General features: G+C 52.5%; 222 protein-coding genes and 3 pseudogenes (2 of these 225 running past the window's edge). 177 read left to right on the forward strand and 48 right to left on the reverse strand.

The window, feature by feature from the left end; all coding sequences use genetic code 11:
* From trpC to ABH899_RS08410, 18 genes are all read left to right on the forward strand, one after another.
* A protein-coding gene (gene trpC / locus ABH899_RS08325) for an indole-3-glycerol phosphate synthase TrpC (RefSeq protein ID WP_369995481.1) crosses the window boundary here: on the forward strand, nucleotides 1-227 show its end. 577 nt of this gene lie to the left of the window's left edge; 227 of the gene's 804 nt are visible here — the last part of the coding sequence; its start codon lies beyond the left edge, outside the window; its stop codon occupies nucleotides 225-227.
* Between the two features lie 94 nt (nucleotides 228-321).
* Nucleotides 322-1,047, forward strand: a complete 726-nt coding sequence (locus ABH899_RS08330) for a phosphoribosylanthranilate isomerase (protein WP_009671989.1) — start codon at nucleotides 322-324, stop codon at nucleotides 1,045-1,047.
* Nucleotides 1,047-2,255, forward strand: a complete 1,209-nt coding sequence (trpB, locus tag ABH899_RS08335; RefSeq protein WP_009671999.1) for a tryptophan synthase subunit beta — start codon at nucleotides 1,047-1,049, stop codon at nucleotides 2,253-2,255. Before ABH899_RS08330 ends, trpB begins: the two co-directional genes overlap by 1 nt.
* Nucleotides 2,242-3,069, forward strand: a complete 828-nt coding sequence (trpA, locus tag ABH899_RS08340) for a tryptophan synthase subunit alpha (RefSeq protein WP_369995485.1) — start codon at nucleotides 2,242-2,244, stop codon at nucleotides 3,067-3,069. The genes trpB and trpA overlap by 14 nt, the downstream gene beginning before the upstream one ends.
* 50 nt (nucleotides 3,070-3,119) lie before the next feature.
* The gene (gene hisC / locus ABH899_RS08345) at nucleotides 3,120-4,220 is read left to right on the forward strand and encodes a histidinol-phosphate transaminase (protein WP_369995488.1); all 1,101 of its coding nucleotides are present in this window, start codon (nucleotides 3,120-3,122) and stop codon (nucleotides 4,218-4,220) included.
* 25 nt (nucleotides 4,221-4,245) lie between these two features.
* Nucleotides 4,246-5,334 carry a prephenate dehydrogenase gene (locus tag ABH899_RS08350; RefSeq protein ID WP_009675623.1) on the forward strand — a complete coding sequence of 363 codons (1,089 nt, stop codon included), beginning with the start codon at nucleotides 4,246-4,248 and terminating at the stop codon, nucleotides 5,332-5,334.
* Nucleotides 5,335-5,781: 447 nt separating this feature from the next.
* The gene (locus ABH899_RS08355; protein WP_009675572.1) at nucleotides 5,782-6,378 is read left to right on the forward strand and encodes an RNA polymerase sigma factor; all 597 of its coding nucleotides are present in this window, start codon (nucleotides 5,782-5,784) and stop codon (nucleotides 6,376-6,378) included.
* On the forward strand, nucleotides 6,375-7,001 hold the full coding sequence (locus tag ABH899_RS08360; protein ID WP_369995492.1) for an anti-sigma factor family protein: 627 nt from the start codon (nucleotides 6,375-6,377) through the stop codon (nucleotides 6,999-7,001). Before ABH899_RS08355 ends, ABH899_RS08360 begins: the two co-directional genes overlap by 4 nt.
* 49 nt (nucleotides 7,002-7,050) lie before the next feature.
* Nucleotides 7,051-7,641, forward strand: coding sequence for a histidine phosphatase family protein (locus ABH899_RS08365; RefSeq protein WP_369995495.1), 591 nt, complete (start codon nucleotides 7,051-7,053; stop codon nucleotides 7,639-7,641).
* 172 nt (nucleotides 7,642-7,813) lie between these two features.
* Nucleotides 7,814-8,929, forward strand: coding sequence for a hypothetical protein (locus tag ABH899_RS08370; RefSeq protein ID WP_369995498.1), 1,116 nt, complete (start codon nucleotides 7,814-7,816; stop codon nucleotides 8,927-8,929).
* A gap of 101 nt (nucleotides 8,930-9,030) precedes the next feature.
* Nucleotides 9,031-9,546, forward strand: a complete 516-nt coding sequence (locus ABH899_RS08375; protein WP_369995499.1) for a gamma carbonic anhydrase family protein — start codon at nucleotides 9,031-9,033, stop codon at nucleotides 9,544-9,546.
* Nucleotides 9,547-9,600: 54 nt separating this feature from the next.
* Complete coding sequence (locus ABH899_RS08380; RefSeq protein WP_009675494.1) at nucleotides 9,601-9,789, forward strand: IDEAL domain-containing protein; 189 nt, start codon at nucleotides 9,601-9,603, stop codon at nucleotides 9,787-9,789.
* Between the two features lie 208 nt (nucleotides 9,790-9,997).
* Nucleotides 9,998-10,447 (forward strand): DUF2487 family protein, encoded by a 450-nt coding sequence (locus ABH899_RS08385; RefSeq protein WP_369995503.1) that lies wholly within the window; start codon nucleotides 9,998-10,000, stop codon nucleotides 10,445-10,447.
* Between the two features lie 254 nt (nucleotides 10,448-10,701).
* The gene (locus ABH899_RS08390; protein ID WP_016423998.1) at nucleotides 10,702-11,247 is read left to right on the forward strand and encodes a QcrA and Rieske domain-containing protein; all 546 of its coding nucleotides are present in this window, start codon (nucleotides 10,702-10,704) and stop codon (nucleotides 11,245-11,247) included.
* A gap of 18 nt (nucleotides 11,248-11,265) precedes the next feature.
* Entirely contained in the window at nucleotides 11,266-11,937 is a 672-nt protein-coding gene (gene qcrB, locus ABH899_RS08395; RefSeq protein ID WP_009675629.1) for a menaquinol-cytochrome c reductase cytochrome b subunit, read from the forward strand.
* Between the two features lie 20 nt (nucleotides 11,938-11,957).
* Nucleotides 11,958-12,848, forward strand: coding sequence for a c-type cytochrome (locus ABH899_RS08400; RefSeq protein ID WP_369995507.1), 891 nt, complete (start codon nucleotides 11,958-11,960; stop codon nucleotides 12,846-12,848).
* 101 nt (nucleotides 12,849-12,949) lie between these two features.
* Entirely contained in the window at nucleotides 12,950-13,609 is a 660-nt protein-coding gene (locus ABH899_RS08405) for a DUF1405 domain-containing protein (RefSeq protein WP_369995509.1), read from the forward strand.
* A 43-nt stretch (nucleotides 13,610-13,652) separates the two neighbouring features.
* Nucleotides 13,653-14,522 (forward strand): sporulation protein YpjB, encoded by an 870-nt coding sequence (locus ABH899_RS08410; protein ID WP_369995511.1) that lies wholly within the window; start codon nucleotides 13,653-13,655, stop codon nucleotides 14,520-14,522.
* On the opposite strand, the gene ABH899_RS08415 is transcribed toward ABH899_RS08410, so the two are convergent.
* Both ABH899_RS08415 and ABH899_RS08420 read right to left on the reverse strand, forming a co-directional pair.
* Complete coding sequence (locus ABH899_RS08415; protein WP_369995513.1) at nucleotides 14,519-15,397, reverse strand: YitT family protein; 879 nt, start codon at nucleotides 15,395-15,397, stop codon at nucleotides 14,519-14,521. The genes ABH899_RS08410 and ABH899_RS08415 overlap by 4 nt on opposite strands.
* 170 nt (nucleotides 15,398-15,567) lie before the next feature.
* The gene (locus tag ABH899_RS08420; RefSeq protein WP_369995514.1) at nucleotides 15,568-15,999 is read right to left on the reverse strand and encodes a WGxxGxxG-CTERM domain-containing protein; all 432 of its coding nucleotides are present in this window, start codon (nucleotides 15,997-15,999) and stop codon (nucleotides 15,568-15,570) included.
* Between the two features lie 174 nt (nucleotides 16,000-16,173).
* Between ABH899_RS08420 and ABH899_RS08425 the strand changes: the two genes are divergently transcribed.
* From ABH899_RS08425 to ABH899_RS08490, 14 genes are all read left to right on the forward strand, one after another.
* Nucleotides 16,174-16,512, forward strand: a complete 339-nt coding sequence (locus tag ABH899_RS08425) for a nucleotide pyrophosphohydrolase (protein WP_218229830.1) — start codon at nucleotides 16,174-16,176, stop codon at nucleotides 16,510-16,512.
* 55 nt (nucleotides 16,513-16,567) lie between these two features.
* Nucleotides 16,568-17,089 (forward strand): tetratricopeptide repeat protein, encoded by a 522-nt coding sequence (locus ABH899_RS08430; RefSeq protein WP_369995516.1) that lies wholly within the window; start codon nucleotides 16,568-16,570, stop codon nucleotides 17,087-17,089.
* 33 nt (nucleotides 17,090-17,122) lie between these two features.
* Nucleotides 17,123-17,929 (forward strand): 4-hydroxy-tetrahydrodipicolinate reductase, encoded by an 807-nt coding sequence (gene dapB, locus ABH899_RS08435; RefSeq protein WP_369995517.1) that lies wholly within the window; start codon nucleotides 17,123-17,125, stop codon nucleotides 17,927-17,929.
* Nucleotides 17,930-18,045: 116 nt separating this feature from the next.
* On the forward strand, nucleotides 18,046-18,468 hold the full coding sequence (locus ABH899_RS08440) for a methylglyoxal synthase (protein ID WP_009675587.1): 423 nt from the start codon (nucleotides 18,046-18,048) through the stop codon (nucleotides 18,466-18,468).
* Entirely contained in the window at nucleotides 18,468-19,184 is a 717-nt protein-coding gene (gene bshB1, locus ABH899_RS08445) for a bacillithiol biosynthesis deacetylase BshB1 (RefSeq protein ID WP_369995519.1), read from the forward strand. Before ABH899_RS08440 ends, bshB1 begins: the two co-directional genes overlap by 1 nt.
* Nucleotides 19,185-19,186: 2 nt before the next feature.
* Complete coding sequence (gene bshA, locus ABH899_RS08450; RefSeq protein WP_009675583.1) at nucleotides 19,187-20,365, forward strand: N-acetyl-alpha-D-glucosaminyl L-malate synthase BshA; 1,179 nt, start codon at nucleotides 19,187-19,189, stop codon at nucleotides 20,363-20,365.
* Between the two features lie 34 nt (nucleotides 20,366-20,399).
* The gene (locus tag ABH899_RS08455) at nucleotides 20,400-21,908 is read left to right on the forward strand and encodes a CCA tRNA nucleotidyltransferase (protein WP_369995522.1); all 1,509 of its coding nucleotides are present in this window, start codon (nucleotides 20,400-20,402) and stop codon (nucleotides 21,906-21,908) included.
* A 3-nt stretch (nucleotides 21,909-21,911) separates the two neighbouring features.
* Entirely contained in the window at nucleotides 21,912-22,886 is a 975-nt protein-coding gene (locus ABH899_RS08460) for a biotin--[acetyl-CoA-carboxylase] ligase (protein WP_009675601.1), read from the forward strand.
* A gap of 292 nt (nucleotides 22,887-23,178) precedes the next feature.
* Nucleotides 23,179-24,039 (forward strand): 3-methyl-2-oxobutanoate hydroxymethyltransferase, encoded by an 861-nt coding sequence (gene panB / locus ABH899_RS08465; protein WP_369995525.1) that lies wholly within the window; start codon nucleotides 23,179-23,181, stop codon nucleotides 24,037-24,039.
* A 39-nt stretch (nucleotides 24,040-24,078) separates the two neighbouring features.
* Nucleotides 24,079-24,960, forward strand: coding sequence for a pantoate--beta-alanine ligase (gene panC / locus ABH899_RS08470; RefSeq protein ID WP_369995527.1), 882 nt, complete (start codon nucleotides 24,079-24,081; stop codon nucleotides 24,958-24,960).
* Nucleotides 24,961-24,964: 4 nt separating this feature from the next.
* Entirely contained in the window at nucleotides 24,965-25,348 is a 384-nt protein-coding gene (gene panD, locus ABH899_RS08475; protein WP_009675514.1) for an aspartate 1-decarboxylase, read from the forward strand.
* Nucleotides 25,349-25,438: 90 nt separating this feature from the next.
* Complete coding sequence (locus ABH899_RS08480) at nucleotides 25,439-26,077, forward strand: tetratricopeptide repeat protein (protein WP_369995531.1); 639 nt, start codon at nucleotides 25,439-25,441, stop codon at nucleotides 26,075-26,077.
* A gap of 92 nt (nucleotides 26,078-26,169) precedes the next feature.
* On the forward strand, nucleotides 26,170-29,070 hold the full coding sequence (dinG, locus tag ABH899_RS08485) for an ATP-dependent DNA helicase DinG (RefSeq protein WP_369995973.1): 2,901 nt from the start codon (nucleotides 26,170-26,172) through the stop codon (nucleotides 29,068-29,070).
* The gene (locus ABH899_RS08490) at nucleotides 29,057-29,680 is read left to right on the forward strand and encodes a redox-sensing transcriptional repressor Rex (RefSeq protein WP_009675483.1); all 624 of its coding nucleotides are present in this window, start codon (nucleotides 29,057-29,059) and stop codon (nucleotides 29,678-29,680) included. Before dinG ends, ABH899_RS08490 begins: the two co-directional genes overlap by 14 nt.
* Nucleotides 29,681-29,780: 100 nt before the next feature.
* Here the strand turns inward: ABH899_RS08490 and ABH899_RS08495 are convergent, their stop codons facing one another.
* On the reverse strand, nucleotides 29,781-30,794 hold the full coding sequence (locus ABH899_RS08495) for an inorganic phosphate transporter (RefSeq protein WP_009675606.1): 1,014 nt from the start codon (nucleotides 30,792-30,794) through the stop codon (nucleotides 29,781-29,783).
* Nucleotides 30,795-30,817: 23 nt separating this feature from the next.
* Entirely contained in the window at nucleotides 30,818-31,447 is a 630-nt protein-coding gene (locus ABH899_RS08500; RefSeq protein WP_369995535.1) for a DUF47 domain-containing protein, read from the reverse strand.
* Nucleotides 31,448-31,687: 240 nt separating this feature from the next.
* Here ABH899_RS08500 and ABH899_RS08505 point away from each other — a divergent pair, with 240 nt between their 5' ends.
* The 11 genes from ABH899_RS08505 (at nucleotide 31,688) to ABH899_RS08555 (ending at nucleotide 43,404) form a co-directional block, all read left to right on the forward strand.
* The gene (locus ABH899_RS08505; RefSeq protein ID WP_369995538.1) at nucleotides 31,688-32,986 is read left to right on the forward strand and encodes an amidohydrolase; all 1,299 of its coding nucleotides are present in this window, start codon (nucleotides 31,688-31,690) and stop codon (nucleotides 32,984-32,986) included.
* Between the two features lie 27 nt (nucleotides 32,987-33,013).
* Nucleotides 33,014-33,517, forward strand: a complete 504-nt coding sequence (locus ABH899_RS08510) for a cell wall elongation regulator TseB-like domain-containing protein (RefSeq protein ID WP_369995541.1) — start codon at nucleotides 33,014-33,016, stop codon at nucleotides 33,515-33,517.
* Between the two features lie 131 nt (nucleotides 33,518-33,648).
* Nucleotides 33,649-34,182, forward strand: a complete 534-nt coding sequence (locus ABH899_RS08515) for a hypothetical protein (protein WP_369995543.1) — start codon at nucleotides 33,649-33,651, stop codon at nucleotides 34,180-34,182.
* Nucleotides 34,179-35,699 (forward strand): AAA family ATPase, encoded by a 1,521-nt coding sequence (locus ABH899_RS08520; RefSeq protein WP_009675570.1) that lies wholly within the window; start codon nucleotides 34,179-34,181, stop codon nucleotides 35,697-35,699. Before ABH899_RS08515 ends, ABH899_RS08520 begins: the two co-directional genes overlap by 4 nt.
* A gap of 217 nt (nucleotides 35,700-35,916) precedes the next feature.
* Complete coding sequence (locus tag ABH899_RS08525; RefSeq protein ID WP_369995545.1) at nucleotides 35,917-36,906, forward strand: FtsX-like permease family protein; 990 nt, start codon at nucleotides 35,917-35,919, stop codon at nucleotides 36,904-36,906.
* The gene (locus ABH899_RS08530; RefSeq protein WP_369995548.1) at nucleotides 36,906-38,186 is read left to right on the forward strand and encodes a hypothetical protein; all 1,281 of its coding nucleotides are present in this window, start codon (nucleotides 36,906-36,908) and stop codon (nucleotides 38,184-38,186) included. Before ABH899_RS08525 ends, ABH899_RS08530 begins: the two co-directional genes overlap by 1 nt.
* Entirely contained in the window at nucleotides 38,186-38,842 is a 657-nt protein-coding gene (locus ABH899_RS08535) for an ABC transporter ATP-binding protein (RefSeq protein ID WP_369995550.1), read from the forward strand. The genes ABH899_RS08530 and ABH899_RS08535 overlap by 1 nt, the downstream gene beginning before the upstream one ends.
* A 318-nt stretch (nucleotides 38,843-39,160) precedes the next feature.
* Complete coding sequence (locus ABH899_RS08540) at nucleotides 39,161-40,033, forward strand: 3-hydroxyacyl-CoA dehydrogenase family protein (protein ID WP_009675546.1); 873 nt, start codon at nucleotides 39,161-39,163, stop codon at nucleotides 40,031-40,033.
* Entirely contained in the window at nucleotides 40,030-41,247 is a 1,218-nt protein-coding gene (locus tag ABH899_RS08545; protein WP_009675621.1) for an acetate/propionate family kinase, read from the forward strand. The genes ABH899_RS08540 and ABH899_RS08545 overlap by 4 nt, the downstream gene beginning before the upstream one ends.
* Nucleotides 41,248-41,346: 99 nt before the next feature.
* Complete coding sequence (gene asnS, locus ABH899_RS08550; RefSeq protein WP_009675554.1) at nucleotides 41,347-42,642, forward strand: asparagine--tRNA ligase; 1,296 nt, start codon at nucleotides 41,347-41,349, stop codon at nucleotides 42,640-42,642.
* A gap of 72 nt (nucleotides 42,643-42,714) precedes the next feature.
* The gene (locus ABH899_RS08555) at nucleotides 42,715-43,404 is read left to right on the forward strand and encodes a DnaD domain-containing protein (RefSeq protein ID WP_009675487.1); all 690 of its coding nucleotides are present in this window, start codon (nucleotides 42,715-42,717) and stop codon (nucleotides 43,402-43,404) included.
* Nucleotides 43,405-43,582: 178 nt separating this feature from the next.
* Here ABH899_RS08555 and mtnB read toward each other — a convergent pair whose 3' ends face one another.
* From mtnB to ABH899_RS08595, 8 genes are all read right to left on the reverse strand, one after another.
* Nucleotides 43,583-44,221: a methylthioribulose 1-phosphate dehydratase gene (gene mtnB / locus ABH899_RS08560; protein ID WP_009675527.1), complete on the reverse strand. Its 639-nt coding sequence runs from the start codon at nucleotides 44,219-44,221 to the stop codon at nucleotides 43,583-43,585.
* A complete protein-coding gene (locus ABH899_RS08565; protein WP_369995552.1) occupies nucleotides 44,218-44,886 on the reverse strand; it encodes a 2-hydroxy-3-keto-5-methylthiopentenyl-1-phosphate phosphatase in 669 nt (222 codons plus the stop codon). Before ABH899_RS08565 ends, mtnB begins: the two co-directional genes overlap by 4 nt.
* Nucleotides 44,883-46,187, reverse strand: coding sequence for a 2,3-diketo-5-methylthiopentyl-1-phosphate enolase (locus tag ABH899_RS08570; RefSeq protein ID WP_369995554.1), 1,305 nt, complete (start codon nucleotides 46,185-46,187; stop codon nucleotides 44,883-44,885). The genes ABH899_RS08565 and ABH899_RS08570 overlap by 4 nt, the downstream gene beginning before the upstream one ends.
* 42 nt (nucleotides 46,188-46,229) lie before the next feature.
* Complete coding sequence (gene proC / locus ABH899_RS08575) at nucleotides 46,230-47,084, reverse strand: pyrroline-5-carboxylate reductase (protein ID WP_369995556.1); 855 nt, start codon at nucleotides 47,082-47,084, stop codon at nucleotides 46,230-46,232.
* 65 nt (nucleotides 47,085-47,149) lie between these two features.
* On the reverse strand, nucleotides 47,150-48,397 hold the full coding sequence (locus ABH899_RS08580; protein ID WP_369995559.1) for a glutamate-5-semialdehyde dehydrogenase: 1,248 nt from the start codon (nucleotides 48,395-48,397) through the stop codon (nucleotides 47,150-47,152).
* A gap of 139 nt (nucleotides 48,398-48,536) precedes the next feature.
* Nucleotides 48,537-49,661, reverse strand: a complete 1,125-nt coding sequence (gene proB, locus ABH899_RS08585) for a glutamate 5-kinase (protein ID WP_369995562.1) — start codon at nucleotides 49,659-49,661, stop codon at nucleotides 48,537-48,539.
* 499 nt (nucleotides 49,662-50,160) lie between these two features.
* Nucleotides 50,161-51,417 (reverse strand): pyridoxal phosphate-dependent aminotransferase, encoded by a 1,257-nt coding sequence (locus ABH899_RS08590; RefSeq protein WP_369995564.1) that lies wholly within the window; start codon nucleotides 51,415-51,417, stop codon nucleotides 50,161-50,163.
* 113 nt (nucleotides 51,418-51,530) lie between these two features.
* Nucleotides 51,531-52,814: a glycosyl hydrolase family 28-related protein gene (locus tag ABH899_RS08595; protein ID WP_369995566.1), complete on the reverse strand. Its 1,284-nt coding sequence runs from the start codon at nucleotides 52,812-52,814 to the stop codon at nucleotides 51,531-51,533.
* 212 nt (nucleotides 52,815-53,026) lie between these two features.
* Here ABH899_RS08595 and ABH899_RS08600 point away from each other — a divergent pair, with 212 nt between their 5' ends.
* Nucleotides 53,027-53,842, forward strand: coding sequence for a carbon-nitrogen family hydrolase (locus ABH899_RS08600; RefSeq protein ID WP_369995570.1), 816 nt, complete (start codon nucleotides 53,027-53,029; stop codon nucleotides 53,840-53,842).
* Between the two features lie 100 nt (nucleotides 53,843-53,942).
* Here the strand turns inward: ABH899_RS08600 and ABH899_RS08605 are convergent, their stop codons facing one another.
* Nucleotides 53,943-54,107 carry a DUF1328 domain-containing protein gene (locus tag ABH899_RS08605; protein ID WP_042228371.1) on the reverse strand — a complete coding sequence of 55 codons (165 nt, stop codon included), beginning with the start codon at nucleotides 54,105-54,107 and terminating at the stop codon, nucleotides 53,943-53,945.
* Between the two features lie 103 nt (nucleotides 54,108-54,210).
* A complete protein-coding gene (locus ABH899_RS08610) occupies nucleotides 54,211-54,648 on the reverse strand; it encodes a YflT domain-containing protein (protein ID WP_369995573.1) in 438 nt (145 codons plus the stop codon).
* Nucleotides 54,649-55,065: 417 nt separating this feature from the next.
* Between ABH899_RS08610 and ABH899_RS08615 the strand changes: the two genes are divergently transcribed.
* The 7 genes from ABH899_RS08615 to ABH899_RS08645 all read left to right on the forward strand — a co-directional run bounded on the left by ABH899_RS08615 (nucleotide 55,066) and on the right by ABH899_RS08645 (nucleotide 64,733).
* A complete protein-coding gene (locus ABH899_RS08615) occupies nucleotides 55,066-56,205 on the forward strand; it encodes a SpoIIE family protein phosphatase (RefSeq protein WP_369995575.1) in 1,140 nt (379 codons plus the stop codon).
* A gap of 50 nt (nucleotides 56,206-56,255) precedes the next feature.
* Nucleotides 56,256-59,933: a response regulator gene (locus tag ABH899_RS08620; protein WP_369995578.1), complete on the forward strand. Its 3,678-nt coding sequence runs from the start codon at nucleotides 56,256-56,258 to the stop codon at nucleotides 59,931-59,933.
* A gap of 84 nt (nucleotides 59,934-60,017) precedes the next feature.
* Nucleotides 60,018-60,887, forward strand: a complete 870-nt coding sequence (locus ABH899_RS08625; RefSeq protein ID WP_009675636.1) for a CheR family methyltransferase — start codon at nucleotides 60,018-60,020, stop codon at nucleotides 60,885-60,887.
* A 46-nt stretch (nucleotides 60,888-60,933) separates the two neighbouring features.
* Complete coding sequence (locus ABH899_RS08630; RefSeq protein ID WP_369995581.1) at nucleotides 60,934-62,118, forward strand: ATP-binding protein; 1,185 nt, start codon at nucleotides 60,934-60,936, stop codon at nucleotides 62,116-62,118.
* A 334-nt stretch (nucleotides 62,119-62,452) separates the two neighbouring features.
* Nucleotides 62,453-63,634, forward strand: coding sequence for a glucose-1-phosphate adenylyltransferase (locus ABH899_RS08635; protein ID WP_369995584.1), 1,182 nt, complete (start codon nucleotides 62,453-62,455; stop codon nucleotides 63,632-63,634).
* A 13-nt stretch (nucleotides 63,635-63,647) separates the two neighbouring features.
* Complete coding sequence (locus ABH899_RS08640) at nucleotides 63,648-64,040, forward strand: general stress protein (protein ID WP_326053208.1); 393 nt, start codon at nucleotides 63,648-63,650, stop codon at nucleotides 64,038-64,040.
* A gap of 57 nt (nucleotides 64,041-64,097) precedes the next feature.
* Entirely contained in the window at nucleotides 64,098-64,733 is a 636-nt protein-coding gene (locus ABH899_RS08645; RefSeq protein ID WP_369995588.1) for a hypothetical protein, read from the forward strand.
* A gap of 398 nt (nucleotides 64,734-65,131) precedes the next feature.
* Here ABH899_RS08645 and ABH899_RS08650 read toward each other — a convergent pair whose 3' ends face one another.
* Both ABH899_RS08650 and ABH899_RS08655 read right to left on the reverse strand, forming a co-directional pair.
* Nucleotides 65,132-65,290 (reverse strand): hypothetical protein, encoded by a 159-nt coding sequence (locus tag ABH899_RS08650; protein ID WP_009675476.1) that lies wholly within the window; start codon nucleotides 65,288-65,290, stop codon nucleotides 65,132-65,134.
* Nucleotides 65,291-65,330: 40 nt separating this feature from the next.
* A complete protein-coding gene (locus ABH899_RS08655) occupies nucleotides 65,331-65,792 on the reverse strand; it encodes a Dps family protein (RefSeq protein WP_369995590.1) in 462 nt (153 codons plus the stop codon).
* Nucleotides 65,793-65,986: 194 nt separating this feature from the next.
* Here ABH899_RS08655 and ABH899_RS08660 point away from each other — a divergent pair, with 194 nt between their 5' ends.
* The 6 genes from ABH899_RS08660 to ABH899_RS08685 all read left to right on the forward strand — a co-directional run bounded on the left by ABH899_RS08660 (nucleotide 65,987) and on the right by ABH899_RS08685 (nucleotide 69,671).
* Entirely contained in the window at nucleotides 65,987-66,445 is a 459-nt protein-coding gene (locus tag ABH899_RS08660; RefSeq protein ID WP_009675468.1) for a DUF948 domain-containing protein, read from the forward strand.
* A 147-nt stretch (nucleotides 66,446-66,592) separates the two neighbouring features.
* Nucleotides 66,593-66,928 (forward strand): STAS domain-containing protein, encoded by a 336-nt coding sequence (locus ABH899_RS08665; protein ID WP_009675595.1) that lies wholly within the window; start codon nucleotides 66,593-66,595, stop codon nucleotides 66,926-66,928.
* Between the two features lie 20 nt (nucleotides 66,929-66,948).
* Nucleotides 66,949-67,398 (forward strand): anti-sigma B factor RsbW, encoded by a 450-nt coding sequence (rsbW, locus tag ABH899_RS08670; RefSeq protein ID WP_218229859.1) that lies wholly within the window; start codon nucleotides 66,949-66,951, stop codon nucleotides 67,396-67,398.
* Entirely contained in the window at nucleotides 67,395-68,174 is a 780-nt protein-coding gene (locus ABH899_RS08675; protein WP_103995048.1) for a sigma-70 family RNA polymerase sigma factor, read from the forward strand. Before rsbW ends, ABH899_RS08675 begins: the two co-directional genes overlap by 4 nt.
* Nucleotides 68,175-68,267: 93 nt before the next feature.
* Entirely contained in the window at nucleotides 68,268-69,209 is a 942-nt protein-coding gene (locus tag ABH899_RS08680) for a magnesium transporter CorA family protein (RefSeq protein WP_369995596.1), read from the forward strand.
* 147 nt (nucleotides 69,210-69,356) lie between these two features.
* Nucleotides 69,357-69,671, forward strand: coding sequence for a hypothetical protein (locus tag ABH899_RS08685; RefSeq protein ID WP_369995598.1), 315 nt, complete (start codon nucleotides 69,357-69,359; stop codon nucleotides 69,669-69,671).
* 162 nt (nucleotides 69,672-69,833) lie between these two features.
* Here ABH899_RS08685 and ABH899_RS08690 read toward each other — a convergent pair whose 3' ends face one another.
* The 4 genes from ABH899_RS08690 to ABH899_RS08705 form a co-directional block, all read right to left on the reverse strand.
* Complete coding sequence (locus ABH899_RS08690) at nucleotides 69,834-70,163, reverse strand: DUF5665 domain-containing protein (protein ID WP_326053215.1); 330 nt, start codon at nucleotides 70,161-70,163, stop codon at nucleotides 69,834-69,836.
* A gap of 127 nt (nucleotides 70,164-70,290) precedes the next feature.
* Complete coding sequence (locus ABH899_RS08695; RefSeq protein WP_369995602.1) at nucleotides 70,291-70,656, reverse strand: YtxH domain-containing protein; 366 nt, start codon at nucleotides 70,654-70,656, stop codon at nucleotides 70,291-70,293.
* A gap of 79 nt (nucleotides 70,657-70,735) precedes the next feature.
* Entirely contained in the window at nucleotides 70,736-70,996 is a 261-nt protein-coding gene (locus ABH899_RS08700; protein WP_009675502.1) for a GlsB/YeaQ/YmgE family stress response membrane protein, read from the reverse strand.
* 101 nt (nucleotides 70,997-71,097) lie between these two features.
* Complete coding sequence (locus ABH899_RS08705; protein WP_218229860.1) at nucleotides 71,098-72,012, reverse strand: LysR family transcriptional regulator; 915 nt, start codon at nucleotides 72,010-72,012, stop codon at nucleotides 71,098-71,100.
* Nucleotides 72,013-72,142: 130 nt separating this feature from the next.
* On the opposite strand from ABH899_RS08705, the gene leuC reads away from it, so the two are divergent.
* From leuC to ABH899_RS08765, 12 genes are all read left to right on the forward strand, one after another.
* Nucleotides 72,143-73,564: a 3-isopropylmalate dehydratase large subunit gene (leuC, locus tag ABH899_RS08710; RefSeq protein ID WP_369995607.1), complete on the forward strand. Its 1,422-nt coding sequence runs from the start codon at nucleotides 72,143-72,145 to the stop codon at nucleotides 73,562-73,564.
* Nucleotides 73,565-73,599: 35 nt separating this feature from the next.
* Nucleotides 73,600-74,208, forward strand: coding sequence for a 3-isopropylmalate dehydratase small subunit (leuD, locus tag ABH899_RS08715; RefSeq protein WP_369995610.1), 609 nt, complete (start codon nucleotides 73,600-73,602; stop codon nucleotides 74,206-74,208).
* A 298-nt stretch (nucleotides 74,209-74,506) separates the two neighbouring features.
* Complete coding sequence (locus ABH899_RS08720) at nucleotides 74,507-75,919, forward strand: N-acetylmuramoyl-L-alanine amidase family protein (RefSeq protein WP_369995613.1); 1,413 nt, start codon at nucleotides 74,507-74,509, stop codon at nucleotides 75,917-75,919.
* Between the two features lie 21 nt (nucleotides 75,920-75,940).
* Nucleotides 75,941-76,525 carry a GerMN domain-containing protein gene (locus ABH899_RS08725; protein WP_009675537.1) on the forward strand — a complete coding sequence of 195 codons (585 nt, stop codon included), beginning with the start codon at nucleotides 75,941-75,943 and terminating at the stop codon, nucleotides 76,523-76,525.
* 38 nt (nucleotides 76,526-76,563) lie between these two features.
* On the forward strand, nucleotides 76,564-79,251 hold the full coding sequence (locus ABH899_RS08730; protein WP_369995617.1) for an S-layer homology domain-containing protein: 2,688 nt from the start codon (nucleotides 76,564-76,566) through the stop codon (nucleotides 79,249-79,251).
* Between the two features lie 154 nt (nucleotides 79,252-79,405).
* Complete coding sequence (nth, locus tag ABH899_RS08735; RefSeq protein ID WP_016424000.1) at nucleotides 79,406-80,065, forward strand: endonuclease III; 660 nt, start codon at nucleotides 79,406-79,408, stop codon at nucleotides 80,063-80,065.
* Between the two features lie 29 nt (nucleotides 80,066-80,094).
* Nucleotides 80,095-80,373 (forward strand): hypothetical protein, encoded by a 279-nt coding sequence (locus ABH899_RS08740; RefSeq protein ID WP_009675599.1) that lies wholly within the window; start codon nucleotides 80,095-80,097, stop codon nucleotides 80,371-80,373.
* A 199-nt stretch (nucleotides 80,374-80,572) separates the two neighbouring features.
* Nucleotides 80,573-84,352 (forward strand): dynamin family protein, encoded by a 3,780-nt coding sequence (locus tag ABH899_RS08745; protein WP_369995621.1) that lies wholly within the window; start codon nucleotides 80,573-80,575, stop codon nucleotides 84,350-84,352.
* Nucleotides 84,310-84,726, forward strand: coding sequence for a hypothetical protein (locus ABH899_RS08750; RefSeq protein WP_369995624.1), 417 nt, complete (start codon nucleotides 84,310-84,312; stop codon nucleotides 84,724-84,726). Before ABH899_RS08745 ends, ABH899_RS08750 begins: the two co-directional genes overlap by 43 nt.
* Nucleotides 84,727-84,977: 251 nt before the next feature.
* Nucleotides 84,978-86,762 carry an ABC transporter ATP-binding protein gene (locus tag ABH899_RS08755; RefSeq protein WP_369995626.1) on the forward strand — a complete coding sequence of 595 codons (1,785 nt, stop codon included), beginning with the start codon at nucleotides 84,978-84,980 and terminating at the stop codon, nucleotides 86,760-86,762.
* Nucleotides 86,755-88,605 carry an ABC transporter ATP-binding protein gene (locus ABH899_RS08760; RefSeq protein WP_369995628.1) on the forward strand — a complete coding sequence of 617 codons (1,851 nt, stop codon included), beginning with the start codon at nucleotides 86,755-86,757 and terminating at the stop codon, nucleotides 88,603-88,605. The genes ABH899_RS08755 and ABH899_RS08760 overlap by 8 nt, the downstream gene beginning before the upstream one ends.
* 191 nt (nucleotides 88,606-88,796) lie before the next feature.
* Nucleotides 88,797-89,933, forward strand: a complete 1,137-nt coding sequence (locus ABH899_RS08765) for an acyltransferase (RefSeq protein ID WP_369995630.1) — start codon at nucleotides 88,797-88,799, stop codon at nucleotides 89,931-89,933.
* A gap of 66 nt (nucleotides 89,934-89,999) precedes the next feature.
* Here the strand turns inward: ABH899_RS08765 and ABH899_RS08770 are convergent, their stop codons facing one another.
* Entirely contained in the window at nucleotides 90,000-90,683 is a 684-nt protein-coding gene (locus ABH899_RS08770) for a hypothetical protein (protein WP_369995631.1), read from the reverse strand.
* A gap of 259 nt (nucleotides 90,684-90,942) precedes the next feature.
* Here ABH899_RS08770 and ABH899_RS08775 point away from each other — a divergent pair, with 259 nt between their 5' ends.
* The 5 genes from ABH899_RS08775 to gyrA are packed head-to-tail and all read left to right on the forward strand — an operon-like array spanning nucleotide 90,943 to nucleotide 98,250.
* Complete coding sequence (locus ABH899_RS08775; protein ID WP_009675526.1) at nucleotides 90,943-91,752, forward strand: GDSL-type esterase/lipase family protein; 810 nt, start codon at nucleotides 90,943-90,945, stop codon at nucleotides 91,750-91,752.
* The gene (locus tag ABH899_RS08780; protein ID WP_369995633.1) at nucleotides 91,749-92,756 is read left to right on the forward strand and encodes an ABC transporter ATP-binding protein; all 1,008 of its coding nucleotides are present in this window, start codon (nucleotides 91,749-91,751) and stop codon (nucleotides 92,754-92,756) included. The genes ABH899_RS08775 and ABH899_RS08780 overlap by 4 nt, the downstream gene beginning before the upstream one ends.
* On the forward strand, nucleotides 92,749-93,741 hold the full coding sequence (locus ABH899_RS08785) for an ABC transporter permease (RefSeq protein ID WP_009675515.1): 993 nt from the start codon (nucleotides 92,749-92,751) through the stop codon (nucleotides 93,739-93,741). Before ABH899_RS08780 ends, ABH899_RS08785 begins: the two co-directional genes overlap by 8 nt.
* A 48-nt stretch (nucleotides 93,742-93,789) precedes the next feature.
* Complete coding sequence (parE, locus tag ABH899_RS08790; RefSeq protein WP_369995634.1) at nucleotides 93,790-95,763, forward strand: DNA topoisomerase IV subunit B; 1,974 nt, start codon at nucleotides 93,790-93,792, stop codon at nucleotides 95,761-95,763.
* Between the two features lie 24 nt (nucleotides 95,764-95,787).
* A complete protein-coding gene (gene gyrA, locus ABH899_RS08795; protein WP_369995635.1) occupies nucleotides 95,788-98,250 on the forward strand; it encodes a DNA gyrase subunit A in 2,463 nt (820 codons plus the stop codon).
* A gap of 18 nt (nucleotides 98,251-98,268) precedes the next feature.
* On the opposite strand, the gene ABH899_RS08800 is transcribed toward gyrA, so the two are convergent.
* Nucleotides 98,269-98,436 carry a hypothetical protein gene (locus tag ABH899_RS08800; protein WP_009675479.1) on the reverse strand — a complete coding sequence of 56 codons (168 nt, stop codon included), beginning with the start codon at nucleotides 98,434-98,436 and terminating at the stop codon, nucleotides 98,269-98,271.
* A 560-nt stretch (nucleotides 98,437-98,996) separates the two neighbouring features.
* Between ABH899_RS08800 and ABH899_RS08805 the strand changes: the two genes are divergently transcribed.
* Nucleotides 98,997-99,401: a MarR family winged helix-turn-helix transcriptional regulator gene (locus tag ABH899_RS08805; protein ID WP_009675620.1), complete on the forward strand. Its 405-nt coding sequence runs from the start codon at nucleotides 98,997-98,999 to the stop codon at nucleotides 99,399-99,401.
* Here the strand turns inward: ABH899_RS08805 and ABH899_RS08810 are convergent.
* Both ABH899_RS08810 and ABH899_RS08815 read right to left on the reverse strand, forming a co-directional pair.
* The gene (locus ABH899_RS08810) at nucleotides 99,366-100,103 is read right to left on the reverse strand and encodes an RluA family pseudouridine synthase (protein ID WP_009675565.1); all 738 of its coding nucleotides are present in this window, start codon (nucleotides 100,101-100,103) and stop codon (nucleotides 99,366-99,368) included. The two genes, ABH899_RS08805 and ABH899_RS08810, sit on opposite strands and share 36 nt — an antisense overlap.
* 3 nt (nucleotides 100,104-100,106) lie before the next feature.
* Nucleotides 100,107-100,973 (reverse strand): class I SAM-dependent methyltransferase, encoded by an 867-nt coding sequence (locus tag ABH899_RS08815; RefSeq protein WP_369995637.1) that lies wholly within the window; start codon nucleotides 100,971-100,973, stop codon nucleotides 100,107-100,109.
* A gap of 251 nt (nucleotides 100,974-101,224) precedes the next feature.
* Between ABH899_RS08815 and glgB the strand changes: the two genes are divergently transcribed.
* From glgB to ABH899_RS08855, 8 genes and pseudogenes are all read left to right on the forward strand, one after another.
* Nucleotides 101,225-103,174, forward strand: coding sequence for a 1,4-alpha-glucan branching protein GlgB (gene glgB / locus ABH899_RS08820; protein ID WP_369995975.1), 1,950 nt, complete (start codon nucleotides 101,225-101,227; stop codon nucleotides 103,172-103,174).
* Nucleotides 103,164-104,312, forward strand: a complete 1,149-nt coding sequence (locus tag ABH899_RS08825) for a glucose-1-phosphate adenylyltransferase (protein WP_218229871.1) — start codon at nucleotides 103,164-103,166, stop codon at nucleotides 104,310-104,312. Before glgB ends, ABH899_RS08825 begins: the two co-directional genes overlap by 11 nt.
* Nucleotides 104,313-104,319: 7 nt before the next feature.
* A complete protein-coding gene (gene glgD, locus ABH899_RS08830) occupies nucleotides 104,320-105,429 on the forward strand; it encodes a glucose-1-phosphate adenylyltransferase subunit GlgD (RefSeq protein WP_369995638.1) in 1,110 nt (369 codons plus the stop codon).
* Nucleotides 105,430-105,538: 109 nt separating this feature from the next.
* Nucleotides 105,539-106,960: pseudogene (glgA, locus tag ABH899_RS08835) on the forward strand (glycogen synthase GlgA); the annotation flags it as partial.
* A gap of 231 nt (nucleotides 106,961-107,191) precedes the next feature.
* A pseudogene (locus tag ABH899_RS08840) lies at nucleotides 107,192-108,880 on the forward strand (glycoside hydrolase family 13 protein); the annotation flags it as partial.
* 269 nt (nucleotides 108,881-109,149) lie between these two features.
* Nucleotides 109,150-110,403, forward strand: coding sequence for a hypothetical protein (locus ABH899_RS08845; protein WP_369995640.1), 1,254 nt, complete (start codon nucleotides 109,150-109,152; stop codon nucleotides 110,401-110,403).
* Between the two features lie 129 nt (nucleotides 110,404-110,532).
* Entirely contained in the window at nucleotides 110,533-111,150 is a 618-nt protein-coding gene (locus ABH899_RS08850; protein ID WP_369995641.1) for an NUDIX hydrolase, read from the forward strand.
* A 97-nt stretch (nucleotides 111,151-111,247) separates the two neighbouring features.
* The gene (locus ABH899_RS08855; protein WP_369995642.1) at nucleotides 111,248-111,700 is read left to right on the forward strand and encodes a hypothetical protein; all 453 of its coding nucleotides are present in this window, start codon (nucleotides 111,248-111,250) and stop codon (nucleotides 111,698-111,700) included.
* Between the two features lie 62 nt (nucleotides 111,701-111,762).
* Here ABH899_RS08855 and ABH899_RS08860 read toward each other — a convergent pair whose 3' ends face one another.
* The 3 genes from ABH899_RS08860 to ABH899_RS08870 form a co-directional block, all read right to left on the reverse strand.
* Nucleotides 111,763-111,900, reverse strand: coding sequence for a hypothetical protein (locus tag ABH899_RS08860; protein WP_369995643.1), 138 nt, complete (start codon nucleotides 111,898-111,900; stop codon nucleotides 111,763-111,765).
* A gap of 314 nt (nucleotides 111,901-112,214) precedes the next feature.
* Entirely contained in the window at nucleotides 112,215-112,961 is a 747-nt protein-coding gene (gene map / locus ABH899_RS08865; RefSeq protein ID WP_369995645.1) for a type I methionyl aminopeptidase, read from the reverse strand.
* Between the two features lie 26 nt (nucleotides 112,962-112,987).
* Nucleotides 112,988-113,800 carry a TetR/AcrR family transcriptional regulator gene (locus ABH899_RS08870; RefSeq protein WP_369995646.1) on the reverse strand — a complete coding sequence of 271 codons (813 nt, stop codon included), beginning with the start codon at nucleotides 113,798-113,800 and terminating at the stop codon, nucleotides 112,988-112,990.
* A gap of 402 nt (nucleotides 113,801-114,202) precedes the next feature.
* On the opposite strand from ABH899_RS08870, the gene ABH899_RS08875 reads away from it, so the two are divergent.
* The 13 genes from ABH899_RS08875 to ABH899_RS08935 all read left to right on the forward strand — a co-directional run bounded on the left by ABH899_RS08875 (nucleotide 114,203) and on the right by ABH899_RS08935 (nucleotide 132,193).
* Nucleotides 114,203-116,506, forward strand: coding sequence for a DUF4962 domain-containing protein (locus ABH899_RS08875; protein ID WP_369995647.1), 2,304 nt, complete (start codon nucleotides 114,203-114,205; stop codon nucleotides 116,504-116,506).
* Between the two features lie 98 nt (nucleotides 116,507-116,604).
* Nucleotides 116,605-116,922, forward strand: a complete 318-nt coding sequence (locus ABH899_RS08880; RefSeq protein WP_369995648.1) for a cupin domain-containing protein — start codon at nucleotides 116,605-116,607, stop codon at nucleotides 116,920-116,922.
* 40 nt (nucleotides 116,923-116,962) lie between these two features.
* On the forward strand, nucleotides 116,963-118,801 hold the full coding sequence (locus ABH899_RS08885; RefSeq protein WP_369995650.1) for an alpha-L-fucosidase: 1,839 nt from the start codon (nucleotides 116,963-116,965) through the stop codon (nucleotides 118,799-118,801).
* Nucleotides 118,788-119,810 (forward strand): glycoside hydrolase family protein, encoded by a 1,023-nt coding sequence (locus tag ABH899_RS08890; protein WP_369995651.1) that lies wholly within the window; start codon nucleotides 118,788-118,790, stop codon nucleotides 119,808-119,810. The genes ABH899_RS08885 and ABH899_RS08890 overlap by 14 nt, the downstream gene beginning before the upstream one ends.
* Complete coding sequence (locus ABH899_RS08895; protein ID WP_218229882.1) at nucleotides 119,804-120,439, forward strand: SGNH/GDSL hydrolase family protein; 636 nt, start codon at nucleotides 119,804-119,806, stop codon at nucleotides 120,437-120,439. The genes ABH899_RS08890 and ABH899_RS08895 overlap by 7 nt, the downstream gene beginning before the upstream one ends.
* 61 nt (nucleotides 120,440-120,500) lie before the next feature.
* Nucleotides 120,501-121,451: an ABC transporter permease gene (locus tag ABH899_RS08900; RefSeq protein WP_369995652.1), complete on the forward strand. Its 951-nt coding sequence runs from the start codon at nucleotides 120,501-120,503 to the stop codon at nucleotides 121,449-121,451.
* A 16-nt stretch (nucleotides 121,452-121,467) separates the two neighbouring features.
* Nucleotides 121,468-122,340 carry a carbohydrate ABC transporter permease gene (locus ABH899_RS08905; protein WP_369995653.1) on the forward strand — a complete coding sequence of 291 codons (873 nt, stop codon included), beginning with the start codon at nucleotides 121,468-121,470 and terminating at the stop codon, nucleotides 122,338-122,340.
* A 113-nt stretch (nucleotides 122,341-122,453) separates the two neighbouring features.
* Nucleotides 122,454-124,004 carry an extracellular solute-binding protein gene (locus ABH899_RS08910; RefSeq protein WP_369995655.1) on the forward strand — a complete coding sequence of 517 codons (1,551 nt, stop codon included), beginning with the start codon at nucleotides 122,454-122,456 and terminating at the stop codon, nucleotides 124,002-124,004.
* Between the two features lie 135 nt (nucleotides 124,005-124,139).
* A complete protein-coding gene (locus tag ABH899_RS08915; RefSeq protein ID WP_369995656.1) occupies nucleotides 124,140-125,159 on the forward strand; it encodes a response regulator transcription factor in 1,020 nt (339 codons plus the stop codon).
* Nucleotides 125,156-127,084, forward strand: coding sequence for a cache domain-containing sensor histidine kinase (locus ABH899_RS08920; protein WP_369995657.1), 1,929 nt, complete (start codon nucleotides 125,156-125,158; stop codon nucleotides 127,082-127,084). Before ABH899_RS08915 ends, ABH899_RS08920 begins: the two co-directional genes overlap by 4 nt.
* A gap of 299 nt (nucleotides 127,085-127,383) precedes the next feature.
* Nucleotides 127,384-129,942, forward strand: a complete 2,559-nt coding sequence (locus ABH899_RS08925) for a glycoside hydrolase family 95 protein (RefSeq protein WP_369995658.1) — start codon at nucleotides 127,384-127,386, stop codon at nucleotides 129,940-129,942.
* Nucleotides 129,943-130,254: 312 nt separating this feature from the next.
* A complete protein-coding gene (locus ABH899_RS08930) occupies nucleotides 130,255-131,436 on the forward strand; it encodes a hypothetical protein (protein ID WP_369995660.1) in 1,182 nt (393 codons plus the stop codon).
* A 4-nt stretch (nucleotides 131,437-131,440) separates the two neighbouring features.
* On the forward strand, nucleotides 131,441-132,193 hold the full coding sequence (locus ABH899_RS08935) for a L,D-transpeptidase family protein (protein WP_369995661.1): 753 nt from the start codon (nucleotides 131,441-131,443) through the stop codon (nucleotides 132,191-132,193).
* Nucleotides 132,194-132,261: 68 nt separating this feature from the next.
* Here the strand turns inward: ABH899_RS08935 and ABH899_RS08940 are convergent, their stop codons facing one another.
* On the reverse strand, nucleotides 132,262-134,157 hold the full coding sequence (locus tag ABH899_RS08940; RefSeq protein WP_369995663.1) for a sensor histidine kinase: 1,896 nt from the start codon (nucleotides 134,155-134,157) through the stop codon (nucleotides 132,262-132,264).
* 281 nt (nucleotides 134,158-134,438) lie between these two features.
* Between ABH899_RS08940 and ABH899_RS08945 the strand changes: the two genes are divergently transcribed.
* The 5 genes from ABH899_RS08945 (at nucleotide 134,439) to cysK (ending at nucleotide 139,917) form a co-directional block, all read left to right on the forward strand.
* A complete protein-coding gene (locus ABH899_RS08945) occupies nucleotides 134,439-135,950 on the forward strand; it encodes a sensor histidine kinase (RefSeq protein WP_369995664.1) in 1,512 nt (503 codons plus the stop codon).
* On the forward strand, nucleotides 135,928-136,617 hold the full coding sequence (locus ABH899_RS08950; protein ID WP_009675548.1) for a response regulator transcription factor: 690 nt from the start codon (nucleotides 135,928-135,930) through the stop codon (nucleotides 136,615-136,617). Before ABH899_RS08945 ends, ABH899_RS08950 begins: the two co-directional genes overlap by 23 nt.
* A 107-nt stretch (nucleotides 136,618-136,724) precedes the next feature.
* Nucleotides 136,725-138,038, forward strand: coding sequence for a hypothetical protein (locus ABH899_RS08955; RefSeq protein ID WP_369995665.1), 1,314 nt, complete (start codon nucleotides 136,725-136,727; stop codon nucleotides 138,036-138,038).
* 65 nt (nucleotides 138,039-138,103) lie between these two features.
* On the forward strand, nucleotides 138,104-138,877 hold the full coding sequence (locus ABH899_RS08960) for an ankyrin repeat domain-containing protein (protein ID WP_369995667.1): 774 nt from the start codon (nucleotides 138,104-138,106) through the stop codon (nucleotides 138,875-138,877).
* A 104-nt stretch (nucleotides 138,878-138,981) separates the two neighbouring features.
* Nucleotides 138,982-139,917, forward strand: a complete 936-nt coding sequence (cysK, locus tag ABH899_RS08965; protein ID WP_009675545.1) for a cysteine synthase A — start codon at nucleotides 138,982-138,984, stop codon at nucleotides 139,915-139,917.
* Nucleotides 139,918-139,996: 79 nt separating this feature from the next.
* On the opposite strand, the gene ABH899_RS08970 is transcribed toward cysK, so the two are convergent.
* On the reverse strand, nucleotides 139,997-140,893 hold the full coding sequence (locus ABH899_RS08970; protein WP_369995668.1) for an SDR family oxidoreductase: 897 nt from the start codon (nucleotides 140,891-140,893) through the stop codon (nucleotides 139,997-139,999).
* Between the two features lie 240 nt (nucleotides 140,894-141,133).
* Between ABH899_RS08970 and ABH899_RS08975 the strand changes: the two genes are divergently transcribed.
* The 6 genes from ABH899_RS08975 to ABH899_RS09000 all read left to right on the forward strand — a co-directional run bounded on the left by ABH899_RS08975 (nucleotide 141,134) and on the right by ABH899_RS09000 (nucleotide 146,105).
* Nucleotides 141,134-142,102 carry a helix-turn-helix transcriptional regulator gene (locus ABH899_RS08975; protein ID WP_369995669.1) on the forward strand — a complete coding sequence of 323 codons (969 nt, stop codon included), beginning with the start codon at nucleotides 141,134-141,136 and terminating at the stop codon, nucleotides 142,100-142,102.
* Nucleotides 142,103-142,169: 67 nt separating this feature from the next.
* Nucleotides 142,170-142,628 (forward strand): hypothetical protein, encoded by a 459-nt coding sequence (locus ABH899_RS08980; protein WP_369995671.1) that lies wholly within the window; start codon nucleotides 142,170-142,172, stop codon nucleotides 142,626-142,628.
* A gap of 27 nt (nucleotides 142,629-142,655) precedes the next feature.
* Nucleotides 142,656-142,871: a hypothetical protein gene (locus ABH899_RS08985; RefSeq protein ID WP_009675574.1), complete on the forward strand. Its 216-nt coding sequence runs from the start codon at nucleotides 142,656-142,658 to the stop codon at nucleotides 142,869-142,871.
* Nucleotides 142,872-143,285 (forward strand): hypothetical protein, encoded by a 414-nt coding sequence (locus tag ABH899_RS08990; protein ID WP_369995672.1) that lies wholly within the window; start codon nucleotides 142,872-142,874, stop codon nucleotides 143,283-143,285.
* A 350-nt stretch (nucleotides 143,286-143,635) separates the two neighbouring features.
* Nucleotides 143,636-144,280, forward strand: coding sequence for a formylglycine-generating enzyme family protein (locus ABH899_RS08995; protein ID WP_369995976.1), 645 nt, complete (start codon nucleotides 143,636-143,638; stop codon nucleotides 144,278-144,280).
* Between the two features lie 346 nt (nucleotides 144,281-144,626).
* Nucleotides 144,627-146,105, forward strand: a complete 1,479-nt coding sequence (locus ABH899_RS09000) for an Lsa family ABC-F type ribosomal protection protein (RefSeq protein WP_369995674.1) — start codon at nucleotides 144,627-144,629, stop codon at nucleotides 146,103-146,105.
* Between the two features lie 103 nt (nucleotides 146,106-146,208).
* Here the strand turns inward: ABH899_RS09000 and ABH899_RS09005 are convergent, their stop codons facing one another.
* Entirely contained in the window at nucleotides 146,209-146,868 is a 660-nt protein-coding gene (locus ABH899_RS09005) for a helix-turn-helix transcriptional regulator (RefSeq protein WP_369995675.1), read from the reverse strand.
* Nucleotides 146,869-147,034: 166 nt separating this feature from the next.
* On the opposite strand from ABH899_RS09005, the gene ABH899_RS09010 reads away from it, so the two are divergent.
* From ABH899_RS09010 to ABH899_RS09025, 4 genes and pseudogenes are all read left to right on the forward strand, one after another.
* On the forward strand, nucleotides 147,035-148,399 hold the full coding sequence (locus ABH899_RS09010; RefSeq protein ID WP_369995676.1) for an MFS transporter: 1,365 nt from the start codon (nucleotides 147,035-147,037) through the stop codon (nucleotides 148,397-148,399).
* A gap of 22 nt (nucleotides 148,400-148,421) precedes the next feature.
* Entirely contained in the window at nucleotides 148,422-148,823 is a 402-nt protein-coding gene (locus ABH899_RS09015) for a HesB/IscA family protein (protein WP_369995678.1), read from the forward strand.
* A gap of 148 nt (nucleotides 148,824-148,971) precedes the next feature.
* Nucleotides 148,972-149,680, forward strand: a pseudogene (locus tag ABH899_RS09020) (DNA alkylation repair protein).
* 431 nt (nucleotides 149,681-150,111) lie between these two features.
* Nucleotides 150,112-150,639 carry a GNAT family N-acetyltransferase gene (locus tag ABH899_RS09025; RefSeq protein ID WP_369995679.1) on the forward strand — a complete coding sequence of 176 codons (528 nt, stop codon included), beginning with the start codon at nucleotides 150,112-150,114 and terminating at the stop codon, nucleotides 150,637-150,639.
* A 123-nt stretch (nucleotides 150,640-150,762) separates the two neighbouring features.
* On the opposite strand, the gene ABH899_RS09030 is transcribed toward ABH899_RS09025, so the two are convergent.
* Nucleotides 150,763-152,397: a glycoside hydrolase family 10-like protein gene (locus tag ABH899_RS09030; RefSeq protein ID WP_369995680.1), complete on the reverse strand. Its 1,635-nt coding sequence runs from the start codon at nucleotides 152,395-152,397 to the stop codon at nucleotides 150,763-150,765.
* Between the two features lie 193 nt (nucleotides 152,398-152,590).
* Here ABH899_RS09030 and hmpA point away from each other — a divergent pair, with 193 nt between their 5' ends.
* Entirely contained in the window at nucleotides 152,591-153,823 is a 1,233-nt protein-coding gene (hmpA, locus tag ABH899_RS09035) for an NO-inducible flavohemoprotein (protein ID WP_369995682.1), read from the forward strand.
* 37 nt (nucleotides 153,824-153,860) lie between these two features.
* Here hmpA and ABH899_RS09040 read toward each other — a convergent pair whose 3' ends face one another.
* Complete coding sequence (locus ABH899_RS09040) at nucleotides 153,861-154,358, reverse strand: Crp/Fnr family transcriptional regulator (RefSeq protein ID WP_369995683.1); 498 nt, start codon at nucleotides 154,356-154,358, stop codon at nucleotides 153,861-153,863.
* 133 nt (nucleotides 154,359-154,491) lie between these two features.
* Between ABH899_RS09040 and ABH899_RS09045 the strand changes: the two genes are divergently transcribed.
* The gene (locus ABH899_RS09045) at nucleotides 154,492-154,692 is read left to right on the forward strand and encodes a hypothetical protein (RefSeq protein ID WP_009675561.1); all 201 of its coding nucleotides are present in this window, start codon (nucleotides 154,492-154,494) and stop codon (nucleotides 154,690-154,692) included.
* A 136-nt stretch (nucleotides 154,693-154,828) separates the two neighbouring features.
* Here the strand turns inward: ABH899_RS09045 and ABH899_RS09050 are convergent, their stop codons facing one another.
* The gene (locus ABH899_RS09050; RefSeq protein ID WP_369995977.1) at nucleotides 154,829-156,127 is read right to left on the reverse strand and encodes an NCS2 family permease; all 1,299 of its coding nucleotides are present in this window, start codon (nucleotides 156,125-156,127) and stop codon (nucleotides 154,829-154,831) included.
* Between the two features lie 267 nt (nucleotides 156,128-156,394).
* Nucleotides 156,395-157,291, reverse strand: a complete 897-nt coding sequence (locus ABH899_RS09055) for a LysR family transcriptional regulator (RefSeq protein WP_369995684.1) — start codon at nucleotides 157,289-157,291, stop codon at nucleotides 156,395-156,397.
* A gap of 174 nt (nucleotides 157,292-157,465) precedes the next feature.
* Between ABH899_RS09055 and ABH899_RS09060 the strand changes: the two genes are divergently transcribed.
* Nucleotides 157,466-158,380: an NADP-dependent oxidoreductase gene (locus tag ABH899_RS09060; RefSeq protein WP_369995686.1), complete on the forward strand. Its 915-nt coding sequence runs from the start codon at nucleotides 157,466-157,468 to the stop codon at nucleotides 158,378-158,380.
* A gap of 355 nt (nucleotides 158,381-158,735) precedes the next feature.
* Here ABH899_RS09060 and ABH899_RS09065 read toward each other — a convergent pair whose 3' ends face one another.
* Nucleotides 158,736-159,206 (reverse strand): DinB family protein, encoded by a 471-nt coding sequence (locus ABH899_RS09065; RefSeq protein WP_369995687.1) that lies wholly within the window; start codon nucleotides 159,204-159,206, stop codon nucleotides 158,736-158,738.
* Between the two features lie 187 nt (nucleotides 159,207-159,393).
* A complete protein-coding gene (locus ABH899_RS09070) occupies nucleotides 159,394-160,878 on the reverse strand; it encodes an aldehyde dehydrogenase family protein (RefSeq protein WP_009675474.1) in 1,485 nt (494 codons plus the stop codon).
* A 244-nt stretch (nucleotides 160,879-161,122) separates the two neighbouring features.
* On the opposite strand from ABH899_RS09070, the gene ABH899_RS09075 reads away from it, so the two are divergent.
* Nucleotides 161,123-161,278: a hypothetical protein gene (locus tag ABH899_RS09075; protein WP_218229909.1), complete on the forward strand. Its 156-nt coding sequence runs from the start codon at nucleotides 161,123-161,125 to the stop codon at nucleotides 161,276-161,278.
* A 106-nt stretch (nucleotides 161,279-161,384) separates the two neighbouring features.
* Here ABH899_RS09075 and ABH899_RS09080 read toward each other — a convergent pair whose 3' ends face one another.
* Nucleotides 161,385-161,612, reverse strand: coding sequence for a hypothetical protein (locus tag ABH899_RS09080; RefSeq protein ID WP_009675610.1), 228 nt, complete (start codon nucleotides 161,610-161,612; stop codon nucleotides 161,385-161,387).
* Between the two features lie 301 nt (nucleotides 161,613-161,913).
* Between ABH899_RS09080 and ABH899_RS09085 the strand changes: the two genes are divergently transcribed.
* The 20 genes from ABH899_RS09085 (at nucleotide 161,914) to ABH899_RS09180 (ending at nucleotide 177,381) form a co-directional block, all read left to right on the forward strand.
* On the forward strand, nucleotides 161,914-162,366 hold the full coding sequence (locus ABH899_RS09085; RefSeq protein WP_369995689.1) for an NUDIX hydrolase: 453 nt from the start codon (nucleotides 161,914-161,916) through the stop codon (nucleotides 162,364-162,366).
* Between the two features lie 456 nt (nucleotides 162,367-162,822).
* On the forward strand, nucleotides 162,823-163,296 hold the full coding sequence (locus tag ABH899_RS09090) for a hypothetical protein (protein WP_218229910.1): 474 nt from the start codon (nucleotides 162,823-162,825) through the stop codon (nucleotides 163,294-163,296).
* 105 nt (nucleotides 163,297-163,401) lie between these two features.
* A complete protein-coding gene (locus ABH899_RS09095; RefSeq protein WP_369995690.1) occupies nucleotides 163,402-164,850 on the forward strand; it encodes a phage tail sheath family protein in 1,449 nt (482 codons plus the stop codon).
* A 14-nt stretch (nucleotides 164,851-164,864) separates the two neighbouring features.
* Nucleotides 164,865-165,386, forward strand: coding sequence for a phage major tail tube protein (locus ABH899_RS09100; protein WP_042228246.1), 522 nt, complete (start codon nucleotides 164,865-164,867; stop codon nucleotides 165,384-165,386).
* A gap of 38 nt (nucleotides 165,387-165,424) precedes the next feature.
* Complete coding sequence (locus tag ABH899_RS09105) at nucleotides 165,425-165,772, forward strand: phage tail assembly protein (RefSeq protein ID WP_369995692.1); 348 nt, start codon at nucleotides 165,425-165,427, stop codon at nucleotides 165,770-165,772.
* 26 nt (nucleotides 165,773-165,798) lie between these two features.
* Nucleotides 165,799-165,927, forward strand: a complete 129-nt coding sequence (locus ABH899_RS09110; RefSeq protein ID WP_369995693.1) for a hypothetical protein — start codon at nucleotides 165,799-165,801, stop codon at nucleotides 165,925-165,927.
* A 6-nt stretch (nucleotides 165,928-165,933) separates the two neighbouring features.
* Nucleotides 165,934-168,351, forward strand: a complete 2,418-nt coding sequence (locus tag ABH899_RS09115) for a phage tail tape measure protein (protein WP_369995694.1) — start codon at nucleotides 165,934-165,936, stop codon at nucleotides 168,349-168,351.
* Complete coding sequence (locus ABH899_RS09120) at nucleotides 168,348-168,557, forward strand: tail protein X (protein WP_218229914.1); 210 nt, start codon at nucleotides 168,348-168,350, stop codon at nucleotides 168,555-168,557. Before ABH899_RS09115 ends, ABH899_RS09120 begins: the two co-directional genes overlap by 4 nt.
* Nucleotides 168,554-169,585: a phage late control D family protein gene (locus tag ABH899_RS09125; protein WP_369995696.1), complete on the forward strand. Its 1,032-nt coding sequence runs from the start codon at nucleotides 168,554-168,556 to the stop codon at nucleotides 169,583-169,585. Before ABH899_RS09120 ends, ABH899_RS09125 begins: the two co-directional genes overlap by 4 nt.
* A 1-nt stretch (nucleotide 169,586) precedes the next feature.
* On the forward strand, nucleotides 169,587-170,003 hold the full coding sequence (locus ABH899_RS09130; protein ID WP_369995697.1) for a phage baseplate assembly protein V: 417 nt from the start codon (nucleotides 169,587-169,589) through the stop codon (nucleotides 170,001-170,003).
* Nucleotides 170,000-170,389 (forward strand): phage tail protein, encoded by a 390-nt coding sequence (locus ABH899_RS09135; RefSeq protein ID WP_042228236.1) that lies wholly within the window; start codon nucleotides 170,000-170,002, stop codon nucleotides 170,387-170,389. The genes ABH899_RS09130 and ABH899_RS09135 overlap by 4 nt, the downstream gene beginning before the upstream one ends.
* The gene (locus ABH899_RS09140; protein ID WP_369995698.1) at nucleotides 170,386-170,718 is read left to right on the forward strand and encodes a GPW/gp25 family protein; all 333 of its coding nucleotides are present in this window, start codon (nucleotides 170,386-170,388) and stop codon (nucleotides 170,716-170,718) included. The genes ABH899_RS09135 and ABH899_RS09140 overlap by 4 nt, the downstream gene beginning before the upstream one ends.
* Nucleotides 170,718-171,842, forward strand: coding sequence for a baseplate assembly protein (locus ABH899_RS09145; protein ID WP_369995700.1), 1,125 nt, complete (start codon nucleotides 170,718-170,720; stop codon nucleotides 171,840-171,842). The genes ABH899_RS09140 and ABH899_RS09145 overlap by 1 nt, the downstream gene beginning before the upstream one ends.
* Nucleotides 171,835-172,398 (forward strand): phage tail protein I, encoded by a 564-nt coding sequence (locus ABH899_RS09150; RefSeq protein WP_369995701.1) that lies wholly within the window; start codon nucleotides 171,835-171,837, stop codon nucleotides 172,396-172,398. The genes ABH899_RS09145 and ABH899_RS09150 overlap by 8 nt, the downstream gene beginning before the upstream one ends.
* The gene (locus ABH899_RS09155) at nucleotides 172,398-174,857 is read left to right on the forward strand and encodes a phage tail-collar fiber domain-containing protein (protein ID WP_369995702.1); all 2,460 of its coding nucleotides are present in this window, start codon (nucleotides 172,398-172,400) and stop codon (nucleotides 174,855-174,857) included. The genes ABH899_RS09150 and ABH899_RS09155 overlap by 1 nt, the downstream gene beginning before the upstream one ends.
* A 20-nt stretch (nucleotides 174,858-174,877) precedes the next feature.
* Entirely contained in the window at nucleotides 174,878-175,204 is a 327-nt protein-coding gene (locus ABH899_RS09160; protein ID WP_369995703.1) for a hypothetical protein, read from the forward strand.
* A gap of 48 nt (nucleotides 175,205-175,252) precedes the next feature.
* Nucleotides 175,253-175,465 (forward strand): hypothetical protein, encoded by a 213-nt coding sequence (locus ABH899_RS09165; protein ID WP_369995705.1) that lies wholly within the window; start codon nucleotides 175,253-175,255, stop codon nucleotides 175,463-175,465.
* A 33-nt stretch (nucleotides 175,466-175,498) separates the two neighbouring features.
* Nucleotides 175,499-175,900, forward strand: a complete 402-nt coding sequence (locus ABH899_RS09170; protein WP_218229922.1) for a hypothetical protein — start codon at nucleotides 175,499-175,501, stop codon at nucleotides 175,898-175,900.
* 68 nt (nucleotides 175,901-175,968) lie between these two features.
* The gene (locus ABH899_RS09175; RefSeq protein WP_369995706.1) at nucleotides 175,969-176,739 is read left to right on the forward strand and encodes an N-acetylmuramoyl-L-alanine amidase family protein; all 771 of its coding nucleotides are present in this window, start codon (nucleotides 175,969-175,971) and stop codon (nucleotides 176,737-176,739) included.
* Nucleotides 176,740-176,982: 243 nt separating this feature from the next.
* Nucleotides 176,983-177,381 (forward strand): phage holin, LLH family, encoded by a 399-nt coding sequence (locus tag ABH899_RS09180; RefSeq protein WP_369995707.1) that lies wholly within the window; start codon nucleotides 176,983-176,985, stop codon nucleotides 177,379-177,381.
* A 382-nt stretch (nucleotides 177,382-177,763) separates the two neighbouring features.
* On the opposite strand, the gene ABH899_RS09185 is transcribed toward ABH899_RS09180, so the two are convergent.
* Nucleotides 177,764-178,192 (reverse strand): helix-turn-helix domain-containing protein, encoded by a 429-nt coding sequence (locus ABH899_RS09185; protein WP_369995709.1) that lies wholly within the window; start codon nucleotides 178,190-178,192, stop codon nucleotides 177,764-177,766.
* Between the two features lie 240 nt (nucleotides 178,193-178,432).
* Between ABH899_RS09185 and ABH899_RS09190 the strand changes: the two genes are divergently transcribed.
* Nucleotides 178,433-178,906 carry an ArpU family phage packaging/lysis transcriptional regulator gene (locus ABH899_RS09190; protein ID WP_218229926.1) on the forward strand — a complete coding sequence of 158 codons (474 nt, stop codon included), beginning with the start codon at nucleotides 178,433-178,435 and terminating at the stop codon, nucleotides 178,904-178,906.
* Between the two features lie 168 nt (nucleotides 178,907-179,074).
* On the opposite strand, the gene ABH899_RS09195 is transcribed toward ABH899_RS09190, so the two are convergent.
* A complete protein-coding gene (locus ABH899_RS09195; protein ID WP_369995710.1) occupies nucleotides 179,075-180,376 on the reverse strand; it encodes an MFS transporter in 1,302 nt (433 codons plus the stop codon).
* A gap of 13 nt (nucleotides 180,377-180,389) precedes the next feature.
* Entirely contained in the window at nucleotides 180,390-180,854 is a 465-nt protein-coding gene (locus tag ABH899_RS09200) for a MarR family winged helix-turn-helix transcriptional regulator (protein WP_369995712.1), read from the reverse strand.
* A gap of 173 nt (nucleotides 180,855-181,027) precedes the next feature.
* Here ABH899_RS09200 and ABH899_RS09205 point away from each other — a divergent pair, with 173 nt between their 5' ends.
* The 3 genes from ABH899_RS09205 (at nucleotide 181,028) to ABH899_RS09215 (ending at nucleotide 184,957) form a co-directional block, all read left to right on the forward strand.
* Nucleotides 181,028-181,561, forward strand: coding sequence for a hypothetical protein (locus ABH899_RS09205; RefSeq protein ID WP_369995713.1), 534 nt, complete (start codon nucleotides 181,028-181,030; stop codon nucleotides 181,559-181,561).
* A gap of 554 nt (nucleotides 181,562-182,115) precedes the next feature.
* The gene (locus tag ABH899_RS09210; protein ID WP_369995714.1) at nucleotides 182,116-183,555 is read left to right on the forward strand and encodes an amino acid permease; all 1,440 of its coding nucleotides are present in this window, start codon (nucleotides 182,116-182,118) and stop codon (nucleotides 183,553-183,555) included.
* Nucleotides 183,556-183,772: 217 nt separating this feature from the next.
* Nucleotides 183,773-184,957: an anhydro-N-acetylmuramic acid kinase gene (locus ABH899_RS09215; protein ID WP_369995716.1), complete on the forward strand. Its 1,185-nt coding sequence runs from the start codon at nucleotides 183,773-183,775 to the stop codon at nucleotides 184,955-184,957.
* 324 nt (nucleotides 184,958-185,281) lie between these two features.
* Here ABH899_RS09215 and ABH899_RS09220 read toward each other — a convergent pair whose 3' ends face one another.
* Nucleotides 185,282-185,440, reverse strand: a complete 159-nt coding sequence (locus ABH899_RS09220) for a hypothetical protein (protein WP_369995717.1) — start codon at nucleotides 185,438-185,440, stop codon at nucleotides 185,282-185,284.
* A gap of 429 nt (nucleotides 185,441-185,869) precedes the next feature.
* On the opposite strand from ABH899_RS09220, the gene ABH899_RS09225 reads away from it, so the two are divergent.
* Together ABH899_RS09225 and ABH899_RS09230 are read left to right on the forward strand one after the other, a co-directional pair.
* Entirely contained in the window at nucleotides 185,870-186,433 is a 564-nt protein-coding gene (locus ABH899_RS09225; RefSeq protein WP_369995718.1) for an RNA polymerase sigma factor, read from the forward strand.
* The gene (locus ABH899_RS09230) at nucleotides 186,399-187,682 is read left to right on the forward strand and encodes a DUF4179 domain-containing protein (protein WP_369995720.1); all 1,284 of its coding nucleotides are present in this window, start codon (nucleotides 186,399-186,401) and stop codon (nucleotides 187,680-187,682) included. The genes ABH899_RS09225 and ABH899_RS09230 overlap by 35 nt, the downstream gene beginning before the upstream one ends.
* A 321-nt stretch (nucleotides 187,683-188,003) precedes the next feature.
* Here ABH899_RS09230 and ABH899_RS09235 read toward each other — a convergent pair whose 3' ends face one another.
* The 3 genes from ABH899_RS09235 to ABH899_RS09245 are packed head-to-tail and all read right to left on the reverse strand — an operon-like array spanning nucleotide 188,004 to nucleotide 190,367.
* On the reverse strand, nucleotides 188,004-189,410 hold the full coding sequence (locus tag ABH899_RS09235) for a nucleoside recognition domain-containing protein (protein ID WP_369995721.1): 1,407 nt from the start codon (nucleotides 189,408-189,410) through the stop codon (nucleotides 188,004-188,006).
* Nucleotides 189,388-190,116, reverse strand: coding sequence for a FeoB small GTPase domain-containing protein (locus ABH899_RS09240; RefSeq protein WP_369995722.1), 729 nt, complete (start codon nucleotides 190,114-190,116; stop codon nucleotides 189,388-189,390). The genes ABH899_RS09235 and ABH899_RS09240 overlap by 23 nt, the downstream gene beginning before the upstream one ends.
* Nucleotides 190,113-190,367 carry a FeoA family protein gene (locus tag ABH899_RS09245; RefSeq protein ID WP_369995723.1) on the reverse strand — a complete coding sequence of 85 codons (255 nt, stop codon included), beginning with the start codon at nucleotides 190,365-190,367 and terminating at the stop codon, nucleotides 190,113-190,115. The genes ABH899_RS09240 and ABH899_RS09245 overlap by 4 nt, the downstream gene beginning before the upstream one ends.
* Before the next feature lie 469 nt (nucleotides 190,368-190,836).
* On the opposite strand from ABH899_RS09245, the gene ABH899_RS09250 reads away from it, so the two are divergent.
* The 19 genes from ABH899_RS09250 (at nucleotide 190,837) to ABH899_RS09340 (ending at nucleotide 209,886) form a co-directional block, all read left to right on the forward strand.
* Nucleotides 190,837-191,349, forward strand: a complete 513-nt coding sequence (locus ABH899_RS09250) for a metallophosphoesterase (protein ID WP_369995724.1) — start codon at nucleotides 190,837-190,839, stop codon at nucleotides 191,347-191,349.
* Nucleotides 191,346-191,831 carry a pantetheine-phosphate adenylyltransferase gene (gene coaD / locus ABH899_RS09255; protein ID WP_369995725.1) on the forward strand — a complete coding sequence of 162 codons (486 nt, stop codon included), beginning with the start codon at nucleotides 191,346-191,348 and terminating at the stop codon, nucleotides 191,829-191,831. Before ABH899_RS09250 ends, coaD begins: the two co-directional genes overlap by 4 nt.
* Nucleotides 191,832-192,291: 460 nt before the next feature.
* Nucleotides 192,292-193,155 (forward strand): MurR/RpiR family transcriptional regulator, encoded by an 864-nt coding sequence (locus ABH899_RS09260; RefSeq protein ID WP_369995726.1) that lies wholly within the window; start codon nucleotides 192,292-192,294, stop codon nucleotides 193,153-193,155.
* A gap of 389 nt (nucleotides 193,156-193,544) precedes the next feature.
* Nucleotides 193,545-194,459, forward strand: coding sequence for an N-acetylmuramic acid 6-phosphate etherase (gene murQ, locus ABH899_RS09265; RefSeq protein ID WP_009675524.1), 915 nt, complete (start codon nucleotides 193,545-193,547; stop codon nucleotides 194,457-194,459).
* Nucleotides 194,460-194,491: 32 nt separating this feature from the next.
* Complete coding sequence (locus ABH899_RS09270; RefSeq protein ID WP_218229935.1) at nucleotides 194,492-195,913, forward strand: ABC transporter substrate-binding protein; 1,422 nt, start codon at nucleotides 194,492-194,494, stop codon at nucleotides 195,911-195,913.
* A gap of 87 nt (nucleotides 195,914-196,000) precedes the next feature.
* Nucleotides 196,001-196,903, forward strand: coding sequence for a carbohydrate ABC transporter permease (locus ABH899_RS09275; RefSeq protein WP_369995728.1), 903 nt, complete (start codon nucleotides 196,001-196,003; stop codon nucleotides 196,901-196,903).
* Nucleotides 196,904-196,921: 18 nt separating this feature from the next.
* Entirely contained in the window at nucleotides 196,922-197,782 is an 861-nt protein-coding gene (locus ABH899_RS09280) for a carbohydrate ABC transporter permease (RefSeq protein WP_009675553.1), read from the forward strand.
* A 284-nt stretch (nucleotides 197,783-198,066) separates the two neighbouring features.
* Complete coding sequence (locus ABH899_RS09285; protein WP_369995729.1) at nucleotides 198,067-199,035, forward strand: GNAT family N-acetyltransferase; 969 nt, start codon at nucleotides 198,067-198,069, stop codon at nucleotides 199,033-199,035.
* Between the two features lie 366 nt (nucleotides 199,036-199,401).
* Entirely contained in the window at nucleotides 199,402-199,986 is a 585-nt protein-coding gene (locus tag ABH899_RS09290; RefSeq protein WP_369995730.1) for a hypothetical protein, read from the forward strand.
* Between the two features lie 253 nt (nucleotides 199,987-200,239).
* Nucleotides 200,240-201,544 carry a DNA sulfur modification protein DndB gene (locus tag ABH899_RS09295; RefSeq protein ID WP_369995731.1) on the forward strand — a complete coding sequence of 435 codons (1,305 nt, stop codon included), beginning with the start codon at nucleotides 200,240-200,242 and terminating at the stop codon, nucleotides 201,542-201,544.
* A gap of 5 nt (nucleotides 201,545-201,549) precedes the next feature.
* A complete protein-coding gene (locus ABH899_RS09300) occupies nucleotides 201,550-202,548 on the forward strand; it encodes a phage lytic cycle repressor MrpR family protein (RefSeq protein ID WP_369995733.1) in 999 nt (332 codons plus the stop codon).
* A 215-nt stretch (nucleotides 202,549-202,763) separates the two neighbouring features.
* Nucleotides 202,764-202,964 (forward strand): hypothetical protein, encoded by a 201-nt coding sequence (locus tag ABH899_RS09305; protein WP_218229940.1) that lies wholly within the window; start codon nucleotides 202,764-202,766, stop codon nucleotides 202,962-202,964.
* Between the two features lie 247 nt (nucleotides 202,965-203,211).
* Nucleotides 203,212-203,706, forward strand: coding sequence for a hypothetical protein (locus tag ABH899_RS09310; protein WP_369995734.1), 495 nt, complete (start codon nucleotides 203,212-203,214; stop codon nucleotides 203,704-203,706).
* The gene (locus ABH899_RS09315; protein ID WP_369995735.1) at nucleotides 203,703-205,472 is read left to right on the forward strand and encodes an ATP-binding cassette domain-containing protein; all 1,770 of its coding nucleotides are present in this window, start codon (nucleotides 203,703-203,705) and stop codon (nucleotides 205,470-205,472) included. Before ABH899_RS09310 ends, ABH899_RS09315 begins: the two co-directional genes overlap by 4 nt.
* A gap of 25 nt (nucleotides 205,473-205,497) precedes the next feature.
* Nucleotides 205,498-205,953 carry a TlpA family protein disulfide reductase gene (locus tag ABH899_RS09320; protein WP_369995737.1) on the forward strand — a complete coding sequence of 152 codons (456 nt, stop codon included), beginning with the start codon at nucleotides 205,498-205,500 and terminating at the stop codon, nucleotides 205,951-205,953.
* Nucleotides 205,954-206,255: 302 nt separating this feature from the next.
* On the forward strand, nucleotides 206,256-206,651 hold the full coding sequence (locus tag ABH899_RS09325) for a hypothetical protein (RefSeq protein WP_256123983.1): 396 nt from the start codon (nucleotides 206,256-206,258) through the stop codon (nucleotides 206,649-206,651).
* Nucleotides 206,652-206,697: 46 nt separating this feature from the next.
* Nucleotides 206,698-207,231: a MauE/DoxX family redox-associated membrane protein gene (locus tag ABH899_RS09330; protein ID WP_369995738.1), complete on the forward strand. Its 534-nt coding sequence runs from the start codon at nucleotides 206,698-206,700 to the stop codon at nucleotides 207,229-207,231.
* The gene (locus tag ABH899_RS09335; RefSeq protein WP_369995740.1) at nucleotides 207,206-207,628 is read left to right on the forward strand and encodes a hypothetical protein; all 423 of its coding nucleotides are present in this window, start codon (nucleotides 207,206-207,208) and stop codon (nucleotides 207,626-207,628) included. The genes ABH899_RS09330 and ABH899_RS09335 overlap by 26 nt, the downstream gene beginning before the upstream one ends.
* Nucleotides 207,629-208,065: 437 nt before the next feature.
* A complete protein-coding gene (locus tag ABH899_RS09340) occupies nucleotides 208,066-209,886 on the forward strand; it encodes a helix-turn-helix domain-containing protein (RefSeq protein ID WP_369995741.1) in 1,821 nt (606 codons plus the stop codon).
* A 213-nt stretch (nucleotides 209,887-210,099) separates the two neighbouring features.
* On the opposite strand, the gene ABH899_RS09345 is transcribed toward ABH899_RS09340, so the two are convergent.
* Both ABH899_RS09345 and ABH899_RS09350 read right to left on the reverse strand, forming a co-directional pair.
* Entirely contained in the window at nucleotides 210,100-210,975 is an 876-nt protein-coding gene (locus ABH899_RS09345) for a deoxyribonuclease IV (RefSeq protein ID WP_369995742.1), read from the reverse strand.
* Nucleotides 210,976-211,247: 272 nt separating this feature from the next.
* Nucleotides 211,248-211,703, reverse strand: coding sequence for an SMI1/KNR4 family protein (locus ABH899_RS09350; protein ID WP_369995744.1), 456 nt, complete (start codon nucleotides 211,701-211,703; stop codon nucleotides 211,248-211,250).
* An 81-nt stretch (nucleotides 211,704-211,784) separates the two neighbouring features.
* On the opposite strand from ABH899_RS09350, the gene ABH899_RS09355 reads away from it, so the two are divergent.
* The 17 genes from ABH899_RS09355 (at nucleotide 211,785) to ABH899_RS09435 (ending at nucleotide 228,661) form a co-directional block, all read left to right on the forward strand.
* Nucleotides 211,785-212,195: a GNAT family N-acetyltransferase gene (locus tag ABH899_RS09355; RefSeq protein WP_369995745.1), complete on the forward strand. Its 411-nt coding sequence runs from the start codon at nucleotides 211,785-211,787 to the stop codon at nucleotides 212,193-212,195.
* A 29-nt stretch (nucleotides 212,196-212,224) separates the two neighbouring features.
* Complete coding sequence (locus ABH899_RS09360; RefSeq protein ID WP_369995746.1) at nucleotides 212,225-213,019, forward strand: hypothetical protein; 795 nt, start codon at nucleotides 212,225-212,227, stop codon at nucleotides 213,017-213,019.
* Nucleotides 212,967-213,458 carry a hypothetical protein gene (locus ABH899_RS09365; protein WP_369995748.1) on the forward strand — a complete coding sequence of 164 codons (492 nt, stop codon included), beginning with the start codon at nucleotides 212,967-212,969 and terminating at the stop codon, nucleotides 213,456-213,458. The genes ABH899_RS09360 and ABH899_RS09365 overlap by 53 nt, the downstream gene beginning before the upstream one ends.
* A 177-nt stretch (nucleotides 213,459-213,635) precedes the next feature.
* Nucleotides 213,636-214,115, forward strand: coding sequence for a DUF6530 family protein (locus ABH899_RS09370; RefSeq protein WP_369995749.1), 480 nt, complete (start codon nucleotides 213,636-213,638; stop codon nucleotides 214,113-214,115).
* 24 nt (nucleotides 214,116-214,139) lie between these two features.
* Nucleotides 214,140-215,243 carry an AAA family ATPase gene (locus ABH899_RS28585; protein ID WP_483312617.1) on the forward strand — a complete coding sequence of 368 codons (1,104 nt, stop codon included), beginning with the start codon at nucleotides 214,140-214,142 and terminating at the stop codon, nucleotides 215,241-215,243.
* 278 nt (nucleotides 215,244-215,521) lie between these two features.
* Nucleotides 215,522-216,349: a vWA domain-containing protein gene (locus ABH899_RS09380; protein WP_369995750.1), complete on the forward strand. Its 828-nt coding sequence runs from the start codon at nucleotides 215,522-215,524 to the stop codon at nucleotides 216,347-216,349.
* Nucleotides 216,350-216,388: 39 nt separating this feature from the next.
* Entirely contained in the window at nucleotides 216,389-216,748 is a 360-nt protein-coding gene (locus ABH899_RS09385; protein ID WP_369995751.1) for a GIY-YIG nuclease family protein, read from the forward strand.
* Nucleotides 216,749-217,334: 586 nt separating this feature from the next.
* On the forward strand, nucleotides 217,335-218,333 hold the full coding sequence (locus tag ABH899_RS09390; protein ID WP_369995753.1) for a helix-turn-helix domain-containing protein: 999 nt from the start codon (nucleotides 217,335-217,337) through the stop codon (nucleotides 218,331-218,333).
* A gap of 170 nt (nucleotides 218,334-218,503) precedes the next feature.
* Complete coding sequence (locus ABH899_RS09395) at nucleotides 218,504-219,451, forward strand: ABC transporter substrate-binding protein (RefSeq protein WP_369995754.1); 948 nt, start codon at nucleotides 218,504-218,506, stop codon at nucleotides 219,449-219,451.
* Between the two features lie 99 nt (nucleotides 219,452-219,550).
* Nucleotides 219,551-221,389 carry an ABC transporter ATP-binding protein gene (locus tag ABH899_RS09400; protein ID WP_369995756.1) on the forward strand — a complete coding sequence of 613 codons (1,839 nt, stop codon included), beginning with the start codon at nucleotides 219,551-219,553 and terminating at the stop codon, nucleotides 221,387-221,389.
* Nucleotides 221,389-223,128, forward strand: a complete 1,740-nt coding sequence (locus ABH899_RS09405) for an ABC transporter ATP-binding protein (protein WP_369995757.1) — start codon at nucleotides 221,389-221,391, stop codon at nucleotides 223,126-223,128. The genes ABH899_RS09400 and ABH899_RS09405 overlap by 1 nt, the downstream gene beginning before the upstream one ends.
* An 83-nt stretch (nucleotides 223,129-223,211) precedes the next feature.
* The gene (locus ABH899_RS09410) at nucleotides 223,212-223,460 is read left to right on the forward strand and encodes a hypothetical protein (RefSeq protein ID WP_369995758.1); all 249 of its coding nucleotides are present in this window, start codon (nucleotides 223,212-223,214) and stop codon (nucleotides 223,458-223,460) included.
* The gene (locus ABH899_RS09415; protein ID WP_369995760.1) at nucleotides 223,424-223,945 is read left to right on the forward strand and encodes an MATE family efflux transporter; all 522 of its coding nucleotides are present in this window, start codon (nucleotides 223,424-223,426) and stop codon (nucleotides 223,943-223,945) included. The genes ABH899_RS09410 and ABH899_RS09415 overlap by 37 nt, the downstream gene beginning before the upstream one ends.
* A 295-nt stretch (nucleotides 223,946-224,240) precedes the next feature.
* A complete protein-coding gene (locus ABH899_RS09420; protein WP_369995761.1) occupies nucleotides 224,241-225,389 on the forward strand; it encodes a VanZ family protein in 1,149 nt (382 codons plus the stop codon).
* A gap of 239 nt (nucleotides 225,390-225,628) precedes the next feature.
* Nucleotides 225,629-226,396: an ABC transporter ATP-binding protein gene (locus ABH899_RS09425; protein WP_369995763.1), complete on the forward strand. Its 768-nt coding sequence runs from the start codon at nucleotides 225,629-225,631 to the stop codon at nucleotides 226,394-226,396.
* The gene (locus ABH899_RS09430; protein WP_369995764.1) at nucleotides 226,383-228,302 is read left to right on the forward strand and encodes an FtsX-like permease family protein; all 1,920 of its coding nucleotides are present in this window, start codon (nucleotides 226,383-226,385) and stop codon (nucleotides 228,300-228,302) included. Before ABH899_RS09425 ends, ABH899_RS09430 begins: the two co-directional genes overlap by 14 nt.
* A gap of 5 nt (nucleotides 228,303-228,307) precedes the next feature.
* Nucleotides 228,308-228,661 (forward strand): YxeA family protein, encoded by a 354-nt coding sequence (locus ABH899_RS09435; protein ID WP_042228179.1) that lies wholly within the window; start codon nucleotides 228,308-228,310, stop codon nucleotides 228,659-228,661.
* A gap of 82 nt (nucleotides 228,662-228,743) precedes the next feature.
* On the opposite strand, the gene ABH899_RS09440 is transcribed toward ABH899_RS09435, so the two are convergent.
* Together ABH899_RS09440 and ABH899_RS09445 are read right to left on the reverse strand one after the other, a co-directional pair.
* Entirely contained in the window at nucleotides 228,744-230,186 is a 1,443-nt protein-coding gene (locus ABH899_RS09440; RefSeq protein WP_369995765.1) for a sensor histidine kinase, read from the reverse strand.
* Between the two features lie 6 nt (nucleotides 230,187-230,192).
* On the reverse strand, nucleotides 230,193-230,686 hold the 3' portion of the coding sequence (locus ABH899_RS09445; RefSeq protein WP_369995766.1) for a response regulator transcription factor. The gene runs 208 nt beyond the window's last position; only the last 494 of its 702 coding nucleotides appear in the window; its start codon lies off the right edge, out of view; the stop codon is at nucleotides 230,193-230,195.

Below are 230,686 nucleotides of genomic sequence, written 5' to 3' on the forward strand. Positions count from 1 at the left end.
AAACGTTCGTAACCGATATCAAGACGACGGAAGAACTGGCGGCGATCGTGCCGGACGACCGGATTCTAGTCAGCGAAAGCGGAATTTCTTCCCGGGACGATCTGGATTTCGTCCGTAAAGCCGGCGCACGGGCCGTGCTGATCGGGGAGCATTTTATGAGACAGCCGGATGTCGGCCAAGCCGTCCATGACTTGATGGGCGAACGCAGTATTACCCGGAATTTTTAAATGCTAAGGAACGGGCTGCAGAAGAAGTTTCCTTCGTAAGCGAGTGGAGTAATGGCGGCTAAATAGGCTTTTTGGCTGCCGGGGAGTGAAGAAAATGGGATCGGTTTCAAAAAGACCGGACGTAAAAATTTGTGGACTTCAAAGCGTTGAAGTGTTAAAATCAATCGTACATTTCCCGATTAGCCAGATCGGGTTTGTTTTTGCACCCAGCAGAAGACGAATCACGCCGGAGCGAGCTTCCGAGATGATTTCGTTTCTGCATGAACGTTCTCGGCAGGGCCACCGTGTTCCCAAGACGGTCGGGGTGTTTGTCAATCCCACCCGGGAGGAGCTCGCGGATGTTTTGTCCGTCGCCAAACTGGATATTATCCAGTTTCACGGGGAAGAGGCGCCCGAAACGTGCAGAAGCATCAAAGAACAATTTGGTGTGGAGCTTTGGAAAGTATCCTCGATCAAAAACGAAGAGCCTCCTGTCAACGAGAGCTCTTTTTCGGATATAAAAGACGGGGTGAACGGCTGGATACAGCGGTTGGATCCTTATCGCGACGCAGTGGATGCCGTATTGATCGATACGTTCGATCCGGTTTACGGCGGAGGGTCGGGGCGCACATTCTCTTGGAATTGTATACCCGCAGCCCGTAAATGGGCATTGTCCGCGGGCATGCCCCTGATTGTAGCGGGAGGGTTAAATCCCGACAATGTCGGCGACCTCATTGAACAATATGAAATCGACGGAGTCGACGTTTCGAGCGGAGTCGAGACGGACGGTGTTAAAGATATCGCCAAGATTGCAGCTTTTGTGGAAAGGGTGACAGGATAATGGCAGCAGCAGTACCAGATGAACATGGAAGATTCGGACGTTTCGGGGGAAAATATGTACCTGAAACTTTAATGAACGCACTGATCGAACTGGAAGAAGCTTACCGTAAATATTCACAGGATCCCGAATTTATAAAAGAGGTTGAAACGCTGCTGCATGATTATTCCGGCAGACCGACACGGCTTTATCACGCCCAAAGGCTGACCGAGAAGCTTGGCGGAGCCAAAATCTATTTGAAGCGTGAAGATCTTAACCACACGGGCGCGCACAAAATCAACAATACGATCGGCCAGGCGCTTCTGGCCAAACGGATGGGCAAGAAAAAAGTCATCGCCGAAACCGGCGCGGGACAGCATGGCGTCGCTACGGCTACCGTTGCGGCACTGCTTGGTCTGGAGTGCAAGGTATTCATGGGCGAAGAAGATATGAAACGCCAGCAGTTGAACGTATTCCGGATGCGTCTGCTCGGAACGGAAGTCGTTCCTGTGCTGTCCGGCACCCGTACGCTCAAGGACGCGTGCAACGAGACGCTCCGCTACTGGGTCAGCAACGTGCACGATACGTATTATATCCTCGGATCCGTAACCGGTCCGCATCCATATCCGATGATTGTCCGTGATTTCCAGCGTGTAATCGGAGACGAGACGCGCTCGCAGATTCTTGAACTCGAAGGAAGACTGCCCGACACGGTTATCGCCTGTGTAGGCGGAGGCAGCAACGCGATGGGGATGTTTTATCCGTTTGTCGGCGATGAAAGCGTGCGCCTGATCGCGACGGAAGCAGCCGGACGCGGCGTGGACACCGAAGAGCATGCGGCGACGATGGCGAAGGGAAGCCCCGGCGTGTTCCAGGGGTCACTCAGTTACGTGCTCCAGGACGAATTCGGCCAAGTGATTCCGGCCCATTCCATTTCGGCCGGTCTTGATTATCCCGGCGTAGGACCCGAGCACGCTTACCTGAAAGACTTGAAGCGGGCAGAATACGTGCCGATCACCGACGCCGAGGCGCTCGACGCTCTGCAGCTGCTCTGTAAGACGGAAGGTATTATTCCGGCACTGGAAAGCGCGCACGCGGTCGCGCAGGCGATAAAAACGGCTCCGACTATGTCTCCGGACGAGCTTCTTGTCATTTGTTTGTCGGGCCGCGGAGATAAAGACGTGGAAGCTATCATGGGCTATCTCGGAGGTGCAGATCATGAATCGCATTGATCGTAAATTTGCGGAGCTGAAATCCGCCGGTAAGAACGCACTCATACCTTTTATTACGGTAGGGGATCCTACGGCGGACGTTACCCTGGATATTATCCGTGAGCTGGAGAAATCCGGCGCGGACCTCTTGGAGCTCGGCGTCCCGTACTCCGATCCGCTCGCGGACGGCCCCGTTATTCAGGAGTCTTCCGGGCGTGCCCTGAAAAGCGGGATCACCGTACTGAAGGTAATCGAAATCGCCAAGCAGGCGCGCAGCGGGGGCTCCGAGCTGCCCATGATCTTGTTTACTTACTACAACCCGCTCCTTCGCATCGGGCTGGAGCGTGTTTTTGAACTCATGAAGGAAAGTGATATCAGCGGCGTTATTATTCCGGACCTGCCGATGGAGGAAGACGCGGAAGCCAAGCAGCTCGCGGAGCGGCACGGCATTCATCTGATTCCGCTGATTGCGCCGACTTCCAACGAGCGTGTGCAGAAAATCGTCGGCAGGGCTTCGGGCTTTGTCTACTGTGTGTCCTCCATGGGAGTGACCGGTGTACGCTCCGAGTTTCATGCGGGTGTAGACGATTTCCTGGCTTCGGTAAAAGCGGCCACGGATTTGCCGATCGCAATCGGCTTCGGCATTTCGAACCGCGAGCAGGTCGAGCGCTTCGAGAAAACGTGCGACGCGGTCGTTGTGGGCAGCGCCATCGTCCGCCGGATCGGCGAACAGGAACACCGCCTCCAGGACGAAAGTACGAAACAAGACGCGCTGAAGCAAATCGGTGAATTTGTCAGAGACTTGAAAGGCGCGTCTTATCAAACGCAAAGTTAACGAGTAAAGCACGACGAATGCAGATAGAGAGACAGGCTGAGGTGACAGACATGCGACCCAAACAACAGGTAACGAAACTGCCGGTTTACCAGCCGGGCAAACCGATTGACGAAGTGAAAAGGGAGCTTGGCTTGACTCACGTGATCAAGCTGGCTTCCAACGAAAATCCGTTCGGATTTTCGCCTAAAGCCAAAGAAGCGATTCTGGCTGACCTGGACAACTTGACCTTGTATCCGGACGGGGCGGGAGCAGAGGTGACGCAGGCCGTTGCCGGTCACTACGGCGTTAACGCGGACCAGCTTATTTTCGGGGCGGGATCGGATGATGTGATCCTTATGATCGCCAGGGCTTATCTCGTACCCGGAGATGAAACGATCATGGCGACCCATACGTTTCCCCAGTACAAACATAACGCGGAGATCGAAGGCGCGGTTTCGGTTGAGGTTCCTTTAAAAGAAGGAAAACACGATCTGGACGAAATGCTCCGCCGCGTCAACGAACGGACGAAAATCGTCTGGATCTGCAACCCGAACAACCCGACCGGAACGATAGTGACCGGACAGGAGCTGGAAGCTTTTATGAACAAGGTTCCTTCTGATGTCATGGTGGCTCTCGACGAGGCTTACTACGAATATACGACCGATGAGGCGTACCCGGACAGTCTGGATCTGCTGAACAGATATCCCAATATCGTGATCCTCCGCACGTTCTCGAAAATTTACGGGCTTGCTTCTCTGCGGATCGGTTACGGAATCGGACATCCGGATGTGATTCGCACGATCAATCAGGTGCGGGAGCCGTTTAATACGACCCGTTTGGCTCAAGCGGCTGCGGCTGCGTCTATCCGGGACCAGGATTTTGTGGAACAGTGCCGCAGGCTCAACCGGGAAGGGATCGCGTATCTCCTCGGCGAGTTCCAAAGACTCGGCCTTTTCTCGTATCCGGCCCACGGCAATTTTATCCTGGTGGATATCGGCCGTCCTTCCGGTCCGGTATTTGACGAGCTTCTTCGTCACGGCATCATTGTCCGCAGCGGGGAAAAGCTCGATTTTCCGACCATGCTGAGAGTAACGGTGGGCAGCAGAGAGCAGAACGAAGCATTCGTTCATGCTCTTGAGATTGTGCTTCACGGGGCTGTCCAAGAATCATAATACGTATAGGAAAAGGTTATCAAACATGACGACAATCTCAATTTTCGGCGTCGGGCTCATTGGCGGCTCGCTCGCTCTATGCTTCAAAGGCAAACCGGACATTACGGTCATTGGCCACTCCAATAACCCGACGTCGGTGGAAAATATGGTGAAAAGACGCATCGTGGACGAAGGAACGACCTCGATGCAGGCGGCGGCCGAAGCCGCCGATATCATTTTTCTGTGTGTGCCCGTTGGGGCGCTGGAATCGTATCTCGAACGGTTAAAGCAGTTCTCTTTAAAAAAGGGCTGCCTTATAACGGATGTGGGCAGCACCAAGTTGTCCGTCGTACAGTGTGCGGAGAAACTGCGCTTTAAAGACGCTTATTTCATCGGCGGTCATCCTATGGCCGGTTCGGAACGTTCCGGCATGGAAGCCGCCTCTTCGCATTTGTTCGAGAATGCATTCTACGTTCTGACACCGGGTACAGACACGCCGGTTGCTGAAGTCGAGCGTTTGGCCAAACTCCTTGCGTATACGCAAGCCCAGATTATCCGAGTGGACGCACGCGAACACGACGATATCGTGGGAGCCATCTCACACCTGCCGCACATGATTGCAGTCGCGCTCGTTAACCAGATCCGGACGTACAACGAATCCAATGAGCTATACAAAAACCTGGCGGCCGGAGGTTTCCGCGATATTACGCGTATCGCATCCAGCGATCCTTTTATATGGCGGGATATCCTCATCAACAACCGCACCGTTCTGCTGAAGCTTCTGGACGACTGGGATCAGCAGATCTCGGTGTTCCGCGAGCTTCTCGAAAAGGAAGACGGCGAGGGCATCCAGAAGCAGTTTGAGGTAGCCGGGACATTCCGCAAGCAGGTACCGGACCGCCGGAAAGGAATGCTTACGCCGCTGTACGATATTTACGCGGATATTCCGGACCATCCCGGAATGATCGGGCAGATCGCAACGCTGCTGGGCAAGCATCGGCTTAACCTGAGCAACCTGCAGATTATCGAGAGCCGTCTCGACGTGCCCGGTGTACTCCGTCTGTCTTTCCGGGATCAGGAAACCGCGGACAGAGCATCGGCCCTGCTAAGCGAGCAATTTTCCATCCACGTTTAGGTCGCTTTCTTGTGCGGAACTAATGAAGTCTCTTTCCCGATAGGCATAGCTGCCTTTTTTAGGCGGACGTGTGCGGGGGAGAGGCTTTTTTTATGGTAGCTGACAGCTTTCGAAAACTTTTTCGTAAACGTTTTCAAAAAAGCATTGACTTTTTGTAAACGGATTCATATAATAAAAGTACAGTATGGTTTCTCTCCACTCCTATCCGATAATCGCACATTGTGCAGCCGCCTCGTAGAGGTGGTTTTTTTTTGCCTTTTTTCGGTATCGCGGCGGACCCGGAGAAAATTTTACAGCTCTATGCAATATTTGTTATAGTGATATCATGTTGTGCTTCGATTGATGGAAGTTAGCCCGCAGACCGCGCAACTTTTTGGTTCCCGCCCGGTATAAGCATGTAAACGGAAGCGGGGAACCCGAACGTACTGTGCAGGAGGGGTGCACGTAATGACGGATACCCAGTTGATTCGTGAGGTTAAGGATGGAAATGTAGGGAAATACAACGAGCTGATGCACCGCTATGAGCGCAAAATTTTCGTTTTTATTTATCATATGCTCAAAAGCGCCCAACTGGAGCTGATGGCTGAGGATTTGTGCAACGAAACTTTTTACAAAGCTTACAGGAGCCTGAGTTCGTTCCGTGAAGCGGAAGCTTCCTTCTCTACCTGGTTGTATACGATCGCACGAAACACCGTGCTGAGTGAAATGCGCAAACACAAAATCGTTAAAATATCGTTGGACAATTGCGGACATACCCCTCAAACTTCGTTTGAATCGCTTCCCGAACAGACCGTGATACGGAAGGAGAAAGTCTCCATGGTCCGGATTGCGATCAATAGTCTGCCGGAGAAGCAGAGATCGGCTCTGATCCTGCGGGAATACGATCAGCTGGATTACCAGGAGATCGCATCCATTTTGGGACAAACCGTCAGTTCGGTCAAATCTCTGTTGTTTCGGGCCAGAGCCAGTGTAAAGCTGCAGATGGAGCCCTACTACAACACCGATAATTGGCTGGAAGAATGCGAGGGGATGACGCGGAGATGAAATGTGAGGATGTTCAGGAATGGCTGCTCGAATACATAGAGGGCACGGCCAGCGAGCTGAGGCGCCAGGCTGTCCGGGTACATTCGGACAGCTGCAAGCGCTGCTCGGAGCAGTTCAACGCGTGGCAAGAGTGCCGGGACCTGATCCGCTTATCGCTGCGTACCGATACGCCTGTCCCGCGAGTATCTATCGCGGATTCGGTCATGCAGCGGATCGGCGCTTACGAGCCGTGGCGTTATCCCGCAGAGGCGGGGGCCGCGGCAAGCTCCGGACGCGCGCGCAAATTTCGCAGCGCGGGCCGTTTGGCGGCTTCCTTCTGCCTGCTGCTTTTCGTAGGCGTACTGCTGTGCCTCTCACTGAACTCGTCTCCCGCTTTCCTGGGGAAGGGGGTAAGCTCGGCGTATGAGCATGCCTATGCCGGATCGCCAGGAATGGACGCGGCCTCGGCGATGAACGGCCGCACGATGAAGCAGGCCGTAGCGGGCCTGAATGTTTCAGGGGTAATGCCCAGTAGGAGCACGTTTGTTTTACCGCCTTACGTTCATCATCTCATCGCGTTATCGCTGATCGGCTTGTTTGTGAGCTTCCTGTTCCATGCCTGGATCGGACGCGGCAAACGATAAAAGAAAACTTAGGAAAGTACCCGCCAGCTCTTACGGAGCTGGTTTGTTTATGGAGGAGATTATATTGACCACAATCGGGTTAATCCGGCATGGCAGCACCGAATGGAACCTTTTGGGCAAAATACAGGGAGCACTCGACACGGAGCTTACCGAAGAGGGAAGAGAACAGGCAAGGCGGCTGGGTACACGGCTGCACGGAGAGGCGTGGGACGGTATCATCAGCAGTGATTTGAAACGGGCGAAGGAAAGCGCGCAGCTGATCAGCGAACGATCGGGCATCCCGATTGCCGGAACGGACAGCAGGCTCAGGGAGAAAGGCTTCGGCCTGGTAGAGGGCACGACGCTCCAGGAACGGCTCGACCGCTGGGGACCCGACTGGCTGCGGCTGGAGCTTGGCGGGGAGACGGACGAGCAGGTCCGCAGCCGCTGGCTTTCGTTCTATGCGAATTTGTGCGTGAACTACCCCCGCGGCCGGATGCTTATCGTCAGCCATGGAGCATTTATCGGACGAGCGTTAGAGACCATGAAACTGGAGCGTCCGGGCGACCCTCTCACGAACGCGTCCTTAACGATTGTCCGCCAGGACACCGCGGTGTGGGAATGCACGCTGTATAATTGTACGGAGCATTTAATCGTGTGAGCGACGGAAACGGGAAAAGCATGTCTGCCGGAAGGCGGATGTGCTTTTTTTTGCGTGAAAGGTTTAATTCAGGGAATTATTCCCATACTGAGTAGTACCAACAAGTATACGGCTAACTAGAAGGATTGCGGTCATGAAAGACGGACAGGAATCGTGAAAGGAGGTGGCGGACTTGAATCTGGCCGATATGCTCAGTTACGCGGATATCCACGATTTAAACCGGATAGCGGATACCTATTCCTGCGAATGCAACATGCATTCCAAGAACGAGCTGATCCAGTCTATATTGACTACGGTCGGCCGCAGGGACATTTTCGAAGAGCGGGTAGACGCGCTGACGATGGAAGATATCCGGTTTTTAAACACTCTGTTGTTTGAAGAGCGGGGGCTGTTCAGTCTGGAAGAGCTCGTTGCCCGCGTGCAGCAGGCCAAATTTTTGAAGGAAGAGAAGGAAAATTCCAACCCGCGCGACACGATCTCGAAATTCAAAAAGCACGGCTGGCTGTTTCACGGGTATTCCCAGCAGACCAAGTATCTTTTTCAAGTGCCCCATGATTTAAAGCGGCGTTTCGGCGATGTGCTGACCCGCAATTACAAAAGCCGCCTTACCTATACGAACGATCCTGCCGTCTATCGTGAAGAACATACCCTGATGGCTGACGATGTGCTTCAGCTAATGCGGCATATCAGGGACCATGAAGTGCTGCTGACCCATGAAGACGTCATGTACAAGCGGCAGTTGTCCCAGATACTGGGCGGCATGGCGGTCAAGGAAGAGCTTGTAGGCAAGACGGCATGGAGATTCGGTTACGGGCGCAAATTCAAGGAATATCCGAACCGGTTCTCGCTGATCTACGACTACTGCTTCTTCCAGGGGCTTCTCCAGGAACGGGGCGGGCTGCTGCTCCTGACGGAGAAAGGCGCGGAAATGACCGACGCCGGGATAAAGCCGGGCCAGGACGAACTGTACCGCTTCTGGCTCCGGCTCTACAAAGGCCCTGTCTACAACCTCCAGTCGATCGTACAATGGACGGCCCGGCTGGCCGACAACTGGGTGACGACCGCGTCGCTGGCGGAAGTGCTGTGTCCGTTGATCCGGCCGTTTTACTACGATTCGCCGGAATCGATTTTCGAACAGCGGATTATCGCCATGATGATGCATCTGGGACTGCTTGCCGTCGGGGAAGAAGAGCATGCCGGAGCCGTGGTCCGCATCACCTCTCTGGGCGGCAAAACGATTGCCGGCAACCAGATTGCCGAGGAAGACAAAATCGATTTAAAAGAATAGCGCCTGTTGATAGGCGGCTGCCCTTAATCGGCCGCCACGTTGACGGCATCTCCTCCCGGCATCTATGATGAGAAAAAAATCCAGAGGAGTGAGTTGGCGCTATGCTGCATCCTTTTAAAGGCTTATTTCCCGCTATCGCGTCTTCGGTCTACATCGCCCCGGGCGTACAGATTATCGGAGATGTTTCTGTCGGTGAAGATTCTACCATCTGGTTCAATGCCGTCCTGAGAGGAGATTTGGCTCCGATCCGGATCGGGAACCGGTGCAATATTCAAGACGGATGCATCGGTCATGTCAACACGGACCAGCCGCTGATCTTAGAAGACGACGTTTCCGTCGGTCATGGTGCCCTCATACACGGCTGCCGTATAGGCAGGGGCACATTAATCGGAATGGGGGCGATCGTACTAAACGGCGCCGAGATCGGTGAATATGCTTTAGTAGGGGCAGGTTCTCTCGTTACTGAAGGTACGATTCTTCCGGCTTATACGCTGTCGCTGGGAACTCCGGCAAAAGTTGTGCGGGAATTAACACCTCAGGATCTCGAACGGATGAAACGCACGACGGATAACTATGTAAGCAAGGGAAGAGAGTACCGGATGGAACCAGGGAAGTAATACAATCCTATCGCTGCTCTGCATTGTGCGGACGATACCTGGAGGTAGATCCCTATGGGAAGAATGAATGTTTCAAATGAAGCGCTGCTGGGTCTGATCGCTGAATTGGTAATGGACGACGCCATGCGGAAATATAAAGAAAATCATCTCTATCAACAGATTGACAGCGCTCTAGCCGAGGGTGATGAAGCTACATTTCTAGCGCTTACCGCCGAACTCAAATCCATCCAATCCCCCGGCTAGGCTGCCGGTGTCGTCACAAAACTCATTAAAAAACAGGACTGCCGCAACCGAGCATGTCCCGTCATTATCCTCTCTTTCTTGCCGACCATCCAAGCGGATGCGCTCTTGCGGAAAGAGGGGGTTTTTTGATTTTCACCGGATAAAAAGGGTACCCACCGTTTGGCCCGATATGGTAAAGTAGCTCTATTGACCGGAAGGGGAGAGAAGGATGAAGTTTAGCGAAATTACGGAAAAAGACTGGACGGATCTGCAGCCGTATCTGGACACCTGTCTGCTTCCCGTTACGGGGCTGGGCGGCGCGGAGCAGCCCTGGGAAGCGGGAGACACCCTGGAAAGCCTCAGGGACGTACTGGACGTGCTGGAGATACCCTACAAAGGAAGAGTCGTCACGTATCCGGCCCTCCATTACTGCACCCCGGAGGATACGGATCGCGAATACGTGGAAAGGACCTGCGGGCAGTTAAGGAAGGTCGGTTTCGCTTATGTCGTCGTGGTGACCGCTCATCCGGAGATCGGGGCCTGGCAGCTGCAGAATGCGGATCTGATCGTATACACTACCCCCGAGGCGCTGCAGTATCCCGGACAGGAAGCGAAGAAAGCGATAGGGGAACGGATCGAACAGCTCTGGTTTTCAAAAAAATCAGAAGAGATTCGTTAGAATTCGAAAATTTGGTAAAGATAAAAAGGATGGCGTGTTTCCCGGAGGAAATTGTGACAATTTTGTTAAAATCACAACACAACCCGAGAAGGCACTCCCTTGACCTTGCGGCTACATCCTTGACGCCCCAAAGGTCGTAGGATATTATTAGTAATGTCCTAGTCTATGAAGTGTAAGATAATGTCGAACGACACGTGATATAGGTTCGATTTGTCATGCGACAAATTGAATGGCTTAGGGGGGTAGCACGCGAAATGAGTGAACGCAACAATTCGAATGAGCACCATGGCAAGAAGCCAGTAGTACGGCGTCAAATGTCCCGCCGCCAGTTTCTTTCGTACACGCTCGGCGGTACCACTGCTTTCATGGCGGCCGGTATGGTAGCTCCAATGCTGAGATTCGCGGTGGATCCGGTGCTTCAGCCGAAGAAGGCTTCGGATTGGATCAAAGTAGTTGAGGAAGCCAAAATTACGAATGAGCCCACATCCTTCACGTTCCAGGTCCATCAGGTGGACGGCTGGTACGAGAGCGATGTGGAACTGACCGCATGGATCACCAAGGGTCAAGACGGCAAAATCTTCGCCTTGAACCCGACATGCAAGCACTTGGGTTGTACGGTTAACTGGAACAACAATCCGGAGTACAAAAACCAGTATTTTTGCCCATGCCACGGCGCGCATTACACCGCTGACGGCAAAAACCTTGCGGTAGCTCCAGCTCCGCTGGACGAATACGACGTAAAAATCGATAAAGGATTCGTCTACCTGGGACAGCTGCACGCTAACACAAGGGCGAAATAAGGAGGGCGTAACGATCAGATGTTTAAAAATATGTACAACTGGATCGACGAACGTCTAGATATCACGCCGATCTGGAGGGACGTAGCCGATCACGAGGTTCCCGAACACGTCAACCCGGCTCACCATTTTTCCGCTTTCGTTTATTGTTTCGGCGGTCTGACGTTCTTTGTCACTGTAATTCAAATCTTGTCCGGTATGTTCCTGACGATGTATTATACACCGGACATTATCAACGCTTATGCAAGCGTTGACTATTTGCAGCACCAGGTAGCATTCGGCGTTATCGTGCGCGGTATGCACCACTGGGGAGCATCCCTTGTTATTGTCATGATGCTGTTACATACGCTCCGCGTTTTCTTCACGGGTTCGTACAAAGCGCCTCGTGAAATGAACTGGGTCGTCGGCATGCTGATCTTCTTTGTTATGCTTGGTCTTGGTTTCACCGGCTACCTGCTTCCTTGGGATAACAAAGCCTACTATGCTACGCAAGTAGGGATCAAGATCGCGGCATCGATCCCATTCTTGGGTCAATATGTTCAAACGTTCCTGCAGGGTGGAGATATTGTAGGTGCGCAGACGCTGACGAGATTCTTCGCACTTCACGTGTTCTTCCTACCTGCAGCTCTCCTCGCATTACTGGCCGGACACTTCTTGATGATTCGCAGGCAGGGGATTTCCGGACCGCTATAAAATGAAAGGAGGGTACTTAAGTGGCTCACGGACAAAAAGATGGCGAGAAAGTCGTCTATGTAGGCGACTCTCGTGTTAAGAAAACAGTAAAAAACACCGTACCTCCGGATTATTCGTCTTATCCGGGGAAATCCGAAGCGTTCATTCCGAACTTTCTATTGAAAGAATGGATGGTTGCCGTTGTATTTCTGGTCGGTGTATTGTGTCTGGTTATTTCAGAACCGGCGCCGCTGGGCTACCCGGCTGATCCTAAGAACACATCCTTTATTCCGATTCCGGACTGGTACTTCCTGTTTATGTACCAACTGCTGAAATATCCGTATACATCGGATCAGTACGTCGTTATCGGTACGCTGATCGTACCCGGACTGATGTTCGGCGGACTTCTTCTGGCACCGTTCCTGGATACAGGGAAAGAGCGCCGGTTCTACAGACGCCCGATCGCTTCTTCTCTGGCGCTTCTGACGTTAATCGCTTCCGCATACTTGACGTATACCTCCTGGCATCATTACCAGCTGGAATTGAAAGCGACTAACACGATTCCGGAGCACATCAAGCGTGAAGAAGAAATGAAAGAGAAGAAAGCAGCTGGCGGCGCCGCTTCCGGCGGTGGCGGACAGCAGCAGAAAGCGGCAGGCGTCGTAGCCGCGGACGATCCGTCTGCTGAGATCTACAAGAAAGCGACCTGTGTATCTTGTCATGGCGGCGACCTGAAAGGGATGCCGAACAACGGAATCCCGGCACTTCGCGGTGTGGGCGACAAGCATGATAAGGAACAGATCATGAACATCATCAAGAACGGCCAGGGGGCTATGCAGCCTCAATATAAAGACAACATCGCCAAAGGGTTAACCGATGCCGATTTGGACAAACTGGCTGACTGGCTTGCTAAACAAAAGAAAGCCCAATAAGCATGTCTAAGAACCTGACCGTACGCAGACGGTCAGGTTTTTTTGTAAAACCAAATGGGTGTAAGAGATCCGTTAGCCGGATTTCCGAGGGGAGCAGAACGATGAGAAATAACGCCACCCTGCATCAGGCGCTTACTCTCTTGAGAAGCCGGCCTATGCTATGGCTGCTGTTTTGGATTAATGCTTTAGGAACCGTATACGGATACTACTGGTATAAATATCAGTTAATGGATACGTATGCTTTCGAGCCTGTCTGGTACCTGCCCTTTGTTCCGGACAGCCCGACGGCAAGCCTGTTTTTTACGCTAACTCTTCTGTATCTGTTAAGAGATGAGCGGACGAACGGAGTCGGTTTGGGTAAACGTTCGCTGCTTCGCGGATTTATTGAAGCGTTCGGGCTTGTGACCTCTTTTAAATACGGCATCTGGGCCGTAGCCATGATCTGGTCCGGGTATGCGCTGGGAGACCCGGTCGCCTGGCAGGATTGGATGCTTACTCTTTCTCATTTGGGTATGGCGATTGAGGTGCTTTTATTCGCATCGGTGATGACTTACTCGGTTCCCGCCGTGTTCCTGGTGGCTGTCTGGGTGTTTGCGAACGATTGGATGGACTATACGAAGGGAATCTTCCCCAGACTCTCCGAGGTGCTGATGCCTCATCTGGATACGATCCAGTGGTTTACCATCGGACTAAGCGCAGCGGGCATTCTTGCGGCACTTGCCTATCTGCCTTATCAAAAACACCGGCGCCGCAAGGTCTAAATGTGGACATCCCTCCATATGATGTGGTAGGAGGGATGTCCACATGTGGTTTAGTTCTTGCAGGCGGATCATCGGATTGCTCGGAGCATGGGCAATCTTCACTTCGGCGGCGGTTGGTTGTGCACCGGCCCCGAAAGAAGCAGTTCCCGCGGCATCGATGACTCCGGTTCAAATGAAGACGGCTGAATCCTTGAATGAAGCCGCGGAGCAGCTGTACAAGCTGTCGGAACAGGAGAAAACGACGGAAGCCAGAATCGAACTCGAACAGCTCGGAGAACTTGCGACTAAGCTGACGTATGACGGTTCGATTACGATAGAAGGTTTGCATGCACTGACGGAAACGATTACGGAGGCGAAGAAAACCTATGCCTCTGTTTCCTTTTCCCAGGATGAAGGGCGCTTTGCCGCCGCCAAAATCAGACTGGCCGCCGACGCGCTGACCCACCGGGGACAGCCCATGTGGCTTCAGTACTACAAGCTGATCAAAGATGACTTGAAACGGATCGAGACGAATGTAGCGGCACGGAAAAAGCTTGAAGCTCTGCTGGACTACAATAAGCTGTACCGGCATATGTCGACCATTCGTCCGGCGCTGCTTATAAGCCGTGCTCCTGCGGAAGTGGCGAAGCTGGATTCCTTGCTCGTGTTCATGAGAAAGGGATTGGGCGCTCCGACTCTCGACAAACCGAATTTGCTTCAAGCTTCGGAAGAGTTCGGCAAGACAATCGACGGGATATTCGGACGCTCCGATCGTGAAGCATTCCTGCCGCTGCCCGACACGCAGGAGCCCATATTCTGGTCGCTTGGTGTCGGCGCGTTCATTATCGGCGTCCTGCTGTTTGCCGGCTGGCGGATGTTCCGCTTAAAGCCCGGTTACGATACCGTCCGGAATAAAAAGAGAGAAGGCTTCTAGTCAACCTTGAAGCCTTCTCCCAATACTTCGTGCACTTCATTGATAATAATGAATGCGGTGGGGTCGATGGATTTGACCAGTTCCTTGAGCCGCCGCATTTCCTGACGGTAGACCACGCAGTAGACCACTTCTTTCTCTTGACGGGAGAAAGCCCCCTTGGCCGGAAAAAGAGTGACGCCCCGGTCCAATTCTTTTTGAATCGCCTGAGACACTTTTTCCGCTTCATTGGTAATGATCGTAAAAGCTTTGGCTGAATGCGAGCCTTCCGTGATGTAATCGATCATTTTGGAGCCGATAAATACGCTGACCAGTGAGTAGAGTACTTTTTCCTTCGGTATGTAGAGTAAAGACGTGCCGATAACGATGAGGTCGATCAGCAGGATGACCTGCCCGACACTCCATCCTTTCCACTTGTTGCCCAGTTGGGCAAGAATATCCGATCCCCCGGTCGTTCCTCCAAAACGGAATACGATTCCGAGTCCCAAGCCTATCGTAAAGCCCGCATATAACGCGGCAAGCAAATAATCCTGCTTGGTGGCAAAGGGGATTATCCATCCTTTTCCGATCATGATTTCCATCACCCATAAGAAAAACGAAGACGAAAGAGAGCCGAAAATCGTGTAGACCATAGCTTTAGAGCCGAAATGTCTCCATCCCAAGTAAAAGAGAGGCACATTCAGAACGAGCGTCGTCGCGGAAGGCGGAAGCAGGAAAATATAGTGCAGAAGCAGCGAAATGCCCGTGAGTCCGCCTTCCATCAGCTCATTGGGAATGACAAAATAATGAACCCCGAACGAAAAGATGGCGGTCCCGAATGCGATCGGCAAGAACTGCTTCAAATACGGCATTGTCTTGTCTTTTAAAGCCATTGCCATTGGTTTCTCCTCCTTCCCTGACTTACCACTAATCACCAATCCTATTGTAATGAAATTCGAGTCCGTTGTCATCCGGGCGCCACAGGCGACTTGATTGTTCCTGCCGGATCATATGGAAAAACAGGCCGAATTCCTTTCTTGGCCTGTTTTTTTGCATGGGAAGAAAAACGTTAATAAAAATCTTTTTTGCGGTATTTGCCGACAAATCCGGCTAAACCGAGTATACCGATGAAGCCCAGCCAGTCCCAGTCCGGATCGTCTCTCCTTGCGGATTCGGATACTTTGGAATCGAACGGCATCAGGTTGACGTTATACTTTTTGGACGGAGGGTAATCGCCCGGCTTGGGAATCGGGTCTCGGGGAGGCTGGGGCAGGCTAGTGCCCACGCCGCCGTTTGAATACTCTGCCGGATCGGCCGTTCCGGCGGATCCGCTGATGCCGGACTTGATCCGCTGAGTTCCGTAGGATGAGGGCTTATTATCGGGATAACCGAGCGTCCCGGGTTCTCCATGTATGCCCCGGTCAGCGGATTGCGCGATGCAGGTACCGCAAACGGCCAAAAACATCATAACGCAGAGTGAAAAACTGTACAGTCGTTTCATCTGATTCCCGCCTTCCTGGTTGACTTCGTTTGCTGCTTATCTTTGGTTTTCCCTCTACCCTAAATGTCATACAAGGAAAGTGTTGTCCGCAAATCGTAAATTGCAATAAAAACGAGTCTATAATAAGATGTTGGTAAGATTTAAGTTAGGCTGGAAAGAAAGAGAGGCCCTTTTATGGCGGAACGTTCAATGAAGGATCTGCAGCAGGAAGTGGATACATACATATCGCAGTTTAAAGAAGGCTATTTCAGCCCTCTTGCCATGCTGGCGAGAATGTCCGAGGAAGTCGGGGAATTGGCCAGGGAAGTCAATCACCAGTTCGGGGAAAAGCCTAAAAAGGCATCCGAAGAAGAAAACTCGATTGAGCTGGAGCTCGGTGACATTTTATTTATTACCATCTGCTTCGCCAATTCTCTGGGCATTGACTTAACGGAAGCGCACGATAAAGTGATGAAGAAATTCAACACCCGGGATGCGGACAGGTGGACGAAAATAAACACCGATTCCGACTAATCCTCATATGCTGTACCATCCCCGGCTCTTCTGCGGGCGGAAGGAGGATGGACGGATGGATGGGGAACAGGAAATTCAGAAGGCCTACGAGGCTATTCTGAACAATGATTTCGAAGAAGCGATCGCATGGTTCGAAAAGGCGGTTTTATCGGAACCAGGTAACGCTTCTTACCATTATAAGCTTTCGATTACGTATGCCAGGAGCGGAAAGCTCGCGAAAGCGATCGATCATGCGGTCGACGCTTATGATCTGGAACCGGCAAGCGAAGCTTATCAGTATCATCTGACTACGCTGAAAGCCAAAGCACTGATTGCGGAAGCGGACAAGTGTCTGGACCAAAGCCGGGATAGGGAGCAGCTTAAAAACGCGATCGTTCTGCTGAAGCAGGCGGCTGCCCTGGATCCGCTGAGTGCCGAGGCCTGCTTGAAGCTTGCCGCTGCGTACGCGGGCGTAAGCGACTTTGACCTGGCCGTACACGCGGCCGAAGAGGCCATTCGCCTTGAACCGCTGAATAAGGCAGCGGCGGCACTGCTGGTTGAGTACCGCAGGAAACTGCGCCAGTATTTGAAACCTTAAACACTGCACAAGATAAGAAAGGCGGTATATGTGATGACTCAGGAAGTAATTAAAGTGGCGGTTGCCGGAGCAAGCGGACGGATGGGCCGTGAAGTGGTAAAAATGGTACTCGGAGATTCCTCTTTGAAGCTGGTGGCTGCCGTTGACCGGTCCTCCGGTCCGGTAGACGCCGCATCTTTGGTGGGTCTTCCGGATTGCGGAGTTAAAATGTCCAACGATCTGGAACTGGCTTTGGTTGAAGGTAAAGCGGACGTTCTGGTAGACTTCACCGGACCTCAGAGCGCTGTCGCCAATACGGCGCTTGCTATTCGTCACGGCGTTAGACCGGTAATCGGAACGACGGGTTTTACGACCCAGGAGATCGAAGAGTTGGACAAACAATGCAAGGATAAAAAAATCGGCGGACTGATCGCCCCCAATTTCTCCATCGGCGCTATTCTGATGATGAAATTCGCTTCACAGGCGGCCAAATATTTCCCTCACCTGGAAATCATCGAATATCACGGGGACCAGAAGCTTGATGCTCCATCGGGTACTTCCGTGAAAACAGCGGAACTTATCTCTCAGAACCGCGAAGAGTTTCGGCAAGGAAACCCCAAAGAAGAGGAACAGCTTGAAGGAGCGCGCGGAGCATATTATAACGGCTTTCGTATCCACAGCGTCCGGCTTCCGGGTGTTTTTGCCCAGCAGGAAGTTATTATGGGGGCGTACGGAGAGTCGCTCAAAATCCGGCATGATTCCTATGAGCGCGCGGCTTATATGCCAGGCGTGAATACGGCCGTGCATAAAGTCATGACCTATGAAGGCATGATCTACGGGTTCGAACATTTTATCGACTGATTGTTCTTCATTCCTTCAATCGGACTTCCTAATTACCTCTTATTCACTTTTCATGCTTTTCTACGAACCATACATATCAGCAGGCCCCCTGAAGGCAGGGAAGGGAGAGTTTACAAGTGAGCTTAAATATTGCCTTAATCGCCCACGACCGCAAAAAAGACGAGATGGTCAATTTCGTGACCGCCTATGAAAAGGTGTTCGACGGGAACCAGCTTTTCGCAACCGGAACCACGGGACAAAGAATTATGGAAAATACAAGTCTGACGATCCACCGGTTTATGTCAGGCCCCCTTGGCGGGGATCAGCAGATCGGTGCAATGGTAGCTAAAAACGAGATGGACCTGATTATTTTCCTGCGGGATCCTCTGATGGCTCAGCCTCATGAACCCGATATCATTGCTCTGCTCCGTTTGTCCGACGTAATGGGAATCCCCGTCGCAACGAATATCGCTACCGCGGAGCTTCTTGTCCGCGCTCTGGACAGAGGGGATTTCGCTTGGCGCGAGCTTGTCCACAAGTACAAGCCGGGTGAAGCGTAATGCAGACGGTAGATATCCTCGTATTCGGAGCGCATGCGGATGATGCGGAGATCGGAATGGCCGGTACGATCCTGAAGCACACAAGAGCGGGTTATACGGTGGGCTTGTGCGATCTGACCCGGTCCGAAATGTCATCGAACGGAACGCCCGATAACCGGCTGGAGGAAGCGAACAAAGCGGCGGAAGCGATGGGAATTGTGCTCCGCTCCAATCTCGGACTTCCAGACCGAGGCTTATCGGCCGGCTCCAAGGATCAGATTGACGCGATTACGAAGGAAATCCGGCTGAGAAAGCCGAGAATTGTCTTTGCCCCGTATTGGGAAGACCGCCATCCCGATCATATCGCATGCTCGCATCTGGTGCAGGAAGCGGTTTTCAATGCCAAACTTAGACGGTATTTGCCTGAAACGGAAGCTTTTCAAGTCGAGAGCCTATTTTTTTATTTTATTAACGATACCATTGATCCGGACATCGTAGTGGATGTCTCGGACGCCTATCCCGGCAAGAAAGAAGTGCTGCAAGCTTACCGTTCCCAATTCTCGCCTCCTCAGGTCGGAGAGGACATTGTGCTGACCCCCCTGAACCAGAATTACGTGGAACGCGTGGAAGCAAGAGACGCGCTGCTCGGACAGAAGCGGATGATGGCTTATGCGGAAGGGTTTATGTCCAAGCTGCCCGTTGCACTTCAATATTTTCTGTCCAAGAAAGGAACCTGAGCATGAAGGATAAGCTCAAAATCGGAATCACGTGCTACCCTACCCTGGGAGGTTCCGGAGTGGTTGCGACGGAGCTTGGCAAGCTGCTCGCGGAAAAAGGCCACGAGGTCCATTTTATTACGCACAGCATGCCGTTCAGGCTGGGCAAATTTCACCGGAACATTTACTATCACGAGGTAGAGGTCAGCGATTATTACGTATTCCGTTACCCTCCTTACGATTTGTCCCTCGCAAGCAAGCTTGCGCAGGTGGCGCAGATGCAGAAGCTGGATCTCCTGCATGTGCATTATGCGATCCCCCACGCCGTTTGCGCGCTGCTGGCCAAACAGATGGTGGGACCGGATTTGAAGGTCGTTACGACCCTTCACGGGACGGATATTACGGTACTCGCCCAAGATCAGTCCATCAGCGACCTGATCCGGTACGCCATTAACGAAAGCGATGCGGTTACGGCCGTTTCCAACGATCTGATCGCGGAAACGAGAGAAACGCTCGATATTTCCCGGGATATTGATCTGACCTACAACTTCGTGGACAAACGGGTGTATTACCCGCGGGACGTGAAGTCGCTTCGCAAAGAGTTCGCCCGGGACGACGAGAAAATTTTGCTGCATATTTCGAATTTCCGGCCGGTCAAAAGGGTTACGGACGTGGTCGATATTTTCAAGCGCGTCAGTGAAAAAATCCCGAGCCGTCTTCTTTTTGTAGGAGAAGGTCCGGAGCTGTCCAAAGTGATTTCGTACGTGAAAGAGCTGGGCCTTAGCGACCGGGTTAACTTTTGCGGCAAACAGGATGATGTCGCGCAGCTTATTTCTCTGGGGGACGTTATGCTACTGCCTTCGGAAAAAGAAAGCTTCGGACTTGTCGCCCTGGAAGCGATGGCTTGCGGAGTGCCGACTGTCGGTTCGATAGCGGGCGGAATCCCCGAGCTGGTGACGCACGGCGAGACCGGCTTTCTTGCGGAGATCGGCGACACGGAGAAGATGGCGGACTACGCGGTGGAGCTGCTTAGCGATCCGCAGGAATACGAAAAAATGTCGGCCGCCTGTCTGAACCGTGCCCGCACGACATTCTGCAACGACTGGATTACGATGCAGTACGAGGAAATCTATTACCGGGTTCTGGGAAGAGAACTGCCTCCGTCGCACCGGGTGGATAAACAAGTTTGCGCGGAAAGATAAGCGCGATCCGGTAACGGAAGGAAGAGTACATACGATGGAAGAGAAGAACCGGACCATGATTGAAGAAGGGCGCAGAGTGCTCGAAAGGCTGCGCTCCCGTCAGCATGAAGCTTATTTTGTCGGTGGGTTTGTCAGGGATTTTCTCCTGGAGAGGCCCGTAAAGGACGTGGATATCGCGACTTCGGCCAAACCCGAAGAGGTGATGGAAGCCTTCTCCAAGACGGTGCCTACGGGACTCCAGCACGGTACGGTAACGGTCCTGACGGGGGATTACAGTTTCGAAGTCACTACCTTCCGGAAGGAAACGGAATACGAGGGGTTCCGCAGGCCGGCGGAAGTCGAATATATTACGGATTTGGAAGAAGACTTGAAACGGCGCGACTTTACCATGAACGCGATGGCCATGGATGCCGAAGGAAACCTGATTGATCCGTTCGGCGGCCAAAGCGATATGGATAGAGGCGTTCTGAGATGCGTGGGAGAGGCGGCCGAACGTTTCGGGGAGGATGCCTTACGGATGCTGCGCTGCATCCGTTTCGCAGCCGAATACGGCCTTGACATCGAAGAGGCCACGTGGCTGGCTCTGCTGCGGCAGGCCCCTCTGCTGCGGCACATCGCGATGGAGCGCGTACGCGCGGAGCTCCAGCGCATGGTGGGCGGCGCGGACCCGGCCCGCGCCGCGGGGCTGCTCCTCGCGAGCGGTCTGTGGCGGCACGCCAAGACTCCGCTCGCGCTGCCCTTCGCCGCATGGGGGCATCCCCATGCGCAGACGGTTATCGCCCATCTGTCCTCTATCCCTGCGGAGGAGGACAGATGGGCGGTTCTGCTGCTGCTGATCGGTTCGCAGCAGCCGGAAGCCGTCAGAGCGGAGCTGCGCGCGCTGACGTTCCCTGGCGAGGACATCGCGCGTCTGACGCACATCCTCGCCGTGCATGCGCAGCTTCAGCGCGGTGACGCTGAAGCTGCGGCGGTGCAGCCGCGGCCGGACGCACCGGCGTCCGCGGAGGAGCGCGCAGCCGCGCGGTTCAAGCTTGCCGTGCTTGCTCACGGCAAGGAGGCTGCGCGCGGCTGGCTGCGCGCGGCGGAGCTGCTGCACGAAGCGTGGCGGCAGCAAGCCGGCGCGGGAGCTGGGCTCCCGCAGCAAGACGCTCCGCCGTCGGCGAATCCCGCACAGCCTGGTCAGGCGGTGCCACACCGTGCATCCGGCTCGTACGAAGCTTCGGGGGACCTCACCATGGACGAGGAAATACATACGGCTGCCGGTGAAGCATGTCTGGAAGAACTTTTCCTCTTTATGACGGAGGAAGCTGCCGTTTACCTGGAAAACGGTGAACCATGGATACACGTGATGCCGGTCTATGGCGTCAAAGATCTCGCCGTCGGCGGGAGCGACCTGATGGCGCAAAGCGGGCAAAAAGCGGGACCCTGGATAGGCGAGACGCTGAACATACTTCTGGAGCGGGTTGCCTTGGGGCAGCTGGAAAACACTAAAGAAATTTTAATGACGGAAGCTTTCCGTCCTACAGAAATGCGAGATGAGTGACTCATGGCGGTACGCGAGCGAATTGTAGACTTGTTCCGGAGCAATCCGGGCGTATATTTGTCCGGCGAGCAAATCAGCCGGGAGCTGGGCTGCAGCCGGACAGCCGTCTGGAAGCACATCGAAAGCCTCCGGCAGGACGGGTTTCAGTTCGAAGCCGTCACCCGTAAAGGCTACCGTCTGATGGAAGAGCCTGACAAGCTCCGGAAGGCTCATATAGAAGAAGCCTTGCGGACGCGCTTTATGGGCAGGCAAATCGAAGTCCGCGAAGCGGTAGACTCCACTATGAACGAAGCGCATAGGCTCGTCGCGGAAGGGGCCGAGGAAGGGACGCTGGTCTTTGCCGAAGAGCAGATCTCCGGCCGCGGCCGGATGGGCAGGCACTGGCATTCGCCGAAAGGGAAGGGCATCTGGATGAGCCTGATCTTGAAGCCGCGTGTGCCGGTTTATTTCGTTCCCCAGCTTACGCTGCTTACCGCGGTAGCTCTTTGCCGGGCCATCCGTAAGGAATGCGGCGTCGAAGTCGGCATCAAATGGCCCAACGATCTTCTTGTGAAGGGCCGCAAAGTAAGCGGGATTCTGCTTGAGATGAGCGGGGAAGACGAGCGGCTGAAATACGTCATAATCGGTGTCGGCATCACGGCGAACCTGACCGGAGCCGACTTCCCGGAAGAGCTGAAACCGGTGGCCACTTCCCTTGCACTTGAATCGGGTTCACCCGTTAAGCGGGAAGCGATGATTGCGGCTTTTCTGAATGAGCTGGAGCAGCTGTACGACCTGTATCTGGAAAACGGATTCGCTCCGATCCGGATCATGTGGGAAGCGATGAGCGTCTCGCTGAATTGTCCCATCCGGGTCAAAACGAGCCAGGGAACGGTGGAGGGCCGGGCGGATTCGCTCGATGACAGCGGGGCGCTGACCGTGATCGCGGACGACGGCCGCAAAGTTAAAATTTACAGCGGCGATGTCGAATTACGCTAAATCGTCTGTTCAAATGGCCGGTTTTTTGATATACTGTCACCGTAAGGCGGTATCTTCGGAACCGCACTTATACGGTTAACGCTTTAGACAATTGCATAAAGTACGTTTGTGTGTTTTCTGATTCTGCTCTGAGCCTGAAGGACCGAGACAGAAGGATCATACGATTCTTTGACTATGCGCCCTTTCAGTCTGTTTGCTGAAGGGTTTTTTTGATGCTTAGAACCCGGTCAAGGGCTTAGACGGAAGCACGGTTTTATTTTTTCCACATTAAAAAAGAAAGCGTGGGATTGACATGGCGCAAGAGCGCAAACCGATGACGACTGTCAAGCTGCAAAAAATGAAAGCGAGCAAGGAACCGATTTCGATGGTGACGGCTTACGATTACTTGACGGCCAAATTGGCTGACGAGGCGGGAGTGGACATAATTTTGGTGGGAGATTCCCTGGGAAATGTTATTCAGGGTCATGAATCCACTCTGCCCGTCACGCTGGACGAAATGATTTATCACGCCAAAACGGTAACGCGTGCCGTAAAATCGGCCTTTGTCGTAACGGATATGCCGTTTATGACGTATCACGGAAGCCTGGATACGACGCTTCAGAACGCGGGACGGATTATGCGCGAGGGGCTGTCCAAAGGGGTTAAGATGGAAGGCGGCGCGGAAATCGCCCATGCGGTTAAAGCGTTGACCCAGGCGGGTGTTCCCGTCGTGGGCCACCTCGGATTGACGCCCCAGTCGGTTCACGTGCTGGGCGGTTACCGCGTACAGGGCAAAAATTCCGAGCAGGCCCGTAAACTGATGGATGACGCCAAAGCGCTGGAAGAAGCGGGCGCAATCGCGATCGTACTGGAATTGGTAACGGAAGAACTGGCGGAATGGATCACAAGCAAACTGTCCATCCCGACGATCGGTATCGGCGCAGGAGCTTCCTGTGACGGCCAGGTTCTCGTTTTTCACGATATGTTAGGCTACGAGCCGGACGCTCCGGCCAAAAAGTTCGTTAAAGCTTACGCGCAGGTCGGCCTTGCCATCCGCGAAGGGATCGGGCAGTATGTGGCGGAAGTGAAGGGCCGCAAATTCCCGGCCGAGCAGCACAGCTTTAAAGGAGACAACGAAGTTCTCCAGTATTTGTACGGAACGGCCGTGAAATAAACGGTTATCCTACCTTTAGTCCTGAAGGAGAGAGAGACGTTGGAAGTTATTCAAAGCATAGCCTTGCTGCGCAGTGCACTGGAACAGAAAAAATCCGGGATCGGGGCGGCCCTTAAAGCCCCGGTCGGTTTTGTGCCTACGATGGGTTATCTTCACGAAGGGCATTTGAGTCTGATCAAGGCGGCCCGCGAAGCGAGCGAAATCGTCGTGCTCAGTATTTTCGTAAACCCGCTTCAGTTCGGTCCTACCGAAGATCTGGACCGTTACCCGCGGGATACGGAGCGGGACCTGAAGCTGGCGGAAGAAGCCGGCGTGGACATTGTTTTTCTGCCCCAGGTCGAAGAAATGTATCCGGGACCGGTCAAAACGACCGTTTCCGTATCGGGCATCACTTCGGTACTCTGCGGCGCTTCACGTCCCGTGCATTTCGACGGGGTGACTACGGTCGTTGCCAAGCTGCTCAATATCGTTCAGCCCGATAAAGCTTTCTTCGGACTTAAGGATGCGCAGCAGGTTGCCGTCGTTTCTCAGATGGTGCAGGACCTGAACATGAACGTGGACATTGTGGCCTGCCCGATTTTACGCGAGGAAGACGGACTTGCCATGAGTTCCCGGAACGTATTCCTGAGTGAGGAAGAACGTCGACAGGCGCTTGTTCTGAGCCGTTCCCTGAAAGCTGCGGAAGCCTGGGCGCGGGAGCATGCTGCTTTCCGGGCGGAAGACCTGCGCGGCGCCGTAAAGGCCGTCATCGAAGAAGCTCCTCTCGCCGATATCGATTACGTAGAGGTCTTGACGTACCCGCAGCTGGAGCAGCCGGAAGCGGTGGAAGCCGGTGTACCCGTACAGCTCATCGTCGCGCTGGCGGTCAAATTCGGCGCCACCCGGCTTATCGACAACACTATTTTAACCCTGGGGAAGTGATCGCATGTTCAGAACAATGATGAAGGCCAAAATTCACCGTGCGACGGTGACCGAGGCGAATCTTAATTATATCGGAAGCATTACGATCGACGAAGATCTGCTGGATCAGGTCGATATGCTGCCGAACGAGAAGGTTCAGATCGTGAACAACAACAATGGAGCCCGCCTGGAAACGTACATTATACCGGGTCCGCGCGGAACGGGGGTCATCTGCCTTAACGGGGCCGCGGCGCGGCTCGTGCAGACAGGCGACACCGTTATCATCATTTCTTACGCGATGATGACGGAAGAAGAGGCGCGGCGCCATAAGCCGACTGTTGCCATCATGGGAGAAAACAATAAAGTGGCCCAACTGCTAAAAGAGGAAATGCATGCAACTGTACTGTAACGTCTGGCACCCTTAAAGAACTTGTATGAAAAGTCCTTCGGCAACGCAGAATGAGTGTACGACAGCAAAGCCGAAGGTGGGGGATGCACAGTGTTCAAACATTTGTTCGCCACGATGAATGAAGTGTTGGATGAAATTTTGCTTCAGTTGCCGAATGCAAAAGGTGCGTTAAAAGCGGAGCTTGAAGATGAGCTTGGGGCCCTAAAGGCCATTAGTGACGATTGTATCGAGCACTGGCTCCTCTTTGAGGAGAAGCTTGGAAAAACCCTGTCCGTCGGAAACGCGTCCGTCCCGCCCTCTTCAGCCTCAGCCTCCGATTCGAATCAGCTGCCGGACTTGCCGCAGTCTGCCGAAGAGGCTCAGCCTCATCCGGCCGAGGGGAAGGAAGCGGTGGAGTTTATCCGCGGACAGGGGTTTTATATGCTGCTTATGTACGAGCAGGCGACCCGGGAATTCGAGGCTCTGCTCACGCGCGAACCGGACTTTTTACTTGCGAGGGCTTATCTCGCCATGGGTTATCTGCGCCAGGGAGACAACGAGGAAGCCGCCCGGCACTTCACCCTTCTTCTGGCACTTACCGAAAATAAACAGATGAAAGCCATCTCTTACAACGCGATGGGCTGTATTCAATTTCAGAACCGGAATCTGGAGCAGGCGCTCGAATATTTCAAAAAAGCCTACCATGCCGATCCGGACTGCCTGGAGCTTTTTTCAGCATCGAACGAATGAAAAGAAATAAGAACGGATGATCTCCTTATTTACGGAATTGACAAACTAACTTCCCCTCTGGGCCTCTAAATGTGGTATGCTTAGGATAGAAGCTGGAGAAAGGAAGAAGGCTTGAACTTATGAAATTTGCGGTGTTGGATTTTGAAACGACTGGAACGGGCCCGGCGGACGATATTATCCAAGTCGGTCTCGTTATTATAGATGATATGGAAGTAACCGACAGGTATACTTCCCTGGTAAATCCGGGGATCAGTATACCTTCTTCGATTACGGAGCTTACGGGCATCACAGACGAGATGGTGGAGCATGCCCCTAAGGTCGACGATATTATGGCGGAGATGTATCCGCTGCTTTTTGACTGTGTTCTCGTGGCCCATCATGCTTCGTTCGATCTCGGTTTTTTACAGCGGGCCCTGCGCAAAACGGGCTACCCCGATTTTACCGGGCGCGTCCTGGACACGATAGACATGCTGAGAATTGTGTTTCCTTCTCTTCCGACTTACCAGCTCGGCATGGTGGCTTCAGCCTTCGGCATCGAACATGAGCGGCCCCATCAGGCCGACAGCGACGCGGACGTTACGGCGGAGATCTGGACGATGAGCCTGGACAGGCTTCTGTCCCTGCCTTTATTGACGGTTCAGCGGCTGGCTCAGATCCTGCCGGCCGAGACGAGCGACCTCGGCTGGTTTATGTCGGAAATCGCCCGGTTCAAGGAACAGCAAACCCCCTTGGACCAATCGATTCACCAGTATTACCGCCAGTTCGCGCTGAACGTGCAGGACTGGGGGGAAGAAGGCCCCGTACGCGACGAGAACGATGTGCTGGAACTGAGCGATTCTTTTGAAGACGTTTACGATCAGGTCAAAGAAGCGCTGAAAGCGAAGTTCGAGCATTTCGAAAGCCGCGAAGCCCAGGAAATCATGATTCATGAAATTGAGGAAGCCTTCCAGAACGACCGGCACCTCATGATCGAAGCCGGCACGGGCACGGGCAAATCGCTCGGCTATTTGATCCCGTCCCTCTATTACGCGATTAAGCATGACGAGAAGGTGGTCGTGAGCACGCATACGATCAATCTGCAGGAGCAACTGCGTGAACGGGATATTCCGCTTCTTCACGACATTTTTCCGGTGAATTTCAAAGCGTCGGTTCTCAAAGGCCGCAGCCACTACTTGTGCCTCCGCAAGTTCGAGAATCGCATTTCTATGCAGGAGTTCGATACGGGCAAGGAAGACGCCATTACGGCCGCCCAGATGGTCGTCTGGCTGAGCCAGACGCAGACCGGCGACGAGGAGGAGCTGCATTTCGGGAACAAGGGGGCCGCTTTCTGGCATACCGTTTCCAGCGATGCGGAGTCGTGTCAGAACCGGCACTGCCCGTGGTTCAAAAAATGCTTTTATCACCGTGCGCGCCATGACGCCAACAATTCGGACGTTGTCATTACGAACCACTCGCTGCTGTTTACCGATATGAAGGCCGAGAACCGGGTGCTGCCGGCTTATAAGCATCTCGTTCTGGACGAGGCCCACCATTTCGAAGAAGTGGCAAGCAAGCATTTGGGCAAGGAGCTTCACTACCTGGGGCTGACGAATCAGCTTCTCTGGCTGTTCAAGGACAGCCGGAACGGGCAGCTGCCGGCGCTCCGCACGAAGCTTCAACGGTATGACGACGATTACCGGGCCGCTACATGGATGAACGGAATCGACAACCTGTTCCCGAAAACCTTGCTCATCAAGGAAGCTTGGGATTTACTCTGTGAAAAGTTTTACGAGCTGCTCCAGACGAATTCCGAACCCGGCCAAATCGACCCCGGTTCCCTGGTGATGCGTCTGAAGAAAGATTCGCTGCCCCCGAACTGGAGCGATTTCACGGATCTCGAGGAAATTTTGGAACAGCATATTCAGGAAGTGTATAAATCCGTGGATTCGCTCGTGCAGGATTTGAAAGAAGTCCAGGAAGAATACGATGTCCAGAGCTTCGTTACCGACCTCGGCGGGGTGGCGAAGGAACTGCAGGCAGCGAAGGAGACGCTCCGCTTCTTTATGAAGATGGCGGACGATAACTTCGTTTACTGGGTTGAAGCGGGGACGTACAACAAAAGCCGTTCGATCAACCTGATCTCCGTGCCGATGGACGTAAGTCCGCTTATCCGCGAACATTTCTTTGACAACAAAGAGAGCGTCATTCTCACTTCGGCCACCCTGTCGGTCAATAAATCGTTCCAGTATTCGGCGGATCAGCTGGGGTTGAAACTGCCGGCCGAAGAAGAGGAGAATCCGAAGCTGAAAACCGTCCAGCTTCCGTCGCCGTTCCAGTATCGGCAGCAGGCTCTTGTCTGCATACCGCGGGACTTTCCGATGATCCGGGGCCGCAGCGGCGAAGAGGAATTCCTCAAAGCGCTCACGGAATCACTCTCCGAAGTGGCCGTGGCTACGCGAGGGAGGATGCTCGTGCTGTTCACTTCGAACCGGATGCTGAAGCTTGCCCACGCGGTTCTGAAGGAAAATCTCCGCCCGCACGGCATCCATGTGCTCGGTCAGGGGGTGGACACCGGCAACCGCAGCAAGCTGACCCGGCTCTTCCAAGAGCATAAAGCGTGCGTGCTGCTCGGCACGAGTTCATTCTGGGAAGGGGTGGACATTCCCGGAGAAGCCTTGACCTGTCTGGCCATCGTACGGCTGCCTTTCCAGCCGCCGAATCATCCGCTGGTCGAAGCGAAGAGCGAAAACCTGAAGAAACGGAATCAGAACCCGTTCATGAAGCTGTCGGTGCCTCAGGCCGTCATCCGATTCAAGCAGGGCTTCGGCCGGCTTGTACGCAGGGCTTCGGACAAAGGGATTGTGCTGATTTACGATACGCGTGTCATCGAGACGCAGTACGGGAAGCACTTCCTCTACTCCCTGCCGGGACCGAAGATTGAGCATATGCCTGTAGAGCGCATCGTACCGAGAATTCAGGAATGGATGGGAGAGAACTCGCTTGAAGTCACTTAAAATATCCGAGGCGGTCGTCAAACGGCTGCCGATCTATCTGCGTTTTCTTAATGAACTGTCGAAGAAAAACGTATTAACGGTTTCGTCTCAGGATCTGGGGCAGAAGCTGAATCTTAACCCCGCCCAAATCCGCAAAGACTTGGCTTACTTCGGTGAATTCGGAAAGAAGGGGATCGGCTACGATGTGACCTATCTTATCGAGAAGATCCGGCAGATTCTGAAGCTTGACCGCCAAATACCGGTTGCCCTCGTGGGAGCCGGTAACCTGGGACGGGCGCTGTGCAACTATAACATCTACTTGCGGGATCAGATGAAAATAACGGCGATTTTCGATTCGTCGCCGGACAAGATCGGCCAGGTCATCAATAACATGAGCGTTCTGCCCATGGAGCATCTGGCCGATGTTATCCGGGATTCCAGCATTCGAATCGGCATCATAACCGTGCCGGCGCCGGAAGCGCAGAATGTCGCCAACCAATTCGTGAAGGCGGGCATCGAAGCGATTCTGAACTTCGCCCCGTCCATTCTGAAAGTACCCGAGGAAATCCGCGTGCATCATGCGGACTTTACGGCAGAGCTCCAGAGCCTGGCCTATTACCTTCCTGAATAGAGAAGTGAGGGTTTTGGTCTTGAAAACCAGAAAAACCGCTATATGGGCCGTTTAGGCCGTATGGCGGTTTTTTAATGGAACTTGCTATTTAATTTACCTGTTAGACGAAGAACTTAAACAACACGGTGTACAGCACATAGGACAGAATGATGCTGATCGGAATCGTAATGATCCAAGTGATGATCATGCGTGTTACGGTACCCCATTTCACCTCATGAAAACGGAGTACGGAACCCGACCCGATGATCGCGGAGGAAATCACGTGAGTGGTCGAAAGCGGCATCCCCATATGCGTAGAAGTCTGAATGACGATGGAAGATGTCAAATCCGAGGCGAACCCGTTGATCGGCTCGATTTTGATCAAGTTTTTGGAGATCGTTTTAATGATTTTCCATCCCCCGATCGAAGTGCCGAGGCCCATTGCGGTCGCAGCCGCGATTTTCACCCACAACGGCACGTCCATGGTTGTCTGGGCTCCCGCAGCGACCAGTCCGAATACGATAATACCCATCGCTTTCTGAGCGTCATTTCCCCCGTGGGAGAAGGACAGCAGCCAGGCGGACAGGATCTGGAAGAACTTGAACACGCGGTTCAGCTTCGAACGGGATTTGTTGCCCGTCAGGATGACCAGGTATTTGATGATCGTCATGATGATATAACCGGCCACGAATGCGACAATCGGCGAAAGCACCAGAATCAGCACGATCTTGCCGAGACCGCCCCATTTGACGAAGTCGGCTCCCGCCCCGGCCAGCACGGCTCCGACAATGGATCCGATGAGCGTATGGGAGGAAGAGGAAGGAATGGCATAATACCAGGTTGCCAGGTTCCAGATAATGGCGGACAGAAGAGCCGCGATGACGATAAATTCACCGTGGTTGATCTTGGACGGGTCCGCGATCCCGCTGCCGATCGTCTTGGCTACCTCCGAAGAATACAGGGCACCGACGAAATTCAGACAGGCGGCGGATATAATGGCTACTTTCGGACTCATCGCACGCGTAGAGATCGAAGTCGCTACCGCGTTCGCCGTATCATGGAAACCGTTAATAAAGTCAAAGGCTAAAGCGAGAAATACGATCGCAATCAAGGTAATAAGAACTGTTGTCGTCATGAAATCCTCCTAAACTGCTGGGCCTACGAGTAGCGCAGCACGACGCTTTCCAAGATGTTGGCAACGTCTTCACATGCATCGGTGGTCTGTTCGAGACGTTCATAAAGTTCTTTGAGCTTGAAATCTTCGTAAGGATCGCGTTTGGTGATAAAAATTTCACGGATGCCTTCGCGCATCAGGCGGTCGGCTTCGTTTTCAAGCGCATTGATTTCAACCGTATGTTGAGGAATCTGCATGTACTTCTTTTTGGAAAGAAGCTTGAAGGCATCGAGAATATGTTGGCAGCTGGACACGATCACGGCGGAGAATTCCTGCATAACCTTGTCCGTCTGGCTGATGTTGAGATAGTCAAAACGTGCTGCTGTCGCTTCAATGCCGTCCAGTACGTCGTCGAGCTTGGAAGCCAGCTCCATAATATCTTCACGGTCGAGCGGAGTGATAAAGACTTTGTTCAGCTCTTTAAAGATTTCGTGGGTGATCTGATCGCCTTTGCTCTCGATGTCTTTGATCATCTGGAAAAAGTTTTCCGGAATTTTATCTCCCATCATCGCGTTTCTGAACATCTGGGATGCATGGAGTGTGTTTTCTGCCGCCCGTATGAGCAGGTTTAAAAAATCGACGTCTCCTCTTTTACTGCTAAAAAGCGATGCCATTACGGTTCCTCCTAGTGATTCGATTGTAAAGATTCCGTGAAGTTAAGTTTAATGTATGTAGAATTTTGTAGCTTAAACTCACAAACTTAAAAATATCATAACATTTCCCCAGAAAGCAATCACTGGTTGAGCGTTTTTTCAATTGTTTGCTCGGCTTGATTTTAAACAAGTGACGTTGTACATTGAAAAGATAAGAATAACTGCCGATTTCGGCACTTTATACGGAATGAGGGCTATCGGATGAAAAAAACGATTATCATAAACGGTTTGTTCGTAACAGGGGACGCGGCCGCGCCCGTAATCGAAGGCTGTATGGTTATGGAAGGAAATCAGCTTACATATATAGGAAAGGATGCGCCGCATCCGCTGGAAACTTATGACGAAGTCATTCGCGGGGACCGCAAGCTCTACATGCCCGGACTCGTCAATACGCACGGCCATGCGGCGATGACTTTGCTGCGAGGCTACGGAGACGATCTTGCCCTCCAGGTATGGCTGGAGGAGAAAATGTGGCCGATGGAAGGCAAATTCACGGCGCAGGACGTGCGCTACGGAACGCTTCTGGCCATCCTGGAAATGATCAAGGGCGGCACGACGACATTTGTCGACATGTACGACCATATGAATGAAGTGGCCCAGGCCGTATCCGACTCGGGTATGCGTGCACGCCTGACCCGCGGTGTCATCGGACTGTGTCCGGCCGATATTCAGGAAGCCAAGCTCCGGGAAGCGATCGCTTTCGCCAAGGACTGGAACGGTGCCGCGAACGGCCGCATTACGACGATGATGGCCCCGCACGCTCCTTACACGTGCCCGCCGGATTACATTGAACGTTTTGTCCAGGCCGCTCACGATTTGGACCTGCCTATTCATACTCATATGTCCGAGACATTAAAAGAAGTGGAAGCCAACGCGGAGCAGTATGGCGCACGGCCAGTCGAGCATCTGGAAAAACTGGGCGTTTTCACGCGGCCGACACTGGTTGCGCACGGCGTTCATCTGACGGACGAAGAGATCGCCGTCCTTGCCAAATACAACGTCGGGGTTTCGCACAATCCGGGGAGCAACCTAAAGCTAGCGAGCGGTGTTGCCCGCGTGCCTGAGCTGCTCAAAGCCGGCATAAACGTGTCTCTAGGCACGGACGGAGCGGCCAGCAACAACAACCTCGACATGTTCGAGGAAATGCGGCTTGCCGCCCTGATCCACAAAGGCGTATCCGGCGATCCGACCGCCGTGCCGGCCGCCGCCGCTTTAAGCATGGGCACATCGATGGGCGCGCGCTCCATCTGGCTTGACGATATCGGTACGCTTCAGCCGGGCATGAAGGCCGATTTTATCGCGCTCGATATCGACCAGCCTCATTTTCTGCCTCGTACGGATTATGTTTCCCACATCGTCTATTCGGCATCCGCCCATGATGTGGTAGATGTGTGCGTGGACGGCAGCTGGATCGTACGCGGCCGCGAATGCCTGACGCTTGACGAAGAGAAAATTAAACGGGAATTTGAATCATGCTTCGCCCGTTTGACGAAAAGTTAGTCTTCAGCGGAAGGGAGGAGGGAACGTATGCTTAAAAAAGCCATTTGGATCGGGCTGTTTGTCGTGCTGACTTCTGGGTTCGGCATTAACCGTTTTTACGTGAACGTGCAGGCGACTCACTGGGAAACGAATTCCGAGGCCGTTCAGGCGGCTTACGAGAAAACGACGATGACCAAGGCTAACCGGGTCGAAGCTTTTCATGGAGCCCGTTCCTATGAAGTCGTATACGGGGAAGACAAGCTAGGCAACGGGCTGATCGTCTGGGTGCCGCTCAAGCAGGACGGGACGGGTCTGGCCATCGACGAGATTCATACGGAAATGACGGCCGAGAACATCACGGAAGAAGCCGTACGCGGAATTATGGCGAAGAAAAACCCCAAGCTGGATATTCTGCGTGTAAACGCCGGCGAATTCAAGGGGAAGTATGTCTGGGAAGTCTTTTATAAAGACGAACAAGACCGGGCGTTCTACGATTATTATAATTTAAAGACGGGTGCACTGGAAGATACGTTTAAGCTCAGCCTTCAATAGGGTGAGCTTTTCGCTTATTTCGTTAATTTGTCAAAGACTCCATCGTTTTTTTTGCCCACCGGTTACGGACTGTGATATACTATTCGTATAGCATTTGCTAAATACGAATGATATAGAAAGGGGGACGTAAGTTGCGTAAAATACGTCTCTTGCCCGTCCTGTTAAGTGTCGTCATCACCGCTTTTTTTCTTTTTGGCGGCTGGTTCGCTTATCAGACCTACGCCATCGGAAAACCGCTAGGCAATATCGTGAAAGAAACACCGGGGGTTGATCAATCCCAGGTCACATATAATGATAAAGAAGTTTCGATCCGTCTGTCCCTCAAACCTAACACCAGCTTAAGAGAAGTGTACGGCCGCATTACAAAAGAAGGAGCCTCGACAATCGGCTCCCGTGACGTGAAACTGTCGGTCAATACAAAAGAATCTCCGGATCTCGATAAATGGTGGGCGCAAGCTTTGTTCGATGTCGCCCAGGCGATGGAAACCCGTCACTATGCCGATATACCTACGGCACTGGAAAAGCACAAAACGGACAAAGACAGCAATTTGGTCGTGAAAACCGAAATGGACGAGCAGAACGTGTACGTTCATCTGCAAAAAGGGGATCAGCACAAGTACGTGGTGCTGCCGCGAAATGCCGAAAAAGTTGGGGTGTTTAAATGAGCAAATACGGAAAAGAGATAGCGATTGGCGCTGCTCCGGTACTTTTCATTTTTCTTGCCTTTATTAAAGTCAACATTATCCCTTTGCTGTTTACGGCCGCCCTCATTACAGCCGTTCTTTATATGATGAAAAGCCGCGGAGGTTCCGGCATCGGAATCGGCGCGGGAGCCGGTACGCGCGGCAAATCCCGGCAGCCTTCCTACCTCAGCTTTGATCAGATCGGCGGACAGGAACGGGCTAAGAAAGAACTCGTCGAAGCGCTTGATTTTCTCGTGAAACAGGAAGAAACGAAGAAGCTCGGTATCCGCCCTCTGAAAGGCATCCTGCTGACCGGTCCTCCCGGAACAGGGAAAACGCTGATGGCCAAAGCGGCCGCACACCATACGAATTCCGTCTACATTGCCGCTTCCGGCAGTGAATTCGTGGAGATGTATGTCGGTGTAGGGGCTTCGCGGATCCGTACCCTTTTTCAGGAAGCCAGAACGAAAGCCCAGAAGGAAAATAAACAAAACGCCGTTATTTTTATCGATGAAATCGACGTGATCGGGGGCAAACGGGACGGCGGGCAGCAGCGCGAGTACGACCAGACGCTGAACCAGCTCCTGACCGAAATGGATGGCATTCATACAAATACGACGCCGCGCATTCTTATCATCGCGGCGACCAACCGCAAAGAAATGCTGGACCCGGCTCTGCTCCGTCCGGGACGGTTTGACCGTCATATCGACGTCGAGCTGCCGGACAAGAAGGGACGCCTGTCCATTCTTAAAATTCATGCCCAGAACAAACCGCTGGAGGAAGCGGCGGATCTGGAGAAAATCGCGGAGCAGACCTTCGGATTTTCCGGAGCGCAGCTTGAAAGCGTGCTGAACGAAGCGGCCATTTATGCCTTGCGCGGCCAGCAGGATAACGTTATGCAGAAAGATCTGCTTGCGGCCATCGATAAAGTCATGATGGGCGAACAGACGGACCGTGAAGCGACCCAGGAAGAGAAGATCCGGGTTGCCTATCACGAACTCGGCCATGCCATTATCGCAGAGCTGGTGCGTCCGGATTCCGTAGCTCAAGTTTCTCTGCGGCCCCGCGGCAAAGCTCTCGGTTATGTGCGCCATAATCCGCCGCAGGACCAGTACCTGTATTCCAAGGAAGCGATCGAAGATCAGATTATGATCGCGCTGGCCGGTGCGGCTGCGGAAGAGATTATTTACGGCGGCCGGAGCACGGGATCGAGCAACGACTTCGAGAAGTCCATCGATATGGTCCGCACGATGATTTCTTCGGGCCTGACGTCTCTCGGCATCGTCGATCTGAAAATGGTTCCGCAGCAGAAGCTGCTGGAGGTGAACAATGCTATCCTTGATGAGTTGATGGCCCGTACAAAAGAGCTTCTGACGAAGCACCGGATCGTATTCGAGCAATCGCTCGATATTCTGCTTAAGGAAGAGGTCATTTCCGGGCAGCAGTTCCGTGATCTGCTTGAAGGAAGCAAGAGACACTTGGAGCCGGTGTTGGCTTAAGCCTGTGAATAACCGCATACAAACGAGAACCAGTCTAGGCTTTTACAGCTAGGCTGGTTTTTCGTCTTTTTAGAGGGGGTTATCAACAAATTTGAGAATAATTACTAATAATGATAAAGTACATATTATGATCTTAAAAATGGAAAATGCTAGGGGACATATAGTTTTTTGTGAAGCGTTTAAATAAGCATATTTTTCAGTGAAGGATGAGAACCGAATGCCTAGAACGAATTCATCGTCCATTTTGTTATTTCTTGTTTTTATTTGCATTGGTTTTTTTACGAGTATAGCTGTTTCGTATCTGGACAGGTACAAACTTGTTGAAAAAATTAGTCAAAACTATGTCGGTAACGATGCCATATTTTTTAGATTTGAAAGATTAAGCTCCGTAAATAAAATTTCCTTGCAAAATACGTTAAAGCAGGGAGATATTCTTTACAAAAAAATCGATCCTGCAATCAAGGAGATTATGTTTAAGGGAACGATAAGTCCTTTTCCTATGATCGAAGGCCACTCCTTTGATAGAGAAAACGAGCTCGGTAAAAATATCGTGGTCGTGGGCGGGGATATTCATAAGACAATGGGCGAAAAAGAACCCTATATGTATAACGGACTCTCTTACGAGATCATAGGGGTAACCGGGATGGATAAGCCCAGTAAATTGGACCGCATGGTTTTTTTACAAACGGATAATGCCCGGGCAGACACTAAAGGGATATGGATTCTGGATGGCAATAAGAATCTTGAAGATACCTTTCAAAACATTCAGCGCTTTTCGGAACAAAGTGGAGGCAGTGTCAAAAAGGTAGATGTGCCCGGAGAAGGACTTGGGCGTTTTTTTCAGAATGAGCCTATTTTTAAAATGATTGATTCTCTTGTAGTTTTAAGTTTCATAACATGTGCTTCGGCTCTAACTGTCTATTGGGTAGAACAAAGGAAACAGATGATAGCTATACAAAAATTATGCGGGTTTTCGACACGATTAATATTTTGGGATTCCTTCAAGCGTTATTTGGCTATTTCCGTATTATCTTATGCAGGGGGCAGCATTATGGGCCTTTTTGTACTCCCACAATCTTCTTACTCTCCAGCAGATTTGCTTGCTCGATATGGTAGTACGATTTTGATTGGGATTGCAGTCTGCTTAATACCCTTGACTTTCATGATGAAACGATCGACGGACCGAGCTGTAAGGAGGGTCCAATAATGATAGTCTCAGAAGCAATTAAAAGTTTGAAAAATTGGAAGTTTTTCAGTGTTCTTATCGTAATCCAATTTACAATTTCTTTTATAGTTTTAAATGCCATATTCACGAACATGACTATTATGAAAAAAAGCGAACAACATTATGCCGGACAATTACAAGAGAAAACAAGATATGAATTGTCGGATAAGCTGAAAGGCGAAGAGGAAAGATCCTTTCTGGGAAGAGAAGGAGTACTTGAAGATTTTAAAGGCTTTCATCGTGAACTTACTAATCAGAAAGAATTCACTTTTTTGGAACGCATCATGCAGCCTGTTTATGTTGCCAATTTTAGAGGTTCGGAGAAGTTTACTAGCGGCTATGAAGATGGAAGAGAGCCTACCTACTACCAATCCAATGATCTGAACTTAACATTTGTCAAAGCGGCTGCTGTCAATGAACAGACATGGAAAGAATTCACTTTCCGCATAAGTCAGGGCAGATCTTTCGATAAAAAAGATTTTACTTTGTCAAACCAGGGAATCATGCCGGCTGTCTTAGGTTTTGAGTATCGAGATGTTTATAAAATAGGGGATCGTCTTCAAATTCAGTATTATTTTAAAAATTTTACGATGGAAATAGTCGGTTTTTTGCAAAAGAACTCCGCTATGCCTGCAAGAGGACAAGGAGACTTGCTTTATTTAGATCGATATATGGTGTTGCCATCCGTTGTGGTCAGCGAACCGCCGGTAACGGAAGAAGATTATACTTTTCAAAAAATCAGTAATTTAACTAAATTAAGCGGAACTATTCAACTAGAAAACGGATATACGTTAGCAAGCTTTGCTGCCTATTTTGAAGAACTACGGCAGCGCTATCAGATGTTTGATTTCGATATTTGGAATTCTTCTCCTTGGGAACTGAAAATTTTAAAATTTACCGCGGGAGAAAATATCGGGCATATGCTGACCATTGGCCTGCTCATGGCGGGCTTCGCCGTGCTGACGCTTTCGGTGATCATGTCCAGCAAGATCAGGCGTAACCGGAGCCAATATGGTGTTCACTTGCTGTGCGGAGGGAGCATGCGGCATATTACGGGGTTTGTTTTATTGGAAAACTTCCTTATTTTTGCGGCTGCCCATCTTTTAGCTTTTCTGGTTACTCTTCTTTTGTTTGGTGACAAGATCACTTACAGTCCAATTTGGATAGGTTTAAGCCTGGCGCTGCTGCTGACTAGTAGCATTCAGCCCCTGCTTCATTTAAGACGACTAAACGTGGATACGATGCTAAGGAGGAAGGATTGATGCCGGACATTCAACTTAAAGATGCCTGCAAAACTTACGGAAGCGGAGAAGCAGCCGTCCGAGCGCTTCACTATTTATCTCTGGAGATCAAACATGGTGAGATGGTTGCGATTATGGGGAGAAGCGGGTCGGGGAAATCAACACTGTTGAATGTGATGGGTGGACTAACTTCCCTGGACAGCGGGGAGTATTGTTTTAATGGGGAGAATATAAACGAAAAAAAAGAAGCGGAGCTGAGCCACTTTAGGCGAAATCATATCGGATTTATCGTACAGCACTTCGCGCTTCTGCAGGACCGGACCGTTTTTGAGAATGTTATGCTGCCTTTAAAATACAATAAATTGACCAAAGCTTTTATGACGGAGAAAGTTAACCAGGTGTTAAAGTCAGTAGGCATCTTTGAACTTAGAAACCGTTATCCTTCCGAATGCTCGGGAGGACAATGTCAAAGAACGGCAATTGCCCGGGCAATAGTTAACGATGCTGATGTCATTTTAGCCGATGAGCCCACGGGTTCGTTAGACGAAAAAACGGAAGCATCTATTATGGCATTGTTTCATACTTTGCATCAGCAGGGAAAAACGATTGTGATGGTCACCCATGACCGGTCGATCGCCGAACAGTGTCAAAGAATTTTTCATATCAGTGATGAATAAATGCGTTCTCATCTAACATCCGTATAATCAGTATTTTCAATAACACGTCCGCTGCTCGTTTGCGGAGGTGTTTTTTCGTTTGCTTAACCTTTGAAAATTTCCAGATTTCCACTATTTCTACACGGTTAAGAAACCGTATAATGGAGCGTGATTGTCTGTGTCCTTTTTCACAACTTGCGAAAGTTGTCGAAATCGCTCAGTTGCTTTTGAAAGTTTTGTGTATACTAATGAAAAAGGCATGAAAACGGTGTATGATGGACTTGAAAAGAGATATAAAAATCGACACCCCTAGATTAACGGACGAAGAGGAGAATAGGGATGCAATATAAAAAGATAGGTGTTATCGGTGGAGGAACGATGGGGCAGGGGATAGCCGAGATGTTGGCGGCTAAAGGCCTGGAGGTTGTCCTGGTTGAGAAAGATATTGAAAGAATGGAACATTCCTGGGCCATGATCGAGCTGAGTTTGGATAAACAGCTGGAGAAATGGGCTATTACCGGCGCAGAAAAGAAGCTGATTCTTTCTCGCATTCATAAAACGACGGATCTGAAAGAGCTTCCTTCCTGCCATATGGTCATTGAGACGATTTCCGAGGATCTGGATCTTAAGAAGAGCTTGTTCCGGAAGCTGGACGAAATTTGCGGCCCGGATCTCATTCTGGCTTCCAATACCTCCACACTCAGTCTTACGGAATTGGGCGCATCGACTAAGCATCCGGAGCGGGTGATCGGTCTTCATTTTATACATCCGGTTGCTAAAATTGACCTTGTCGAAATCATCCGCGGTCTGAAAACCTCGGAAGACACGTACATGTTGACACGCCGCTTCGTGGAAGATGTGATTCAGAAAACGGCGATCAAGGTATATGAGTCGCCCGGCTTTGTCACGTCCCGGCTTATCTGCCTGCTCATTAACGAAGCGGTTCATACGCTCGCGGAGCGTGTGGCTTCTGCGGAAGATATCGATCTGGCGATGCGCAAAGGCTACGAGTTCCGGCACGGGCCGCTCGAAATGGCGGACCGCTTCGGACTGGATTCGGTGCTGGCCGCACTGGACCGGATGTTCCGCGAATTCGGCGAATTGAAATACCGGCCTTCCTTCCTGCTGAAGCAGATGGTGCATGCCGGACATTTGGGCGTTAAAACCGGGGAAGGATTTTTCCGGTACGATAAGGAAGGTGACAGAATGTGAATATTCTCGTCATTAATGCAGGAAGCTCATCGGTCAAATATCAGCTATACAACATGAAGGATGAGACCGTACTGGCAAAAGGCCGCGTAGAGCGGATCGGGCTGGATTCGGCCATTCTTACCCACGAGCCGGAAGGAAAGACCGAGGTACGTGAGGTCAGCGAAATTCTCGAGCATACGACGGCGATCAAAAAAGTACTGGATAAGCTCGTTCATAAAGAGCACGGGGTTTTACAATCGGTGCATGAAATCGATGCGGTGGGTCACCGCATCGTACATGGAGGGGAAGCGTTTTCCTCCTCGGTTGTCGTCACGGAAGAAGTGAAGAAGGAGATCAAGCGCTTGTTCGACTTGGCGCCCCTCCATAACCCTGCTCACATGTTGGGAATTAACGCGGTGGAGGCGAATATGGGCGATGTGCCTCAGGTCGTCGTTTTCGACACGGCTTTCCACCAGACGATGCCGTCTCACGCCTACATGTACGCGATCCCGAAAATCTGGTACAGCAAGCATAAAGTCCGGCGCTACGGCTTCCACGGCACCTCTCACCAGTATGTGAGCGAGCGTGCCGCCCGGTTCCTGGACCGTCCGCTGGAAGAACTTAAAATCGTGTCGGCCCATATCGGGAACGGCGCAAGCTGCACGGCTATTCAAGGCGGCAAATCCGTGGATACGAGCATGGGACTTACCCCGCTTGAAGGCCTGATGATGGGAACGCGGAGCGGGGATCTCGACCCGGCAGTCGTCACATTTGCGATGGGCAAAGAAGACTTGTCCCTCAATGAAGTGAACTCCATGCTGAACAAACACAGCGGGCTGCAGGCCATATCCGGGCTGAGCAGCGATATGCGTGAAATTACGGAAGCGATGGACAGCGGAGATAAAAACGCGAAGCTGGCCTTCGATATGTATACGTACAGGCTGCGTAAATTTATCGGCTCTTATGCGGCGGCGATGAACGGCATCGATGTATTGATTTTTACCGCCGGTGTAGGCGAAAACTCCGTTATTTTGCGCAAAGCGGTATGCGAGGGATTGTCGTATCTCGGTCTTGAACTCGACTCCCAGCGCAACATTAACGGATGGGGAATCGAGAAGCGTATCTCGACGGACGATTCGAAGGTAGAGGTGCTGGTCATTCCGACGAACGAAGAGTGGATGATCGCGCGGGATACGTTTGAACTGGTGAACCAGCTGCATGAAGCGAAGCGGTAAAATGATTTTTTTTACCACTGGTTTATAGTACAATAGGTGGATGGGAGAAGACGGCCATAGAGCCGTCTTTCCATGTCAACCCAAGGAGGAAGACGTTAGATGAGCAGTGTGAGTACGATTCATGAAGTCAAGGACCATGTCGGCGAATCCGTAAGAATCGGATGCTGGCTGCACAACAAGCGCAAGAGCGGCAAAATTCAATTTTTGCAGCTGCGTGACGGAACCGGCTTTATTCAAGCGGTTGTCGTAAAAAGCGAAGTGAGCGAAGACGTCTGGGAAGCCGCTTCGAAATTAACCCAGGAAAGCTCGCTTTATGTGACGGGCTCGGTTCGCGAAGAACCGCGCAGCAAGAGCGGGTATGAACTGACGGTTGAAGGCGTGGAAATTATTCAGATTACCCAGGATTACCCGATTACGCCGAAGGAACACGGCGTCGATTTCCTGATGGATCACCGCCACCTGTGGCTGCGTGCTCCGCGTCAGCGCGCCATTCTCGTTATCCGCGCGGAGATTATCCGTGCGATTCAGCAGTTTTTCGATGACAAGGGCTTTCAGCTTGTCGACCCGCCGATTTTGACGCCATCCTCCTGCGAGGGGACGACGAATTTATTTCATACGAAATATTTCGATGAAGACGCTTATTTGACCCAAAGCGGTCAGCTTTATATGGAAGCCGCCGCCATGGCGCTGGGGAAAGTGTATTCCTTCGGACCGACCTTCCGTGCGGAGAAGTCCAAAACGCGCCGTCACCTGATCGAATTCTGGATGATCGAGCCTGAAATGGCGTTTGTCGATCACGAAGAGAGCCTTCGCGTGCAGGAGCAGTTCGTTTCCCATGTGGTCCAAACCGTTCTGAAAAACTGCCGCAGCGAGCTTGAAACGCTGGGCCGCGATATCTCCAAGCTGGAGAAAATCCAGGCTCCGTTCCCTCGCATCACGTACGATGAAGCGGTTCAGTTCCTGCAGGACACGGGCCATGAATTCCCTTGGGGAGAAGACTTCGGCGCTCCTCATGAAACGGCTATCGCCGAGAAGTACGAGAAGCCCGTCTTCATTACGCACTATCCAACGGGCATTAAAGCCTTCTACATGAAACCGGATCCGAACCGTCCGGAAGTCGTGCTCTGCGCCGATATGATCGCGCCTGAAGGGTACGGCGAGATTATCGGGGGAAGCCAGCGGATCGACGATCCCGAGCTGATGGAAGAGCGCTTCAAGGAACACGAGCTGTCTTCCGAAGCGTACCAGTGGTATATGGATCTGCGCAAATACGGCACGGTGCCGCATTCCGGATTCGGACTCGGACTGGAGCGCACGGTCGCCTGGATCTGCGGTCTGGAGCATGTGCGTGAGACGATTCCGTTCCCGCGTCTGCTTTACCGTCTGTACCCGTAATACGGAAGGCATGCAGCCTTTACGCACGGGGCGGCCGGTCACACCGGCCGAGCTAGAAAGAGGAGGATGGATTTGAAACCGAACGATAACGATCGCAAGCGGGTAGAGCGGGCTCTCCTTGCAGGAATGACAGCAGGAACCGTGGCCGTTCCGCATCTGCTTTTGAGGTATTATCACCGGATGAAGCTGTCCGAACTTGAAGTCATGCTGCTTATTCATATCCTGGCTTTCCAGGAGAATGAAAAGAAAGATTTCCCGACGCACGATGAGATTCAAGACCGGATGACAACCCCGCAGGATCAAGTGATTGAAGCGATTCAAAAGCTTGTGAACAGCGGTGTGCTCCGGATTGAGCAGGAAATCGACAGCGTGTCGGATATCCAGTACGAGCGGTACAATTTGAGGCCGATGTACGAAAAAATCGCGAGCTGCTATGCGGAGGATCTCCTTCAAAAAGCGGCCAGACAGGCGGAGGCCCAGAGGTCCGAAGCCCAGCCTGGACGGGAAAAGGACGTCTATTCGATCTTCGAAGCGGAATTTGCCCGGCCGCTGACTCCGATGGAGCTTGAAACGATAACGAGCTGGCTGGACCGTGACGGCTACAAGGAAGAGCTTGTGCTGGCCGCTCTCAAAGAAGCCGTTTTCGCGGGCAAAGTCCATTTCCGCTATGTGGACCGCATTTTGCTGGAATGGAGCCGGAACCGGATTACGACAGTGGAGCAGGCGAAAGAATTTACACAAAAATTCAGAGGCAACCGCTAGTCCGAGCCGCTTCACTTGAAGCAGTCCGCTAACAAGAAACCCCCGATGGGATTCTCTCAAGAGATTCCTTCGGGGGTTTTTGCGTGTTGTTAGGGAAGTATATCATCCCGCTTGTAGAAGAAACAGCAGACGCGTTCGGCCAATCAGGAGAAAGCGCCTGTCCGCCGGAAATCACGTCTTATTTCTTTAGAAGGTGCCAGCGGTATACATATTCGAACATAAATTCGAATGCTTCCAGATGCCGCTTGGCTTCGGCCACGTTTGCGCCCCAGGCGTAAATCCCGTGCTTGCGCAGCACGATTCCCGGAATGCGCGGAACAATGGCGCCCTGCACCAGCTCGGCGATTTTCGGAATGTCGGCGTAATTCGGCAGGACGGGAATGCGGATTGCGGCATCCTCTTCCCAAATGTTCAGCGCTTTGATGATTTCAATGCCCTCTACCGGGATAAAACCTTCCTCGCCGTACAGCTCGGAGGCCAGGTTGTTAAACATGGTATGCACATGTAAAATGGCGCCTGCTCCCGTATACTTGTAAATTTCACAGTGGATCAGGGTTTCGGCGGAAGGTTTCAAACGGGTCGCTTCGACCGGTGTTCCCTTTTCATTGACGAGAAGGAAGTCTTCCGGCGATTGCAGAGACTTGTCCTTCCCGCTGGATGTCACGGCAAACGTGAAGTTCTCCGGGGTGAATTCGCCGACGCGCACGGATAGATTTCCGCTGGTAGCCGGAAACCAGCCCCGGGCCGCAAGGTTTGCTTTGATCTCGCGAAGCTCGTCGTACGCGTGCTGTTTTTGCTCCAAGGTCAATTCGGTCATGCTTGTATCTTCGCCTCCAGGTCACGGATAATATCGTGGAATGTTTCGAAAGGGACATAAGGGAGCTTCAGTTCCTCGCAAAGCTCGATCAGGTGAGAGCGGGCATAAACGTTCTCTACCAGCTTCGCTCCCTGAAAGTCCGTTACGCTGTCTCCGATCAGGATGCGTTCATAGTCGTCTGCGGGGTAGGAACGGATAATCGACGTTTTGCACATTCCGCAGTCCGCTCCGCAGTGCTCGTCACAGGCGTGCGGCCACAGGATTTCGATGGTCTCGCCTTCGAATGAACTTCCGTTGCAGTAAATATGCTCACGGGGAATATCGAAAGATTCCAGGAGCGGATAGACGAAAAAGTCGATTCCGCCGCTTGTCACGAGCAGTTTGATCCCGTTTTGTCTGCAATAGGCAACGAAATCGGCGAATCCTTCGCGGATAACCGCATTCGAGATGGCAAATTCGATCACTTCATGCTGACGGGAAGAAGGGAGCAGCCGGAACATTTCACCGACCGCGTGTCTGACGGAGATCGCCCTTTCTTCCACGAGACGCTTTACGATCACTTCCCAGCCGGGCGGATCGAAATGTTTCATAATCGCTACGATGTTGTCGCTAACGGTAATCGTGCCGTCGAAATCACAGAACACGATCTTTTGTCGGGTACTCAAGATTTAACCCCCCAGGCTTCGATTGCGGCTTTCAATTCCGGATGCTGCTGAGCGGCTTCTTGAAGCGGTTTCTGTTCCAGCGTTGCCTGGATCGCCTGCCGGAAAGCTTGTCCGCCGGCAATGGCGCCCATGGGATGGCCATGAATCCCGCCGCCGGCGTTAACCACGACATCCGTGCCGAAATCACGCAGGATGAGCGGGACAAGTCCGGGATGGATTCCGGCCGAAGGAACAGGGAAGCTTGTTTTAAGCGCTGGGCTTACGTTTGCGGAAGCGGACGGCTGATGTTCAGTGCCTTCCGCCGCGGAATGCCGATAAAGATAGTCCTGCTCCAAGTTTTCCGTTAGCAGAACCTGTTTGATCGCCAGGTTCTCTTCACGCGGCATCACGACGGAGCCGTACGGGGAAGGGAACAGGACGAGATCGGCCCCGGCTACCCGCATCAGCTTGCCGAGCAGCAGGGAGGCGGAAATGCCATACTCCGCAGAAGGATAGAACGCACCGGCCATAGCGGGATGCGCCATAATCGGCACGGAGATGTCCGGGTCGGCGCTGAGCTCGCACAGCGTATCGAATCCGTAAGCGAGCACATTGAACAGAAGCGCGTTCGCTCCGGCATCGATCGCTTTCTTCGCCTGATCGGCCAGCTTGGACGTCGGGCCGGTCAGATTCGTCGCGTAGAGCAGCTTCTGTCCCGTCACGTCGTATGCGCGGCGTGACGCTTCCATGCAGACGGCTACCCTTTTCTCGATAGGGGTGAGCGGGTTCTCGAACAAGATCTCGTCGTCTTTAATGAGATCGACACCGCCTGACGCCTGCGCGTAGAACTGTTCCCCAAGCCCCTCCAGATCCTGGCCGATGACGGATTTAAAAATGCTCATCAGAAGCGGCCGGTCATGTACGCCAAGTAGATCCCTTACGCCTTGAAGACCGAACTTGGGGCCGGCAAAAGCCGAAAGAAAAGACTCCGAAAAGGACAGATCGGTCAATTTGATTTTCCCGTCCATGGACAGCTTGCCGAAAACGGTGACAAGCAGAGCCGGAAGATCCCGGCTGAAATTTACATCCGGATATGCGATCCGGATATCCGCGTAACGCCTGGATTCGGGGGAAGCTTCCCCCGCTTCGCGGACGTCGACGGAGACCACATGACCCAGATGCTGCTGCATCTGGGCTTTGCGCGCTTCCGGCAGATCGGTCCAGCTTCCGACGGTCAAACCGACCGCGATCCCCTGCGCTTTTTTGTTAAAATCGGCTGTATCGTCATAACAGCGGTAAGTCGCCAAACAGTAGGAACTCACAACATATCACCTGCTTAAGAAAAGAATAGGAGGCAGAACGCCTTAACGGATATGGGGAGCAATCTCGGCGCCCATTTCCTTTGCGCGTTTTGCGGAGCTGAAAACAGCGGCGGCTACGGCTTCCGGAAACTTGTAGCGGTCCAGCGTCTGCAGAGCGGCCAAGGTCGAACCGTTCGGGGAAGTCACTTTGCGTCTGAGCTCCGCTGGCTCTTCTCCCGTACGTTCCACCATGTGAACGGCTCCGAGCAGTGTCTGCATGGTGAGCCGGCGCGCTTCGTTCTCTTCGAGTCCGCCCGCGATGCCCGCCTGAATTAAGGCCTCCATAAAATAGTATACATAAGCGGGACCGCTTCCGGAAAGTCCGGTTACGATTTCTAGGTAATCTTCGGGAACGGCCGTCACCATTCCGACGGCTTCGAACATTTTTGTCGCGAGCTCCTGCTGCTCCTCGGACACGCTTTCGGAGAAGCTCATGCCGGTTGCGCCAAGGCCGATGGTCGACGAAGTGTTAGGCATGGTCCGTACGATCGGCATTTGGGTATCCAGCAAAATTTCGATTTTGCGTATCGTCAGCCCGGCGATGACGGACACGAGCAGCTGGCTGCCGTTAAGCATCGGTTTAAGCTCGTCGAACGAAGCTTCCACGTCTTTGGGTTTCATGCAGAGCACGACGATGTCCGCGGACGAGATACGTTCTCTTTTGATCGCCGGGTCACAGCTGGCTTCGACGCCGTACCGCTCTCTAAGCTCTTGCAGCCGTTCTTCATTTTGCCGGTTGGATGCAAAAACTTGCCCGGGCGCCGTGATTCCCCGTTCGATGAGGCCGCGTAGAACAGCCTCAGCCATGGAACCTGCGCCGACAAATGCGATGCGTTTAGTATGAATTATGCTGTTCACAAGTCTCACTCTCCTGTTTATGGAAGACCCGTTCCTTCACGGAACGGATCTCTTTATTCAAGGAATTATTCCCGGATTTGGCCGTCGCCATAAATTCTGTATTTGGTGGAAGTCAACGCGGGAAGTCCCATCGGGCCTCTCGCATGAAGTTTTTGTGTACTGATGCCGATTTCCGCGCCGAAGCCGAATTCGAAACCGTCCGTGAAGCGGGTGGAGGCGTTGTGATAAACGGCCGCCGCATCGACTTCCTGCAAGAAGCGGGAAGCGTGAGCTTCATTCTCCGTCACGATACACTCGGAGTGCATGGTTCCGTGTCGCCGGATATGAGCGAGAGCCTCGTCCAGGGAATCCACGACTTTGACATTCAGGACATAGTCGTTGTATTCGGTATCCCAGGCTTCGTCGACCGCCGTTTTGATTTGCGGAGCAAGCTCGCGGGACCGCGGGCAGCCGTACAGCTCGACACCCAGAGCGGACAGCTTTCCGGCCAAGGCGGAAAGCTGTTTCTCGGCGTGGCTGCGGTGTACGAGCAGCGTTTCCATCGAGTTGCAGACGGAGGGGCGCTGCACTTTCGCGTTGATGGCAATTTTCACGGCCATCTCGGGTTTTGCCGATTCGTCGACGAACGTGTGGCAGATCCCGGCTCCGGTTTCGATAACGGGCACCGTCGCGTTTTTGACCACGTTTTGAATGAGGGAAGCTCCGCCGCGGGGAATCAGCACGTCAAGCAGTCCGTTCAGCTTCAGCATTTCATCAACCGAGGCCCGGTCGGGATCGGAAATAAGCTGCAGGGCGCCCGGAGGAACGTCCGTGCCTGCCAGTGCGGCTTGCAGCACTTCAACGATCCGTTCATTGGAGCGCAGCGCTGAAGAGCCACCGCGCAAAACGACCGCATTTCCCGTTTTTAGGCAAAGTCCGGCGGCGTCGACGGTCACATTCGGACGGGCTTCGTAAATAATGCCGATAACACCGAGCGGCACGCGGATTTTCTCGACGCGCAGGCCATTGGGCCGGGCAAACGATTCGAGCTGATCGCCGATAGGATCGGGAAGCTCGATGATCTGACGGAGCCCTTCGGCCATGCTTTCGATCCGCTCGGGCGTGAGGGCCAGCCGGTCCAGCAGGGAAGTGCCGAGGCCGGTATCGGCGCCCCGCTTCAGATCCTCGGCGTTGGCTGCGATAATGGAGTCTTGTTCGGCGACCAGGGCCTCAGCCATTCTTAAGAGGGCGGTATTCTTCTGACCGGTGGTTAAGTTGCCGAGACGGGAAGAAGCTTCTTTCGCGATGGTTGCTTTTTGTCTGACTTCACTCATGGGGCTCACTCCTTGGCTAATCGGATTGGATTTCATTTTTCAATAAAAATAACGGAGCCGAATTCTGAAATCCGGCGTTCCGGGATTTTTTCCGCCTTACGGCAGCCGCTTCGATAAAGATGCGGGGCGGCCGCAGGTGTCACGTATTTTGCGAAGCGCGGTAAGCGTGAAGAGTGACCCACTCGTCCCGGTGGATGACCTCGATGCGGGGAACCTCGACTCTGCGCTGGATTTCCCCGGTGCCGAGCCCCATTACGGCCTGGAGCTGCCAGGCCACGTAATTGGCGACGCCGCGTCCGATCACGGAGCCGTCTTCGCCGCACACCTCGATCACGTCGCCGGGGTGAAAGTCGCCTTCGACGGCGGTCACGCCGGCAGGCAGCAGGCTTTTGCCGCCGGACAGGAGAGCGTTCTCCGCGCCTTGATCGACGGTTACTTTTCCCTGGGGAACGGAGTGAAACCCGACCCACTGCTTTTTGATGGACAGCGTATGGTCGGCGGCGGAGAAATACGTTCCCCGTCCGTTCCCCTCCGCGGCCAGCCTCAGATCATGCGGTTCCGTGGCGCGTCCGACGAAGACGGGAATACCCCCGCGCATGGCGATGCGGGCCGCTTCGATTTTGGAGCGCATGCCGCCGGTGCCTACGGAGCTGCCGGACCCGCCTGCGATTCGGCAAAGCTCATCGCTGATTTCATCGACACGCTCGATCCGGCGCGCGTCTTTGTTTTTGCGGGGATCGTCCGTGTACAAGCCGTCTGTATCCGTAATGATGATCAGTTGCCCCGCTTTGAGCAGATTGGCTACGAGAGCCGACAACGTATCGTTGTCTCCGAATTTGATCTCATCGACCGACACAGTGTCGTTCTCGTTGATAATCGGAATAAAGCCGCGGCGGAGCAGCTCTTCCATCGTTGCGGTCGCGTTGGAAACCCGTTTGCGGCTGGTGAAATCGTCCCGTGTGAGCAGGATCTGGGCAGCGCCGATACCGTATTGGTGAAAAGCTTCCTGATAAGCGCGCATGAGCAGCGCCTGACCGACGGAAGCGGCCGCCTGCTTCTCGTGAAGCAGCTTCGGCCTGGATTTGTAGCCGAGGAAAGAGAAGCCTGCCGCTACGGCCCCCGATGTGACGAGGACGACTTCGAAGCCGTTTTGTTGAAGCCGGGCGAGTTCGGCGGCAAAATAGGCGATAGGAGCCGGGTTTAATCCTCCGGCATCCGAGGTAAGCGAGCTGCTTCCTATTTTCACAACGATTCGCTGCTGCATATGTTCACTTCCTTAAGAAAACGGTCTGTACGACCGTGTAGTATACGATCGGTTCTGGCCTTGCCTAAATTTCTTCAAGGAACGCGGGCCGGATGGCAGGGAGCAGCTGGACGGAAGAATGCAAAAAAGGCTCTCGTCCTCGTAAGGACGAAAGCCTGGGCTTCCGCGGTACCACCTTCGGTTGATGCGCCGTCTGAGCGGACCTGCCGGCACCGTTTGAGAACAGGGGCCACACCTAAACAAGGTCCAATCGAGATGCACATCCATCTCTGTCCCTGATAACAGCAGGGGACTGTTCAGCTCGTCGCTGACCGTTCCGGGGCGGGTTCGGGAAAACTGCTGCAAAGCTCTTTCAGCCGGGGAGCTTTTCTCTGAAGCAAAGCGGGTTATCCTTACTATTCCCATCACAACGTTCGATGTTTTCTTACTAGGATAGCACGCGTGCCGCCGGTTGTAAAGAAGGGCCCTCCGGAAGGAGAGCCCGAGCCGCTTCGGCGGATTACTTGTCGAACAGATGCAGGTTGCCGATGCGCCGGACGGCTTCTCGCAGACGTTCCTCGCCTGTGAGCAGTCCGAGACGTACGTACCCTTCACCGTGGGTGCCGAACCCGATGCCGGGCGCCACGACGACTTTGGCTTCGTTCAGCAGCAGATCGGCAAATTCAGCCGAACTGTATTTGCGGGGCACGGGAAGCCAGGCGAAGAAGGACCCCTGTGAAGGCTTGGCTTCCCAGCCGATTTCGTCCAGAGCGCCGAATAGCGCATTGCGGCGGCTTTCGTAGACGGCTCTCAGCTCGTGCACGCAGTCCTGGGGAGCGGTTAAAGCGGTGGCGGCAGCGGCTTGTATCCCGCCGAACAGGGAGACATACATATGATCCTGCATCAGATTGATGATGCGGATAATGTCCGGGTTGCCCAACGCGAACCCGACTCTCCACCCGGCCATGTTGTAGGTTTTGGAAAGCGTATAAAACTCTACGCCGACTTCCTTGGCGCCCGGCCGTTCGAGGAAACTGACGGGCCTGCTGCCGTCGAATCCGATCGCGCCGTAAGCGAAATCGCTGGCCACGACAATCCCGTTCTTCGCGGCGAATGCGATCGTTTCGTCGTAGAAGGCTTCGGAAGCCGTAGAAGCGGTCGGATTGTTCGGATAGTTGATGAACATAAGCTTGGCCCGGCGTACGTCGTTCTCGGACAATGAGCCGTAATCCGGCAGGAAGGCGTTGTCTTCACGCAAAGGCATAAAGGCCATTTCGGCGCCGGCAAGCGCCACGCCCGACCAGTAATCGGGATAGCCAGGGTCCGGCACGAGGCAGACGTCTCCCGGATTCAACAGACATTGGCTGATTTCGACGAGTCCGGTTTTGCCGCCGAAGAGAATGGCGACTTCGGTCTCCGGGTCCAGAGTGACGCCGTAATCCTCCCGGTAGCGTGCGGCAATCGCTTCTTTCAGGAAGCCGTATCCGCTGAAGGGCGGGTACTTGTGGTACAGCGGGTTCTCCGCGGATTCCTGAAGAGATTTTACGATATGGGAAGGGGTGGGACGATCGGGATTCCCTTGACCGAGATTGATAACATCGTGCCCCAGAGCGATTTGGGCATTCGCTTTTTTGACAAGTCCCGCAAAAAATTGCGAAGGCAGGCTTGCCATGCGGCTCGCCGCTTCGATCTGCAAAGGCCTTACAGGCGCGTTCGTTAAAGGGGACTGGCTATGATCCGGCTGCGGGGAACGGCCGGTTTGTAGGTTTTCGTTCATGATTTTACTGCCTCCATCATGCTGATCCGTTAGGGATAGACCCGGTATGATCCTAAATTTACCCCTACTTTATCATGATTTCAAAAGGATGTATACCACTCGGAATTGTCCGTTTAAAAGCTGTCTTTAACGGTTCCCGTTCCTTCGTCGAGAACGTTCTGCCCGTTGCCGGTTCCTCCGTTGCCGAAGAGCAGGCTGCCCGTGCTTTTCTTGCCGGAAATCCGGATGCCGGCTGTTTTGCAGCCGCTGAACAGATTGCCGCCGGCCGCGGTTTCGCGAGAACCGGTTTCTCCCCTCGATTCGATGTGGATGCCGCTTGCGCCCAGATTGCGGAACGTTCCGCCGTGAACCGATGTACGGACCGCGTTGCTGATCACGACTCCGTTTCCTTTGATTCCTTTCAGCACATTGCCCTGGAGGGTATGGTCCGCGGGCTGGAGCTTGCCGGACTCCTGATCGCCTTCTAACCTGATGCCGTCCCCGTCGAGACCGGTGATCTCATTGTGGGAAACGGCACAGCCGGAGACATTGCGTTTCAGCAGAATGGCGGTTATCCCCGATTTGGCGGCATCCAGATTGGTGATCCGGTTGTATATAATATCATTCCGGGCGGCAGGTTCGGCTGCCTGATCGGATTGGACGAGGAAGGCGTACTGATCGATGTAGGTGACGTCATTGGACTGGATCACCGACCGGGAACAACCTCCGTCCAGATACACGGCTGTGTTCGTTACGCTCTTGAAGGTGTTGCGGAAAAAGGTGTGGCCTTCGCCTCCGCTGCAGTAAATGCCGGTGCCGTAATGCGGTTTACCCGGTATATTGCCCAGAATAAGCTCGAAGTCGCAGTGATCGACCCGGCACGCGTGGCAGTTTCGGAGCAAGATCGGACTGGACAAGGTGAAAAAGCGGCAGTCCGTGATGTTGACATGGCTCGCTTGCAGCAGAGAAATGATGCTGTCTTCGACAGGTGAAGCGACAGCTCCGGGCGCACTGCCGCCGTGGAAGGAGAGGCTGGCGATTTCAATATCCGATGCGGGCGGCAGGGAGGTGAAGGCGCAGCCGGCGGCAGCTGTCAGAGTCGTCTGACTGATCCCCGCGCCCATAATCCGGATGCCGCTTTTCAGCTGAACCGGCTTGGTGAGGATATACCGGCCTGCGGGTATGTAGACGATGCCGCCGGTCTGGGCGGCCGCGTGAACGGCATTCTGAATCCCGGCCGAGTCCGTGTCCCCGTAGGAGCCCTGCCCCAGGGCGCCGTATTCTTTTACGTTATGTATGAGGGTTTCCGCTCCACGCGCTTTGACCGCGGAAGGAAGCGAACCGGCAGCCATAACGGCTCCAGCCGCGCCGAGTGCGGCAAGCAGCTTTCTTCTGCTGAGAGGTCGGGACGAATTCATAGGTATCTCTCCTTATCGCTAACTTAATTGGATGGTTGAACATGAATTTCGCCGCGGGTCCAGTATTTTCCTTCCGATGGTTTGACGAAAGAGAGTGCGGTTCCCTTTTTGCCCTAGGCAGGAAAGGAAGAAAAGAATTGATCTATGGGGGGCGATCCTCTATCATAAAAGCAGACTGACGTACCCGGCAGACTAAACTAGGAGGTGCCCGAATGGATAACCAGCAATCGTTTCCGAACAAAGTCCGTCTTGCGCTTATTCAGATGAATATTACTATCGGGGAGCCGGAAGTAAACCGGCGAAAAGTAGAGAAGCTTCTCCTGGAAGCGGTCGGCGGAGCGCAAAAACCGGACATTATTGTGCTTCCCGAAATGTGGAACACGGGTTACGCCCTGGACCAAATTCATGAACTTGCCGATCCGGAGGGCCGTATAACCCGGGAGATGCTCGGCTCTTTTGCCAAAGAGCATGGAGTACATATTATCGGAGGCTCCGTAGCGGAGAAGAAGGGCGAGGAAGTTAAAAACACCGTCTACGGTTTTAACCGGAACGGGGAGGAAGTCCTCGAATATTCCAAGATTCATCTGTTCCAGCTGATGGACGAGCATTTGAGCCTTGCCGCCGGCAGTCAAAGGGGCAGTTTCGATCTGGATGGGATTCCGGCCGCAGCCGTTATCTGTTACGACATCCGGTTCCCCGAACTTACCCGCAAGCTTGCTCTGGACGGGGCGCAGATGCTTTTCGTGCCCGCCGAGTGGCCGCATCCGCGGCTTCATCACTGGCGTACGCTGCTGATGGCGCGCGCCATCGAGAATCAGATGATCGTCGTTTCCTGCAACCGGGTAGGAGAAAGCAAGGGAACCTCATTCTTCGGTCATTCCATGGTGATTGATCCTTGGGGGCAGGTGCTGGCCGAAGGCGGGGAAGAAGAAGAAATCATTTTCGCCGAAGTCGATTTGGCCGAAGTGGCCTCCGTACGCGGTAAAATTCCCGTATTCGCCGACCGCCGTCCTGCCGTATACGAATAAACCGAACGCCAAAAAACGCAGCCCTTCAAGATGAAGGACTGCGTTTTTATCGTTCCCTTTTAAAGGGAGACGGTTGTTGGATAAAAGCTGGAATCCGGTGTCAGACGGAAGATCTTCGGCCTGTTATCAGCGTGATGACGAACAGGATGAGGAACAGGAAGAAAAGGACTTTGGCGATACCGGCAGCGGCGCTGACGATTCCGAAGAATCCGAAAATACCCGCTACGATTGCGATGATCAGAAAAATCATAGCCCATTTTAACATGAGAAACCCTCCTTTAAGCGATTGTCTTTTTTATTGGTACGGTCGTGTGCAAATCGTTAATGGCTGTACGGTGTGGCTTGCGGCCGTATTCCGCATGCCTTGATTAGAACAGATTGCTGTTATGGTTATCGCGGCCGCTCATGTAAATGCCCGTAGGCGGGAGCGTCGTTTCATCTTCGCGAAGACGTCCGTCGTGAGGATAGCCGTCACCGTCGCGGTCCGCATAAGCGATCACAAGGATTTTTCCGCGGTCAAGCTCTTTCTCATAGGTATCCGCTTCGGAAGAGCTCAGGCCGAGCGATTCCATTTTGGCGCGGAGTTTATCGCCTTTCGAACGGAACAAGTTGGCGGCGGCCGTCATCAAGCCTTCTTCCGCTACACCGACTTCATTCGTGTTCGTCATTTCCGCCACGCCTTCGGTACGGTCGTTATCGTGCGTCATTACGTAAATTTCATCGAGATTAAAGCCTTCCGCCTGCAAATTTTTTACCTCGCGCAGGGCTTGTTCTTCGTTAGCTGCAAGTCTCACTTTGGTTTCCATGTTTATTCTCCTCCTTATCGTTTAAGCCGCAGCTTTCTTGTCTTCTGGCTTTTGCCGCGGTTACTTCGTTGTTCAGGTTGTTTGCCTGTCGTTCATGACTCTTATTAACCGCCCCCCTTTTCGTTGAAACAAAGCTATTGACAAATTCGCCTGTATATGAACTATCAAATCTTTCCTGATTCAAGAGTCGTTTTCGGGGTTACTTTTAAATAGGATATTTTATATAATAGGATAGATGTGCAGCTACCTTTGTTTTCAGGCGCACGGCAAATCTCCGGCGATACCGACGGGAAACAAAGTGTGCGGAAGTAGATCTATTCCCCCAGACCGACGCGTTTCGGCTTTGGTTACAAAATACTCCCAAGTAGATCAAGGAATCACAGACAGAAGAATTCCACTATTAAAGGAGAACATGGAATGAGCATCATGATTGTAGACGATAATCCGGTCAATCTTATTGTGATCGAAAAAATATTGAAAAGCGCGGGCTACTCCAATATGCACCGCGCTTCTTCTGCTATGGAACTGTTTGAAATGCTGAAGATCGACAATCCGAGTTCCTCGGATTTACAAATCGATTTAATTTTGATGGACCTGATGATGCCGGAAATCGACGGGATCGAAGCCTGCAAAAAATTGCAGCAGATCGAGGAACTGAAAGACATTCCGATTATTATCATCACGGCCATGGGAGATTCCATTAAACTGGCGGAGGCCTTGGAAGCGGGAGCGATCGATTACGTAACCAAGCCTATCAACAAAATCGAGCTGGTAGCCCGGATTAAATCCGCCCTGCGGCTCAAATACGAGAAAGACTGGCACAAAGAGAACGACAACCGGATCCGTTCCGAGCTGCAATTGGCCAAAAACGTTCAAAGCAGCGTACTCAGCCTGCCGATCGAAACCGAGAAAATCCGGATCGAAGCTTACTATAACCCTTCTTATGAGCTCGCGGGGGATTTGTACAACTGGTATCCCATCGATGAAGACCGTTACGGGGTTATGCTGCTCGACATTATGGGACACGGCATTTCTTCGTCGCTTGTCTGCATGTTTATCTCCTCGGTCCTCCGGGATACGATTACTAAATTTGTGACGCCGGAGCTTGTAATTGCCGAACTGAACCGGTATATGAACCGGCTGCATAACGACCAGAATCATTTGAACTATTATTTCACGGCGATTTATATGCTGATAGATACGAAGAATAAAACCATCGACTACGTAAATGCCGGTCACCCGCCGGGCTTTCTTATGAACGATAGCGGTGAGGCGGTCCCCCTTACGAACGGAACCTGTGCGGTCGGATTTTTCGAGGAAATGGATATTAAGCCCGGTCGGATCACTTACACGGGAAAATCGCGGATTCTGCTTTATACCGACGGACTTCTCGAGGAAATAGAAGAGGGCGACACGGAGCTGCCGACGCGGCTTATCACGGCTGTTCAGCAAAAAGGGGATATGGGGCTTCACGCGGTAGTGGATGAACTGCTGGACGAAGAAGTTCAAAACAATCATATGGATGATATTTGTCTGATCTGGATCGATATTCCCTGAGAAAGGGCCGGTTGCTAGAGACAGTTATAAAGGGGAGAGGGAAGTCATTTATGAAAATATCGACAAAGCTCATGGCGGGTTTCGGGCTTTTGTTTATCTTGATGTTCGTGCTGGCGGGAATCGGGACGACTCGGATAAGCAGTATCGACGAGAGCCTCGACAGCGCGTTTGTCAACCGCTATAACAAGACACGGATGGCCTACACGGCCCGTTCGGACGTCAATACGATCGCCAAATATATGGCGAATCTGCTGCTTAATTCAGAGCCTAATCAACTGGGCGCCAAAGAAAATCTGGCTAAAGCGAACACTTACAAAGAGAAGCTGAAAAAAGGGGTGGCTGCGCTTCAGAAATCCGCCGATTCGGACGTGGAGAAGCAGCTAACCTATGAGACGGTCAAAAGTACCGAGAATTTTATGACTTACCTGAATCAGGCGATCGAGCTTTACGAAAACGGCAAGGTAGTGGAAGCGAATAAACTGAGAACCGATATCGGCGTGAGTTATCAGGATCAGGTAACGGAAAGCGTGGATCATTTAACGCAGTATCTGGACGATAACGTACAAAAAGGGATTAACGATTTTAAAGCTTCCAACAGTAAAACGCTGCTCATGACGATTTTGCTGACAGTGGCCGCTCTCGTGATCGGTCTTGGGATCATGTACTGGATCATGCGCAGCTTGTCCCGCGGGCTCGCCCTGCTGACCGGCATGATCAAAGGGTTCGGCAACGGCCGGTTTGACCCGGGCTATCGCGTTGAGGTGACGACGACCGACGAGTTCGGCAAAGTTGCCGATGTCTTCAATACGATGGCCGACGACCTGGAAGAACTGATGCACAACGAACGGACCTTCAATAAGCTGAACGAAGACCAGGCATGGCTGAAATCGAATGTAGCGAACATGAGCATGCTGCTGCAGGATCAGACGAACATGCACGACCTGACGAACAGCTTTATCTCGGAAGCGTCCCGTATGATCGGCGCCACGTTCGGAGCGGTGTATCTGTTGGAGCGGGAGGGCATGAGAACGAGGCTCGTCCTGTCCTCGGCTTACGCGTTCGATAAAGACCCCGAGGGCAATCTTCTTCCCGAATTCGCGCTCGGTCAGGGTCTTGTCGGCCAGGCGGCCGCCGACGGCCGGCGGATTATGGTCCAAGACGATGTGGATAAGTATTTGACCATCCATTCCTCCTTCGGGCAGCTGGACGCGAAATATCTCGTTGTCGAGCCGGTCGTATCCGAGGAAGAAATCGGAGCCGTCGTTGAATTCGCCGGCCTGAAAATGCTCGGCGAGAAAGAACTGGATCTGCTGGAGCAGTTGACGGAGAATCTCGCGGTTTCCATTGGACGGATCCGTTCTCGCGAACGGGTCGAGGAGCTCCTCCGCATGTCGCAGGCATTGACGGAGGAACTGCAAAGCCAGTCCGAAGAGCTCATTTCCCAGCAGGAAGAGCTGCGCACCTCCAATGAGAAGCTGGAGGAGCAGACGAAGGCGCTGAAAGCGTCCGAAGAGTTGCTGCAGTCCCAGCAGGAAGAGCTGGAGCAGAATAACGAAGAGCTGCTCCGCAAAACGAAGCAGCTCCAGATCCAGGTTCAAGAGACGGAGCTGGCTAACCGCCAGATCGAGGAAGCCAAGGAAGCACTGGAAAAACAGGCGTTCGAGCTGGCGATGGCTTCGAAATACAAATCCGAATTTTTGGCCAATATGTCGCATGAACTGCGTACACCTCTTAACAGTATGCTTATTCTTTCGCAGATGCTTGCGGAGAATAAAGACAGCAACCTGTACGACAAGCAGGTGGAATATGCGGAAACGATTCACTCTTCCGGCTCCGATCTGCTCAAATTGATCAATGATGTCCTCGACCTCTCGAAGGTAGAAGCCGGGAAAGTGGAGGTTCAGGCCGAGTATGTTCTCGTGCCGGATATTATGGAAACGATCCAGCGTTCGTTCGAACAAGTCGCGCGCAAGAAGGCGCTGGGCTTTGAAATTACGATCGACAACGGCGTTCCGCGCATGCTCTATACGGACAGCATGCGACTGGAGCAGATTCTGCGCAACCTGCTGTCCAACGCCTTTAAATTCACGTCCCAGGGCTCCGTACATTTGCATGTCTATCCCGTCAAGGAGGGAGAGCCGCAAATTGCTTTCTCCGTCAAGGATACGGGAATCGGGATTGCCGAAGAAAAGCAGCAGATTATCTTCGAAGCGTTCCAGCAGGCCGACGGGACGACGAGCCGGCAATTCGGCGGAACGGGACTCGGGCTGTCCATTTCCAAGCAGCTCGCGAGCCTCCTCGGCGGTACGATCGAAATCTGCAGCCGGGAAGGGGAAGGCAGCACGTTCACGCTGTTCATCCCGCACCGGCAGTATTCCGAGCGCGTAGGAGGATCGGCCGAGGCGGCTGCCGCGGGACAGGAGCAGCAGGCCCTGCCGCTTCCGGGCGCATCCGCAGTACCGCAGCTTCCCGCACCTGCGCCCATACCGGTTAAACCGGCTCAGAAGTCCGTCCAGCGCGAGGTGGAAGACGACCGGGGCAGCATCACCGAGAACGATAAAGTGCTGCTGATCGTGGAAGACGATGTGCACTTTATGAACGTGCTCGTCGACATGGCCCGCAGCCGCGGATTTAAGGCTCTGGTCGCGATGCAGGGGGATATCGGGCTGCAGATGGCGAAAGAGTATAAACCGGACGGCATCATCCTGGATATCCAGCTGCCGATCGTCGACGGCTGGTCGATTCTCGTCCAGCTCAAGAACAATGCCGAGACCCGGCATATCCCGGTACACGTGATGTCGGTCGTCGACGAAGTGCACCAGGGGCTCTCTATGGGCGCGATAGCCTATATGCGTAAGCCTTCCAGCAAGGATGTGCTGGAGCAAGCCTTTATCGAGCTGGAAGGGTTCATCGATCAAAATCTGCGGAAGCTCCTGCTTGTAGAGGATGATCCCATCCAGATGAACAATCTGATCGAGCTTATCCGCCACGACGATGTTCTTATCGAAGTGGCGACAACGGCGGATGAAGCGATCGTGAAGCTCAGAGAGCGGCATTTCGACTGCATGGTTCTCGATATCGGCTTGGCGGATCAGTCCGCATTCGATCTGCTGGAGCGGATCAAAGCCGAGGAAGAGCTTCGCCGTCTGCCGATTGTCATTTACACCGAAAAAGAATACGATAAGAAAGACGAGATGAGACTTAAGAAATACGCGGAGTCCATCATCATCAAGAACGTGAAATCGCCGGAACGGCTGCTTGACGAAACGGCGCTGTTCCTGCACCGGGTGGAAGAAACCCTGCCGGAGGAGAAGAAGCGGATTCTACAGCGTCTTCACAGCAGCGAAGCGGTGTTTGCAGGCAAGAAGGTACTTCTTGTCGATGACGATATCCGCAACGTGTTTGCGCTATCCAACCTGCTGGAAGGGTACAATATGAAGGTGCTGTTTGCGGAGACTGGACGCCAAGCTTTGTCCATTCTTGAAAAGGAACCGGATCTTGATCTCGTTCTGATGGATATCATGATGCCGGAAATGGACGGTTATCAAGCCATGAAAGAGATCCGCAGCATGCCGCAATTCGATAATCTGCCGATTATCGCCCTGACCGCGAAGGCCATGCGGGATGACCGGGAGAAGTGTATACAGGCCGGCGCGTCGGATTATATAACAAAACCGATAAATAATGATCAGTTAATGTCTCTAATTCGCGTTTGGTTGTTTAAGTAAGAGAAGGAGCAAATGCGAACCCTCTGATGAGAAACATCTATGACGTGCCACAGGATCGACTCGGAGGAGAAGGAGAGAGACAATTTGGATTCGAATTTTCACCCTATAGATCAACTGCCGACTTTTTCCGGCCTGCAGGCCGAGCATGAACGCATCGAGATCAGTCTGCTGCTCGAGGGCATTTACCGCATTTACGGATATGACTTCCGCAATTATTCGTACCCGTCTATCCGGCGCAGGATCTGGCACCGTATTCTGGCGGAGAAGCTGACGACCGTCTCCGGTCTGCAGGAGAGAGTTCTGCACGACCGGGAGTGCCTGGAGCGCCTGCTGTCGGACCTGGTGATTCACGTCACCGAGATGTTCCGCGATCCCGAGGTGTTCCTCACCTTCCGCCAGAAGGTGGTCCCCCTGCTCCGCCAGTATCCGGCGATCCGCATCTGGCATGCGGGCTGCGCCACCGGAGAGGAAGTTTACTCGATGGCGATCCTGCTGCACGAAGAGGGGCTCTACGACCGCACCCGGATTTATGCGACGGATATAAACGAGGATGTGCTTAAAAAGGCGGAGAAAGGAATCTATCCGCTGCGCAACATGAAAGACTATACGAGAAACTACCTGCAGTCCGGAGGCAAGGAAGCTTTCTCGAAGTACTATACGGCTTCGAAGGATTCCGTTACGCTTCATTCCTTTTTGCGTGACAATATTGTTTTTGCCCAGCATAACCTGGTTACGGATCGTTCGTTTAACGAGTTCCATGTGATTTTGTGCCGGAATGTATTGATTTATTTCAATACGCAGCTCCAGAACCAGGTGCATACACTCATATACGAAAGCCTGGGACCGTCCGGTTTTCTGATTTTGGGCGATAAAGAAACGATCACTTTCACCAAGCACGCGTCCGCTTACGAAGCCGTCAGTACAGCCGACAAAATTTACCGCAAGGTGCAGTGACGCTGCATAAGATGAGGAGACGAGTTGGAGGAAGGGGTTTCTCGAAGTGAACTTGGATGAACCGATTAAAATACTGATGGTAGACGATCAGCCCGAGAATTTGCTGGCGCTTGAAGCCGTTCTTGCGGAAGAGAACTACCATCTGGTAAAAGCGGGCTCGGGTGAAGAGGCCCTTCGATGTTTATTGCACGACGATTTCGCCGTGATTGTTCTGGACGTTCAGATGCCGGGCATGGACGGTTTCGAGACGGCCCGTTGGATCAAATCACGGGAGAAATCGAAGGATATCCCGATTATTTTCATTACAGCGGCTTCCCATGAGAAGGAGCATGTTTTCGCGGCTTATTCCGTCGGTGCCATTGATTATATCGTTAAACCGTTCGTGCCTCACACGCTGAAAGCCAAGATCGAAGGCTTCGTGAACTTGTATCTCGTTCAAAAAAAGCTCCAGCACCAGTCGGAGCTGCTGAATATGCGGACACAGGAACTGCTGACGGCCAAAGAAGCGGCGGAATCGGCCAACCGGGCTAAATCCGAGTTTCTTGCGCTGATGAGCCATGAAATCCGCACGCCCATGAACGGGGTCATGGCGATGACCGATCTGCTCCTGGAAACGGAGCTTTCGGATGAACAGCGGGAATACGCCGACACCATTTCAAGAAGCGGTGCCGCGCTGCTGCATATTATCAATCAGATTCTCGATTTCACCAAACTCGAATCTTCCAAAATGGAGATGAACACCGAGCCGTTCGATCTGGACGTCTGTATGGAAGAAACGATGGATCTGTTCTACGGCGAATGCCGCAAGAAGGACCTCAAACTGGAACGGGAACTTGCTGAGAATGTTCCGACCCATCTCATCGGGGATGAGCTGAAGCTCCGTCAGGTGCTCATTAATCTGATCGGCAACGCGGTTAAATTCACGGAAACGGGCGGCATTAAGGTTAAAGTGACGAATCTGGGAAAAACCGGGAACGGCAGCCGGATGATTCTTCAATTCCGGGTCCGCGATACGGGGATCGGAATTCCGGTCGAGAAAAGAAACCGCCTGTTCCAGCCTTTTACGCAGGTGGACTCCTCCATGACGCGGAAATACGGAGGAACCGGTTTAGGGCTTGTCATTTGCCAAAATCTTGTGGAGCTCATGTCGGGCAAAATGGAAGTCTATTCACAAGAGGGCCAAGGCACCGAATTTGTTTTTACCATACAGGCGGAAGAACTCCGATCTTGATAAAAGCTTCGTAAACACGCGCAGAATGCGGTTTGCGGGGCTTTTTTTGTTGTCTTTTTTATAGTTTCAAAGGGATGGGGGCGGTGTAAGAACTGGTATTACCGAGATATAGAGGCGGGTGGGAGATAAGAGAGAAGCGTCCTAAAACGGGCTGACCCCCATGACAGCAATAGTTTTACAGATTGTGCAAATAAAAGCGAACAAATCAAATTAAGTTGATTATGAATTGTCCGCACGGGGTATTTAAAGATAGACAAGTTTTACTTGGACGATATAAACAAGAACTCTTTCTTATAGAGAAAATAGACAACTACGAAAGGATCAGGTGACAGAGATGAGAAAACAGAGTGTAGCTATATTACTAGCAGGAGGTGAAGGTCGCCGACTGGGCGCCTTGACCCAAAATACGGCGAAACCGGCGGTTCATTTCGCGGGCCGCTATCGTATGATCGATTACGCGCTCAGCAACTGCCGCAATTCCGGCGTTGACACGATCGGTGTAGTCACCCAATACAAACCGGAATCTCTTCATCAGCACATCGGAACAGGCGAAGCTTGGCTGAGCGAAACGGACAAAGGATGCGTCGAAGTGCTTTGCTCAAACCAGGAGCATGTAATCGGCAACGAATTTACGGGAACGGCTAACGCGGTTTATCAGAACCGCCATTTTATCGAAAAGCACGATCCGGAATATGTACTGGTGCTTTCGGGCGACCACATTTACCAAATGGATTACAGCAAAATGATCGAACAGCATCAAAAGCTCGGTTCGGTCGCGACAATCGCGGTTAAGCCGGTAGGCTGGGACGAAGCGAGCCGCTTCGGAATTATGAACACGGACGAGGAGGGCCGCATTGTCGAGTTTGAAGAGAAGCCGGCACAGCCGAAGAGCAATCTGGCTTCGATGGGAATTTATGTATTCAACTGGGATTTCCTGAAGAAAGTGCTGGAGCGCGACGAGATGTCTGCGGATTCTTCCCACGATTTCGGTAAGGATGTCATCCCGATGATGGTCGAGGAAGGTGTTCGCGTTCATTCCTTCTCCTATGAGGGGTATTGGAAAGATGTCGGCACCATCGACAGCCTGTGGCAGGCACAGATGGACCTGCTGAACGGTTCTCCGCTGATGAGCGAGCTGGAATGGCCGATGTATACGGCCCAGATTGCCAACGTAAAGCCGCACGTCGACCGTGCGGCCAAAGTGGACCGTTCCCTGATCAGCGAGAACTGCGCCGTGTACGGTCAAGTTCAGAACTCGGTAATCTCTCATGGAGTTTACATAGGAAAAGGCAGCGTTCTGACGGACTGCGTGATCATGCCGAATGTCCGGATAGGGAACAACGTAAAGCTCCATAAAGCCATTATCGGCGAGGGAAGCGTATTGTGCGACGGTGTAACGGTAGGCAAGACGGATGCCCAAACGATTAGTGTGGTCGGAGATCATGAGGTGCTTTACAAGATCAACGACAAAGCTCCGAAAATTTACCTGCCTCGTCTCGAGCAGAGAATCGGTTAAGGGGGATATTCAGGTGAATCATTCCATTATTGTCGTCGACAGCGAGAAGGAAATCCGCGATGTCATTCGTCAGCTTCAAACCGCCGGATGCGAACCGCACTGCATTCACGTGCTGTCCGATGAGGCGGTAGACACGGAGGAAATGCTGAGACCGCGTTATACAAGCCGTATCGGCTTCTCCGCAGAGCAAATGGCCTATACGATGGCGACTATTTTCCGCGGCAGCGGCAGGGCAATGCGTTCCAAACTCATCTCGCTGGGGCTGGCGGGAAGTGCGATTCCTTATTACGAAGAAGAAATTTCACGGGGGCGCATTGTGGTCGTGGCGGTTCCCAGCCAGTTTGTTTATGCCTATGATGCCAGTTATGCGGATCAAGCGATTGAAGCTTCTGCTGCGGGCCAATAACTCTGTAATCATCCCTTAGCCGCTCATGACCCCAATACGTCTTAGGAGGGACTCCAGATGAACAAGAAATCACTGACGATGGCGCTGCTTGGCGGTGCGCTGCTTTTCAGCGGCGCTCATGGACTTGAGGTGCCTGCGTCCGCAGGTGCGGATGACGGACTCATTTCTAAGGCAGCACCTCCTTTGGTTCTTGGCGCTGGAGGCGCCATTACGGAGACAGCGGGATATAAGACGGCTAACGCTAACGGTACGGTGACGGCAAAGCCGGCAGTGGTTCCGGCCGAAAAAACGCCTGCAGAGGCGTCCGGCTCCATCAAACTGGAACGCGTAAACGGCATCTCTTTATCCGACGATGTGAATACGATTGTGAAGCGGAAGGGAGAGCCGAAATCCATCCGGAAGGATGAATTTTTCGGTGAAACGAAAATTCTTGAGTATCCGGATTGCAGCGTTGCCATAGGTGAATATGGAGTTGAATATGTAGAAGTTACTCCGGATCACAAACAGATTAATATCGACGGCAAGCCGGTGGCGAATAATTTGCAAGCGCTCGAAAAGACGCTTGGGGAGCCCTACTGGGTGGCCGAGGACGGCCTGGTCTATACGCAGGATAGTCAAGCGCTGAAATTGTTTGTAGACCCTGACAACGGTCAGTTAAAATCGGTTCATTTCTTCTCGAGCGTTACGGAATAAGGGTTCATCTAATCTAAATCCAAGTAGTAGAAACAGGCCCGCGCCAAGCGGGTTTTTTTGTTGTTTCCATTTGGAGCCGATTTTCCTGACTGGATTAAGCTCAGTCCTGCTGCCGGACCGGATTACGCAGCGGCTGGCGGTGACAGGAACGGGAGAAGTATAAGGCAATTGAAGCCCGCCCGGAGTAGGCGTAAGACTCATTATGTCATCAAGATGTCCATACAGCTACTCCTGATTAAGAGAGGAGAGAGTTATCACGCCCGCATCGCGCTTCGTACAGCTCCGGCGTGATGCAGCGTCGCATGACGGTAAGTCAGACACCTGAACGGCGAAGAGAGAGCCCGTGTAACGAGACACAAAAAATCAGCCTTGCAAGAAGGCTGATTGAAGGAGATCTATTAAAATTTAGGGAATACATATTTAACGAGGAAGTAAAGGAAACCAAAGAAAATGATGAGGTAGGCCGCATATTTGATAAAAGTAGAAGCGACGGCGCTCGAATCCGATCTTTTCTCAATGTGCCTTTGCTCGATGTCGACATTCTTGTCTTGATCCATGGATAACCCTCCTTCCTTCACCAGATCAATTGCGGTAGTCTTAATCGTTTATGTAAGACTCCAGCATCCAGATGTGTTTTTCAAGGTTGGTGCAGATTTCAGTCAGCATATCCGCCGTACCGTGGTCGCCTTCTTTCTCGGCGGTTTCGATCGCTTCCTTGGATTCTTCCGTAATGGTGCGGAAGTCCTGGATCAGCGCTTCTACCATTTGGCCGGCATTGCGCTCCGGAGAAACTTCTTTGATAGAAGAATTCGTTTGGAATTCTTTCGTTGTGGAAAGCGGGCTTCCCTGAAGTCCGAGGATACGTTCGGCAATCGTGTCGAGGTAAAGATCGGCTTCTTTATAGAGTTCTTCGAATTTTACATGGAGAACGAAGAACGAAGGGCCCTTGAGGTACCAATGGAACTGATGCAGCTTGACGTACATGACACCCCAGTTTGCCACTTGCTTATTAAGTAAAGTTACGGTTTGTTTTTCTTTAGCTGTAGATGTTTTAGCCATTGTTTATTTCCTCCCTTTAACTCTGAATAGTCGTGTCTACAAGCTCATTACCCGCAGCTACCCCCGGCGAAACAAGGCAAATTATAGCGGGAAATCCGGTGTTTCAAAGTGCCCGGCAGGTGGTAAAACTGAGATAAGCCGGTCGATTCGGCAGGTTCATGAGCAGGGTTCACGTATAAGGGAGGGGATAGCTTATGATATGGCAAATTAGCTTAGCGGTTATTGCGATTGCCTTTGTGGTGCTCGTCGTTTTTTTGGTGAAGACACTCCGGTCGGTGACCGATCTCGTTGCCCAGACCAACCAGACCATTCAGCAAGTTCAGCAGCAGGTGACGGTGGTAAGCCAGGAAGCAAACGAACTGCTTCGTCATACCAATGAGGTTAGCCTGGACGTACGCAACAAGCTGCATGCGCTCGACAAAACCTTTTATACCATTAAAAATGTCGGGGATGTGGTAAGCGAGATTACGACTTCCGTGCGCCAAACCTCGGCTACCGTAACGAATACAATGAGAAACAAAGTGGAGAAAGAGCTGAACTCTCCGAAAAGCATCGTGAACCGAATCGCGCCTTTGGTTCCGGTAGCGGTCGATATGTGGAAGAGATTGAAGCAGAGCCGCACGACGAACAGCAAAAGCGTAGCCGTCAAGTAAGACGGCTTCTTACAAAGAATAGCCCGAAGCGGGCTGGTAAAAACAAGAAAGATAAAAAAGCTGTTTCACTTGGATTTATGCCGGGTAAAGTAAGTAGTATGTGCAGCAATTATAAATGGTGGGTCATTGACTAAGGAGGACAAATAAATGGTGCAAGAGAACAAATTCAGAATGGAAAAACAAATTACAGATGATGATAACATCATTTCTTTGATCGGGGAGCTGGATCTTTCCAAGGCATCCGAGTTTAATACAAACGTGGACCCGTTTGTGCAAGATGTGGGACGCAAACTAATTCTCAATCTTAAAGAACTGACATACATCGACAGCACGGGAATCGGAGTTATCCTTACGATCATCAAAACCCGTCACGCTTTAAAAGCGCCTTTTGCGGTTGAGAATATCCCTCCCAAGGTCCAGAAGCTGTTTGACCTTACGGGGTTGACACCGTTTTTGTCGGCTGTAGCGAATACTGTGAACTAAGAAAGGAAAGAAAAGGGTCTATGGAATCCAAAAATCGTACTGTGAGTTTAACGCTGCCTGCTGAAGCTGAATACATCGATCTCGTCCGTTTGACGCTCTATGGAATCAGCTCCAAGATGGGTTTCTCTTATGAAGATATCGAAGATATGAAAGTCGCCGTTTCGGAGGCTTGCAACAACGTTGTGGTTCACGCTTACGAGCCGGGCCAGGGCGGCAAAATGGAAGTTCATTTCGAAGAGGTGGACGGCGGCATTAAAATTATCGTGCAGGATCAGGGCCTCAGCTTTGACCATGTCACGAAAGTGGGTTCCGCCGACTCTTTGCACAACAAATCACTCGATGAAGTGAGCAGCGGCGGCCTCGGATTATATCTCATGCAAGCCTTGATGGACGATGTAGAGGTGAAAGGGGATCATGGGACTGTTGTAATCTTAACGAAGCTGGTCAGCAAAAGTGAGGAAATGGTATGAAATTACAATCCGAGAGGAAAGAGATGGAGCATATCCATGATCTGATTCGACAGTATCAGGAAACCGAATGCAATGATATCGCTACCTCTTTGCTTATTCAATACGAGTCTACTGTGAAAATGGCCGCAGCGAAGATGTCCCGCAACCGTCCGGATCTGTATGAAGATCTGATCCAAATCGGGCAAATCTCCCTGTTGAAGCTGTTTAAACAGTTTGACCCTTCTCACGGTGTGCAGTTTGATGCTTATATGATGAAGAGTATTATCGGCCACATGAAGAATTATCTTCGTGACAAGTCCTGGTATATTCAGGTTCCGAGACGGATTAAAGAAAAAGGATTTCAGATCCAGCAGGCGATCGATCATCTGACGATGCGGCTGGAGCGATCTCCCAATGTGAATGAGATTGCGGAAGAGCTGAGTCTGACTGTCGAGGAAACGATTGAAATTTTGGCCGGACGTGAATGCTATCATTATGTGTCCTTGGACATGCCGCTTTCAACGGAAGAGAACGGGTCGACGATTGGCGATGTACTGGGTACTCAAGTGGATGAGTATCTCAATGTCGACAATAAACTCGATTTGCAGGAGGCGCTGAGCCACCTCAAGCCTGAGGAGCAGAAAGTCCTGATGCTGGCTTACGTGGATGGATATTCGCAAAGAACCATCGCCCAGGATCTTGGCGTTTCTCAAATGAGCGTATCCCGTATTCAGCGCAGGGCGCTGGATAAGCTGCGCAAATATTTCGAGAAGAACAAGCCGGGTGAAGGAGCTTGACTCGTTCATGCAGCAATAGAACCTGCAGAAAAGAACACGTTGTTACAGCGTGTTCTTTTTTAATGACATCATACCGGTAAAGGAAGGGTGCACATGGAAGATAAAGAGCTGGAATCTTCATCGAATTGGGTTTGGCACGACCTGCATGATAAGGACGGAGATCTCAATGTAGCGATCGATAAGCTGCCCGAAGAGTTGAAGCCGCTCGTGAAACAGGCCGCAGCGGAACCGTTCGAGGCCCGTTTATATCGTAATAAAGGAAGTGAGCTGCTGGAGGGAGCTTTCTATTACGATTTTGACTCCGAATGCCGGGAAGGCACTCCGATCTTTCATTTCCTAGTCAACGAGGATCATCTGGTTACGATTAATTTCAAAGAAGAGCTGTTGGCTCCCTTCGATCCGGACTTGATCCGGGAACAGGCATTGAATGCCAAGAATGCGCTTGAAGGTCTTTTCGTTATCCTCGGCTATATTGCGGAGCGGCTGCTCCATGTTCTGACGGATTATGAGAAAAGAATGCGCCAGGTCGGGGAGCATATGAGAAAAAGAAACAATTCCAAGCTGCTGGACCGCATCCTTGACCGCCGGCACGAGCTGCTCGATATGACTAAATGGGTGCGTCCGCTCAAAGACACGATGATGACGACCAAAGAGCTGTTTGTTGAGAATATGGAAGAAGGATTGGAACACCGCAGAACGTGCATCAAAATCGAGAGGATTATGACGCGGCTGAAGCTGTATACGGAAGAGGTAGAGGCTCTGCTGGCTCTGGATACGAGTATTGCGAACTACCGGGGGAATGAGATTACGAAGACCTTGACGGTCTTTACGGCCGTATTTGCGCCGCCTACGATGCTGGCGGGGATATGGGGCATGAACTTCGAGAATATGCCGGAGCTGAAGTGGACGGCTGGCTATTATCTGGCCCTGGGTCTTATCGTCGCTCTTCCTGTGGTTGTCCTCGGCTGGCTTCATTGGAAGGGCTGGACAGGCGATATTATCAAGGGTAAAAGCAAAACTTCCAATCTGAAATAAACGGCCTGGTCCCGTAAGGGGCCGGTCCGGCATTTTGGATGGCGGGCGGTTGACAGAAAAAACGGTTTCAAGTAGTGGGAAACATGGGTAATTATTAACCATACCCAATTAAAATGAATTCCCACTATAATGAAGGCGGTGAGTCTTATGACAGTCAAATATACGATCGACTGTGAAGGCAGCGAGATTCTGGTTCGTGAAGTTGACGGAGCCACTTATCAGCTTTGTATACGTGCTAGTACGAACCCGCTTGGCAATGGGAATATTTTGGAAACGTATTCAGAATTTTATCGAGCGGTCCGTGCAGCCGATCATTTCTGTCAAACCTATGCTAAAGCGAAAGAAAACGGCTTTTACCTGCAGGAGACTTTCCTGGTAAAGCCGGATAAACATCCGATTCCGGTCAGCAAAATCCTGAATGAAGAGATGCAGAGCGAACAAGTGAATGCACTCTTTGCGTAATAAAAATAACGACAGTCCGGGGCAGAGCCATCTGCTTCCGGGCTGTTTTTTGTAGGATGTAAAAGAAAGGCAGGATGGGTGCCTATACGATATAGCCGTAAATAATATGGCCGCAAACAAAAAGACCGCCTTGAGCCGGTAGCCGGCTTGGCAGTCTTCATTTTATTTATACATATCCACGTAGGATACGAGCTTCGCGATAAATTCTCCTATGATCGGCATGGATAGAAACTGGGAAACGATCCAGCCGAGAAGAGCGACTACAACCGTCGTACCGATCGTCAGCCCCAAGCCTCTGGCCAGGCCGGCAGTGAAATTCGTGATAATCCGTTTGCGCGGATTGAGATAATTTTCGATCACATCTTTATACTCGGAGCGTTCCAGGATGGTAGCAAGGCGTTCCAGCGCCAATTCCTTCCGGCTCGGTTCCTGGGAAGGAATCGGTACCTCTCCAGGGACTCGGCGCTCACGGGTGGGAGAAGAATGTCTCATACGGAATGCACCTCTTTCAGTCAGTTTGAACGGCTCCTGGGCGGCTTTCGCCAAAACAGCCAGCTCTCCGCAGAGAAGCTGGCTGCCGATGCTCGGAACAATTCCAATGGGGTGTTCCCGAAGCGGTTTAGTTCATCGGTTTATTGGACTGATCCATGCTGTTCAGCATTTGGTCCGTACGCTCTTCTTTCATTTCTTTGACATTGTCGAGAGCGCGGTTCGTGGAATTCGCTGCGCTGCTGACCAGATCTTTCGAACGGTCAACCAGATTGCTGGTCTGTTCGTTCACACGGCTGGCAACATCCGCAACTTTCGTTTTGGCGTCGGATGCAAGTTCTTGACCTTTCGCCATCCATTCGGAATATTTGACCGAGAGGTCTTCCCTCATTTCACGGCCTGTTTTAGGGGCAAGAAGAAGGGCGGTGATCGCTCCTACACCTGCACCTACCAGAGTACCAAGCAATACGCCATTACCTTTGGATTCGTTAGACATATGATCCATCTCCTTTACCTGAATATCATTTTTTTAAAACACAAGATACATTTATAGAAATGTGAAGTGTTTCCGCGGTTTAAGCATTGGTGCGGTGAAAAGCGCGGCTGGCAAGGCCGATCAGGAAAACGAATAACGCCGCTCCGATAATAGCCGGAATGACAGAGAAGCCGCCGATTTCGGGACCCCAGCTGCCGAGAAGCAAAGAACCGAGCCACGCTCCGACAAAACCGGCCAGCATGGATCCCAGTATGCCTCCGGGCATATTGCTTCTGACGATCGCGTCGCCGATAATCCCGATGACTACGGCCATTATAATGGTAATAATGAAGCCTATCATGGTTCCACTCCCCTTTATCTTGTTGATTCTGCCGTACTTTTTTCTACCCGGTAGCGAACGAGATGAAACAAATGGAGGTTGAACGACTTCCGTTTGTCCGCTTATTCGAAGCTGCCCTGATCCTTCATGACCGCCTGAATCGTCTCAATAAAGGCGTCCGCCGCCTTCGACAGGTAACGCCCCCGCCTGTGGGCGATAACCAGCGTCCGGGAGGGATGATTCCGGAGCGGAAGGTGAACGGGAGACAGCTCGCTGCGGGTTCTTTTGGCGATCAGATAAGGTACGAAGGCGATGCCCATTCCGGCCGCGACAAGAGATTGGACCGTCTCCATGTTGGAACTCTCGAAGACGATATTCGGGGTGAAGCCGGCTTCCTGGCACAGGGCGACGTTGATTTTACGGAACCCCTGGCCTTTCTTGAGCGAGATGAACGCTTCGTTTTCCAGCTCGGAGATCGTGACAGGCTCACCGTTTTCCATGTGCCGCTTGGCAAGAGGATGGCTTGGGGGGAAAGCGATGACGATTTCTTCCTCCAGAAGGTGGGAGTAGACGAGCGAATCTTCCTGCATGGGGAGAGCGAGCAGGGAAATGTCCGTCTGGCCGCTGGTCGTCAGTTTCTCCAGATTGGCGGAAGTCTCTTCGACGAGAACGACCTCGATATCCGGGTAGGCGGCCTGGAAGACGGGCAACACATAAGGCATGATCGTAGAACCGGTGATCGGCATGCTTCCGACAACGAGCTTGCCCTTCTTCATCTGGGAGATATCTTCCATCTCCTGCTTCAACTGCTCGAGCGAATCGAGAATGGCCTGGGCTTTATCTACAAAAATAGAACCGGCGTGGGTCAACTCTACCGAGTTGGTGCTGCGCTGGAAAAGCAGAACGCCGATTTCGCGTTCAAGCTTGGATAACTGCTGGCTGAGCGAAGGCTGGGCAATATGAAGCTTTTCGGCCGCCCGCGAGAAGTTGCGCTCCAGGGCGATTTGTACGGCATATTGCAGTTGGCGAAGTTCCATATGAAGGCTCCTCTGATTATTGGTTTTACCTATGAAGGTTATAGTTATTATATCTTGGAACAATGAAGAAAGAAATGATAGCATAAGATTATCAATTAGATTAACGGAATCTTTATCTGGGGTGAGCGACATGAGCAAAAAAACATTATTCGAAAAAATTTGGAATAACCACGTGATTTACCAAGAAGAAGGAAAACCGAGCATTCTGTACATCGATCTTCATCTCGTACATGAGGTAACTTCTCCGCAGGCTTTCGAAGGACTCCGTCTCAGCGGGCGCCCGGTGCGCCGTCCGGAGCTGACTTTCGCCACAATGGACCACAACGTGCCTACGAAGGACCGTTTTAACATCAAGGACCCGATTTCCAAACAGCAGATCGACACGCTTTCGCAGAACTGCCGCGATTTCGGCGTTACCCTGTTCGACCTGAACCATGTGGATCAAGGTGTTGTCCACGTTATGGGGCCTGAACTCGGCTTGACTCATCCGGGCAAGACGATCGTTTGCGGCGACAGCCATACATCCACGCACGGTGCTTTCGGCGCCCTGGCGTTCGGGATCGGCACAAGCGAAGTGGAGCACGTGCTTGCTACCCAGACGTTGCAGCAGGCGAAGCCGAAGACGCTGGAAGTCCGCGTGAACGGCGCCCTGCCCGTAGGCGTGACCGCAAAGGATCTTATTCTGGGCATCATTGCCCAGTACGGAACGGACTTTGCGACAGGATACGTCATCGAATACACGGGCGAGGCGATCCGCGGATTGTCCATGGAAGAGCGCATGACCGTCTGCAACATGTCGATCGAGGCCGGTGCGAGAGCGGGACTGATCGCTCCAGACGAGACGACGTTCGAATATCTGCGCGGCCGCCAGTACGTACCGCAGGATGCGGCATTCGACCAGGCGGTCGAAGCCTGGAAGCTGCTGACCACGGACGAAGGCGCGTCCTACGACCTCGTCGTTGATTTCGACGCCGCTTCCCTCGTGCCGCAGGTTACCTGGGGCACGAGCCCGGGCATGGGCACGGGCGTCACGAACAGCGTGCCTAACCCGCAGGAAATGGCGACGGAGAACGAGCGTAAAGCGGCCGAGAAGGCGCTTGAATATATGGGCCTTGAGCCCGGAACACCGATGACGGAGCTTACCGTCGACCGCGTATTCATCGGCTCCTGCACGAACGGCCGCATCGAGGATCTGCGTCGTGCAGCGGCCGTGGCGAGCGGCTACAAAGTCAATGCGAACGTCAACGCCATCGTCGTTCCCGGTTCGGGCCGCGTTAAGCTGCAGGCCGAGAAAGAAGGCCTCGATAAAATCTTTATCGATGCGGGTTTCGAATGGCGCGATGCGGGCTGCAGCATGTGCCTCGCCATGAATCCGGACGTTCTCAGCCCGGGAGAGCGCTGCGCGTCCACATCGAACCGCAACTTCGAAGGCCGTCAGGGCCGCGGAGGCAGAACGCACCTTGTTTCTCCGGAGATGGCCGCCGCAGCGGCGATCGAAGGCCGCTTCACGGACGTGCGCGGCTGGACGTACAAAGTGCCGCAGGAAGCGTAACCAGAACGAGATAACAGGAAGCGAGGAAATCAATCATGGAAGCATTCAAACAACACACCGGACTCGTCGGACCGGTTGACCGTGTCAACGTAGATACAGACGCTATCATCCCTAAACAATTTTTGAAACGTATCGAGCGCACCGGCTTCGGACAATTTCTGTTCTTCGAGTGGAGATTCACCGAGGACGGCCAGGTGATCCCGACCTTTGACCTGAATAAGCCGCGTTACCAGGGAGCATCCGTGCTCATTTCGCGCGCGAACTTCGGCTGCGGATCTTCCCGTGAACATGCGCCATGGGCGATTCTCGATTACGGCTTCAAAGTCGTCATCGCGCCTTCTTACGCGGATATTTTCTACAACAACTGTTTCAAAAACGGCATTCTGCCGATTAAGCTGAGCGAAGAACAGGTGGAAGAATTGTTCCAGCGCACGGCGAAACACGAGGGTTACAAGCTCGATGTCGATTTGGAGAACAAGACGCTGACCGACGAGTATGGTCTGAAAATTGATTTCGATCTTGACGAGCACCGCCGCCAATTCCTTCTTCAAGGGCTTGACGATATCGGGCTGACGCTGCAGCACGCGGATAAAATTTCCGCTTACGAAGCGCAGCATCAAGAACGCCTTGCACTGAATCTGTAAACGGCGTGTCCGCCTCTTTTCCAATAGCCGTTCCCTTCCATAGGGAACGGTTTTTCGCCGTTTTCCTCTTTTCCAATATATCTCTTTAAATCTATCAAACTACCTCAAAAAAGCCGATATACAAGGTTATTAGGCGAAATAGTGCAACTTTTGGCATTAAACCTGCGTCTAACTCTATGTTCGGCGCCGTCGAATCTATGCTCTCGTTGTCCGACCGTAGCATAATTTGGTAGAATAGAGATGAGGCGGACAACTCGGCGAGAAGAGACGAACGCTGAAAAATAAGTGTAAGAGGTGTATGATGAAACTTTGGTCCACTGTCGCCACGCTGCTCATGATCGCTCTGCTCCTGCCCTCATTGGCTTTCGGTGCAACGTCCCCCCCAACCGCTAAAATCGTGCTGGACGGCAAGACGCTGACAACCGAAGTGGACCCGCTCAACGTGGATGGTAATGTGTTGGTTCCGATTCGGCAAATTTTCGAGAAACTCGGCGCCAAGGTGACCTGGGATCAGTCGAAGCAGACCGCGACTATTGTTCGTGACAGCATGAAGATCCAGCTTACAGTCGGTGACCGCATTCCGGTCGTCAACGGAAGCAGGGCTGAACAACTTGAGGTCGCCCCGATGAACGTGAAGGGCAATGTGCTCGTTCCCGTTAGGTTCGTCGGACAGAAAATCGGCTACGATTTCAAATGGGTTCAAGAAACCAGCACAGTACAAATTTTCCCGAAGAGCGGACAAGGCTCCGGTGCGGGAACACCGCCCACAACGCCGACTCCAACGCCGACGCCAACGCCGAATCCCGGCCAGGTATCGGATAAGGTGCTTGTGAAAACGATCCAACTGACCAAGGATCAGCTTTTGGTCGGAACGGACAAGAAATCTCCCCAGGCGAACGTATTCAAGCTTACCTCGCCGGACCGGATCGTCATCGATCTGCCGGGTACGGAGCTTGACGCTTCACTCGCCGCCAAACTCGTCAACAATGTCGGAGAAGTCCCTTCCCTGCATCCGATGGTGGAGAAGGTAAGATTTTCGAATTTCAACAACGATCCGGCTACCGTAAGAATTACGCTTGACATGAAAGCGAAAGCGGATCTTGCGATCAGTGCCGCAGCGGGACAGGCCAACCTGCTCGTTGGAGTTTTGAAAGCTCCGGAACCGGGTAAAACCAAATACAAAGTCGTTATCGACGCCGGTCACGGCGGAACCGATTCAGGCGCGGTTTCCCTGACCAATAAGAAAGAAAAGGATTTTGTACTGGCCGTAGCGAATAAAGTAGCGAAGCTGCTGGAGCAAGAACCGAACATCCAGACCTATATGACACGTTCCACGGACACTTTTGTCACACTGAAAGGCCGTTCCGAATTTGCCAATAACCTGGATGCCGACCTGTTCCTTTCGATCCACGCGAACAAGGCGACTCCGACAGCCGGCGGTACCGAAACCTTCTATTACGAGCGTGCGGACAGCAAAGCCTTCGCGAACGTCGTTCAGAAGCACTTGCTGGAAGCGACCGGGTTTAAGAACCGGGGAGTAAAAGAAGGCGATCTCCACGTCGTAAGAGAAACGAAGATGCCGGCAGCGCTTGCCGAAGTCGGATTTTTGTCCAACGCGCAGGAGGAAGCCCTTATGTACACGTCCGCTTTCCAGGACAAAGTCGCGGCCTCTTTCGTAGCTGCCATCAAAGAGTATTTGAAGATTTCGTAATAAGCAAGGAGTGGGTGTAGCATGAAGAAAAAACTATGGGTACAGGGAATCGTGGTAGGCTCTCTGGTGTTGGCGGTCGCTTCAGGCTGCGGCCAGAAGCAGCAGCCTCTGGCAAGCAATAACGGAGGTTCCACACCGGCGCCGGTGCAAACCGTCAGCCCTTCACCTGAGCCGACTACTTCCGTAAAGCCGTCACCATCTCCTTCACCGGAGGCTAAACAAACTGAGATTAAAGCTTATTACAGCGATCCGGATCTTACGAAGCTGGTAGAGAAGAACGTCAAAATTTCTTATAAAACCGAAGGGGACAAGTATAAATCGGCCCTGGAAGCTTTGAAGAAAAGCGACGATGCCCAAGCCGTACCGCTTTTTAAAGACGTGACGTTCCAGTCGGTTAAGTTCGAGAAGGACGAGCTCAAGCTCGACCTGAAATTGGGCGAAGGCGCACAGCTCGGCTCCGGCGGGGAACAGTTTTTCCTGGATGCCCTGAAGAAAACGGTGTTCCAGTTCCCGGAAGTGAAAGCCATCTACATTACGAAAGACGGCGGACAGGTGGAATCCCTGATGGGCCATATGGATCTGCCTTACCCGATTAAACGCAAATAAAGAGAGAACGTGCAATCGAGAGGAGAACACGGGCAAGTATGAAAACGAATAAAACCGCAATGTTGCTGGCAGGCGCTTTGATCGCCTCCAGCATTTCTTTAAGTCCGGCTTATGCGGACAACAAGACGACCGACACTTCGACATCGACACAAGCTGCCCTTGCAGCGGAGCTTAAAAAGAATTTTCCGGACGTGGTGAACACTCACTGGGCTCTGAGACATATTACTAAACTCGCGCTTGAAGGTATTGTTGAGGGCGATGAGAAAGGCAATTACCGTCCGGAGGCTTCCGTCTCCCAGCAGGATGTCATTATTATGGCCGTCCGCACACTGGGACTTGAATCCAGCATCAGTGAGAATACGTCTTACAATCTCCCGCTGAAAGTGGACACTTACGCTCAGAAATATGTAGCGGCCGCGATTGAGAAGAAGCTGATTTCCGTGGATGAAGAAAAGGACGGCTCGAAAAACTGGGGCAGCAAGCCCGCTTCCCGCGAATGGGTGGCGAAGCTGACGATCCGGGCGATCGGACAGCAGGAAACGGCTAACGGTCTCACGGACGACACACCGGCGTTTACCGATCTGAAGAACATTTCCGGTTGGGCTAAGCCTTACATTAGCGCGGCAACCGTTCTGGGAATCGTAGACGGCTTCGAGGACGGAACCTTCCGTCCGAAAGGGGAAGTCACCCGCGCGCAGATGGCTACGTTCCTCAGCAGGGCCGAGCGTCACAGCAAGAACTTGTCGACCCGTGTCGTTCGCGGTTACGTGAATCATGTCAGCGCGGATAAAATCAGCATCTTCGACGAGAAGGGGAAAACCACTTCTTACAAATTGACACCGGAGTCCGTTTTCTACGGAAACAAAAACGACAATCCGATCAATTCTTCGGAGCTCGCGTATACGTACCAGGTTTCCCTCGTTCAACAGGGCGGAACGGCTTATTATGCCGAGGTCCTCAAAGACGAAGACCGCTCCGAGAAGGTTAAGGGAACGCTGCTTAACGTGAAGGACCGCAAGCTTACGCTGGACAATTTCGAAGCGTACGAAATCGGCAGCGGAGCTTTGGTGCTTGATGCCAAAGGCCAGGAAATCAGCCTGTCTTCGCTCGTCGTGGGCAGCAAGCTGGAACTCCGCCGCAACTCCATCACGGGAAGCAAGGAATACGGCCAAGTCGTCGTCCGTGAAGTGCCCGTGAACAAAACGTCCGAAGGTACGGTTCAGAGCGTGAACGGAGACACCGTAGCGGTCGTGGACTTGACGAGCGGACAATCGGAGTCGTACACATTGGCCAAAAATCCGACGATCGTAGATGCGGATAACCGCCTCGTGGACAAAACCGCAATCAAAGCGGGAGACGCCATCTCCTACACGATCGAGAACAGCCAAATCACGCAGGTCAAAGTCAAAACAAGAACCGGCGTCAGCAAAACGGTTAAAGGTACTTTTTCCAGCCTGAGCGGGGATAAAACGGGTATCTTCTACAAGGAAACGGACGGCAGCTTCGGCGCCAGCAAACTATCCGCCAACGTACAAGTGGTGATCGACGGTGTAGGCTCGCCAAGCCTGTATGACCTGGATGAGAATGACGAGATGTCGATGGATATCGCGAACGACCAGATCGTGAAAATCACCGTGACGAACCGCTCGATTTCCAATCTTTTGTTCGCTACGTTTATCCGTTTCGATTCGAAATACAATCAGCTGAACGTTCAGCATGCGGACGGGACGCCGGGTGCGTACACGATCTCGGATAATACGGTCGTTACATACGGCGGTACGTCGATGTCGTTTAAGAACTATCCGGGCTTCGCTTCTCTCTTCACGGAGGGCAAGAAAGTCGACCTGAAAGTATCGAAGAACAAGGTGACGGCGATTCAGCTTTCCCTTGACGTCAGCGGCACGATCACGCAAATCAACACGGTAGCTAACGAAATGTCGATCCGTGCAAACAACGGACAGTCGTTTACATTCAAAATGTACTCGCCGGCCGTAGAAATTCCGAACAAAAGCGGCGCAACCCTCGCGGATCTTAAAATCGGGGATCTGGTAACGGCATCTCTCGATTACAGTCAAGCGGGCGTTACGAAGGTAGTCGTCGACCGTTCCACGCTCGTGAAGGTTCAGTATGTAAACAGCTCCCAGCAGGTTACGGCCGTAGACGAGCTTAACAACGGCGTGACGTTTACGCTGAAAGACACCAAAGTTGTCAGAAGCGACGGTACGTCCGCGACAGCCACGGACATTTTGCCGGATGATTATCTGTACGTGACGTATAAAGGCGGAAGCGTCGTGAAAGCGGAGATCGTAAGCCCGTCCCGCGGAAAAGTGACGAATGTGGATTCCGTCAACGGCACGCTGACCATTCAGGAGCCTACGGGCAAAATCCAGCTTTACACCATCGGCACGGATGCAGTGGTTAAGAACGGGACAACCCTGATCGGCCTGAATGCGATAAAAGCCGGAGATCGCGTCCAAGTGATTAAGCAGTCGAACGGAAAAATCAACGTACAGTTAGCCGCTGCGATGACCAAGACGTTCAACAGCTACGAGTACGCGGTGAACCAAATCCAGTTTGATGCGAGCGGCTCTACCGAGCGCTACAATATCCACCGCAGCGCCTACTATCACAAAGGCTCCGAAACCCTCACCGCGTCCTCTTTCAACAAAGGGGAAACGGTAACGGTTTACATCGTAGATAACAAAATCATCGAAATGGAAAAGTAAGGATTGCCTGACCGTCCTCTCCGTGAGGGCGGTTTTTTCTTTGTCCAAAACTTTTTGAAAAATGTTCGCATTTGTTTGCATCCTTCCATTGCAACCTGACAAACATTCCGCTACACTTGTAAAAGGAAAACGGGGAATTGAAGAAGAGGTACTCATGAATCAGAAGGTAAGGCACATTTTGGACACGATTGGTGAAATGTTTCCAGACGCGCACTGCGAATTGAACCATTCGAATCCGTTCGAGTTAACCATTGCGGTGCTTCTTTCCGCCCAGTGTACAGATGAAACCGTGAATAAAGTCACCCAGACGCTGTTTCAAAAATATAAGACGCCGGAAGATTATTTAGCCGTCCCTCTGGAGGAGCTTGAGCAGGACATCCGACGCATCGGTTTGTACCGCAACAAGGCGAAGAACATTCAGAAGCTGTGTCAACTCGTTCTCGAACGCTACGACGGCCAGATTCCGACCACGCACGAACAACTGGTTGAACTGCCCGGTGTAGGCCGTAAAACGGCTAACGTAGTCGTCTCCAATGCTTTCGGGGTCCCCGCAATCGCCGTTGATACTCACGTGGAGCGGGTGTCGAAGCGGCTTGGGCTGGCGGGCAAAGACGACTCCGTACTCGAAGTCGAGAAGAAATTGATGCGAAAAGTGCCTCGCGAGGAATGGACCTTGACGCATCACCGGCTTATTTTTTTCGGAAGGTACCACTGCAAGGCGCAGTCGCCGAAATGCGATATTTGTCCGCTGCTTGATATCTGCCCGGAAGGAAAAAAACGTATGAAAATCAAGAAAGTAAGCAAAACTAGTTAAAAAGAATGTGTAGTGAGGGATGAGTAGAAATGAAATGCATAGCTGTTTACACGAAAGATTTTGAACTATTTTCCGATTTGTACGAGACAATCATGAACACACCGCTCTCCGAAAATGAAGAAAAAGAAATTCAAGGCGTTATCGTCAGCGAATCCGGCGAAGTGCCTGAAAACTATCTCGAAAAAATGAGAACGAAACCGGAAGTGGTTGTCATGAAAGTGAAAGAAGGCGACATTACCATCCTTCAACACGGCGACGTTTTTGAAATCTTCCTTCCGGAAGAAAAAGAGAGCGCCGTGGTTTCCTAAACCGCTCAGCTCCGCTCCAACCGGGCTTCCAAGCAGGTTACCCGTCTGTCCGCCAGGGACACGCCGATATTTCGGCGTTGTTTTCCGTGCGCGACGGACGGGTTTTTGCGTATAAACAGAAATTGACTTCCGGAACACCCGGGATTACACTTAAACCGATATCAATGGCATGGGAGATTAGAAGGAGATTAGAAACTCAATGAATGTACTTATGGAGCAAAGAAAGGACGAGGTTCTCCGCGCATTCGACCGCCTTCGGGAAGAAATGAAGGGGGCCGGCGACGGTGCGCGGGTACGCAAGCTGATTCAACTGGAAGACAAGCTCGGCGGCGAGAAAACCGTCCTCGCGTTCTGCGGACATTTCTCGGCGGGCAAATCCACATTGATCAATACGTTATGCGGGCACCGGCTTCTGCCTTCCAGCCCGATTCCGACGAGCGCGAATATCGTAAGCATCGAGAGCGGGGAAGAAGGGGCGGAAGTCGTTCAGAGGAGTGAAGGCGAGGAAGAGGCGAGAATACGTCGGATTCCGCTGAGCGAACTGGACGCTTACTGCGTTAACGGGACGGATATCGAGGAAGTTCGTATTTCGTATCCGCTGCCTTTTCTCGGAGAGCACGCCGTGCTTCTGGATACTCCCGGAATCGATTCCACGGACGGGGCTCACCACATGGCTACGGAGTCGGCGCTGCATCTGGCCGATGCGGTTTTCTATGTCATGGACTATAACCATGTTCAATCGGAAGTAAACCTGGCTTTCACGAAACAGATGAAAGAGCGCGGCAAGCCGCTTTATCTGATCGTGAACCAAATCGATAAACACCGGGAAGAAGAACTTTCTTTCGACACGTACAAAGAAAGCGCACTGGAAGCATTCCGCAGCTGGGGCATTTACCCGGACGGGATGTTCTTCGTGACGATGAAGCAGCCGGACCATCCCCGCAACGAGTCCGGCAAGCTCAAATGGCTGCTGTCCCGATTGATCGGCATGCAGTTGGAGCTTCGCGAAGCGAGTGTGGACGCGGCGGCGGATCATCTGATCGGCGAGCATATCCAGTGGCTGAGGGAACAAAGCGAGCCGCAGAAAGCGGTCCTGCGAGAGCGTGTGGACGAAGAGGAGTCGGCCGGGGTACTGGCCGAGTACGAGGAGCTGACACGCCGCCTGAACGAAGCGCAGTCGCTGCCCGGCCAGCTGACGGACTCGCTGAGGAAAGAGATTGCGGCGATCATCGACAACGCGAATGTAACGCCCGCGCTAACCCGCGACAAAGCGCATGAATATTTGCTTAGCCGGAAGCCGGGCTTCAAGGTCGGCTTCTTCGGAGCGGCCGCAAAGACGGCCGCGGAGGTGGAGCGGCGTCTGGACGTATTCCGCGAGGATTACGCCGAGCAGGTTCACGCCCAGATGGACTGGCATCTGAGGGATGCGCTTCGCAGAGCATACAGCGGCATCGGCATGACCGACGAGAAACTGCTGGCCGATATCGACGCGTTCAGCGTGGAAATCACGTCTCCGTGGCTCGCTTCGCAGGTCAACACGGAAGCCGTGTTCGGAAACGAATACACGATGACGTATATGCGCCAGACGGCCGCGGAGCTGAAAACGGCCGCGCGCCGCTCGGCGCTCGCGATGATCGACCGGCTCGCCGGCCTTGCCGGCAGCTGCTCGGTCCGGCTCGATTCCGAGCTGGCGCCCGATCTGCGGCAGCTGGAAGAGCGGCTCGGCGCCCTGCGCGAGCTGAATCGCTTCGAGCGCGAGGAGGCGGCCCGCGAGGAGTCTCTGCGTGCGCTGGCCTCCTGGCCGCACGCGAAGGCGTACGAGCTGCCGGATCTTGCCGCCTACCGCGGCGAAGAAAGCGGGAAGCTGCGCGGGGTGCTGCACACGTCCGAGATGGAGACGATCCTGCGTGCGGCGCATACCGCGCCGGGGGATCGCGACAGCCTCGAGGACGGGGAAAGCGGCACGGCCGCTGCGCCGCAGAACGCTCCGGCTGTCGCGTCCGCAGCCCCGGCGGGCGGCAACGCCGCGTCCGGCGCCACGGAAGCGGCCGAGGGCGGGCTGCAGCTCGGCGCGAAGCGCGCGGAGCGCCGCGCGCAGGATCTCGCGGCAGCGGCGGATCTCCTCGGCGATATGCCGTCGATGAGATCGATTGTGCGCTCGCTGCGCGAGAAGGCCGAACGTCTGCGTCATAAGACGTTCACGGTCGCCTTGTTCGGCGCTTTCAGTGCCGGGAAGTCGTCCTTCACCAACGCGCTGATCGGCAAGCGCGTACTGCCCGTGTCGCCGAATCCGACGACGGCGGCGATTAACAAAATCGTGCCGCCTACGGCCGATTGGCCGCATGGAACGGCCAAGGTGCAGATGAAGTCGGCGGAAGTGATGCTCCAGGACGTGCTGTTCTCCCTGGATGTGCTGGGCGTCCGGGCATCCGCCATGGAAGAGGCGCTGGCCGCAATCCGCGGGCTTACCCCGGAAAGCGTGACGGCCAAGGGCAAGCCGCACTTTACGTTCCTCAAAGCGGTTGCCAAAGGCTGGCCCGATGCCGCCCCGCTTCTCGGAACGCAGCAGAGAGTCGGAGAGGATGCATTCGCCGGCTATGTGGCGGAAGAATCCAAGTCGTGCTTCGTCGAGTACATCGAGCTGCATTATTCCACGCCGCTCACGGAGCAGGGAATCGTGTTCGTGGACACGCCGGGAGCGGATTCGATCAATGCGCGCCACACGGGCGTCGCTTTCGACTATATCAAGAACGCGGACGCGATTTTGTTCGTGACCTACTATAACCATGCCTTTTCCCAGGCGGACCGTGAGTTTTTGCTGCAGCTCGGAAGGGTTAAAGACAGTTTTGAACTCGATAAAATGTTCTTTCTCGTCAATGCCGCGGATTTGGCCGCAAGCGAGGAAGAGCTGCAGGGCGTTGTCCGCCACATTGAAACGAATCTGCTTCAGCATGGAATCCGTCATCCGAGGATTTACCCGGTGTCGAGCCATCTCGCCGCCGAAGGGAAGCTGTCCCGGGACGACAAGAAGCTGGAGGCTTCCGGTATTGTTCCGTTCGAAAGGGACTTTATCCGCTTCACGCTGGAGGAGCTGACGGATATTTCGCTGCGCTCCGCCGACCAGGAGCTTGAACGGGCGCTGCATGTTCTCCAGGAGCGCATCGAAGGAGCGCAGCAGGGTGAAGAGGCTCGCAAAGCGCGTTTACAGGCGCTGGAGCGTGCGGAGGAAGCGGCCGTCCGTCTCCTGAAGGATACGGACCCTGCGCCTGTGCAGCGTGAACTGGCCAAGGAAATCCAGGAGCTGCTCTATTACGTGAAGCAGCGGACGATGTACCGGTTCGGCGAGCTGTACAACGCCTCCTTCAATCCGGCTTCCTTCCGGGAAGGGGGCGGGGACCCCAAAGCCGCCCTGCGCGAAAGCTGGCGCGACCTCCTTCGGATGATCGAATTCGATCTTCAGCAGGAAGTGCTGGCGACCAGTCTGCGGATCGAGCAGTTTCTGAACAAGCTTGCGAAAGGGACTTACGAATCGTGGGGAACCGGACTCCGCAAACTGCTGGAGAGCTACGAATTCGAAGCGTACGAATCCGTTTCTTTCGACACGCCGGATAACAAGCTGCCTCTGGAAGCTCCCGATGTAACGGACAAAGTGCTTGCCGCTCATTTCAAGAACGCCAAGTATTTCTTCGAAGGCGAAGGAAAAAGCAAGCTGAGGACGGAGCTTGAGGGCAGACTGAACGATCCGGTCGCTCGGTTCGTAGAAAGCGCCGTAGCTATGCTGAAGGAATTGTATGCGGGACATCTGTCGGATACGTTCGCGGTGCTGGAAGAAAGACATCTTGAGAGCTACCGCGAGCATCTGGAAGGCATGAGAGACGCGCTCCAAATGCGGACGGACATCGGCGTGCTGGCTTCGAAGCGCGACGAAATCGCCAAATGGATTCCGTCGCGGAGCGGAGAAGCTTCAGCCGGGCATTAAAAGGAAACGGGATCGCCCGGCGTCTTTGGCTGCTATCGATTGAAGCAGGCAACTGTTTAATGGAGCCCTGCCTCAGCGCGGCTCTGCTCTTTCAGGGAACGGAGGAGGCCGGTTTGTCCGTATACGCCGGGTCGGGCGTTACGGGGTGTACGACTGCGACGGCCGTCCTGTCCTTCTCCGGGCAGGATTTTTCTTGCCGCGCTGTATCGCAAGCAGGCAAACCGGCCTTGAGGCAGGCGCATTGGACGGTCAGAGAGCTTCTGCCGTCTTCGGTCCGCCTCGGCCATGTCGTAAGAGAAAAAGACCTTCATCGAATTTCGGGTGGAGGTCTTTCTTTTTTTAAGCAAAAAGGAGAAGGAACGGCACGCATTTAAAGACGAATTAGAGAAAAATCCGGGTTTAGTTAGGTTTGTTATGATACCGCTTTCATTGATGGGAAATTTGATGATTTACAAGGATAGCAACTCTCAGGTGTCTAAATCGTGAACAAATGAAGGGTTAAGGGGAATTCAGCCTCTTTCCACTCGTTGCCGCCCTACGGGGATGGTGTTAAGATTCATTAAGGTTTGCTAGGTAAAGCCTTGCTCAAAATTCGGTGAACTTGGCCCATGTCCAGGAGGATGCTATGGAAGTCTTTAAGGGGCTCAAACGGTTTTATTGGCCCGAACGGAAGCTGCTTTTCGCTTCTATTTTTTGCTTGATCTGCACGACGGCCTTAGGGCTTGTGTACCCGAACCTGCTGCGTTATCTCATTGATGACGTTATCGCGGTGAAGCGCTACGATCAGGTCCCTGTACTGGCTCTATTCGTAGTAGGGGTGATTGCGGTGAAAGCGCTGTTCCAGTTTCTGCACGGGTTCAGCGGGGGGCGGCTCGGCAACCGGGTCGCGTATAACATGCGGGAAGCGATGTATGAGAAGCTCCAGTACTTGTCTTTCCAGTACTACGACAAAGCCCGAACAGGGGATCTGATGTCCCGTCTTACGGCCGATCTTGAAGCGATCCGGAATTTCATCGGCTTCGGTTTCGCGCAAATTCTGAACGTGTTTTTGATGGTTCTTTTCGGAATGGTCATGATGTTCTCGATCAGCTGGAAACTGACGCTTCTGACGATGCTGACGATGCCTTTTCTGGCTTTTGCGGCCATTCGTTTTGAAGGAAAAATCCATCCGGCCTTTCGTTCGCTCAGGGCTTCCATGAGCAATATGACGACGGCTGTGCAGGAAAATATCACAGGGGTGCGGACGGTGAAATCTTTTGCCCGTGAACCTTACGAAGTCGAGAAATTTACGCTCCGCAACGAGGAATACCGGGCGAACAACGTCATTACCTCGGAGATCTGGTCCAAGTATTTCCCGGTGATGGAGCTGATCGCGAACCTGAGTGCCGTTATTCTGCTCGGTGTGGGCGGTTACATGGTGATCCTCGGATCGCTGTCCGTGGGAGAACTCGTCGCTTTTTTCAGCCTCGTCTGGTATATCATCGGGCCTATGTGGGGAATCGGGTTTCACATTAATAACTATACGCAATCCAAAGCGTCGGGTGAGAAAATTCTCGAAATTCTCCATCAGTACGTTCATGTGAAGGACGGGGAGCATGCAGTCGAACTGAACCCCGATACCGTAAAAGGGCATTTTTGCTTCGACCGGGTGACTTTCGCTTATCCGGATGCGGAGGCGGCTATCCATGATCTCAGTCTGAACGCGCCTCCCGGAACCGTCATCGGTTTTCTGGGCGGAACGGGGTCCGGGAAATCGACGATTATTTCCCTGCTCATGCGGGCATACAACGTGAAAACCGGACAGATCACACTGGATGGAATGGATATTAAAGACATCCGGCTGGAAAGTCTCCGAAGCCAGATCGCGACGGTTTTCCAGGAAACGTTCCTGTTCTCCTCGACGATCAAGGGCAACATCGCGTACGGGCGCAAAGACGTTACGATGGACGAGATTATCCGCGCCGCCAAGCTTGTGAAAGCGCATGATTTTATTATGGAGATGCCCCTTGGCTACGACACGGTCGTGGGTGAGCGGGGAATGGGCCTCTCGGGCGGACAAAAACAGAGAATCGCCATCGCTCGCGCTCTGATTAAAGATCCTAAAATTCTTATTCTGGACGATGCGACCAGCGCGGTCGATATGGAGACGGAACAGGAAATCCAGGCGGGATTCAAGGAAGTGATGCGGGGCAGGACAACGTTTATTATCGCCCACCGTATTTCTTCACTCAAACACGCCGACGAAATTATCGTGCTGGATAAAGGGCGCGTCGTGCAAAGAGGGACTCACTCGGAGCTGATCCGTCAGGAAGGCCCTTATCTGGAAACGTACCGCATCCAATATTCGGATCATCCCGATGTCGCGGGAGCGGCGGATGCGCAGCAAAGGAGGGCGGCAGTCCATGAGTAACCGGCAGCGGCAGTCCGAAGAGAAAGTGAACGGCAAAGGAACCGGGAGCGGCGAACGGTTCGTCTACCAAGACGACGAGATGCTAGAGAAATCGTTTGACTGGGGGCAGTTTAAACGACTTGCCGTTTACATGAAGCCTTACAGCAAGCAGATTATTCCGATCGTAATCGTCATGATGATCGTCGGAGCGGTAACGAAGCTGTCGATCCCGCTTATCATCAGTACGACGATCGATTCGTCGCTTCATGTCGGCGGGGACGCTAAATTTTTATTCGGCATGGTCGCTTTAATGCTCGGGGTGTACATCATCCAGTGGCTGGCGAATAAATACCGCATCAAGTATACGAGTGTAATCGGCCAACGCGTGATTTACGACCTCAGGCACGACCTGTTCCGGCACATTCAGCGGCTGTCCTTCGAATTTTTCGATAAGCGGCCGGCGGGTTCGGTGCTCGTGCGTGTAACGAACTACGTGAACTCTCTTCAGGACTTGTTCACGAACGGTGTTGTCAACATGATGATCGACTGTGTCCAGCTTGTCGGGATCGTGATTATTCTGCTGACGATCAACTTCAAGCTGGGAGCCGCGATTATTATTACGGTTCCGCTCATGTTTATCGTTTCGTCCCAGCTTCGCAAACGGGTCAGACGCTCGTGGCAGACGGTTAATATCAAGCAGTCCCGTCTGAACGCCCATCTCAACGAGTGTATTCAGGGAATCCGGGTCACGCAGGCATATACGCAGGAGAAGGAAAATATCCGCTTCTTCGAACAGATGAATGAGGACAACAAACAAGCGTGGAACCGGGCTTCCAAGCTGAACCAGAGCTTCGGGCCGATCATTGAGATTACGGGCGCGATCGGGTATTTTATCCTGTTCTGGTACGGAGCGAGCCTGATTCAGTCCGGGGAAATTACGGTCGGTCTCCTGGTTGCTTTCGCAAGCTACATCGGGAACTTCTGGGAGCCGATCAACCGGATGGTCCAAATGTATTCGCAGCTTCTCGTGGCCATGGCTTCGGCTGAGCGCATCTTCGAATTTATGGATGAGCAGCCGACCGTCGGCGAGAAAGAAAACGCTGCCGAACTTCCGCCGATCCGGGGGCAGGTCAGCTTCGAGAATATCGTATTCGAATATGAGAAAGGCCGTACCGCCCTGAACCATATCAATGTGGACGTTCAGCCGGGGCAGAGCATTGCTCTTGTCGGTCATACGGGTTCGGGCAAGAGCACCATCATTAACCTGCTCTGCCGCTTTTATGATCCGACGGAAGGCCGCGTACGTATTGACGGGAAGGATATACGCGATGTTAAGCTGCAAAGTCTGCGGTCCCAGATTGGGATCGTCCTGCAGGATACGTTCATTTTCTCGGGAACGATCCGCGACAATATCCGTTTCGGGCGGCTCGACGCGACGGATGAAGAGATCGAAGCGGCCGCCAAAGCGGTTCATGCGCATGACTTCATCCTGAAGCTGCCCTTCGGCTACGATACGGAGGTTCAGGAACGGGGGAACGCGCTCTCGATGGGGCAGCGGCAGCTGATCTCGTTCGCCCGGGCGCTGCTCGCGGACCCTTCTATCCTCATTCTGGACGAAGCAACCGCAAGCATCGACACCGAGACGGAGCTGCGTATCCAGGAAGCGTTAAAAACGCTCTTAAAAGGCCGAACTTCCTTCATGGTGGCCCACCGGTTGTCCACGATCCGCGGTGCGGATAAGATTATCGTTCTCGATCACGGGACAATTATGGAAACCGGCGATCACGACGAGCTGATGAGGCATCAGGGCATTTATTACGGGCTGATTCAGGCTCAATATAAATTTTTGCAGGATGCGATTTAACGGGCCTGCACGCATGAAGATGAATCAAGGGAACTCCTCCGGGAGTTCTTTTTGTTTGAGGGTAAGAATGGATGAGCCATACCAGCGAATGCTGTTGGAGGGAAAGAATGTTAACCGTTCTCTCTCGACAGAAAGGGTCAAATCGTGATAGGGTAATTAATTGGATGGAACACGAGTGAAGGAGGATTTGTTTGAACCGCCAGATAACTACAAAAACGAGTAAACTGAAAATTTTTGAAATGGACATCGTGCGTGCTGTAGCCATTATGGCCGTCGTACTCATCCACTCGACAACCGAAGCGGCCGTGTATCCGTGGGAAGGGCAGGTCGTTCCGGACGAGGGAAGTTTGTCCCAGATCATTTTGTTCACCCTTAATCGCGCCTGCCAATTTGCGGTACCTGTCTTCATTCTGATCAGCGGACTTGTCCTGTTCTACCGGTATTCGGGAAGCTGGAGCGTGAAGACGGCCGTGCAATTTTACAAACGCCGGTTATGGAGCGTTGTCGTCCCTTATCTGATCTGGTCTCTTTTTTATTATATATACAACCCCTGGATTTCCGGACAGCCCGTAGAGCTGGACGCGAGGGAGTTTCTGGGGGACATTCAGTGGGCGGATACGGGGTATCATCTTTATTTTATGATCATTATCCTGCAGTTTTATGTGATTTTTCCGGTGCTGATGTTCCTCGCCAAGTATAAATGGTTCCGTCTTTCGATGGTTCCGCTCGGTATTTTGATCCAGTTGGGCTTCTATTCCTATAACCATTTGGTAGCGGTTATCGATCATTTCCCTTCGCTGGCGCCGACCTATTTCAGTTTCTTCCTGACGGGCGGGTTTATAGGACTCTATTACGATTTCTTCCGTCAAAAAATGAAAAGCGTCGTATCGTGGGCCCTGCTCGTTATGCTGGTGTCCGGCGGAACGTACGTGGAGATGTTCCTGCTTAACCGGTACGATAACCGGATGTTCGAGAATACCTGGTATGTGATCGCCATGCTGTTCTACGCGACTTCTATCTCTGTGGTCCTGCTCGGAGCCGGCAAATGGCTGCTGGACAAACTGCCGGCCGCCGCGAAATGGCTGCTGCCGCTCGGCTCCTACTCGTTCGGCATTTATTTGATGCACCCGCTGATTCTAACGGCGTTTAAGCTGAAAATTTCCGCGCCGGGCGGTATGGCGGCTTACAATCTATATGTGCTGCTCAGCTTCCTGAGCGCTTTGCTAGGCTCGCTGCTGGCCGCCGTTCTGTACCGCAAAGCGGCACGCGCATTAAAGCCTGGCAAAAGCAAACCAGCCTCGCCCGGCAGCGTTCCGATGAACGGCTAGGGTCCGGTCAAGAAAATCACGTCCAAACGGGCGTGATTTTCTTTTTCCGGCGTGAGCGTGACGCGCTTACTCCAGGGTAAGGTACATCACAAAAGCGTAGGGCGCTTTTGAGGCTTCCTCCTCCGGCGATTTTCCGGAAGTAAACGTGACGGCATCGGCGTCCGAAGCCGCAAATCCCCAGACGGCAGTCGGGGTGGAGTCGGGAATCGTAATTTTCTCATAGAGTTTTAACAGATGGGAATGGGTAAAGTGCTTGCGGTTCACGGGTACGTTAAAGCTTGAAGTCGAAGAGCCTCCCGAGTCCTTAAGGCTGACCGTGACGGTATAGGATTGAAGGACGTCCGCATCTTTATCGTCTGTATCCTGATGAACCGAAACGATGAACTCTCCGTTGTAGTCCTTTTGCGTATCTCCATTACTGCCTCCCATAGGCAGCGAAATTTGAGAGACCAGAGTCTCGGATGTCTTCCCGTTTTCCCATACCTTGTAGGAAACACTCAACTGCTTTTTGACGCCTTTGTAGCGCACAATTACACTGCCCGCATAGCTGCCGAGGAAAGGGCTGAATTTGGCGGCGTCTCCCGCGAAAAGATCGGCCGGCTCCACAATCAATTGTTCCGGGCCTGCTGCATAAGGGGACGGGGAAGGGCTTTCGGACGGGGGCGAAACAGTTGGAGCGGAGCAGCCGCCTGTCAGCAAAGCCAGCATCAACAAGCCCGTCAATCGGTTCCGTACTTTTACGAGACGCATAAATGGGTTCTTCCTTTACTATCAGACATAAAAAATGAAATAAACTTTTATCAAATTACCATATTTTTCAAAACATTTCCAGGGGTAGTTCATGAGGGATCGAAATATCCTTTGAAATCAGAGAACGTGTGTTCTATAATAGAGAAATCATGTAAGTTCGCAGCTTGATCCTGTCCGCTCCCCCATTTGCAAATAGACGAACGAACGGATACTCTTTTAAGTAGGAACAAACGGACAAGACGAGGGGGCCTCTATACCTATGAAATCGCGAACGTTATGGTTTGTTGTCGGCACGACCGGCCTGATTTCCACGCTTCTGTTTGCCGGAGGCTTCGGATATGCGGTCAAGGATGTCCTGTCTCCGGGTTCCGGCGGGGGGCAGTTGACAGCGGCTCCGAAAGAAACGCCGGCCGTGAACGAACTGGACCGGAAAAATAAAATTCAGCTCGTATCCCTGGGCGATTCGCTTACGGCGGGCACCGGAGACGGTACGGGCAAAGGATATGTGGGACGATTCCGGGAAAAGCTGGAGGAACAGACAGGCAAACCCGTTTACGTGCTGAATAATCTGGCTATTCCCGGCGCCACCACCGATGCGCTGCTTAAGGAATGGGACGGCAAGAAGACGACAGATGCGCTGAAGCAGGCGGATCTTATTTTGCTTACGATAGGCGGCAACGATATCTTCCAGAGCGGCAGCGACATTTTCACGAACAATGACCAGGGCTTCAATCCGGAAGCGGCTGCCAAACGCGTTGAGCCTACTCTTGCGAATCTCGACAAGATTCTGACGAATATCAACAAGGCGAATCCGGATGCGAAAGTGATGTACGTGGGGCTGTATCATCCTTTTTTGGATCTTGATCCGAAGAAAGCCGGTTCCCTGATCGTGCAGAAGTTTAACGACGGGGCTTTCGCGCTGACGAACAAGTTTCCGAATGCCGTTTTCGTGCCCACTTACGATTTGTTCGAACAGAATTTGAACAAATATTTGTTTACGGATCATTTTCATCCGAATCAGGACGGGTACGAGCGGATCGCAAGCCGGATGGCGCAAATTTTGAAATGACAGGGGGAGTAACTGTGGCTGGTGACCGGGAACTGGTGCTGTCTGTGAGGGATGTCCGAAAAAGCATCCGCGGCAAGGAAATTATCAAGGGCATTTCATTCGATGTGTACGGCGGCGAAATTTTCGGATTTCTGGGGCCCAACGGCTCCGGCAAAACGACGACGATCCGGATGCTCGTGGATCTCATTAAGCCGTCTTCGGGAGTAGTGACGATCTGCGGCTTCGATGTCCAGAAGCAGCACAACGAAGCGATGCGGTACGTAGGTTGTATCGTGGAGAATCCTGAACTTTACGGCTATTTGACGGGCTGGGAGAACCTGGAGCACTTCGCACGGATGCTCCCCGATACCGGCGAGGAGAGGATCAAGGAAGTCGTCGAGCTGGTAGGAATGGATGCGCGCATCCACGATAAGGTGAAAACCTACTCGCTCGGCATGCGCCAGCGTCTCGGGATCGCCCAGGCTCTTCTGGCAAGGCCCAAGCTGCTCATTCTGGACGAGCCAACCAACGGCTTGGACCCGCAAGGAATCAAGGAGATGCGGATTTTTATCCGCAAACTTGCCAAAGGCGGGCTGAGCCTGTTCGTATCCAGCCACCTGCTCAGCGAAATTCAGCAGCTCTGCGACCGCGTCGCCATTATCAGCAAAGGGCAGGTGATTGCGGTCGGGGAAGTGGACGAGCTGATCGTGCAGTCCGGCAGTACGGTTCTCTGGTCCGTTGATCCGGTTGACGAAGCGGAAGCATGGCTGGGCAGGCAGCAGGGAGTCTCGGTGCTCGGCCGGCGAGAAGAGCTGTCAGCTGAGGAAGACGAGCCTGCCGTATTATCTTCGCTTCATGCGGGGGAGAGGGCGGGAACGATTGTCACACAGCTGAGCGAAGAGCGGATTCCGGAAATAAATCGCGGTCTGGTGGATGCAGGAATCCGGATCTACGCTATCGAAATGAAACATCCGACACTGGAGGATCTGTTCCTGAGTCTGACGGAGGGTGAGAAAATTGGGTAACTTGGCGGCGCTAGTCCAGAACGAAAGCATCAAAATGGTGAAAAAACGGCGTTTTCTCGTGGTCATCCTGATCCTGCTCGCTCTCATTCCCATGTTTACTTATGCACAGATGCGTGTCTCCCAGAATACAATCAAGCAATTCGGCACGACGGATTGGAGAGCTTCGGAACGTCAGAAAATCGTGGATTACCAGCGGAGTCTCAGCTCCGCCCGCGTTCCGGAGGAATGGAAAGAGTTCAGGCGGGCACAAATAAAAATATCCCAGTATTATCTGGATCATGATATTAATCCGCAATCTCCCAACGGTGTCACTTTCACCAGAGAATTTCTGAATAACTCCATCTCGCTGTTCATTCCGCTCATCATTATGGTCATCGCGGCGGATATCATTTCATCCGAGCATTCGGGCGGCACCATCAAATTGTTGTTGACAAGACCCGTAAAGCGATGGAAAATCCTAATGAGCAAGTTGATCACGCTGATCCTGTTCGTTTCGCTCGTTGTTTTGTCAACCGCTGCGCTCAGTTATCTCATATCCGGGCTTGTTTTCGGGTACGGGGGATGGAACATGCCGGTGTTTGTCGGCTTCAAGACGAGCGGAGGAGACGTGGATCTTAGCGGGGTCCATGCCATCGACCAGTGGAAATACCTGCTGATGGAAACCGGACTTGTCTGGTTTGTCGGCATAGTGGTCGCCATTCTTTCCCTGATGTTATCCGTGCTCATCCGTTCGACGGCGGCCGGAATGGGAATTATGCTGGCCGTGCTTATTTCCGGCACGATTCTGACCAATATGGTATCCTCTTGGGAAGCGGCCAAGTATTTGTTTATGGTGAATCTGAAGCTGACCGATTACATGACGGGCGCGCTGCCTCCGATTAAAGGCATGAGCCTCGGGTTTTCGCTGGCCGTTCTGTCGGTCTGGGCTGTGATCTCACTTTTTGTTTCGTTTGGGGTATTTACCCGTAAAGATATTTTAAATTAACGTATGAACCCGTTCGGGAATGGAAAAAGGAAAGAAGGAGGCGCTTCGATGACCGAGCAGCTAGAGATGATGACGAATCAACCGAACCAGCCGGCGGAATACGATGCCGATGCGATTCAGGTACTGGAGGGGCTGACGGCTGTCCGCAAAAGGCCGGGCATGTACATCGGCAGCACAAGTACTTCGGGCCTGCATCATCTGGTTTGGGAAATCGTCGATAACGCGGTCGATGAACACCTCGCGAAGCATGGTTCCAAAATTGACGTGACGCTTCATAAAGACGGATCCGTCACCGTACAGGATAACGGCCGGGGCATCCCGACCGGCATGCACAAGACCGGCATACCGACGCCGCAGGTTGTATTTACGATTCTTCATGCCGGAGGAAAATTCGGCGGCGGCGGGTACAAGAAGTCCGGCGGCCTTCACGGCGTCGGCGCTTCCGTAACGAACGCTCTGTCCGAGTGGCTGGAAGTCACGATCTTTCGAGACGGCAAGATACATAAACAGCGTTTCGAATATTGGGTCGACGAGAAGGGCGTGGAGCATGTAGGGGAACCGAGAACCGGACTAGAGGTGACGGGGACCACGAACAAAACAGGTACGCGCGTTACCTTCAAGCCGGACCGCCGCGTTTTCCAGAACGGCATTGCAATCAGCTACGATACTCTCGCCGAACGGCTTCAGGAAATCGCTTTTCTGAACTCCGGGCTGGAGGTCATTCTGAAAGACGAGCGCACGGACCAGGCCGAAACGTTCAAATACGACGGCGGAGCGAGCGAGTTCGTCAAGTTCCTCAACGAGGGCAAATCGGTCATGCACGACGTGATCCACTTCGCATCCGAGAAGGACGACATCGAGGTGGAAGTCGCGCTCCAGTATAACGACGGCTACACGGAAACGATCGCTTCGTTCGTGAACTCGATTCCGACACGCGGCGGCGGGACCCATGAAACCGGCTTTAAAATCGCCTATACGCGAGCGATGAACGAATATGCCCGCAAAACCGCCATTTTGAAGGAAAAAGAAAAAAATCTCGACGGAACCGACCTGCGGGAAGGCATGATGGCGGTAATCAACATCAAGATGGGCGAGGTCGAATTCGTCGGCCAGACGAAAGACCAGCTCGGCAGCGCATCGGCGAGAAGCGCCGTAGACGCTATCGTGTCGGAGAAAATGGCCGTATTCCTGGAGGAAAACCCGCAAATCGCCCAGAGCATGCTGAAAAAAGCGATCCAGTCGGCCAAGGCCCGTGAAGCGGCCCGCAAAGCGCGCGAGGAAGTGCGCAGCGGCAAGAAAGGCCGCAGCGAAAGCTCCAATCTCGGAGGCAAGCTGACGCCGGCGCAGTCGAAAGATTACGCCCGCAACGAGTTGTTCATCGTGGAAGGCGATTCCGCGGGAGGCTCCGCGAAGCAGGGCCGCGATTCGAAGCATCAGGCGATTCTGCCCCTGAAAGGGAAGCCGCTCAACCCGGAGAAAGCGAAACTCGCCGATATTCTCAAGAACGACGAATATAGGGCGATCATCGCGACTATCGGCGCGGGAGTCGGCTCCGAATTTGCCCTCGAGGAGAGCAACTACGGCAAAATCATTATCATGACCGATGCCGACACGGACGGCGCCCATATCCAGGTGCTGCTCCTGACGTTTTTCTACCGGTACATGAAACCTTTAATAGATAACGGCAAAGTCTATATTGCGCAGCCGCCGCTTTTTAAAGTGACCAAGAAAGCAGGCAAAAACAGTGCGGTCCACTACGCTTGGACCGATGATCAACTGCAGGCGCTCCATAAGGAGCTGGGCAAAGGCATCGAACTGCAGCGTTATAAAGGACTGGGAGAAATGAACCCGAACCAGTTGTGGGAAACGACGATGGACCCGGGAAGCCGCACTTTGCTGCAAGTGCAGATTGAGGACGCGGCCAAGGCGGAGCGCCGGGTATCGACGCTGATGGGCGACAAAGTCGACCCGCGTAAACGATGGATTATCGAAAATGTAGACTTTACTGAATCCGAAGAGTGACTGAACGTCTAGAGGTGAACCGAGTTGAGCAGTTTGGAACAGTTTTTACCCGCGTTTCTGGAGGAAGTAGTAGGGGACCGGTTCGGCCGCTACTCTAAATATATTATTCAAGACCGGGCGATTCCCGATGTCCGTGACGGACTGAAGCCCGTGCAGCGCCGCATCTTGTATGCCATGTACGATTCCGGGAATACTCCGGACAAACCGTACCGGAAGTCGGCGAAGACGGTCGGGGATGTCATGGGTAACTATCACCCTCACGGGGACAGCCCTATTTACGAGGGTATGGTGCGCATGGCGCAGCCTTGGAAAATGGGTCACGTGCTCGTCGACGGCCACGGCAACTGGGGTTCGATCGACGACGATCCGGCCGCCGCTATGCGGTATACCGAAGCAAGGCTATCGCCCATTGCGATGGAACTGCTTCGCGATATCGAGAAGCGGACCGTGCTTTTCAAAGATAATTTCGACAATACGACCAAAGAACCCGTTGTTCTTCCTTCCCGCTATCCGAACCTGCTGGTTAACGGCGTAAGCGGGATATCGTCCGGATTTGCGACCGAGATTCCCCCCCATAACCTTCGGGAAGTTATCGATGCGTGTACCGCGCTGATCGATGCGCCGGACATCGGCCTGGAAGAGCTGATGCGTCATATGAAAGGCCCCGATTTTCCGACGGGGGGCATCATCATGGGCGAGGAAGGCATCCGGGATGCGTACAATACGGGCAAGGGCCGCATTTACGTCCGTTCCAAGACGGAGATTCAGGACCTCAAAGCGGGCCGGCAGCAGATTGTGGTGACGGAAATTCCGTACCAAGTCGTGAAGTCGAGACTGGTTACCGCCATTGAAAATATCCGTCTGGAGAAAAAAGTCGAAGGCATTGCCGAAGTCCGCGACGAAAGCGGAAGAGACGGCATGCGCATCGTCGTGGAGCTTAAGAAGGAAGCCGACGCCCAGGGGATTCTGGCTTATCTGCTGAAAAAGACCGATCTCCAGGTCACCTATAATTTCAATATGGTGGCCATCGTGAACAAGACGCCGAAGCAGCTCGGTTTGAAAGACATGCTGTCGGCCTACATTGAGCACCAGAAGGAAGTTGTCACGTTCCGCTCCCAGTACGATCTCGAGAGGGCGGAAGACCGTGCGCATGTTCTGGAAGGGCTTGTCAAGGCGCTGAACATTCTGGACGAAGTCATCGCGGCCATCAAAGCGTCCAAAAACCGTCTCGATGCCCAGAAAAATCTCGTCACCCAGTTTGGTTTCACGGAGCGCCAGGCCGATGCGATTCTGGTACTCCAGCTATACAGGCTGACGAACCTGGAAATTACTTCGCTGGAAAAAGAACTGAAAGACGTGCAGAAGACGATTAATCATCTGCGCGGCATTCTGGGAAGCATGAAGAAGCTACTCGGCGTGATCAAGGACGAAATGAACGAAATCCGCACAAAGTACGGCATTGAGCGCCGGTCGGATATCCAGAACGAGGTTGAGGAAATCAAGGTTAACCTGGAAGTGATGGTGACGCCGGAGGATGTTCTCGTTACGCTGTCCAACGAAGGGTATATTAAACGGACAAGCATGCTCTCTTATACAAGATCGGGCGGCGCGGTCGACAACACAGGACTTAAGGAAGGCGATTATCTCCGCCATCTGAAGGAAGTCAACACGATCGAAAGCCTGCTCATTTTCACAAACAAAGGGCAGTATTTCCTTCTTCCCGTCCATCTCATTCCGGAGTACAAATGGAAAGATAACGGCACCGCTATCGTGAACATTATTCCGATTGCGAAAGATGACCGGATCGTGGACATGATCCCCGTGAAAGATTTTAACGAAGAAGGCAAATCGCTCGTCTTCATTACCCGTAAAGGGCAGGTCAAACGGACCGACCTAAAGGAGTATTACACGAACCGCTCCAGCGGCATTGTCGCTTGTAAAGTAGGAGCCGGCGACGAGATCCTGCATGTCCAGCTTAGCGACGGAACGAAGGATATCATGCTGGCGACGAAGCAGGGGATGAGCATCCGTTTCCGCGAGGAGGAAGTCAACCCGATGGGGCGCGCCGCGGCGGGAGTCCGCGGGCTTCAGCTGCGGGAAGGCGATGAAGTGGTTGCGGCGGATTGGGTATACGGAGATGAGGGCGAGGTGCTCGTTATCTCCGATCTCGGCTATGCCAAACGTACACTGCTGGTGGATTACCCGCTGCAGGGACGCGGAGGCAAGGGTATCGGCACGTTTGAATTTAAGGAAGGCAAGCGCGTGAAATCTAACGGCAGCGAGCTGGTCGGCATGTTCTATTTCAAACAGGACTACGAAATCACTGCCTGGAACAGCAGCGGAGAGAAAACTGTCTTCAAAACCAACCAGGCCCCGCTTGATGACCGTAAATCGATTGGAAAGCAGCTTGTGCCGGTTTCCAAAGGCGAAAGGATTGCCGCCCTTGTTAAGAACGCAAGCCTGGATAAACGTCCGCCGAACGCGTGACACATCTCCCATTAAAAATCAATCATAGCTGGTGGTAGGCGGATCCATCGTTTCCATGAGCTGAAAAGCGATTTCCAGTACGACCCACAGAGGCACTTGTTCGTCCAGACGTTCGAGCCAGCCCGGGTCCTTCAATAAACCAAGATCAAGTGCGCGCTGTCCCAGCGCGCTTTTTTTTATGTGCACGGGCAATCCCTCCTTCTACCGTTTACTTACAGTGTATGTGCATCCGCCCAGAAATGTGCAGGACAGCCGCGTTATAGAGAACAGGGGAAGAGAAGCGTGCAGAGGAGTGGAAATAGGAAAGGGATGCGGACTGAAAGGAAAAAGGAGTAAGAAACAGGATAGCGGCATCGGTCATCGACCCGATCCGGTCCGATTCGGACCGTGCTTACCAAATCGCGCAGAAGCAGGTGGACGGAATTTTGTGCAAAACGTTAGGCGAGCATAAGCGGAGGGATAGATTGAAAACCAGGGAATTTAACCGTTTAAAAGATGCCGGGGGAAGGAGCGGAAACGCCGGAGAGGAATTGAGAAGCGCAAAAACGAGGCTAAAGACGCAGACGCTGGTTCTCGCAATTCGGACAACTTTTCCGCCGGCAGAGCCCGTAACTTAGCGAATAGACGCGAAATGCCTGACTTATTGTCTTAAAGTATTAACGGCATTAACCTATATTTCGCCATTGGACACGTGATATACTTGGATGGAAGAGTGGATGAGCCTTGAATCGGAGGAGTGATTGCAATTGTATTCGGTAGAATTTGCGAAACTGTGGACGAAGCTTTCCAAGGAGCTCAAATCCAATATGGAAGACCAGCTTGCACCGACGATAACGGAAGGCCAGCTTCACGTGCTGGAGCTGCTTGCGGCGAACGGCACGATGAAGCCTTCCGATTTTATTGAATATTTGGCTACGACACCGGCGGCCGTGACGACTCTGCTGGACCGCATGGAGCGGGCGGGACTCATTACCCGGAGCCGGGATGAAAAAGACCGCCGCGTCGTATGGGTCGACGCGACGGACAAAGGAAAATCCGAGCGGGAGCGCGGGCTGCAGATCCGTGAGGAAGTGCTGGATGCTTATCTCAGCCGCATTTCCTCCCACAATCAGCAGCTACTCGTTTATCTGCTCGGGAAGGTTGCGAACTAGTTCCTGCCACAAGAACCAGGGGTGACGCTCGGGAGGCACCGACCGGAAGGTCAGCGTCTCCTGCTGCGTCGGGTGCGGGAAGGACAAACGGGCCGACCAGAGAGCAAGCTGCTGGCCCGGTTCGTTCGCTCCGGCGCCGTACCGCTGATCCCCGTACAGAGGGCAGCCGATGGCCGCCAGCTGTACCCGGATCTGATGCGGCCTGCCCGTGTGCAGCTTCACCAGGACGAGGCTGAGCCCTTCGGCGCTGCCGAGCACCCGGTAGTCAAGGAGCGCCTCTTTGGCGCCGTCCTTGCCGGGTTTGACCACGGATACGGTGTTTGTCCGCGTATCCTTGAGCAGCCAGTGCCGCAGGGAGCCCTGCGGCTCCTTGGGTCTGCCCCGCACGACGGCCGCGTACGTCTTGTCGAACGTCCGTGTTCGCACACTGTCGGAGAGGCGGGAAGCAGCCTTGGACGTTTTGGCAAACACCATGACGCCGCCGACAGGCCGGTCCAGCCGGTGCACGAGCCCGAGGAAGACGTTGCCCGGCTTATGATGCCGGCGCTTCAGGTCTTCCTTGAGCACGCTCAGAAGATCGGGATCGCGCGAGCTGTCCTCCTGCGTCGGCATATTGACGGGCTTCTCCACGACAAGCACGTGGTTGTCTTCGTAGAGGACGGGAATCGCCGCCCCGTCCGCCGCATGCTTCGGTCCCGCCATGGCTTACGCCTCCCAGCGGCCGAGAATCCCGCACGGCAGCGTCAGCTCGCTTGCGGTGATCGGAAGCCCGATTTCGCCTGCGGTAATATGTCCGCCGTAACGCTTGTGCATCGCCAGGGTCAAAATATTTTTGAGCACCGTGGAAGAGATGCCGGTGGTATACGAATTGACGAGCAGGAACAGCGGGTTGTCCGATAAGATCGTCATGCACGTCTCGATAAACGGATACAAATCGTCCTCAAGCTTCCAGGTTTCCCCGTTCGGTCCGCGTCCGTAGGACGGAGGGTCCATGATGATGGCGTCGTATTTGTTGCCGCGGCGCTGCTCGCGCTGGACGAATTTGAATACGTCGTCCGTAATGAATCGAACATGGCGGTCTGCGAGGCCGGACAGCTCGAGGTTTTCTTTCGCCCACTGCACAACGCCTTTCGACGCGTCGACATGGACGACCGAAGCGCCCGCGTGGGCGCAGGCGACAGTGGCGCCGCCCGTGTAAGCGAACAGATTCAACACTTTAATGGGACGGCCGGCATTGCTTATCTTGTCCATCATCCAGTCCCAGTTGGCGGCCTGCTCGGGGAAGAGGCCCGTATGCTTGAATCCGGTCGGTTTAATATGAAAACGGAGTTTGTTGTCATACGAGATCGTCCAGCGTTCCGGCAGGGTCTGGCGGAAGTCCCAGTTGCCGCCTCCGGAAGAACTGCGCCGGTAATGCCCCTCGGCCTGCTTCCAGTTTGCCGTTTCGGTCGTCAGCGGCCAAATAATTTGCGGGTCGGGACGCCGCAATACATAAGAACCCCAGCGTTCGAGTTTTTCTCCTCCGCCGGTGTCCAGGAGTTCATAGTCGTTCCAGCGATTAGCTACATACATCGGTTCATTTCCTTCTTTCCTCGCGTCAAAATGTACAGCGGTTCCTCATTCAAAAACAGCAATCCGTCCGCGGGCGGATGCCGGTATAACTTGCGGTTTTTAACACCGTTTTCTTCTAAGCATCTATTGTACAACATCCCTTGATGGAAGCCAATATAAGGAGTGTGCCCGATAAAGCGCCTATTCGTTTCACGGAGTGCCGAATCGGGTACAAAAAGATGACTATACAAGAGGGGGATGGGTTGAAGCATATGGCGGGTAAACAGATCCCCGGCTCCGAAGACATCTACTTGTTCCATGAAGGAACTTCTTATCACAGTTATCGCCTATTCGGGGCACACGCAGAGAAAAGGGGTAAGACAACGGCCGTACGCTTTACCGTTTGGGCGCCTCATGCCCGTGAAGTGCGCGTCGTCGGCGATTTTAACGAATGGAACGGAGAAAACCACCGCATGGAGACCGTGCCGGAATCGGGCGGCATCTGGACGCTTGGGGTTCCCGGTCTGGCGGAAGGCTCCCTATACAAATATGAAATCCACACACCGGCCGGCCGGATCATCCTGAAAGCCGATCCTTATGCCGTTTATTCGGAGCTGCGCCCCGGAACCGCTTCCCGCTTTTATAATTTGGACGGGTACAAGTGGGGGGACCAGAACTGGCGGCGCCAGCGCGCCCGCAAACCGGCATACGATCAGCCTTTAAACATTTACGAAGTCCATCTCGGAACCTGGAAGAAGAAAAGCCGCGAAGAGGACGTGCTCCTCTCCTACCGAGAGCTGGCGGACGAACTTGTCGCCTACGTTCTCGAAATGGGGTATACCCATATCGAGCTGCTTCCGCTTGCGGAGCATCCTTTCGACCGTTCCTGGGGTTATCAGGCGACGGGCTATTTTTCGGTGACGAGCCGGTTCGGCGAACCGAGAGATTTTATGTATTTCGTGGATAGGTGTCACCAGGCGGGCATCGGCGTCATTATGGACTGGGTGCCGGGTCATTTCTGCAAAGACGCCCACGGCCTGCGCCAGTTTGACGGACAACCGCTCTATGAACCGGATGAGCCCAATCTGGCCGAAAAGCCGGAATGGGGGACGCTGGCCTTTGATTTTAACAAGCCGGAGGTTCACAGCTTTCTTGTTTCCAACGCGATGTTCTGGATGGACAAATATCACATTGACGGCATAAGGGTCGATGCGGTAGCGAGCATGCTGTATTTGAACTTCGGCAAGCCGCAATCCATCTGGGTCACGAACGAGCACGGAGGGGACGAGAATCCGGCCGCGATCCGGTTTTTGAAGAAATTAAACACCGTCGTCTTCGGCTCCTATCCGAACGCCTTGATGATGGCCGAGGATTCCACCGATTGGCCTCAAGTCACGACGCCTGTCGATGCGGGCGGACTGGGCTTTAATTACAAGTGGAACATGGGCTGGATGAACGACATGTTGAACTACATGAAAATGGACCCGATCCACCGGAAGCATCATCATAATTTGATCACGTTCTCGTTTATGTACGCGTTCAACGAAAATTTCGTGCTGCCGCTTTCGCATGACGAAGTTGTGCATGGCAAGCGGTCCATTCTGCATAAAATGCCGGGGGATTACTGGCAGAAGTTTGCCAACACCCGCGTGCTTTACGGTTATATGTCCGGTCATCCGGGGAAAAAGCTTCTGTTCATGGGCGGCGAATTCGCCCAGTTCGACGAATGGAAGGACCTGGAGGATCTGGACTGGTTTTTGCTGGACTATGAGCTGCACGGCAAAATGCAGACCTATGTCCGGGCCTTGAACCGCTTCTACCTGGAGCAGCCTGCCTTATGGCAGAACGATCACGGCCACGACGGGTTCCAGTGGATTTCGCCCGACGATTCCAGCCAGAGCGTCGTCGCTTTTATTCGCAAAGGCAAGAAGCCCAAGGACGATCTCATCGTCGTGTGCAACTTTACGCCGGTCGTCCATCCGGATTACCGGATCGGCGTTCCCGGACCGGGGACGTATGCCGAAATCTTCAACAGCGACGACGAAGCTTACGGCGGGTCGGGCCAGGCCAACCGGCAGCCGCTTGCGAGCGAAGCGGTTCCGCTGCACGGTTTTGACTACAGCTTGTCGCTTCGCGTACCGCCGCTTGCCGCAGTTTATCTGAAACGATCACAAGTCGAACGTACCTCGCGACGAAAGGGGAAATCGAAAGATGCGAAGTAAAGAATGTATTGCCATGCTGCTTGCCGGAGGAGAGGGAAGACGACTCGGCGTGCTGACGCAGCAGCTGGCGAAACCGGCCGTTCATTTCGGCGGAAAGTACCGCATTATCGATTTCACGCTCAGCAACTGCACGAACTCGGGCATCGACACGGTAGGGGTGCTCACCCAATACCAGCCTCTCGTGCTGAACTCCTACATCGGCATTGGCGGGGCATGGGACCTGGACCGTAAAAACGGAGGCGTAACGGTGCTGCCTCCTTTTATGGAGCAGGGCGGCGGCGACTGGTATCAGGGGACGGCGAACGCGATTTACCGCAATATCGGGTTTATCGACCGCTATGAGCCGGAGTACGTGCTGATCATCTCGGGGGACCACATCTATAAAATGGATTACGACCGGCTGCTCACTTACCACAAAACGAAGGGTGCGGACGCCACGATCGCGGTGATTGAGGTCAAGTGGGAAGAGGCGTCGCGTTTCGGCCTTCTAAGCGTAAATGAAGAAAGCGAAATTACGGAGTTCGCGGAAAAACCGAAAGAACCCAAAAGCAACCTCGCTTCCATGGGCGTGTATATGTTTACCTGGAAGGCGCTTAAAAAATATCTGATCCAGGATAACGAAAATCCGGACTCCAGCAAAGATTTCGGGAAGGACATCATTCCGGCCATGCTGGAAGAAGGGGCGAACCTCGTAGCGTACCCTTTCCAGAGCTACTGGAAGGATGTCGGCACCATTCAGAGCTTGTGGGAAGCGAATATGGACCTGCTGGACGATCCGACCCAACTGAACCTGAACGATAAATCGTGGCGTATCTATTCCGTGACGCCTTATCAGCCTGCCCAGTTTGTTTCGGACGGGGCCCAAGTACGCCGTTCACTCGTGAACGAAGGCTGCTCCGTGTTCGGGGATGTGGACCACTCCGTCCTGTTCTACGGCGTCCATATCGGCGAGGGCAGCGTTATCCGGGATTCCGTCATTATGCCGGGAGCGAGAATCGGCAGCAATGTCACCATCCGCAAAGCGATCATCGGGGAAAATACGATCGTGGACGACGGAGCGACCGTAGGAGACGGGGAAGAGATCGTGCTGATCGGCGGAGGAGAACACATACGGGCCACTACGGAGTCGAAAGGATGAGGATAGCATGAAGCATGTAATGGGCGTTATCAATCTGGTGAACGAGCCGGACGATCTGGAAGAGCTTACGCTTCACCGCTGTGCGGGCTCGGTTCCGTTCGGAGGCCGTTACCGGCTGATCGATTTTATTCTATCCAACATGGTGAATTCCTCGATCGGCAACGTGGCTGTGTTTACCCAGCACAAGTACCGTTCCCTGATGGACCATCTGGGTTCCGGCAAGGAATGGGACCTCGACCGCAAGAGAGGCGGCCTGTTCGTGCTGCCGTCCGTCCAAGACGATCCGGCGGGCATGTCGCGCGGAGATTTGTTCCAATTCTATTCCCACCGCGATTATTTCTACCGGGGCCGGGAAGAGCTGGTCATCATCGGACGCAGCCATATGGTATGCAACATTAATTTCGAAGACACCGTCCGCTACCATGAAGATATGAGAGCGGATGTTACCGTCATTTATAAAGAGGCGGAAGAGGAATACTCCGGAAGCTACCGCCGCCTTGCGGTACGTCCCGACGGCAGAGTGACGGTCATAGAGGACCAGACCGGACGTCTGCGTACGGATAACGTGTCCATGGAAATGTATATCATGAGCAAATCGCTCCTTCTGGACATGGTGGAGACTTGCCTGGCGCAGGGCTACGATCATCTGGTCCGGGACGGGATCATGAAGAACGTGGATAAGCTGAACGTAGTCGGCTACCGCCATGACGGCTATCTCGGAATCGTGAATTCGATCCAGGGCTACTACCGGCACAGCATGGAACTGCTGGACCCTTCGGTGCTGAGGGAGTTGTTCTTCCGCAAGGATCTCATCTACACCAAGGTAAAGGACGAACCGCCTGCCCGTTACGAGGCCGCTGCGAGCGTGCGTAATTCCCTGATCGCCAACGGCTGCGTCATTGAAGGCAAGGTCGATAACAGCATCTTGTCGCGGGGTGTAAAAATCAGCAAGGGGGCTGTCGTGAAAAACAGCATTATCCTGCAGAACTGCTCCATTGAAGAAAATGTCGTGATCGAGAACGCCATTCTCGACAAGGACGTGTTCATCAGCCGCGGGCGTGTATTGACCGGGGATGTTCGGGCACCGTTCATCGCGGCGAAAATGAAAGTCATTTAAAACGGATTCCGACAATCAAAAGCCGTAACCGGACGCCGCCGAGCGGTTCCGGTTTGGCTTTTTCAAATAGAACTTAGAAGAAATTCAGAAGACGGGAGTGGAGACGTACATGAACATTTTGTTTGCGGCTTCGGAAGCGGCGCCTTTCGCCAAGACCGGCGGACTGGGTGATGTAATCGGGTCCCTGCCCAAGGAACTTAAACGCAACGGAGCGGATGTCCGGGTCATTCTGCCCAAATATGACGAAATTCCTCAAGTATTCAAAGACAAGATGGAGACGGCGAACCTCGTCACGTTCCGCGTAAATCTGGGCTGGCGCTCGCAGTACTGCGGCATACAAACCCTGGAACACGAAGGCGTCACGTTTTATTTCGTGGACAACGAGTTTTATTTCCGCAGAAGCGGGCATTACGGATACGGCGACGATGCCGAAAGATTCGCGTTTTACTGCCGGGCCGTAATCGACTCGCTTCCGCATATCGGCTTCAAGCCCGATGTGATTCACTGCCACGACTGGCAGGCAGGCATGATTCCGGTTTTGCTTAGAGCGCAGTACAGCCCGTACTATCCGTTCTATGAAGATATCAAAACGGTCATAACGATACACAATCTGCGCTACCAGGGGCTTTTCTCCAAAGAGACGATGATGGATCTGTTCGGCCTGGACGCCGGCTATTTCAACGGGGATCAGCTCGAAATGTACGACGGCGGCAGCTTCCTGAAAGGCGGACTGCTGTATTCCGATCGCATTACGGCGGTTAGCCCGACTTACGCGGAAGAGATCCGCACGCCGTTCTTCGGCGAGCATATGGACAGCCTGCTGCGCTACCGCAGCGAGGCGACCGTGGGCATCGTCAACGGGATCGACTACGATCTCTTCAATCCGATGACCGATTCCCATCTGGCTGTCACATACCGGGACTCCTTGTCCAAAAAGCGGCTGAATAAAACGCACCTTCAGCAGCGGCTGGGGCTGCCGGTCCGCGACGACGTGCCGGTTATATCGCTGGTAACCCGGCTGGTGCAGCAGAAGGGGATCGATTTGATCCGTCACGTGCTGCCGGAGCTGCTATCCCTGGATGCCCAATGGGTGATCGTGGGAACCGGGGATCACGAATATGAGCAGCTGTTCCGCGAGGCGGCGGCCCGGCATCCCGACAAGCTGGCTGCGTACATCGCTTTCGACGACGGGCTTGCCCGTCAGGTATACGCCGGCTCGGACCTCTTCCTGATGCCGTCGCTCTTCGAGCCCTGCGGAATCGGTCAGCTCATCGCGATGCGCTACCGCACGGTGCCGATCGTCCGCGAGACGGGCGGTTTGAAGGATACGGTGCAGCCTTACAATGAGTTTACCGGCGAAGGCACGGGCTTCAGCTTCAACTCGTACAACGCTCACGATATGCTGCATACGGTCAGACGTGCGGTGCATTTCTATCTTCATGACCAGGATGCCTGGCGCAACCTGATGGCGAACATCAAGAAGACCGATTTCAGCTGGAAAAAATCGGCCCTGCAGTACAAGTCGCTGTACCAGGAACTCATCCGGGAGGCGGCGGACGCGTCCAAAGAGCGCCAGAGAGCCTGGCAGGAAGCGGAGCGGCGGCGCGGTGAACAGGAAGCTCAGCTCCGGGTGGCTGCGGCTCATGCGGCCCAGCTGAGGGAAGCGGCTCCGGCCGCGGCGAGCGGCCGGACCTCCGCCGGACCGAAGTCCGCTGCCGTCAGCGAGACGGGAGAAGACGACGGCGGCGGGGCCCCCGGAGGCAAAGCCTGGTGGAAAGAGAGCGTCGTCTACCAGATTTATCCACGCAGTTTTAAAGACAGCAACGGAGACGGAATCGGGGATCTTCCGGGCATCATCTCGAAACTGGATTACTTGAAGGAGCTCGGCGTCGACGTGATCTGGCTGTCTCCGGTTTATCAATCGCCCAATGACGACAACGGCTACGATATAAGCGATTACCGCGGGATTATGGACGATTTCGGAACGATGGCGGATTGGGAGAAGCTGCTCGTGGAAGTGCACAGCCGGGGCATGAAGCTTATTATGGATCTCGTCGTAAACCATTCGTCGGACGAACATGCCTGGTTCCTGGAATCCCGCTCCTCCAAAGAGAACCCCTACCGGGATTATTACATTTGGAGGCCCGGCCGTGACGGACGGGAGCCGAACAACTGGACGAGCATCTTCAGCGGTCCCGCCTGGGAGTATGACGAGCAGACCGGGGAGTATTACCTCCATTTGTTCAGCCGCAAGCAGCCGGATTTAAACTGGGAGAACCCCAAGGTGCGCGAGGAAATCTACGATATGATGACGTGGTGGCTGGATAAGGGAATCGACGGATTCCGCATGGACGTCATTAACATGATCTCCAAGACAGAGGGACTTCCAAGCGCGGGCGGAGACCGGTATGCATGGGGCGGAGATTATTTTATGAACGGCCCGAGGGTGCATGAGTTTTTGCGGGAAATGAACGAAAAGGTGCTTTCCCGTTACGATATCATGACGGTCGGCGAAACACCGGGTGTAACCCCGGACGACGCGGCCCGTTATGCGAATGCGGACGGCACCGAGCTGAACATGGTGTTCCAGTTCGAGCATATGGAGCTGGACAGCGGCTGGGGCGGCAAATGGGACCCGTGCGCCTGGAAGCTGAAGGATCTGAAAGCGACGATCGGCCGCTGGCAGACGGGGCTGCACGGACGCGCGTGGAACAGCTTGTACCTGAACAACCATGACCAGCCGAGAATGGTATCCCGGTTCGGTAACGACCGCGAATACCGCGTGGAGTCGGCCAAAATGCTGGCGACCTTCCTTCATACGCTGGAGGGAACGCCTTACATTTATCAGGGCGAGGAGCTCGGCATGACGAACGTACACTTCAAAGGGATTGAGGATTGCCGGGACGTCGAGACGCTGAACATGTACCGGGAGCGCGTCACCGAAGGCGACGGCAATCACGACGAGGTCATGAACGCGATCCGCATCAAAGGGCGGGATAACGCCCGGACTCCGATGCAGTGGAGTCCGGAGGAGAACGCAGGCTTTACGACCGGAACGCCGTGGCTGCACGTTAATCCGAACTATACGGAGATTAATGCGGAAACGGCCTTAGCCGACACGGACTCTATTTTTCATTATTACCGGAAGCTGATCGCGCTCCGCAAAATTCACCCGGTAATCGTGTACGGCAGCTATGAAATCGTGGCCGAGGAAGACGAGCGCATTTACGCGTATACCCGCACGCTCGGTAACGACAGGCTGTTCGTTATGCTCAACTTTACCGGAGAAACGGCTTCCTTCGCGAGCCCGTACCCGCTCCTGGCCGGGGGCGGCGGTGAGCTGCTTATCGCCAACTACCCCGTCGGGGAAGGAAGCGAGACGAGCGGTCTGGACGCGGAGCTTCAGCTTCGTCCCTTTGAAGCCAGGGTCTATCTGCTGAAGGCCTTCTAGGAGGCGCACAGCTTGTCTGCGTAAACCGTTCCCGCATCCTGTTGAAAGCATCTGAGACCCCGGCGGTTTCAGGTGCTTTTTAACAGAAAAAGGCGGAGCGGATTCGTTTACGTTGCGAGTTCCGCCGAGCGCAGTCGCGCCGGTTAAAGCTGCCTCAAGCTGCGCCGTCCGGGAAGAACGAACGGGTTGTGGCGCACGGGGCATCCGGCCATTTTCAAGATTCTTAAGAAATTTCGGGATAAATATCCGTTGAAGGAGGAGGAAAACCGTTGAAAAAGTGGTTGATGTCTGGTGCGGCTTTCTTGCTGCTCGCAAGCTCCGCCTCCATTCTGGCTCCAGTCCGGGCGAAGGCTATGGTGGTAAACGTTCCGTGGGACGTGACGCTGATCCAGGAGACGACTATGTACGAAGACGAAGCGTTCACCAAGCCTGCGGGCAGTCTGGCTCCTCTTCAGACCGTCCATATTACGAAGAGAGACAGCCAGTGGAGCATGGCGGATAACACGGAAGAGAAGGGATATCTCATTGAAACGTGGCAGGGGGAAAAATGGATCAAAGCCGATCCGGAAACGCTCATTCCCGGCAAGTATAAGACCGAAACCGCGACGATCACTCTGGTAGATAAGCAGGAGCTGTACGATGAACCTCTTCAGGAAGCGGCCAGCGGAACGGTCATTTCCCCGCAGCAGGTAACGGTCACGGGAACGATCGAATGGGATGGAGCGGACTTCGGCCCTCCCCGGACGATAAAATTTTACCGCATCCAGACATGGCTGGGAGACAAGTGGATCTACGACAGCTTTTATAAGGAAGCCGTTCAGGAAAAAGCGGTCTCCACGACCGTCGACCTTTTCCAAGCTACGGACAGCTTCGAGCTGCCTTACATGGGGCTAACCAAAACGGGAACGCTGAAAACCGGCAGGTACCCGGTGACGGCCGTATGGGAGCTTCCGCCTACGCTCGGCGACGGCAGTCCGACCTGGTATAAAGTTTCCCTCCCGGAAGGGGATCGTTGGATTTTACCCGAGGGCGAGCTGGCGGGTGTTCGGGAAACGACGGGCAAGGCGGAGCTTCCGACCGGGGGCAAAGGGTTTGCAAAGCCGACTTATTACGACGATGAAAATTACACGGAAGTCGCGCCGGGCAGCTACGACGCATTCGAAACGTGGAAGGACGGAGAGCTGGAGTGGGTGCACATCCGCACGGAGTCCGCAGCGTTATGGGTCAATCCCGGTCTGGCGCTTAAAGTGCGGCCTGCCGGCATTATTCCGACGGACGAAGAAATTCCGCTGACCTCGCGTTCGGCAACGTACAAGTACCCGGATTGGAGCCGTATTCACAATATGAAGGGCTTTTTTGCCCCGCAGACCGTCAAAGCTTTCGAAAAGTGGCTGTCTCCCGAAGGGATCGCCTGGTATCATGTTCACGGTACCTGGGACGATTGGTGGATTCCGGAGAATGACGCCGAAGAACCCGCCAAACAGCCGGCAGAGCCGGAAATGAATTCAGCGGTATCCGGGTAAAGCGGACCATAACGTTCATTTTTATTTATAGAACCGGCATGCTAAAATGGACATACTTGCGAGACGACACCTGATAACCCGGTGCTCGTCTTTTTTTACGAGATCAACGAAACAAGGAGGGACGTCAGCATGAACGCCAAATGGCTGGAATGGGCCAAGCAGATACAAGCCATCTCGCAAATCGGGCTGGCCTACAGCAAGGACGTGTACGATCTGGAGCGGTATGAAATGCTGCGGGATTTGAGCCTGGAGATTATGAGCGAGTATACGGACCTTCATCAGGAGAAAATCCGGGACCTTTTCGCGAACGAAACAGGGTACGCCACTCCGAAAGTGGACATACGCGCGGTCGTTTTCCGGGAGGGTAAGCTCGTACTTGTGCGGGAAAAGCTGGACGGGTTCTGGGCGCTGCCTGGAGGCTGGGCGGATATCGGCCTGTCGCCTTCGGAAGTGGCCGTGAAGGAGGTCAAAGAGGAGGCCGGGCTGGAAGTGAAAGCGGACAGGCTGCTGGCCGTATTCGATAAAAAATTCCACGAACATCCGGAATCCCCGTATCATGTGTACAAATTTTTTGTGCTCTGCACCATTACGGGAGGCGAGATTCAAGGGGGGCTCGAAACGAGCGAGGCGGCTTTTTTCGGAAAAGAGGAACTGCCGGAGTTGTCGGTGGAGAGAAACACGAAGGCTCAACTGCTTACGATGTTCGAGATGGTCGAGAACCCCGGCAGACCGGTTTTGCTGGATTAAGGTCCCTGCGGGAACATTGTAAAGGGCCAAACCGGGGGAGCGGCATCAGGGTGGGAGCGGACTTGACCGGATTCGGGAAGCGGGGTGGTTCAATCCTATGAACAAAAAGCTAGCGATCGTTTTTATGGGGGCTGCATTTCTTGCCGGATTTATGCCTTTTGTCGCGGTTAAGACGAATTGGTTACAACCTGCAGCGGTTCAAGCGAACGCCGACATTCTTGTGAACCTGGATCAGCGGGATTTGAAACGCCTGGACAGGCTCGTAGACCGGTTTAAACGGGCACAAGGTGATCGTCTTATGGTGGTTTCACCTGCAATTGACAGCGGCCCGTGGATACACGATGTGTATACGGACGGAACGGAGATTGTGTGGACGGTAGACAACAACAGGGATGTATACAGCTCGCGGAAACAAAAGCAAACGTATACGTGCGCCTCCGTCGAGAAAATCGAAACTTCCGAGCGGTATGCGCTCCAGTTAAGCAAGTGCGGGGACGGGCAGAACGACAAGCTGCCGATTCTGGAAATCGACAAGAACAGGGAGCGTTAGACGGGGAAGAGTTTTCCGGGTCATGCAAGAGAGCGCGGGTGTCTATTTCGGAACGATGTCGGTTATGACGGGCAGGGGCTGCTGCGGGTAAACGCGCTGTCCGTGTTCCACGTCACGTAGTTCGCGCCCGCCCAGCCGTGGCCGCTTCCGAGCCATGCCCGGTCGCGTCTCGAGATCGGCGCCTGGATATTGTCGTACAAGCCGCCTGCCGATCTTTTATGATACGGTTCACCAAGCTATCTGTAACGGCAAGTTTTTTGTAAAACTCCTAATATGGCATGATTTTGATAGGCCAAAGACCCCTCTCGCGAGGGGGTTTTTAATGCAAAACGGGCAGAAGTCCAAAGATGAGGAAACAAGTGCTTCGTCACCTACGAGTGAAGTCCAAGGAAAAATTGAAACGGGAAGTGTTTTACTTCCGGGCCAGTTTCCCGGGGAGACGTTTTGGGCACCGATCCGGCTTGGCGAATCGTCATAAATAGACGTACGAATTCCCGTCCGTTCGCCTCTATTCTTACTGGGCCGTTAAAATCAGCGGCCCGTCCGGCGTGATTGCGATCGTATGCTCATACTGCGCCGACAACTTTCCGTCGGCCGTTCTCGCCGTCCACTGATCGTCGTCGATCGTGATACGAAACGTACCTTCGTTGAGCATCGGTTCAATCGTAAACACCATGCCTTCCTTTAACCGAATGCCTTTGCCGGCTACGCCGATATGCTCGTAGCTCGGTTCCTCGTGCAGGCTCCGCCCGATCCCGTGCGCCAGCAGATCGCGTACGACCGAAAACCCGTTCGATTCCGCATGCCGTTGAATCGCCGACGTTATGTCTCCGAGCCTGCCCCCGGGGATCGCCCGGGCGATCCCCAGATCCAAGCATTCCTTTGTCACCTTCATTAATTTTTGAGCCGCCGGCCGGATATTGCCCACTGCATAGCAATGGCACGAATCGCCGAACCATCCGCCGTATTCCACGACGATGTCGAGCTTCAGCAAGTCGCCGTCCATAAGCGCCCGGTTCGAAGGAATGCCGTGGGCCACCACATCGTTGACCGAAGTGCAGGTTTCGGCGGGGAAACCGTTGTACCCTTTCGTAAACTGCTTGCCGCCCAGCTTGGTGATATGTCTGGCAACAAAGTCATTGATTTCCCGGGTGGTGATCCCAGGCTCGATCAGTTTGGACACCTCGCGGTAGCAGTCCGCAATGATTTGGCTCGCCGGTTTCATCTCTTCGATTTCCCTAGGTGATTTTAAAATGATCATCTTTATTTATTCGCTCCTTATCCATTCTATAAGTTTAAAAACCGGGCAATATCCCTGGCCTCCTCGTGCAGCTTTCCGCGGCGAAGCGAAAGCGAGGCGCAGCCGACCAAGGCGGCCAGCAGCATTTCCGCGCGCAGCAGCCGATACGGCGGCTCCGCCGCGTTTGCGTCGGAAGCGGCAGCCCCGCCCGCCGCACGCCCGGTTTCCAGCAGCGCGGCAAAAGGCGCGAGCACCTCCCGGCGAAAGGCGGCCGAGAGCGGGGCCGAGCGCGCTTCAGGCAGCGAGGCAAAGCCCTCACCGGCCAGCTTATACAGCAGGTAGAGGGCGTGGTCCTCCGCCCAAAACTGCAGCAGCCGGACGGCGGCGACGGGGCCAAGCTCTGCGGCAGCGGCCGTTTCGCGGCTTCCGCTTCGGGAATCCGCGGCAGCCGGGTTCCCGGTGTCCGCCGCAGCAGCCAAGCCGAAGTGCCCGCCCACCGGCGCCTCCCCCGAAGCCGAAGCGCGCGGGACCTCCAGCGGGGCATTCAGTTGAGTCTCCAGCGGGACCTCCGGCGGAACCTTCAGCAGGGCCTCTAGCGGCGCCTCCAATGGGGCCTTCAGCGGAGCCTCGAGCCAACCCCCGGCCCGTTCCAGCGCGTCCCATAGCAGATCGTGGAGCAAATCGCCCTTATTGCTGTAATAATGGTACACCGTGCCATAGCCGAGTCCCGCCTGCACGGCCACATCGCGGATTTCCAGTAAAGGCCCTTTATTCAAAAACACATCGGCCGCGGCTTTCCGGATTTGCGCCAGACGCCGCAGCCGGATCTCTTCGTTTTGTTCCTTCGTGCGTGGAGTCATCTCGTCCGTTCACCTCTTTTATTTTTGACCTACTGTTATGTCAATATAAAACATCGGCTTGCGAATTACAAGAGATTAGCTGGAGGATTTCCGGCTCAACCTAGAAATCGGTGCTTGACCAACAGGCTAGCCTCGAACGAGCGACCTGGTTGGAACATTGCTAGGCTAACGATTGTCATAGCGCTTTATCGGCCCCCAAAACGGAGGTTTCTTTTCTAACGGTTGTATGCGAGCTTATTTGGACGAAACAGCCCCTCGCAATCGTAAAAAAGCACAACTCGATCTTAATTGACTCTATTCAGGCCGGGGGCAAACACTTTTATACTGGATACAGAGGACGATGGAAGCAGGTAAAGATTTCAGGCTGCATCATAATGGCTGAACACCGGAGGGAACGATGACATGAGCAAATCTTTGTACCAACCCCGCAGCGGCGTGCTGACGGTTCAGTACGAGCCTGACGCGCAGACGAAGGCGATCGAGAATCCGCCCCGGTTCACATGGATTCCCGCCAGGCTCGAGAAAGATTGTTATGTGCTGGAAATATCCGAACGGGACGATTTCCCGTCCGGGCTTTCCCGGACGTACGCTCCGGTTCCCTATAATTTTTTTACGCCGGAAAAAACTTTCGCGCCCGGCACGTATTATTGGCGGTATGCGCTGTATGAGAACGATAAACGTACGTCCGAATGGAGCGTCGCACGTTCATTTTCGGTACCGGAAAATCTGCCCGAAACTCCGCTGCCGGCCAAAGGCGAACGCTTTAAAGAAAGCGGTTGCGCGAGACCTCGGTTGTGGCTTCAGGGCGAGGAGGGGATTGCTCGTTACCGTGAAAAAATCGCTGCCGATCCCGAAGGAACCGGCTGGAAGCTGTTCTACGAGCTGTCTGTTCTGCCCTGGGCGGAGCGGGAGCCGCATGAGGAACCCGAGCCGTATCCGGGAAACAAGCGGACGGTGGAGCTCTGGAGGCAATCTTACATCACTTGTCAGGAAATGTTGTACGCGATCCGCCACCTGAGCATAGCGGGTAAGGTGCTGGACGATTCCCGCCTGCTCGGCCGGGCGAAAGCCTGGCTCCTGGCCGCCGCTTCCTGGGACCCTGAGGGGCCTACGGGCCGCGACTACAATGACGAAGCCGCTTTCCGCATGGCGGGAGCTCTCGCTTGGGGCTACGACTGGCTGCACGGCGAGTTGGATGCCGAAGAGAGAGAGCGGGTGAAGCGGAGCCTGGCCGCCCGGACCCGCCAGGTGGCGGTGCACGCGATCCGGCGCTCCAAGATTCACCAGGTGCCCTACGACAGTCATGCGGTCCGGTCGTTGTCGTCCGTGCTGACGCCGTGCTGCATTTCGCTTCTGCATGAAGAAACGGAAGCGGAAGAGTGGCTCCATTACACGCTGGAATATTTCTGGACCTTGTACACACCGTGGGGCGGCGAGGACGGCGGATGGGCGGAAGGTCCCCATTACTGGACGACCGGAATGGCGGCTTTGCTGGAAGCTATCGAATGGATTCGCGGATATGCGCGGCTCAACTTGTTCGACCGGCCTTTTTTTCACAAAACCGGCGATTTTCCGCTGTACGTCTACAATCCGAACGCTTCCACGCGTACGACCTTCGGAGATAATTCAAGCCTGGGCGGGAAATTCGGCGCCAAGACGGGTTACAATATGCGCCATCTGGCGGGTGTAACGGGCAACGGCCGGTACCAGTGGTACTACGAGCGGATCAAAGAGATGGACCCGGAAGCGGCCAAGCTGTTCCACAATCACGGCTGGTGGGATTTCCGTTTCGACGAGCTCGTGTACCGGCAGGCGTACCCGCAGATTCAGCCGAAAGCGCCTTCCGATACGGAGGAACTGAAATGGTTCCGCGATGTCGGCTGGGTAGCGATGCATTACCGGATGGACGACCCCGTCGAGCAGATCATGCTGCTGACGAAGGCCAGCAAGTACGGTTCCGTGAGTCACAGCCATGCGGACCAGGGCGCTTTTTATATCCATGCGTTCGGGGAAGCGCTCGCGGTGGAGACCGGGTATTATGTCGCGTTTAACAGCACGATGCACCGCAATTGGCGGAGGCAGACGGTTTCCAAAAACAGCCTGCTGATCGACGGAGCCGGACAATACGCGGGCACGGACAAATCGCTGAATATGGCGGCCTCCGGCACGGTCGCGGAAGCGAAGCGGGACAAGAACGAAAGTTATGTAAAGATGGATGTGACCGCCGCTTATCTGGAGCAGGTGCCTTACGCGAAGCGGGTGGAGCGGGAAATTTATTTTGTGGACAACAGCTATTTCGTTGTGGTGGATTCTGTTGATTTGAACCGTCCCGGTAAAATCGAATGGTTGTACCATGCCATGTACGAGATGGATTTGCAGGAGCAGTCCTTCCGGGTGACCGGAAAAAAAGCTTCGCTGGAGGGACGCTTCGTATTCTGCTCGTCGGGCGAGCTGACACTTTCCGGGAGCAATGAATTCTCCGGCGTGGACGAGAAGGAGATCAAGGGCCTCTCCCGGCAGTGGCATCTTAAGGCCGAATCGCCTCCGGCGGCTTCCCACCGTCTCGTTACGCTTCTCGTGCCGAAAAAACCGGGTGAAGAGGACCGCTACGTTTCGTATTTTATGGACGACCAGGGCTTCGTGTTTTCGCTTTATTTTACGGATAACGGAAAGACGCGCAAAATCGACGTGCAGAAAGCTTTCTAGAACGCGGTCACGCCGGATGCCGAGAAGGGCTGCCGGTATTATCCGGTGGACCGTAAGCAGGAGCCGGAATTGAAACGTACACAAGGAGGAATCACACAATGAGCAACATTAACGTATGGGAAGACGCGGAACCCGGGGTCAAACGCAAAATCATGCAGCCGGGAGAGTCGCTGATGCTGATGGAAGTCCATTTCGAGCCGGGCGCGGAAGGGTACGAGCATACTCACCCGCACGAGCAGTTGTCTTACTGCATGAAAGGGCGAGTGGAGTTCACGATCGACGGTATAAAAAAAGTGATCGAAGCGGGAGAATCGATCTGCATTCCCCCTCACGCCAGACACGGCGCCAAAGCGCTGGAGGCGAGTATTCTGCTGGACTGCTTTACGCCGGTCCGGGAAGATCTTGTGAAACGTTGATACCCGTTCCAAAATCCGAAACGGAAGAGAGGGATGCATCGTGCGGGAGAATGATCCGCTGATGGACGGAGCCGAAGCGGAAGCGAGACGCAGCCGCCCGCCGGGAAATCCGGCCGGGGAGATGCGTGCTTCCGGAGACGGAAGCTCCGATGCCAGACTGGCCTGGTGGCGGGAAGCGCGATTCGGGATGTTTGTCCATTGGGGTCCGTACTCGCTGCTCGGAGGAAGGTGGAAGGGCGAAGAGGTTCAGGCCGCTTACGCCGAGCATATCCAGCTCAGAGGACGCATTCCCGTCCGGGAGTACGAGAAGGTGGCCGCCGCCATGGATCTGAGCGGATTTCACGCGGACGAATGGATCGCGGCCGCCAAACAAGCCGGCATGAAATACATGATCGTCACGGCGAAGCATCATGACGGTTATGCCATGTACGACTCGCAGGCGAGCGGGTACAACATCGTGCGGCTCGGTCCGAGCGGCCGGGACCCGATCCGCGAATTAAGCGAGGCATGCGGAAGAGGTGGAATTACGTTCTGCCTCTACTACTCGCATGCGATGGACTGGCATCACCCCGATTCCCAAGGAAATACATTGGATTACCCGGACAATATAGGTGCCTGGGATTCGCTCGAAAGCTGGACCGGAGATGAAGCGAAGAGCCGCAGGTATGACCGGTATTTGCGGGAGAAGGCGTTTCCCCAAATTCGCGAGCTGCTCACGAATTACGGGCCTGTCGGCATTCTCTGGTTCGACTGCGGCCACAAGATCACGGATGAGCAGGGACGCGAATTCGCCGAACTGGTCCGTTCGATTCAGCCCGGCTGCCTGATCAACAAAAGAATCCGGTCCGACGAGTTCGCGGATTACGGCAATCCGGGGGACAACCAGCTCAGTGTCCGCGTCACGCGGCCGGATTGGGAATCGATTGTCACGCTGAACGATTCGTGGGGCTTCCGGCATGCGGACCGGAACTGGAAAACGCCGGAGGAGCTGATCCGGATTCTGGTTGAGACGGCGAGCCGGGGCGGCAACACCGTCTTCAATGTCGGCCCCGAAGGCAGCGGGCGCATCGACGAGCCTTCGCGCAGGCTGCTGGAGGAAGCGGGGCGCTGGATGGCCGTCCACCACGCGAGCATCCGTGGCACGGAGGGCAGCCCCATCGGCCGTCCCGAGTGGGGCTGCTGCACGGCTAACCGGCAGGAACGGAAGCTGTTCCTGCACATCCTGCGGCGGCCGCCCGGCGGCAGGCTGATCGTGCCGGGCATCGCAAGCCCGGTCAGCGCGATCCGCTGGCTGCACGATCCGGAAGCGGCCGCGCTCCGCTTCCGGCGGCTGAGCGGGCTCGACCTGCTCGTGGAGCTTCCCGGCCCGCTGCCGGACAACGCTTCTTCCGTATTGGTGCTCCAATACGAAGGCGAGCTTGCAGCCGATCCGCACAAGCGGCTGATGGAAGAAGGCGCGACGACTTTCCCGGCTTTCGACGGGGAAGCCGCCGGAGAGCGGCTGCGCTACGACACCGGCAAGAAGGGCCGGGACAACGTCACGGACTGGAGCCTGGCGGGCGACAGCCTCTCGTGGACGTTCCGGGCTGCGGAGCCCGGCAGGTACCGGGTCTGCCTGTCGTATGCGGCGGAGCCCGGCGTATCGGGAGGCGCGTACGCCGTCTCGTGCGCCGATCAGGTACTCCGGAGGGAAGTCGTTCCCACGGAAGGACCGTATGATTTTGCGGTCCGTGAGATCGGCGAACTCGCGATTCCGGGGCCGGGCACGTTCACCTTGACCGTACAGGCCGAAAACATACGAGGCGGTTATTTGATGAATTTGCGGCAGGTGGTTATGAAAGCGTTAACGGAGGAGGAGAAGCCCGATGTTCAGCTTTAAGCCGGCTCCGGTCGGCGGCGGATTCCGCATGGAAGGGTACTGGGTCTGGTGCGGTTCGGCCGTGAAGGGCGAGGACGGACGCTACCATCTGTTCGCTTCCCGCTGGCCGGACAGTCTGCCGATGCATCCCGGCTGGCTCGTCATGTCCGAAGTGGTACGCGCCGTGTCCGATACGCCCGAAGGGCCGTACACGTACGCGGAAACGGTGCTTCCCGCCCGGGGAGCGGAATACTGGGACGGCCGGAGCACGCACAATCCGCAACTCGTACGGATCGGCGATACGTACGTGCTGTATTACATGGGATCGACTCATCCCTTCGCGGACCCGGAACCGGGTGATCCGCTCGGTCTGGAAGATCCCGTCACGATTGTGGCCCGTTCCAACAAGCGGATCGGCATCGCCACGGCAACCCGCCCGGAAGGCCCCTGGCTGCGCCGTGACGAGCCGGTGCTGACCGTACGTCCGGGCAGGTTCGACAGCTTCCTGACGTCGAATCCGGCTCCCTGCGTCCTGGAAGACGGCTCCGTGCTTCTTGTCTACAAGGCTAGGAAGTACGAAGGCTTCCGTCACGGGGAGATGACGATCGGGGCCGCGAGGGCTCCTCACTTCGAAGGGCCGTATACGCGGCTGGCCGAGGGGCCGCTTTTTCCGCCGGATTTTAACATCGAAGACCCGTTTGTGTGGAAAACGGAGCGCGGATTTTCGATGATCGCCAAAGACATGACCGGCCGCCTCTGCGGAGAAAAATACGGAGGCATCCACGCCTTTTCGCCGGACGGGGTGACATGGTCGCTGTGCGATCCGCCGAAAGCTTATTCCCGCACCTTCCTGTGGGATGACGGCGCCATCAGGCAGGCGGGCAATCTGGAGCGGCCGTTCTTGCTCATGGAAGGCGGCGTGGCTACCCATCTGTTCGCCGCGGCTTCCGACGGCGCAAGAGGCTTTCACGATTGCACGAAAACGTGGAACCTGGTGATTCCGCTGAAGGAGGGACCTCCGTCATGCTGATCCGAAAGAACGATGTCGTGCTGTTTCAGGGAGACAGCATTACCGACGCCAAACGGGAGCCGGGCCACGAGCTCGGCAGGGGGTATGCCTGGATGGCGGCGGCCCAGTTCGGCCGGATGTACCCGGAACTGGGCGTTACGTTCCTCAACAGGGGAATCAGCGGCAACCGGGTCCGGGACCTGCAGGCCCGCTGGGAGGCGGACTGCCTGGAGCTGAAACCCGGCGTGGTCTCGATCTATATCGGCATCAACGACACGTGGAGAAGATACGACCGCAGCGATCCGACGACCGCGGAAGCGTTCGTTGCCGGCTACCGGGACATTCTGGACCGGACGGCGGAGGGTCTTCCCGGCGTGAAGCTGATGCTGGTCGAGCCGTTTCTCCTGCCGGTTCCCGAAGACAGGCGGCACTGGCGAGAAGACCTCGACCCGAAAATTCACGGAGTCCGGGATTTGGCGCGGGAATACGGGGCGGCTTACGTGCCGCTGGACGGCTTGTTCGCGCAGGCTTCGGCGAAGGCGCCGTGCCCGTACTGGGCCCCGGACGGGGTGCACCCGTCTCCGGCCGGACATGCGCTCATCGCGGATGCGTGGCTGAGAGCGGCCGGCGTGTCACGCGGTCTTTTTTAACCCTGTCTTAAAGAAGATCCAGTCTGTCATCAAGCCAATTCCGACCGCCTAGGAGGTACTTATGGCCAGCAAAATTCAGCCGTCCGACAAAGTCAGGTATGTGCAGAGGCATGAAGTCGGATCGAATCTGCGCAAATACAAAGCACTCTATCTGCTCTCGATTCCCGGCATTCTATATTTTATCGTGTTCAAGTACGCGCCGCTCATGGGGAGCGTCATGGCTTTTCAGAACTACAACCTGTTTAAAGGAATTACGGGCAGTCCCTGGGTCGGCCTGGACAATTTTATCCGGATGTTCGAATACGACGAGTTTTTGAATATTTTCACGAATACGCTCCTGATCGGGCTGTACGATATTGTGATCGCGTTTCCGGTGCCGATTATTCTGGCGCTGCTGCTGAACGAAGTGCGCAAAATGGTCTACAAACGGATTCTTCAAACCGTCGTGTATATGCCGCATTTTTTGTCCTGGGTCATTATCGGGGGGATCGCGGTAGGCATTCTTTCTCCGACGACGGGAATCGTCAATACGATGCTCGGCTGGTTCGGCATGGAGCCGGTATATTTTCTCGGGGAGGATTCCTATATCCGCAGTATTCTGATCGGTTCGGGCGTCTGGAAGGACGCGGGCTGGGGAACGATCATATATTTGGCGGCGCTCGCCGGGGTCAACCCGGAGCTTTACGAAGCGGCCAAAATCGACGGAGCGAGCCGCTGGAAACAGACCACGTCGATTACGATTCCGACCATTATGCCGACGATCGCCATTATGTTCCTGCTTCATATCGGGCATTTTCTCGATTTCGGATTCGAACGGGTTTATGTCTTCCTGAATTCGCTGAACTCGAACAGCGGCGAAATTCTCGACACGTACATTTACCGGGTCGGGCTCCTGGGCAAACAGTACAGCTATACGACCGCCATCGGGCTGTTTAAATCGCTGATCGGCCTTGTGCTTATCATGATCGGAAACCGTCTCAGCAAAAAAGCGACAGGCGAATCTTTATACTAGGGGCAGGTGACGTTTTATGATCAAAGAAAGCAGGGGAGAGCGCTCTTTCCAGGGATTCAACTATGTGCTGCTGACCATGGTGGGGCTCTGCATGATCCTTCCGATCGTCCACGTGCTGGCGAAGTCGTTCAGCAGCGAGCTGGCGCTGAATCAGGGCAGGGTGTCCGTTTTCCCGGTGGAGTTTACCCTCTCCAACTTCGCGTTCGTGCTCAGCGACAGTTCCGTGTGGCAGGGCTTTCTCGTTTCGGTGTTCGTGACGGTCGTCGGCACGCTTATTAACTTAATCGCAACGACCTCGCTGGCTTACCCGCTGTCCCGTCCGGAATACATCGGGCGCCGGTATTTGCTGCTCATGGTGCTCGTGACGTTTATTTTCAGCGCGCCGCTTATTCCGAACTATCTGCTGATTAAAAATCTGGGGCTGCTGGACACGGTCTGGGCGCTCATTATTCCCGGCATGATCAGCGCCTACAATTTGTTTATCATGCGCTCGTTCTTCTCCGGGCTGCCCGGTGAGCTTGTCGATTCCGGGAGGATTGACGGCTGCGGCGAAATGCGGCTGATCTGGAGCATCGTGCTGCCTCTGTCGAAGCCGGTAATGGCGACGATGGGCTTGTTCTACGCGGTGGCTCACTGGAATTCGTACTCCAATGCCTTGTATTATATCAACAACCGGAATCTGTTTCCGCTGCAGGTCAGGCTTAGAGAAATCGTCATTACGGACAATTTCGGCGAGATGACGTCCACCTTCGAAAATACGCTTAACATTTCGCCCGAAGGCATCAAAATGGCCGTGATCGTCGTGGCGACAGTTCCGATCCTGTTGATCTATCCTTTTTTGCAGAAATACTTCATTAAAGGTATGCTTATCGGGTCGATTAAATCATAAAAGAACACAAGGCCAAAATAAGAATCCCAATACCCGTAAAAATCTTCAGCCCTTATCATGAAAGTGTACCAGGGGTCGCATAACGAGGAAGAGAATGAAAGGAAGGATTTTCGATGAAAAAAGGTTGGGGTGTACTTCTCGCGGCAGTTCTCACTACGGGGACGCTTGCAGGCTGCAATTCCAAGGAACCGGCAAAAGAAGGCGCGGCGGGCGCGGGTCCCGTTAAATTCTCCGTTTCCTTCTCTACGGGAGGCAATGCCTATCTGGAATCCGCATCCGATATCAACAAAGACAAATGGGTGCTGGAACTGGAAAAACGCACTAACACAGACCTGGATTTGAAACCGCTTTCTCACAAAGAATTCGATCAGAAAATGAGCCTGATGTTCGCAGGCAACGACATTCCGGACGTCGTCAGCAATTTGCGCGGAGGCCCGACAACCTCCTCTATGTCCGGGTCGGTGGAAGCCGGCGTATTCATGCCGCTGGACGATCTGCTTAAGGAAAACGCGCCGAATCTGATGAAGCTGGTTCCGAAGGAAGCCTGGGAAGAAACGTCGTACGACGGCAAAATTTACGGCATCCCCGGCTGGCTGACCAACCCGTCGAGACGGGCGACCTTTATCCGGACGGATCTGCTGGAGAAAGCGAGCTTGAAACAGCCTGTCACAGTCGAAGACTATCTGGACGTTCTGCGGGCGTTCAAGAAGATGGGCGTCGAAAACCCGTACCAGATCCGCGAGCAGTTCAAGTATGCGGACACGTTCCTGGGCGCTTACGATGTCATGCCGTATCAGTTCGAGCTGATGAACGGCGAAGTCGTGCCGAAGTTTTTCGATGTGGAGAATATGACGAAAGCCCTCCAAACGTACAAAACGATGTATGAGGAAGGACTCATTCCGAAAGATTTTGCAACCGTTTCCCAAACCGACTATAACAAAAATATCGCGGCCGGCAAATCCGGCATCTGGTCGGCGAACGGCGAGGCTCTGCTGAATTTCCGGGGCAAAATTAAGGATGCGGTGAAGGACGGCAAAGTGGATATCGTCCCCTCCCCCAAAGGTCCCGAAGGCAAGGGCGGACACGGGGTGTACGGGTATATTTCTACGGCAAAGTATATCAACAGCAAGGTGGACAAGGAAAAAGCCAAGAAGATTATCCAATTCTTCGACTGGATGAGTACCGAAGAAGCGGAAGAGTTCTTCACCTTCGGGATCGAAGGCGAAACGTATACGAAGGAGAACGGCAAAATCAACTACAAGCAGCCGAAGACGAAGGAAGAAATCGACGAGGCGAACTACCGCCAGACGACGTTATGGATGGTTCACGACCTGACCTACAATAAGAAGCTCTCCGAATTGACGGAGGACGGCAAGGATATGGTAGAAGCGTTCGATAACGTGCTGTCCAAGGAAGGCGTAGGCGGCATTACGTTTACGACGAGTCTGGCTTCCTTTACGAAATATCCGGATCTGGCTTCCGGCGGGGATACGGGTCCCAAATTCATTTTGGACCAGATGATTCAGATGATTTACGGCAAACGTCCGATCTCCGACTGGCCCAAAGTGATTGAAGAGTACAAAGCCAAGGGAGGCAAAGAAATCATTAAGGAAGCTACGGAACGGTACAACAAAAAAGAAGGCGTGGTTGACCGCGCCCGTTAAACAAAGCTAAACTAAAGCTGAAATGAAAGCGTTTTAATTTTGGCTGCCCAAAAGGTTCGCCTCCCTTGCAGACGTTGTCGGGGAGGTCCCCTTTTTTTGCAAAAGCACATACTTCGGGACGGGGGAGCTGTTACCATGCATTTGTTGATCGTCGACGATGAGCCGATTATTCGCAAAGGCCTCGTAAAAATGGCGGAGCTTTATCCGTTCGAATTCGCCGGCATTCACACGGCCGCGAGCGGCGTCGGCGCACTCGAAATCATCCGGGAGCACGAAATCGACCTGGTGTTTACCGATATCCGGATGCCGAAGATGGACGGGCTGGAGCTGTGCCGGATTATTCACGAGCAGTACAGCCACATTCCGTGTATCGTGATTTCAGGTTTCGGCGATTTCTCCTACGCCCAGAAATGCTTGTTCTACGGGGTGAAGCATTATTTGCTGAAGCCGGTGACGGCGCCGGATCTTCATGAGGTCCTGGCCGATTTTATGAAAAACCGGGTCAAAGGGTTCGTGGCGTTGTCGGATTGCGTGGATGTGATCGAACAGATGGAACAACTGGTCTGGAATCTTGAAGAGGACAGGCTGCGAACGCTGATCGGGGAGTGGAAGCAGAACTGTCTGTCCAGCGGAATGAACATGCTCCAGCTCCGGCAACTGATCAAGGAATGCATGGCACTGCTTCTCAAGAGGCTTCAGGCCCGGGGCCTTCCGGTCAAGAACGAATGGGAAGACAAGCGGTGCGTATCCAAGGAACAGATCTTCGAGCAGATGCAAGCCCGGCTGAAGGACATCATGGAGAAGCTGCTTCAACAACGCAGCGGCACCTACAAAAATCTGCTCGACGAAGTGAAGACTTATATAGACACGCATCTGGCGGAGGAGATTACGCTCGACGAGGTGGCCGAGATGGCCGGCTTCACTCCGACCTATTTCAGCTCCATGTTCAAGAAAATGACCAATGAAACGTTTGTGAAATACCGGATCAAGAAGCGCATGGAGAAGGCGCAGCAGCTTCTGGCGATCCCGCATATCCGCATCGTCGATGTGGCCGCCAAAGTCGGGTACGAAGACTATCCGCATTTTACGAAAATGTTCAAGAAAACGACCGGTTATTCCCCTTCGGAGTACCGGCAGCAGTTGGGGATTAAATGATTAAATGGAATCTTTCCCGCAAAATTTTTCTCTACTTGCTCGCGATAATTTTGATCACCTTGACCTCTGTCGGGATCTTTACGTATAAAAAGGCGTCCGATGAGCTGGATAAACAAAACCGGCTTCATATGAATCAGATTTTAACCAATGCGCTCCATCATACGGATGTGTATGTGAAGAGCTACGACCGGCTGACGATTTCGCTGCTGACGAACCGGGACATCAAAAAATTCGTCGATCTTCCTCCGGTCCCGGAGCCCTACGACTATTACAAGTTCTGGAGCACGATCCGCGAAACGGCGCTGCAGCCGATCTTTATCCGTAACCCGGAGATTGTGTCCATGTACGCGATAAGCTTTGCGGGCAACGGCATCTACGGCTACAGCAACGATCAGGCGGAGGGAACCTATCCCCGGGAACAAACGCTCAGCCAGATGGAGCGGCTGAAGAGCGTCACGGAACCGGACGGAACGCTGAGCATTACGACGGACAGCATTCTTCCGGCCATGAACGGCAGCGTAATCCGGCTGTCCCGGCAGATTAAAGGGCTGCAGTCGGCGGACTACAAAGGAATTCTGGCCGTCGAGATCCGTTCGAACGATCTTTCCATGCTTTGGAAAGGGATCGATTTGGGCGAAGGCGGCTATTTCTTCATCGTCAACGACAAAGGCGAGATGATTTATCAGCCGTCGAAGGACGGAATCGGCCCGCAAGCGCTGCCGGAGCTGCTGCCCCGGATTGTCCATTCCGGGGAGACGGGTTCCTTCGAGCATGAAGGGCCGGACGGGGAGGCACGGCTTTACATGAGCCGCAAATCGTCGTACTCCGGTTGGAATCTCGTCGTTTCGATGCCGCTGAGCGAGCTGAAAAAGCCGGTGACGGCCATCCGTACGACGACGATTCTCATCGGCTTGTTTACGCTGGCTATCGCGGTCGCGCTCGCGTACCGGTTCGGCCGCTCGATCACCCGGCCGATTCTTGTGCTCATTCAGGGCATGCGGCAGACGGAGCAGGGCAAATGGTCCACGGTGCCGCTGCCGAACCGGCGGGACGAGATCACGGAGCTGATGCAGCGCTATAACCTGATGGTGGGGCGCTTGTCGGAGCTTGTGGAACAGGTCTACGAAGGCGAACTCAAACAGCAGAAAACCCAGCTTGAACGCCAGCAGGCCGAATTTCAGGCGCTTCAGCTGCAGATCAATCCCCATTTCCTGTACAACACGCTGGAAACGATTGTGTGCTATGCCGTCGTGCAGGATTCCGAGGAAATTTCGGAAATCGTCAAATCGATGGCCTATATGCTGCGCTATTCGGTTCAGACGAATTTGGAGGAAATAACCGTCGCCAACGAGCTGAATCATGTGCTGAACTACATGATTATTTTGAAGCACCGGCACGACCGGGAGTTCGAGCTGGATGTCGCGGTTCCGCCGCAGTTTCTGCTCAAGAAAATGGTCCGGCTCACCCTGCAGCCGCTGATCGAGAATGTGTTCCAGCATGCTTTTCCGGACGGTCTGGAGGATCATCACCGGATCCGGATCGATGCCGGAGAAGAAAGCGGGAGATTCTGGATCTCGGTGGAAGACAACGGGACCGGGATGACCCGGGAGACGCTGGAGAAACTTCAAGCCACGCTGCAAACGCAGCGTTTGACGGACGAACGCGATCCGGCTGCTCTGGAAGAAAGCGGACGGGGCGGGATTGGTGTGCTGAACGTGCACCGGCGGATACAGCTTGTATTCGGTGCGGAATTCGGCCTTCGTATCGAAAGCGAACCGGGCATCGGAACGAAGATGACGATGATCATGCCGGTTTCAAAGCCTGCGAAGGAAAGCCCGGACGAAGGCCGTTGTGAATTGCCGGAACCCCGAAGCGCCGGGCGCTCCGAACCCGGGGAGAAAGTAGGAACCGAATGTACGGAGTAAACGGCAGAATCGGAGCGTGTAGAACGAGAGATGCAGGACGGAACATGAAGACGGGACAGTACGAAACATGAAGCATGAAACAGTACGAAATATAAAGTACAAAAACATGAAGTACAAAAACATGAAGTACAAAACAGAAGCATTGAACAGTACGAAACATGAAGAGCGAAATAAGAGAACATAGCGTGACACCGCGTGAAAGGAACACGTGCACGTCGTCACATGGATGAGCAAATAACAAACAGGCGGGCGTCTCGTAATTTTGTTGCGAACCGGCGAACCTGTAAAGGAGGCAGGCCATGTCCGCTCACAAACTCTGGTACATCAAGCCGGCCCAAGCATGGACCGAAGCGCTGCCGATCGGAAACGGCAGGCTGGGCGCCATGATTTTCGGCCGCGTGGAGGAAGAATTGATCTCGCTTAACGAGGAGAGCTTATGGTACGGCGGTCCCAAAGACCGTACGAATCCGGAGGCCGCCGCCGCTCTGCCCGAGGTCAGAAGGCTGCTCCTGGAGGGCCGCGTGACCGAGGCGCAGGAGCTGGCGCACATGGGGCTGACACCGATTCCGAAATATGCCGGCCCGTATCAGCCGCTGGGAGACCTGCGCATCTGGTTCGCGGAGCATGAACCGGATGCGGGGACTTACCGCCGGGAGCTGGATCTGGCGACGGGCCTGTGCCGCGTCGAGTACGCGTGGCAAGGCGCAAGCTGCACCCGGGAACTGTTCGCAAGCGCCCCGGCGGGGGTATTGGCCTGCCGGCTCACAACCGCTCACCCGGAAGGGCTGACCTTCCGGTTTCACCTGGGGCGGCGTCCCTTCGACGAAGGAGCGGCGCCCGACGGCCCGCACGCGGTGCTGATGCAGGGCCGCTGCGGCCCGGACGGCGTTCGGTATGCCGCGCTTGCGAGCGTGAGCGCCGAAGGCGGCACGGTCCGCACGATCGGCGACTTCGTCCATGTGGCGGGAGCCGCCGAGGCGACGATCTATGTCGCCGCGCAGACGAGCTTCCGCCACGAGGATCCCGCGGCCGCTTGCCGGCGGCAGGTCGAGGAGGCCCGGCGAAAGGGCTACGAAGCGGTCAAAGCGGAGCACGGGGCCGACTATATGCCCCTGTTTGCGCGGATGAGCCTGGAGCTTGGTACGCCGGGCGCAGATGTCCGGCTTCTTCCCACGGACGAGCGGCTTGATCGCGTCCGCGAAGGAGGGGAAGACCCGGAGCTTCTTGCGCTGTTTTTTCAATACGGACGCTATCTGCTCCTGGCCAGCTCACGGCCCGGTACGCTGCCGGCGAACCTTCAGGGAATCTGGAACGCCGATTACCAGCCTCCGTGGGAGTGCAATTACACGCTGAACATTAACCTGCAGATGAACTATTGGCCTGCGGAAGTGTGCAATTTGAAGGAATGTCATGAACCGCTGTTCGATTTTATCGACAGGCTGGTCGCAAGCGGCAGGGAGACCGCCCGGAAGCTTTACGGGTGCAGAGGGTTTGTGGTGCACCACAATTCGAACTTGTGGGCGGAAAGCGGCATCAACGGGATGCTTCCGAGGGCGGCTGTCTGGCCGATGGGCGGGGTGTGGCTTGCGCTTCACTTGTGGGAGCATTATCGGTTCGGCGGGGATAGGCACTTTCTTGCCCACAGGGCGTATCCCGTCATGAAGGAAGCCGCGCAGTTTCTGCTCGATTATATGACGGAGGACGGCAAGGGCGGGCTGCTCACGGGCCCTTCCGTATCGCCGGAGAACAAATATGTGCTTTCCGGCGGAAAAATCGGCTATCTGTGCATGGCTCCGGCCATGGATATTCAGCTCGCGCGCACGCTTTTCTGGGCTGTCCGCGAAGCGGCGGCCGTGCTGGCGCGCGAGCGGGGAGCAGGGGGCGCGGATCAGCCGGAACCGGGCCGCATCGACGGCGGCGCTGACGGGGCGGCAGCCTTCCCGGGGCCACCGACGGGCCTGGCGCCTTACGCGGGCGAACGCGAAGCGCCGGGCGCCGCCCAGCCGGAGCCGCCCCCTTCGGGCAGCGCCGAAGGCCATGCGGGCTCCGCGGAGGCCGGAGTCATCGGCGCCAAAGCCCCCTCCGGCGGACCTGCGGCCGTCCGCGGGTACGCCGCTCTGCACGCCGAAGCCGAGTGGCTGGAGCGGCTGACGGCGGCCGAGTCCCGTCTGCCGCAGCCGGCGGCGGGCAGGCACGGGCAGCTGCTCGAATGGCTCGGCGACGAAGAGGAGGCGGACCCGGGCCACCGGCATATCTCGCCCCTGTTCGGCCTGTTCCCGGGCGAGCTTATTTCGCCGGTCCGCACGCCGGCCCTGGCCGAAGCGGCCAGAGTAACGCTGGAGCGGCGGCTGGCGGGCGGCAGCGGCCATACCGGCTGGAGCCGCGTGTGGATCGCCCATTACTGGGCAAGGCTGAGGGAAGGCGATGAAGCTCATTGGCACCTGACAGCTCTGCTTCGGCACGCGGCCGATCCCAACTTGTTTACGGAGCATCCCCCGTTTCAGATCGACGGGAACCTGGGAGGGACGTCCGCGGCAGCCGAAATGCTGCTCCAGTCTCAGGAAGGGATGCTGGATCTGCTGCCCGCTCTGCCATCGGCCTGGCCGAGCGGCTGCGTCAAAGGGCTGCGCGCCCGAGGAGTGTATGAGGCGGATTTGGAATGGGAACGGGGCCTGTTGACCGCAGGACGGGTTACCGCCTCGGTCGCCGGAACCTTGCGTATCGGGTATAAGCTGCCGTTTACCGCTTGCCTGGATGGCAAGAAAGCGGCCGGAAAAAGCGGTTTTTCCGAGCCTTGCGGACTCTATGTGATGGACATCGAACACGAAGCTCATGCGGTTGTGGAGATCCGGCTTTGAACGCTGCCGGACAAACCGCGCAACATACACGGAAAAGGCGCTTCTCCCAAGGAGAAACGCCTTTTTTCATCGTTTTCCCGGTCTCTTCCAGATCGTTAGATGGTGATGCGGCTCGGCGGCATTTTTACAAGCCAAACCAATTTCCGCTCCCCCGTAAGTTCTCGGTTTTTATCAAGCATGTCCCGGTAACCCGGAACAAAAATTTACAGGTGCCTCACATGTTTTTGGAACTTCGGCGAAAACTAACAAGGAAGGCCAGGAACTGAAGGGATTAAAAAAGATCGAAAAAGTCAAGCGGGGTGAAAAACCGGAATGGGAAAAGGGAAACGGCGTGTCTTTTTGCTCCTTGCCGTCTGGGGAATCTTACTTCGTCCCGAAGCGGCATACATGCAGCAAGCTGTAGAGGTCGGAGACCACGGGAGCGTTGTACTTTCCGTACAGACGACGCCGGATGCGGTTTACCGGAGCGAAACCGGGGTTACGCTGAGCGTGCGCAAACTTCTCGGCAAAAGCGTACGCAGAAAAGCGGAATCCTTCCCGTATACGGATACGTTTATAAAGGTGAGGGAAGCAGGCGGAGAACGCATCTATCCGGTCAGCGCCATGGGAGAGTTCTACGATTCATTGAGGCACGAAGTGATCCGGCCGGGCGAGGAGCCTAGAGGGGAACTTGTGAAGCAAATCAAGGTTCTTCACCGCAAGCATTACGGAGAGCTCATTTCCTGGAACGACGCGCAGAAAGCCGTCCCCCGTCAGGCCAAATTCGAGGTGCTCGATCTGGAAACCGGCCTTGCGTTCCGGGTTCAGCGCAGAGCCGGGCGGCAGCATGCGGACGTTCAGCCGCTTACGAAGAAGGATACGGCGGTCATGAAGTCGATCTACGGGGGCAAATGGAGCTGGAACCGCAGGGCCGTTCTCGTCCGTTACGACGGGCACAGCTATGCCGCTTCCATGAACGGAATGCCGCATGGGGGAGACGGCATCCCGGAGAACGGGTTCAGCGGGCATTCCTGCATCCATTTTGCGGGCAGCACGACCCATAAATCCCGGTCCAAAGACACCGCTCACCAGTTTATGGCTCACAGAGCCGCAGGCAAGGCGAGCGGTTTTGTCGGGAAGGCTTCGCCTCAGGAGCTGGCCGATCTGGTTGTCACGGCTTTTGACCAGCACGATGACGCGATTCTGGAGCTTCTCGGCCATCCGCATAACCGGGAGCGGCTGGAAGAGCTGAAGAAAGACAGCCGGTCTTTCGTATCCGTGCGCAGATTGACGGAATGGAAGCCGGAAGAAGCGCGTAAAGCGGAGCAGGAGTATGGTTTTGAACTTCCGGTTGAACTTGCTTTCGAAGAAGCGGGGAAACGTCCGCGTAAAGCCATTTGCCGCTTCGCTTTCACCCGAGCTTCTTTGTACGATCCATGGGAACTGACACAATTCGAATATCCGGAGCCCGGCCGTCCGGGGAAACGTACCGAAGACGGAAGGAAAAGCCGGTAAAAAAATGAATGCGGGCGCGGGGATCAACATGAACAAAGGACAAACGTTTTTGAAGTTAAAGGGAATCGCGCTGACCGCTGTATGCCTGCTGAATGTTCTGCTGCCGGGAAATGCCGCGGCAGAAGGCGCACCGGTTCCGGGAGGCGGGACGGAACCCTCTATTCCTATCGTTGCGGACCAGGGGCCTTATTCGATCGAGGTGTACCCTCTCCGTCACAAGCTTGTCGTATTCAAAAACAAGAAACATTTCAAAACATACCCGGTTGCTGTCGGAAACTTGTCAACGCCTACGCCGGTCGGCGAATATCAGGTGATTTATAAAGGAAAAGACTGGGGGCCTTCTTTCGGACCGCGCTGGCTGGGCCTGAATGTTCCGTGGGGAGCGTACGGCATCCATGGAACGAACAAGCCGTATTCCATCGGCAGGCATTTAAGCCACGGCTGCATCCGGATGAGAAACCGGGACGTGGAGGAGCTTTACGACCTGATTCCGGTGGGTACGAAGGTGACCATCGCGGGGCACGTTCTGGGCGATCCCGGCCATGAGCCGAGGAAGCTTGCCCAAGGGGCGATAGGAGCGGATGTCCAGCTCATCCAGAACCGGCTGACAAGCGCCGGCTATTACAGCGGAGTCTGCAACGGGAAGTTTCTTGCCTCGACGGCCGAAGCGGTGCGGAGGTTCCAGCGGGACCACGGGCTGAGAGCGGATGGCGTCGTGTCCGTGAGCGTCTATGAGAAGCTCGGCCTGATGGAATAAAAGAGAAACCTCCAACCGATCAGGATTGGAGGTTTCTTTTTTAAGCGGGCGAGTATCCCGGATAGGGATTACCCGGCTTCCTGGCCGTCTCCTTCGTCCATAAAATGGCGGAGCTCCCGCAGCCGGATCGTAAACCGGAATTCCGTCCCCACACTCCGGCCGGGAACGGCCCAAATCCGGCCTTGCATAAGCGTAACGAGCTTGCGGCAGATGGCGAGCCCCAGGCCCGTCCCCTCATATTTACGGTTCGATGCCCCGTCCAGCTGGGTGAAAGGCTGAAACAGCCGGTCCAGCTTGCTGCAGTCGATACCGATACCGGTATCGCTGACGGCGAATTCGAGGAGGCATCCTTCATCGCCGCGTTCCGAGAGCCGGACTTCGAGAGAGATAAGGCCCTGATCCGTAAATTTAACGGCGTTGCCGATCAAGTTTACGAGAATCTGGCGGACACGGCCGTAATCGCCGACGAGAGTTTCCGGCACGCCGGGGTCTATGGACGTGTCCATGGCGAGCTCCTTGTTGCGGATAATAATCGCAAAGAAATCGAGGCATTCTTGGATAAGCTCGCGAAGCTGAAACGGCTCCTGATGAAGCGAAATGCGTCCGGCTTCCATTTTGGACAGCTCCAGAATGTCGTTGATGACCCTCAGGAGCGCTTGCGAGCTTTTGGCCTGAAGCGCCAGCAGCTCCTGATCGTCAGGGGACTCCGCGGACTCCGCCAGCAGCTGGTTAATCCCGATAATGCCGGTCAGCGGCGTCCGGATCTCGTGACTCATCGTGTCGAGGAACTCGCTTTTCATTTTGACAGCGCTTTCAGCCAAATCTTTGGCTTTCCGAAGTTCTTGCTCGACCACGATCCTGTCGGTTATATCTTTGGATACGAAATAGACGAGCAGCTGCCGGTTGTGTTCGAGCGGAAAAACCGAGGTGCGGTGATATTTTCGCGCTCCCTGCTTCGTGCGGATGGACAATTCGATTTTCGAAGGCTTTCCTTGAGCCGCCTCCGCGAGGGCGGTCATGACTTTCAGTTTCTCGTCCCGGGAGTAAAGAAGATCGTGCAGGGAGAGAACCATAAGCTCCGCTTGCGTGTAGCCCGTGTTGGCCAACACGGACGGGTTAGCGCTGACGATCATCTTTTTGACGGGATCCATGCAGACGACAAGATCTGGGCTATGCTCGAACAGAGCGGTATATCTCTGCTCGTTGAACCGCGAGGCGGTAAGCACGTTCTGCCGGTCGCGGTACAGGATGAGCACAACCCAGAAAAGCACGCAGAAGACCGTACAACCGACAAGAACCGTCAGCAGCGTATTGCCTATAATCGAGCTGCTTGTAAGAGAAAGCTCGTGGTCGGACGGCTTAAAAGAAGCCCCTGCCATCGCGGTGTAATGCATGCCGGCAATGAGGCCCCCAACCAGCAGACCGCCCCCGGTTTTCCAGGGCGAAAGCAGGTTGTAAGCAGGCAGCTCGCGTGCATAGATCGCCAGAGCGAGCATAAGATACGAGGCGAGCAGGGCCAGTGCGATCGAAACGATCAGACTGCCCGGCGTCTGGTGATACACGGCCGGTATTTTCATGGCGAGAATGCCGGAGAAGTGCATGGAAACGAAGGCGAGCCCGGCCAGCAGGCCGACGGCTGTGAAAAATCGTTTTCCGAGTTTCCGGTCCGGGGCCAGGATCAGCAGCGACAGGAAAACCGCGAGAATGGGCAGCATTAAAGAGACGGCGAGCAAAGGCAGATGATAATGGACTTCGAAAGGGAGCTTCAAGGCCAGCATGCCCAAGAAGTGCATGGACCAGACGCCCAGGCCCGTTACGACAGCGGTCAGCAGCATTTTACGGAACGAGCGGTCGCCGCGAAGCAGGCGGTCTGCCATATCCAGCGCGGTACAGGAGGTCGTCATGGACATCAGGATCGAGAGAATGACCAGCAGCGCATCATAATTCCCAGCTTCATGTTGCATTCGCATGTCTCCTATAACTAGTATTCCTGTACCTCCCATAGTAAAGGATGCAAGGGTGGGAAGTCTACCTGAAATCGCTTATTTTTCGACTAATCCTTACATAAAATAGCATAAAATTAGAAATTTTTCGAGAAAATAAACCGTTTTCATCAAAAGAAACTTGATTACATCAAGAAGAACTTGATCTCTTGGAACAGAAATTTTATTTTGATCCCCGCAAAATTCCTTGGTAGACTGTAGGAAATCTTCACGATTTAAATCATCTGGAGGCAAAAACAATCATGTCCATCCGTGCCCGCCTGCTTGCTTCTTTCACTTTGCTGCTCGTCGCCACGGTGCTGCTTTTCACGGCGGCCGCTTTTATCGTGACGACAGCCGTAACGGGGGATGTGAGAGGCATATCTTCTTTTTACAACGTCCATCTCCGGTTGAAGCCGCTTACGCCCGAACAGGAGACGCTTTTTCTCGATCTTAAGCATCTTGCCAAGACGAAGCCGGAGGAACTGCTTGTACCGGACATCTACAAAGAATACGATTTTCAGCTGAAGGTCGCCAAGGCTTCCCTTCTGATCCGCAAAGGGTCCGGCAGCGCGTTTATTTCACCGGCGCTGGCGGAAATACAACCCGAAGCCGTTCTGCCTCCGTACGAAGCGGAAAACGTGCACATGAGAAGCACTTTGCAGACGGGGAAAAACTTTTTCGGCTACGCCAAATACGACTTCCGGTTTGCGGATGGCGAACAGGGAAGGCTGTTCGTGTTCCGGGAGGTCAGCCCGTTCGCCGTTCTGATGAGCAAGCTGCTGCCTTTGTTCGTGTCGGTTTTGTTTCTGCTGCTCGTCGGTTCGAACATCTACATCTATCTGTTCCTCACCAGGCGGATGATCCGGCCGCTCAACCTGCTGCGCGCTTCGGCGGCGCGTATCCAGCGGGGAGACTTGCGGTTCCGGATTCAACCGGGCGACGACGAGATCGGGCAGGTTTCCGCGGCTTTCGAGGAAATGAGGGGGAAGCTTCAGGAATCCGAGGAGCTGCAGAAGCAGTACGAAAGCAACCGCAAGGAGCTGATCGCCAACATCTCGCACGATTTGAAAACGCCCTTGTCCGCCATACGCGGCTATGTGGAAGGAATCCGGGACGGGGTGGCGGATACGCCCGACAAACTGGAAAGCTATGTAGATATCATTTACAGCAAAGCGGAGGAGATGGATCATCTCATTGAGGAGCTGTTTCTTTATTCCCGGCTGGATCTCAATAAAGTTCCGTTTGCCCTGCAGGAAGTGGATCTGACGCGTTTTGTCGCGGACGTGGTGTATGAACTGCGTTTCGAGCTGGAAAAAGAGGGCGTCGGACTGGAAACGGGCGGACACTCTCCGGGTCCTTTGCACGTCCGGATAGACCCCATGCACATGAAGAGGGTCGTGAACAACGTAGTCGGAAACAGCCTGAAGTTCATGGAGCGGCCGCAAAAAACGATCGCTTTCGATCTCCGGCGGGACGGGGCAGCGGCCGTGCTTGAAATAACCGACACCGGTCCCGGGATTGATCCCGCGGCGCTGCCTCATGTATTTGACCGGTTTTACCGGGCCGAGACGTCCCGCAACCGGGAGTCGGGCGGCCAGGGACTGGGACTCGCCATCGCCAAACAGATTGTCGACAACCACGGGGGAAGCATCTGCGCGGAGAATGCCTCGGAGGGCGCGTCTACGCGACATCCGCAGACAGGCACACGTATTGTAATCCGGCTCCCGCTGCTGAAAGGAAATCACACCGATGAAAAAAATTCTGATCATTGAAGACGAGGCGACGATCGCCCAATTGCACCGGGATTATTTGAATTTGCACGGATTTCAGGTCGAGATTTCAACCCGGGGGGACGACGGGCTGCACAAGGCGCTTACGGAAGGTTTCGATCTGATCGTCCTGGATCTGATGCTTCCCGGAAAAGACGGCTTCGAAGTATGCCGTCAAATCCGTACGGCCATGGAAGTTCCTATTCTCATCGTATCCGCCCGGAAAGACGAGTTCGATAAAATACGCGGACTAGGCATGGGCGCCGACGATTACATGACGAAGCCGTTCAGTCCGGGCGAGCTGGTTGCGCGCGTGAAGGCGCACTTAACGCGTTATGAACGGCTGGTCGGGCTGAAGGAGACGGCGCCGGGAGAAATCCGCATCCGTGAACTGGCCATTGAGCCGGAATCGCGCCGGGTTTATATCCGGGGGAAAGAAGTGCCGCTTCCCGCCAGGGAGTTCGATCTCCTGCTATTTCTCGCCCGGCACCCCAACCGGGTTTTCCGCAAGGAGGAAATTTTCGAAAAAATATGGGGCATGGATTCGATGGGGGACATCGCGACGGTAACCGTACATGTGAGGCGTATCCGCGAGAAAATCGAGGCCGATCCTTCCGCGCCGGAATATATCGAGACGATTTGGGGAGTCGGCTACCGGTTTTCGGGCTGACGGGAAGAGATGTTTAGAAAAAGTTTCGAATTTGTTTCCGGGCCGTTTAGTTTCGTTCTGTAGGATGAAATCAAGAACTTATCACTCACCCTACAGGAGGACCTTTTATGAAAAAAACTTTGCTTCAACTGCTGACGGTTTCGGCTGTAGCCGCTTCGGTCCTGCTTCCCTTGAATGCCGCTCCCGCTGCCGCTCAATCCGCCAAGTCTCCGGCCGATTCGCGGATCACGAACCTTGCGCCGGCGCCGGGGATGAACGGTAACGATTTCGCTGCGGGGCACGTTTCGGACCGCGGAAGACTGATGCTGACCCAGCAGGAGCTCGTCAGCCGGATCGCCCAGCTCACGGAGAAGAAACCGCTGGTCATTCAGCAGTGGCTGAAAAACTACGAGCCCGATGCGCGTGTCCGCAAAGGGGAGGCGGCGCGTCTCGGATTTAAGGCGATTGCCCATATTCCTTCGGAGCACGCGGCCGTGACGGACATCAAGGTGCGGTCTGCCGCAACGCTTGAAATCACGTTTGACTCCCCTTTGACGGCGGCCGACGTGAATTTGGACAAAGCGAAAGCGAATTTTCAATTCGACAACGGGATGACGATCCGCAACGTTCCGCAGCTTAAGAACGGAGCCCGCTCCACGTATGTCGTTCCCGTCACCGTTCAGCAGCCGGGCAAAACTTACAGTCTGACGTACAAAGGCAAAGCCGCAGGCAAGTTTACGGGCTCCGCCCATACGGTAAAACTGGCGGCAGCTCGGCAGGTGACGGCAGATACGTTCGAGCTGGAATCGCTGCGCAAGGACGGAATCGTCGATTACGGCTATGTGGTCGAGTCGTACTTCGGTACGCGCGGCGGACTGGAAATGTACCTGAACGACCGCAACGCAAGCGGCGGAAAATCGTACGACATCATTTCCTCTCTCCGCGATATGTCCGTTACCCTCACGCCGGAGGGCGGGCAGCCGATCCGCGCCGCATATGTTCCGTATACGCAGGCCACGGATGACAGACAGGCGCCCAAATTCCGCCTTCCGGCCGGACAGACGCTGACTCCCGGCGTAAAATACACCGTTACGGCCGACTGGGCGACCGTGACGGAAGCGTCTTTCACCGCCCGTGCCGCGGCGCCGCTTGTAATCGCGTCCGCCAAAGCCGTCAGCGGGGCCGCCGTCGACATTACGCTTGCGGCCGACCCGCGAGACGAACTGTTCTCCGGCCGCAGCGTAGAGCTGACGGACGGAGACGGCAAGAAACTGACGGCCGTTTACAAGGTGACGAGCCGCAAAGGAGCGGTCGGCACGTTCGAACTGGCAGCGGGCTCGCAGCTGAGTCCCGGCAAGGCTTACACTGTCACGGCGTCCGGCGCGTGGGCAACCCAGCAGGGCAAGATCAGTTTGAATACCGATGCTTTGAAAAGCAGTTAAACGCAAGCTTTGAAAAGACCTCTGCGGAGGTCTTTTGCCTATAGAGTATAAGGAGGCGGCTGCCGATGTTCAAACGGGTCCATAGCTTCATCCCGGTTCTGATCGTCCCGGTCCTGATCTCCGCGGCGCTGACCGGATGCCGGACGGCCCGCAGCCCGGACCCGGGAACGGCGCAAACGCCGGTTTATCAAGAATCGCAAGGACTAGAAACGGAGGGGATTGGAAAAATGGAAATGCCCGGTGAAAAAAACAAGCAGCTGCTGGAGGCGGCTGCGAAAGGTGATGCGGAGAAGGTCCGGACTCTGATCGGGGAAGGGGCCGGAGTAAATGCGCAGGACAGCTACGGGAATACTCCGGTCATGGCGGCCGCGATCAACCGGCACCCGGAAGCCGTTCGCGTTCTGCTCGAAGCAGGGGCGGACGTGAATATCCGCAATGACCGCTCGGATAACCTGTTCCTGTATGCCGGCGCAGAAGGGGATATGGAGCTGCTGCGGCTGGCCATATCCGCCGGTGCCGATCCCGCCCTCACCAACCGGTACGGGGGGACGGCGCTCATTCCCGCTTCGGAACGGGGGCATGCGGATATTGTGCGGGAGCTGCTCACCCGGACCCGGGTGGACGTGAATCATGTGAACCGCCTCGGCTGGACGGCGCTTCTGGAAGCCGTCATCCTCGGTGACGGAGGAGAAGTTCACCAGACGATTATCCGTCTGCTGCTGGAGCATGGGGCGGATGTCCAACTGCCGGACGGGGACGGTGTCACGGCTTACCGGCACGCCGTCTCCCGGAATTTCACGGCAATCGCCGCGATGCTGGAAGCGGCCGGAGGCCGGTAAAAGGCAGGCTGCGCCCATTTGTCATCTTCCCCCGTTGGTGGTATCGTAGAATGATAACCGACTAACATGATAGGGATAAAGCATCTCAAACGGGGGATAGAACCATGGCAAACATTGCAACGAATTTGACGCAGTTGATCGGAAACACACCGCTGCTGGAGTTGGTGAATTACGCCAAAAAACAGCAGGTTGAGGCGCGTCTGCTGGCTAAGCTGGAGTATTTTAATCCGGCGGGCAGCGTAAAGGACCGCATCGGATACGCGATGATCAAAGACGCGGAAGAGAAGGGGCTGCTCCGGCCGGATTCCGTCATTATCGAGCCGACGAGCGGCAATACGGGCGTCGGCCTTGCTTTCGCGGCCGCGGCCCTTGGCTACAAGCTCATCATCACACTGCCGGAGAGCTTCAGCATCGAGCGCAGGAAACTTCTTGCGGCGCTTGGCGCGGAGCTTGTTCTGACACCGGCGGAAGAGGGGATGTCGGGCGCGATCCGCAGGGCGGAGGAGCTTGCGGCTGAACTGCCGGGAGCTTTCGTTCCTCAGCAGTTCGAGAATCCGGCGAATCCGGACGTGCACCGCCGGACGACCGCCGAAGAAATCTGGCGGGATACGGACGGGGCCGTCGATATTTTTGTCGCCGGAGTCGGTACGGGCGGAACGGTTTCCGGGGTCGGGCAGGCGCTGAAAGCGAAAAATCCCGCGGTGAACATCGTCGCCGTGGAGCCGGCGGATTCGCCTGTTCTGTCCGGGGGGAAAAGAGGCATGCACAAAATCCAGGGAATCGGCGCGGGCTTCGTGCCGGGGAACTTCGATTCGTCCGTGGTAGACGAGATTCTGACCGTGAAAAACGAGGAAGCACTTACGGCGGCCCGTCTTCTTGCGAGAAACGAAGGTCTTCTCGTCGGAATTTCTTCCGGAGCGGCCGTTCATGCGGCTTCCGTGCTGGCGGAGCGCCCGGAGAACAAGGGCAAGACGATTGTCGTCCTGCTGCCCGATACCGGGGAACGCTACCTGTCTACCGATTTGTTCCAGGAAGAGTAGCGCGGGGTCCCTCTCTCAAACAAACCGCATAAAACACTTTAAGGCAGCCACCTGAATCGTGGCTGCCTTATTTGGCGTCTTAAGCGTCCTGCCGCTCGTCGTACAAGCCGTGCTCCGCCGCATGTTGGCCCCAATGGGGTCTTCTGCCGTCGACATCGCTGAAGCCGTACTCGTCGGACAATCCCCAGCTCGTCAGCACCTTGCCCGACTTCGCGAATTTGTCCGGATCGGCCGCGAGTGCGGCGATTCCCCGTCCGATATAGAACGGCGTTTCGGACTCGCTGTAATGAGGCTCCTGCGCGATGGCGTCTCTCCAGTTTTCTTCCTTTACGCCGAAATGATCAAGCATCGCTTCCGAGCGGAGAAAACCCGGTGTGACGGCTGCCGCCGTTACTCCGTGCGGCCGCAGATCCGCGGCCATCGCCTCCGCCAGATGAATGGCGGAAATTTTGGCCAGACTGTAATACAGGTTCCCCCGGTAGCGGTAATCGAAACCGTCGGTGATTTCGAGAATCATGCCCTGCTTGCGGGACGCCAGCAAAGGGGCTCCGTAATAGCTGGTGAGCATATGGGAACGAACCGCACGCTCTTGAATGAGAAGTCCGTCCTGCAGAGAGTGCTCCCAGAACGTTTTTCCCCACTCGGTCAAAGGATCCCCGCCCCACACATCGTTCACCAGGAGGTCAAGCCTGCCGTTCTGCTCCAGTTTTACCCGCTCGAAGAGCGCTTTAACATCTTCTTCTACCGTGTGGTCCGTGCGGACGGCAATTCCCCGCCCTCCTTTAGCGGTCACAAGTTCGGCCGTTTCCTCGATCGTTTCGCTGCGCCCCATGTTCGAGAGGTTTCCACGGACACTGCGCCCCGTGCAGTACACGGTCGCTCCCGCCTCCCCGAGCATGGCTGCAATGCCTCGTCCGACGCCGCGCGTCGCTCCTGCCACTACGGCAATCGTTCCTTCCAGTGATTTCGATTTCATCGCGATCTCTCCTTTTGGTCTCAACTAATAGCGGATTGCTGTGTCTGTGCAGGCTGCGGATCGATTAGCCACCCGCAACCTGTACCCAGTATAAGAGGGGATATATGACAACCCTTGTCATAATTGCTATAGTAAATTAAACGAAAAACCCCGCGCCGTTCAGAACTGCCGATAGGGAAAAACCGCTGAGGGAAGAGAATGGGCCGGGGATGCCGAACAAGGAAGAAAAGAGGAATAACGATGAGAGCCGACCGATTGCTGTCTCTTTTATTGTTGCTGCAAAACCATGGGAAAATGTCGTCCCGCGAACTCGCCGAGAAGCTTGAGGTGTCGGAACGGACCATTTTCCGGGACATGGAGGCGTTGAGCGCGGCGGGCATTCCGGTTTATGCCGAGCGGGGTTCGGGCGGCGGATGGTCCCTGACGGAAGGATACCGCACCCGGCTGACCGGCATGAAAGCGGAGGAAATCGCGACGCTTCTGATCGCGAACACTTCCGCGCTGCTGTCGGATCTCGGCATGAGCAGCGAATACGACAGCGCCTTCCAGAAGCTGCTGGCCGCTTCGCCCGCATCCATGCGGCAGGAAACGGAGCGCGTCCGGCAGCGCATCCACATCGACGGCGCAGGCTGGCACCGCTCGGCCGAGCAGCTTCCCCATCTTCCGCTCGCACAGCAAGCGGTGTGGGAAGAGAGGAAGCTGCGCATCCGCTACCGGCGCGACGACCGGATCGCGGAGCGGATCATCCATCCGCTCGGCCTCGTCGCCAAAGGCAGCATCTGGTATGCGGTTGCCGAGACAGAGGGAGAGATGAGAACCTACAGAATCTCCCGGTTGCTTGACGCGGAGCTCTCGGAGGAACATTTTACTAGGCCGACGTCATTCGATCTTGCCGAGTACTGGGAACAGTCCCTGAAAGAGTTTGCGGCAAAGCTTCCGCGCTATCCCGCAAAAATTAAGATCAGGGAGACGGAGCTTCACCGCTTTTCCAGAGAACGGTTTGCAAAAGTACGGCATCTAAGCGAAGCCGATAACGGCTGGGTGGAAGCGGACACCGAATTCAATACGTTGGAATCGGCTATAGGCATCCTGCTCGGTTACGGCAGCAGCGTTTATGTTCTCGCGCCGGAGGAACTTCGTTCGGGGTTAGTCGCGGTAACGAGAGGGATATTGGAGCTTTACGACAATAAAGAGAATAAAGAGCTGTGAAGAAGAATTAAGGGGTGGTAAAATATAACAAGTGAGTAGAGAAACCGTTGAAGGAGTGAAACCGGACATGAAAGTGCCTGTTTCCGTTTTCGTCAAACCGGTGGATGGTCCCGGCCTGTTATTCATGCGGCTTATACTTGTCTGTATTTCGCTCACAAGTTTTATAGCGACGCTTTACGGAGGAAATATACAGCAGGCTTATGTTTTCGGCGGCATTACGCTGGCTTTAGCTGTTTTGTTCGCAATTCAGGCGAGTCGGGCTCTTCGGCCAAGATCTCCGATTCTGTTGGAACCTCAATCGCTCGTCGCCGAAGGCCGGAGAGTGAGCACCCATGAAATCGAAGAAATCCGCAGGTGGGGGAAGTTCGGCAGAGACGTGATCGGCATTAAACTCCAAGGCCGTTTCGACGTCCCCGCTCATTTAACGTTCCGTTTCCGGGATGAAGAAGGCATGGAGGCTCTAAGCAGCTGGGCAGAGGCCCGGAACATCGCTTTTACCCGCAAAAGCTTCGTAAGATGGATCTAAGCTTTAGTTACAGGAAGGAAGATGGAAATGGATAGTGGTGCATCTGCAACTGCTGCGGCGGTAAATCCGTTCGTACTGATTCAAATGCTGATGATGGCGGGGTACGCGGTCCTGCTTGTACTTGGGATCGTTCTTCTGATCGTGTTAATCAGGCTCGCCCTCAAAGCGAACAAAGCTCTCGATACGTACATGGCATCCAAACCGAATACGGCGGTGCTTCCGCCGGAAACGAAGGAGAGCTGAATGGTTCCGCTGAAAATCAGGCTGGCTTATAACGCCATCTTTCTGGGTACGTACGGAGTCCCTTTTTATTTCGTGTACCAGTTCATTTTCTTCGACTCGCCTCACCCCGGTCAAACGATCTATGTTGTCCTGATCTCTCTGTTGTCGATGAATATCCGGCTTCGTGAAAAACTTCTGTATGTTCCCCAAAAAGAATCCCGTAAAAAGAAAATGTTCGTGTACGTGCTCGGTCTAAGTATGTTAATCGGTGTCTTCGCATATTACGAAGGCTGGCAGACGGCCTTGCAGAAAGGGCCGCTTGGGATGCTGCTTATTATGGGAGGGCTGTATGCGGGGCATCTGCTGCTGGAAAAGCTCATCGCCGCCCGGTTCCGGGCGGACAACGCTCCGGAGGAGAGCTCCTTGTCCTCTTAGGAATTCCGGTCTTGCGTCACCCCGGTCAAACGGCAGGGAACCAAAGGTTCTCCTATCGAAAGCACCCTAAAATGCCTGGGAAAACCGCGATTATCGCGGTTTTTTTTAATACGGTCGCCATGGCGTTAACCTGTAATCATAGCGATGCGGATAACGTGCTCCTTTCTTTGGACGGGGATCGATTTATCGTGCCGTTTGGTATGCGGCCGGCAAGCCGCATTTTGCAGATCGTCGTGTGCGGGTAATTTTATATTGATTAACGGTTCCAAGCGCGGTAAGATTTGTAAAATCATAGTCGTTGGGAGGAAGGCCGTTTGTCTGATGAACGAACAGCATACATAGACCATCCGATGGTCAACATTCCGGGCGGAGAAATCGAATTAAGAGACGACCGGGTCCATACCAAATGGAAAGCCGAAATAAGAGCGTTTCTGCTTGCCCGATATCCTGTAACCGAGGGGCTTTACAAGGCAGTTACGACGAATTCACCCTATTCACCGGACGAATATTTGAAGCCGGCTGTGAATATTTCCTGGGAGGAAGCCGTTTCTTTTTGTAATCTATTTTCACGGCAGGCCGGACTGAAAGAGTGTTATTCGATAAGCGGAGACGGTCTAACGATCCTGTGCGATTGGGAGGCGGACGGCTACCGGCTTCCGACGGAAGCGGAGTGGCAGTACGCATGCAAAGCGGGGACTGCCGGTTACAGATACGGAGATCTGAATGAGATAGTCTGGTACAACGAAAATTCGGGAGGCGGGGCTCAAGAAGTAGGGACCAAGGAACCGAACGCCTGGGGACTCTACGATATGCTGGGGAATGTCTGGGAGTGGTGCTGGGATGTATACGATGAAAAAGTGTACGGCTCCTACCGGATTTTCCGCGGAGGCAGTTGGGCCGAAGAGGCCAGGGGCTGCGGGGCAACGTGCCGCCGCCGGAGCCATCCGACCTTTGGCATAGACGATCTCGGATTTCGCCTGGCCCGGTCGGGGTAACGTGACTTCGGCCTTTTTTGGAAGGGGAGCGGCAATCAGGCACGGGGATTCGCGCTAACGGCGGCGGGTTGCAAATATAGAGTGAGTATGCTACGATGTCAATAATTTACTAAAGGAGTTGAAGAGGATAATGTACACTTTCTTGCGCGCGTAATGATAAAACAAAGAGCGAAGTTTTTCGCTTGTTTTATTTATTATCTGCAAGAAAGTTACATCTCCTTTTCACTCAAATCGGATATTCAGGTCTGGACCCGTCGCGGGCTGGATTTGATTTAATATTTGAGCTGCGGGAAAGGTATAACTTTCTTGCAGCTCATTTTTTTATTCAAAGGAGGAGGATTCAATCATGTCATTGATTAGAGTCTCTAACCTGACTTTCGCTTATGACGGCAGTTACGATAACATATTCGAAGAGGTAAGCTTTCAGATCGATACCGATTGGAAATTGGGCTTTACTGGGAGGAACGGCCGGGGGAAAACCACGTTTCTGAACCTGCTGCAAGGCAAGTATGAATACAGCGGAACGATTTCCGCTCAGGTCCAGTTTGACTATTTTCCTTATCCCGTGGACAACAAGGAAAATCTGACGCTGGATGTGATCCGCGACATTTTTCCGGATTATGTGGATTGGGAACTGTTGCGGGAGCTTTCCCTGCTAAAGGTATCGGAGGATGTGCTGGACCGGCCCTTTGACTCGTTGTCGAACGGGGAGCAGACGAAAGTGATGCTGGCCGCTTTGTTTCTTAAGGAGAACAGCTTTCTGCTCATTGACGAACCGACCAACCATCTCGATATGGAAGCGCGCAAACTGGTCAGCAGCTATCTGAGGAACAAAAGCGGATATATTCTGGTCTCTCACGACAGAGCTTTTCTCGATGACTGCGTCGATCACATTTTGTCCATCAACAAAACCAACATCGAAATCCGGAAAGGCAACTTCTCGGACTGGTGGAGAAACAAAGAAATGCAGGACGAATTTGAGCTTGCGGAGAACGAAAAGCTGAAAAAAGACATCAAGCGCTTATCGGAAGCGGCCAAACGGACAAGCGGCTGGTCGCACGAAGTGGAGAAGACGAAGAACGGCACAAGAAATTCCGGCTCCAAGGTAGATAAAGGATACGTCGGCCACAAAGCCGCCAAAATGATGAAACGATCCAAAACCATCGAGCAAAGACAGCAGTCCGCGATTGAAGATCGTTCACATCTCCTGAAAAATATCGAAAGCTCCGAAAGCTTGAAGATTTCCCAGCTTGTTTATCACAAAAACCAGCTGGCCGAGCTCGACCACGTGTCGATTCATTACGGCGATAAGACGGTGTGCGGCGATATCGGCTTTACGGTGGAACAGGGAGAGCGGATTGCGCTTTCGGGCAAAAACGGCTCCGGAAAATCCAGTATTCTGAAGCTGATTCTCGGCGAAGATCTCGACTACACCGGCACCTTCCGGAAAGGGAGCGGGCTGAAAATATCCTACGTATCGCAGGATACCGCCCATCTGCGCGGAAGCTTATCCGACTACGCCCGGGAAAACGGAGTAGACGAAAGCCTGTTTAAATCGATCTTGAGAAAACTGGATTTCGCGCGGGTCCAATTCGAGAAGGACATTTCGTCATATAGCGGCGGGCAGAAGAAGAAGGTGCTGATCGCCAAAAGTCTGTGCGAGCACGTTCATCTGCATATCTGGGATGAGCCGCTTAATTTTATCGACGTGGTATCGCGAATGCAAATTGAAGAATTGCTGCTTGAACATAAGCCAACCCTTCTTTTTGTGGAGCATGACCGAGAATTTTGCAGCAATATTGCGACCAAGGTAGTGGAGCTTTAACTTTCATCGGCATACTCGGGCACCGCAGTCCTCCTGGACTGCGGTGTTTTTTTGTTCGCAGCTTCAATTCATTTGGTTCAATTGCTGTGCTTTGTTCTCTTGGTCACAGATTATTTTCCCTAACCCTGTATACACAGTTTCTTCCCCCGGCCAAAATATACTCTACGCGTTCAACAAGAACATGCTTCCCAAGAATTGTATGAAATAAATGCAGCTCATTCTTACATAACCCGGTACATGCAACAGCAGCTTCACAGATCGGACAATGCTTCTCAATAAACAAGAAACTGCCGTCGCCTTGGTCCTTGACCTCGGCCATATAGCCTTCGCGGGTTCGAATTTCGGCCAGTTTGTCCAGTTTCTCTCTTACGTCAGATGCGTCTCCGATGTACTGGAGATACTGCTCTTGCAACTTTTTATTCCGGACAGCCAGCAGCTTGTCCAGCCCCTCGTTTCCGAAAGCTTCTTTCATCGAATGGATCAGACTGACGGATAACTCAGAATATCCGCTAGGAAAAAAACGATCAGCCTCCTGAGTTAATCTCCATAGCTTTGTTGGCCGGCCCATGGGGCGGGCTTCTTCTTCATAAGTAACGAATCCTTCTTCTTTCAGCGCATTTAAATGTTGACGAATAGCCATTCCGGATAGCGAAAAGTTGGAGGATAGTGCCACAACATCCATTCCTCCCTGCTGTTTTAGCAGATCAATGATCGCTCTCCGGGTACTGGTCGAGGCATCCTTATTCGTTCGATTTGGGCTCATGATGAACCTCCTTATTAAGCAACCGGATCTAGTTCACTGTCTACATTTTAAACAAAAATGTTGACAAAGTCAAAATCGGACTGTAATTTAAACTTTATCAACATAAATGTTTACTAAGTATCCGGATACGATGTATACATAAAAATTTTCTTGGAGGTCACCTTTCATGTCGTCTAGTTCTCAAAGCATTTTCAGCCCGCGTTATTTTGCATTGTCCATAGGAATCATACTGTCGGTGATGGCAGTCGGATTCGAAGGCTTATCGGTCACGACGATTGCCCCTTCCATTGCCAGTGACTTGAACGGCCTTGACCTATTCGGTTGGATATTCAGTACGTATCTGCTTGCGCAGATTATCGGCACCTTGGTCGTCGGTCGAATCATTGATAGACAAGGACCTGCGGCACCGTTCACTTTCGCGCTTATTTTGTTTGTCGTCGGGCTGATCGCTGCCGCAACAGCAGGCGATATGTATACCATGATAGGGGCGCGGGCTATGCAGGGTTTAGGTGCCGGAGCTATGATGACTTGCGTGTACACGGCCATATCCTTAAGTTACCCGGATGAATTACGTGCCAAAATCCTTGGAGCATTCGGTACTGCCTACGTTCTTCCGTCCATGCTCGGTCCATACGTTGCGGGTCTTATCGCTGATCAATGGTCCTGGCGGTTTGTTTTCTGGGGGATCTTACCGATCCTGGTTGTTTCAGCACTGCTTAGCTTACCTGCATTCAGGAAATTAAAAACACAGAGGACGCAAGGGAACAACGGGGCTTCAGCCACATGGCTGGCCTTGCTGTTAACGATAGGTACGGGAATCTTCTTAGTTGGTCTAAGCATGCTGCCGATTCTTACAGGGTTTGTTTTAGTCATGATCGGCTTAGCGCTAATGGGATATCCGCTGTGCAAATTGCTGCCTAAGGGAACGCTTGCTTTCCGAAGAGGGATGCCGGCTATTCTAGCAACACGCGGGTTGTTCTTCGCCGCCTATGCCAGCACACAGAATTTCTTGGTACTGGCTTTAATAGATGTGAAAGGTATCACTCCTTCTCAGGCCGGATTAATTGTAGCGAGCGCTGCGCTAAGCTGGTGCATCATTGCCTATTTGCAAGGACGTTGGGATTCGGCAGACCAAGGCCGCGGGCGTCATACAAGAATTATCCTGGGTGTGGTACTGCTTGCAATTGGAATTGCCTTGGTTTTCTGGGTACCTGTTGTGACAGTTGCCGTTGCGGTTATCGGACAAATCATAGCTGGAATCGGAATTGGATTGGCGCATCCTATTAGCGGCGTTGTGGCATTTTCCCAAACAGGGAATGGAGATGTTGGAGAAACTTCCGCAAATCTGCAATTCGCGGATTCTTTTACACCTGGCGTGGTTATCGGGATAGGCGGTTCTATTCTTGTTGTTTGTCAAGCTGCAGGGATGTCGCTGCAATCCGGATTAATTGTAACGATGGGCTTTCATCTCTTGTTAATCGTCACGAGTTTATTCGCCAGCACCCGGATCAGACCGGCAAACCCAAAATGACGTTCAAAGGAGAAATACAACGATGATACAGGTCAGTGAAGCAGCAACAGAAAAAATCGTCGAAATCTTATCAAGTGCTAATGCCCGAAATTCTTTCCTTAGAATAGGCGTCGATGAGGGGGGATGCAGTGGTTTATCCTATACTCTTATAGCGGATGAGCAGAAAACAGAAGATGATATCTTGTTAAATAAAGGGGAATTTAGTCTATTGGTTCATACGAATAGTATGCCATATATGGAAGGTCTTCAAATTGATTATGAAGAAAGAGGGATGATAGGCGGTTTCACCTTGAATAACCCTAATGCAAAGCTTCCTGTGGATGTGGAGCTAGTTTCAGAATGGAAAATTACCGTGGGGAAATTAAAAAATGTGATTAGCCTTATTAACTTGTTGACGTATGTTCTTGTCGCAGATTTAGGATAGAATATCCGTCAATAAGTTTTTGCAACAGGAAAATGTCTGTATAATAAGCAGTGAAGTTTCTAAATGGGGCTATACAGCAGATAATCTTTATCCCGTATTGGCTATACTAAGCTTGATGAAATCCTTCGAAAATAAGGAAGGATAGACAATGAATTTCGAAATGGTCATGCAGGAACTTGAAAGTCTCGGCAAGGAACGAACCAAGAAAATTTACGTTTCCAATGGCGCGCACGAACCGCTCTTTGGCGTGGCTACAGGCGCAATGAAACCCATAGCTAAGAAAATTAAAAAGAATCAGCCTCTGGCCGAGGAGCTTTACAACTCGGGGAATTATGACGCCATGTATTTTTGCCGGCGTAATAGCGGACCCGAAAGCCATGACTGCCGCGGATTTTGAGCGTTGGATAGATGCCGCGTATTTTTATATGCTGTCCGATTATGTGGTGGCCGTAACCTTGGCAGAAACAGGTATTGCACAAGAAGTTGCGGATAAATGGATCGCAAGCGGTCAAGAGTTGAGAATGTCAGCGGGCTGGAGTTGTTACTGCTGGCTTTTGGGGAGTCGGCATGACGGTGAATTTTCCGAAAGCAAACTTGCCGATATGCTTGAAATTGTGGAAAATACGATTCATGATTCTCCCGAAAGAGCGAAATACGCCATGAATAATTTTATTTACACAGTGGGAGTCTCCTATTTGCCTCTTCATGATAAGGCGGTCGAGACCGCAAAGGCAGTAGGCCCGGTAGAAGTCAAACGGGACAAGACAAAAAGTAAGTTTCTAGATGCTTCCGAAAATATTCAAAAGGCAGCAAATAAAGGCCAACTTGGTTTCAAACGTAAATATGTAAGGTGTTAAGAAATAGGGCCGGTCCTTACCTTTTTTTTCCTGAATACAAGAAAACCAAGGCTAGGATCAAGGCGACAAGCTGCAATTCTTTAGAGACAAATTTTAAGAGCCAGAAGGATGTAAACACGGTTGCCCAGACTAAGTAGCTTAACATTTCTTTGCGTTCCCAATGTTTCCGGTTTACTAGAACATGAATGTACCCTATAGGCGGTGTTATCGCACATAAAGCGAGTACAAAACCGTTTCTTAAGTACCATTTCTTCTTATGATTGCTTGGTCCCAGCTTAAACATCTCCTGTTCTGAGTTTGATTGCTCTGCCTTGCTCCTCCTGGGCTGTGGTGTTTTTTTGGTGCGCAGCTTGATCCTTTTATGAAAAAGGGTCTTTTTTTTCCTCTCGAAATCCCGTATATTTTTCAAAAGGAGTAAAGGAGCTGCCCGTATGAATGAAGAACTGCTCGAACTGAATTTGGAGGAAGGCTCGGACATTTTTGAAATGACGCGTGAGATCGGCCTGGGAGCGAACGGGTTTGTGAACAGCTTTTACAGCGAAACCCGGGACGAGTTTCATAATCTGCTTGTCAAAAATTATAACATGGCGCGGGCCAAACAGCTGCCGGAAGGGCTCGTCCCTCAAACGGTTTATTGGCTTTATGCGGACGGCAGGCCTGTCGGCTACGGGAAAATGCGGCACGCGCTGAACGGCCAGCTCAAGAAACGGGGCGGCCATATCGGCTATGTCATCCGCCCTTCGGAGCGGGGGAAAGGCTATGCGAAGCTGCTGCTGCAGCTCCTTCTTCGGGAAGCGGCCGGCAAGGGCATACATGAAGCGCTGCTGACCTGCAACGAAGATAACGCGCCGTCGCGCCGAGTGATCGAAAGCTGCGGAGGCGTTCTGCAGGACAACATCGACGGCATTTGCCGGTACCACGTTCCCGCCGGGCGGGTGCTGGGATCAACCGGCTCGTAGACGATTTACCGGACGCGCGAACAGGCCGGGCGTTGGAACGAATAAGCCCCGCTTGCCGTTCCCGCCATGTTCCGTCCATAAAAATACCCCCCATCCCGGATAAGCGGATGGAGGGTATTCGTGTTACTTCGCCTTCGCGAACCTGCCCGGCACGTCGGCGGAGGCGGTCCGGCTCGTCGTGCTTTCGTTATGCAGCCGGTCCAGCGCGGTCACGACGTAACGCAGGGGCTTCCCGGCCGGGGCGGCGCGGTCGGTGAACGTCTGGGACCCGCTTCCGCCGCTGCGGACGGTGCCGATCAGGCGTGCGGCCTCGGAGCCGCTGCCTTCGGCGCGGTAGACGGCGTAGTAGGCCGGGTTCCCGCCGCCGTCGCGCCAATCCAGCCGGACGCCGTCCGCCGTGCTCTCGGCGGAGAGAGTCTTCGGCGGCTGAGGCGCCGCGCTCCCCAGCCAAGGCATGGGCGGCACCAGCGCCGGGCTGGCATACAGCTCCGTGTTCAGCCGGTCGCGGAATCCGAGCGGATTGCGGCGGATATCCTTGAGGCTGAACAGGATGCTGCCGCTGATTTTGCCGGCGCTGCGGGCGTTGAACTTGAGCTGATCCGGCAGCTCGTCGGGGTTTTGCCAGCCCGGCGGGTCCTGCTGGCCGATTTTGAAGGGCGCGTGCCCGATGTACAGCTGGACCGGCTTGCCCTCGGTTTCTTTGATCCACCAGTCGGCCAGTTTATCGTAGGCCGCCGGCTTGAAGCCGAAGTTCCAATACAGCTGCGGGGCGATATAGTCGACCCAGCCGGCGTTGATCCACGCTCTCGTATCCGCAAAAAGCGTGTCGTAATTCGTGGTGCCCGCCGTCGTTTCCGATCCGGTCGGGTCCGCATTCTGGTTGCGCCATACGCCGAACGGAGAAATGCCGAATTTAACGTAGGGCTTTTCCTTTTTGATGGCGGCATGAATGGCTTCAACGAGTCGGTTAACGTTATCCCTGCGCCAATTGGGCTTGGAGCTGAACTCCGATTTACCATATTTCTGGTAAGCGGAATCATCGGGAAAATCTTTGCCTTTCTCGGGATACGGATAAAAATAATCGTCGAGATGAACGGCGTCGATATCGTACTTCCGGACGACTTCGGTAATGCCGGCCACGACAAAATCCCTGACCTCCGGTATACCGGGGTTGTAATACTGGGTTCCCGCGTAAGCCGCCACCCAGTCGCGGTGCCTCAGAGCCGGGTGATCGGCGGCCAGCTTGCCGGCGTCTTTGGTTTTGCCGATGCGGTAGGGGTTGAACCAGGCGTGGAATTCCAGGTTGCGCTTATGCGCCTCCTCGACCATAAAGGCGAGCGGATCGTAACCGGGGGACTGGCCCTGCCTGCCCGTCAGGATATCCGACCAGGGGCCGTACTCGGACGGATAAAGAGAGTCGGCGTTGGGCTTGACCTGTACGATGACGGCGTTCATTCCCACATTCTTGGCTTCATCCAGCATGGCGATGAACTCCTGCTGTTGTTTGGCGGCGGACAGCCCTTGGCTCGACGGCCAGTCGATGTTCCAGGCCGTGGCGATCCAGACGGCCCGGAGCTGCCGGGGGGCGGATAAAGCCTGATTTTCCGCCTGTGTAATCGAACCTGCCTTGGAGCCCGCGGCGGCGCTCAGCGTTTCGGCAAGAAGCGATTTCCGGCCCCCCAGGGAGCCGGTCAGAAGCACAAGCAAGGCTGCTGTAGAGGCTAACGCGACCAGTGCGGCGATGTGCTTTTTGTTCATGAGCGAAGACATCCTCCTTGCAGGTGATACCCCATTCTATGAGGGGAAAACCGACTCTATGACGAAAAAAGCCGACGGGAGAGATGCTAGAGTGTTCACAAAGCTGCAATAAGCGGTGTGATTGGAATCACCAGGGGAAGGGGTGTGATTTTTTATACTGAGAACAAGAACGAACACGAAGGGGAGATTAATTATGCTGAAACCCGAAACGATTGAGATCATCAAGTCCACCGTACCGGTTCTGGAAGTGCACGGAAAAGCCATTACGACCCGTTTTTACGAAAAGCTGTTCGAAAGCCACCCGGAGCTGCTGAATTTGTTCAACCACGGCAACCAGAAGCAGGGGCGGCAGCAGACGGCTCTGGCCAACGCGGTGTATGCGGCCGCCGTTCATATCGACCGGCTTCATGAAATCATGCCGGCCGTCAAGGGGATCGCTCATAAGCACCGGAGTCTCGGAGTGACGCCGGAGCAGTATCCGATTGTCGGCGAGAATTTGCTCGGTGCGATCTCCGAGGTGCTGGGAGATGCGGCGACGCCGGAGATTCTCGGCGCCTGGGAAGAGGCTTACTCCGTGATCGCCGCGGCTTTTATCGGCGTGGAGACGGAAATGGCGGATGAGGCGCTCCATCAGCCGGGAGGCTGGGCGGGATTCCGCAAGTTTACGGTGCGTAGGAAAACGGCGGAAAGCGGGAACATCACGTCGTTTTACCTGGTGCCCGAGGACGGGGGAGCGCTGGCGGCTTTCGAGCCGGGTCAGTATGTGACCGTGCAGATGAAAATCCCCGGGCGGGAACATCTCGTGAACCGGCAGTACAGCTTGTCGGACCGCCCGGGACAGCCTTATTACCGGATCTCGGTGAAGAAGGAGCCGGGTGCGGATACCCGCGAGCCGGGAGTCGCATCGACTTATCTGCACGAAGCCGTTCGGGAAGGCGACACCCTTCTGCTCTCCGCTCCGGCCGGGGACTTTACGCTGAACCGTTCCGAGGATACGCCGGTCGTGCTCCTGTCCGCTGGAGTAGGCTTGACTCCGCTGATGAGCATGCTGAGAACGATTCGGGCCGAGCAGCCGGAGCGGTCCGTTGCTTTCATCCACAGCGCGGCCGACGGCGGGGTGCACGCCATGAAGGATGCGATGAAGGACGAGGGGACTGCGGCGGCGGACGAAACTTGTCTGCGTACGCATATCTGCTACACGCAGCCGACGGAAGAAGACAAAGCCGGGGGCGCCTTTCATTCGGAAGGCCGGCTGACGGCGGAGAAGCTGAAGGAGATAACGGCGGAAGCCGGCGAGCATGCCGACTATTATATTTGCGGCCCCGTATCTTTTATGCGTGACATGATCGGTTACTTGCAGAAGTCTGGCGTTCCGGCGGAATCCGTCCACTATGAATTTTTCGGGCCGTCCCTTTCCCTGCAATAAAAAAAGGGTCCGCCATGGCGGACCTTTTTCTTGGCGCTCATCGCCGCTTCCGGAGAAGCCGGTTGACCGTTTCGCGCCGCAGGCCGACGAGCTGCCCGATCTCTTCCTGGGTCAGCACATCGCCAAGCGGAATGTCCCCGACATAGCGGGCGAACCACTGCCCGAGCAGCTCGATTTTGCGGGCGGGAGTGAGCGCGGTAAGCTGATCGATGCGCTGCTGCATCGCCCTCAGCTTGTCCTGCAGCACAAAAGCGGCATCCCGGTAGCGGAGGGGATTCTCTTCAAGCCCCGCGTACCACTGCGCGGCCGGAATGACCTCGACTTCGCTTGTAATCAGGGCAATCGCGGTCCCGTGGTATTCTTTGGGCGTGAGCAGGGAATGGTGCGGAATCAGCTCGCCGGGGTTCAGAATGTTGAACAGAAACTGTTCCCCGTTCTCCTGAAGGCGAACGACTTTAAATAGACCGCTTCGGATGCGGAACAAGGGGCCTTGTTCCCCCTGCCGGAACAGCACCTCGCCTTTATGCAAAATCATCCGGGCACCCGCCTTTCTTTTTGTTCATAGAAATGTAGAAAGAATGTACCGTTTTCGCCTTGTTTCCGGTTATAATCGAGGAAGGATCTTTACAGGATACCGGAAAACCAATTTTATCGAGGTGGAAAACGTCGTGGCAACAACTTCTTTGGACGCGTTAACAACCGGCATGTTCGTAACGAGCCTGCTGCTGATCCTTTTTATCGGATCGATGGTCAGCATGAGCATCATGCGGTTTTTTCAGAAAAAGAAAGTCCAGGGGACCGTCTACCTCGTAGTCGGCCTGGCGGCCCTCGTTACGTTCATCGTCATGGCTTCGGGATGGAGTTCGTAACCGTACGGCTCCGGTTAAAAAATTCGCCTGCCCGTCTTCCCGAGAAGGAAGCGCGGACAGGCGTTTTTTTGTGCCGTACAAAAGAAGTGCGCACAGCCGGTAAACCCGGGTAAACCGGATTTGCCCGCGGCATCCGTTACTTGTTCATAACCTGCAAAATTTCGTACAGGAGAAAGAGCAGGGCAATGACGTACAGGGTCGCGGAAACCTGGCGGCCTTTACCGGCCGCTAGCTTCACGACCGGATAAGCGATAAAGCCAAACGCGATTCCGTCGACGATGCTGTAAGTCAGCGGGATCAGCGCGATCACGAGAAAAGCGGGAAACGCTTCGCTGAAATCCTCGAAAGGGATCGCTTTAATGCTGCCGAGCATAAGCGAGCCGAGGATAATCAGCACGGGCGCGATCGCGCTGTCCGGAATGGCCTGAAGCAGCGGCACCGCAAAGTAGGAGCCGAGAAAAAGCACGCCGGTAAACACGGCGGTCAGACCCGTGCGTCCGCCGGAAGCGATACCGGCCGAGCCTTCGACCGCGGATACGGCCGGACTCGAGCCGAGCAGTCCGGCGGCCGCGTTCGACACCGCCGCGGCCTGAAACGCGCGGCGGTAGGTATCCGGGCGCCCGAAGCTGGCCGTCTGGCTGTGGATCAGGCCCAGATTCTCGAAGACGATAACCATCGCCATCGAGAAGGCCGCGATCCAGAACGGAAGCGACCAGAGGCTCCCGAAGGAAAGCGCGCCGAAGACGGCGGTGGCATCGCGAAGCCCGAACCCGGGGCCCTCCGCTGCCGGGTTGACCAGGCCGAGCAGCCAGGCGACGGCGGTTCCGAACACGATGGCGATGAGGAAGCTGCCGTTCACCCCGCGGACGTAAAGCACGGCCATGAGGGCGAGCGTGAGCAGGGTGACGACCGCTTCGGGACTGCCGAGATCGCCCAGCGCGATAAACGTCGAGGTGCTCGGCACGACGATCCCGCTTTTTTGCAGGCCGATAAACGTAAGGAACAGCCCGATTCCGACCCCGATGGCTTCTTTCAGCGTATGCGGGACCGATTGCGAGATCCGCCCGGCCAGCCCCGTGAAGGCGACCAGGCAGAAGAGAAGCCCCGAGACGAAGACGGCCGCAAGCGCTTCCTGCCACGACAGCCCCATCGTATGCACGACGGTGTAGGTGAACAGGGCGTTGATTCCCATGCCCGGCACGATAACGAGCGGCGTGTTGCTCCACCAGCCGATCAGCCAGCAGCCGACGAACGAAGTGGCGATGGTGGCGATCATTCCCGCCTGAACGGGAATTCCGGCATCCGCGAGAATCGCGGAATTGACAATAATAATATAGACGCTGGTCACGAATGATACCAATCCGGCCATGAGCTCGCGGCGCACGGTCGTTCCGTGGGCTTTGAGCCCGAACCGGTGATCGAGAAAACGTACCAACATTCATCCTTCTTTCTGAAGTATCCCTCGGCCCACCCTCGAAACGCCGGGTATGTAAATCCGTATCCGTTTCGCTTGAATCATTATAACCAGAAACACCCAAGGAAGCTACCGTTATTGTGTTAGTATGGCAGCTTTCTCCCCAAAGTATCGCAGGGGCGGACAAGCTCTCTAATAGCGGCGGCATTCCATCACACCCCGGTCCGGATCGTCCTGAATAGGGAAAATGTGTAAGACGATGACAAAAAGCCCCATCGCAGCCCCGGATCAAATTTCCGTTTCCGTGCCGGCCGAAAAGTAATGACGGATGTAGTCCCGGAATTTTTGCGCGGCTTTGGACAAATAGCGCTTTTCGTGCCAGGCCAGCTGGTAAGAGCTTAAACAGACGGGGTCCGTAATCGGAATCCGCACCATCCGTGTCGTCGGCGGCTCTTCGCTGCGGTTGCAGGCGCCTACGAAGGCGACGCCTAGTCCTGCGTGGACGAGCGCCGCTTTGGCCGACGGTTCGTTGACTTCGCATGCGAAATCGGGCGTCATGCCCGCCTGCCGGAACAGCGCGTCGTCCCTTTTACGGAAGACGTGCTCTTTTTTGTACCCGATAAAAGGCTCCCCGGCCGCTTCGCTCAATGCGATGCTCGTACGGTCCGCCAACCGGTGCCCGGGAGGTACGGCCAGAAAAACTTCCTCGCTGAGGACCGGCTCCTCGACGATACCGGGCCGGCCGACCGGATAAGCGGTGAAGCAGAAATCCGCTTCCCCGCTTTCGAGCATCCCGGCCAACTCCTCCGTCGGTGCCTGCGTGAGACGCAGCCGGACATGAGGATACAGCGCAAGGAATTCGCCCAAAGGGCCTGACAGCCGGTTAAGGATCGGCGAAGCGACGGAGATGCTTCCCTGCTCCATCCCGGCCAGATCCGCGACTTCTTTACGGCCTTCTTCCAGCGCGGTGAGGGCGATCTCCGTTTTTTTCAGGAAGGCTCTCCCGAACGCGTTGAGGGTGATTTTCCGCCCTTGGCGGTCGAATAAAGGCACACCCAGATCGCCCTCGAGACGGGCGATCGTTTTGCTCAGCGCGGGCTGGGCGATGTGAAGCTCTTCGGCGGCTTTGGTCATGTGCTCGAGCCTGGCGACTGTGCGGAAGTACTGGAGCTGCAAAATTTCCATACGCCCCTCCTCTTATATACTGGGTGGAATGAGTGATATGCGGTAAGATGTATTTTTTATTAGGAGATCTCCATTATAAAATGCAGGTAAGAGAGCAGGCAACAACTGAGACACTGAGCGCCAGGCGGCCTATAAGTGCAGCACGTGCAGCCGTAGAAAGAGGAGGAAACAAGGATGAAAGCAATGGGGTTTACCAAGTTCGGCCCTCCGGAGGTTCTGGAGCCGATGGAGATTGCAGCGCCGCAGGCAGGCGAAGGGGAAGTGAGAGTGCGGGTCAAGGCGGCGGGCGTCCAGCCGGTAGATTGTGCGATACGTGCGGGATTCCGGCCCCAGGGCGTTCCCGTCTCTTTGCCTCACGTGACTGGAGGCGAGTTCGCCGGTATCGTGGATCAGACGGGGAGCGGCGTGACCGCGTTCACGCCCGGGGACGAGGTGCTCGGCTTCCGCATGCAGTACACGTATGCCGAATATGTCGTCGTCCCTCAGGATCAGCTCGTCCGGAAGCCGGACACGATGCCGTGGGAGGCGGCGGGCGGCCTGTCGGGAGCGGGGCAGACGGCCCTCACGGCGCTTGAAGAGCTGGCCGTAGGCCCCGGCGAAACGCTGCTGATCAACGGGGCCGCAGGCGGAGTGGGAACGGTTGCGGTCCAGGCCGCCCGCGCGAAGGGAGCAACCGTGATCGGAACGGCCAGCCCCGCCAACCACGACTATTTGCGCTCGATAGGGGCCATTCCGGTCACGTACGGACCGGGACTTGCCGAGCGAGTCCGGGCACTCGCGCCGGGCGGAGTGGACGCCGCTCTGGACGCGGGGGGAGCGGACGGACTGCTTGCGGCGGCGGAACTCGTTCCCGACCGGAACCGGATCGCGACGACGGTCGCCTTCGAGCTTGCCGGCGAACTCGGAGTCCGCTGGATCCGCAGCAGACGGTCGGCGGAGCGGTTGGCCGAGCTGGTTGAGCTGTATACCCGGGGACAGCTCTTCATTCACATCCGGAGAACGTTCCCTTTGAGCCAGGCCGCCGAAGCGCACAGGGAGATGGAAATCGGCCACGGCCGCGGTAAAATCGTGCTGACGATGGAAGACTGAAACCTTGGAGGCAGAGAGAAAAGCCTGTTGAAATAATCAACAGGCTTTTTCGGCGCCGGAGGACGATCTAACGAACCCGCGAAGGAGCTTTACCTATGCGGGGGCGGCTTCGAGCGGACGGATGCGCGGGGATTCACACTCCGCGCCGCGCCGTAGGGCGTGCGGAGCGGCGGCATTTGACCGCGGTTGCGCTCGACCGATCACGTCACGCAGCAAGCGCCTCACGCCGAGAGCCCCGCGCGGTGCGGAAAAACCGCAGTTGGATCGACCGACTGCCGTCACAGGGCGAATCACAGCGCGCCGGGAACTGCGCGGTACAAAAAAACGACTGAGGTATTTCCTGAAGCGGCAGGTCTCAAAGTTCTCCTTCGAGGCGCTCTTTCAACCGGACAATCTGTCCCAAGTGATGTTCCAGATGTTCTTCATAATCTTCGATGAGCCAGCGGAGCGTAACGGGTTCGTTTTCTCCGATTTTGCAGAGCAGATCCTCTTGCTCCGGGGTGACGGACGCGATAGCCCGCGCAGCCTGGCGGTTCAGGCTTCCCCACAAGCCGATGATTTCCTCAGAAGGAGTGTGCCGGTAATCCTGCAGGGCTACCCACTCGTTCTGATTGTAGGGCTGGAACACAGCAGGCTGCTCGGCATACCGGGTGGCGATAAAACGCGGCAGATTGTTCAGAGCCGAGTCGCAAAGATGACCGAGAATTTCGTTAACGGACCATTTGTCCGCTCCGGGCCGCCTCGCGAGAAGCGTTTCATTTACCGGTTCCAAAAGGGACGCAATCTCATACGTCCTGTCGTGAATTCTTGCGGCAATTTCTTTCATGGGAATACCTCCGTCGTTTGGACTGATTTCTTACTCCAGCATACAAGGAAAGATGAAATCGGGAAATTCGAAAGTTTTGATAGAATCAATCGTATATTTCGATCATTAACCGTGCCGCTCTTATTTGAAAAAAAGCTCTATCCCGCAGGGGGACAGAGCTTGACTCGGTTAAGCCGTAAAATCCGGTTCAGTTCATATTGATCCAGACGCTTTTGACTTCACAATAATTGTTCAGCGCATAGGAACCCATCTCGCGTCCGATGCCGGACTGCTTGTAGCCGCCGAACGGAGAAGCCGCGTCGAACACGTTGTAGCAGTTGACCCAGACGGTGCCCGCTCGGAGTTTGCCCGCTATGTAGTGGGCATTTTTGACGTTTTCCGTCCACAGCCCGGCGGCCAGTCCGTAATCCGTATCGTTGGCGCGGGCGATCACATCGTCCAGATCCTCGAAAGGCAGGGCCGTGACGACGGGCCCGAATATTTCTTCTTTGGCGATAGTCATGCTGTCCTGAACGCCGGCAAAAACCGTCGGTGCCACGAAATAGCCTTCCTCGAACGGATTCGTCCCTCCCGTCAGCAGCTCGGCGCCTTCCTCCAGGCCGCGCTCGATATAGCCGAGCACCCGGTTCTGCTGCTCCTCGGACACAAGCGGCCCGATCTGGGTGTCGGGGCTGAGGCCCGCGCCCTGCTTGAGCTTGCGGGAATACAGCACCAGGTCGGCGACGACGTTGTCGAACATCTTCTTCTGGATGAACAGGCGGGAGCCCGCGCAGCAGACCTGCCCCTGGTTGAACATAATCCCCGAAAGCGCCCCCGGAATGGCCCGGGACAAATCGGCGTCGGGGAGGATGATGTTCGGGGATTTCCCGCCCAGCTCCAGCGTTACCCGCTTCAGACGGTCGGCAGCCTGGCGCATGATCGAGCGGCCGACTTCCGTGGAGCCGGTGAAGGCGATCTTGTCGACCTGCGGGTGGTTGACGAGCGCCTGGCCCGCCGTTTCGCCGTAGCCCGGCACGATGTTGACCACGCCCGGCGGGAAGCCCGCTTCCTGGATCAGCCCGGCGAGATAGAGGGCCGAGAGCGGCGTCTGCTCGGCCGGCTTGAGCACGACGGTGCAGCCGGAAGCCAGCGCGGCGCCGAGCTTCCACATCGCCATGAGCAGGGGGAAGTTCCACGGGATAATCTGTCCGACCACTCCGACCGGCTCATGCCGCGTGTAGTTGAAGTACCCGCCGCTGACGGGGATCGTCTGGCCGACGATTTTCGTGGACCAGCCGGCGAAGTAGCGGAGATGCTCGACGGCCAGCGGCAGATCGGCGGCGCGCGTCTCCGCGATCGGCTTGCCGTTGTCGAGCGTTTCGAGCTGGGCAAGCTCCTCCAAGTTGTCTTCGACGAGATCGGCCAGCCGGTAAATAAGCCGGCTCCGTTCCGCGGCGCTTAACCCGGGCCAGGGGCCTTCGTCGAAAGCGCGTCTGGCGGCTTTAACGGCCAGATCGATATCTTCCTCGGTCGCTTCGCTCACGACCGCCAAAATATCGCCCGTTGCCGGGTTCGGGGTCGTGAAGGTGCTCCCGTAAACGGAATCGACGAATTCTCCGTCGATGAAAAGCCGCTTCGTTCCGTTCAGGAACCGCTGAATTTTGGGTCGGACTGTTAGGGTCAGTTCGTTCATTTCACACTGCCTCCTTAGGAAAGGTATCATGCTCGGCTCAGCTCGCATAGCTTGTCATCCGTGATATTGTATCTATATCAAACTAGCGCGGAAAATATGACAGAAGTCTTGCAAAGTTCCCGGGTCTATCCCGCCGAGCAGCGAACATGATAAAATAATGAGACCCTCGTTAGAAGGGAAGGGAAGACAGCCGGCCTGACGGCGGGCGTGCAAAAGATTTGCCGGGGAAAGGGAGGTTGGGATCATGCTGCTCAGCCGGGATCAGAAAGAGCTTATTTTGGCGGTGTTGAAGAAGGAAAATAAACGGATGCTTTCGGGCCATAAAGGGCCGCTGCTTAAAAAGACCATCGCCGATTTCGAACAGGCGCTCCGCAATGAAGCGATTAACGAAAAGCGTTAAGCGGGTGAAAATTTCCGAGTAGGGAAACAACAAAAAAGATCCCGGACGGGATCTTTTTCGCGGGGCCGTATGTAAGAGGCCGGCTCAACTATTCGTGATTGAGTTTTTAATAAAGAGACAAGGCAAGCGTATCGCTTTCGCGGCGGGAGTGCAGAATCGCTTCCGTTCCCTCGATTTCGATGGAGATAAGGTTCTCCAGACACGTCTTTACAGCGCGTTTTCCGTTGTTCCACTTCGCTTCCAGGGCAATTTTCAATAGGCTTAATGCTTTTTTGCTCGCTTCTGTATAAAAGACGGGTATTTTTTGATTGTTAAATACGATAATGGTTTTCATGTGATTTCTACCTCCTGTAAGATAGATCAATCTTTGAAAATAGTATAAATTACGAATATTAAAGGAAACTTAAAAAAACGATAGATTTTTCAATTTTTTTTTGGAAACGATCAACCTCCGACACAGAATGTTTGAAATTTAAGGGGAAAAGCGTTTGTTTTCATAAATTTAAAGTCAAAAATTAGGAGTTTGCAGGTCAATCCGCAAAGATCCACTTACTACTAAACCGTTTTTCATAATATGAAACGAAATATGTTTCAGAAAAGTTTTGCTTAATGTTCAATTCCGTGGAGGTTTTAAAATGAGAACACCTATATTTTACGGTTCCGTTCATGTTTTTCTGTCCCGCAATGGGGAAACGCTTCTATTAAAGAGAAAAAATACGGGGTTCGCGGACGGGAAGTGGAGTGTCGTAGCCGGAAGAATCGACGGCGGAGAAGAAGTGAAAGCCGCCGCCATACGGGAAGCGAAGGAAGAGGCGGGAATTGACATCCGGCCCGAGGATCTGGAAATCACCGGCATTATGCACCGCAAAAACACGAATTCGGAGTGGATCGACTTTTTCTTGAGGGCGCGCGGCTGGCAGGGCGAGATCGGCAACATGGAGCCTCATAAGTGCGAAGAGCTCCGCTGGTTCCCGGAAAACGCGCTTCCCGCCGAAATGGTGCCCTATGTGCGCGAGGCCCTTTTGAACCGGCAGGAGAGCCTGTGGTTCGAGAGCTTCGGCTGGGCGGGCGATCCTGTGCAGGTATAATTTAATGGGGGAGCTCACTAAGGGGATGCCGCTTGGTTCAGGTTTCATTGTGGGGGCTTGATGACCGGCAGGCTGGAGGACATCCTTACCCGATAAAATTACTTTAAAAAAGCTATGCTTTTGTTGTTTGTTTTTTATGGGAAAATCATGTGTTAGTTGCTTCAGAGTCAGGTATATTTATAACATAGGAAATCGAGAGAGACACACGAACACCGGAAAACACTCCAATCAGCAGCCATCGGCTTTTATAGCCCGGCTGCTTTTTTATTTCACCGGATCATCCGAAGCTCTCTCGGTTGCCTGACCCGAAAATCCCCCCGTAACCGCCCAGCCGGTGACGACGGATTTTTTTAATGATTGAAAGGAGGCGGTGAATACGAAAACAAACCGCGATAAAAGGAGGCGGCCGCATCGGCCGGAGAACGCCAACAGCTGCATCCGTGGAGGTGAAGCCCGGTGAGTACGAACATTCTGCTCCAGACGCTCAAAAGCTTCGTGGAACAATCGGTGCGGGACACCGGGGCGGGCGAACGGCCCGTGACCGTCCATGTCGGCTGGCTTCCCGGAGCCGAAAGGTTTCCGCCGGCCAAGCCGGACGAACCCGCGGAACTGCTGCCGGATAGCTTATTTCCTTTTGTGCTGCTCCGGGCGGTAGAAGGGGAAGACGGGAATGAAGAAGGGTCCGTCCGGGTCCGGCTTCATTTCGGAACTTCCTCGACCGATCCGTTCGGCTATGCGGACGTGCTGAATCTGATCGAGAAAGTACGCCAGGCCGTTCTTAAGAAGGAAATCATCGGCGGGATGTTCGAGCTTCAGCGTCCGCTGAAATGGAAACTCGCCAATACGCAGGCTTACCCGCAGTGGACGGCCGAAATGGTGACCGAATGGAACGTGCCGTCGCCGGTACGCGAGGATCTGATCTACGACTAAATCGTAGGGAAGCTAAATAGCCGCAGCAGCTTCAGGTTTTAACGTGTAAGGATTAAGAGTTCTACCTAAACCAATTTGTTCACATTCGAAGGGAGATTATTAACTATGTCAGAACGTCACGGTATTTATACAAGTGAGGTGCCTTTCTCGGTCATGACCCCGGTATCCCCGCAGGCGACCATTCCGGTCGTATTCGGTACGGCGCCCGTTCATCTGTCCAAACTGGCCGCAGCGCCGGTGAATACGCCGGTCCTTTGCAAAAGCTGGGACGAGGCAGTAGATGCTTTCGGCTACTCGGAGGACTGGGAGTCTTACACGCTGAGCGAATTCATGTACTCGCATTTCCGCTTGTACAAGCAGGCGCCGGTTGTGCTGATCAACGTTCTCGATCCGGCCGAACACAAAACGTCCGCCGCTCCGTCCGAAGCGGTTGTGACAGCGGGAATGGCCGTACTGAGCGCCGAGGGTATTTTGCCTTCCAGCGTAACGGTTCAATCCGCAGACGGTACGACGACTTACAACAAAGAGAAAGATTACACGCTGGCTTTTGATAAAAAAGGCCGTCTGATGCTTTCCGCTGTGAAAGGCGGTGCTATCAGCCCCGCCGCAACAGCGCTCAAAGTCGGCTATGACAAGCTGGACCGCTCCAAAGTGACGGCGGCCGATCTGATCGGCGGTACGGACGCGGCTACCGGCGAAGTGACCGGGCTGGATCTGATCAAGCAGGTTTTCCCGCGTTTCCAGCTCATTCCGACGCTTGTCCTGGCTCCGGGCTTCTCTCACGATCCGCAAGTCGCATCCGTTCTGGCCGCTAAAGCGGAAAGCATCAACGGTCATTTCAAAGCGATGGCGCTGACGGATCTGCCTGCCGACCGTCCGTTCACCGACCTTGCCGTTTTCAAGAAAGAAAACGGGTATGCCAGCGAGCGCCAGATCGCCGCTTATCCGAACGTGACCAAGGACGGCCGTACGTACCGCTTCTCTACGCACCTGGCCGGCGTCATGTGCCGGACCGATCTGGAAAGCGATGGCGTGCCGCACCGCTCGCCGTCCAACAAGCTGCTCCAAGCCGACGGAACGGTTCTGGACAACGGCACCGAGCTTCCTCTTGGACCGGACGAAGCCGAATATTTGAACAATCAAGGCATCTTCACCGCGCTGAACTTTGTCGGAGGCTGGAAGACATGGGGCAACCGCACGGCCGCTTTCCCGGAAATTACGGACCCGCAGAATGCGTTTATTCCGGTCCGCCGCATGTTCGACTGGATCCAAAATTCGGTCATCCTGACGTACTGGAAGCATGTCGATGATCCTGCCAACAAACGTCTGGTTGAATCCGTGACGGATTCCCTGAACATCTGGATGAACGGTCTTCAGGCGAGCGGTTATATCCTCGGAGGCCGAGTGGAGTTTATCAAAGAAGAGAATCCCGCAGCCGATCTGATGAACGGCAAGCTGAAGTTCCACATTTTCGTTACACCGCCGAGCCCGGCTCAGGAAATCCAGTTCAAAATCGAATATGATGCGCAGTATCTCGGCGCCATCCAATCCTAAGGAGGAATTTCACAATGGCTAAACAAGTACGCGATAAAATTGTAGGGTATACGGTATATAAGAACGGCAGTCAGTTTCTGGGAGTAGCGACCGTTGAACTGCCCAGCCTCGAATATCTTTCCGAATCCGTAAAAGGTGCGGGCATCGCGGGTGAAGTCGAGAGCCCGACGATCGGCCAATTCGGTCCGATGACCTGTTCGCTGACCTGGAATACGATGGACCCGGCCGCTCTGGAGCTTCTTGCTCCCGAAGCGCATGCGCTCGATTTCCGCGCTTCCCAGCAGTCCTATAATACGGCGACCGGTATTTACGCAACCGAAGGCGCCAAGATTACGGTCCGCGCTTTCCCTAAAACAGGTACGCTGGGCAGCCTCGAAGTCGGTGCGGCGATGGAAGGCTCTACCGAGTTTGAAGTCGTTTACCTGAAAGTGTCCGTAGGCGGCAAAGTCATGCTGGAAGTGGACAAATTCAACTACATTTTTGTCGTAAACGGCAAAGATCAGCTCGCATCCGTCCGCGCGGATCTCGCACTTTAATTCCAATCCATCCGATATCCGAAGGGAGAAATTAATCCATGTCCGAAAATAAAACCAAAACTCCAGCCGCAGAAGCAGGTCAAACCGAAACGGTCGATGAGCGTGTCTATAAGCTCAGTCGGCCGTTTACTTTTGAGGGAACCGAATATACCGAGCTGCTGCTCGATTTCGACAGCTTGACGGGCGGAGACCTGCTCTCTTGCGAGGGACAAATGAACACGATGTCCTCCGGAAACGAAGTCGTGCCAGTAAAGCAAATTTCTCAGGCGTATCAAGCCTTGGTAGCCGCCCGCGCGGCCAAAGTCCCCGTGGATCTGATCAAGGCGCTTCCCGGCAAGGATTTCTCCAAAATTATTGTCAGGGCACAAAATTTTTTGCTGGGCTAGGGATGGGCAGAGAAGGGGGACGCACCTTGCGCAAGCTGGTGGCTTCCTTCTCGGTTGCCACCAAGACGCCCATTCCTTACTGGCTCAGTCTTCCGGTAGCCGAGCTGCTGGAATGGACGGAGCCGATACAGGAGGTAACCGCGAAAAGGGGGTGAGACTAGATGGCGAATGGAACTAATCTTCCGGCGACAGTAAATTTTCAGTTGGATACGGCCTCCGTGGCGAACGTCACAAAAATGGTGAAAGATGTCCAATATACACTTCAACAGTTAGTTGTCGTTAATATTCCACCTGATCTGTTAAAGCCGCTTCGTGAAGACGTGAAAGAAACCGATTCTGCATTTAAGAAAGCTAAGAAGACTTTTGACAGTTTTTCCAATGGACTTAAGACTATAAAAGGCATTCAGACTTCTTTCATGAACGTTGTCACTAAAATCGATGAATTTAATGTAGCCATGAAGCAAGTTCAAGCATCCACAGGAGTCAGTAAAACCGAGATGGTTGAGCTGGAGGCTTCAGCGAAAGCTTTGTATAAGCAAAATCTCGGAGGTACCTGGAATGAGCTTGCAGGCTCACTATCCACCGTTAAACAGCTGACTAATCAACAAGGTGCCGCTTTACAGGAAACGACTAAAAACGCGATTGTCTTTAAAGACGTATTCGGAAAAGATGTAAAATCTTCCGCCGCTTCCGCGGAATATATGATGAATGATTTCGGTATTACGAGTACAGAAGCCTATAACTTGTTTGCTCAGGGCGCGCAGAAGGGGCTGGAGAAATCCGGAAACCTTTTGGATTCCGTGAATAAATACGGAGCCTATTTTAAAACGATGGGATTCTCCGCCGATCAAATGTTCAATACCTTCGGTTTGGGAACAAAGCTGGGCGCATCCGGGTTAGATACTGTCGGCGGTGCCATGAAAGAGTTTAGTATAAACTCAACAAGTGGAAGCAAAGATAGCGTTGCGGCATTTAAAGCCCTTAACATGGATGCTAAGAGTATGACCCAAGTTTTCTCGAAAGGCGGTCCGGAAGCTCAAGCCGCTTTCAATAAAGTAGCAGCTTCCCTTGCCGCAATTAAAGATCCGATGAAACGTAATGAAATCGGCATTAAATTGTTCGGTTCTTCCTTTAAAGGACTGCAGCAGGATGTGCTTATGGCTATGGGCTCGGCAAGAAGTGAATTTGATATGACCAAAAATACGATGGCCCAGCTTTCTACTGTGAAATATGACACATTAGGTAATGCTTTTGGAATGGTAGGCAGACAACTTTTTGTTGAGATTATACAGCCTATTCAAAATATGGCCATGCCTGTATTATCACAGTTTGCAGATGCTCTTATCATTGCCATTCCGGCTGTAAAAACGGCGATTAACGAAGTATTTAACACGGTCATGACTATGGGACCTCAAATTGGTTCATTTATTACCGGTTTTCTTGAAGAGCATCAAAAAGCCATCCTCGGGGTTGCTGGGGTTCTAACCTTGGTTTTCGGACCTGCTCTAGTCAAAACGGGCTTGCAAGCTTTATCAGCAGGTTATCAAGTTGTCACAACCTTTGTCAAAAGCATTGTGAAAGCGGGCCTTGAGTCGGTTGTTGCGGCTGGCAAAATGACAGGGACTATTATAGTAGCCATGTATAATTTCGCTGCTCAGGGCTGGAAATCTGCGCTGGCGTTAGGAAAGAACACTATCGCATTATTGAAAAACGTGGCAGTCATGGCAGTTTTTAAGGCTCAGCAAATAGCTACAACTGTCATATTGTGGGGGATGGCCGCCGCCCAAAATGGAGTGAACTTAGCTTTTCTAGCTAATCCTATTACATTGGTCGTAATCGGATTAGTGGCCTTAGTAGCAGCGGGAATTGCCCTTTATAAAAACTGGGATACGGTGAAAGCGAAAGCGTATGATCTGTGGACTGCCATGAAGGGCACATTCGGAAGCATAGGAGCTTTTTTCAGTAATCTCTGGACGGATATAAAAAACGGGGCAATTGATGGAATGAATTTCATCATTGATACCATCAATTCAGGCATCTCAAAATTAAACGGTTTGAGCATTAATGTACCTAGTTGGCTCGGGGGTGGAACTTTCGGGATGAATATCCCGACGATTCAGACTATCGCAAAGGGTTCTTCTTCCCAAGGAACCACAAATAAAGGTAATCCGGGTTCCGGAACAGGCTCTCCCTCTCAAGGATATACGTTTAAAGGTTATCCGCTTATCGGGACAGGCTATTCCCCCAAAGGAACCTCATTTAACGGTTACGCTTATGGCGGGATTGTCTCGAGTCCCGAGCTCGCTTGGATCGGCGAAGGAGGAGACCGCGAGGTCATCATTCCGATCAACAATTCGGACCGCAGCCGCGGATTGTATGCGGCCGCAGGCCGGATGTTGGGCGTTTCGCCTGCCGGAGGTTCGTCCGGAAGCGGGGCCTTTGTTTTTAACCCCTCCTATAACTTCTACGGAAATGCCGATCAGGCGGCTGTCCAGCAGATGGAGCAGAGAACGAGACGGGATTTCGAAAGAGAGTTCAACACCTATTTACGTCAAAAAGCGCGGGTGAGCTTTGTATGATTTACACCACAATTCAAGGAGATACCTGGGATGGGCTCTCTTATCAGTTTTACGGGAGCGAGCGGTTTATGCCGCTCCTCTTGAATTTTAACGAGAAACATGCGGATATCGTCGTTTTTCCGGCCGGCATCACACTTGAAATTCCGCCTAAACCGGCCCAGTCGTCGGATACGCTCCCACCTTGGAAAAGGAGGGATCCCGTATGAACGACGTATTGGACGCAAGAAGGGCGGAGCTGGTCATCGAGTACAACGGGAAAGATATCACCCAATCCTTGGCAGATTCTCTTGTGGATTTTACGTACAATGATGCGGCGCCGGGATCGCTCGACGATCTTCAACTTTCGCTTGAGGACAGGCTGCAAAATTGGCAGGGGCCCTGGTCACCGTCAGCTGGAGATACGATCAAGGCTGAAATCAGGACCTTTGGCTGGAGTTATCCGGGAGAAGAACAGAAGCTTCCCTGCGGGACGTTTGAAGTCGATTCCTTCGATTTCGGAGGTCCGCCGGACACCGTAAGCATTAAGGCTGTTTCGCTGCCCGTCGATTCCGGCATCCGTCAGGAAAAGCGCACGAAAGCGTGGGAAAACGTCACCCTGCGCACGCTGGCTGGCGATGTGGCACGAGCGGCCGGACTGACGCTGTTCTATTCGGCTGACGTCAATCCTTCCTATGAGAGGCTGGAACAGGCCGATCAGTCCGATTTGGGCTTTTTGAACGAGCAGGCCATGAAAGAAGGAATTGCGGTAAAAGTGTCCGAAGGCCAGCTCGTCATGTTCGATGAGGCGGAGTATGAGAAAAAAGATCCGGCGCTGACCCTCGTCCGCGGAGAAGACGCCGTGGCGAGTCACAAGTTCGGCTGGAGCACGGCTTATACCGCTTACCGGGCCTGCGAGGTCACCTATTCGGACTCCGTGAAAAACAAAACTTATCAGGCCCTGTACGTGCCTCCGGGCGCTCCGGCGGAAGGACCCGTGCTGAAAATAAACGAACAGGTCGATTCCGAGGCGGCGGCTATGCGTCTTGCGGCCAAAAGCTTGCGCGAGAAGAACAAAGAAGCCGGAAAAGCGAGCCTCTCCTTGTCCGGGGATGTCCGCATGGCTTCCGGGGTCACCCTTCTTCTTCAGGGATGGAACCGGTTCGACGGTAAATACCTGATCGAGAGTGCAAGCCACAAAGTGGGCAGCGGCGGCTACACGACCGATATTGAAATCCGAAAAGTACTGGGGTGGTGAGATGGCTTCAGAAAATCCTGTAATCCGGGCCGGCATCGTATCGAGCGTCCAGGCTTCCGAGGGGACCGTGAGGGTCACTTTTCCGGACCGGAATCATTACGTAACGGCCGATCTGCCAGTCGTCTCTCCCATGGGAGGATGGGCGCGGGGAAACAGCCTGCCGGCGGTCGGCGAGAATGTGCTTTGCGCCTTTGCGGGCAGCGGTCTTCAGGCGGGTTTCTGCCTGGGGACTTTTTTTACGGCCGGCAAAAGGCCTCCCGGCTTGCCGTCGCAGCGCGGCGTGTGGTTTGAAGACGGCAGCAGCGTCTATTACGACCGCCAGTCGGGTGTGCTCCATGTTAAACCCGCCGGCAGTGTGAAAATCGAGGGCGATCTGGTCGTGACCGGAACTTTAACGAGAGGCGGTGAGACGCTATGATCGGCACATTGGGTGATATCGTGTTTATTGCGACTGCCGATACGATACGGACCTTCGACGATTTTAAAAGAAGCAGCTCAAGCCGCTGGGCCAAACACGAAATTCTCGGCAAAAAAGCCAGAACGCAGTGGATCGGTCCGGGCCTGGACACGATCTCTTTTACGATGCGGTTCGACCTCCGATACGGGATTAACCCGCGCAAGGAGCTGGATAAGCTGGTAGAGACCGAACGTTCGGGCAAAGCGATGTCTCTCACTATAGGCGGCAAGGGGCTGGGCGTAGCCTTTTGGGTCATTACGTCTCTGGAGCAATCTTGGGATAAAGTCGATAACCGGGGCAATATTTTGCTCGCATCGGCTTCCGTTTCTTTGGAGGAATATGTATGAAAAAAGACTATACCGTTGATATGCGAGAGCCCGGCGGGTTTTATTTCGGTCCTATGAGCGAAGCGGAAGAGGTCATCCAGAACTTGCGGACGATTCTGAGCCTTCCTGCGGGCTCGGCTCCTTTTTCCAGAAATATGGGAATTCCGTTCGAAGAACTTGACGAACCGATTCCCGTTGCGAAAGCCCGGATGGGCGGCAGCGTGATGACCGCGATTCTGGAACAGGAGCCGAGAGCTCTGGTGGAAGAAATTCGTTTTTACGAAGATGAAACGAGCGGAAGCGCAGGCAGGCTTATCCCTGTCGTCCGCTTTAGGCTGAGAGAGGGGTGATGAGTTTGAACGAAGGCGCTTTTCAGTTCATACAGGAGGATGCGGCGGAAACGATTCAGGAAATTCTGGCCGTGCATGAGGCGATTACGGGCCGTAAGCTGTTTCCGGCGGACCCCGAACGCCTTTTTTTGATGTCGCTGGCGAATATGATCGTGCATCAGCGCGTGCTGATCAACCAGACGGCGAGGCAAAATCTGCTTAGATATGCTAGGGGAAATCTGCTCGATCATATGGGTGAAATGACCGAAACGAAGCGGCTTCAAGCGGCTGCTGCCGTTACGACTGTAGAGTTTACGCTGTCCATGCCGCTCAATTCGGCCACGCTGATTCCGAAAGGGACCCGGATCGGGCCCCAGGGCGGCGGTGGTGCCCTTTATTTCGTGACGACAGAAGTCGTCGAAATTGCGCCGGGACAGCTGAAGGCATCCGTATCCGCGGAGTGCGCGGTACCGGGAGCGGCCGGCAACGGGTTTTTGCCGGGGATATTGAACGTCCTCGTGGATCCGGTTCCGTTTGTCATCAGCGTCCGGAATACGACGGAGTCTTCGGGAGGTTCCGAGACCGAGTCGGACGACGCGTACCGCGAACGAATCCGAACTGCTCCGGAGTCGTTTTCGACGGCTGGTCCGGAAGGCGCGTACGAATACTGGGCGAAATCGGCGAACCCCGCCATTGTGGATGTGGGGGTTGAGTCTCCCGCCGAAGGCGAGGTTGTCGTGCTGCCGCTTCTGCGTGGAGGCGAGCTGCCGACGGCCGATATTCTCGATGCGGTAAAAGAGGCCGTCAATGACCGGCGGGTCAGGCCTTTGACCGATCATGTCACCGTGCAGGCTCCGGAAACGGTGCCTTACGACATCGGCCTGACCTATTGGGTCAGCCGCAGCCGGGCAGCCGATTCGGCCGCGATTCAAGCGGCCGTCGCTGGTGCGGTCGAGGGGTACCGGCTCTGGCAGAAATCCAGGCTAGGCCGGGACATTAACCCTTCCGAGCTGATCGGCCGCGTGATGGCGGCGGGAGCTCTGCGCGTGAGTGTCGCCAGCCCGGCGTACACGGAGCTATCCGCCCTTAAAGTCGCTCAGGATGGCAAGGTGAATATCGTATACGGAGGGCTTGCCGATGATTGAGCTCAAACACGCAAGCCTGCTGGACATTTTGCCGCCGAATTTGAAGAGAGACGAGACCGTAAGGGCGGCGGCTCTCTCCTTGGACGGGCAGTTGCGGCAGCTTAGCGAAGACATCGGACATTTGACGTACTACGACCGTATGGACAAGCTGACCGAGGAAGAGGCGGACGAGCTGGCGTGGCAGTTTCACGTCGATTTCTACGAGCCGGAGCTTCCTCTGGAGCAAAAGCGTGAGCTCGTCCGGAACGCTTTCCGCTGGCACAAACGCAAAGGGACACCTTCCGCGGTGGAAGAGCTGGTCGCCGCGCTTTTCGGCGAAGGCAAAGTCGAGGAATGGTTTGAATACGGCGGCCAGCCTTTCCGTTTCCGGGTCATCACGAACAATCCGGAAGTGACGCAGGAAAGAGCGCGCGAGTTTTACCGGGCAGTTGAGTCCGTTAAGCGGCTCAGCGCCCGGCTCGAGCGCGTAATTTTATCCCAGACGGAAGAAATGCCTCTGTATGTCGGGGGCGTTTTTCATATGGGCGAAAAAATGACAATTAGGCAGGTGGGATAATGGGAGCCTTTGGCGGATTTGTATTGACGAACAAAGGGCGAAATTTGCAGGCCAAAGCCCAGACGGGCGTAACGCTGAACTATACCCGGATGGGAGTAGGGGACGGGCAGCTTGGCGGGCAGTCCATTCCGGTGTTGACGAAACTGATCGGCGAAAAGAAATCTTTGGCGATTTCCAAGCTGAAAATTCAGACGCAGGGCCGTGCGGTCATTGGAGCCGTTCTGTCCAATCAGGATGTGACAACGGGCTTTTATTTCCGGGAAATCGGCATCTATGCGCAAGACCCGGACGAGGGAGAAATTCTGTACTGCTACGGCAATGCCGGTACCAATGCAGAATACATTCCGCCTGTGGGCGGCGCGGACATCATCGAGAAGTCCATCGACGCGATTGTAGTTGTGGGAAATGCGGCGAATGTGACGGCCACGATAGACAGCTCTCTTATTTATGCTACTCAAGGCGACCTTCTAGATGCTGAGGAAAGGTCGAAGAAATACACCGATGAACAAATTGCGGCTGTCGACATAACCATTACGGGTGAGGAAATTTTAACCGAATTGAAAAAGGTAGACGGCGCCGGGAGCGGGCTTGACGCCGATCTGCTGCAGGGTAAATCGTCCTCCGCTTTTCTTGAGAAAGCAACGGGAGGGACGATCAAAGGTCCGGTTGTGGTCGACACAACTAACCAAACGGGGAAACAGCTGTCTGTCAATGCGTGGGGGGATTTAAGCGCCAGCAGCGGGGGACAGACCGTTTGGGGGAATAACTGTTACGTGGATCAGGGCGGGAAGCATCGTTTCTCCAATACTCACCAAACTATCGGTGCTTCGGGCATGCGGCTGAATTATGGAAGTATCGAGTATTTTGATACCGGCCGGATAGCCACAACTGCAGGGGCTGAGTTTACTCCGGTATGGAAAACGTTTATGCCATCCGTATCCAGCGGCGGCGTTAGCGAATTTTTAAAAGGGAAATTTACTGCCGATGGCGATGCACTTTCTCTTTATGGCGTCGGTCATGTATACCAGGCTTTATATCCCGAGGGTGCTTCTAAAGGAAGAAAGGGATATGTCGGATACCCGGGCGCGGGCCTCCATAGTCTGCATATCGTCAACGAATATACGGATGGCGGCATTAATTTAGTCACCCAGCAAGGACAGATGGCTAAATGGAACGGCGATGAACTGTTGACGAGGAAGACAACAGTGATCAGTGGAACAGACCTCAATAATATCAAACAAACCGGTTTTTATAATGGTGAAGGCTGTCCGAATGCGCCTGGTGCAGGATGGTATTACTATGAGGTAATTTCACACACCCATGATACGAATTGGGTGAAGCAGACAGCCCATGACTTCAATACGGACAAAGTGTTTGTCCGAAGAGGGCAATCGAATGCCGGCGTAACGACCTGGTATCCATGGCGGCAAGTTGTAACAAATGAAACCGTTCGAGTAAATGGCGGGAAACTTGAGTATTGGAATGGGAGCGAATGGAAACCTGCCGGTCTGGGTGGAGCGGAGGGAGTGCCGGTTGGATTTGCAGCAAGTTCTACGACTTGGAGTAATTTGGTGTCTTGCAGAGAGGGGGTCCATAGTTTTTTCCCTTATAAGGATAAGCTGTATTGTTTAGATTCAAAAGGACTGAATAAAATCGAGCTATCCGATATGAATCTCCTTAAAACAATTGTGCCCGACTTTAATCCGACTCACATTGCTGTTTATAAGGATAGAGTATATGCCTATTCTTATTACAACAACTATACCGTCGGTGTTTATGATCTGGATTTGAATTTGATTTTCAGGAAAGATATCGGGAAATTTTTCAGAGATATTGCTGTAGGGAACGATGCCTTTTACGGGGTCGAAAACAATTGTGCAATCTCTTACTATGATCTGAATTTGAATCTTGTAAGAACAACCCCGGGCGGTGCGTATGATACGTTCAAGAACAAGATGATGATCGGATCAAACGGGCGGGTATATTTTGATTACTATGGGTCGAATGTAAGTCCATATCAATATTATTTGCGTGTATTGGACGCTCAACTTAATAATGTCACTTTTTATGGCTTAGGCGTATACGATACGGATTATACCGTGACGCCTAAAGGAACGGTGGCTTACATCTACAAGGACAGCTCTTGGTCGGACAAGCCTGTATACGTTGGTTATGTGAGACCGGATGGAACCTCATATTCCTATAACTCCGGAACTAATATGATTAAAAATATTGGAGCTGGAGCAGTTTCCGGATTTTACATGTTTAAGGGAAATACGCTTGATTTGTTTTCGGAAGCAGGTGTTTCTTTAGTAAGCACTAGTTATTCGGTCCCCAGTATATGGGATTATACTTCGATTGTTTCCGACTCACTTGGCGGAGCTTTAGTTCAAAGAAGAATAAATGGCGATTATTACCTATATCGGGTTATGACCCGGATCAAATTCGAACAACCATAAAAAATAACGAGGTGGAATATATGAAAGTATTTGTTAAATATACTTCTGAGGCTGAAGATAGAGCTCGTGTATCGCTTATAGATTATCGTCCCGACTTGTTGACGGAAGAGGAACTACAAGATGGTTTAGTTATTGATTATGAGGAAGCTAAAGATGTTCCCGCAGGAAAGGCAGCGATACTGTACGTGAATCCGTTGACCGGACTAGCCTGGTACGAACTCGAAGACAGGCCGCTTTCCCAAGAAGAATTGATCCGGTTATTGCAAAAAGAGTTGGAAGAAGCAAAGGCTAATGCTGCTCGTATAGCTGACATCGAATTAGCTCTTGCTGAATTGTTTTCCGCATAAAGGAGGGGCCGTATGGCCCCTTTCATACTAATTTAAGGAGGCAGCGTCATGCTAATGAACGACTTTAAAATTCGTATTTTTGCGAATGCCTGTATCACTAGGTATAACAACAATGAAGGTTCAATTGAAAATATTGTAGGCAGTTACAATTTAATACCGGAGGATAAAAAAAGTATTCTTGAGTACGTATATTTTAAGCGTCCCGACATTAATCAGGAAAATCAAGACCTTTCTCATCCCGAACACCAAACCGGCAGGTAATCAGCCTGCCTATGACGGGAGGTGACGATAACGATGGCCATCGCCCCTGAAAACTTTGGCGAGCATCTCGCAAGGCTGAACATGGAAAGCCGGCAATTCCGCGCGGATATCGAAGAGCTGAAGAGATGCGAGCAAAAAAACGAAGCCGATATCCGGCAGCTTTACGCCGGCCAGGCCAGGACAGAGACCCTGGTCGGGCAGGTGCTGACGAGATTCGACGGCTTCGAAACGAGAATGTTCAACGTGTTTCAGCAGATGACCAGAGACAACGCCGAACTGCTCCAGCAGGTAACGCGGGACGGCAGCTCTGAACGCCTGGAAGGACAGAAAGAACGGACGAGCGCACAGCTGGCCTGGATGAGCTTCTCAAAATATGTGATTGCGGTTACGATCGCGGCCGTGATCGCGTATCTGTTCAGCTTCATCCCGTTCTGATTGCCCGCACAATGCTCTCGGCTTAACGGCTGAGGGCTTTTTCTATTTTTGCAAGGAGGTTATGACCGATGAAAAAACCTGTAATCGTCCTGGACCCCGGACACGGGATGAACGACCCGGGCGCAATCGGCAGCGGATTAATGGAAAAAGAACTCACGCTGAAAATCGCGTCCCGGATCGCGAACAAACTTCGAGGGATGGCGGACGTCCGCATGACACGTACGGATGATACGGCTTTCGATACGGACAAGTCCGCCGATCTGAAAGCAAGATGCGCGTTCGCCAACCGGCTGCAAGCCGATTATTTCGTTTCGGTCCACATCAACGCGGGGGGAGGAACCGGATTTGAATCCTATGTGTACAGCGGGACAGCCGCAGGTTCCCGGACGGAAATCCTCCGCTCCGTGGTTCACGCCAAGGTGGCGGCGGCTTTTGCCAAATACGGGCTGCAGGACCGCGGCCGGAAGTCCGGTGATCTTGCGGTGCTTCGCCAGACTGCCATGCCGGCGGTTTTGCTCGAATACGGGTTTATCGACCGGGCAGCGGATGCCTCGCTTTTGAAAAACGAGGCGTTTCTGGATCAGCTGGCCGCATCGACGGCGGAAGGTCTGGCCGAGGCTTTTTCGCTGGGACCGGTATCCGTGTCCCCGGACAAATCTCGGCCACAGGCACAGCCCGATTCTTCCAAAGCGCTGGAAGCGGCAATCGCCAAGCTTCACGAACACGGAGTAATCGATTCACCCGCGTACTGGAACAACGCAATGACCAACGGACAGATGCCGGACACCGAGTACACGGCCCTGCTTATCCGTCGGATGGCCGATAAACTGCGCGGCTGATCGGTCACGAGCAGTGAACCGGAGCAACTTTCGGCAGCCTGTCCGCCTTTTCCGCATAATCCACACGCTGAAAAGCCTTCACATAATGGGGGTCAACCCATGGACCCGAAATACGACGCGCGGTGCCCGATATCACATGACGGCGGACCCCCGATCGGTTTTGTCATCCGCGGAAAGCTTCCGGCGGACATTGTTTGACGTTTTTGATAGCTTCAACTACGGACTTAAAGGAGGAATTCACCTATGGCACAGCAGCTGACGGATTTGCTGACACCGGTCATTCTGGCGCTCGTCACGGCCTTGGCCGGTGTCTTGACCGTACTGATTCACGCGGCTAAAACGTCGCTAATCGCCTGGCTTCAGGCTCGCACGAATGCCGCCCAGCAGGAAATCATCATGACAGTGGCATCGGAAGCGATGGCTTTTGCGGAAACGCAGGGCCTGCTCTTAAAAGGACAGGAGAAAATGAACGCGGCCATCGTATATGCGGCCAATGAACTTCAAACAAGAGGACTGAACGTAACGCCGGACAAGCTTCTCGCGGCTATTCAGAAAGCCTGGATGGAATACAACCCCGCTCAAAATAAGGCGCATAAAGCTTTGGAAATGCAGGAATCCGACACGACACAGGCAGCCGGTTAATGTCCGTATAATATAGCAGGAACCGTTTCATGATACCGATACCCCTTTCAACCGAATCCGGTTGGGAGGGATTTTTTTGTTTTCCGGGAATGTTTTTGCAGGATATTTTCTGAGAGCTAGTCGTGTCAGTTAAAAATCAAAAAACGAGGGAATGGAAGGGATAGAAACTGAGAAGCCTAAATGATAGGGGAAAATTGGTTTTGTGCACATAAAATACGAACTTACGTTCCTATTTAGAGGCGTTTTGTGGTATAATAAATGTACATCTCATACGGATCTCTACCATCATCTTGGAGGTGACAACCTATCGCACCCGTGAAAGTAGACCTGAAATCATTGGCGGTCATACTTGGCATCGAGCTGAAAACCTTGATTAAGGTCGCTACTTATTCTGGCGCAGCGTGCGGACAAAAGCGATTATGTTCTTCGTCTCCGACTTCGAAAGCTCCCGACCGTCAAGTTCCAGACTGAAATGGTTCAGCAATTCTTCATCCGACAGTTCGATTTTGTCGACAAACTCCTTCTCGTTGCGATGCGGGTCGGAGTTTTTGGATTGGCCGCGGGTTTCTTTTCTTTCCGTTTCGTCAGGGGAACTCTCGTGGGATGGAAGATCCGAAAGACCGAGCAAATAATCCGTCGTGACCTGCAAAACTTCGGCAATCCGGGCGACCATATCCGCGGACGGATTTTTAATGCTGCCGTTCAGTAAAGTGCTCATCGTGGAATGCGGAATTCCGGCCCTCTGAGCGAGTTTATATTGGGTAAGGCCCTGTTCTTTCATTAATCCTTTTATAGTATCGACAAGTGTCATGAGATTCACCCTCTATCTATTCCAGAATACTGTAATAGTAGTTAAAAAACTAAGAATAGTCAAGAAAACAAGAGCTTTTTAAAGAGAACACATGTTCGCATTACATAATCAAACTATTACCATATTATGAAATAACGTTATATTGTAATATACTTAAGATAAGAAAAAGAAAGCCCCAACGACAATCCATGAAGCTTGCCGCAAGAGGAGATTTATTCTATGAAGGAGGGCTTACCGCCTATGAAAACGAGTATCGAGATGCCGGAACTTGACCGGAAAAAGACGAAAACAGCCGTTGAGGGAGCGCTGCTCAAATACCGGATGTATAAAACGATTACCTTCGAAGAAAGAACGGCGACGATTACTTCAAGCTATACGGAAAAATTTCACGGGCCGACGAACGTCACAAGCGATCAGACGGCGAGTATAGCGATTTATAACGTGGAAGAGCCGGAACGCCGGCGCCGCTACTGCGAAAGAATCGAGATGGCGGTAAGCCGTCTTCACCCGAAAGAAAGGCTGCTGATTGAAGAGCGGTATATGAAGGACGATTATGTGAAAGATTACGCCGTTTACAATCATAGTTTCGATCCGCCGATCAGTGCGGTTACCTATTCGTCCATCCGCTGGAAAGCTTTTTATAAATTAGCGCTTATGCTCTCGCTCGGGGTGCCGGGGCCGGCCGGGCAGCAGCGTGAAGGGGCTACGGGCTAGACGTTAGGCAAGCATGTCAGCCGCGGCCTACTGTGCGGCCAAGACAGAATCAAGCGCAGGCTGCGCAGCCAAAAAAGGCACGGAATTCACCGCATGCAAGCAGGTGATTCCGTGCCGGGATTACAAAGGAAAGCCGGGCGTATGTCTCGTTCCGGTTCAAGGCGCCGCTCAAGAGGAAATTTCCATCTCCGACACAGCCGGAACGGCGGAAGAGCCGGGATTCCGGCGGCGCGTCAACAGATAGACGCCGTACACAAGCAGGAACAGCACCATCACTCCGGCGGCATAGCGGTACATCACCGCATAGCTGGTGCCGGAGGCGACGAGGCCGAGCAGCATGGAGCCGACAGCCACTCCGAAATCGATGGAGTTGTAGAACAGGCTGTTCGTCGTCCCGTGCTGCTCCGGCGGAGTTTCGCGGAGCATCCAGGCCTGGGTCGTCGGCTGAAGAGCACCGAAGCCGAGACCGTAGAGCAGGGCCGAGACGATCAGCACCGGCATCGTTGTCGCCACGGACAGAACGAGCAGGCTCGCGATCAGAATGAGGGCGCCTGGAATGAGAATCGCGGCGTGGCCCTTGCTGTCGAACAGGCGGCCGGAGATCGGGCGGACAACGAGAACGGTGATCGCGTTGAACAGGAAGAACAGCCCGATCTGTTCCAGATGCACTTCCTTGCCGTACAAGGCGATGAAGCTGAGCAGGCCGCCGTACGTCACCGACAGCAGTGCGTTGAGCAGGGCCGGCAGCAGCAGCTTCTTATTGAAGCCGCTGCGCTTCGCGGCTCCGCCGGAGGGGCCTGCCGCCTGACCGCTAGCCGCTTTACCGGCTGGCGAAGCCGCCGCTGCCGCCGGCTGAGGCGGAATGCTCCGCGATCCGAGCAGCAGAGGCACGATCAGGGCGGCCGCCGCCGTGCCCATGGCGGTCAGCGGGCCGAAGCCGTAGCTGCCGATCATCGCGAGGCCGATGGTCGGCCCGACGGACATCGCCAGGCTGCTCGACAGCCCGAAGTACCCGACCCCTTCGCCGATTCTGCGGCGGGGGATGATCTGGGATACCAGCGTCGGCATGACCGTGCTGGCCATCCCGAAGCCGATGCCGAAGCAGACGCGCAGCGCCAGCAGCGCGCTCATGGAACCGGCAAACGAATAAGCCGCCGTCGATACGGCGGCGAATGCCACACCGCAGAACAGCAGCGTGTTACGGTGTACACGGCGCATCAAGGCAGCCGTTACGAACCGGGTGATAATCGCCGAAATGGCGAAGAGACTGGTTAAGAGGCTCAACGTGAAATCGCCCGAATGAAACCGGTCCTTCGCGTAGGTGGGGAAGGGCGACAGCAGCATTTGCAGGCAGAGAAACAGAAGAAAATAGCAAAACGTAAGCATAATAAACGATTTCGTCCAGAGCGGTTCACTTTTCCCCGCATCCGGATGGTGAAGCAGTTCCAGCTGTTCTGGATGTTTAGACATGATGCAGACACTCCTATTCGCTTTCTGATGTCAAAGTAAGGTTGTCGATAATCCCGTGCAAAAAAGTAATGAGCTGGTCGTACTGCTCCTGAGACAAGCCCGCGGCGGCATCCCGGTTGGTCTGCTGCTCAATGGAAATCGTTTCCTCGATCAGGGAGCGGCCTTTGTCCGTCATATAAATATGAAAAGAACGCCGGTCGCCCTGCCCGACCTGCTTCCTTATAAATTGCTTCGCCTCCAGCGAATCCAAAATGCGTGTCGTCGTCGGCTTGTCTTTGCCCGCCCTGGCGGCGATGTCCTTCTGGATGAGACCATCCTGCTCGTAGATCCGGTAGAGCACCGACCATTGTTCGGGCGTGATGTCGTACTCTTTCAGCCGCTGCGACAGGAAATTGGACATCTTCCGGTAAGCCACGCCCAGCAAAAAGCCCAAGGAATCGTTCAATCCGTTCTTGTATAAGATGGGTTCCGTTGTCATCTGATCCCTCCGCGCTAAAATGATTGTCTTAACAACTATATGTTAAACAACTATTGTTGTCAATGGAAAACAAGCCGCCGAAAGCCGGCAAAAGCAGCCTAGTCTTGTTGCACCGTATCCGCCTTTGCTATAATCAGGAAAACATGCAGAGTTGAAAGGGAGAGTGCTTGGAAGTGACTGTTCTTTTAATGTTCGGTCTGGTTCTTGTCCTTATCCAAATCATCCTTGTTAGAAGGATTACGTTCCGTCCGATTCCGTGGTTTGCCAGAATGGCCGCTTCGGCCAGACTGGAATCCCCCTACGCGTACGGAGGCTTTTTATTTATCGTGAACATGGTTATTTTCCTTGTCATGACGGCGCTTGTGGTGCTCACCATCATGATGAATGTCGCGTTTTCCCTGTTTTTATTTGCGGGCGCCGGCGTGTTTATCAGCTTTATGATCTGGATCCAGATGAGCATTTCGCGCGAGGGCACGAAGAAAGAGAAGAGGATCATCGGCGGGATCGGAAGCGCTTTTTACTGGGTGCTCACCGTCTGTCTTCTCCTGCAAATCTTCCTGCTGCCGCCTTCCGCTCCGGAACAAGATCCTTTCATGCAGTTTGTCGGGCTCCTGATGGGCGTCGTTATTTCCCTGACTGCGGCCGTATCCTGCTGGGTAACCGTTTACTTGGCGAAAGGCAAACCGGTTAACCCCATCACCCGGTAAACGACGAGCCGCTATGACCCTAATCCCTTTACGAATAAGGCCAAACTACCAATCATAATCACAATGAACCTGCCAAACTAACGGAATCTGACCTACGAACGTGCCCAACAAAACCTACAAACGGAACATGCACAACGGAACCTATGCAACACCTGGAACCTACAAAAATTTTCAACAGCCGTCTGCGAACATGCAGGCGGTTGTTTTTGGCTGCGGCCCCTGCCGGTTAAACGCCACGCAGCATCGGTATAAGGCCGACGGAACCGGCAGTTCTCTATGGATTAGGCGCTTACGGGGGATTCACACGGGTTGAAGATGAAACGGGGCATCCGCATGCGTCTTCGGTCGGCTTTGTCCCGGCTTTCGCTACACCTTAGCTACACCTTCGTTACGCCTCAGCCAGATCTTCCACCTCTCTATACCGGGCGCAGCACCCAACGTCGTAGCGCCGCATGACGGTCCAACCGGAAATCTCCTATCGGCATACAAAAGTTGCCCGGGGGGAACTCTTTTTAAAAGAACTTCATGGCTTAACTACAAAGGAGAGACTTCCCGTGGAAAAGAAGGAGACGGCCGGAGAAGACGAAAAGAAGCTGAAATGGTGGCAGCTCTCCCTGCTGGGAGTGGCGTTTACGATCGGAACCGGCTATTTCCTAGGCTCCAGTCTGGCGATTACGATCGGCGGTCCCGCCGTGCTGATCTCGTTCGTGCTGGCCGCATTCGGAACCTATCTGGTATTCGACGTGCTGGCGAGAATGACCGCTGCGGACCCCGTCAAAGGCTCTTTCCGTTCTTACGCCAAAAAAGCTTACGGCCGCTGGGCCGGTTTCAGCAGCGGGTGGGTGTACTGGAGCTCGGAGCTGCTCATCATGGGAAGTCAGCTGACGGCTTTGTCCCTGTTTTCCCGTTTCTGGTTTCCGGCGGTTCCCATGTGGGGATTTGCGGCGGGATACGGCGTGCTCGGGCTTGGGATTATTATGCTGGGCACAAAAGGATTCGAACGGATGGAAAATTTGTTTGCCATGATCAAAATTTCCGCCATCGTGATGTTTCTCGTCATTGCGGCGCTGGCCCTGTTCGGCATTATTCGCGGAAGCCGGTCGCCGACTTTTCCGGCAGAAGCTTCGACGCTGTTTCCCGCGGGGGCGACAGGCCTTTGGTCTTCGCTTATTTTCGCATTCTACGCATTTGGCGGCATCGAAATTATGGGGCTGATGGTCCTCAGGCTGCAGAAGCCGAAAGAAGCGCCGAAGGCGGGGAAAATCATGCTGCTGCTGCTCGCCGTCGTGTATGTCCTGTCGATCGGACTGGCGGTTACGCTTCTGCCCTGGAGCGTTTTCCATACGAAAGAAAGCCCGTTTGTGCTGGCGCTGAGCCATTACCGGCTGCCGTTTATCCCGCACGTTTTCAACGGGGTGCTTATTATTGCCGGTTTTTCCACGATGACGGCGTCGCTTTTCGCCGTGACCACCATGCTCGTAACGTTAGCGGAAGATAAGGATGCCCCCAAACTTTTCGCCCGCCGGTGGAAAAAAAATCTCCCGCTCTCGGCGCTCGGTCTAACGGCCTGCGGGATGGCGGCTTCGATCCTTCTGGCGCTGCTTATGCCCGAGGGCGTGTACGAACACATCACAACCGCCGCAGGACTGCTGCTCCTCTATAACTGGCTGTTTATTCTGATCACGGCGGGAAAACTGCTTCGTCTGAAGGCGCTGGGACAAGCGAAACGGATCACGGGCATCGCCCTTATTTTGCTTGCCGTCAGCGGGACGCTGGCGCACCACGGCAGCCGCCCGGGCTTCTATGTCAGTTTGGGTTTTATCGGCGTTATCGGATTGGTTACCTGGATGAGGATCCGTAAGTGGAACAAAGCCGGGGACAATTCGGGGCGGCAGGAACAAGCGGCTCCGGACGGCGAAGAGGAATGGGTGTTTACGCCCGCCCTTTCAATGCGTGAGAAGACGGATGTGTTTTTTCGCAAAAAGTCAAGATGAGAGAAAGTAAGCGGACACACGAAACATTCTTTGAAGCCGATTCATAGTAAGAAGCTGGACAGGTGATTGGAGCGGAGATGATGAAATAAAAGTTTATAAAATATAATTTCATTGAAAAAATATTTTCGCCCCTCTATAATGAAGCCAACTGGAACCCGTGCGGCCGGTTCCACATAGTTGTTCGGATGCACGGAGACGACACTTGGGAGGGGTAAACATGATACTCGGCATAAAGGAAGAGGAAGTAATCGCAATCGGGCTGATGTCCGGGACCTCGCTGGACGGGATCGATGCCGCGGTTGTGCGGATAAACGGAAGCGGGCTGGATACCCGGCTGGAGCTGCTGCATTTCCACAGCAGGCCTTACGACGACGCGCTGCGGGAAAAGCTGAAAGATCTTTGCTCCGTCGCCCGCTCGGACGTTGCGCTCGTCTGCGGAATGAACGTTTTCCTTGCCGAGTCTATGGCGGAAGCCGCGCTGGAGGCGGTGCGCGAAGCGGGTTTGACCATGGACCGCATCGGCTTCATCGCCTCTCACGGACAGACGGTCTGGCACATCCCCGAGGGTGATGCTGCCGATCCGTACCTCGTCCGCTCGACGCTCCAGCTCGGCGACCTGTCCGTCCTCGCCAAGCGGACGGGCGTCCCCGTCGTCGGCGACTTCCGTCCGGCCGACATGGCGGTCGGCGGACAGGGCGCGCCGCTGGTCCCTTATGGCGATCTCATCCTGTTCCGCCATGAAACGAAAGGCCGCCTGCTTCAGAATATAGGCGGCATCGGCAACTGCACGGTCCTGCCCCCTCAGGCGGGGCCGTCCGATGTGTTCGCTTTCGACACGGGGCCGGGCAACATGGTGATCGACCAGGTGGTCTATCAGCTGTCGGGCGGCCGGCATTCCTATGACGAAAGCGGCTCGTGGGCGGCGCAGGGACGTACGGATGAAGGGCTTGTCGCAGACGCCATGACGCATCCGTACTTCCGGGTAAAGCCGCCCAAATCAACCGGCCGCGAAGTGTTCGGCAAAGCGTACGCGGCCGATTTTATCGCGCGGGCGAAAGCCCTCGGACTGGCGGACGCGGACATCGTGGCGACGGCCACGGCGTTCACGGCCCGCACGATTGCCGAAGGCTGCCGGCGGTTCGTGTTTCCGCGCTGCCGCGTGGACGAGGTCATCGTTTCCGGCGGGGGCGCTCACAACCGGACGCTGCTGTCGATGCTCGCGGAGCTGCTGCCGGACCAGCATGTAACGACCTCGGGCGCGTTCGGTGTGCATGACGACGCCAAGGAAGCCGTCATTTTCGCGCTGCTCGGCAATGACTTCCTGCGCGGCATCCCCAACAATCTGCCCTCCGCAACGGGGGCGGCGCGTCCGACCGTGATGGGGAAGCTTGCGCTTCCGTAAAGATCCCGCTGTTTTTGCTTGGGCAAACCAGGCGGTTCACCCAAGCAGAGTTGTAAGAAAGCGAACCGGAGACGGTTGTTAGCCGTAGACGATTGTTAAAAAAGGCTTCTAAAGACGGGTGGAGGCACAGCCGATTATGGCGGTGTCTCTTTGTGCTTGCCGCATGAGGACATCCTCATCCGCCAAGCAGATCATTCACCGTTTAGAGCGTATTCTATACTAAGTTGCTCCGGAGACCATGAACTCCCGCCAAACAGCGCAAAGAGACCGCCGGTCGAACGGTTTCTTTTTTATGCTTTTAAAGTGGGGGGCGGGCTTTCGTGCTCACCGTTTTTCGATTTTGCTGTACATTTCCCCGCCCGTATCCTCTTTTTGGGCTGTTTCTTTGAGGAAAAGCGTACCCTGATGACCGAAAACAAGCTCCATCACAAGGACGGCCGGCAGGACGAAAATCGCTTTAAGAAGCCAGACCAGAAAATTCATAAGCACACCTCTCCAGGGAATAATTTTCTTTTAACCCTTTACGAGGACATTGTGAGTTAGTTTCACACATGAAAAATGTCATGACTGATTTCATTCTGTACCTCGTGCAACGAGGAGAAACCATCGCTCTTAACGTGGTCTTTCATATGGCCCAAGAAGGACTTCTGAGAAGCGTTGTCCCGGCAGTTTCTCGCCTAGACTTGGACTGGCCTGGCTTTTTCTGCTTCAGCAGCTTTGGTAGGTAGGGTCGGTGTTGCTGATTTTGGGTCAGAAGGGTATGTGGCCAATTTCGGAGGGAAATGTAATCTTGAAATGAATCAGTTACCGGAACTTTATCTTCTTCCCTATGATAGGGGGATAAAGTTTTTTTCGCACAAAATGAACTTTTGCAACCTCTGGGATCTCTTATTTATGAAAAGGGGAGAGAACATGAAAGTAAGCCATCTTGTCAAACAAGCAAAAAAAGACAACAAAGAAGCTTTATTGCAACTAATCATGGCCGATCAGGACGCTTATTATCGTCTTGCCAATGCCTACATGGGAAACGAGCATGATGCGATGGATGCCATGGAAGACATGATTGTCACGCTGTACGAAAAGATTGATCAATTGCAAAAAGGCGAAGCATTCTACAGCTGGAGCAAAACCATTCTCGTCAATCGGTGCAAAACGTTACTTCGTAAAAAGGGGCGATTTTCCCCGCTGGAAGACGAGCAAGAAGAAGCCCTTGCTGCATTCACTGACGATAATCCGTATCACCATACAGAGTCGGAACTGGATATGCATACGCTGCTATCCCATCTGAATGCCCCGCAGCGGGAAGCGATCGAACTTCGCTATGTTCATGATCTTCCGTATCAGACGATTGCGGACATGACCGGTGTGCCTCTAGGAACCGTCAAATCAAGAATCTCGCAAGGACTACACAAACTAAAAGCCATGATCGGAGGTAATCGTTATGAAAACGATCGAGGAGAAATTACAGGAGTATAAAAGGGTGCAGGCTCCGTCAGAACTTGAGGGAAGGCTTCGGGATGCACTTCAGCGTATTCCCGCGAAAAAAAGAAACATGAATAAAGCGGTGGCATGGGTTGCATCAGCTGTTGCAGCGCTCATTATGATGGTTGGTTTATATGAATATCCTGCCTTCGCTTATTACGGAAGTAAGCTGTTTAATGGAGCCAGTTTGAACTCTCTTAGTTTTTCTGAATTAACAGAGCAAGGATACGGGCAGCAGGTAAACAAAAGCACAACGTTTAAAGACGGCACGGTCTTTACCATTAATGGCGTTATCGCCGACGATAATGTATTTACCTTGTATTACACCATCGATCGACCTGCAGGAACCGAATATACCGACGAAGATTTCATCCGCTACCACTTCAGTAATTTGAAAGGGTTCTTGACTGATTCCAATTCGCGAGGAGGAGGCGGCAATCCTGGCAAAGACAAATCTCAGATTGTCGGAGTACACCAGTTCGAGCCTGTTAGTCCATTCTCCAGAACATTAACCTTGACATTCAATGAGCGGCTGGATAATGGGGAACGAGTATCCTATCCCATCTCCTTCGACTTTGATGCGAATAAAGCGATGAAGAGTATAATCAAAGAGGACCTTTCTGAAACCATTCCTGTTGATCAGGGGAAGATTCACTATGACTCCATTACAGCTTCGCCATCTTCAACCATCGTGAAAGGGCATTATGAATTAGAGGGATCCCCGAGATTTTCGGGCGAAACAAAGCTCTATGTGAATGGAACAGAAGTGAAAAGCTTAGGTATGAAGGCGACTAGTCCTGAATTTGAACTTAAATTCGATGTGCTTCCAACAGACAAGATTCAGTCCATTGAACTTGTGCTGGAAGATTTCACAGGAATACAGAAAATAGAAAAACCCATCTCCCTTGCCTCGCCATCAGATCATTCGATCAACGTAGGTCAAGAAAAGGTATGGATTCGAAGCGTGACAAAAACCGATACAGGCTATGATATCGTTATCGCCGGAAACGAATTTGTTTTCTTTGAAAAGGACAATATATCCATACAAGCTGGCGGCAGCGTTGTTCCCGTATCCGAGATTTCCTCCTCACGCCCTTGGGATCTGAAGAACGGTAACATTATGTGGGAGCAGACGTATTCTTTTAACACCACGGACAAACCGGAATTCCTGCTGCTGGACGAACTCCAATATAGTAAAGCCTATAATAAGAAAATTTCGATTCCTGTAAATAACAAAAAATAAACCACTAGAAGATGATTCCTGTACTGGACGGGGGTCATCTTTTTTCGGTTTCATTGAGGAAGGTCCGATGCTCTTGTGTATCCTCGGCTATACGTTTATAGGAAGTGGGTTTGCAGGGGCTATTTTCACCCACACGTACGACATGAAGGCTTTCGGATGACCCTTAGCGTTCTTCTTCAATACATGTTTTTGGCTTATGTTCTCGCCTCCATCACTGACTCTAGTGTACAAAAAAGTACCCAACGCTGTGCACCTTTTTTCAAAGTGTCCAGTGTATGGGTACCGGTATAGTCCAGTCCGTTCTCTTTTTTAAAAGATTGCTTACACCCATCCGAACGCTCTGGCCGCTTGGGCGGTGGCGAATGTAACCAGGATGGCGATAGCCAGAGGGATAAGGGCCGAAAGAATGGTCCATTTCGTACTTTTGGTCTCTTTATAAATGTTGTACAGGGTCGTGCCGCAGGGGTAGTGAAGCAGCGAAAACAGCATCATATTAAGAGCCGTCAGCCAGGTCCAGCCATGCTGCAGGAAGAGATCTTTGATGTTGTCCAGCCCGTCCGCATCGACCATGGCGCCCGAGGACATGTAGCCCATGAGCAGAATCGGCAGAACGATTTCATTGGCCGGCAGGCCGAGTATAAATGCCATGACGATATAGCCGTCCAGACCGATCAGATGGGCGAAAGGATCGAAGAAAGCCGCCGTATGGGCAAGGATGCTCGTTCCGCCAATCATGATGTTGCCCAGAATCCAGGTGATGATTCCGGCGGGAGCCGCCACGATTACCGCGCGTTTGAGCACGGCCCACGATTTGTCGCGCGAGGCGAGCAGGATCGTTTTCCACATCTGGGGTTTCCGGTACGGGGGAAGCTCCAGCGTGTAGTGCGTGGGCACACCGCGCAGAGCCGTTTTGGACAGCGCCCACGACACGGACAAGGTAATCACGATGCCGAATAGCACCAGCCCCATGACGAACAGAGCGGTTCCTAAAGTCTTCCAGCCCCCTGAGGCGCCAGCCGCCATGAAAAGAGAGGAAAGCAGGATCAGCGTAGGCCAGCGGCCGTTGCACGGGACGAAGTTGTTCGTCAGGATGGCCAGCATTCTTTCGCGCGGGGATTCGATGATCCGCGTGGACAAGATGGCCGCCGCATTGCAGCCGAAGCCCATCGACATCGTCAGGGCTTGTTTGCCGTGTCCGCCGGACTTCTTGAACAGGCGGTCCATGTTGAACGCGACCCGGGGGAGATAGCCGAAATTTTCAAGCAGCGCGAAAATCGGGAAGAAGATCGCCATGGGCGGAAGCATGACCGAGATTACCCAGGCGGTACCCCGGAAGAAGCCGAGAACGAGTATGCCGTGAAGCCATGCGGGCGCATGGACGGCTTGGAAACCTGCCGTCAGATAGCCTTCGATTACACCGAAGAAATCCGCGATCCAGCCGGAAGGAACGTTGGCCCCGGCAATCGTGATCCAGAAGATCGCGCCGAGCACCGCAAACATGATGGGGTAGCCCCACAGCTTGGAAGTCAGAATTTTGTCGAGCTTATGTGTGCTCGCAAGCTTTTTCTTGTCTTCATAGCGGACGGCCGCGTTGCAGATGTCGCAGCTTGTTTTATAGATGTCGCTTACAATTTCGTCCCGGATGGAACTGCCGCTCGTGATGGTCTGCGCCATGGATAACAGGGAATCGATCGGATCGGGCCGGTTAGTTGCATGCGGTGTGGCCATAGCTCATCACCCCCTGTCCTTGTGCCGCCGCGCCGTTTAGCCTCTGTTTCAGCGAGGCGATGAGGTTCTCGTCCCCGTCGAGCAGACGGAGCGCGACCCAGCGGGCCGGATAACGGGCTCCGAGCGTCTCGCGGACGAAAGGTTCCAGTTCCCGGACCTGGCGCTCGATTTCTTCGCTGTAGGGGATAGGCGGGGGCTCGGGATGAATGACACCTTCCGCCACCTTTTCGACGAGATCGAGCATGGGGCCGATGCCTTTGTTGTTGCGTGCGGAAATAGCGGCCACGGGCACGCCAAGCCTCTCGCGGATCTGATCCAGATCAATCTTGATCCCGAGCTTCTCGGCTTCGTCCATCAGATTGATGCAGACAACCGCGCGGCTGGTCATTTCTAAGACCTGCAGCGCAAGATTCAAATTCCGCTCCAGCGAAGTCGCGTCAAGCACGACCAGCGTGACGTCCGGCTGCTCGAAAATGATGTAATCCCTGGCGGCTTCCTCATCCGCCGAATTCGAATACAGGGAATACGTGCCGGGCAGATCAATGAGCTTGTATAAAATTCCGTTCCGCTCAAATTCGCCTTCGGCGGTCAGCACGGTTTTACCGGCCCAGTTCCCCGTATGCTGCCGGAGTCCCGTCAGCCGGTTAAACAGCGTGCTTTTGCCGGTGTTCGGGTTGCCGGCCAGTGCTACGGTATAGGTTCTCACAGACTGTCGCCTCCTTCCGGCTCCGCGTAAATGAGCGAACTTTCTTCTTTCCGGAGCGCGATGGTTGTATTGCTGACACGGAAAGCGGTCGGATCGCCGAGCGGGCTTCGCTGGATCACTTCCACGCGGTTACCCGGGACGAATCCGAGATCAAGGAGCCGTCTGCGCATTCCTCCCTGTACCTCGATCCGGCTTAACCGGACAACGCTTCCTACCTTGACCCGGTCCAATGACAATTCCGATAAAGACATAGGGCTCACCTTCCTTTTTCCCTTTGGACAAACTGTTTGCCGAGTGCAAAATTTTATTTATGAAAACACACTTTCCGTTAACATTGCTTTATGATGTTAGTATAGGCAAACAGTTTTTGACTGTCAACAAAAAGTTTCTCAAGGGAAAAATTTTTAGGGAAAGGAATAAAGCGGGGATGGCCGCCCGTAAACGAATGTCCTAATTAGTTAGCCACATTTTATGTAAAAGCAAAAAGGGGGAACCTTGTTCGCCCTAAAAAACTTGATTTTATTTTGAATGAAACGATAGGATCCGGAGCGGGTCAGTTCCGTTTTTGCAGGGGGGACGGAGAAGCGGTACAGCTTCGTGCCGGGCGTTCGGATACTAACTGAACGTTAGTGCCTTTTTGCGGCGAAGTTGGTAAACTAACAGGTATGAAGCGGCTGATTGGAATAACATTCCGGAATTTTATGTAAGGAGGAGTAAGACATGCCTAACGATTTTTTTATTTCGGACCATCATTTCGGGCATAAACTTATTATCGATTTCGAGTCCCGGCCTTTTGCGGATGCGGACGAAATGACGGACGTCATGATTCAAAAATGGAATGCCGTAGTCGGAAGCGAAGACAAAGTGTTTCATATGGGGGACTTTTCGTTTCTGAATCAGGAAAGGACACAAGAAATCGTCGGTAAGCTGAACGGCTATAAATTTCTTGTTCTGGGCAACCACGACAGAGGCAGGTCCCGGTCCTGGTGGCTGGACGCCGGATTTGACGAAGTGAGCGAATATCCGGTTCTGTATAAAGACTTCTTCCTGCTGTCGCACGAACCGGTTTATATGAACAAACACATGCCGTACGTCAACGTGCACGGTCATATCCATGGACAGAAGTATGAGGGCAAGAACTATTTCAATGTGTGCGTGGAGCACTGGGACTATACTCCGCTGAGCTTCGAACAGATCCGGGATGCGGTTGTCGTCAGCGAGGAGCAGACATGATAGCCGTGTACGCGGGGAGCTTCGATCCCATTACCCTCGGACATACGTCGGTTATTGATAGAGCTACCAATCTGTTTGACGAGCTTCACATTCTGGTTGCCAACAACCGTGCCAAGAAGCATCATTTTACGATCGGGCAGAGGACCGAACTGGTGAGGCTTTCCATTCCGCCGGGCAAAAGGATCAAAATCGTCGCTTTCGAAGGCATCGTAGCGGACTATGTCAATGAAACGGGAGCCAAGGCGATTGTCCGCGGCATCCGCAACGCGACGGATTTCGAGTACGAACTGCAGCTGGAACAGTACATCCGCAATACGACGAAAGCAGATACCGTCTATTTATCGCCGTATACGCCGAATATGCAGACGAGCAGTTCTCTGGTCCGGATGTTTATTGCGACCGGAAAAGTCGAACCGGCCGGAGCTTTTATGGTCGAGGCCGCTTTCGAGCAGATGAGAATTTACGAGAGCGAGAACAAGTAGAGACGCAGCGGAAGCGGGTAAGCCCAGGCCCGGACACGGGCCTTTCTGTTCTTTTTCCGTTCACCGACAAGGTATGCCTGTTTTCGCTGCGGCGGAGGGACGGTACTGGCCCGGACGGGTCGTGTGGGCTGCGATCATGTCTTATCCGGCGAAATTTCGGCCGGGTTCAACGGGTTATTTCTCTATGGCTGGTATCCGCCCCGGAATTTCCCGAAAACCTGCAGTCAAGTCCAACCGGACGGATTCTGCGGGCTTTTTTTGCTATTCATTGGCATTTTATCTCTCCGGAAGGGGCCGTCCACCCTCTATTTCTATTATTTTTCATTTTTAGCTATTAATCTTGTATTTTATAATAATTGCGCTTATGATGAAATTGTTTTAGAGGTCAACCATGTCTACACCGTTTCATCTTCTTTTCTTACGGTTCAGCTTCAAGAATTTATAGCGAGTAGGGAAAAATATGGCCATAAATGATAACGTTTTAATTAAAATCCGCCAAATGAAAACGAGCCTGACTCCCGTCGAGAAAGCGGTGGGCGAGTACATCCTGGAGAACGTGGAGGAAATCCCGCATCTCTCGATCAAAAATCTGGCCCGGCTGACGAAGACCAGCGACGCCTCCGTGCTGCGGTTCTGCAAAACGATAGGATATTCGGGCTACCGCAGCTTTATCGTCAGCATATCGGCTTCCCTCGGCTCTATGCATGAAGAGGATACGAATCCGTACCGGGATATCCAGCCGGGAGACGACCTGTCCACGATTATTTTGAATATTTCCCGCACCAACAGCCAGTCCATTGAAGATACTTTGCAGGTGATCAACAAGAGCGAGATTGCGCGGGCCGTAGAGGTGCTGCGCTCGTGCAGGCGGATTGCCTTCTTCGGAATCGGAGCCTCCGGTCTGGTCGGAATCGATGCGGAGCAGAAATTTTCGCGGATCAACAAGATGTGTCACACCTATACGGACGGGCACAGTATGCTGACGGCGGCAACGCTTCTGGAGAAAGGCGATGTGGCCATCTTCATCTCCAATTCGGGAGAAACCGTCGAGATTCTCGACGCGCTGGAAATCGCCAAAAAGAACGGAGCCTGTCTGATCGCCGTAACGAAGTATACGAAAAGCCGGCTGGCCGATCAGGCGAACATCCTGCTCAGCATTTCCACGCCGGAAATAACGATCCGCAGCGGCGCGATGGGTTCCCGGATAGCCATGCTGACCGTCGTGGATATTCTTTTCGCGGGGGTAGCAAGCGCGGAATACAAACACGTGAAAAAATATTTAACCAAAACGCACAATATTGTGGCGGGGAAGCAGCGGCGTTAATGAACCGAAAGAGGTGGAATGCTTCTGACGAAAGAGGCGGCCCCGCGCTTCCAGGAGGAATTGCAGATCGTGATGAAGGACACGGACCTGCCTCCGGCAGCCGAGTTCGGCCGGATAGGCGACAACGGCTGCTGACCTCCCGTCCTGCCGGCTGCAACCCTGGCATAAACCGCCGTCGAATCGAATAAGTCAAATCAAGGACCGGATAGGTCCTTTTTATTTTGCGCGAAAAGAAGAGAGAAATGCGGCAGGGCAAGGAGAAAAAGAAAATAAAACAACAATAAAATGTTTCATCATAAAATATTATTTCAAAAACTGTTGACCAAACTGAAATTTCTCGTTAAGATGAAATCAAGAAGTTGAACTAAACAGATGGGGGGGAGAAAGCTGTGGATGAGTATCTGGCGAGACTAACGACCGAAGAGATCAACGAGAAAACACAAAGGATAGACGAATATACGACGGAACAGATGCTGCGTCTGATGAACGAACAGGATGCGACGGTTCCGGCTGCGGTTGCGGCTGAAATACCGCAAATTGTGAAAGCGGTTGATATTTTGCATGAAGTGCTTAAAAACGGCGGCAGAATGTTCTATATCGGAGCGGGATCTTCGGGCAGGCTCGGTGTACTCGACGCATCTGAATGTCCTCCAACTTTCGGTATCGATCCTCTGCGGGTGCAGGGGCATATCGCCGGAGGAGATGGGGCACTAAGAATAGCTGTTGAAGGTTTTGAGGACAATAAAGATGAGGGAATCGCCCTTATCGAACGGTGCGGCGTAACGGACAAAGACGCGGTAATCGGAATCACGGCCAGCGGAAGCGCGCAATTTGTCATTGCCGGCTTGAACAAGGCAAGGGAAATCGGAGCGGCGACCATCGGTCTGGTGAACAACAAACATTCCAAACTCGAATCCGTTTGCGACGTGTGCATTGCCCCGGTTGTCGGGCCGGAAGTCATTATGGGATCGACCCGGTTGAAAGCGGGTACGGCACAGAAGCTGGTCCTGAATATGCTTACGACCTGTACGATGGTGAAGCTCGGCAAAACCTACAACAATCTGATGGTGGACCTGAAAGCCAGCAACATCAAGCTGAAAGACCGCTCCGTACGCATCATAAAAGCGGCCACGGGCGTGGATGACAAGACGGCTGCTGCGGTTTTGGAAAGCGCTTCCATGAGTTGTAAGCTGGCGATCATGATGATCAAAAGCGGCTTGGACGCGGCTTCGGCGCAGCGGGTGCTGGATCAGTGCGAAGGCAGTTTAAAAGCGGCAATACGAACCACGACCAACGTGGTGTAGATTTTCATATCCTTGGGGGAGGCTTGTTATTTATGAAAAGAAAATTGCGTGCAGCAGCATCGGTATTGGCGTTAACCATGGCAATGTCCACACTGGCGGCTTGCGGAGATTCCGGTAAAAAAGAAGGCGGCGCGGCGGGTGATCCGAACGCCAAAGACACCATCACGGCCCTGCTTCCGCCGGTTTCCGCGACCTACCAGAACAATTTTGCCCAGATGGCAAAAGATTTCAATGCGCTGTATCCGAACCTGACGCTGAAAATCGAACCGGCAAGCTGGGAAGACATTACACAGAAGCTCGATACGCAGGTGAATGCGGGAAGCCCTCCTGATATCGCGTTCATGGGTTCCGACGGCATTTCCAAGTACATGCAGCAGGAAATGATGATGGACATCAAGGATGTGGCCACCAAAGAAATGGTGGAAGATTTCGACCAGGCTCCGCTGGAGTATATGAAGAAAGGCGACGGCCTTTACGGCTTCCCGGGCTATATGGAAGTTCACGCGATCGGCGGCAACCGCGAATACCTCGAGAAAGCGGGCATCGACTGGAAGAAAGTCCAGAAAGACGGATGGACGTTTGACGAGTTCCGCGAAGCGATCAAGAAAGGCGTCGTTTCCGAAGGCGGCAAAACATCCCGTTACGGCTTCGTGTTTGCGACTGCGGGCGTAGCGTCCAAAGACTATCTGAACATCCTGATCAAAAATGCGGGCATGCCTGCACCGTTCACCAAAGATCTGAAATACGCTTACACCAGCAAGAACTATCTCGAAGTGTTAAAAGATATCCGTACGATGATCGATGACGGCTCCATGCCGAAAGAGCTCAGCTCCATCGACGCCGGTAAACGCTGGAACATGTTCCTGACCGGTCAAACCATGATTACAGGTAAAGGCCTGGCGACGTTCGAGAACTCCGCCAAGAAAAACAACGAGAAGCTGAAAGCCAATGACGGCAGCGCCGTCAAAGGCAGCGTCCCGGTTGAATATACGGTCCTGCCGGTTCCGACCTTCGCCGGACAAAAACCGCAGTCCAGCGTAGCGGTCGACGGTTACGTGACTTTCCGCGGCTCGAAAGAACCGACGGCCGAGCATAAAGCCAACGTCGTAAAAGCGGCCTACTTCCTTGCAAGCGGTAAAGTAGCGGCAACGACGAACAACGACCTGTTTGTCGCTCACATTACGAAGAGCGGCAAGAAAGAAGCCGAAAGCATGACCGTCAACCGCGATGCCGATAACAAAGCGGCGGTTGAAACGATGCTGAAAAACGCGGCTCCTGCCCGTCCGGATATCCCTGCCGACCTGGGCGCCAAAGCGATCAAGCTGGAAGAAGAAGTCATCATTCCTAAGCTGCAAGCGTTAATTTCGGGAGAAATGACTCCGGAAGCGATGTACGAAGCGGTTAAAGCGGCAGCCGTGCAAACCTTCGGCGCGGACGGTGTCGTAAAAGAATAGAGAGTTTTGATTCGGATAGCCGTGTGCCTCAACATGCGGCTATCTGAATATGTAGAATGAATTAGAGGATGGAGAGGGGTGCGAGAGATGACTCAACCAGCTAAACCGGTGAAAAGACGGAAAATCAGAGGAGACGGCGCCTGGGGCTATGCCTTTATCGCGGTTGCGCTTCTCGTCTATGCGCTGTTTACGGCTTACCCGGTTATTAGTGCCTTTATCATTAGCTTTCAGAAATACAGACCGCTGGGGTCCACCTTTATCGGGTTCGACAATTATACGGCGACCTTTAAAGACCCGCTGTTCTGGAAATCCGTCGTAAATACGATCGTGTATACGGTTTTGACGGTGCCTGTCGCCTTGTTCCTTTCTTTTGCGGTTGCGATCCTGATTCTTCCGCTCAAGAAAAAACTGCAGACGACATTCAAAGCGATTTACTATTTGCCTGCCGTAGCTTCCGGCGTTGCCTTGTCGGTCGTATGGCTGTGGATTTTCGACCCGATGCCGTCGGGTATTCTGAACAAACTGATCAGCTATATCGGGATCAGCAACCAGAACTGGCTTGGATCAAGCGCTACCGCAATGTTCTCATTGGTACTCATGGCCTGGCTTTCCAGTCACGGCACAAGCATTATTATTTACTTGGCAGCGCTGCTGGGTATTGATGAGAGTTATTACGAGGCAGCCGAGCTTGACGGAGCGTCCTTTTTTAAAAAGCTCTGGTACATCGTTATTCCATGTTTGAAACCGACTACTTTGTTCCTGCTCGTAACGGGCGTTATCGGCTCGTTCCAGGTTTTCCAGAACGCGTATCTCATGACGGGCGGCGGTCCGGACAATGCGACGACGATGGTCGGCCTGCTCGTATTCAACAATGCTTTCAAATACTTCGACTTCGGCAAAGCGGCCGCACAGTCCCTGATTTTGGCCTTTATTATCGCGGGGATCTCACTGGTTCAGTTCAAATTCCTCGGCAAAGAAGTGGAATATTGAGGAAAGGGGGGGCGAGATATGGCGCTCTATAACAATCACGCAGGAAATCGCGCGGCCAGATATAGCCGGAATACGGTCATTATCGTAATCCTTACCCTGTTTGCTCTGGCTACGATTTTCCCGATTTACTTTATGCTTATTTCTTCCTTCGGAGATCCGATCGAGGCTGGCGCGGTGAGCTATTCCCTGCTTCCAACCAAATTTACACTGGAATCCTACAAGTTTTTCTTCGATTATAGCGAGTATTCCATCCGCTGGCTGCTCAACTCTCTGATCGTAGCCACGACCGTGATGGTGTCCAATGTGATTTTCGCCAGTATGGCCGGGTATGCCTTCTCGAAAATCAAATTCAAAGGCAGAGCGATGCTGTTTACCATCCTATTGATCGCGATGATGATTCCGTATCAGGTTACACAAGTTCCGCTTTATATCCTGATCGTAAACATCTTTCATATTCAAAATACGTATAGCGCGCTCATTCTGCCGGGTCTGGTGACGGTGTATAACATCTTCCTTGCCAAGCAGTTCATGAGCAGCATTCCGACCGAGATTATCGAAAGCGCCAAGATTGAAGGCTGTAATCAGTTCCAGATTTATTTCCGGGTCATTCTTCCGTTGTCCAAAACGGTATTGGCCGTCATGGCAATCCTGACGTTCATGGACAGCTGGAACACGTTCTTCTGGCCGTTCCTCGTAACCAATACGATGGATATGCAGACCATTCAAGTCGGACTTAAAAACTTCCGGTTTGCGAACACGACTTATTTTGCGCCGATGATGGCGGGTGCCACCATCTCCGCCCTGCCGATGTTCGTTCTCTTCTTCAGCCTGCAGAGATACTTCCTGGAAGGCGTCACTGTCGGTGCGGTGAAGGGGTAACACGAGCGCGCCATTCGGCATCTCCGTTAATCGTAACGTAAATAGCGGGCGGGCCGGATCACAGCGTACTAAACCAAGACGGGCTTTTGTTCCGAAAAGCGGCCCGCATGCAGGCATCCGAACCTTCCTTCGATGCCGGTGCGGGTGCTTTGTCCGAGAATCTCGGCGGATTACAGGGGCCCGTTTTTTATAGGCGGAGATCGGGGCCTGCGGTATTTTCAAGCCAAATGGGCATACAGCGGCGGACATAACAGGTTTATGAGGCATAAGGAGGGAGTATCGACATGATCGAATCATGGAATCAATCCTACTCGGACGCGGTGATACGGCTGTGGAACACGGAAGCCGTTAAGGACGGTTACAAAGAACTGACCGGCCGGAGCTTTAACGAGATTTTCCTGTCCAGTCCATACTTTGACAAAGACAATGCGTTCGTTATGCGCGAAGAGGACGGAACCGTCACGGGTTTCGCCTGCGGCTGCACAGGCGACGACCTGCCTTTGGGCGCCGTCGCCGGCTATATCACCTGCATCGTGTTGTCTGAGGACCGTCAGACAGATGCGAATTACCGCCTGCTGCTGGAAGCGCTTGAAGGGCGGTTCCGGCAGCTCGGCAAAGCGCAGGCCGACGTTCTTTTCTTCAATCCGATGATGCTGCCGTGGTACATCCCGGATACGCCGGGGCACGAACACAACAATGCTCCGGGCGTCCCGGCGGACAGCCGTTTGTACGGATTTCTGCTCGGCGAAGGGTATATCGAACGCGCCAGGGAATGCGCCATGTACCTGAATCTGTCAGGATTTTCTGTTCCGGACGAAATCAGGGCCAAGGAAGAACGGATCGCCGCCGACGGATATACGGTCGGACTTTTCGATCCCGCCCGGCATGAGGGCATAGAGGCCATGCTGCAGGGCTTCGACAACCCGCTGTGGCAGAAAGAAATTGCCGCCGGCACGGCAAACGGCGTGCCCGTCGTTATCGCGGCCCACCGGGGACAAGCGGTCGGCTTCGCCGGCCCCGTTATCCGGCAGGAAAGCGGCCGCGGCTATTTTGCCGGCATCGGAGTTCATCCCGATCATGAAGGGCACGGGCTGGGCAGCCTTCTTTTCTTCAGGTTGTGCGAAGCCTTTAAGGGCATAGGCACGGAGTACATGTCCCTGTATACGGGAAGCACCAACTCGGCCATCCGAATTTACGAGAAGGCGGGCTTCAAGACCGTGAAACATTTCGCCGTCATGCGAAAGGCATTGTAGGGCGGTTCTCCGCTCCGTGCAGCTTTGGCCATGTCCTCAGCCGATGCGGCTGTAAGGGACGGCTGATTTTAACCATCCGTAAAAGGCATCCTACTAGGAGGATGTCTTTTTTTTCTATTCAATAACATGATGACAAGCAGCAATGCAAAAAAAGGAAAAAATATAAAAACAAGCTAATATTTTAATGAAATCCCTTTAATAATCATGGATTCCTTCTTATAATGACGTTAGCAGGCTTTTTAGTTTACGATGAGCCGCAAACGGTACAGCTTGGAACAGTTTGCCGAACCGGTCAGGACGCACTTCCTTTGAGATTGAAATCCCCCGGACCGGCTCCTTGTATAAATAAGCGTGAGGGAAGGAACGATGGGAATGGAAGCGGAACTGGAACGGTTGAAACGGCTCGTTTTTCAACTCTTATTAACGACGGAGAACCGGACGACGGATTTTCTCGAACTGATTACGGGAGAAACCATGATTCCTTCGGTTTTGAAGCAGGCAACGGCCGCTTCAGAACCCTTATTGGCGGTGAAAGAAGGGACGCGGGATGCGGTACTTAGAGAATCGCTTCTTCGCACGGAAAAAAGCGGACTTGTCGTTTCCCAGAACATCGCGGTGATGTATCCCGATTTTATCCCTCTGCCGATCAATTTAAAGCTTGCGCAAAAAAAGGAAGGCATCGGCAAAATCATGCGGGATTTGAACATCCGCAACACCCGAACTATTCTGGACTTCGGATGGAGAAAGCCGGAGCATACGACCGATCTGACCGGAAATCCTTATTTCGTTACCTTTGCGGACAACCCGGCCGTTCCGTATAAACAATACACCATCACTTTTGAAGAGTTCAATACGCCGGGTCTGCATCTGCTGGAATACTTCAATCCGCGGATGCTCGAAGGTAAGGAGATACCTGCGGGGCAAGGGATATATAACGCGGGTGTGAACTGAGCGGAGCAGAGGGGACGGCAGTAGAGGACACCGGATTCATACAGTGGTTTTTTGCATGTGCCCTCTCTTCTTGAAAATTAACACGAACAAGGAGTCTGTTTTAGCCTAGCATCCCGGGCTTTAATAATGCTATAAATAAATAATAAAAGTTTTACATATTTCTGATAAATCCCAGCTCCATGCTTATCTTTGCAGCTTTCGATATGTTATAATCACTATAAACAAGCTTGTTTTCAGGGTAGGGAGTGGTGGAGTGATCAAAGAACGGCAAGAGCTCGAACATATTTTGGAGCAATCTATCGAGAAAATAAAATACAAAAGAAAAAACGTTGAAATAATAAATAAAAAATTATCAGAACACAATGTTGAACCCGGTTTTTTTAATAAAATAGCCGCTAATCCATTCCTGCTGACCCAACTAAGCCCCCTTCTGCTGTGTCTCCTTACGATGGCTCTTTATCAATTGGAAAGAACAGCTAACCTGAATGCAGAGCGTTATTTTACTCCGGAAGAGATTAAAGAAACAAAAAAATATAATAAAACGGAAGAAAGCACGGTTCAGCTTCCGCTTGAATTAACGAATGTAATTCAGATCGATCATGAAAATTTTGTTGCGGCCATTCAAATCGTAAAAATCGTGGAATGGTACCATCACAGAATCATTACTTATCATTTTGAAACGCAGAGAAGCGCTAAGTATAAAAAAAAGAAAGAGGATGTAATCGCCGTTCCCGATATCAATCTCAAGAGTGTGAAAGATATTGCCAAGCATATGCTGGAAGGGACTTATATCCCCGATATGATTACGCTTAACGTATATTCGGAAGCGGATTCCCCGGTGGTTTTCGATCCGGAGACCCGAGTTTTGACGATACTGGAAGGAGCGGATGTTTCTGTTTTGGACGGGTTCCACCGTCTGCAGGGAGCCGCCAGGGCTTTGGGGGTTAATCCGGAGCTCCGGCAGGATATTATTTTAAGCATCCGGGTCTTTAATGCGGAGACCGCCAGAAAATATTTCGGGCAGATTAATACGATCAACCCTGTCAGAAAAGAACGACTGGAGGAGTTGAAGCAGGAGAATGTTGCTTATGTCATAGTCAAACAGCTTCAATTAAATTCCGGCCTCAAAGGAAAAGTTTCCTCGGGATCCAAAATAAGTGAATCGGCCGGGCACTTTACGACTACAAATATCCTCGCCAAGGCAATTGATCTGACATTTGCTCCGAAAAATTTACTTGAAGCCAAAGAAATCGGCAGCTATCTGACTGACTTTTTTAACTGCCTAATCGATAGTTACCGGGAGGATTTTCATAAGAAAGACAGCATCCTGCGTCATCCCGGAATGTTTGTCGGTTATGTGGCGCTGGCACAGCAATTAGAGCAGAAGCAAGTCCCGTTACCCGAACTAACGTCTGCGATAGACGCCATTAAGAACAGAGAAGCGGAATGGAGAAGGTTCCTTGCGTCCGGCCGAACTAACTCATCCTCCGTGAACCGGCTCATTAAAGATCATGCCGAAAAATTAGCACACGAATTGTATTCCAATTCAGAGGGGTAAACCACATGTCTAATAAGATATATGAAGGCGGATATTATAACGAAGTCCAAAAAAACAGATATCTTGCATCTTTACCCGAAACTTCAGCCAAACAAGCCGAGCGGGTACTTTCCAGGGCGAAAGCGCTGGAGGAAAAATATCAGACGGATTTGGCGAATTTTAACCTGGACCAGATCGAAAGCCTCTTGTATTACTTAAACCCCTCTACACTCAATTCCAGCCGGGCTAATTTCTATTTGATTCAAAACTATATCCGATGGGGAATCGCACAGGGCTTCCGGGAAACAAATTTGAATCCGTTGGATGTATGGGCTGAAAATACGTTTTACAAAAAATTTATAGACGCTTCCAAAAAGTTGCTGTACACGAAAGATGAAATCGATAAAATGATAGACTGCTGCTTAAATGCACAGGATGCTTTTCCTGTCGCGGGTTTATTTGAAGGGCTGTATGGGACAGGCTATGACGAGCTTCTTAACTTGAAAAGAGAGCATCTGCTCCCTAATAACATGCTTGAACTTCATAATCACGGAACGGCAAGAATAATCCGAGTATCGGACAGGTGCATGGACATTATCAAAAAAGCGCTTGAAGAGAAAACGTACGTAAAGAAAAACGGTGCGGCTAAAGTTACCATGAAATCGCCGGCTTCCGCGGACCTCGAACAGAGCGATTATGTGCTGAGGAACGTGATCACGAGGAGTCAGACGGACGGTAAAGCAGATCGTTTTCTGATTCAGAGAAGAATTACAGCCGTGAAAAGCTACCATGAAGATTGGGTTAAAGTTCTAACGCCCTATATCATAAGAAATTCGGGGATGCTGTACATGGCCAAAACGCTTTTTGACCGGAATAAAGAGTTAAACAAACAGCATTATGAAGAAATATGCGAACAGTTCGGCATCTCCAAAGTAATGAATAACGGTTACGAAGTTTATAACTATCACCGGCTTAAAGAAGACTTCTTGAACCCGGAGACGATAGAAAGAATATATAGCGAATAATAATTTTTCAAAACCCGCTGAAGCGGGTTTTTTAATTGCAGGATATTGGAAATATGACTTTTTAAGAACACTCGTTCGTGTTATAATGGACTTATATAGGAACTTGTGTTCGTGTTTTTGATTTTATGAGCAATCGCAATGAAAAACAATAAATACAATAGAGATAATTTATTGTTTAACCGACTACAATTGGCTGACTCAAAGGGGAGCATACCATGTTTACATACGCCATCGGACTTATTTACTCGGATCGTACTTGCGATATTTATTACGGCCCCAAAGAGAGAGTGGTGAACAAGTTGATGGTTGCGGAGGACAGGCCATACGGAAAACTGTATAAGACCGAAGGATCGATGAATCGGCAGCTGGACTATTATAAAAAAGAGAAACCACAAGCCAGATTTTATGCTCTGTAAGTTCCTATGATTGTTTAAGAACGGAAATATCATTTGTAAGTATTGGAATCAACCGAAAAGGATAATATGTATTTTTATATAAAAATAAGTGTGATAATCCTAGAAAGTAATGATATTACCATAAAAAGTAATCAAAACCTACTTACATTCAAATTGGGTAAAAGGTAAGATTTAAACAAGGAAAGAAAATAAAGTAAAAAAAGCTAAATAGTTGAATTCACATTCCGTTCTACCGGGAGGGAAGAAAGTGCATTCGGTACAAGAGGAAAAAGATCATAGAAGATTCTTAAAACAAACGATCGAGCATTACAAACTAGGAAAATATTTTCCCGAAGAACTGATTCTTCTTGCCAAATCTGATCCTGTAAGCTTTGAGTGGATGAGGCATACCGAACACGGGACGATCGTTTTCTTGATGAGCGCCACCTGTTCCGCCTGCAACATGGATCTCGTGATTTCCTTTATGAGCAGTCACTCCGGATTTAACTACTGCATCCTTTTCGAAGGAAACCAGGAGTCGGTGGAGGACCTGCGCAAGGAGCTCGATCCGGAGGTACGGATTCACCGGTGCGAAACGGCTAAACTGCAAACCCAGCTCCAGGTAAATGCGGTCCCTTACGCGATTGTGCTCAACAAAGTCGGACAGGCTGTCGGGGCGGATATTTTTGACAAGATGGCAAACTTGAACCGCGCGGCTGCCCCCTTGATCCGGGTCTATAATAATCTGAATCCGGACAAATGAAATCGCTCGCAACGACGATTCGGACGACATGGAGCGCTTTTTCCAGGGTGTACGCGTTTAACAAAATCATCGTTCTTTTCTCCTTGTTCGCTTACGTCTTCTCGGCTGTTCAAGCGAATGTAAGCGTTTATCTCAGCAAGTTAATCGTCGATCAGCTGACGATTAAAAACTTCTATCTGCTGATGGGCGGTATTGTGCTTTTAATCTTGTTTCAACTGACGCGGGCGGCTTTGGATGCGTACGCTCAGCTGAAGAGCCGTAAGATGAGCCTGATGTTTGCCATCCAGTGCGAGGGCAAGCTCATCGACCTTGTAGAGAAGACGGACTTGATCGAGAAAGAGCACCCGCGTTTCAAAGGCGATTTTTCTTACTGGTCTTACAGCAACAATAAATACTACGATACATACTTAATCGCTATCGGCCTGATCAAACAAATCATACTCGCATCCTTGAGCTTGTTCTTTCTTCTTCACTCCTATTGGCTTACGGGAATTCTCGCTCTACTGGTCGGTACGTGGAGAGGTGTTTACGATCTGCTGGCCGTACGCCGGCGGGTTGAAATCAATGAGCGCTTGATGAGGAATACAAGAAGCTACCATTATTATTACGATCTTCTTACAAATTCCGAGACCCAGAAAGAAATGATGCTGTTCCGGTTGTTCCCTTATTTTAGAAAGCGTTGGCTGGACAAGAAAGCGGAGTCCGCGGAGCTGGAAATCAAACTCGATAAGATCAATCATCAACGGACCTTTAGCGGAGAGCTTGTCTCCATCTTGAACACCGGATTAGTCACCGGCATAACAGCTTACCTGATTTATGCAGGCACCCTGAGTATCGGCGATTACGTAGCGATAACGATGGCGCTCAGCATGACGGAAAGCAACATCAGCTCTATGTTCACTTCTTATTCGAGATTAAAAGAATATTGCACGCATATCGAGAAGTTGAAGGTGATTGAAGAGAACAACGAGGTGGCCGTCAGTGCCGAGAAAAATGTCCGGAGCAAACCGTTTGTTTTCGAAAAGGACATCCGAATTCAAGACTTATCTTTCCGGTATCCGAACCAGGATCAGCCTGCTCTAAACGGGATTAGCGCTGAAATCAAGAAAGGAGAAGTTGTCGCCATTCTGGGTGAGAACGGCTCCGGCAAATCGACGCTCATTAAGCTGCTTCTCGGGCTGTATCAGACGGAAAAAGACTCAATCTTTTACGACGGTGTCAGTTTGAAGAACATGGACCGCCTGCATATGTGGCAGAAAAGCAGTGCCGTATTCCAGGACTTTATCCGGTACATGACGGATGTAAGAGAAAATGTGGCTGCCGGCAATATAGCTGAAATCGAAGACTCGGAGAAACTCGAGCAGATGCTTGCCAGAGTCGGTCTGGCCGATGCCTTCAAACACGGTCTGAACAGCCGGTTGGGATTTCTGGATGACGGTGCCGTCAATCTGTCGGGAGGACAATGGCAAAGACTCGCCTTAACCCGCGCTTTCGTACGGGAAGACGATGACCTTGTCGTGTTCGATGAACCGACCGCCGCTTTGGACCCGCTTAGCGAAGTCCGTTTGATGAATGAACTTCTGAGCCACTTTAGAGGCAAAACCGTTCTCCTCATTTCCCATCGGGTCGGAGTCGCGCGTAATGCGGACCGCATTATCGTCATGGAACGCGGACGAATTGCCGAGACCGGAAATCACGAGGAACTGCTGGAACGTCAAGGTCTCTACAGCGAGATATGGAATCAGCAGAAGCAATGGTATATGTAACGAACTTACAAGGAGGGAAATATCCATGACGTCATCTGCCAAACCGTCCCGCTTGTCGGATACCGGACTGCCTTTAGGCGCCTCGCTGCCTGAACTTCCGGACTACTTGAAGGAAGGCATGGAGTCCGCCTGGAACCAATCGGGCACTATTCGAGTCCTGCTCTTCGCCTCCGTTTATTGCACGCATTGCATAGATCTGCTGCCTCATCTTCAGGCGATCGCAGAGAATCACCCGTCTTTCTCCATCCGTCTGTTCACTACCGGAGACGAAGAGGACCATCGAAGTATGCAGGAGTATTTCAGCTGGAATTTCCCTGTGAGCACGATGGATCAAAGCGATATGGAAGCCTATTTCGAGGTTACCGCGCTGCCCTTTATGATGCTTGTGGACGAATCGGATTCTGTCGCGGCGAAAGGTGTTATTTATAACGCCGATGATTTTGAACAGATCGTGCAATTCAACCGGATCTCATCTTCCTAAAACCCGGTATCACGGTGCTTGTCACCTTTACGATACAAATCCACCTATGAAAGGAGGTGAATACAATGGCTTGTGAATGTCCAGATGGAGTAGTTTTGAGTGAGTCCAGAGCTTGCCTGACTGGTTACTGCACGGCTAACGGAACTCAATATCCTAAAATTTTGACTTCCACTAAAAGTGTGGGCTGCAATGACGGTAGAACAGTAGTTTGCACTTTCAATGCTGGTTGCTGCTACTAAGCACTACAAAGGAGAAGGGCGCTGTCCCTTCTCTTTTATTCCATTTCAAAGGGGCTGCGTGTATTGAACGCTCAATTACTCGTCTGCGATCAGATTACGAACAATACCTTACTGGGAGGCCATGCCTTAGGCACTGTATTGAATCAAGTGTCTATTCCGGCGCTGCCCTATGTGATAGAAATGCATGTCCTGATCAAATTGTTTGATTTGCCGCGTCATGAATTTGTCGATACCGCTTTAATTATTACAAACTCGTCCGGCGAAATGATTGATCGTACTCCGGCTACCGTTCTTCGCAATTACAGAGCGGAGGATCAGGTTCCCGGAGTCGATCAGGATGTATCCCTCCACTTGATTGTGACGGAACCGGGGATTATTTATATCCGGTGTATGATAAACGGAGAAGAAGCGGCCTGGTACCCGTTAACGATTCGTCTGCAAGAACAAAAAGTCTCTTGAATGCCGGTTACAGCTGCCGGGCTATAGAGAAATGGGTGAATATACATTGATTCAATGGTTAGGCTATGTTCTGGATATGACTATGTCGGTTCTGTTTTTCATGCCGTTTTACATAAAAGCCATCCGGTTCCGCAATTTCCGCATCGAGTTGTACTCCTACGGCATACTTCCCCGTTCTCTCGTTTCGATAGCGGCTTTGGTCGTATTGTCAGTTGAGTTCGTCCTGTTTCTTTTGTTTGCCACAGGACTGTTCGGAGGGTGGAGGGAGCTTGCCGCAATCGTTCTGCTTGCCGCGTTTGCCTTCTTTTCATGGCGGAAAACAAAACTTACGGGCGTCGATACTTGTGCCTGTTACGGAGAGATCGCATTTCTGAATCGATCCCCGGTTTACCGCAATGCCGTTCTAATCGGATTGCTGGCGGCGGGTTTGCTGCTGCCTGCTCCCGAACAGGATGGATACGCCAGGATCAATTCGCTTCTTTTTGTAATGGCTCTGTCGATTTCAATCGGGCTGCTTCAATCCGCATGGAACCATAGGAAGAGGAGGAAGCGCCGTGAGCAATCTGCTGTTCCTATGTAATCTGGTATGGTTCCTGGCTTGTGTGCTGCTCTTGTTCATTCAAAAGCGAAAAGAGCGTGACGAAGTAACCGCATTGATCGGAGAAATCAAACGACTTTCGAGCAGGCAGCGAAGCGTGACGAGGATTTTATTCGTGGATTATAAGGACCCTGCATTCCAAAAGATCGACTCTCTGCTCTCGACGAGTGCCGACGGTCCCGACGGTCCCGACTATATCGTGGTGATCGATGCTCCGTCCTGGCTGATTGCGGCCAGGGAAAAGAAGTGGACGAGACACGAGGCGATAGATGCTAGAATGATAGCATCCACGCGCAAAAGCGGGGTTATTGTGACTCGCGGCGGAAAGTACGCGGTTTACGACGAAGCGGCTGCATATTTGGCGTACACGTCATCGTAAGCAGTAAAGGTAAATAAAATAATCTCATTCGCGGTTGGAATAGCCACCTACTTGACGAGCAAACAATAAAGCACGCAAATTCCTGTAAAGGAATGAGTGTGCTTTACATTTGTCCGACAGAAAGCCAAACCGGGCAAAAAGCCTCCTCATTTGCGAAATACCAACAAAAGCTTCCGGAAGACCGGGCCTTATGGAAAACTTATAATTGATAATGAGAACCGTTATCAATTATAATAAGCGGAAAATGAAACCAGCATTGTTCCGAGGAGTTGGTGAAATCGATGCGGGCAGACAACCATTTATTCCTTTGGAATCAGGCGTCCGTTAAAATCTTGGACGTCCGCTGCATAGTATTGATTTCGGACGGGGAGATTCGGTCATGGATTATGCCGGCCTGTTGTTTTATGTACACGGTGAGCGGGAGAGCGTGTGTACGAATGGATGGCGAGCTTTTTCAGATAAGCGGTTTTCATGTTCTGCATGGGGGCAAAGGCAGCCGCGTAGATATTTATGCGGTTGAAGAACCGTTCAGCTATTATCTGCTCTATTACAAAGCGTATTTTCCTGTCCCTTTACGAAAAGAAGCGGCTGGGATAGCGGACGGCTGTAATCCGTTTCAGCTGCAGTATGGCCTTACGCCGCATCATCCTCTTTCTCTGCTGAGCAAAATCCGGCTTATGCATCAGGAATGGGTGACGCAGGGTAATCTGGAGCGGCTTCATGTAAAAGCGCTGTTTTATCAGTTCGTGCATGAACTGTTGGCCCAGGTTCACGCCCGCAATATTCCGGCTGCAAAAGCCGATGTCGCGGAGCAAGCGCGCCGCTATCTGCAGGAGAATTACTTCGAGCCTATTACCCTGGAGAAATTAGCGGAACTGCTGGACAGCAGCCCCCGGCATTTAACCAGATTGTTCAAACGCAAAACCGGCACAAGCCCGATTGATTATATGATCCGGCTCCGCCTGGACAAAGCGAAGGAAATGCTGCTGGCGACGGAGATGACATTGCAGGAGATTGCCGAAAGCATCGGGTATCCCGACAGTTATTCGTTGGCTAAAATGTTCAAAAAACAGGCAGGAATTGCGCCGATCCGTTACCGGACGGAAAATAGAACCAGGAGAAGTTGTCCCGATTTGCCATCGGATACGGCCGTATTTGACATTGCGGGAAAAGACAGGCTGAATTATATTGAATATGATAATCATTCTCAATATAAAAAGGAGCTAAACTTCCCCATGTTATACAGCAGAAGACCTTCCGCGGCAATCACTTTGCTGCTTTGTTTGATGATCCTGCTCAGTGCCTGTTCGACTGGAAAGACGAGCGGATCCGCGAACAGCAACTCGCTTCCTTCGCCAAGTCCGCCTCCTGTTGCCGCCAACACCGACAGCAGTCAGACTGTGCCAAGCAAGCCTGCGACTAAGATGATTTCCACCGCCAAAGGCGATGTCGAAATTCCCGTGAATCCCAAACGGGTCGTCGTTTTGTATTTATTGGGCGATGTACTGGCTTTCGATGTGATGCCCGTGGGGATATCGGACGTTTACAAAGGAGCGGCGTTTGAAAAGGAACTGTCGGGAGTCCGGTCGCTCGGCGAATGGTTCAAACCAAGTCCGGAAGCCGTGCTTGCCCTGGAACCCGATCTGATTATCGCCCCTTCGGAAGAGACCTACGGAATGTTGAACAAAATTGCGCCTACCGTCTACCTCCCTTATGAACAGATGACGATGGAGGAACGGTTGAATAAGCTTGCGGAAGCGCTGGGTAAGGAGAAGGAATCCGCCAAACTGCTGGACAACTTCCATAAGAAGGTGGAACAAAGCAAACAAAAGCTGAAACAGGCGGGGATTTATGATAAAACCGTTACCATCATGGAAGGCGGGAAAAGCAGCATGACCGTCATTTCATCACGAAACTACGGCCGCGGTTCCCAGGTCATCTATGAATATTTAGGCATGAAAGCACCTGCTGTCCTTCAAAAAGAAATCGATGCCGTGAGCAAAGCGGCGAGCTCGAAGAACGTTTCGTTGGAAGTGCTCAATCAATATTCGGGCGATTATGTGTTCCGTTCGTCGTACGAAGGGATGGAGGATTTGTCCCAAAATCCTGTCTGGAATCAAATTCCTGCGGTGAAGGAAGGGCGGCTAACCGAGATGAGTTTCGGTTTGTCGTACTACAACGACATTTATTCGCTGGACAAGCAGTTGGATTTTGTTATGGAAAACCTGCTGGCGAAGGGGGAAAAGCGGGTAAACTGAATACGCAACGGTCCGCGATTAGGATTTGCCGATCTTGCTTACAGACAAGAAAACCACAGCCCGTACAGGCTGTGGTATTTCTTATAGGGAAACAAAGCGCTGGGAGCGGATCTGTTTGACCCTTCCGTGCCTTATTTTTCTGTTCGCGGTTCGCGGATGTGCGCAGCTACAGCGGAATGTCCCATGAACCGGCTAAGATTCCGCATGTCTTGATTACTTGACGATCGGCTCCGTAACCTCTCTGCGCAGCAGAGCGATTTCATGTTTGTACGGAGCGTTTTTATATTTAACGGGACCGATGGAGGGTGTCTCCAGTAATTTAGGCACTTGATCGAACTGGGGGTGATGGACGATATAATCAAGGGCTCTAAGCCCGATGAAACCGTGTCCGATGTTTTCATGCCGGTCCTTGCGGGAGCCCCGTTCATTTTTGGAATCATTGACATGAATGACCTGAATGCGGTCCAGCCCGACGATTTGATCGAATTCATGCAGAACTCCGTCGAAATCCTCGGCGATATTGTATCCGGCATCGTGGATATGACACGTATCGAGGCAGACGGATAGCCGCTCATTATGGGTGACTCCGTCGATGATCTCAGCAAGCTCTTCGAACGTTCGGCCGCATTCCGTTCCTTTGCCCGCCATCGTTTCGAGTGAAACTTGGACGTCCCTTTTTTCCGTCAGAACCTCATTCAACCCCTCGATTATTCTCCGAATCCCGGCTTTGGCTCCGGCTCCCCTATGTGCACCGGGGTGAAGGACGATTTGATTCGATCCCAACGCTTCCGTCCGCTGAATCTCAGAACGCAGAAACTCGATGCTGTGCTCGAAAGTCCGCGTATTCACGGTATTTCCCAAATTAATGAGAAAAGGGGCGTGAACCACGATATTCGAAATGCCATGGGCTTTCATATGCGCTTTCCCCGCTTCAAGGTTGAACGCTTCAATAGGTTTGCGCCGTGTATTTTGCGGAGCGCCCGTGTAAATCAGAAAAGTCGTTGCGCCGTACGATGCCGCTTCTTCACTTGCCCTCAGCAGCATCGTTGTCCCGCTCATGGAGACATGCGAACCGATAAGGAGAGACATGTTCTCGCCCCCTGTCACTTGTAAGTTGTCTTGGTGATGAAAGAACGTCGGGGTAGGCGCCCTTTATGCTTGGACGAAACAGCCTGGGGCATGTGAGTCCGAACTGTTCAATACTAGTCTATCAGCTGATGGGACCCGCGTTTAGAGGGAGTTGCAGGGAAACCAATAAAGGCCGGGAAGAATTCCACGGCCTTTCGCGGCAATACTCGATCGTAATAATGAATGTGCCAAGTTTTGCGAGAGAAATGCAGCGGGTTATCCCCGGAATAGAGTTACTCGGCTGTATAAGCTTGCAGGCGGGCAGCGAATTCGGCAAAACGGACGGCTATCTCCCTGACGTTCTGCTCCATCAGCTCCTGCGCCTCTTCGGGCGTTTCCGACTCGCTTTCCGCGTCCTCGCGCACCATCGCTTCCTCGTGATCCATCAGAACAACGGAAGGGGAGGAGGGGTTCGTGCGGTAATCGAACAAGTAATTGTTGCCGCTGCTTACGCTCCATGCAAAAGGAATGAGCCGTTTGGGATCGGGATTCACATCATCCACAAGATTCCGGTTTGTTTCGATAAAGCGTTCATCCAGCTCGGAAAACCGGACTTCCCAATCGGTAACGTCTCCGTTTTCAACGAAGTTATATCCCTGCTTCTCCGCGTTTTGCAGAAAGCTCAAATAATCGGATGGGAAGACGATTCCATAGTGCTGCTCGATTTTTTTCACCGTATTGTTTTTCATAGACTGCGCACCTCTTTCTTTCACGTTCGGATGGTTTATGATAGATAAAGTATAACCCATTAAAAATGAAGGAGAAATACCATGCAAATTGTTTCGGCAGCCGATGCGGATTTTGATTACTTGCGTGATCGCGACTCTCATATTAAAGAGGACCTGATTCTGTCCAAAATTAGTAACAAGGAAATTTATATGCTGCGGAATGAAGATAACGTTAACATCGGTTGGATGAGATACGGATACTTTTGGGATAACACTCCGTTTATGAACATGCTCTGGATCGACGAATCGTATCGGGGCGGAGGTTTCGGGAAAGAAGTTGTTCTTTTCTGGGAAAAAGAAATGACACAGCGCGGGTTCAAGCTGGTTATGACATCTACCTTGGCCAATGAAGAGGCGCAGCATTTTTACCGAAAGCTGGGGTACCGGGACGCGGGATGTCTGCTGCTCGAGAACGAACCCATGGAAATCATCATGACAAAGAGGCTGCTTTAGACCCTGAAACGGACAAGGACGTGAATCGAGTGGATAAAAAAGCGAAAAAAATATTGACAACTACTTTTTGGTCTGCCGCGGGCTGGAAAAACAGACCGGAAGTTTTTGCCGGTGAGGATTTCGAGTATGCCAAAAGCAAAGGCCTCATGTTCGATCCCCTTACAATGGAGCATGATGAACTGGTCAAGCGGCTTTACGACCTCCATCAGACCCTCACGAAAGAACAAGCAGCCGCCGCGTTTCTGCATAGTCTTTCTACCAAAAAAGTCCATTTGCGAAGCGCTCTTTCAAGCTGGGCTTTGACAGCTAAACTGCCCCTTCATACATACGGCGAACGGAGCGCAGTGAGGCCCAATTACAGCAGCTGCGGGGACTGCAACCACCACGGGCTAATGTCGGACCGCGAATATGTAAATGCGGATCTGAACGTGCTGAATTTCGAGCGGATCAAATGGGGAGGAGTCCGTTTGAACCAGCTTCTTTACTGCTGGCTGGATCTCGAATTGTTCAGCAAAGAAGAAGCCTTCGAAGTTACCTCGGAGGATAGGACCATCCTTCACAACATGATCGAAGCGATTCAGGAATGTGAGGATCATGACAGCGCCCGAAAGCTGGAGAAGCGTTGGAAGAATGTACTTCCTTCGAGCAAGAATGAACGGGATATGGTGATGGAAATATGGGGATTTGCCGGATTGCTGGTGCCGCGGGACACACCTCGCAAGCGTCGCGGCGGAGACCATGATTTCAATTCCATGGCGGTTTGGCAGGGGGATGACCGCTATTCGCGGGAAGCGCTGGAGTTTTATTTCGGGGCGTTTTTGTAAGGAAGGACGGCTAATTAAGAATTTGAAAGGAGGAATAATAATCAAATATCTTACGGCTGCTTTAATAACATCTGTCCTTTTTACTTTTTCCATGAGTGCTTACTTTCTGAACAAGATGTTAATTGATTTTCCAACTCTATTATTCTTATTCGGTTTTTACGGCACCCCTTTAATTTTGTTGATCGGCACTCCTGTTTCTTTTATATTGGATAAAATTAGCCAACGTTTTTTTCAGAAAGAATATAAGAGAAAGTTAGCTTTGCTCATAATGTTTTTAATTACTGGTACGGTGATTTCGTTGGTGTATAACATTTACTTGGGATTCTTGGAGGAATTTGTCCTGAAGCTGGGATTAGTTGCTTCCATGATTTTTTATTTTGCGCTGCAGTTTACAAAACAAATATTCCGCAGTAGCACTAAATCCTCCCCTTCACTTTAATCCAAATCCTATAGGACCGCTGAACCGACAGGTTTAGTGGTCCTTTGTTTGTGAACAATTAGCCCCGATTGACAGACTTTGGAAAGAAGAGTATGATGACTTTAGATTTAGTAAATTAGTAAATCAGTAAATTAGTAAATCCATAATTTAACGAAACTTAATTGGAGCGTGTTAACTATGAAAATCCCGACAACGTTAAAACATAAGCCGGTCATCGTATCGGAAAATTACGAGCAGGTCGACGGACGCCTCGCCCGGAACACGGACGCCAAAGGATTGTCCCTGGGGCTGGCCCAATGGAACGATAGAGGAAAAGTCGATATATCGGCCAAAGTATGGAGACACACGGGGGAGAAGTGGTCCAGACAGTCGGAGGAGCTTCCTATGCACCGTGTTCTTGACCTCGCTATTCTGATTTGCAGAAGCAGTTTATATTTTCAGGATGCTTACCGGTTTCCGAAATTATACGATCCCGAGAACCCTACGATTGACCGAATCGGGCTGCAGGGGGATGCGATGAGTGTGTCCGTTTGCGAAGACAATCCCATGCTGGATCAAGACATTAAGCTGTTTGCCCAGGCTCTCAGCGAGGATGGCGAAATGATCGGGGAGCGGCTTCGCGTGCTATCCCGGCTATTGGAAGAAATGGGGTATTGACCCCCTATAAAGAGGTGAAAAGCGATGAACGTCAACCAGGAATACTACGTATCTCCTGACAGGCAGCTGACAGATGCGGAACAAGCACTGGTTTGGAAAAAGCCGGCCTCTCATAAGGTTAGCGAAGAGGAAATTCGGATTTGCCAAGAAATCAAGCGCAATTGGAAACGCGGAGAAATGAAAATCGCCACTATTTTGCTCGAAGGGGACGCCGGCTCCGGTAAAACCCAGCTTGCCAAAGCCTTGTCGGCTGATTTGGGGCTGCCTTATACGAAAGTGACCTGTTTTGCCGACATGGATAAATCCGATATTATCGGGGCCATATTGCCGGTTATTTCATCGGATCGAGTTGAGAACATGGAGCCGGCGGAACAAACCGTTTTGAAGGCCTTATATGACAGCGACGGTTTTCAAAGCGCGGCCGAACTCGTGATGAACGTGCTGGGAGTTACTCGGGAACAGGCTGCCTTAACGATGAAGCAGCTGCTGAACAAGGTGGAGCAAAACTCCCCTGACGATGTGGTGGAGTACCGGTTTTACCCTTCCGAAATCGTCAGAGCCTATCGCAACGGCTATCTTCTCGAAATTCAGGAACCGACCGTTATCCGGGACGCCGCGGTGCTTATGGCGCTCAACTCCGCCTTGGAGCCGGATGGCAGCATCAACCTTCCCACGGAAATCGTACGCAGACATCCCGATTTCATCGCGGTCATCACAACCAACCGCAGTTATGCGGGAACTCGGCCGTTAAACGAAGCCCTGCGCGACAGAGTTCAGCATACGGAAAAGATGGACCTGCCGACCAAAGAAATCATGGTAGAACGGGCCATGTCTAAGACCGGTTACAAGAATGAGAAGGTACTGGATATTTTAGCGGATGTCATTGTGGTTTTGGATAAAACCGCCCGGGCCCATGCGATTAAAGGCGTGGCGGGTATGCGTTCCTTCTTTTACTGGGCGGATGCGGTTGCCGGCGGCGCTCCAGCCAATGAATCTTTGTACCATAAAGTCATCTACAAAATAACGACCGACTCCGAAGAGATCCGCCTATTGGAAGAAGCGTTGAAAAGCCGGGGGCTGCAGAACGGGCTGCACCAAGTCGATGCCGAAGCAAAAAAAAAAGAATAACGGACGAAGCGGAGCTAAAAACAGAGGGAACGATTGGCAGCACGGAATTTGAACAGGACGATGAGCTTGAAGAACCAGGGATCGTTTTAAAAAAATCTGCCGATAGTGACGAAAATACGTCCGAGGTTTCAGATGACTCCACCACCACGGAATTTTCAGACAGGGAAGAGGATGGGGCTCCGAAGTATCATCAGGCCAATCTTGAAACGAAGTCTGAGGAAGCCAGGCAAAAGGAACGGGATTACCGCAAAAAGCTGAATCGCGACGCCCGGGAGGTCGTGTCCGGTTCCATTCATAACAAAGTGAAGCTTATCGTTCACCGTCCGGATTACGATAACGATTCCGAACGGGAATATGCCCGCTTAAGTGAGGAACTTATGCCTGTCGTCCGGGAAATTGCCCGCAAAACACTTCCGCTGCTGGAACATGAGACTTCTTCGGAATTTGCGAGGTATCAATATTACGGCAGCAAATTTCAGGCGGACAGCATTGCGTACCGGGATTTCAGGACGTTTGCCAAAAAACTTCCTCCAACCGATTCTCCCTCTCTTGTGGTCGGTTTAAGGGTGGACGAATCGGCATCCATGTCCGCTTTCGGGAGGCTGGAAGCCGCAAAGCGTGCGGTGATAGCCGTCTATGAGTTCTGCCAAATCTGCCGGATACCCGTCTTGATCTACGGGGATACGGCGGATGCTTCCAGGCTGGAACAAATGTCGATTTACGCCTATACCGATTTGGACAAAACCGATCCCAACGACCGGTACAGACTGACGGGCATTCGCGCCAGAAGCAACAACCGCGACGGAATGGCTCTGCGAATTATGGCAGACCGGTTAGCCGCCTCCCCGCAGCAGACCAAATTGCTCATCAGCATAAGCGACGGGCAGCCCAAAGCGATGGAGGATTATACCGGAACCTACGCCATCCGGGATATGCAGCAGACCATGGCCGAATATGAACGCAAAGGAATTACCTTTCTAGCAGCCGCGATAGGCCAGGATAAGGATGTCATACATCAGATCTATGGAAGCGAGCGATTTTTGGATATCACGAATCTGTCAGATTTGCCTGCTAAGTTAGTCCGGATTATCGCCCGGTATTTGTAAAGGTGTATTGATTAGATAGAGGCGAAAGGAGAGAAAGACATGGATAAAACCAAGCGCAAGGAGCTTTTGGAAGAGTATAAGCAGGTGAAGACCTACATGGGCGCTATTCAAATTCTCAACAAGACCAACGGTAAACTATACGTGGACACCTATCCCAATCTGAAAAACAAATGGATCACGCTGCAGGCCCAGCTGGATATGGGCAGGTTTGCCAATTTGCAGCTTCAGAAGGACTGGAAGGAACTGGGCGCGGAAAACTTCGCCTTCGAGGTGCTGGAGCAGAAAGAGGCTTCAGAGATTACAGATATACGCTGGGAGCGGAAGCAACTGAAAAAGCGGTGGCTGGAGAAGTTGCAGCCTTATGGGGACAGGGGATATAATAAGCCGCCTGTAGGGTGATAAACTGAACTCTTTTATGATGTATGGAAATTTTCCGTAATTCTCGTCAATTGAGAGCCTTGTCCGGACGAAACGTGAGGAAATTTAAAGCTCTTGTTTTAGTGGCCGCCGTAGGGATAGCCTTTAGCGGCAGTGTACACGTTCCATCTGCGGCAGCAGCACAACCGACTTCGATCGTTATAACACGCTTTGGAGTCAATATCAGGCGATGTTGTCTAATTAGCGGTGACACTTAAAATTCATGATGATTAAACTGAGATAAAATATAGTTTGTGAAGAACGTAAATTTTCGGATGTATTTCCGAGGTTGCGTTTTTTTTTTTTTTTTTGTTGCGGAAGACAAGGAACTGGTATAGACAATGATGATGTATCATTCGATTTCATGTCCATCCCGGTTCCTGGATACATGGGATGCTATTGATTAATTAATTGATAATGATTATCATTACTTGTGATGAGTTTCCAATCGTTGGGGACAAGCATTCGCGAACGCGATCGGGAAACTCCTGCAAGGATAATATCCATCCATTCAAAAATATGTGGTCCTCCGAAAAGGGCGGCTTCTGATAGAAACGGGGTTGAATTTATGGAAAGCGCTGAGCGATATTGTGAGATTGTGAATGCAGATAATAGGAACTGCGCACTCACACTTAATCTAAATGAAATGTATCGAACATGCTCTTTTGAACAGATAGTGAAGGTGCCTGAAGAGATGGGCAAGGGGTACTGGAAATGTATTCGTACGTATTCTTCTATAGACCTAGTAATATGCGACGTGCGCTTTACTAAAAATATGACCCTGAGCAGTAGAGAAGGAGGGAATAACATAAACCTTGGATTTTGTCTCGGAGACAGCATCCGTTGGAGCGTAGAAGGAAGAAAGGGCGAATTTGGACTCGATCCATGGGAGATCTCCGCTTTTGGCAGTATTCAAGCGAGCAATCGATGTCAGTATGACGTCGACAGTCGCTTTCAAGGTCTTTCTCTAAAGCTTAATCACATGGAGTCCATTGGGCCCCTGCACCATCTTCCGCTACACAAAATATCGTCCGCTTTATCTGGAGATTCCCGACTCTTCTATAACAGCCAAATGACATCCGGAATGAAACGCATTGTTCATGATATCATTCACTGCTATTACCATGGCGATATCAAGCATATTTACTTGGAAGGAAAAATATTGGAATTAATCGCCTCTTATCTATACGAAGTTATTTTGGAAAAGAACACCTCCTCTCCGCCGCTTGGTCTGTCCAGAACAGAGGTTGCAAGCCTTCATCTCGCCAAAGACATACTGGATGGCGATTTGATTTCCCCACCTGGTCTGGGAGCACTCGCCAAGCGGGTATGTTTGAACGAATTCAAACTAAAAAAAGGATTCAAATTGCTGTTTGGCATGCCGGTTCATGCTTATGTGATCGACCGAAGGCTGGAAGCCGCCTTCCACATGTTAGAAGAAGGCAGAATGAAGATTACGGAGGCGGCCTATGCAGCGGGTTTCGGGAAGACAGGTCATTTTTCCGAACAATTCAAAAGAAAATACGGTGTCAATCCCTCTGAGTACTTCCGACAATTTCGCCGTTAAGAAAGAACAAAATCCGTATTTGTGGTTTTTACTCCCGATTTGGGTATCTGGATCAAGGGGGGAAGTGGGATACTGGTTCATGACAGTTGCTATGAAGCAATCGTCAAGGCCTTTTTTTAAAAAAACAATTGATAATGATTATCATTATCTATAAATGAAAGGGAGAGACGATGAAACGAGTACTAGTTTTGGCCATCCTATGCTGCATGTTGGTATTAACCGCATGCGGAAACCAGACGACCCGCGACGGGGAGAGTCAACAAAAATTTAAAGAGGTTGAAAATGCCAAGGGCGGCAAGGTTAAAATTCCGATCCATCCTAAGCGCATCGCCGACCTTTCGGGATCGACGGAGGAGCTTCTGTTACTTGGAATACAACCGATCGCTTCAGGAAATACGGATTTCGGCAATAGAGCCGTATTGTCTCCAACGATTAAAAATCTTTTAAGCGCAGATACAGTCAATTTGGGTTGGTACGCAGAGCCGATCAGCCTGGAGTTGGTCGTATCCGCTAAACCGGATTTGATTATTCTGGGAACCTTATTTAATGAAAATCTGTACGAGCAGCTATCCAAGGTTGCCCCGACAGTGATTGTGCCATATCCCTATTACGAGTGGAGAAACCGTTTTGCCTTTTTAGCGGATCTTTTTGGAGAAGAAGAGAAGAAGGATAAATGGTTGTCTGAGTATGACAGAAAGGTAGAAGAATGGAGCAAAAAATTAGAATCTGTTCTTGGGAACGAAACCTTTGCTGTAATCGAAACCTATCCTAAAAATCTTGTCATCTACTCCTCATCCGGAACTGCTGAGCTTATTTATACGGATCTAGCATTGAAGCGTACGGACGGCATTCCGGAACCCGAAAGCTGGGGAGGGCGGGAAATAAACCTTGAATCCTTAGCTACCATCAATCCTGACAACTTGATACTAATGGAGAACAGCGAAAACACAATGAACGACAGTAAAGTTTGGAACAATCTCAAAGCCGTACAGAAAGGGAATGTCTACAAAATAACGAATATCGACAATTACAATTATTCCTTCACGGCGATTGGTCGTATGGAGTTGCTCGACCGACTCGGAAAGCAAATATTGAAAAACCATAAAAGCAACGAATAGATAGCTCCAATTTTTTGCATAGAAGGTCTGGGTCCTTGCCTGATTTTCGGGCAGGGATGATTTTGTTTTTCACTACCTAAAGGAAAGGAGTGTAGGCAGATGAGTTTCAAGTCCGAAGTGTCGGGCCTGTTGCATATTGCCGGCGAGAAAAAGGGGCTGTTGACGGTCGCAAGCGTGTTCTCCTTCTCTTCCAGCTTGTTGCAGCTTGTTCCTTTTGTCGCGGTGTATAAGATAGTCGAGGAATTGTTGAACCATGCACAAAGTCCTGAGGGCGCAGACAAGGAGCTTATTCTGTATTGGGGGGGCGCCGCGTTTATAGCCTGTATTGGGGCTTTGGTAGCTCTGTATATCGGCGGGATGTGCTCACATATCGCTGCGTTTAATATTCTCTATCAGCTTCGGGTGCGTCTGGCGGAGCATGTTGCCAAATTGCCAATGGGTTACCATACGAAAACGACTACGGGCGAATTGAAAAAAATTATCGAGGTCAGTGTCGAAAAAATCGAGAAATTTATTGCCCATCAATTACCCGATATCGTCAGTGCGGTCATGATACCGATTTTATTGATGGGCTATTTGTTTTGGCTGGATTGGCGCTTGGCGCTGGTTCTGCTCATTCCGATCGGATTCGGATTTTGGCTTCAGACCCGTATGTTTACCAGCGAAAGAGGACAAACAGCGTATCGCGAATTTCAATACGCCGTGGAAGAAATGAATGCAACCGGTGTCGAATATGTCCGTGCAATGCCCGCTGTGAAAATATTCGGTATTACGGCCGAATCCTTCCTGACGTTTAAGCAATCCGTTGCCAAATACCGTGATATCTCATTAAAAATAACGGATTTATGCAAGACGCCGTACAGTCTTTTTTTCGTTGTTGTCAGTTCTTTGTTCACTTTTATCGTACCTGTGGGCATTCTTCTTGGAAATGCTCATTCCGGAAGTCAATCGTTTGCCATTACTTTTATTCTGTTTCTGATCATTGCACCGAGCTTATCGGTACCGTTATTGAAGATGATGCATGCGGGAAGCGGGATGCGAGAAATTGTTGAAGGCAATAAACGTATTGAGGCCATTTTTTCCGAAGCGATGGTGACGGAACCGGTATCTCCCCATGTTCCAACAGCACACGATATCGCCTTTAAGCAGGTTTCCTTCGCTTATGAAACCAAAGAAAGCAAGGATTTTAAGCCAGTTCTTAACGGTATCCATTTTGTTGCGCGAGCGGGCGAGATGACCGCGTTGGTCGGTCCTTCAGGCGGTGGGAAATCGACCATTGCCAATCTGCTGCTGCGTTTCTGGGATGTTCAGGAGGGCGACATTACGATTGGGGGCGTTCCGATTCGTGAGATGGGGACGGAAAAGCTGATGGATACGGTTTCCTTCGTGTTTCAGGATGTGCATCTGTTCTATGATACGATCGAAGCGAATATCCGGATGGGAAATACGACCGCTTCCAATGAAGAGGTCATCGCAGCTGCGAAGACGGCCTGCTGCCATGAATTCATCGAGAAGCTGGCGTACGGGTACGATACCAAAATCGGGGAAGGCGGAACCTATTTATCCGGCGGAGAGGCGCAGCGGATTGCGATTGCCCGTGCATTGCTGAAAAATGCGCCGATCCTCGTTTTGGATGAAGCAACAGCTTATGCGGATGCTGGGAACGAAAAGAAGATCCAGCGGGGTCTGGCCGAGCTGGTCAAAGGAAAAACTGTCCTCATCATTGCTCACCGCCTGTCTACGATTCGCGCGGCAGATCAAATTCTAGTCGTGAAGCGGGGAGAAATTGCGGAACGGGGAACGCATGACGAACTGCGGAAATTAAACGGCCTGTATGAGCAGATGTGGCAAGCTCATATCAGCGCAGCTTCATGGAGACTCGGCGCGAAAGACAACTCGCCGGCACATGCAGTCGCTGCAAAGGAGGGCTTAGGCTAATGAACCGTTACTTTACTAACATCTCAGGAGGAAACATCAGAAACTTATGGCCATCCTCCTTTGCGGCCTTACTGGATGGGATCTCTAAAGTCATTCCGGCAGCTTTGCTTGTTGATATTTTTAATACGATCTATAGCTCCTTTGCGGAACCGGAGGCGGGCTTGAGTACCGGACGGTTATGGGTGGTATGCGCCTTTTTGTTTTTTTGGCTGATGGTGTCCTATTGGGCGTACGCCTTACTTTACGACAGGTCGTACAAAGCAGCCTATAGCCTGGCTGCATCCGGCCGGCTGAAGTTGGCCGAACATTTTCGTCATCTGTCGCTGGGATATTTTGGCAAACGTGATCCGGGGGATGTTACCAACCTATTATTAAGTGACTACTCGCAAGTTGAGCACACGATTTCCCACAATGTGCCTCAACTCATCAGCGCTGTCATACTGCCCCTCCTGGCATTGTTGGCACTTGTGTTTCTGGATTGGCAAATGGCATTGGCGATGTTCGTGGCTGTTCCGTTCGGCGTTCTGCTGCTTTGGCTGACGGACGCGCTTCAGGCGCGTTTAAGCGAAACTCATGTCAAGGCCAAGAATGAAGCCGCCAGCCGGCTGCAGGAGTATTTAACCGGAATACGCGAGATCAAGGCCCATAATATGGGAGGGAAACGGTTTGAGCGATTGCGTCTTTCATTTGATCGGTTAATGCGTGCGTCCATCCGCTTGGAAGGCGTTATGGGACCCTTGATTATGGGAGCGATGCTGCTGACCCGCTCTGGAATGACGATCATGATTTTTGTCGGCAGCTACTTGCTGGTAGGCGGAACACTTTCCCTTCCCGTTTTTCTCCTGTTCTTGCTGGTGGGTACCCGAGTATTCGAGCCACTGACTGTGGTGTTGATGAACTATGGAGAAATGCGGTATTCGGCCTATAGCGCCCAACGTATCATGGACGTGCAGCAGGAACAACCGATGCAGGGGACAGAAAGCATTCAACCTCAGGGGCAGATTGTTTTTGACCGGGTCATATTTGGCTATGATGACAATGCACTTATCATTAGGGACTTGTCATTTACGATTGAACCGCAAACCATTACGGCTTTGGTGGGACCGTCAGGCAGCGGGAAGAGTACGGTAACGCGCTTGATTGCACGATTTTGGGATATCCAACAGGGGACGATCGAGATTGGTGGTCAATCCATTCGACATGCAAATCCGGAGGATCTTTTGAAACATATTTCTATGGTGTTCCAAGACGTTTATTTATTCCAGGATACTATCGGCAACAACATCCGAATCGGAAAGATGGACGCTACTCAAGAAGAAGTGGAAGCAGCGGCCAAGCGTGCTTGTTGCCATGAATTCATCTCTCAATTGCCTCAAGGCTATGATACGCCGGTAGGAGAGGGCGGCTCGACGCTGTCCGGCGGAGAGAAGCAGCGGATATCGATTGCCCGTGCCTTGCTGAAAGACGCGTCGATCGTGCTGCTCGACGAAGCAACCGCTTCACTTGATCCTGAAAATGAATCAGCTGTACAAAAGGCTATTAACGAACTGGTCGTCGATAAAACCGTCATCCTTATCGCGCATCGATTGAAAACGGTTCAACATGCGGATAAGATACTTGTACTCGATCAAGGTCAACTTGTTGAAGAAGGTACTCACATGGAGTTGTTGGAAAGAAAGGGATTATATGCAGATTTGTGGAGCTTGCAGCAAGAATCCGACGGATGGCGAGTCAAATAAGGACGCTTTGTATCTAGCAAGTTAGGAGGATTTTATATGAGTCCAACAACCATAGATGAAAAAGGAAAACAGCAGTATTCATCTTGAATGCAAATCTGTGGAAAGTCATGCTTCAATTATCATGGCCGGCGATCATTGCCATGGTTCTCTATGGATTAAATGCGGTCATTGCTGCCGTTTTTGTAGGTCGTTATATCGGAGAAACCGCTCTGGCTGGGGTTTCCGTAGCCTATCCTCTAACCCAGATCAGTGTCGGTTTAGGCTCCTTAATTGGGGTTGGCGCTGGCTCTATCGTGTGTTTACTTTTTTACTTACGCCGATCTTTGGTTTAATGCGCGCACTGCAGCCGGTCATTGGTATAAACTACGGCGCTGGGCAATATGAGCGCGTGATTAAATCCTACAGAATATTTACCGTTGCCTCCATGCTGTTGACCTTGCCTTTTTGGATCTTTTCCATGGCCGATCCCGAAATGATTCTGGGCTTCATGTTGCCGGATCAAGTATTTACGAGAACACAATCGATGTATTTTCGTATTCACATGGCGATTTTACCGCTATTGTCGATGATTTTTATGGCAATAACATTTTTCCCTTCTATTAATAAAGGAAAACCGGCAGCCATTATCGGAATTGCAAGACAGCTCGTTCTCTATATACCGGTCATGCTGATTTTACCTAAAATGATGGGAGTCTCCGGCATTTATTTGGGTTCGCTTGCGATTGATGCCATTATTGTGCTCTGGACTGTTGTCATGGTCAGAAAAGAATTTACGAGACTCAAGACAAAAGATAAGGTCTCTGTTATAAATACTTAGTGACGTACCTGTCATTGATGGGATGTTCGCGTGAGTCAATTCTAGTAGAAGTTTCTGCATGTGGTGAGCAGGAGCTTTTTTATTTATGTATAAACAATAAGGGGATTATTCAGGAGCAGCTAAGTTGCGAACCTTACATTAAATTAATGCCAACATTACAGGATCCTTAAATAGGATAAAATGTTCCAACTCCATTTGAATTAGAATCAGTTTTATGGTAAATATAAATACTAAATAAATTTAGTGAGTGAATTAGGGGCAGAATATCAAAGTTCCTATAAAGGAGGGAGAAACAATGTCAGCATATACTCAACCAATCTTTGTGGCAGCGATCTTTTTTGTTGTTGTAACATTTGCCTTGGTTATCCCATGGCTCATTTATACATATAGAAAATATATTTTTTTGCCATTTTCTACCACGTTAATTTCATTTTCATTTATCTTTTACTTTCTAGCCGCGTTATTTTTAGTATTGTTGCCTTTGCCAGAAATACGCAATACTTGTTCCCTACAAAAACCGGGTACACAACATTATTCACTTCTGCCATTTCAATTTATAGTGGACACCTTTGGGAATAGTGGTATTGTGTTATCACAGCCTGCAACTTATAGACTGTTATTTAACCAACCATCATTCTATCAAGCGTTTTTCAATTTCTTGCTATTATTACCTTTTGGTGTTTATTTGCGATACTTTTTTCAAGACAAGAAATACTGGAAGAAAGCTCTAGGAATCACGTTCTTATTAACATTATTTTATGAGGTAACACAGGTAACCGGCATTTACGGGATTTATAATTGCCCTTATCGTATTTTTGATGTGGATGATTTATTGTTGAATACTACTGGCGGGGTACTGGGTTTCTTTATTGCTCCAGCTGTGTTAGCGTTATTCCCATCCAAAAAGAAAATTAATGAGAAAGCAGAAAGATTATTGGCTCTTGATGAAGTAAGAGGGATGTCTGTGTTGCTGGCTGTTATTATTGATCTATTTATCAGCAACATGGTAGTTAAAATAGTGTTGAGTATGACCAACGTTAATATGGTTAGTGAATTTATTGCCAGTACAATTACACTTTCTGTAACATTTTTTATTATTCCATGGATTTGGAACGGGTCGACAATCGGTACGAAAATTATGCGCTATCGCTATGACAGTAAAGTAAGTCAAGTGGAGACAAACAAGCGATTATTTAAACGCTTTGGTGCTATTTACGCGATGTACTTCACAACAGCAATTGCGAATACTTTGAATAACGTAGAAATATCAATGGATTCTCCATTTTATAAGGCATCTATATTCTTAACGCTAGGTGCTGGATTGACCTTTATCACTTTAACGATCGTGTTGTTCATCCATATTGTATTAGTCGTGTTTGGCAAAGAAAAACGCCGCTTTTACTTTGATGAAGCTTCTGATTTATATACAACCAGAAAAAAATAATGCAGAAGGGCGATTCCTTTTTGTTATTTTTAGAGAAGATTGCCGAGACAGTCCCCACGGAGCGCCCGCTCAAAACACTCACCTAAATCCTATTCAATAGAAAAGGGGTATCCCGTAGTCTTAAATGGCTACGGGGTACCCCTTTTTTGTGGATTTAAGCTTGTTGTAAGGTTGGTATGAATTTGCTGTAAGGTTAGCAGCCTATAGTATACGTATCAGCAAATTAAGAGGTGAAATGAATGGAATCATTATTAAAAGTAGAAAATATAAAAAAAGTGTACGGGAAGTTAAGTGCTGCTTACACAGCGTTAGAAAACGTGTCTTTTGACATTCATGCAGGTGAGTTTGTAGGGATTATGGGACCTTCCGGAGCGGGGAAATCAACCTTGCTAAATTTGTTAGCAACCATTGATTCTCCAACTGAAGGGAAGATTTATATGAAGAACAAGAGTATTCATGACATGAAGGAAGCAGCTTTGGCAGACTTCCGACGTGATAATCTCGGTTTCATCTTCCAAGATTACAATTTACTCGATTCTTTGACTGTAAAGGAAAACATATTGCTTCCTCTGGCGATTGCTAAAATTCCAGCGAAGAAAATCAATCACCTCGTGACTCAGATCTCTAAAGTATTTGGTATTGAAGATTTACTGGAAAAATATCCTTACCAAATTTCTGGTGGTCAAAAGCAAAGAACCGCTGCCGCTAGAGCGCTTGTGACAGAGCCTGCACTGATTTTGGCTGATGAACCAACAGGTGCGCTTGACTCCAAATCAGCAACAGATTTATTGGAAAGCTTAAGTACTTTAAATGAAAATAACAATTCGACCATTATGATGGTGACCCATGATGCGTTTGCCGCAAGCTTCTGCCGCCGGATTATTTTCATCAAGGATGGTTCATTTTCAACAGAAATATATCGTCGTGATCAGACACGCAAAGCCTTCTTCCAAGAGATCTTAGATGTTCATGCAGCAATTGGAGGTGAGGTAGATGACGTTATATAGTCTAGCAAGAAGAAATATAGCACGAAACTTTTCTCAATATTTTTTATACATTGCATCGATGGTGTTTAGTATCATCATTTACTTTACATTTGTGACATTAAAATATAGTGATACGATAGCAGAACAGACGGCTTCATCCCAAAAACTAGGTTCACTAATGAGTGGGGCGGCAGTCATTCTCATCTTTTTCGTTTTCATATTTATAGCCTATTCCAATTCATTTTTTATGAAAAAACGTAAAAAAGAAGTGGCATTGTATGCGTTGCTGGGTGTACGTAATCGTCAAATAGGCTTTATGCTCTTTTTTGAAAATTTATTATTAGGATTATTCTCTTTAGTAGTAGGGATTGTACTTGGGTTCCTTTGTTCAAAAGGATTTATGACGATTTTGATTCATTTAATGGGGTATGACGTTGTAGCACCCTTTACATTTTCAGCGGCGGCAGCGATGAACACTGCTATCGTATTTCTGGTTATTTTCTTAGTGACATCGTATCAAGGCTATCGTTTGATTTATCAATTTAAGCTGATTGATTTATTTCATGCTTCGAAAAAGGGAGAAGTGGCGCCCAAATCATCTATGATAGTAGCTGTTCTTGGAGTATTACTAATTGTCTTGGGCTATTGGTTGGCGATGCAGGACCTTTTTACTTCTAAGGTATGGGAAAAAGTTGGATTTCTCATGACCGTATTAATTATTTTAACAACGGTTATTATGGGTACATTTTTATTGTTCCACAGTGTGACTGGCTTTGTGTTAGCAATGATTAAGAAAAATGAAAAGTGGCTGTGGAAAGGCCTTCATGTAATAACCATTTCGCAACTGCTCTATCGTATCCGTGGGAATGCACGTACATTAACTGTGATTGCCGTGTTAAGTGCTACGACAGTAACTGCTGGTGGAGCGGTGTATAGTCTTTATTACAATACGAATGACTCGGCGAAAACTATTAATCCGAATACCTTTATGTATCAATCAACAGATGCAGAAATGGATAAACAAGTGAGTGCTGTACTATCAGATACAAAATACGATGAAAATATCGAAGCACTATCCATTACGTTTCATACGAAAGAATTAAACTCGCCATCAACATTCGATAGCTCTGATAAAAGAGGATATACAGTTATCGATGAAAAAACATACAACAAATTAGCAAGTGTACAACATAAAGAAAAATTAAATGTAAATGATGGCTACGCGGTTATTTTAGATATCGGATATGATAAGAGGTTCTCACCTATATATACAGGAAAAACGATAACAACAGGAAACGGCCATCTACTCACATTCCAAAGCTTTAAAACACAAACCGTATTGAATGGAGGCACAGCAGGTATAACAGTGGTAGTCTCGGATGACCAGTATAAAGTATTGCGAAATGATGGAGAAGTGCTATACTATCGTGTTCTTGGAGTAGATCATGCCTCTGTAGATTTATCTAAAAAAATTGCAAACCAATTACCTGAAGAAGCGCTATTTTCCAGTGCTCCTCAAGATTACCAAACAAGTTTGGAAAGTGTGGGTTCTCTACTTTTTATCGGAAGCTTCCTTGGCCTCGTATTTCTGGCTGCAACAGGCAGTATCATTTACTTTAAAGTTTTAACAGAGGCAGAAGAAGATAAATCACAGTACAATATGCTGCATAAAATGGGTGTCAGTGCAAAAGAAATGAGAAAATCCATTGCTTCACAGGTATTCGTTATCTTTGTTGTGCCGTTGGCAGTAGGGTTATTGCACAGTGTAGTGGCTTTAAAAGCATTCTCTAGTCTACTGATGATAGATTTAGCAAAACCTGTGTTGCTCTGGATGATTGCTTATACCGTGATTTACGGGTTGTATTATTTCTTAACCGTAGCTTCTTACAATCGTATTATCACACTAAATAATAGAACAGAAGGATGATTGAGATGAGAAAATTTCTAATTACTATTGGTATTCTGTTTGTTATAGGAGCTGTAGGTGTCTTTGCTCTAGCTAAAATTGACTTCAATCGCTTCAATGCCGAAAGTTACTATTTACAAATAACAGAGGACGGGAAACCCCATGAATATAAACTGAGCGATGGTACAGTGATGACCTCCTATTCGTATACACTAGATGCTACAAATGCCAAAGGTAAAACAATTCCACTTGAATTTAATGCACAAAAAAATCTTCGTAAAGGAGCCTACTTGAAAATGTATGTAAAAAAAGGCGATCAAGTATCCTCATACGATGAAGTGAAATTAGAGGATATTCCGCAAAAGGCACAAAAAAACTAATAAATTGAAGAAGGGCTGTCTCCAAAAAAGGAAGTGGAGAACAGCCCTTTTCTCTGCCTAATGAGTAAGTAAGGCAATTGTATTATAAAAGTATAGTAATGGTGGTTCCAATATGTTCAACGCTCTTCAAATCGAGTTTCCCCTCATGAGCCCAAATAATGTCTCTTGCGATTGCCATTCCTAACCCAGTACCATGCTTGCTTGCCGTATTTGTACCCCGATAGTAGCGTTCGAAAACCTGTTCCAGATCTTTAGCTGGAATACCATGGCCATTATCAGAAATCGAAATTTGAGTATGAAATTCTGGACCTGGAGATAGGCTGCCGGACGGGTGCTCTTGTCCATATTTTAGATGAATGGTTTCCACTCGAATCTTCACCACGACATTTTTATCGTTATGCACCAGCGCGTTGTAGATAAAGTTAAGGATCGCTCGTTTTAGTAATTTTTTATCCACTTTATGCACGGCTTTAACCACATTTGCTTCAAACTCTACCTGCCGTTCACCAAATGTCAGGTCATTTAAAAGTTCAATCGTCATTTCTCGTAGAAACTGAACGAGATTCACATCTTCGAATTGCAGGGATAGCTGGTGATTACGCAAACGCATTGTTAAGTTGAGGTCATCTAACAAATCTTTCATATACATAGATTTACTCTTGATAATGGATGTGTATTCCTGTAATTCTTGGGCTGTTAAATCTGTGGCACTGTCGTTTATAAATTCTGCATAACCTTGAATAGAAGCAAGTGGTGTTTTCATGTCATGCGAAACATTGCTAATCCATTCCTCGCGCATTTGGTCGAGACGCTTACGTTCCTCTTCATGTCGATCGAGCTTTTCAGATAGTTCATTCATATTACGAAAAACATCTTCATAAACGCCTCTGGGAGTAGGCATTTTCTTAAAACGTCGTTCCCTAAGTTGTTGAATACCATCTATTAAGGTATGAAGTGGTGCAGTTAACTTTTTCCCAAATAAAAATCCAACGATGATTACAATAAGAACATCAACGATAAAAAAAATGGAAAGAAAAACATTAACGTCCTTAAAAATTTTAGCATAGTCATAGGTCGTTACGTAGCGGGCTACTTTCGGATTTTTAATCCCTAAAAAGTAACTAAAATTTTGAGCTTTGCTGACAAAAACAGTCGTGCTTGCATCTAATTCTTTATATTTATACATTTGTACAATTTCAATAGGGGAATACTCTGTTTGCAATTCTTCAGGTGTATAAAATGCTGATACTTGCTCCCCATGGTTATTCAAGAATTGTACCCAAGCGCTCATATCTTGTAGTTTTTTGAGGCCTTCTTCGCTCACAACCGGTTTGCCGGAATGTAGTTCTACATATTGTGAAAAGGTCCGGCTAAAGGTTTCTGCAGACGCTTCTTCAGTGCCGAAAATATTATACTTTAGCTGCATAAAGAATAGGGAAAGGAACAAAATCGCGTTTACAATACCAACGATCACAACAATAGTCATAACCGATCTTAAAAAGCGGAGTGTCAATTTCCATTTCAACTTGTCTCACCCCTTGGTATGTAATTTATAACCTAACCCTTTAACCGTTAATAAAAAGGAAGGCTTTGAAGGGTCTACCTCAATTTTTTCGCGTAAGCGCCGAATATGTACCATCACTGTATTATCGGAACCCAAAAAATCTTCACCCCACACCTGTCCAAACAAGGTTTCTTTGCTTATTATCTGATTCGGATGATGCATAAAACAGCTCATTAAACCGACTTCTTTGGCGGTAAGCACAACGGCTTCGCCATTCTTTTTTAATTCTGTCTCATTGGCACTAAGCTCAAAGGGGCCAACTTGCAAACTTTTCGGAGCCTTTTTTTCCTCTGAAAATCCAGCCCTTCTCAATTGTGCTTTTACCCGATAAGCGACTTCTTTCGGACTGAACGGTTTAGTAATATAATCATCGCCACCTATCGCCAGTCCTAAAAGCTTATTAATTTCCTCATCCTTTGCAGACATAAATAAGATCGGTGCATTTGACGTTTCCCGAATTT

The organism is Paenibacillus sp. RC84 (genome assembly GCF_041260495.1).
GTDB lineage: Bacteria > Bacillota > Bacilli > Paenibacillales > NBRC-103111 > Paenibacillus_F.

What these genes read in the sequence shown, in the direction of transcription:
- ABH899_RS09080 (WP_009675610.1), bottom strand. Translation starts at nt 161,612, where the DNA reads ATGAAAACCATTATCGTATTTAACAATCAAAAAATACCCGTCTTTTAT.
- ABH899_RS09070 (WP_009675474.1), bottom strand. Translation starts at nt 160,878, where the DNA reads ATGAACGAACTGACCCTAACAGTCCGACCCAAAATTCAGCGGTTCCTG.
- ABH899_RS09120 (WP_218229914.1), top strand. Translation starts at nt 168,348, where the DNA reads ATGATTTACACCACAATTCAAGGAGATACCTGGGATGGGCTCTCTTAT.
- ABH899_RS09305 (WP_218229940.1), top strand. Translation starts at nt 202,764, where the DNA reads ATGTTTACATACGCCATCGGACTTATTTACTCGGATCGTACTTGCGAT.
- ABH899_RS08905 (WP_369995653.1), top strand. Translation starts at nt 121,468, where the DNA reads ATGATCAAAGAAAGCAGGGGAGAGCGCTCTTTCCAGGGATTCAACTAT.
- ABH899_RS08850 (WP_369995641.1), top strand. Translation starts at nt 110,533, where the DNA reads ATGAACGCCAAATGGCTGGAATGGGCCAAGCAGATACAAGCCATCTCG.
- ABH899_RS08500 (WP_369995535.1), bottom strand. Translation starts at nt 31,447, where the DNA reads ATGGCATCGCTTTTTAGCAGTAAAAGAGGAGACGTCGATTTTTTAAAC.
- ABH899_RS08410 (WP_369995511.1), top strand. Translation starts at nt 13,653, where the DNA reads ATGTGGTTTAGTTCTTGCAGGCGGATCATCGGATTGCTCGGAGCATGG.
- ABH899_RS08665 (WP_009675595.1), top strand. Translation starts at nt 66,593, where the DNA reads ATGGTGCAAGAGAACAAATTCAGAATGGAAAAACAAATTACAGATGAT.
- ABH899_RS08895 (WP_218229882.1), top strand. Translation starts at nt 119,804, where the DNA reads ATGCTGATCCGAAAGAACGATGTCGTGCTGTTTCAGGGAGACAGCATT.
- ABH899_RS09155 (WP_369995702.1), top strand. Translation starts at nt 172,398, where the DNA reads ATGGGAGCCTTTGGCGGATTTGTATTGACGAACAAAGGGCGAAATTTG.
- ABH899_RS08350 (WP_009675623.1), top strand. Translation starts at nt 4,246, where the DNA reads ATGACGACAATCTCAATTTTCGGCGTCGGGCTCATTGGCGGCTCGCTC.
- ABH899_RS08600 (WP_369995570.1), top strand. Translation starts at nt 53,027, where the DNA reads ATGGATAACCAGCAATCGTTTCCGAACAAAGTCCGTCTTGCGCTTATT.
- ABH899_RS09015 (WP_369995678.1), top strand. Translation starts at nt 148,422, where the DNA reads ATGATACAGGTCAGTGAAGCAGCAACAGAAAAAATCGTCGAAATCTTA.
- ABH899_RS08525 (WP_369995545.1), top strand. Translation starts at nt 35,917, where the DNA reads ATGCCTAGAACGAATTCATCGTCCATTTTGTTATTTCTTGTTTTTATT.
- ABH899_RS08970 (WP_369995668.1), bottom strand. Translation starts at nt 140,893, where the DNA reads ATGAAATCGAAATCACTGGAAGGAACGATTGCCGTAGTGGCAGGAGCG.
- hisC (WP_369995488.1), top strand. Translation starts at nt 3,120, where the DNA reads ATGCGACCCAAACAACAGGTAACGAAACTGCCGGTTTACCAGCCGGGC.
- ABH899_RS08675 (WP_103995048.1), top strand. Translation starts at nt 67,395, where the DNA reads ATGAAATTACAATCCGAGAGGAAAGAGATGGAGCATATCCATGATCTG.
- ABH899_RS09385 (WP_369995751.1), top strand. Translation starts at nt 216,389, where the DNA reads ATGGATAAAACCAAGCGCAAGGAGCTTTTGGAAGAGTATAAGCAGGTG.
- ABH899_RS08590 (WP_369995564.1), bottom strand. Translation starts at nt 51,417, where the DNA reads ATGAACGAAAACCTACAAACCGGCCGTTCCCCGCAGCCGGATCATAGC.
- ABH899_RS08615 (WP_369995575.1), top strand. Translation starts at nt 55,066, where the DNA reads ATGAGCATCATGATTGTAGACGATAATCCGGTCAATCTTATTGTGATC.
- ABH899_RS09170 (WP_218229922.1), top strand. Translation starts at nt 175,499, where the DNA reads ATGGCCATCGCCCCTGAAAACTTTGGCGAGCATCTCGCAAGGCTGAAC.
- trpA (WP_369995485.1), top strand. Translation starts at nt 2,242, where the DNA reads ATGAATCGCATTGATCGTAAATTTGCGGAGCTGAAATCCGCCGGTAAG.
- ABH899_RS09275 (WP_369995728.1), top strand. Translation starts at nt 196,001, where the DNA reads ATGACTCAACCAGCTAAACCGGTGAAAAGACGGAAAATCAGAGGAGAC.
- trpB (WP_009671999.1), top strand. Translation starts at nt 1,047, where the DNA reads ATGGCAGCAGCAGTACCAGATGAACATGGAAGATTCGGACGTTTCGGG.
- ABH899_RS09060 (WP_369995686.1), top strand. Translation starts at nt 157,466, where the DNA reads ATGAAAGCAATGGGGTTTACCAAGTTCGGCCCTCCGGAGGTTCTGGAG.
- ABH899_RS09395 (WP_369995754.1), top strand. Translation starts at nt 218,504, where the DNA reads ATGAAACGAGTACTAGTTTTGGCCATCCTATGCTGCATGTTGGTATTA.
- ABH899_RS09235 (WP_369995721.1), bottom strand. Translation starts at nt 189,410, where the DNA reads ATGGCCACACCGCATGCAACTAACCGGCCCGATCCGATCGATTCCCTG.
- ABH899_RS08930 (WP_369995660.1), top strand. Translation starts at nt 130,255, where the DNA reads ATGGGAAAAGGGAAACGGCGTGTCTTTTTGCTCCTTGCCGTCTGGGGA.
- ABH899_RS08755 (WP_369995626.1), top strand. Translation starts at nt 84,978, where the DNA reads ATGGAAGTCTTTAAGGGGCTCAAACGGTTTTATTGGCCCGAACGGAAG.
- ABH899_RS08460 (WP_009675601.1), top strand. Translation starts at nt 21,912, where the DNA reads ATGGCGGTACGCGAGCGAATTGTAGACTTGTTCCGGAGCAATCCGGGC.
- ABH899_RS09010 (WP_369995676.1), top strand. Translation starts at nt 147,035, where the DNA reads ATGTCGTCTAGTTCTCAAAGCATTTTCAGCCCGCGTTATTTTGCATTG.
- ABH899_RS08390 (WP_016423998.1), top strand. Translation starts at nt 10,702, where the DNA reads ATGAGTGAACGCAACAATTCGAATGAGCACCATGGCAAGAAGCCAGTA.
- ABH899_RS09230 (WP_369995720.1), top strand. Translation starts at nt 186,399, where the DNA reads ATGAAAACGATCGAGGAGAAATTACAGGAGTATAAAAGGGTGCAGGCT.
- panD (WP_009675514.1), top strand. Translation starts at nt 24,965, where the DNA reads ATGTTCAGAACAATGATGAAGGCCAAAATTCACCGTGCGACGGTGACC.
- ABH899_RS08455 (WP_369995522.1), top strand. Translation starts at nt 20,400, where the DNA reads ATGGAAGAGAAGAACCGGACCATGATTGAAGAAGGGCGCAGAGTGCTC.
- ABH899_RS09430 (WP_369995764.1), top strand. Translation starts at nt 226,383, where the DNA reads ATGACGTTATATAGTCTAGCAAGAAGAAATATAGCACGAAACTTTTCT.
- ABH899_RS09185 (WP_369995709.1), bottom strand. Translation starts at nt 178,192, where the DNA reads ATGACACTTGTCGATACTATAAAAGGATTAATGAAAGAACAGGGCCTT.
- ABH899_RS09105 (WP_369995692.1), top strand. Translation starts at nt 165,425, where the DNA reads ATGTCCGAAAATAAAACCAAAACTCCAGCCGCAGAAGCAGGTCAAACC.
- ABH899_RS09270 (WP_218229935.1), top strand. Translation starts at nt 194,492, where the DNA reads ATGAAAAGAAAATTGCGTGCAGCAGCATCGGTATTGGCGTTAACCATG.
- ABH899_RS09190 (WP_218229926.1), top strand. Translation starts at nt 178,433, where the DNA reads ATGAAAACGAGTATCGAGATGCCGGAACTTGACCGGAAAAAGACGAAA.
- ABH899_RS08380 (WP_009675494.1), top strand. Translation starts at nt 9,601, where the DNA reads ATGGGAAGAATGAATGTTTCAAATGAAGCGCTGCTGGGTCTGATCGCT.
- ABH899_RS09250 (WP_369995724.1), top strand. Translation starts at nt 190,837, where the DNA reads ATGCCTAACGATTTTTTTATTTCGGACCATCATTTCGGGCATAAACTT.
- ABH899_RS28585 (WP_483312617.1), top strand. Translation starts at nt 214,140, where the DNA reads ATGAACGTCAACCAGGAATACTACGTATCTCCTGACAGGCAGCTGACA.
- ABH899_RS08635 (WP_369995584.1), top strand. Translation starts at nt 62,453, where the DNA reads ATGAGAAAACAGAGTGTAGCTATATTACTAGCAGGAGGTGAAGGTCGC.
- ABH899_RS09100 (WP_042228246.1), top strand. Translation starts at nt 164,865, where the DNA reads ATGGCTAAACAAGTACGCGATAAAATTGTAGGGTATACGGTATATAAG.
- ABH899_RS09180 (WP_369995707.1), top strand. Translation starts at nt 176,983, where the DNA reads ATGGCACAGCAGCTGACGGATTTGCTGACACCGGTCATTCTGGCGCTC.
- ABH899_RS08825 (WP_218229871.1), top strand. Translation starts at nt 103,164, where the DNA reads ATGCGAAGTAAAGAATGTATTGCCATGCTGCTTGCCGGAGGAGAGGGA.
- ABH899_RS08955 (WP_369995665.1), top strand. Translation starts at nt 136,725, where the DNA reads ATGAAAAAAACTTTGCTTCAACTGCTGACGGTTTCGGCTGTAGCCGCT.
- ABH899_RS08855 (WP_369995642.1), top strand. Translation starts at nt 111,248, where the DNA reads ATGAACAAAAAGCTAGCGATCGTTTTTATGGGGGCTGCATTTCTTGCC.
- dapB (WP_369995517.1), top strand. Translation starts at nt 17,123, where the DNA reads ATGACTCAGGAAGTAATTAAAGTGGCGGTTGCCGGAGCAAGCGGACGG.
- ABH899_RS08705 (WP_218229860.1), bottom strand. Translation starts at nt 72,012, where the DNA reads ATGGAACTTCGCCAACTGCAATATGCCGTACAAATCGCCCTGGAGCGC.
- ABH899_RS09065 (WP_369995687.1), bottom strand. Translation starts at nt 159,206, where the DNA reads ATGAAAGAAATTGCCGCAAGAATTCACGACAGGACGTATGAGATTGCG.
- ABH899_RS08890 (WP_369995651.1), top strand. Translation starts at nt 118,788, where the DNA reads ATGTTCAGCTTTAAGCCGGCTCCGGTCGGCGGCGGATTCCGCATGGAA.
- ABH899_RS08415 (WP_369995513.1), bottom strand. Translation starts at nt 15,397, where the DNA reads ATGGCAATGGCTTTAAAAGACAAGACAATGCCGTATTTGAAGCAGTTC.
- ABH899_RS08360 (WP_369995492.1), top strand. Translation starts at nt 6,375, where the DNA reads ATGAAATGTGAGGATGTTCAGGAATGGCTGCTCGAATACATAGAGGGC.
- leuD (WP_369995610.1), top strand. Translation starts at nt 73,600, where the DNA reads ATGGAAGCATTCAAACAACACACCGGACTCGTCGGACCGGTTGACCGT.
- ABH899_RS08430 (WP_369995516.1), top strand. Translation starts at nt 16,568, where the DNA reads ATGGATGGGGAACAGGAAATTCAGAAGGCCTACGAGGCTATTCTGAAC.
- ABH899_RS09315 (WP_369995735.1), top strand. Translation starts at nt 203,703, where the DNA reads ATGAAATCGCTCGCAACGACGATTCGGACGACATGGAGCGCTTTTTCC.
- ABH899_RS08685 (WP_369995598.1), top strand. Translation starts at nt 69,357, where the DNA reads ATGACAGTCAAATATACGATCGACTGTGAAGGCAGCGAGATTCTGGTT.
- ABH899_RS08375 (WP_369995499.1), top strand. Translation starts at nt 9,031, where the DNA reads ATGCTGCATCCTTTTAAAGGCTTATTTCCCGCTATCGCGTCTTCGGTC.
- asnS (WP_009675554.1), top strand. Translation starts at nt 41,347, where the DNA reads ATGAGCAGTGTGAGTACGATTCATGAAGTCAAGGACCATGTCGGCGAA.
- bshA (WP_009675583.1), top strand. Translation starts at nt 19,187, where the DNA reads ATGAAGGATAAGCTCAAAATCGGAATCACGTGCTACCCTACCCTGGGA.
- ABH899_RS09340 (WP_369995741.1), top strand. Translation starts at nt 208,066, where the DNA reads ATGGATGGCGAGCTTTTTCAGATAAGCGGTTTTCATGTTCTGCATGGG.
- ABH899_RS09150 (WP_369995701.1), top strand. Translation starts at nt 171,835, where the DNA reads ATGATTGAGCTCAAACACGCAAGCCTGCTGGACATTTTGCCGCCGAAT.
- ABH899_RS09350 (WP_369995744.1), bottom strand. Translation starts at nt 211,703, where the DNA reads ATGAAAAACAATACGGTGAAAAAAATCGAGCAGCACTATGGAATCGTC.
- ABH899_RS08385 (WP_369995503.1), top strand. Translation starts at nt 9,998, where the DNA reads ATGAAGTTTAGCGAAATTACGGAAAAAGACTGGACGGATCTGCAGCCG.
- ABH899_RS08540 (WP_009675546.1), top strand. Translation starts at nt 39,161, where the DNA reads ATGCAATATAAAAAGATAGGTGTTATCGGTGGAGGAACGATGGGGCAG.
- ABH899_RS08530 (WP_369995548.1), top strand. Translation starts at nt 36,906, where the DNA reads ATGATAGTCTCAGAAGCAATTAAAAGTTTGAAAAATTGGAAGTTTTTC.
- ABH899_RS09160 (WP_369995703.1), top strand. Translation starts at nt 174,878, where the DNA reads ATGAAAGTATTTGTTAAATATACTTCTGAGGCTGAAGATAGAGCTCGT.
- ABH899_RS08875 (WP_369995647.1), top strand. Translation starts at nt 114,203, where the DNA reads ATGAGCAAATCTTTGTACCAACCCCGCAGCGGCGTGCTGACGGTTCAG.
- bshB1 (WP_369995519.1), top strand. Translation starts at nt 18,468, where the DNA reads ATGCAGACGGTAGATATCCTCGTATTCGGAGCGCATGCGGATGATGCG.
- ABH899_RS08815 (WP_369995637.1), bottom strand. Translation starts at nt 100,973, where the DNA reads ATGTATGTAGCTAATCGCTGGAACGACTATGAACTCCTGGACACCGGC.
- rsbW (WP_218229859.1), top strand. Translation starts at nt 66,949, where the DNA reads ATGGAATCCAAAAATCGTACTGTGAGTTTAACGCTGCCTGCTGAAGCT.
- ABH899_RS09365 (WP_369995748.1), top strand. Translation starts at nt 212,967, where the DNA reads ATGACCGCTATTCGCGGGAAGCGCTGGAGTTTTATTTCGGGGCGTTTT.
- ABH899_RS09130 (WP_369995697.1), top strand. Translation starts at nt 169,587, where the DNA reads ATGGCTTCAGAAAATCCTGTAATCCGGGCCGGCATCGTATCGAGCGTC.
- ABH899_RS08915 (WP_369995656.1), top strand. Translation starts at nt 124,140, where the DNA reads ATGCATTTGTTGATCGTCGACGATGAGCCGATTATTCGCAAAGGCCTC.
- ABH899_RS08365 (WP_369995495.1), top strand. Translation starts at nt 7,051, where the DNA reads ATGGAGGAGATTATATTGACCACAATCGGGTTAATCCGGCATGGCAGC.
- ABH899_RS09370 (WP_369995749.1), top strand. Translation starts at nt 213,636, where the DNA reads ATGAAAATCCCGACAACGTTAAAACATAAGCCGGTCATCGTATCGGAA.
- ABH899_RS08810 (WP_009675565.1), bottom strand. Translation starts at nt 100,103, where the DNA reads ATGGCGGGACCGAAGCATGCGGCGGACGGGGCGGCGATTCCCGTCCTC.
- ABH899_RS08720 (WP_369995613.1), top strand. Translation starts at nt 74,507, where the DNA reads ATGATGAAACTTTGGTCCACTGTCGCCACGCTGCTCATGATCGCTCTG.
- ABH899_RS09005 (WP_369995675.1), bottom strand. Translation starts at nt 146,868, where the DNA reads ATGAGCCCAAATCGAACGAATAAGGATGCCTCGACCAGTACCCGGAGA.
- ABH899_RS08420 (WP_369995514.1), bottom strand. Translation starts at nt 15,999, where the DNA reads ATGAAACGACTGTACAGTTTTTCACTCTGCGTTATGATGTTTTTGGCC.
- ABH899_RS08740 (WP_009675599.1), top strand. Translation starts at nt 80,095, where the DNA reads ATGAAATGCATAGCTGTTTACACGAAAGATTTTGAACTATTTTCCGAT.
- ABH899_RS09000 (WP_369995674.1), top strand. Translation starts at nt 144,627, where the DNA reads ATGTCATTGATTAGAGTCTCTAACCTGACTTTCGCTTATGACGGCAGT.
- ABH899_RS09220 (WP_369995717.1), bottom strand. Translation starts at nt 185,440, where the DNA reads ATGAATTTTCTGGTCTGGCTTCTTAAAGCGATTTTCGTCCTGCCGGCC.
- ABH899_RS09400 (WP_369995756.1), top strand. Translation starts at nt 219,551, where the DNA reads ATGAGTTTCAAGTCCGAAGTGTCGGGCCTGTTGCATATTGCCGGCGAG.
- ABH899_RS09420 (WP_369995761.1), top strand. Translation starts at nt 224,241, where the DNA reads ATGTCAGCATATACTCAACCAATCTTTGTGGCAGCGATCTTTTTTGTT.
- ABH899_RS08580 (WP_369995559.1), bottom strand. Translation starts at nt 48,397, where the DNA reads ATGAGTGAAGTCAGACAAAAAGCAACCATCGCGAAAGAAGCTTCTTCC.
- ABH899_RS08660 (WP_009675468.1), top strand. Translation starts at nt 65,987, where the DNA reads ATGATATGGCAAATTAGCTTAGCGGTTATTGCGATTGCCTTTGTGGTG.
- map (WP_369995645.1), bottom strand. Translation starts at nt 112,961, where the DNA reads ATGATCATTTTAAAATCACCTAGGGAAATCGAAGAGATGAAACCGGCG.
- ABH899_RS09040 (WP_369995683.1), bottom strand. Translation starts at nt 154,358, where the DNA reads ATGATTTTGCATAAAGGCGAGGTGCTGTTCCGGCAGGGGGAACAAGGC.
- ABH899_RS09425 (WP_369995763.1), top strand. Translation starts at nt 225,629, where the DNA reads ATGGAATCATTATTAAAAGTAGAAAATATAAAAAAAGTGTACGGGAAG.
- ABH899_RS08870 (WP_369995646.1), bottom strand. Translation starts at nt 113,800, where the DNA reads ATGACTCCACGCACGAAGGAACAAAACGAAGAGATCCGGCTGCGGCGT.
- ABH899_RS08975 (WP_369995669.1), top strand. Translation starts at nt 141,134, where the DNA reads ATGAGAGCCGACCGATTGCTGTCTCTTTTATTGTTGCTGCAAAACCAT.
- ABH899_RS08695 (WP_369995602.1), bottom strand. Translation starts at nt 70,656, where the DNA reads ATGTCTAACGAATCCAAAGGTAATGGCGTATTGCTTGGTACTCTGGTA.
- ABH899_RS09355 (WP_369995745.1), top strand. Translation starts at nt 211,785, where the DNA reads ATGCAAATTGTTTCGGCAGCCGATGCGGATTTTGATTACTTGCGTGAT.
- ABH899_RS09225 (WP_369995718.1), top strand. Translation starts at nt 185,870, where the DNA reads ATGAAAGTAAGCCATCTTGTCAAACAAGCAAAAAAAGACAACAAAGAA.
- ABH899_RS08770 (WP_369995631.1), bottom strand. Translation starts at nt 90,683, where the DNA reads ATGCGTCTCGTAAAAGTACGGAACCGATTGACGGGCTTGTTGATGCTG.
- ABH899_RS08775 (WP_009675526.1), top strand. Translation starts at nt 90,943, where the DNA reads ATGAAATCGCGAACGTTATGGTTTGTTGTCGGCACGACCGGCCTGATT.
- ABH899_RS08940 (WP_369995663.1), bottom strand. Translation starts at nt 134,157, where the DNA reads ATGCAACATGAAGCTGGGAATTATGATGCGCTGCTGGTCATTCTCTCG.
- ABH899_RS08700 (WP_009675502.1), bottom strand. Translation starts at nt 70,996, where the DNA reads ATGATAGGCTTCATTATTACCATTATAATGGCCGTAGTCATCGGGATT.
- proB (WP_369995562.1), bottom strand. Translation starts at nt 49,661, where the DNA reads ATGCAGCAGCGAATCGTTGTGAAAATAGGAAGCAGCTCGCTTACCTCG.
- ABH899_RS09175 (WP_369995706.1), top strand. Translation starts at nt 175,969, where the DNA reads ATGAAAAAACCTGTAATCGTCCTGGACCCCGGACACGGGATGAACGAC.
- ABH899_RS08745 (WP_369995621.1), top strand. Translation starts at nt 80,573, where the DNA reads ATGAATGTACTTATGGAGCAAAGAAAGGACGAGGTTCTCCGCGCATTC.
- ABH899_RS09280 (WP_009675553.1), top strand. Translation starts at nt 196,922, where the DNA reads ATGGCGCTCTATAACAATCACGCAGGAAATCGCGCGGCCAGATATAGC.
- ABH899_RS08510 (WP_369995541.1), top strand. Translation starts at nt 33,014, where the DNA reads ATGCTTAAAAAAGCCATTTGGATCGGGCTGTTTGTCGTGCTGACTTCT.
- ABH899_RS08880 (WP_369995648.1), top strand. Translation starts at nt 116,605, where the DNA reads ATGAGCAACATTAACGTATGGGAAGACGCGGAACCCGGGGTCAAACGC.
- ABH899_RS09435 (WP_042228179.1), top strand. Translation starts at nt 228,308, where the DNA reads ATGAGAAAATTTCTAATTACTATTGGTATTCTGTTTGTTATAGGAGCT.
- ABH899_RS09075 (WP_218229909.1), top strand. Translation starts at nt 161,123, where the DNA reads ATGCTGCTCAGCCGGGATCAGAAAGAGCTTATTTTGGCGGTGTTGAAG.
- ABH899_RS09030 (WP_369995680.1), bottom strand. Translation starts at nt 152,397, where the DNA reads ATGAACAAAAAGCACATCGCCGCACTGGTCGCGTTAGCCTCTACAGCA.
- panB (WP_369995525.1), top strand. Translation starts at nt 23,179, where the DNA reads ATGGCGCAAGAGCGCAAACCGATGACGACTGTCAAGCTGCAAAAAATG.
- ABH899_RS08900 (WP_369995652.1), top strand. Translation starts at nt 120,501, where the DNA reads ATGGCCAGCAAAATTCAGCCGTCCGACAAAGTCAGGTATGTGCAGAGG.
- ABH899_RS08950 (WP_009675548.1), top strand. Translation starts at nt 135,928, where the DNA reads ATGAAAAAAATTCTGATCATTGAAGACGAGGCGACGATCGCCCAATTG.
- ABH899_RS08995 (WP_369995976.1), top strand. Translation starts at nt 143,636, where the DNA reads ATGGTCAACATTCCGGGCGGAGAAATCGAATTAAGAGACGACCGGGTC.
- ABH899_RS09245 (WP_369995723.1), bottom strand. Translation starts at nt 190,367, where the DNA reads ATGTCTTTATCGGAATTGTCATTGGACCGGGTCAAGGTAGGAAGCGTT.
- ABH899_RS08945 (WP_369995664.1), top strand. Translation starts at nt 134,439, where the DNA reads ATGTCCATCCGTGCCCGCCTGCTTGCTTCTTTCACTTTGCTGCTCGTC.
- ABH899_RS09115 (WP_369995694.1), top strand. Translation starts at nt 165,934, where the DNA reads ATGGCGAATGGAACTAATCTTCCGGCGACAGTAAATTTTCAGTTGGAT.
- ABH899_RS08505 (WP_369995538.1), top strand. Translation starts at nt 31,688, where the DNA reads ATGAAAAAAACGATTATCATAAACGGTTTGTTCGTAACAGGGGACGCG.
- hmpA (WP_369995682.1), top strand. Translation starts at nt 152,591, where the DNA reads ATGCTGAAACCCGAAACGATTGAGATCATCAAGTCCACCGTACCGGTT.
- ABH899_RS08980 (WP_369995671.1), top strand. Translation starts at nt 142,170, where the DNA reads ATGAAAGTGCCTGTTTCCGTTTTCGTCAAACCGGTGGATGGTCCCGGC.
- ABH899_RS09140 (WP_369995698.1), top strand. Translation starts at nt 170,386, where the DNA reads ATGAAAAAAGACTATACCGTTGATATGCGAGAGCCCGGCGGGTTTTAT.
- ABH899_RS08330 (WP_009671989.1), top strand. Translation starts at nt 322, where the DNA reads ATGGGATCGGTTTCAAAAAGACCGGACGTAAAAATTTGTGGACTTCAA.
- ABH899_RS09390 (WP_369995753.1), top strand. Translation starts at nt 217,335, where the DNA reads ATGGAAAGCGCTGAGCGATATTGTGAGATTGTGAATGCAGATAATAGG.
- qcrB (WP_009675629.1), top strand. Translation starts at nt 11,266, where the DNA reads ATGTTTAAAAATATGTACAACTGGATCGACGAACGTCTAGATATCACG.
- parE (WP_369995634.1), top strand. Translation starts at nt 93,790, where the DNA reads ATGACCGAGCAGCTAGAGATGATGACGAATCAACCGAACCAGCCGGCG.
- ABH899_RS08425 (WP_218229830.1), top strand. Translation starts at nt 16,174, where the DNA reads ATGGCGGAACGTTCAATGAAGGATCTGCAGCAGGAAGTGGATACATAC.
- ABH899_RS08920 (WP_369995657.1), top strand. Translation starts at nt 125,156, where the DNA reads ATGATTAAATGGAATCTTTCCCGCAAAATTTTTCTCTACTTGCTCGCG.
- ABH899_RS09290 (WP_369995730.1), top strand. Translation starts at nt 199,402, where the DNA reads ATGGGAATGGAAGCGGAACTGGAACGGTTGAAACGGCTCGTTTTTCAA.
- ABH899_RS09195 (WP_369995710.1), bottom strand. Translation starts at nt 180,376, where the DNA reads ATGTCTAAACATCCAGAACAGCTGGAACTGCTTCACCATCCGGATGCG.
- glgB (WP_369995975.1), top strand. Translation starts at nt 101,225, where the DNA reads ATGGCGGGTAAACAGATCCCCGGCTCCGAAGACATCTACTTGTTCCAT.
- ABH899_RS09285 (WP_369995729.1), top strand. Translation starts at nt 198,067, where the DNA reads ATGATCGAATCATGGAATCAATCCTACTCGGACGCGGTGATACGGCTG.
- ABH899_RS08605 (WP_042228371.1), bottom strand. Translation starts at nt 54,107, where the DNA reads ATGTTAAAATGGGCTATGATTTTTCTGATCATCGCAATCGTAGCGGGT.
- ABH899_RS08760 (WP_369995628.1), top strand. Translation starts at nt 86,755, where the DNA reads ATGAGTAACCGGCAGCGGCAGTCCGAAGAGAAAGTGAACGGCAAAGGA.
- ABH899_RS08960 (WP_369995667.1), top strand. Translation starts at nt 138,104, where the DNA reads ATGTTCAAACGGGTCCATAGCTTCATCCCGGTTCTGATCGTCCCGGTC.
- cysK (WP_009675545.1), top strand. Translation starts at nt 138,982, where the DNA reads ATGGCAAACATTGCAACGAATTTGACGCAGTTGATCGGAAACACACCG.
- ABH899_RS08405 (WP_369995509.1), top strand. Translation starts at nt 12,950, where the DNA reads ATGAGAAATAACGCCACCCTGCATCAGGCGCTTACTCTCTTGAGAAGC.
- ABH899_RS08730 (WP_369995617.1), top strand. Translation starts at nt 76,564, where the DNA reads ATGAAAACGAATAAAACCGCAATGTTGCTGGCAGGCGCTTTGATCGCC.
- ABH899_RS08925 (WP_369995658.1), top strand. Translation starts at nt 127,384, where the DNA reads ATGTCCGCTCACAAACTCTGGTACATCAAGCCGGCCCAAGCATGGACC.
- ABH899_RS08680 (WP_369995596.1), top strand. Translation starts at nt 68,268, where the DNA reads ATGGAAGATAAAGAGCTGGAATCTTCATCGAATTGGGTTTGGCACGAC.
- ABH899_RS09300 (WP_369995733.1), top strand. Translation starts at nt 201,550, where the DNA reads ATGTCTAATAAGATATATGAAGGCGGATATTATAACGAAGTCCAAAAA.
- glgD (WP_369995638.1), top strand. Translation starts at nt 104,320, where the DNA reads ATGAAGCATGTAATGGGCGTTATCAATCTGGTGAACGAGCCGGACGAT.
- ABH899_RS08725 (WP_009675537.1), top strand. Translation starts at nt 75,941, where the DNA reads ATGAAGAAAAAACTATGGGTACAGGGAATCGTGGTAGGCTCTCTGGTG.
- ABH899_RS08910 (WP_369995655.1), top strand. Translation starts at nt 122,454, where the DNA reads ATGAAAAAAGGTTGGGGTGTACTTCTCGCGGCAGTTCTCACTACGGGG.
- coaD (WP_369995725.1), top strand. Translation starts at nt 191,346, where the DNA reads ATGATAGCCGTGTACGCGGGGAGCTTCGATCCCATTACCCTCGGACAT.
- ABH899_RS08355 (WP_009675572.1), top strand. Translation starts at nt 5,782, where the DNA reads ATGACGGATACCCAGTTGATTCGTGAGGTTAAGGATGGAAATGTAGGG.
- nth (WP_016424000.1), top strand. Translation starts at nt 79,406, where the DNA reads ATGAATCAGAAGGTAAGGCACATTTTGGACACGATTGGTGAAATGTTT.
- ABH899_RS08690 (WP_326053215.1), bottom strand. Translation starts at nt 70,163, where the DNA reads ATGAGACATTCTTCTCCCACCCGTGAGCGCCGAGTCCCTGGAGAGGTA.
- ABH899_RS08645 (WP_369995588.1), top strand. Translation starts at nt 64,098, where the DNA reads ATGAACAAGAAATCACTGACGATGGCGCTGCTTGGCGGTGCGCTGCTT.
- ABH899_RS08985 (WP_009675574.1), top strand. Translation starts at nt 142,656, where the DNA reads ATGGATAGTGGTGCATCTGCAACTGCTGCGGCGGTAAATCCGTTCGTA.
- ABH899_RS09345 (WP_369995742.1), bottom strand. Translation starts at nt 210,975, where the DNA reads ATGTCTCTCCTTATCGGTTCGCATGTCTCCATGAGCGGGACAACGATG.
- leuC (WP_369995607.1), top strand. Translation starts at nt 72,143, where the DNA reads ATGAGCAAAAAAACATTATTCGAAAAAATTTGGAATAACCACGTGATT.
- ABH899_RS09165 (WP_369995705.1), top strand. Translation starts at nt 175,253, where the DNA reads ATGCTAATGAACGACTTTAAAATTCGTATTTTTGCGAATGCCTGTATC.
- ABH899_RS09125 (WP_369995696.1), top strand. Translation starts at nt 168,554, where the DNA reads ATGAACGACGTATTGGACGCAAGAAGGGCGGAGCTGGTCATCGAGTAC.
- ABH899_RS09135 (WP_042228236.1), top strand. Translation starts at nt 170,000, where the DNA reads ATGATCGGCACATTGGGTGATATCGTGTTTATTGCGACTGCCGATACG.
- ABH899_RS08990 (WP_369995672.1), top strand. Translation starts at nt 142,872, where the DNA reads ATGGTTCCGCTGAAAATCAGGCTGGCTTATAACGCCATCTTTCTGGGT.
- ABH899_RS08650 (WP_009675476.1), bottom strand. Translation starts at nt 65,290, where the DNA reads ATGGATCAAGACAAGAATGTCGACATCGAGCAAAGGCACATTGAGAAA.
- ABH899_RS09145 (WP_369995700.1), top strand. Translation starts at nt 170,718, where the DNA reads ATGAGTTTGAACGAAGGCGCTTTTCAGTTCATACAGGAGGATGCGGCG.
- ABH899_RS08520 (WP_009675570.1), top strand. Translation starts at nt 34,179, where the DNA reads ATGAGCAAATACGGAAAAGAGATAGCGATTGGCGCTGCTCCGGTACTT.
- ABH899_RS09055 (WP_369995684.1), bottom strand. Translation starts at nt 157,291, where the DNA reads ATGGAAATTTTGCAGCTCCAGTACTTCCGCACAGTCGCCAGGCTCGAG.
- ABH899_RS09095 (WP_369995690.1), top strand. Translation starts at nt 163,402, where the DNA reads ATGTCAGAACGTCACGGTATTTATACAAGTGAGGTGCCTTTCTCGGTC.
- ABH899_RS08535 (WP_369995550.1), top strand. Translation starts at nt 38,186, where the DNA reads ATGCCGGACATTCAACTTAAAGATGCCTGCAAAACTTACGGAAGCGGA.
- ABH899_RS09260 (WP_369995726.1), top strand. Translation starts at nt 192,292, where the DNA reads ATGGCCATAAATGATAACGTTTTAATTAAAATCCGCCAAATGAAAACG.
- ABH899_RS09200 (WP_369995712.1), bottom strand. Translation starts at nt 180,854, where the DNA reads ATGACAACGGAACCCATCTTATACAAGAACGGATTGAACGATTCCTTG.
- ABH899_RS08655 (WP_369995590.1), bottom strand. Translation starts at nt 65,792, where the DNA reads ATGGCTAAAACATCTACAGCTAAAGAAAAACAAACCGTAACTTTACTT.
- ABH899_RS08620 (WP_369995578.1), top strand. Translation starts at nt 56,256, where the DNA reads ATGAAAATATCGACAAAGCTCATGGCGGGTTTCGGGCTTTTGTTTATC.
- ABH899_RS09025 (WP_369995679.1), top strand. Translation starts at nt 150,112, where the DNA reads ATGAATGAAGAACTGCTCGAACTGAATTTGGAGGAAGGCTCGGACATT.
- ABH899_RS09320 (WP_369995737.1), top strand. Translation starts at nt 205,498, where the DNA reads ATGACGTCATCTGCCAAACCGTCCCGCTTGTCGGATACCGGACTGCCT.
- ABH899_RS08495 (WP_009675606.1), bottom strand. Translation starts at nt 30,794, where the DNA reads ATGACGACAACAGTTCTTATTACCTTGATTGCGATCGTATTTCTCGCT.
- ABH899_RS09085 (WP_369995689.1), top strand. Translation starts at nt 161,914, where the DNA reads ATGAGAACACCTATATTTTACGGTTCCGTTCATGTTTTTCTGTCCCGC.
- ABH899_RS08595 (WP_369995566.1), bottom strand. Translation starts at nt 52,814, where the DNA reads ATGAATTCGTCCCGACCTCTCAGCAGAAGAAAGCTGCTTGCCGCACTC.
- ABH899_RS08750 (WP_369995624.1), top strand. Translation starts at nt 84,310, where the DNA reads ATGGATTCCGTCGCGGAGCGGAGAAGCTTCAGCCGGGCATTAAAAGGA.
- ABH899_RS08780 (WP_369995633.1), top strand. Translation starts at nt 91,749, where the DNA reads ATGACAGGGGGAGTAACTGTGGCTGGTGACCGGGAACTGGTGCTGTCT.
- ABH899_RS09405 (WP_369995757.1), top strand. Translation starts at nt 221,389, where the DNA reads ATGAACCGTTACTTTACTAACATCTCAGGAGGAAACATCAGAAACTTA.
- mtnB (WP_009675527.1), bottom strand. Translation starts at nt 44,221, where the DNA reads ATGACCGAATTGACCTTGGAGCAAAAACAGCACGCGTACGACGAGCTT.
- ABH899_RS09215 (WP_369995716.1), top strand. Translation starts at nt 183,773, where the DNA reads ATGATACTCGGCATAAAGGAAGAGGAAGTAATCGCAATCGGGCTGATG.
- ABH899_RS08610 (WP_369995573.1), bottom strand. Translation starts at nt 54,648, where the DNA reads ATGGAAACCAAAGTGAGACTTGCAGCTAACGAAGAACAAGCCCTGCGC.
- ABH899_RS08935 (WP_369995661.1), top strand. Translation starts at nt 131,441, where the DNA reads ATGAATGCGGGCGCGGGGATCAACATGAACAAAGGACAAACGTTTTTG.